General features: G+C 61.4%; 220 protein-coding genes, 1 tRNA gene and 6 pseudogenes (2 of these 227 cut by a window edge). 136 read left to right on the top strand and 91 right to left on the bottom strand.

What is annotated here, in order from left to right:
* The 5 genes from BA011_RS03775 to BA011_RS03755 form a co-directional block, all read left to right on the top strand.
* Window positions 1-239: the end of an SDR family oxidoreductase gene (locus tag BA011_RS03775; protein WP_065279495.1), read on the top strand. Its footprint begins 529 nt before the window's first position; the window shows 239 of its 768 coding nt (coding positions 530-768); the start codon falls outside the window, past its left edge; its stop codon occupies window positions 237-239.
* Window positions 236-2278: an excinuclease ABC subunit UvrC gene (gene uvrC, locus BA011_RS03770; protein ID WP_065279494.1), complete on the top strand. Its 2043-nt coding sequence runs from the start codon at window positions 236-238 to the stop codon at window positions 2276-2278. The genes BA011_RS03775 and uvrC overlap by 4 nt, the downstream gene beginning before the upstream one ends.
* Window positions 2279-2470: 192 nt before the next feature.
* A complete protein-coding gene (gene pgsA / locus BA011_RS03765; RefSeq protein WP_003547103.1) occupies window positions 2471-3061 on the top strand; it encodes a CDP-diacylglycerol--glycerol-3-phosphate 3-phosphatidyltransferase in 591 nt (196 codons plus the stop codon).
* On the top strand, window positions 3058-3312 hold the full coding sequence (gene moaD / locus BA011_RS03760) for a molybdopterin converting factor subunit 1 (protein ID WP_017959832.1): 255 nt from the start codon (window positions 3058-3060) through the stop codon (window positions 3310-3312). Before pgsA ends, moaD begins: the two co-directional genes overlap by 4 nt.
* A gap of 260 nt (window positions 3313-3572) precedes the next feature.
* Complete coding sequence (locus BA011_RS03755) at window positions 3573-4034, top strand: molybdenum cofactor biosynthesis protein MoaE (protein ID WP_065279493.1); 462 nt, start codon at window positions 3573-3575, stop codon at window positions 4032-4034.
* 1 nt (window position 4035) lies between these two features.
* On the opposite strand, the gene BA011_RS03750 is transcribed toward BA011_RS03755, so the two are convergent.
* Window positions 4036-4932, bottom strand: coding sequence for a branched-chain amino acid ABC transporter permease (locus tag BA011_RS03750; RefSeq protein ID WP_065279492.1), 897 nt, complete (start codon window positions 4930-4932; stop codon window positions 4036-4038).
* Window positions 4933-4997: 65 nt separating this feature from the next.
* Between BA011_RS03750 and BA011_RS03745 the strand changes: the two genes are divergently transcribed.
* Window positions 4998-5543 carry a CGNR zinc finger domain-containing protein gene (locus BA011_RS03745; protein ID WP_065279491.1) on the top strand — a complete coding sequence of 182 codons (546 nt, stop codon included), beginning with the start codon at window positions 4998-5000 and terminating at the stop codon, window positions 5541-5543.
* Window positions 5540-6043: a hypothetical protein gene (locus BA011_RS03740; RefSeq protein WP_065279490.1), complete on the top strand. Its 504-nt coding sequence runs from the start codon at window positions 5540-5542 to the stop codon at window positions 6041-6043. The genes BA011_RS03745 and BA011_RS03740 overlap by 4 nt, the downstream gene beginning before the upstream one ends.
* Window positions 6044-6128: 85 nt before the next feature.
* On the opposite strand, the gene ndk is transcribed toward BA011_RS03740, so the two are convergent.
* Together ndk and BA011_RS03730 are read right to left on the bottom strand one after the other, a co-directional pair.
* Window positions 6129-6551 carry a nucleoside-diphosphate kinase gene (ndk, locus tag BA011_RS03735; RefSeq protein ID WP_065279489.1) on the bottom strand — a complete coding sequence of 141 codons (423 nt, stop codon included), beginning with the start codon at window positions 6549-6551 and terminating at the stop codon, window positions 6129-6131.
* 81 nt (window positions 6552-6632) lie between these two features.
* Complete coding sequence (locus tag BA011_RS03730; protein WP_065279488.1) at window positions 6633-7322, bottom strand: glutathione S-transferase family protein; 690 nt, start codon at window positions 7320-7322, stop codon at window positions 6633-6635.
* A 140-nt stretch (window positions 7323-7462) separates the two neighbouring features.
* On the opposite strand from BA011_RS03730, the gene BA011_RS03725 reads away from it, so the two are divergent.
* From BA011_RS03725 to BA011_RS03700, 6 genes are all read left to right on the top strand, one after another.
* Window positions 7463-7972: a DinB family protein gene (locus BA011_RS03725; protein WP_065279487.1), complete on the top strand. Its 510-nt coding sequence runs from the start codon at window positions 7463-7465 to the stop codon at window positions 7970-7972.
* Window positions 7973-8114: 142 nt separating this feature from the next.
* The gene (locus BA011_RS03720) at window positions 8115-9164 is read left to right on the top strand and encodes a GGDEF domain-containing protein (RefSeq protein ID WP_065279486.1); all 1050 of its coding nucleotides are present in this window, start codon (window positions 8115-8117) and stop codon (window positions 9162-9164) included.
* Window positions 9165-9300: 136 nt separating this feature from the next.
* A complete protein-coding gene (locus BA011_RS03715) occupies window positions 9301-11184 on the top strand; it encodes an ABC-F family ATP-binding cassette domain-containing protein (RefSeq protein ID WP_065282400.1) in 1884 nt (627 codons plus the stop codon).
* Window positions 11185-11369: 185 nt separating this feature from the next.
* A complete protein-coding gene (locus BA011_RS03710; protein WP_065279485.1) occupies window positions 11370-13412 on the top strand; it encodes a prolyl oligopeptidase family serine peptidase in 2043 nt (680 codons plus the stop codon).
* Between the two features lie 98 nt (window positions 13413-13510).
* Window positions 13511-14437, top strand: coding sequence for a Gfo/Idh/MocA family protein (locus tag BA011_RS03705; RefSeq protein ID WP_065279484.1), 927 nt, complete (start codon window positions 13511-13513; stop codon window positions 14435-14437).
* A gap of 72 nt (window positions 14438-14509) precedes the next feature.
* Window positions 14510-15013: a hypothetical protein gene (locus BA011_RS03700; RefSeq protein ID WP_065279483.1), complete on the top strand. Its 504-nt coding sequence runs from the start codon at window positions 14510-14512 to the stop codon at window positions 15011-15013.
* Window positions 15014-15129: 116 nt separating this feature from the next.
* Here the strand turns inward: BA011_RS03700 and BA011_RS03695 are convergent, their stop codons facing one another.
* Entirely contained in the window at window positions 15130-15579 is a 450-nt protein-coding gene (locus BA011_RS03695; protein WP_065279482.1) for a DNA polymerase III subunit chi, read from the bottom strand.
* Entirely contained in the window at window positions 15579-17069 is a 1491-nt protein-coding gene (locus tag BA011_RS03690; protein WP_065279481.1) for a leucyl aminopeptidase, read from the bottom strand. The genes BA011_RS03695 and BA011_RS03690 overlap by 1 nt, the downstream gene beginning before the upstream one ends.
* A 144-nt stretch (window positions 17070-17213) precedes the next feature.
* On the opposite strand from BA011_RS03690, the gene BA011_RS03685 reads away from it, so the two are divergent.
* The 7 genes from BA011_RS03685 to rsmA all read left to right on the top strand — a co-directional run bounded on the left by BA011_RS03685 (window position 17214) and on the right by rsmA (window position 25672).
* Window positions 17214-17987 carry a phosphatase PAP2 family protein gene (locus tag BA011_RS03685; protein WP_065279480.1) on the top strand — a complete coding sequence of 258 codons (774 nt, stop codon included), beginning with the start codon at window positions 17214-17216 and terminating at the stop codon, window positions 17985-17987.
* A gap of 100 nt (window positions 17988-18087) precedes the next feature.
* Complete coding sequence (lptF, locus tag BA011_RS03680; protein ID WP_065282399.1) at window positions 18088-19269, top strand: LPS export ABC transporter permease LptF; 1182 nt, start codon at window positions 18088-18090, stop codon at window positions 19267-19269.
* Window positions 19266-20354, top strand: coding sequence for an LPS export ABC transporter permease LptG (gene lptG, locus BA011_RS03675; protein ID WP_065279479.1), 1089 nt, complete (start codon window positions 19266-19268; stop codon window positions 20352-20354). Before lptF ends, lptG begins: the two co-directional genes overlap by 4 nt.
* Window positions 20354-22681: an LPS-assembly protein LptD gene (locus BA011_RS03670; RefSeq protein WP_065279478.1), complete on the top strand. Its 2328-nt coding sequence runs from the start codon at window positions 20354-20356 to the stop codon at window positions 22679-22681. Before lptG ends, BA011_RS03670 begins: the two co-directional genes overlap by 1 nt.
* Window positions 22682-22865: 184 nt before the next feature.
* Window positions 22866-23810 carry a peptidylprolyl isomerase gene (locus BA011_RS03665; RefSeq protein WP_065279477.1) on the top strand — a complete coding sequence of 315 codons (945 nt, stop codon included), beginning with the start codon at window positions 22866-22868 and terminating at the stop codon, window positions 23808-23810.
* Between the two features lie 6 nt (window positions 23811-23816).
* A complete protein-coding gene (gene pdxA, locus BA011_RS03660; RefSeq protein ID WP_065279476.1) occupies window positions 23817-24845 on the top strand; it encodes a 4-hydroxythreonine-4-phosphate dehydrogenase PdxA in 1029 nt (342 codons plus the stop codon).
* A complete protein-coding gene (gene rsmA / locus BA011_RS03655; protein ID WP_017959810.1) occupies window positions 24845-25672 on the top strand; it encodes a 16S rRNA (adenine(1518)-N(6)/adenine(1519)-N(6))-dimethyltransferase RsmA in 828 nt (275 codons plus the stop codon). Before pdxA ends, rsmA begins: the two co-directional genes overlap by 1 nt.
* Window positions 25673-25739: 67 nt before the next feature.
* Here rsmA and gmk read toward each other — a convergent pair whose 3' ends face one another.
* From gmk to fabD, 7 genes are all read right to left on the bottom strand, one after another.
* Complete coding sequence (gene gmk / locus BA011_RS03650; RefSeq protein WP_003547062.1) at window positions 25740-26402, bottom strand: guanylate kinase; 663 nt, start codon at window positions 26400-26402, stop codon at window positions 25740-25742.
* A gap of 3 nt (window positions 26403-26405) precedes the next feature.
* The gene (locus tag BA011_RS03645) at window positions 26406-27293 is read right to left on the bottom strand and encodes a YicC/YloC family endoribonuclease (RefSeq protein WP_065279475.1); all 888 of its coding nucleotides are present in this window, start codon (window positions 27291-27293) and stop codon (window positions 26406-26408) included.
* An 18-nt stretch (window positions 27294-27311) separates the two neighbouring features.
* Window positions 27312-28529, bottom strand: coding sequence for an endolytic transglycosylase MltG (gene mltG, locus BA011_RS03640; protein WP_065282398.1), 1218 nt, complete (start codon window positions 28527-28529; stop codon window positions 27312-27314).
* A gap of 182 nt (window positions 28530-28711) precedes the next feature.
* Window positions 28712-29974: a beta-ketoacyl-ACP synthase II gene (fabF, locus tag BA011_RS03635; RefSeq protein ID WP_065279474.1), complete on the bottom strand. Its 1263-nt coding sequence runs from the start codon at window positions 29972-29974 to the stop codon at window positions 28712-28714.
* Window positions 29975-30067: 93 nt separating this feature from the next.
* Window positions 30068-30304 carry an acyl carrier protein gene (locus BA011_RS03630; protein WP_003547058.1) on the bottom strand — a complete coding sequence of 79 codons (237 nt, stop codon included), beginning with the start codon at window positions 30302-30304 and terminating at the stop codon, window positions 30068-30070.
* A 286-nt stretch (window positions 30305-30590) separates the two neighbouring features.
* Entirely contained in the window at window positions 30591-31328 is a 738-nt protein-coding gene (fabG, locus tag BA011_RS03625) for a 3-oxoacyl-[acyl-carrier-protein] reductase (RefSeq protein WP_065279473.1), read from the bottom strand.
* Between the two features lie 30 nt (window positions 31329-31358).
* On the bottom strand, window positions 31359-32303 hold the full coding sequence (fabD, locus tag BA011_RS03620) for an ACP S-malonyltransferase (RefSeq protein ID WP_065279472.1): 945 nt from the start codon (window positions 32301-32303) through the stop codon (window positions 31359-31361).
* Window positions 32304-32516: 213 nt separating this feature from the next.
* On the opposite strand from fabD, the gene BA011_RS03610 reads away from it, so the two are divergent.
* The 7 genes from BA011_RS03610 to alr all read left to right on the top strand — a co-directional run bounded on the left by BA011_RS03610 (window position 32517) and on the right by alr (window position 39482).
* Window positions 32517-33560, top strand: coding sequence for an aldo/keto reductase (locus BA011_RS03610; RefSeq protein ID WP_065279471.1), 1044 nt, complete (start codon window positions 32517-32519; stop codon window positions 33558-33560).
* 315 nt (window positions 33561-33875) lie between these two features.
* Window positions 33876-34343, top strand: a complete 468-nt coding sequence (gene rpsF / locus BA011_RS03605) for a 30S ribosomal protein S6 (protein ID WP_003547040.1) — start codon at window positions 33876-33878, stop codon at window positions 34341-34343.
* A 14-nt stretch (window positions 34344-34357) separates the two neighbouring features.
* A complete protein-coding gene (gene rpsR / locus BA011_RS03600; protein WP_003547038.1) occupies window positions 34358-34606 on the top strand; it encodes a 30S ribosomal protein S18 in 249 nt (82 codons plus the stop codon).
* A gap of 159 nt (window positions 34607-34765) precedes the next feature.
* Complete coding sequence (locus tag BA011_RS03595; RefSeq protein WP_065279470.1) at window positions 34766-35752, top strand: DUF2232 domain-containing protein; 987 nt, start codon at window positions 34766-34768, stop codon at window positions 35750-35752.
* A 22-nt stretch (window positions 35753-35774) separates the two neighbouring features.
* Window positions 35775-36353: a 50S ribosomal protein L9 gene (gene rplI / locus BA011_RS03590; RefSeq protein WP_011651241.1), complete on the top strand. Its 579-nt coding sequence runs from the start codon at window positions 35775-35777 to the stop codon at window positions 36351-36353.
* A 373-nt stretch (window positions 36354-36726) separates the two neighbouring features.
* Window positions 36727-38223: a replicative DNA helicase gene (locus BA011_RS03585; protein WP_063474885.1), complete on the top strand. Its 1497-nt coding sequence runs from the start codon at window positions 36727-36729 to the stop codon at window positions 38221-38223.
* 89 nt (window positions 38224-38312) lie between these two features.
* The gene (gene alr, locus BA011_RS03580) at window positions 38313-39482 is read left to right on the top strand and encodes an alanine racemase (RefSeq protein WP_186806552.1); all 1170 of its coding nucleotides are present in this window, start codon (window positions 38313-38315) and stop codon (window positions 39480-39482) included.
* 11 nt (window positions 39483-39493) lie between these two features.
* Here the strand turns inward: alr and BA011_RS03575 are convergent, their stop codons facing one another.
* The gene (locus BA011_RS03575; RefSeq protein WP_065282396.1) at window positions 39494-40129 is read right to left on the bottom strand and encodes a LysE family translocator; all 636 of its coding nucleotides are present in this window, start codon (window positions 40127-40129) and stop codon (window positions 39494-39496) included.
* Window positions 40130-40363: 234 nt separating this feature from the next.
* On the opposite strand from BA011_RS03575, the gene radA reads away from it, so the two are divergent.
* The 4 genes from radA to BA011_RS03555 all read left to right on the top strand — a co-directional run bounded on the left by radA (window position 40364) and on the right by BA011_RS03555 (window position 44939).
* Window positions 40364-41764, top strand: coding sequence for a DNA repair protein RadA (gene radA, locus BA011_RS03570; RefSeq protein ID WP_026238923.1), 1401 nt, complete (start codon window positions 40364-40366; stop codon window positions 41762-41764).
* Between the two features lie 90 nt (window positions 41765-41854).
* Window positions 41855-42481: a CvpA family protein gene (locus BA011_RS03565; protein ID WP_065279469.1), complete on the top strand. Its 627-nt coding sequence runs from the start codon at window positions 41855-41857 to the stop codon at window positions 42479-42481.
* 148 nt (window positions 42482-42629) lie between these two features.
* Entirely contained in the window at window positions 42630-44120 is a 1491-nt protein-coding gene (gene purF / locus BA011_RS03560) for an amidophosphoribosyltransferase (RefSeq protein WP_025393957.1), read from the top strand.
* A gap of 78 nt (window positions 44121-44198) precedes the next feature.
* On the top strand, window positions 44199-44939 hold the full coding sequence (locus BA011_RS03555; protein WP_027665248.1) for an SDR family NAD(P)-dependent oxidoreductase: 741 nt from the start codon (window positions 44199-44201) through the stop codon (window positions 44937-44939).
* A 26-nt stretch (window positions 44940-44965) separates the two neighbouring features.
* On the opposite strand, the gene BA011_RS03550 is transcribed toward BA011_RS03555, so the two are convergent.
* Window positions 44966-45715, bottom strand: a complete 750-nt coding sequence (locus BA011_RS03550) for a GH25 family lysozyme (protein WP_065279468.1) — start codon at window positions 45713-45715, stop codon at window positions 44966-44968.
* Between the two features lie 355 nt (window positions 45716-46070).
* Here BA011_RS03550 and cysS point away from each other — a divergent pair, with 355 nt between their 5' ends.
* The 7 genes from cysS (at window position 46071) to rarD (ending at window position 52758) form a co-directional block, all read left to right on the top strand.
* Window positions 46071-47462, top strand: a complete 1392-nt coding sequence (gene cysS, locus BA011_RS03545; protein WP_065279467.1) for a cysteine--tRNA ligase — start codon at window positions 46071-46073, stop codon at window positions 47460-47462.
* Window positions 47459-47935 carry a GFA family protein gene (locus BA011_RS03540; RefSeq protein ID WP_065279466.1) on the top strand — a complete coding sequence of 159 codons (477 nt, stop codon included), beginning with the start codon at window positions 47459-47461 and terminating at the stop codon, window positions 47933-47935. Before cysS ends, BA011_RS03540 begins: the two co-directional genes overlap by 4 nt.
* Entirely contained in the window at window positions 47932-48420 is a 489-nt protein-coding gene (locus tag BA011_RS03535; RefSeq protein WP_065279465.1) for a GFA family protein, read from the top strand. The genes BA011_RS03540 and BA011_RS03535 overlap by 4 nt, the downstream gene beginning before the upstream one ends.
* Window positions 48417-48893 (top strand): GFA family protein, encoded by a 477-nt coding sequence (locus BA011_RS03530; protein ID WP_027665242.1) that lies wholly within the window; start codon window positions 48417-48419, stop codon window positions 48891-48893. Before BA011_RS03535 ends, BA011_RS03530 begins: the two co-directional genes overlap by 4 nt.
* Complete coding sequence (gene pip, locus BA011_RS03525; protein ID WP_065279464.1) at window positions 48890-49852, top strand: prolyl aminopeptidase; 963 nt, start codon at window positions 48890-48892, stop codon at window positions 49850-49852. The genes BA011_RS03530 and pip overlap by 4 nt, the downstream gene beginning before the upstream one ends.
* Window positions 49853-50026: 174 nt before the next feature.
* Complete coding sequence (cimA, locus tag BA011_RS03520; protein ID WP_065279463.1) at window positions 50027-51640, top strand: citramalate synthase; 1614 nt, start codon at window positions 50027-50029, stop codon at window positions 51638-51640.
* A 206-nt stretch (window positions 51641-51846) separates the two neighbouring features.
* Window positions 51847-52758, top strand: coding sequence for an EamA family transporter RarD (gene rarD, locus BA011_RS03515; protein WP_027665239.1), 912 nt, complete (start codon window positions 51847-51849; stop codon window positions 52756-52758).
* A gap of 112 nt (window positions 52759-52870) precedes the next feature.
* On the opposite strand, the gene BA011_RS03510 is transcribed toward rarD, so the two are convergent.
* Window positions 52871-53494 carry a TIGR00730 family Rossman fold protein gene (locus BA011_RS03510; RefSeq protein WP_003558142.1) on the bottom strand — a complete coding sequence of 208 codons (624 nt, stop codon included), beginning with the start codon at window positions 53492-53494 and terminating at the stop codon, window positions 52871-52873.
* A 155-nt stretch (window positions 53495-53649) separates the two neighbouring features.
* Here BA011_RS03510 and BA011_RS03505 point away from each other — a divergent pair, with 155 nt between their 5' ends.
* The 6 genes and pseudogenes from BA011_RS03505 (at window position 53650) to BA011_RS44120 (ending at window position 61575) form a co-directional block, all read left to right on the top strand.
* Window positions 53650-55668, top strand: a complete 2019-nt coding sequence (locus tag BA011_RS03505; protein WP_065279462.1) for a LysM peptidoglycan-binding domain-containing protein — start codon at window positions 53650-53652, stop codon at window positions 55666-55668.
* 212 nt (window positions 55669-55880) lie between these two features.
* The gene (locus BA011_RS03500) at window positions 55881-57758 is read left to right on the top strand and encodes an ABCB family ABC transporter ATP-binding protein/permease (protein ID WP_065279461.1); all 1878 of its coding nucleotides are present in this window, start codon (window positions 55881-55883) and stop codon (window positions 57756-57758) included.
* Window positions 57656-58591, top strand: a complete 936-nt coding sequence (locus BA011_RS03495; protein WP_257785306.1) for a phosphatidylserine decarboxylase — start codon at window positions 57656-57658, stop codon at window positions 58589-58591. The genes BA011_RS03500 and BA011_RS03495 overlap by 103 nt, the downstream gene beginning before the upstream one ends.
* A gap of 79 nt (window positions 58592-58670) precedes the next feature.
* Entirely contained in the window at window positions 58671-59516 is an 846-nt protein-coding gene (gene pssA / locus BA011_RS03490; RefSeq protein WP_003558134.1) for a CDP-diacylglycerol--serine O-phosphatidyltransferase, read from the top strand.
* Window positions 59517-59745: 229 nt separating this feature from the next.
* Window positions 59746-60779 (top strand): annotated as a pseudogene (locus BA011_RS03485) (IS110 family transposase).
* A gap of 649 nt (window positions 60780-61428) precedes the next feature.
* Complete coding sequence (locus BA011_RS44120) at window positions 61429-61575, top strand: hypothetical protein (protein ID WP_017959783.1); 147 nt, start codon at window positions 61429-61431, stop codon at window positions 61573-61575.
* A gap of 226 nt (window positions 61576-61801) precedes the next feature.
* Here BA011_RS44120 and BA011_RS03480 read toward each other — a convergent pair whose 3' ends face one another.
* Window positions 61802-62566 (bottom strand): SOS response-associated peptidase, encoded by a 765-nt coding sequence (locus BA011_RS03480; RefSeq protein ID WP_065279459.1) that lies wholly within the window; start codon window positions 62564-62566, stop codon window positions 61802-61804.
* Window positions 62567-62607: 41 nt separating this feature from the next.
* Window positions 62608-62928: a YnfA family protein gene (locus tag BA011_RS03475; protein ID WP_065279458.1), complete on the bottom strand. Its 321-nt coding sequence runs from the start codon at window positions 62926-62928 to the stop codon at window positions 62608-62610.
* 72 nt (window positions 62929-63000) lie between these two features.
* Between BA011_RS03475 and BA011_RS03470 the strand changes: the two genes are divergently transcribed.
* The 8 genes from BA011_RS03470 (at window position 63001) to BA011_RS03435 (ending at window position 68057) form a co-directional block, all read left to right on the top strand.
* Entirely contained in the window at window positions 63001-63417 is a 417-nt protein-coding gene (locus tag BA011_RS03470; protein WP_065279457.1) for an NUDIX hydrolase, read from the top strand.
* Window positions 63418-63451: 34 nt separating this feature from the next.
* Window positions 63452-63895 (top strand): TIGR02301 family protein, encoded by a 444-nt coding sequence (locus tag BA011_RS03465; RefSeq protein WP_065279456.1) that lies wholly within the window; start codon window positions 63452-63454, stop codon window positions 63893-63895.
* A gap of 103 nt (window positions 63896-63998) precedes the next feature.
* Window positions 63999-64256 (top strand): hypothetical protein, encoded by a 258-nt coding sequence (locus BA011_RS03460; protein WP_003546972.1) that lies wholly within the window; start codon window positions 63999-64001, stop codon window positions 64254-64256.
* A gap of 18 nt (window positions 64257-64274) precedes the next feature.
* Window positions 64275-65030, top strand: a complete 756-nt coding sequence (locus BA011_RS03455) for a hypothetical protein (RefSeq protein WP_065279455.1) — start codon at window positions 64275-64277, stop codon at window positions 65028-65030.
* 98 nt (window positions 65031-65128) lie between these two features.
* Window positions 65129-65983, top strand: a complete 855-nt coding sequence (locus BA011_RS03450) for a YgfZ/GcvT domain-containing protein (RefSeq protein WP_065282395.1) — start codon at window positions 65129-65131, stop codon at window positions 65981-65983.
* Window positions 65980-66588, top strand: coding sequence for a YfbR-like 5'-deoxynucleotidase (locus tag BA011_RS03445; RefSeq protein WP_065279454.1), 609 nt, complete (start codon window positions 65980-65982; stop codon window positions 66586-66588). The genes BA011_RS03450 and BA011_RS03445 overlap by 4 nt, the downstream gene beginning before the upstream one ends.
* On the top strand, window positions 66585-67115 hold the full coding sequence (locus tag BA011_RS03440) for a tyrosine phosphatase family protein (protein ID WP_065279453.1): 531 nt from the start codon (window positions 66585-66587) through the stop codon (window positions 67113-67115). Before BA011_RS03445 ends, BA011_RS03440 begins: the two co-directional genes overlap by 4 nt.
* Before the next feature lie 57 nt (window positions 67116-67172).
* The gene (locus BA011_RS03435; protein ID WP_065279452.1) at window positions 67173-68057 is read left to right on the top strand and encodes a mechanosensitive ion channel family protein; all 885 of its coding nucleotides are present in this window, start codon (window positions 67173-67175) and stop codon (window positions 68055-68057) included.
* A gap of 108 nt (window positions 68058-68165) precedes the next feature.
* Here BA011_RS03435 and BA011_RS03430 read toward each other — a convergent pair whose 3' ends face one another.
* Entirely contained in the window at window positions 68166-68681 is a 516-nt protein-coding gene (locus BA011_RS03430; RefSeq protein WP_065279451.1) for a superoxide dismutase family protein, read from the bottom strand.
* 139 nt (window positions 68682-68820) lie between these two features.
* Entirely contained in the window at window positions 68821-69174 is a 354-nt protein-coding gene (locus tag BA011_RS03425; protein WP_186806496.1) for a hypothetical protein, read from the bottom strand.
* Between the two features lie 433 nt (window positions 69175-69607).
* Between BA011_RS03425 and BA011_RS03420 the strand changes: the two genes are divergently transcribed.
* From BA011_RS03420 to BA011_RS03410, 3 genes are all read left to right on the top strand, one after another.
* The gene (locus tag BA011_RS03420; RefSeq protein WP_065279449.1) at window positions 69608-71506 is read left to right on the top strand and encodes a putative bifunctional diguanylate cyclase/phosphodiesterase; all 1899 of its coding nucleotides are present in this window, start codon (window positions 69608-69610) and stop codon (window positions 71504-71506) included.
* Between the two features lie 137 nt (window positions 71507-71643).
* Entirely contained in the window at window positions 71644-72303 is a 660-nt protein-coding gene (locus BA011_RS03415) for an HD domain-containing protein (protein ID WP_186806495.1), read from the top strand.
* A 9-nt stretch (window positions 72304-72312) separates the two neighbouring features.
* Window positions 72313-73170: an MOSC domain-containing protein gene (locus tag BA011_RS03410; RefSeq protein WP_065279447.1), complete on the top strand. Its 858-nt coding sequence runs from the start codon at window positions 72313-72315 to the stop codon at window positions 73168-73170.
* A gap of 68 nt (window positions 73171-73238) precedes the next feature.
* On the opposite strand, the gene BA011_RS03405 is transcribed toward BA011_RS03410, so the two are convergent.
* The 12 genes from BA011_RS03405 to rpoZ all read right to left on the bottom strand — a co-directional run bounded on the left by BA011_RS03405 (window position 73239) and on the right by rpoZ (window position 83683).
* Window positions 73239-74234: an aldo/keto reductase gene (locus BA011_RS03405; protein ID WP_065282394.1), complete on the bottom strand. Its 996-nt coding sequence runs from the start codon at window positions 74232-74234 to the stop codon at window positions 73239-73241.
* 102 nt (window positions 74235-74336) lie between these two features.
* A complete protein-coding gene (recO, locus tag BA011_RS03400; protein ID WP_065279446.1) occupies window positions 74337-75107 on the bottom strand; it encodes a DNA repair protein RecO in 771 nt (256 codons plus the stop codon).
* A 120-nt stretch (window positions 75108-75227) separates the two neighbouring features.
* The gene (locus tag BA011_RS03395; RefSeq protein ID WP_065279445.1) at window positions 75228-75713 is read right to left on the bottom strand and encodes a response regulator; all 486 of its coding nucleotides are present in this window, start codon (window positions 75711-75713) and stop codon (window positions 75228-75230) included.
* Window positions 75714-75861: 148 nt separating this feature from the next.
* The gene (locus BA011_RS03390) at window positions 75862-76614 is read right to left on the bottom strand and encodes a Crp/Fnr family transcriptional regulator (RefSeq protein WP_065279444.1); all 753 of its coding nucleotides are present in this window, start codon (window positions 76612-76614) and stop codon (window positions 75862-75864) included.
* Between the two features lie 150 nt (window positions 76615-76764).
* Entirely contained in the window at window positions 76765-77706 is a 942-nt protein-coding gene (gene era, locus BA011_RS03385) for a GTPase Era (protein ID WP_003546943.1), read from the bottom strand.
* Between the two features lie 7 nt (window positions 77707-77713).
* Complete coding sequence (gene rnc / locus BA011_RS03380) at window positions 77714-78433, bottom strand: ribonuclease III (protein WP_065279443.1); 720 nt, start codon at window positions 78431-78433, stop codon at window positions 77714-77716.
* The gene (gene lepB, locus BA011_RS03375; protein ID WP_017959761.1) at window positions 78430-79173 is read right to left on the bottom strand and encodes a signal peptidase I; all 744 of its coding nucleotides are present in this window, start codon (window positions 79171-79173) and stop codon (window positions 78430-78432) included. Before lepB ends, rnc begins: the two co-directional genes overlap by 4 nt.
* A 159-nt stretch (window positions 79174-79332) precedes the next feature.
* Entirely contained in the window at window positions 79333-79737 is a 405-nt protein-coding gene (gene acpS / locus BA011_RS03370; protein ID WP_017959760.1) for a holo-ACP synthase, read from the bottom strand.
* A 38-nt stretch (window positions 79738-79775) separates the two neighbouring features.
* Complete coding sequence (locus BA011_RS03365; protein WP_065279442.1) at window positions 79776-80366, bottom strand: DUF2062 domain-containing protein; 591 nt, start codon at window positions 80364-80366, stop codon at window positions 79776-79778.
* A gap of 161 nt (window positions 80367-80527) precedes the next feature.
* Window positions 80528-80677 carry a DUF3563 family protein gene (locus tag BA011_RS03360; protein ID WP_003558084.1) on the bottom strand — a complete coding sequence of 50 codons (150 nt, stop codon included), beginning with the start codon at window positions 80675-80677 and terminating at the stop codon, window positions 80528-80530.
* A gap of 184 nt (window positions 80678-80861) precedes the next feature.
* Window positions 80862-83096 carry a RelA/SpoT family protein gene (locus tag BA011_RS03355; RefSeq protein WP_065279441.1) on the bottom strand — a complete coding sequence of 745 codons (2235 nt, stop codon included), beginning with the start codon at window positions 83094-83096 and terminating at the stop codon, window positions 80862-80864.
* A 182-nt stretch (window positions 83097-83278) separates the two neighbouring features.
* Window positions 83279-83683: a DNA-directed RNA polymerase subunit omega gene (rpoZ, locus tag BA011_RS03350; protein WP_017959757.1), complete on the bottom strand. Its 405-nt coding sequence runs from the start codon at window positions 83681-83683 to the stop codon at window positions 83279-83281.
* A 297-nt stretch (window positions 83684-83980) separates the two neighbouring features.
* On the opposite strand from rpoZ, the gene BA011_RS03345 reads away from it, so the two are divergent.
* Entirely contained in the window at window positions 83981-84562 is a 582-nt protein-coding gene (locus tag BA011_RS03345) for an NYN domain-containing protein (RefSeq protein WP_003546927.1), read from the top strand.
* Window positions 84563-84762: 200 nt separating this feature from the next.
* Here BA011_RS03345 and smpB read toward each other — a convergent pair whose 3' ends face one another.
* Window positions 84763-85242: an SsrA-binding protein SmpB gene (gene smpB / locus BA011_RS03340; RefSeq protein ID WP_003546925.1), complete on the bottom strand. Its 480-nt coding sequence runs from the start codon at window positions 85240-85242 to the stop codon at window positions 84763-84765.
* Between the two features lie 101 nt (window positions 85243-85343).
* On the bottom strand, window positions 85344-86228 hold the full coding sequence (gene dapA / locus BA011_RS03335) for a 4-hydroxy-tetrahydrodipicolinate synthase (RefSeq protein ID WP_065279440.1): 885 nt from the start codon (window positions 86226-86228) through the stop codon (window positions 85344-85346).
* A gap of 214 nt (window positions 86229-86442) precedes the next feature.
* Between dapA and BA011_RS03330 the strand changes: the two genes are divergently transcribed.
* Both BA011_RS03330 and BA011_RS03325 read left to right on the top strand, forming a co-directional pair.
* A complete protein-coding gene (locus tag BA011_RS03330) occupies window positions 86443-88518 on the top strand; it encodes a lytic transglycosylase domain-containing protein (RefSeq protein WP_065279439.1) in 2076 nt (691 codons plus the stop codon).
* Window positions 88519-88583: 65 nt separating this feature from the next.
* Window positions 88584-89480 carry an alpha/beta fold hydrolase gene (locus BA011_RS03325; protein WP_065279438.1) on the top strand — a complete coding sequence of 299 codons (897 nt, stop codon included), beginning with the start codon at window positions 88584-88586 and terminating at the stop codon, window positions 89478-89480.
* Window positions 89481-89580: 100 nt separating this feature from the next.
* Here BA011_RS03325 and BA011_RS03320 read toward each other — a convergent pair whose 3' ends face one another.
* Both BA011_RS03320 and BA011_RS03315 read right to left on the bottom strand, forming a co-directional pair.
* Window positions 89581-90642, bottom strand: a complete 1062-nt coding sequence (locus BA011_RS03320) for a porin (RefSeq protein WP_065279437.1) — start codon at window positions 90640-90642, stop codon at window positions 89581-89583.
* A gap of 511 nt (window positions 90643-91153) precedes the next feature.
* Window positions 91154-92269 carry an IS630 family transposase gene (locus tag BA011_RS03315; RefSeq protein WP_065282351.1) on the bottom strand — a complete coding sequence of 372 codons (1116 nt, stop codon included), beginning with the start codon at window positions 92267-92269 and terminating at the stop codon, window positions 91154-91156.
* Window positions 92270-92297: 28 nt separating this feature from the next.
* On the opposite strand from BA011_RS03315, the gene BA011_RS03310 reads away from it, so the two are divergent.
* The gene (locus BA011_RS03310; protein ID WP_420493416.1) at window positions 92298-92582 is read left to right on the top strand and encodes a LexA family protein; all 285 of its coding nucleotides are present in this window, start codon (window positions 92298-92300) and stop codon (window positions 92580-92582) included.
* Between the two features lie 99 nt (window positions 92583-92681).
* Here the strand turns inward: BA011_RS03310 and BA011_RS03305 are convergent.
* From BA011_RS03305 to BA011_RS03295, 3 genes are all read right to left on the bottom strand, one after another.
* Window positions 92682-92772, bottom strand: a tRNA-Ser gene (locus tag BA011_RS03305).
* Window positions 92773-92940: 168 nt separating this feature from the next.
* Window positions 92941-94158 carry an NAD(P)/FAD-dependent oxidoreductase gene (locus BA011_RS03300; protein WP_065282393.1) on the bottom strand — a complete coding sequence of 406 codons (1218 nt, stop codon included), beginning with the start codon at window positions 94156-94158 and terminating at the stop codon, window positions 92941-92943.
* An 87-nt stretch (window positions 94159-94245) separates the two neighbouring features.
* Window positions 94246-95361: a Gfo/Idh/MocA family protein gene (locus BA011_RS03295; RefSeq protein ID WP_065279436.1), complete on the bottom strand. Its 1116-nt coding sequence runs from the start codon at window positions 95359-95361 to the stop codon at window positions 94246-94248.
* A 207-nt stretch (window positions 95362-95568) separates the two neighbouring features.
* Here BA011_RS03295 and BA011_RS03290 point away from each other — a divergent pair, with 207 nt between their 5' ends.
* The 8 genes from BA011_RS03290 (at window position 95569) to BA011_RS44115 (ending at window position 104049) form a co-directional block, all read left to right on the top strand.
* A complete protein-coding gene (locus BA011_RS03290) occupies window positions 95569-96444 on the top strand; it encodes a MurR/RpiR family transcriptional regulator (protein ID WP_065279435.1) in 876 nt (291 codons plus the stop codon).
* Window positions 96445-96536: 92 nt separating this feature from the next.
* Complete coding sequence (locus tag BA011_RS03285) at window positions 96537-98471, top strand: bifunctional 5-dehydro-2-deoxygluconokinase/5-dehydro-2-deoxyphosphogluconate aldolase (protein WP_065279434.1); 1935 nt, start codon at window positions 96537-96539, stop codon at window positions 98469-98471.
* 197 nt (window positions 98472-98668) lie between these two features.
* Window positions 98669-100519 carry a 3D-(3,5/4)-trihydroxycyclohexane-1,2-dione acylhydrolase (decyclizing) gene (gene iolD, locus BA011_RS03280; protein WP_065279433.1) on the top strand — a complete coding sequence of 617 codons (1851 nt, stop codon included), beginning with the start codon at window positions 98669-98671 and terminating at the stop codon, window positions 100517-100519.
* Between the two features lie 167 nt (window positions 100520-100686).
* Window positions 100687-101604, top strand: coding sequence for a myo-inosose-2 dehydratase (iolE, locus tag BA011_RS03275; RefSeq protein ID WP_025393913.1), 918 nt, complete (start codon window positions 100687-100689; stop codon window positions 101602-101604).
* Window positions 101605-101782: 178 nt separating this feature from the next.
* Window positions 101783-102580, top strand: a complete 798-nt coding sequence (gene iolB / locus BA011_RS03270; protein ID WP_065279432.1) for a 5-deoxy-glucuronate isomerase — start codon at window positions 101783-101785, stop codon at window positions 102578-102580.
* Window positions 102581-102669: 89 nt separating this feature from the next.
* On the top strand, window positions 102670-102897 hold the full coding sequence (locus BA011_RS03265; RefSeq protein WP_027665206.1) for a DUF1127 domain-containing protein: 228 nt from the start codon (window positions 102670-102672) through the stop codon (window positions 102895-102897).
* 51 nt (window positions 102898-102948) lie between these two features.
* Window positions 102949-103785, top strand: a complete 837-nt coding sequence (locus BA011_RS03260; RefSeq protein WP_065279431.1) for a helix-turn-helix domain-containing protein — start codon at window positions 102949-102951, stop codon at window positions 103783-103785.
* Between the two features lie 102 nt (window positions 103786-103887).
* Complete coding sequence (locus BA011_RS44115; RefSeq protein WP_017959744.1) at window positions 103888-104049, top strand: hypothetical protein; 162 nt, start codon at window positions 103888-103890, stop codon at window positions 104047-104049.
* 44 nt (window positions 104050-104093) lie between these two features.
* Here BA011_RS44115 and BA011_RS03255 read toward each other — a convergent pair.
* Both BA011_RS03255 and BA011_RS03250 read right to left on the bottom strand, forming a co-directional pair.
* Window positions 104094-105460, bottom strand: a pseudogene (locus BA011_RS03255) (MATE family efflux transporter).
* A 143-nt stretch (window positions 105461-105603) separates the two neighbouring features.
* The gene (locus BA011_RS03250; RefSeq protein WP_065279430.1) at window positions 105604-106044 is read right to left on the bottom strand and encodes a glyoxalase superfamily protein; all 441 of its coding nucleotides are present in this window, start codon (window positions 106042-106044) and stop codon (window positions 105604-105606) included.
* A gap of 354 nt (window positions 106045-106398) precedes the next feature.
* Between BA011_RS03250 and BA011_RS03245 the strand changes: the two genes are divergently transcribed.
* The gene (locus tag BA011_RS03245) at window positions 106399-106731 is read left to right on the top strand and encodes a hypothetical protein (protein WP_018241377.1); all 333 of its coding nucleotides are present in this window, start codon (window positions 106399-106401) and stop codon (window positions 106729-106731) included.
* Here BA011_RS03245 and BA011_RS44935 read toward each other — a convergent pair.
* On the bottom strand, window positions 106682-106933 hold the full coding sequence (locus tag BA011_RS44935) for a hypothetical protein (protein WP_065279429.1): 252 nt from the start codon (window positions 106931-106933) through the stop codon (window positions 106682-106684). The genes BA011_RS03245 and BA011_RS44935 overlap by 50 nt on opposite strands.
* Window positions 106934-107025: 92 nt before the next feature.
* Here BA011_RS44935 and BA011_RS03235 point away from each other — a divergent pair, with 92 nt between their 5' ends.
* On the top strand, window positions 107026-107892 hold the full coding sequence (locus tag BA011_RS03235) for a LysR family transcriptional regulator (protein ID WP_065279428.1): 867 nt from the start codon (window positions 107026-107028) through the stop codon (window positions 107890-107892).
* Between the two features lie 152 nt (window positions 107893-108044).
* Here BA011_RS03235 and BA011_RS03230 read toward each other — a convergent pair whose 3' ends face one another.
* A complete protein-coding gene (locus BA011_RS03230; RefSeq protein WP_065282392.1) occupies window positions 108045-108491 on the bottom strand; it encodes a host attachment protein in 447 nt (148 codons plus the stop codon).
* A gap of 162 nt (window positions 108492-108653) precedes the next feature.
* Here BA011_RS03230 and BA011_RS03225 point away from each other — a divergent pair.
* The 5 genes and pseudogenes from BA011_RS03225 to BA011_RS03205 all read left to right on the top strand — a co-directional run bounded on the left by BA011_RS03225 (window position 108654) and on the right by BA011_RS03205 (window position 114300).
* Window positions 108654-109057, top strand: a pseudogene (locus BA011_RS03225) (DUF2177 family protein).
* A 221-nt stretch (window positions 109058-109278) separates the two neighbouring features.
* On the top strand, window positions 109279-109680 hold the full coding sequence (locus BA011_RS03220; protein ID WP_027665199.1) for a pilus assembly protein PilZ: 402 nt from the start codon (window positions 109279-109281) through the stop codon (window positions 109678-109680).
* A 113-nt stretch (window positions 109681-109793) separates the two neighbouring features.
* Entirely contained in the window at window positions 109794-110909 is a 1116-nt protein-coding gene (locus BA011_RS03215; RefSeq protein ID WP_065279427.1) for a pyridoxal phosphate-dependent aminotransferase, read from the top strand.
* Window positions 110910-111270: 361 nt separating this feature from the next.
* Complete coding sequence (locus BA011_RS03210) at window positions 111271-112653, top strand: IS1380 family transposase (protein ID WP_065279426.1); 1383 nt, start codon at window positions 111271-111273, stop codon at window positions 112651-112653.
* Window positions 112654-112776: 123 nt separating this feature from the next.
* Entirely contained in the window at window positions 112777-114300 is a 1524-nt protein-coding gene (locus tag BA011_RS03205) for an ISNCY family transposase (RefSeq protein WP_065279116.1), read from the top strand.
* A gap of 500 nt (window positions 114301-114800) precedes the next feature.
* On the opposite strand, the gene ltrA is transcribed toward BA011_RS03205, so the two are convergent.
* Both ltrA and BA011_RS03195 read right to left on the bottom strand, forming a co-directional pair.
* Complete coding sequence (gene ltrA, locus BA011_RS03200; protein WP_186806473.1) at window positions 114801-116123, bottom strand: group II intron reverse transcriptase/maturase; 1323 nt, start codon at window positions 116121-116123, stop codon at window positions 114801-114803.
* Window positions 116124-116628: 505 nt separating this feature from the next.
* A complete protein-coding gene (locus BA011_RS03195; protein WP_003546876.1) occupies window positions 116629-116898 on the bottom strand; it encodes a sel1 repeat family protein in 270 nt (89 codons plus the stop codon).
* 444 nt (window positions 116899-117342) lie between these two features.
* On the opposite strand from BA011_RS03195, the gene BA011_RS03190 reads away from it, so the two are divergent.
* The 5 genes and pseudogenes from BA011_RS03190 (at window position 117343) to BA011_RS03175 (ending at window position 120387) form a co-directional block, all read left to right on the top strand.
* The gene (locus BA011_RS03190) at window positions 117343-117681 is read left to right on the top strand and encodes a DUF2147 domain-containing protein (protein WP_065282391.1); all 339 of its coding nucleotides are present in this window, start codon (window positions 117343-117345) and stop codon (window positions 117679-117681) included.
* Between the two features lie 77 nt (window positions 117682-117758).
* A complete protein-coding gene (locus BA011_RS03185) occupies window positions 117759-118028 on the top strand; it encodes a CopG family ribbon-helix-helix protein (RefSeq protein WP_065279425.1) in 270 nt (89 codons plus the stop codon).
* A gap of 56 nt (window positions 118029-118084) precedes the next feature.
* A pseudogene (locus BA011_RS44930) lies at window positions 118085-118322 on the top strand (type II toxin-antitoxin system RelE/ParE family toxin).
* Window positions 118323-118533: 211 nt separating this feature from the next.
* The gene (locus BA011_RS03180; RefSeq protein ID WP_065279424.1) at window positions 118534-118713 is read left to right on the top strand and encodes a hypothetical protein; all 180 of its coding nucleotides are present in this window, start codon (window positions 118534-118536) and stop codon (window positions 118711-118713) included.
* A gap of 171 nt (window positions 118714-118884) precedes the next feature.
* Window positions 118885-120387, top strand: coding sequence for an AMP nucleosidase (locus BA011_RS03175; protein WP_065279423.1), 1503 nt, complete (start codon window positions 118885-118887; stop codon window positions 120385-120387).
* Between the two features lie 9 nt (window positions 120388-120396).
* On the opposite strand, the gene BA011_RS03170 is transcribed toward BA011_RS03175, so the two are convergent.
* The gene (locus BA011_RS03170; protein ID WP_237352565.1) at window positions 120397-120615 is read right to left on the bottom strand and encodes a hypothetical protein; all 219 of its coding nucleotides are present in this window, start codon (window positions 120613-120615) and stop codon (window positions 120397-120399) included.
* 152 nt (window positions 120616-120767) lie between these two features.
* On the opposite strand from BA011_RS03170, the gene BA011_RS03165 reads away from it, so the two are divergent.
* The 4 genes from BA011_RS03165 to BA011_RS03150 are packed head-to-tail and all read left to right on the top strand — an operon-like array spanning window position 120768 to window position 123104.
* Window positions 120768-121124 carry a YciI family protein gene (locus BA011_RS03165; RefSeq protein ID WP_065279421.1) on the top strand — a complete coding sequence of 119 codons (357 nt, stop codon included), beginning with the start codon at window positions 120768-120770 and terminating at the stop codon, window positions 121122-121124.
* A gap of 10 nt (window positions 121125-121134) precedes the next feature.
* Window positions 121135-121494, top strand: a complete 360-nt coding sequence (locus BA011_RS03160) for a YciI family protein (RefSeq protein ID WP_017959729.1) — start codon at window positions 121135-121137, stop codon at window positions 121492-121494.
* 2 nt (window positions 121495-121496) lie between these two features.
* Window positions 121497-121856, top strand: coding sequence for a YciI family protein (locus BA011_RS03155; RefSeq protein ID WP_020049276.1), 360 nt, complete (start codon window positions 121497-121499; stop codon window positions 121854-121856).
* 9 nt (window positions 121857-121865) lie between these two features.
* A complete protein-coding gene (locus BA011_RS03150) occupies window positions 121866-123104 on the top strand; it encodes an RNA polymerase sigma factor (RefSeq protein WP_065279420.1) in 1239 nt (412 codons plus the stop codon).
* Here the strand turns inward: BA011_RS03150 and BA011_RS03145 are convergent.
* The gene (locus tag BA011_RS03145) at window positions 123075-124037 is read right to left on the bottom strand and encodes a lysylphosphatidylglycerol synthase domain-containing protein (protein ID WP_065279419.1); all 963 of its coding nucleotides are present in this window, start codon (window positions 124035-124037) and stop codon (window positions 123075-123077) included. The two genes, BA011_RS03150 and BA011_RS03145, sit on opposite strands and share 30 nt — an antisense overlap.
* Window positions 124038-124221: 184 nt before the next feature.
* Here BA011_RS03145 and BA011_RS03140 point away from each other — a divergent pair, with 184 nt between their 5' ends.
* From BA011_RS03140 to BA011_RS44925, 6 genes are all read left to right on the top strand, one after another.
* Window positions 124222-125715 carry an ArnT family glycosyltransferase gene (locus BA011_RS03140; protein WP_065279418.1) on the top strand — a complete coding sequence of 498 codons (1494 nt, stop codon included), beginning with the start codon at window positions 124222-124224 and terminating at the stop codon, window positions 125713-125715.
* A gap of 137 nt (window positions 125716-125852) precedes the next feature.
* Entirely contained in the window at window positions 125853-126869 is a 1017-nt protein-coding gene (locus tag BA011_RS03135; RefSeq protein ID WP_020049272.1) for a glycosyltransferase family 2 protein, read from the top strand.
* A 12-nt stretch (window positions 126870-126881) separates the two neighbouring features.
* Window positions 126882-128381, top strand: coding sequence for an ArnT family glycosyltransferase (locus BA011_RS03130; RefSeq protein WP_065279417.1), 1500 nt, complete (start codon window positions 126882-126884; stop codon window positions 128379-128381).
* A 1-nt stretch (window position 128382) separates the two neighbouring features.
* Window positions 128383-129870: an ArnT family glycosyltransferase gene (locus tag BA011_RS03125; RefSeq protein ID WP_065279416.1), complete on the top strand. Its 1488-nt coding sequence runs from the start codon at window positions 128383-128385 to the stop codon at window positions 129868-129870.
* A gap of 168 nt (window positions 129871-130038) precedes the next feature.
* Window positions 130039-130290, top strand: coding sequence for a type II toxin-antitoxin system ParD family antitoxin (locus BA011_RS03120; protein ID WP_065279415.1), 252 nt, complete (start codon window positions 130039-130041; stop codon window positions 130288-130290).
* Between the two features lie 4 nt (window positions 130291-130294).
* On the top strand, window positions 130295-130552 hold the full coding sequence (locus BA011_RS44925) for a type II toxin-antitoxin system RelE/ParE family toxin (protein ID WP_335727678.1): 258 nt from the start codon (window positions 130295-130297) through the stop codon (window positions 130550-130552).
* Window positions 130553-130665: 113 nt separating this feature from the next.
* Here BA011_RS44925 and BA011_RS03115 read toward each other — a convergent pair whose 3' ends face one another.
* Complete coding sequence (locus BA011_RS03115) at window positions 130666-132033, bottom strand: aspartate aminotransferase family protein (RefSeq protein ID WP_065279414.1); 1368 nt, start codon at window positions 132031-132033, stop codon at window positions 130666-130668.
* A gap of 82 nt (window positions 132034-132115) precedes the next feature.
* On the opposite strand from BA011_RS03115, the gene BA011_RS03110 reads away from it, so the two are divergent.
* Window positions 132116-133468 carry a glutamine synthetase family protein gene (locus BA011_RS03110; protein ID WP_065279413.1) on the top strand — a complete coding sequence of 451 codons (1353 nt, stop codon included), beginning with the start codon at window positions 132116-132118 and terminating at the stop codon, window positions 133466-133468.
* Between the two features lie 52 nt (window positions 133469-133520).
* On the opposite strand, the gene BA011_RS03105 is transcribed toward BA011_RS03110, so the two are convergent.
* Window positions 133521-134465 carry a diacylglycerol/lipid kinase family protein gene (locus BA011_RS03105; RefSeq protein WP_027665182.1) on the bottom strand — a complete coding sequence of 315 codons (945 nt, stop codon included), beginning with the start codon at window positions 134463-134465 and terminating at the stop codon, window positions 133521-133523.
* A gap of 300 nt (window positions 134466-134765) precedes the next feature.
* On the opposite strand from BA011_RS03105, the gene BA011_RS03100 reads away from it, so the two are divergent.
* Window positions 134766-136010 (top strand): MFS transporter, encoded by a 1245-nt coding sequence (locus BA011_RS03100; protein WP_065279412.1) that lies wholly within the window; start codon window positions 134766-134768, stop codon window positions 136008-136010.
* On the opposite strand, the gene BA011_RS03095 is transcribed toward BA011_RS03100, so the two are convergent.
* Window positions 135969-136373, bottom strand: a complete 405-nt coding sequence (locus tag BA011_RS03095) for a winged helix-turn-helix transcriptional regulator (protein WP_065279411.1) — start codon at window positions 136371-136373, stop codon at window positions 135969-135971. The genes BA011_RS03100 and BA011_RS03095 overlap by 42 nt on opposite strands.
* Before the next feature lie 103 nt (window positions 136374-136476).
* Here BA011_RS03095 and BA011_RS03090 point away from each other — a divergent pair, with 103 nt between their 5' ends.
* The gene (locus tag BA011_RS03090; protein WP_065279410.1) at window positions 136477-137490 is read left to right on the top strand and encodes a zinc-binding alcohol dehydrogenase family protein; all 1014 of its coding nucleotides are present in this window, start codon (window positions 136477-136479) and stop codon (window positions 137488-137490) included.
* Between the two features lie 313 nt (window positions 137491-137803).
* Window positions 137804-139177 carry a magnesium transporter gene (gene mgtE, locus BA011_RS03085; RefSeq protein WP_065279409.1) on the top strand — a complete coding sequence of 458 codons (1374 nt, stop codon included), beginning with the start codon at window positions 137804-137806 and terminating at the stop codon, window positions 139175-139177.
* A 28-nt stretch (window positions 139178-139205) separates the two neighbouring features.
* On the opposite strand, the gene BA011_RS03080 is transcribed toward mgtE, so the two are convergent.
* The gene (locus BA011_RS03080) at window positions 139206-139727 is read right to left on the bottom strand and encodes an Lrp/AsnC family transcriptional regulator (protein WP_186806551.1); all 522 of its coding nucleotides are present in this window, start codon (window positions 139725-139727) and stop codon (window positions 139206-139208) included.
* A gap of 97 nt (window positions 139728-139824) precedes the next feature.
* Between BA011_RS03080 and BA011_RS03075 the strand changes: the two are divergent.
* A pseudogene (locus BA011_RS03075) lies at window positions 139825-140721 on the top strand (DMT family transporter); the annotation flags it as partial.
* A gap of 102 nt (window positions 140722-140823) precedes the next feature.
* Here BA011_RS03075 and BA011_RS41045 read toward each other — a convergent pair.
* Window positions 140824-141438, bottom strand: a complete 615-nt coding sequence (locus BA011_RS41045) for a L,D-transpeptidase (protein WP_151343530.1) — start codon at window positions 141436-141438, stop codon at window positions 140824-140826.
* Window positions 141439-141573: 135 nt separating this feature from the next.
* Window positions 141574-143238: an electron transfer flavoprotein-ubiquinone oxidoreductase gene (locus BA011_RS03070; protein WP_065279408.1), complete on the bottom strand. Its 1665-nt coding sequence runs from the start codon at window positions 143236-143238 to the stop codon at window positions 141574-141576.
* A gap of 252 nt (window positions 143239-143490) precedes the next feature.
* Here BA011_RS03070 and BA011_RS03065 point away from each other — a divergent pair, with 252 nt between their 5' ends.
* Window positions 143491-144279 (top strand): SDR family oxidoreductase, encoded by a 789-nt coding sequence (locus BA011_RS03065; protein ID WP_027665175.1) that lies wholly within the window; start codon window positions 143491-143493, stop codon window positions 144277-144279.
* A gap of 9 nt (window positions 144280-144288) precedes the next feature.
* Here the strand turns inward: BA011_RS03065 and BA011_RS03060 are convergent, their stop codons facing one another.
* Window positions 144289-145167: a phosphotransferase family protein gene (locus tag BA011_RS03060; protein WP_065279407.1), complete on the bottom strand. Its 879-nt coding sequence runs from the start codon at window positions 145165-145167 to the stop codon at window positions 144289-144291.
* 289 nt (window positions 145168-145456) lie between these two features.
* Between BA011_RS03060 and BA011_RS03055 the strand changes: the two genes are divergently transcribed.
* The 6 genes from BA011_RS03055 to BA011_RS44110 all read left to right on the top strand — a co-directional run bounded on the left by BA011_RS03055 (window position 145457) and on the right by BA011_RS44110 (window position 152955).
* Window positions 145457-146764 (top strand): efflux RND transporter periplasmic adaptor subunit, encoded by a 1308-nt coding sequence (locus BA011_RS03055; RefSeq protein WP_065279406.1) that lies wholly within the window; start codon window positions 145457-145459, stop codon window positions 146762-146764.
* Window positions 146761-149877, top strand: a complete 3117-nt coding sequence (locus BA011_RS03050; RefSeq protein WP_065279405.1) for an efflux RND transporter permease subunit — start codon at window positions 146761-146763, stop codon at window positions 149875-149877. Before BA011_RS03055 ends, BA011_RS03050 begins: the two co-directional genes overlap by 4 nt.
* A 233-nt stretch (window positions 149878-150110) precedes the next feature.
* Window positions 150111-151403: an Hsp70 family protein gene (locus BA011_RS03045; protein WP_065279404.1), complete on the top strand. Its 1293-nt coding sequence runs from the start codon at window positions 150111-150113 to the stop codon at window positions 151401-151403.
* Between the two features lie 69 nt (window positions 151404-151472).
* Window positions 151473-152375 carry a uracil-DNA glycosylase gene (locus BA011_RS03040; protein ID WP_065279403.1) on the top strand — a complete coding sequence of 301 codons (903 nt, stop codon included), beginning with the start codon at window positions 151473-151475 and terminating at the stop codon, window positions 152373-152375.
* Between the two features lie 131 nt (window positions 152376-152506).
* Entirely contained in the window at window positions 152507-152698 is a 192-nt protein-coding gene (locus BA011_RS03035) for a hypothetical protein (RefSeq protein ID WP_065282390.1), read from the top strand.
* A gap of 98 nt (window positions 152699-152796) precedes the next feature.
* Entirely contained in the window at window positions 152797-152955 is a 159-nt protein-coding gene (locus tag BA011_RS44110) for a hypothetical protein (protein ID WP_165504204.1), read from the top strand.
* A gap of 91 nt (window positions 152956-153046) precedes the next feature.
* On the opposite strand, the gene BA011_RS03030 is transcribed toward BA011_RS44110, so the two are convergent.
* Both BA011_RS03030 and BA011_RS03025 read right to left on the bottom strand, forming a co-directional pair.
* Complete coding sequence (locus BA011_RS03030) at window positions 153047-153919, bottom strand: hypothetical protein (protein ID WP_065279402.1); 873 nt, start codon at window positions 153917-153919, stop codon at window positions 153047-153049.
* A 245-nt stretch (window positions 153920-154164) separates the two neighbouring features.
* Entirely contained in the window at window positions 154165-155103 is a 939-nt protein-coding gene (locus BA011_RS03025) for a DMT family transporter (protein ID WP_065279401.1), read from the bottom strand.
* Window positions 155104-155452: 349 nt separating this feature from the next.
* Here BA011_RS03025 and BA011_RS46255 point away from each other — a divergent pair, with 349 nt between their 5' ends.
* From BA011_RS46255 to BA011_RS44915, 6 genes and pseudogenes are all read left to right on the top strand, one after another.
* A complete protein-coding gene (locus BA011_RS46255) occupies window positions 155453-156559 on the top strand; it encodes a methyl-accepting chemotaxis protein (protein ID WP_065279400.1) in 1107 nt (368 codons plus the stop codon).
* 188 nt (window positions 156560-156747) lie between these two features.
* Window positions 156748-159396 (top strand): aminopeptidase N, encoded by a 2649-nt coding sequence (gene pepN / locus BA011_RS03015; protein WP_065279399.1) that lies wholly within the window; start codon window positions 156748-156750, stop codon window positions 159394-159396.
* A gap of 192 nt (window positions 159397-159588) precedes the next feature.
* Window positions 159589-161898 (top strand): PAS domain-containing sensor histidine kinase, encoded by a 2310-nt coding sequence (locus tag BA011_RS03010; protein ID WP_065279398.1) that lies wholly within the window; start codon window positions 159589-159591, stop codon window positions 161896-161898.
* Window positions 161899-162326: 428 nt separating this feature from the next.
* Window positions 162327-162935 (top strand): YceI family protein, encoded by a 609-nt coding sequence (locus BA011_RS03005; RefSeq protein WP_065279397.1) that lies wholly within the window; start codon window positions 162327-162329, stop codon window positions 162933-162935.
* An 81-nt stretch (window positions 162936-163016) separates the two neighbouring features.
* Window positions 163017-164240 carry a cytochrome b/b6 domain-containing protein gene (locus BA011_RS03000; protein ID WP_065279396.1) on the top strand — a complete coding sequence of 408 codons (1224 nt, stop codon included), beginning with the start codon at window positions 163017-163019 and terminating at the stop codon, window positions 164238-164240.
* A 67-nt stretch (window positions 164241-164307) separates the two neighbouring features.
* A pseudogene (locus BA011_RS44915) lies at window positions 164308-164582 on the top strand (aldehyde dehydrogenase family protein); the annotation flags it as partial.
* Window positions 164583-164713: 131 nt separating this feature from the next.
* On the opposite strand, the gene BA011_RS02995 reads toward BA011_RS44915, so the two are convergent.
* Both BA011_RS02995 and BA011_RS02990 read right to left on the bottom strand, forming a co-directional pair.
* The gene (locus BA011_RS02995) at window positions 164714-165364 is read right to left on the bottom strand and encodes a glutathione S-transferase family protein (protein WP_065279395.1); all 651 of its coding nucleotides are present in this window, start codon (window positions 165362-165364) and stop codon (window positions 164714-164716) included.
* A gap of 97 nt (window positions 165365-165461) precedes the next feature.
* The gene (locus BA011_RS02990; protein WP_065279394.1) at window positions 165462-168419 is read right to left on the bottom strand and encodes a bifunctional [glutamine synthetase] adenylyltransferase/[glutamine synthetase]-adenylyl-L-tyrosine phosphorylase; all 2958 of its coding nucleotides are present in this window, start codon (window positions 168417-168419) and stop codon (window positions 165462-165464) included.
* 217 nt (window positions 168420-168636) lie between these two features.
* Between BA011_RS02990 and BA011_RS02985 the strand changes: the two genes are divergently transcribed.
* Complete coding sequence (locus BA011_RS02985; RefSeq protein ID WP_065279157.1) at window positions 168637-169971, top strand: ISNCY family transposase; 1335 nt, start codon at window positions 168637-168639, stop codon at window positions 169969-169971.
* Window positions 169972-170225: 254 nt separating this feature from the next.
* Here the strand turns inward: BA011_RS02985 and BA011_RS02980 are convergent, their stop codons facing one another.
* The 3 genes from BA011_RS02980 to BA011_RS02970 all read right to left on the bottom strand — a co-directional run bounded on the left by BA011_RS02980 (window position 170226) and on the right by BA011_RS02970 (window position 174040).
* On the bottom strand, window positions 170226-171635 hold the full coding sequence (locus BA011_RS02980) for a sensor histidine kinase (RefSeq protein WP_065279393.1): 1410 nt from the start codon (window positions 171633-171635) through the stop codon (window positions 170226-170228).
* Complete coding sequence (locus tag BA011_RS02975) at window positions 171632-172387, bottom strand: response regulator transcription factor (protein ID WP_020485979.1); 756 nt, start codon at window positions 172385-172387, stop codon at window positions 171632-171634. Before BA011_RS02975 ends, BA011_RS02980 begins: the two co-directional genes overlap by 4 nt.
* 66 nt (window positions 172388-172453) lie before the next feature.
* Entirely contained in the window at window positions 172454-174040 is a 1587-nt protein-coding gene (locus BA011_RS02970; RefSeq protein WP_065279392.1) for a Do family serine endopeptidase, read from the bottom strand.
* Between the two features lie 328 nt (window positions 174041-174368).
* Here BA011_RS02970 and BA011_RS02965 point away from each other — a divergent pair, with 328 nt between their 5' ends.
* The 3 genes from BA011_RS02965 (at window position 174369) to BA011_RS02955 (ending at window position 178190) form a co-directional block, all read left to right on the top strand.
* Complete coding sequence (locus BA011_RS02965; protein WP_065279391.1) at window positions 174369-176900, top strand: DEAD/DEAH box helicase family protein; 2532 nt, start codon at window positions 174369-174371, stop codon at window positions 176898-176900.
* Between the two features lie 220 nt (window positions 176901-177120).
* On the top strand, window positions 177121-177537 hold the full coding sequence (locus BA011_RS02960) for a RusA family crossover junction endodeoxyribonuclease (protein ID WP_065279390.1): 417 nt from the start codon (window positions 177121-177123) through the stop codon (window positions 177535-177537).
* Window positions 177537-178190 carry a hypothetical protein gene (locus BA011_RS02955; RefSeq protein ID WP_065279389.1) on the top strand — a complete coding sequence of 218 codons (654 nt, stop codon included), beginning with the start codon at window positions 177537-177539 and terminating at the stop codon, window positions 178188-178190. The genes BA011_RS02960 and BA011_RS02955 overlap by 1 nt, the downstream gene beginning before the upstream one ends.
* Before the next feature lie 19 nt (window positions 178191-178209).
* Here the strand turns inward: BA011_RS02955 and BA011_RS02950 are convergent, their stop codons facing one another.
* The 8 genes from BA011_RS02950 to BA011_RS02915 all read right to left on the bottom strand — a co-directional run bounded on the left by BA011_RS02950 (window position 178210) and on the right by BA011_RS02915 (window position 185594).
* Window positions 178210-178674 (bottom strand): cytochrome c-type biogenesis protein, encoded by a 465-nt coding sequence (locus BA011_RS02950; protein ID WP_065279388.1) that lies wholly within the window; start codon window positions 178672-178674, stop codon window positions 178210-178212.
* A gap of 197 nt (window positions 178675-178871) precedes the next feature.
* Entirely contained in the window at window positions 178872-180860 is a 1989-nt protein-coding gene (locus BA011_RS02945; RefSeq protein WP_065279387.1) for a heme lyase CcmF/NrfE family subunit, read from the bottom strand.
* The gene (ccmE, locus tag BA011_RS02940) at window positions 180857-181369 is read right to left on the bottom strand and encodes a cytochrome c maturation protein CcmE (protein ID WP_065279386.1); all 513 of its coding nucleotides are present in this window, start codon (window positions 181367-181369) and stop codon (window positions 180857-180859) included. Before ccmE ends, BA011_RS02945 begins: the two co-directional genes overlap by 4 nt.
* Window positions 181366-182502, bottom strand: a complete 1137-nt coding sequence (ccmI, locus tag BA011_RS02935; protein ID WP_420493434.1) for a c-type cytochrome biogenesis protein CcmI — start codon at window positions 182500-182502, stop codon at window positions 181366-181368. The genes ccmE and ccmI overlap by 4 nt, the downstream gene beginning before the upstream one ends.
* Window positions 182503-182684: 182 nt before the next feature.
* Window positions 182685-183107, bottom strand: coding sequence for a lipA protein (locus BA011_RS02930; protein ID WP_017959685.1), 423 nt, complete (start codon window positions 183105-183107; stop codon window positions 182685-182687).
* A gap of 118 nt (window positions 183108-183225) precedes the next feature.
* A complete protein-coding gene (locus BA011_RS02925) occupies window positions 183226-184629 on the bottom strand; it encodes a sensor histidine kinase (RefSeq protein ID WP_065279384.1) in 1404 nt (467 codons plus the stop codon).
* Window positions 184619-185290, bottom strand: a complete 672-nt coding sequence (locus tag BA011_RS02920; protein WP_011651134.1) for a response regulator transcription factor — start codon at window positions 185288-185290, stop codon at window positions 184619-184621. Before BA011_RS02920 ends, BA011_RS02925 begins: the two co-directional genes overlap by 11 nt.
* 55 nt (window positions 185291-185345) lie before the next feature.
* Entirely contained in the window at window positions 185346-185594 is a 249-nt protein-coding gene (locus tag BA011_RS02915) for a hypothetical protein (RefSeq protein ID WP_003546763.1), read from the bottom strand.
* A 372-nt stretch (window positions 185595-185966) separates the two neighbouring features.
* On the opposite strand from BA011_RS02915, the gene BA011_RS02910 reads away from it, so the two are divergent.
* Entirely contained in the window at window positions 185967-187193 is a 1227-nt protein-coding gene (locus tag BA011_RS02910; RefSeq protein WP_151343381.1) for an MFS transporter, read from the top strand.
* A 233-nt stretch (window positions 187194-187426) separates the two neighbouring features.
* On the opposite strand, the gene BA011_RS02900 is transcribed toward BA011_RS02910, so the two are convergent.
* The gene (locus tag BA011_RS02900) at window positions 187427-187732 is read right to left on the bottom strand and encodes a Dabb family protein (RefSeq protein ID WP_012756708.1); all 306 of its coding nucleotides are present in this window, start codon (window positions 187730-187732) and stop codon (window positions 187427-187429) included.
* Between the two features lie 51 nt (window positions 187733-187783).
* The gene (locus BA011_RS02895) at window positions 187784-188488 is read right to left on the bottom strand and encodes a hypothetical protein (RefSeq protein WP_065279381.1); all 705 of its coding nucleotides are present in this window, start codon (window positions 188486-188488) and stop codon (window positions 187784-187786) included.
* Window positions 188489-188644: 156 nt separating this feature from the next.
* Between BA011_RS02895 and BA011_RS46065 the strand changes: the two genes are divergently transcribed.
* Window positions 188645-188776 (top strand): hypothetical protein, encoded by a 132-nt coding sequence (locus BA011_RS46065; RefSeq protein WP_257785305.1) that lies wholly within the window; start codon window positions 188645-188647, stop codon window positions 188774-188776.
* A gap of 109 nt (window positions 188777-188885) precedes the next feature.
* Here BA011_RS46065 and BA011_RS02890 read toward each other — a convergent pair whose 3' ends face one another.
* The 4 genes from BA011_RS02890 to BA011_RS02875 form a co-directional block, all read right to left on the bottom strand.
* Window positions 188886-189446, bottom strand: coding sequence for a TetR/AcrR family transcriptional regulator (locus BA011_RS02890; protein ID WP_065279380.1), 561 nt, complete (start codon window positions 189444-189446; stop codon window positions 188886-188888).
* A 133-nt stretch (window positions 189447-189579) separates the two neighbouring features.
* Entirely contained in the window at window positions 189580-190029 is a 450-nt protein-coding gene (locus BA011_RS02885; RefSeq protein WP_065279379.1) for a DUF1348 family protein, read from the bottom strand.
* Between the two features lie 86 nt (window positions 190030-190115).
* Window positions 190116-191048, bottom strand: a complete 933-nt coding sequence (locus tag BA011_RS02880; RefSeq protein ID WP_065282389.1) for a pyridoxamine 5'-phosphate oxidase family protein — start codon at window positions 191046-191048, stop codon at window positions 190116-190118.
* A 61-nt stretch (window positions 191049-191109) separates the two neighbouring features.
* Window positions 191110-191721, bottom strand: coding sequence for a glutathione S-transferase family protein (locus tag BA011_RS02875; RefSeq protein ID WP_065279378.1), 612 nt, complete (start codon window positions 191719-191721; stop codon window positions 191110-191112).
* A 143-nt stretch (window positions 191722-191864) separates the two neighbouring features.
* Between BA011_RS02875 and BA011_RS02870 the strand changes: the two genes are divergently transcribed.
* The gene (locus BA011_RS02870) at window positions 191865-192758 is read left to right on the top strand and encodes a LysR family transcriptional regulator (RefSeq protein WP_065279377.1); all 894 of its coding nucleotides are present in this window, start codon (window positions 191865-191867) and stop codon (window positions 192756-192758) included.
* A gap of 18 nt (window positions 192759-192776) precedes the next feature.
* On the opposite strand, the gene BA011_RS02865 is transcribed toward BA011_RS02870, so the two are convergent.
* The 3 genes from BA011_RS02865 to BA011_RS02855 all read right to left on the bottom strand — a co-directional run bounded on the left by BA011_RS02865 (window position 192777) and on the right by BA011_RS02855 (window position 196210).
* Entirely contained in the window at window positions 192777-193145 is a 369-nt protein-coding gene (locus tag BA011_RS02865) for a DUF983 domain-containing protein (protein ID WP_065279376.1), read from the bottom strand.
* A 324-nt stretch (window positions 193146-193469) separates the two neighbouring features.
* A complete protein-coding gene (locus BA011_RS02860; protein WP_065282388.1) occupies window positions 193470-194873 on the bottom strand; it encodes a PLP-dependent aminotransferase family protein in 1404 nt (467 codons plus the stop codon).
* 377 nt (window positions 194874-195250) lie between these two features.
* A complete protein-coding gene (locus tag BA011_RS02855; protein WP_065279375.1) occupies window positions 195251-196210 on the bottom strand; it encodes an SDR family NAD(P)-dependent oxidoreductase in 960 nt (319 codons plus the stop codon).
* A gap of 124 nt (window positions 196211-196334) precedes the next feature.
* Between BA011_RS02855 and BA011_RS02850 the strand changes: the two genes are divergently transcribed.
* Together BA011_RS02850 and BA011_RS02845 are read left to right on the top strand one after the other, a co-directional pair.
* Window positions 196335-197279 (top strand): AraC family transcriptional regulator, encoded by a 945-nt coding sequence (locus BA011_RS02850; RefSeq protein ID WP_027665141.1) that lies wholly within the window; start codon window positions 196335-196337, stop codon window positions 197277-197279.
* A 157-nt stretch (window positions 197280-197436) separates the two neighbouring features.
* Entirely contained in the window at window positions 197437-198342 is a 906-nt protein-coding gene (locus BA011_RS02845) for a S1C family serine protease (RefSeq protein WP_026158598.1), read from the top strand.
* A gap of 70 nt (window positions 198343-198412) precedes the next feature.
* Here BA011_RS02845 and BA011_RS02840 read toward each other — a convergent pair whose 3' ends face one another.
* Window positions 198413-199426: a LacI family DNA-binding transcriptional regulator gene (locus tag BA011_RS02840; protein ID WP_065279374.1), complete on the bottom strand. Its 1014-nt coding sequence runs from the start codon at window positions 199424-199426 to the stop codon at window positions 198413-198415.
* 208 nt (window positions 199427-199634) lie between these two features.
* Here BA011_RS02840 and BA011_RS02835 point away from each other — a divergent pair, with 208 nt between their 5' ends.
* Genes BA011_RS02835 through BA011_RS02825 form a run of 3 tightly spaced genes read left to right on the top strand, consistent with a single transcriptional unit; the run spans window position 199635 to window position 202692 of the window.
* Window positions 199635-200549: a sugar phosphate isomerase/epimerase family protein gene (locus BA011_RS02835; RefSeq protein WP_065279373.1), complete on the top strand. Its 915-nt coding sequence runs from the start codon at window positions 199635-199637 to the stop codon at window positions 200547-200549.
* Between the two features lie 44 nt (window positions 200550-200593).
* The gene (locus tag BA011_RS02830) at window positions 200594-201529 is read left to right on the top strand and encodes a TIM barrel protein (protein ID WP_065279372.1); all 936 of its coding nucleotides are present in this window, start codon (window positions 200594-200596) and stop codon (window positions 201527-201529) included.
* On the top strand, window positions 201526-202692 hold the full coding sequence (locus tag BA011_RS02825) for a Gfo/Idh/MocA family protein (RefSeq protein WP_065279371.1): 1167 nt from the start codon (window positions 201526-201528) through the stop codon (window positions 202690-202692). Before BA011_RS02830 ends, BA011_RS02825 begins: the two co-directional genes overlap by 4 nt.
* Before the next feature lie 27 nt (window positions 202693-202719).
* Here BA011_RS02825 and BA011_RS44105 read toward each other — a convergent pair whose 3' ends face one another.
* From BA011_RS44105 to BA011_RS02810, 4 genes are all read right to left on the bottom strand, one after another.
* The gene (locus BA011_RS44105; RefSeq protein ID WP_017959667.1) at window positions 202720-202887 is read right to left on the bottom strand and encodes a hypothetical protein; all 168 of its coding nucleotides are present in this window, start codon (window positions 202885-202887) and stop codon (window positions 202720-202722) included.
* A gap of 67 nt (window positions 202888-202954) precedes the next feature.
* The gene (locus BA011_RS02820) at window positions 202955-203347 is read right to left on the bottom strand and encodes a hypothetical protein (protein WP_003546705.1); all 393 of its coding nucleotides are present in this window, start codon (window positions 203345-203347) and stop codon (window positions 202955-202957) included.
* A gap of 179 nt (window positions 203348-203526) precedes the next feature.
* Window positions 203527-205161 carry a chaperonin GroEL gene (groL, locus tag BA011_RS02815; protein WP_065279370.1) on the bottom strand — a complete coding sequence of 545 codons (1635 nt, stop codon included), beginning with the start codon at window positions 205159-205161 and terminating at the stop codon, window positions 203527-203529.
* 49 nt (window positions 205162-205210) lie between these two features.
* The gene (locus tag BA011_RS02810; protein ID WP_065279369.1) at window positions 205211-205528 is read right to left on the bottom strand and encodes a co-chaperone GroES; all 318 of its coding nucleotides are present in this window, start codon (window positions 205526-205528) and stop codon (window positions 205211-205213) included.
* Between the two features lie 511 nt (window positions 205529-206039).
* On the opposite strand from BA011_RS02810, the gene BA011_RS02805 reads away from it, so the two are divergent.
* From BA011_RS02805 to BA011_RS02780, 6 genes are all read left to right on the top strand, one after another.
* Entirely contained in the window at window positions 206040-206303 is a 264-nt protein-coding gene (locus tag BA011_RS02805) for a hypothetical protein (protein ID WP_065279368.1), read from the top strand.
* Complete coding sequence (locus BA011_RS02800; RefSeq protein ID WP_065279367.1) at window positions 206300-206635, top strand: hypothetical protein; 336 nt, start codon at window positions 206300-206302, stop codon at window positions 206633-206635. Before BA011_RS02805 ends, BA011_RS02800 begins: the two co-directional genes overlap by 4 nt.
* Window positions 206632-206961 carry a hypothetical protein gene (locus BA011_RS02795; protein WP_065279366.1) on the top strand — a complete coding sequence of 110 codons (330 nt, stop codon included), beginning with the start codon at window positions 206632-206634 and terminating at the stop codon, window positions 206959-206961. Before BA011_RS02800 ends, BA011_RS02795 begins: the two co-directional genes overlap by 4 nt.
* A complete protein-coding gene (locus BA011_RS02790; RefSeq protein ID WP_017959660.1) occupies window positions 206952-207227 on the top strand; it encodes a DUF1488 domain-containing protein in 276 nt (91 codons plus the stop codon). Before BA011_RS02795 ends, BA011_RS02790 begins: the two co-directional genes overlap by 10 nt.
* A 27-nt stretch (window positions 207228-207254) precedes the next feature.
* A complete protein-coding gene (locus tag BA011_RS02785) occupies window positions 207255-208097 on the top strand; it encodes a transglutaminase-like domain-containing protein (protein WP_065279365.1) in 843 nt (280 codons plus the stop codon).
* A gap of 186 nt (window positions 208098-208283) precedes the next feature.
* Window positions 208284-208664 (top strand): VOC family protein, encoded by a 381-nt coding sequence (locus tag BA011_RS02780; protein ID WP_065279364.1) that lies wholly within the window; start codon window positions 208284-208286, stop codon window positions 208662-208664.
* 4 nt (window positions 208665-208668) lie between these two features.
* Here the strand turns inward: BA011_RS02780 and BA011_RS02775 are convergent, their stop codons facing one another.
* Complete coding sequence (locus BA011_RS02775; RefSeq protein WP_065279363.1) at window positions 208669-209631, bottom strand: LysR family transcriptional regulator; 963 nt, start codon at window positions 209629-209631, stop codon at window positions 208669-208671.
* 123 nt (window positions 209632-209754) lie between these two features.
* On the opposite strand from BA011_RS02775, the gene BA011_RS02770 reads away from it, so the two are divergent.
* The 5 genes from BA011_RS02770 to BA011_RS02755 all read left to right on the top strand — a co-directional run bounded on the left by BA011_RS02770 (window position 209755) and on the right by BA011_RS02755 (window position 214116).
* Window positions 209755-211155 carry an MFS transporter gene (locus tag BA011_RS02770; protein WP_065279362.1) on the top strand — a complete coding sequence of 467 codons (1401 nt, stop codon included), beginning with the start codon at window positions 209755-209757 and terminating at the stop codon, window positions 211153-211155.
* 96 nt (window positions 211156-211251) lie between these two features.
* Entirely contained in the window at window positions 211252-211629 is a 378-nt protein-coding gene (locus BA011_RS02765) for a hypothetical protein (RefSeq protein ID WP_017959655.1), read from the top strand.
* Window positions 211630-211828: 199 nt separating this feature from the next.
* Entirely contained in the window at window positions 211829-212164 is a 336-nt protein-coding gene (locus tag BA011_RS02760) for a hypothetical protein (protein ID WP_065279361.1), read from the top strand.
* 456 nt (window positions 212165-212620) lie between these two features.
* Window positions 212621-212764: a hypothetical protein gene (locus BA011_RS44100; RefSeq protein ID WP_003546677.1), complete on the top strand. Its 144-nt coding sequence runs from the start codon at window positions 212621-212623 to the stop codon at window positions 212762-212764.
* A gap of 302 nt (window positions 212765-213066) precedes the next feature.
* Window positions 213067-214116 carry a fatty acid desaturase gene (locus BA011_RS02755; RefSeq protein WP_065279360.1) on the top strand — a complete coding sequence of 350 codons (1050 nt, stop codon included), beginning with the start codon at window positions 213067-213069 and terminating at the stop codon, window positions 214114-214116.
* A 93-nt stretch (window positions 214117-214209) separates the two neighbouring features.
* Here the strand turns inward: BA011_RS02755 and BA011_RS02750 are convergent, their stop codons facing one another.
* Entirely contained in the window at window positions 214210-215124 is a 915-nt protein-coding gene (locus BA011_RS02750) for an SDR family oxidoreductase (RefSeq protein ID WP_065279359.1), read from the bottom strand.
* 119 nt (window positions 215125-215243) lie between these two features.
* Here BA011_RS02750 and BA011_RS02745 point away from each other — a divergent pair, with 119 nt between their 5' ends.
* Entirely contained in the window at window positions 215244-215813 is a 570-nt protein-coding gene (locus BA011_RS02745; RefSeq protein ID WP_065282387.1) for a TetR family transcriptional regulator, read from the top strand.
* On the opposite strand, the gene BA011_RS02740 is transcribed toward BA011_RS02745, so the two are convergent.
* The 4 genes from BA011_RS02740 to BA011_RS02725 all read right to left on the bottom strand — a co-directional run bounded on the left by BA011_RS02740 (window position 215810) and on the right by BA011_RS02725 (window position 218498).
* Window positions 215810-216436 carry an exopolysaccharide biosynthesis protein gene (locus BA011_RS02740; protein ID WP_065282386.1) on the bottom strand — a complete coding sequence of 209 codons (627 nt, stop codon included), beginning with the start codon at window positions 216434-216436 and terminating at the stop codon, window positions 215810-215812. The two genes, BA011_RS02745 and BA011_RS02740, sit on opposite strands and share 4 nt — an antisense overlap.
* A 28-nt stretch (window positions 216437-216464) precedes the next feature.
* Window positions 216465-216767: a hypothetical protein gene (locus BA011_RS02735; RefSeq protein ID WP_011651101.1), complete on the bottom strand. Its 303-nt coding sequence runs from the start codon at window positions 216765-216767 to the stop codon at window positions 216465-216467.
* A 45-nt stretch (window positions 216768-216812) separates the two neighbouring features.
* Complete coding sequence (locus BA011_RS02730) at window positions 216813-217796, bottom strand: TerC family protein (RefSeq protein ID WP_065282385.1); 984 nt, start codon at window positions 217794-217796, stop codon at window positions 216813-216815.
* 225 nt (window positions 217797-218021) lie between these two features.
* Window positions 218022-218498: a YcgN family cysteine cluster protein gene (locus BA011_RS02725; RefSeq protein ID WP_065279358.1), complete on the bottom strand. Its 477-nt coding sequence runs from the start codon at window positions 218496-218498 to the stop codon at window positions 218022-218024.
* A 204-nt stretch (window positions 218499-218702) separates the two neighbouring features.
* On the opposite strand from BA011_RS02725, the gene BA011_RS02720 reads away from it, so the two are divergent.
* The 3 genes from BA011_RS02720 to BA011_RS02710 all read left to right on the top strand — a co-directional run bounded on the left by BA011_RS02720 (window position 218703) and on the right by BA011_RS02710 (window position 222278).
* Window positions 218703-220901: a transglycosylase domain-containing protein gene (locus BA011_RS02720; RefSeq protein WP_065279357.1), complete on the top strand. Its 2199-nt coding sequence runs from the start codon at window positions 218703-218705 to the stop codon at window positions 220899-220901.
* Between the two features lie 248 nt (window positions 220902-221149).
* On the top strand, window positions 221150-221737 hold the full coding sequence (locus BA011_RS02715; RefSeq protein WP_029875289.1) for a DUF1214 domain-containing protein: 588 nt from the start codon (window positions 221150-221152) through the stop codon (window positions 221735-221737).
* Entirely contained in the window at window positions 221730-222278 is a 549-nt protein-coding gene (locus tag BA011_RS02710) for a DUF1254 domain-containing protein (protein ID WP_065279356.1), read from the top strand. Before BA011_RS02715 ends, BA011_RS02710 begins: the two co-directional genes overlap by 8 nt.
* Window positions 222279-222292: 14 nt before the next feature.
* Here BA011_RS02710 and BA011_RS44095 read toward each other — a convergent pair whose 3' ends face one another.
* Complete coding sequence (locus BA011_RS44095; RefSeq protein ID WP_186806494.1) at window positions 222293-222460, bottom strand: hypothetical protein; 168 nt, start codon at window positions 222458-222460, stop codon at window positions 222293-222295.
* A 538-nt stretch (window positions 222461-222998) separates the two neighbouring features.
* Between BA011_RS44095 and BA011_RS02705 the strand changes: the two genes are divergently transcribed.
* On the top strand, window positions 222999-223205 hold the full coding sequence (locus BA011_RS02705) for a hypothetical protein (protein WP_011651094.1): 207 nt from the start codon (window positions 222999-223001) through the stop codon (window positions 223203-223205).
* Window positions 223206-223453: 248 nt separating this feature from the next.
* On the top strand, window positions 223454-224503 hold the full coding sequence (locus BA011_RS02700; RefSeq protein ID WP_065279355.1) for a DUF2336 domain-containing protein: 1050 nt from the start codon (window positions 223454-223456) through the stop codon (window positions 224501-224503).
* Window positions 224504-224574: 71 nt separating this feature from the next.
* Here the strand turns inward: BA011_RS02700 and BA011_RS02695 are convergent, their stop codons facing one another.
* Entirely contained in the window at window positions 224575-224919 is a 345-nt protein-coding gene (locus BA011_RS02695) for a DUF1491 family protein (RefSeq protein ID WP_065282384.1), read from the bottom strand.
* 81 nt (window positions 224920-225000) lie between these two features.
* A protein-coding gene (locus BA011_RS02690) for a methyl-accepting chemotaxis protein (protein ID WP_065279354.1) crosses the window boundary here: on the bottom strand, window positions 225001-225587 show its final stretch. 862 nt of this gene lie beyond the right edge of the window; 587 of the gene's 1449 nt are visible here — the last part of the coding sequence; its start codon lies off the right edge, out of view — the gene reads right to left on this strand; it ends in the stop codon at window positions 225001-225003.

The following is a 225587-nucleotide window of genomic DNA, read 5'->3' as shown; positions in this document are numbered from 1 at the left end:
GCATTCGCGTCAATGCCATCGGCCCCGGCCCCTCGATGCCGAGCGAGCGGCAGGCAATGGAGGACTTCCAAGCGCAGGTCTCAGCCCTTATCTTGCAGCGAGGGCCGGCGCTGGAGGAATTCGGACAAACGATTCGCTTCCTTTACGACACGCCCTCGATCACCGGCCAGATGATTGCCCTCGACGGCGGCCAGCACCTCGCCTGGCAGACGCCCGATGTGGCGGAGATTACGGAATGAACGGACGAAAGCTGCCGGATGGCGGCGTTCTCTACGACGATACGGATGAGAGCGAAGACGATATCGAAGTGGAAGGCGACGTTTCCGCCGCTCTTCCGCTTGCGGCGACGGTCGACTGGAATGCGGGCAGCCTCAATGAAACCGGGCTCCTCGGCGCGGAACTGATCGGCGAATTCGTCAAGCGGCTGCCGAACAGCCCGGGCGTCTACCGCATGTTCAATGCCGAAGGCGACGTGCTCTATGTCGGCAAGGCGCGCAGCCTGAAGAAGCGCGTCAACAATTACGCCGTCGGCCGCGTGCATTCCAACCGCATCGCCCAGATGGTGCGCCAGACGGCGAATATGGAATTCGTGACGACGCGCACGGAAACCGAAGCGCTGCTTCTGGAAGCGAATCTGATCAAGCGCTTGCGGCCGCGCTTTAATGTGCTTTTGCGCGACGACAAGTCCTTTCCCTATATCCTCATCACCGGCGACCACCGAGCACCTGCCATTTTCAAGCATCGCGGTGCGAGAGCGCGAAAGGGCGACTATTTCGGACCTTTTGCTTCGGCCGGCGCGGTCGGGCAGACGATCAACTCGCTGCAGCGCGCCTTCCTGATCCGCACCTGCACCGACAGCGTCTTCGAAACGCGCACGCGACCCTGCCTGCTCTACCAGATCAAGCGCTGTTCCGGGCCGTGCACCCATGAGGTCAGCGACAAGGGTTACGGCGAACTGGTGCAGGAGGCGAAGGACTTCCTGTCCGGCAAGAGCCAGAAGGTGAAGTCGCATATGGCCGAGGCGATGAACCAGGCGGCCGAGGACCTCGATTTCGAGCGGGCGGCGATCTATCGCGATCGCCTGGCTGCATTGTCGCATGTGCAGAGCCATCAGGGCATCAATCCGGCCGGCGTCGAGGAGGCTGACGTTTTCGCCATCCACCATGAGGGCGGCATCTCCTGCATCCAGGTGTTCTTCTTCCGCACCGGCCAGAACTGGGGCAACCGCGCCTATTTCCCGAAGGCCGATCCGCAGCTTTCGAGCGCCGAAGTGCTGAATTCCTTCCTCGCGCAGTTCTACGACGACAAGCCAGTGCCGAAGCAGATCATGCTGTCGCAGACGGTGGAGGAGCTGGAGCTGCTCGCCGCCGCACTCAGCGAAAAGGCCGGCCACAAGGTTTCCATCCTCGTGCCGCAGCGCGGCGAGAAGCGCGATCTGGTCGACCATGTCGTTGGCAATGCACGCGAGGCGCATGGGCGAAAGCTTGCCGAGACGGCGTCGCAGTCGCGGCTGCTCGAAGGTTTCAAGGAGACCTTCGGGCTTGCCTATGCGCCGCAGCGCATCGAGATCTACGACAACTCGCATATCATGGGCACCAATGCCGTCGGCGGCATGGTGGTCGCGGGGCCGGAAGGTTTCGTCAAGAACCAGTACCGCAAGTTCAACATCAAATCGACCGACATCACGCCCGGCGACGACTTCGGCATGATGAAAGAGGTGATGACGCGGCGGTTCTCGCGGCTGATCAAGGAGGAAGGCATTCCTGACCGGGCGGCGCAGGTGGCCACGCCCGATGCAGCCGACATGCCCTTCCCGACCTGGCCCGATGTGATCCTCATCGATGGCGGCCAGGGGCAGATGACGGCAGTGCGCGCCATCCTTGCCGAACTCGGCATCACCGACAGCGTGACGGCGATCGGCATTGCCAAGGGCGTCGACCGCGATGCCGGGCGCGAACGTTTCTTTCCGCCCGGACGCGAGAGTTTCACGCTGCCGCCGCGCGATCCTGTGCTCTACTTCATCCAGCGCATGCGCGATGAGGCGCACCGTTTCGCGATCGGCTCGCACCGGGCGCGGCGCAAGAAGGAAATGATCAAGAACCCGCTCGACGAGATCGGCGGCATCGGCCCGTCGCGCAAACGCGCGCTGCTCCAGCATTTCGGTACGGCGAAGGCGGTTTCGCGCGCCGCCCTGTCCGACCTGATGGCGGTCGAAGGCATATCGGAAGCCGTCGCCAGGCAGGTCTATAACCATTTCCATGACGACGCCGCGAAATAACCGCCGTCCGTCGCAAATTCCACGCAAAGGCGGTGAAAAGACAGAAAGAATGTTGACGGTCCGCAGCCAAAGCCGTCATCTACCGCATCGGCCCGAGCATGATGCGGAGGTTCTAAAGTGTTACAGTGTCCTTGGCTCGTCTGAAAAGGCGCGCGGCGCTGTAGCGGTGCATCAATTCAGAGAAACGATCCCATGGCATCGCGTGCGTACAGCATTCCCAATCTTCTGACCTACGGCCGCATCCTCGCCGTACCGTTGATCGTTCTCTGCTTCTTCATCGAGGGCAGGCTGTCGATCAGCAACACGGCGCGTTGGGTGGCGCTGTGGATCTTCGTCATCGCCTCGCTCACCGATTTCCTCGACGGTTATCTCGCACGCATCTGGAACCAGACGTCGAACATCGGCCGCATGCTCGACCCGATCGCCGACAAGCTGCTGGTCGCCTCGATCCTTCTCCTGGTCGCGGCCGACCAGACGATCGCCGGCTGGTCGATCTGGGCGGCGATCACCATTCTCTGCCGCGAGATCCTGGTGTCGGGACTGCGCGAATATCTGGCGGCGCTGAAGGTCAGCGTACCGGTGACGCGGATTGCCAAGTGGAAGACGACGCTGCAGCTCGTCGCCATCGCTTTCCTGCTCGCCGGCCCGGCCGGCGACGAGATTTTCCCCTATACGACGCAGACCGGCATCGCGCTGCTGTGGATCGCGGCGCTGCTTACCATCTATACCGGCTACGACTACTTCCGCGCCGGGGTGAAACATATCGTGGATGACGAGGAATGACGCGGCTTGTCTATTTCGCCTGGGTGCGGGAGCGCATCGGCAAGGGCGAGGAGGAGATCGATCTCCCCTCCTCCGTCGTCACCGTCGCCGATCTCTTGAATCATTTGAAGACGCTGGGCGAAGAATATGAGACTGCACTTCAATATCCCGACGTGATCCGCGTGGCGCTCGACATGGAGCATGTCGAGCATGACGAGCCGATATCGGGCGCCCGGGAAATCGGGATATTTCCGCCGATGACGGGTGGATAGGGCGGTGACCGTGATGCCGTTTCGCTACCCCCTCTGCCCTGCCGGGCATCTCCCCCACAAGGAGGGAGATTGGCTGGGCGCACCGGCTTCCCCAAACAATCGGCGTTTCAGCCCGGCGAAACGGTAAGTGGACACGATGGTCGAGCCACACGTAATCTCCCTCCTTGTGGGGGAGATGCCCGGCAGGGCAGAGGGGGGTTGGCACGGCACGCCCTCTCCATAGCCTCCGCTACGACATCAAAGCAGTTGGGGATGCTATCATGACCATCACCCCCACCATCCGCGTCCAGCATGAGGACTTCGACCTGCAAGCCGAGGTCGATCGCCTCTCCAAGGGCAAACCCGGCATCGGCGCCGTCGTCACCTTTTCCGGCCTCTGCCGCGATGAAGGCGGGACGCTTGCGGCACTCGAGCTCGAGCATTATCCCGGCATGGCGGAGGCGGAGATGCGACGCATCGGCGATCTTGCCATCGGGCGTTTCGGACTTCTCGGCCTCACCGCCATCCATCGTTACGGAAAGATCGCCGCCGGCGAGAATATCGTGCTCGTCGTCGCAGCCGCACCGCACCGGCAGGCGGCGTTCGACGGCGCCAATTTCGTCATGGATTTCCTGAAGACTGCAGCCCCGTTCTGGAAGAAGGAGCACGCCAGGGATGGCGCCACGGGCGACTGGGTCGCGGCGAAAGACGCCGACGACGCGGCGCGCGACAAGTGGAAATAAGTTAGAGAACAACACGCTCCCGGCGGCTCATGACCAAGAGCAGGACGAGCAGCGAGAAGACGACCAGATCCCGCCAGACGAAGGGGCCATAGGCGCCCCACATGGTTTCGACGACGGCGAGCCCGGCAGCGCCGCCTGCCGAACGCAGCGGATCGGAATGGCCGCCGACGGCTGCGATCAGCAGCACCTTCAGCCCGAACATCAGGCCGGCGCCGAAATCCATCGAGCCGTAATAGAAAGTTGCGAGGATGCCGCAGATGGTGGCGACGAGGGCTGCGGCCCCATAGGCGACAAGAAAGACGCGGTTGGCGCTGGTGCCGCAGAGTTCGGCGGCCAGCGGATCATCGGTGACGGCGCGCCAGACGCGGCCCCAGGCCGTGCGCCTGAGGATCAGCGTACCCACCGCGACGATGGCGCACATCAATGCGGTGTCGATCAACTGGATATGGGTGAGCGTCACCTTGAACGGGCCGTCGCTCCAGAAGACGACCGTATCGTTCAGGAACGGCGGCAGCCAGATGGCGCGGGTATTGGCGGCGAGCCGGGCGGTCTCCATCAGCACGATCATGATGCCGAGGGCAGCGACGATGACCGTATTCGGCGATTTGCTGACCAGCGGCAGCATGATCGAGCGACCGATCCATAGGCCCGCGGCCAGCGAATAGACGATGGAAGCACAGGCGCCGACGGCAAGGGCGGCCGGCAGCACCAGCCAGAAGCGGTTGAAAGCGAGTTCGGTGAAGAGCAGCAGGATCTGGCCCGCGAAGGCAAAGATCGCCCCATAGGTGATATCGGCCCGCTTCGTCACGCCGAAGGCGACGGCATAACCGAAGGCAAGCGCGGCATAGAGGGCGGCCAGCGGAACCGCATTCGCCAGCTGCTGCAGAAGATAGGCCATTCCAGACACTCCGCGTCATCAAAATTATAACTGGTAAAACCTATTTCACCAGTTATAATTTCGTCATGAGTTTTTCCTGGACCCCTCACCGCTTTGCCGGCGGCGCACTGGCGCTCGATGTCGTCAACAGCGTCGTTCTGCGCCACGATGCCTCGCGGCGGATCGACCGCTTCGCGGTCAGCGACCAGATGCGGAGCTTTCCGCACGCCGCCGCCGAATTCTGCGCCGAGCGCGCCCTCTTCGGCGACACAGCGCCGGTGGCGGCGGAAAACGAGGCGGATTTCATCGCGCTGCGGGAAACAATCGACCTCTATTTCCGCGAGCGTATACTGAATGGCGGCGACGACCAATTGCTGGCCAAACTACTGGAAGCGCTGGCGAAGGCATTGCGCGAAACAAGCCCCGGCAGCCTGGCCGCGGCGACCGCCCATTCGGCACTGCGGCTGATCGCCATGCCCGATCCGGAGCGCATGAAGATCTGCGGCAATTGCGGCTGGCTGTTCATCGACCGCAGCAAGAACAGGAGCCGGGCCTGGTGCGACATGGCGGTCTGCGGCAACCGCGCCAAGGCGAACCGGCACTATCGCCGCAAGAAGGAGGAGACGCCATGAGAAAGCATTGGATCGTGATGGCGGCGATGGCCGGGCTGATGCTGTCAGCCTGCCAGCGCCAGGCTGAAAATCTGGTCGAGGTCACCGGCCATCTCTTCGTCTTCAACTATCGGGTGGCGAGCGCCACCTATCTGCTGACGCTGAAGAAGACGGAGCCTATTCCCGACGGTTCGGTCATCATCGCCGAATTCGAAAATCCGCAAGGTGGCGATCCGCTGGTACTGAACCAGAAGATCTATCCGATCGACGACAAGATCGCGCTGCAGAGCGAAAATCTGCATTGCGTGCGCAAGGACCGTCCCTATTCCGTCAGCGTCCGGCTGGTCGACAAGGACGGCAAGGTGCTGCAGGAACTGAAGACGCAGTTCCGGTCCGACCTCGACCAGACCGTCCTGCCGAGCAAGCCGCTCGTCGTCGGTGCGTTTTATGACAAGAACCCGGAGGTCTTCAAGCCTGACGGCAGCGTCGATTTCTCGAATACCGACAAATGCCCGGCATAGAAAACATGCATAGAAAAAGCCGGAGCGAGGCCCCGGCTTTCGAGAGTCAATTCAAGGCATTGCCAGCGAATGCCGAAGCGTGGCCTCAGCCGACGATTTCGGTATCGGAGAACCAGTACTTGATTTCCTCGGCAGCCGTCTCCGGAGCGTCCGAGCCGTGAACGGAATTTTCGCCGATCGACAGAGCGTGAACCTTGCGGATCGTGCCTTCGTCAGCGTTTGCCGGGTTGGTCGCGCCCATGATCTCGCGGTTCTTGAGGATCGCGCCTTCGCCTTCCAGCACCTGGACGATGGTCGGGCCGGAGGTCATGCCTTCGACCAGTTCGCCGAAGAAGGGACGGTCCTTGTGAACGGCGTAGAAGCCTTCGGCTTCGCGACGGCTCATCCAGACGCGCTTGGAAGCGACGACACGCAGGCCGGCATCTTCGAGCATCTTGGTGATGGCGCCCGTCAGGTTGCGCTTGGTCGCGTCCGGCTTGATCATCGAGAAGGTGCGTTCAATCGCCATAGTCAAATCCTCTGTTTTCTCGGGAAAAGTGCGCGGTCTTTACCCGCCCCAACGCCTGAAAACAAGAGGTAGGCGGCAATTTCACGCCGCTGTCACAGTCCTGCCGCGGCTTTCATGAAGATCGAGGCAGCGTTCGAACCAGGCCATGACAGGATCGTCGGCAGCCAGCATGGCGAGACCGGCGGAGACCCGCAGCCATTGCAGCGCGCCAAAGACGATATAGTCGGCAAAGAGCGGCGTTTGCCCGCCGATGAAGGGTTGGAACTTCAGCATGTGCCGGAGCGGCTCCAGCTTGGCGCCGAAGGCGGCTTTCTCCGCCTCGCTGTCGGCCGCAACTACTTCCAACGGCTTGCCAAGCCGAGCCTCCCGGCTTTCGCGGAAATAGGCCTTGTCTGCCTCATCGAGGTTCGCATGGATGTCGAGAAGGGCGATGCGCATGATCGCTGGATGGATGATCATCTGCGAATAACCTTCTACCATGCGCGACAGCGCCTTGCCGCCCTCGCCGTTGAACAGTGACGGCCGCTCGGGATAGGCCTCCTCCAGATAGAGGGCGATGTCGAAACTGTCGGGGATCAGCCGGCCATTATCGTCGAGAACGGGCACGATCGACGAGACGCCGCCGCCGATCGCGCGGATGCGAGCATAGGTCGTCGGAATCTCCTCGAAATCGAGCCCCTTATGCGCCAGCGCCATCACCGCCTTCCAGCAATGGGGCGAAAAGAAGCGCCGCTCGTCGGCGCCGCAGAGGGAATAGAGGGCTCTGGTCATAACAGTCCTTTCGAGATCGCAGCTCCCATCCATTCCACGACAGAAAGCGCCTGCGATCAAATCAGGAAATTTCATGAGCTCATCACTGCGATTTTCGGGAAAAGGGGCTAAACTGCCGTGACCAATGCGGGAGGGACTGAATGCTCAGACATTACAGGATGTTCGCCGCCTATAATCGCTGGGCCAACACGCAAGTCTATGCGGCTGCGGCAGAACTCAGCGATGCGGAGTTCCGCAGCGATTGCGGCGCCTTCTTCGGCTCGCTGCATCGCACGCTCAATCACCTGCTCGTCGCCGACCGGATATGGATGAAACGCTTCACCGGCACCGGCGAAGCGCCGGCGACACTCGATGCCGTGCTCTTCGAAGATCTGGATGCGCTTGCCGCCGCACGCAAAGCAGAGGACGAGCGGATCATTGCCTGGACGGGCATGCTGGACGAGAAAACCCTCGCCGCCGACTTCACCTATGTGCCGGTGACACAGCCGATCAAGGTCACCCAGCCACTGGCGCCGGCGCTCGCGCATCTCTTCAATCACCAGACCCATCACCGCGGCCAATGCCACATGACGCTGACGGCGCTCGGCAAGCCGAGCCTTAGTTTGGACCTCATCTACTTTCTGCGGGTTGAGGGCCGTGAATGGATGTGAGGCCTTCGCCATCAAGGCCGCGTTAACCGCCTTTACCGGTTCCGCCCGCGAATCCAGGGCTTCCGGTTGAAAGTTCAGCCTCTCTTAAAAGCTTGCGGGCATAGCGGATGTGAGAGATGAGGCCGGGTCGTGAGGGATCGTCATGCAGAATGCAAGCGCAAACGCATTGGTGCCGCGCGAGGCCGCGCGCGCCGCGCCGATGGCGGATATTCAGAAAATCGCCCAGCACATGGCGCGTCTCAACGTCGCGGCACTACCGCGCAACTACGAACTCTTTCACGAGGCGATCGTCGGACTCAATGCGGGCCTTGCGCAGGATATCGCGGCACTCGGGTCCCAGCCGCAACAGCCGATGCTCGATGAACTCGGCCTGAAATACCGCCTCGTCGGCCATTGCGGGCTGGCGGGCGAGACGTCGCGGAACGAGGCGAGCCGGATGCTGCGCGACGTGGCGGAAAGGCTTGCCGAAGGGCTGAAGCACAAGAACGCCTTTGCGCGCGCCTGCGGCACGATCCTGAAATCCGTTTCCGGCCATGACGATCAGAGCCTTGCCGCCTTCCTCAGCGAGATCGACTACCTCACTGCCTCGCTTTCGACCGTTCTTGCAGCGGAGATGGAAATCGGCGCGAAGCTGCAGGACGATATCAAGACGCTGGAAACGCTGGAGCGCGGCATTTCGGCGATGCAATCGGCTGCGATCGCCGACAGGATCACTGGACTTCCAAACCGCATCGCGCTGAACCGGACGATCGCCGATCTCTACAAGCGCGAAGAAGGTGCCGCCGGTAGCGCGCTGATCATGGTCGATATCGACAATTTCACCGATCTCAACGAGAAATACGGCACCCAGGCCGGCAACAAGCTCCTGAAGAAGCTCGCCGGCCTGCTCAGCAAGTCGGTCAAGAAAAACGATTTCGTCGCCCGCACGGAGGCAGACGAATTCGCCCTGTTGTTTTCCAATGTCGGCATGCAGGATGCAATCGCTATCGCCGACCGCCTGCGTGCCTCCGTCGAGGACAATCTCGTCTTCGCGACATCCGACAAGACCGATCCGGGCAGGCTCACCATTTCGATCGGCGTGGCGCTCAGCACCGACGCGGCAACGCCGGGACAGTTGCAGGCCAATGCCCGCGTGGCGCTTCTCGCCGCGCAGTCGAACCCCCGACAACCGGTGCAGGCTTTCGGCCGCTGAGGCGGCGGACAAGCAGGCTTGCGGTGGGACAAGCAAGCTTGTCCCGGGGATAAGCAAGCTTGTCAGCGCACAAGCAAGCTTGGCGCGGGGAGAAGCGCTCTTGCCTTGTCGAGCGCTTTCGGCCAAAACGCCGGCCATGATCACGCTCACCGATATTTCCGCCCGCATCGCCGGGCGCCTGCTTCTCGACAACGCCAGCGTTTCGCTGCCTTCAGGCACGAAGGCAGGGCTCGTCGGGCGCAACGGCGCCGGCAAGTCCACGCTTTTTCGCGTCATCACCGGCGATCTCGGTTCGGAGAGCGGAACTGTGTCGATCCCCAAGGCCGCACGCATCGGCCAGGTGGCACAGGAAGCGCCGGCGACCGAGGACGCGCTGATCGAGATCGTGCTTGCCGCGGACAAGGAACGCACCGCTCTCGTCGCCGAGGCGGAAACGGCGACCGATCCGCATCGCATCGCCGAAATCCAGATGCGTCTTGTCGATATCGACGCGCATTCGGCCGAAGCGCGCGCGGCGAGCATTCTTGCCGGCCTCGGCTTCGACAAGGACGCGCAGGCCCGCCCCGCCTCCTCCTTCTCCGGCGGCTGGCGCATGCGCGTCGCCCTTGCCGCCGTGCTGTTTTCCGAGCCGGACCTGCTCCTGCTCGACGAGCCGACCAACTATCTCGACCTCGAAGGCACGCTGTGGCTGGAAGATTATGTCAGGCGCTATCCGCATACCGTCATCATCATCAGCCACGATCGCGACCTCCTGAACAACGCGGTCAATGCGATCGTCCATCTCGACCAGAAGAAGCTCACGTTCTATCGCGGCGGATATGACCAGTTCGAGCGGCAGAAGGCGGAAGCCGACGAATTGCAGACGAAGGCCAAGGCCAAGAACGACGCGGCGCGCAAACATCTGCAGGGCTTCATCGATCGCTTCAAGGCCAAGGCTTCCAAGGCCCGGCAGGCACAATCGCGCGTCAAGGCGCTGGAGCGCATGGGAACGGTCGCCGCTGTCATCGAGGACCACGTACAGCCGATCACTTTTCCCGAACCGGAAAAGCAGCCGGCTTCGCCGATCGTCGCGATCCAGAGCGGCGCCGTCGGCTACGAGCCCGGTAATCCGATCCTGAAAAACCTCAATCTGCGCATCGACAATGACGACCGCATCGCCCTGCTCGGCTCGAACGGCAACGGCAAATCGACCTTCGCCAAATTCATCTCCGGCCGGCTGGCACCGGAGAGCGGTGAAGTGAAGATCGCGCCGAGCCTGAAGATCGGCTTCTTCGCGCAGCACCAGCTCGACGACCTCATCCCCGAGCAATCGGCGGTAGAGCATGTGCGCCGGCTGATGCCCGGTGCACCGGAAGCCAAGGTGCGCGCCCGCGTCGCCCAGATGGGGCTTGCGACCGAGAAAATGGCGACGGCCGCCAAGGATCTTTCCGGCGGCGAAAAAGCCCGCTTGCTGATGGGGCTTGCCGCCTTCAATGCGCCCAATCTGCTGATCCTCGACGAGCCGACCAACCACCTCGACATCGATAGCCGCCGCGCGCTAATCGAGGCGCTGAACGACTACGAAGGCGCCGTCATCCTGATCTCGCATGATCGCCATCTGATCGAGGCGACGGTCGATCGGCTGTGGCTGGTCAATGGCGGTACGGTGACGACCTTCGAAGGCGATATGGACGAGTACCGCGACCTGATCGTCAGTTCCGGTAAAAAAAAAGAAGAAAAGCCGCAGCTAGTTGAAGACGCGACGTCGAAGGCCGACCAGCGCAAGCTCAATGCCGAACGTCGCGCCTCGCTGACGCCGCTCAGGAAAAAGATCAACGAAATCGAATCCTTGACGGCGAAGCTGGAGAAACAGATTCAGGCGCTTGACGCGGAACTTGCGGATCCGGCCCTTTATGAGAAGACGCCCGCCAAGGCGGCCGAGAAGGCAAAGCAGCGCGGCGAAGCTGCGGCGAAATTGGCAGCCGCCGAGGAAGACTGGCTGATGCTGTCGGCCGAATACGAAGAAGCGATGGCGGGATAGCCACAGGGTGACGCCGAAATTCAAGAAGACCGAGATGCCCAACACCGTCGTCGCCTCGGCCAATTCGTGACGTCCGCTAGCGCATCTGCGCGTCTGAAGAGACGCGCGGCGCTGTAAGGCGGGTTGCCAAGTCGGGACCGGCTGCCTAGATCTGTCCGACGTCAACGGAAGCCGGCAGGTCGGATATGAACCTTCATCTCGAAACGGACGACGATCCGCGCACCCGCCAGTTCATCGACGAGCACAACCGGGTTTCCGACGCGGCACTGAGAACACCTGAATTCGAGAGGGATCGCGACGCGATCAAGGCGCTGATCGAGCGGCAGGACAGGCTGATCGTTCCGATGCGCCGAGGCGAATGGCTGTTCGATTTCCGCCAGAGCAAGGACAATCCTCTCGGCATCTGGCTCCGCCTGCCGGCAGATCAGGAGCCGCTGCCGGACGCCGGCTGGGAGCCGGTCTTCGATCTCGACGCCTTCTGCGTCAGCGAAGGCAAGCGCTGGAATTGGCGCGGCGCCGTCACCTGCCCATGGGAGCCGACGCGGGTGCTACTCACGCTTTCGGATGGCGGCTCCGACCTTCTCCGGCTGCTCGAATTCGACGCCGAGCGGAAACAGGTCGTCGAGGGCGGCTTCGATACACCGGCCGCACGATCGCATGCCACTTGGCTCGGCCGCGACGAAATCTGCTATTTCGGTTCCATCGACAGATTTTCGGCGACCCGCTCCGGATGGCCGCGCGTCGGACGGCGATTGAAGCGCGGGCAGCGACCGGAAGATGCCGCCGTCATGTTCGAAGCCGCGAACGAGGACGTCTACGGCTTCAATCTCGTCATCGACCCTGCCCTATCGGGCGCTTCGGCGGATCGCGGACTGATCGATATTTTCGTCGCCGCCCACGAGATCGGCGTGGCCAGCGCTTTCCTGATCGCCAGCGACGGCACACAGCGGCGTATCGATCTGCCTAAGGAAGCCGATTTCCAGTTCAATCATGATCATTGCCTTTGGCGGGCAAAGACCGATGAGCGCGTTGCGACCGGCAGCCTCGTGCTGCAACGCTTCGATCCCGCCTCGGAGACGGCCCTGCTCGGGCCGGAGCGGATCCTGTTTCAGCCCGGCGAGGGCCAGTCCATCGCGCAGATGATGCTGATGCAGCGGTGGTGCGTCTTCATCATCTCCGATCGGCTGCGTCCGCGTCTCATGGTGCTGGACCTGACAAGGCCCGATGCCGAACAGCGCGAGATCGCACTGCCGGCCGACATGCAGACGGCGCACTTCAGGCCGCTTCATGCGGATCTGCATCTTGGCGACGATACGCTCCTCGTCGTCGGCCAGGGCTTCCTGCAGCCGCCCGTCTGTTACCGCCTCGAGCTGTCGGATCGCAGCAGGCAGGCCGAGCCGATTTTCGTCGCCGCAGCGCCGAGCTATTTCGATGCGACCGATATGTCATCCGAACTGCTGGAGGCTGTTTCGGAGGACGGAACGAGGGTTACCTACCGGTTGGTTCTGCCGAAGCAATGGACCAAGGGCGCGCTGCCGGTGCTGCTTTACGGTTATGGCGGCTTCGATGTCCCCTTGTCGCCAAGCTATTCCGGCGTGACAGGACGCTGGCTGGAACAAGGCGGCGCCTATGTGCAGGCCTATATTCGCGGCGGCGGCGAATTCGGGCCTGACTGGTATCGCAGCGCCAAGCGGCAGGGGCGAGACCGGGCGTTTGCCGATTTCGTCGCCATCGCGCGCGATCTGGTCGCCCGCGGCTATACCGTGCCGTCGCGGATTGCCTGCCAGGGCGGCAGCAACGGCGGTCTGCTGACCGGCGTGATGCTGACGCGCTACCCGCAAGACTTCGGCGCCGTCTGGTGCCAGGTGCCGGTTCTCGACATGACACGCTTCCACCTGTTCAGCGCAGGGCAAGCCTGGATGGACGAATATGGCGATCCGGAGACGCCGGTCGACCGGGACTTCATGCTCGGTTATTCGCCGCTTCACAATGTCGGGCCGGCGACCAAGGTCAGCTATCCGCCCATCTACATCGAAAGCTCCGCCAATGACGACCGCGTGCATCCCTCGCATGCGCGCCGCTTTGCCGCGCGGCTGGAGGAAGAAGGACACCGGCCGCTCTTCCATGAATTCGGCTCGGGCGGGCATGGCGGCGACGGCAATTCCGAAGAGCGCGCGGCGCGTGCAGCGATGGGTTACAGCTTCCTTCGCCAAACCATCATGCGCTAGGATGCGATAGAATGGAGGAGGAGAGCTTGTCGGCGCGCCTCTTTCTGATACAAACAGGTCAATAAATCATACTTTTCATACAGGCTTGAGCAAACACCATGTCTCCTATCAACCTCGCCATCGTCGGCGTCGGCAAGATCGTCCGCGACCAGCACCTTCCCTCCATCGCCAAGAACCCGGATTTCGAACTCGTCGCCACGGCAAGCCGCCACGGCACGGTCGAAGGCGTCAAGAGTTATACGACGATCGAAGCGATGCTCGACGCCGAGCCCTCGATCGACGCCGTTTCGCTCTGCATGCCGCCGCAATATCGCTACGAGGCGGCCTATAAGGCGCTCGTCGCCGGCAAGCACGTCTTCCTGGAAAAGCCGCCCGGCGCGACGCTCAGCGAAGTGGCCGATCTCGAAGCGCTGGCGAACAAGCAGGGTGCGTCGCTCTTTGCCAGCTGGCATTCGCGCTATGCACCGGGCGTCGAGGCGGCCAAGGCGTTTCTTGTCGCGACGACGATCAAAAGCGTGCATGTGATCTGGAAGGAGGATGTTCGCCACTGGCATCCGAACCAGGACTGGATCTGGCAGGCCGGCGGCCTCGGCGTTTTCGATCCCGGCATCAACGCGCTGTCGATCGTCACCCATATCCTGCCGCGGCCGATCTTCATCACCGAGGCCGTGCTCGAATTTCCCGAGAATCGCGATGCACCGATCGCGGCCGACATTCACTTCCGCAATGCGGACGGCTTGCCGGTTCACGCCGAATTCGACTGGCGCCAGACCGGCAAGCAGAGCTGGGACATCGTCGCGGAGACGGCAGCCGGCCAGATGGTGCTCGCCGAGGGCGGCGCCAAGCTTTTGATCGACGGCGCGCTGAGATTCGCCGAGCCGGAGCAGGAATATCCCTCGCTCTACCGTCGCTTTGCCGAAATCATCAAGGCCGGCAAATCGGATGTCGATCTCGCGCCGCTGCGCCACGTCGCCGATGCCTTCATGCTCGGCAAGCGGAAATTCGTCGACGCCTTCCACGACTGAGCGTCGCAATAACGTCATAGAAACCGGCAAGATTTGCCGGCCTATGGCAATAGTGTTCGGGGGCAGCCGCTCATGAGCAACAAAATTGGCCGCAAGGGCCGATTTTTCCGCGTGTTGAAGATTGGCATCCTTGTGGTGCCGCTTCTCGGCCTTGCAGCATGTTCGGGCGAAGAGGTCGTCATGCCGCCTGATCCACCGGGCATTTCCCGATCCGAGGAATATTCCTTCGGATCGGCGACCCAGGCCCAGGATTGGCAGGCCACCCGCAAGGTGCTGGGCCAACTGGAAGGGCGGTTCGGAGAGAAGTCCATGCGTATCCTGGCGCGCAATCTTGCCAGCACCACCGACCCGCAGACCATCAAGGCTTATTATGCCGAACGCCTTGTGCATCAAGCCGGCTGGGCGGAAATGCCGGTCAGCACCTTTGCCGACAAGGCGTGGGCATTCGCTTTGGTCAGTCCGAATGGAAAGCATGTTTTGGCAGTCGAGGCGCTCGACGCATCGGAAAGTGCTGGCGGGATCGTACCCCTCAATATCCTGACAAACCTCGACGAGGATAAAGGTTCGAAACGGTAGCGGCGTTCGCTGGCGGGAGAGCGAAGCTGGATGGCTTCATGCAGCAATTCAAAGTGTTGCAGCGTCCTTTGCGGCTCTCGAAAAGACGCGCGGAGCTGCAGCGTCGTAGCGAACGCTCAGGCCTTCTTCTCCCATCGCCCTTCCGGTGTCTGCTGCCAATAGGTGAGGTTATGTCCCTCGCCTTTCAGCTTCTTCCACTGCGCACGGGCGGTGTCCAGTTGCTCCTGGTCATGACCGTCGAACATGAAGACGATGCGCTCATAGGCATCGACCGGCGGCGGCTCTGCGCCGTCGACGATGAAACGCACGGTCGCCGCATTGGCATTGTCTGGTGTCACCGTCAAAAGCACCGGCTGGCTTTCGGCGAAATCCGCCTCGTCGGTGCCGTGCGGCAGGAAGCTCTCCTCGCGGAAAGTCCAAAGATGCTGATCGAGAGCATCACGCCGCGCCGGCTCGCGCGTCTGGACGGCAACGCGCCAGCCGCGCTCGACGCTTTTGTCGATGAGCGGCGGAAGCGCGTCCTCCAGCCTGGATTCGGTCAGATGATAGAAGAGAACGTCCGTCATCAGGATTCATAATGGGCGCGAACGAGTTCGTCGAGCAGGCGCACGCCGAAGCCGGAACCCCAGGATTGATTGATCTCGTCCTGCGGCGAGCCCATCGCCGTGCCGGCAATATCGAGATGCGCCCAAGGCGTGTCCTGCACGAAGCGCTTGAGGAAATGCGCGGCCGTGATCGAGCCGGCCTGTCGCCCGCCGGTGTTCTTCATATCGGCGAACTTGCTGTCGATCAGCTTGTCGTAATCCCTGCCGAGCGGCATGCGCCAGAGTTTTTCGTTGCTCGAAAGACCGGCTGCCGTCAGTTGGGCGGAAAGCTGGTCGTCATTGGAGAATAGGCCGGCATGCACATTGCCGAGTGCGACGACGATCGCCCCGGTCAGGGTGGCGAGATTGATCATGAACTGCGGCTTGAAGCGGTCGTTGCAGTACCAGAGCGCATCGCAGAGCACGAGGCGGCCTTCGGCATCGGTGTTGATCACCTCGATCGTCTGGCCGGACATCGAGGTGACGATATCGCCCGGACGCTGGGCGTTACCGTCAGGCATGTTCTCGACCAGGCCGATGATGCCGATGGCGTTGACGGCCGCCTTGCGGGAGGCGAGCACATGCATGAGGCCGGTGACGGCTGCCGCACCGCCCATATCGCCCTTCATGTCTTCCATGCCGGCGGCCGGCTTGATCGAAATGCCGCCGGTATCGAAGACGACACCCTTGCCGATGAAGGCGACGGGGCGATCCTTGCCCTTGCCGCCCTTCCACTGCATGACCGCCAGGCGCGGCGGGCGCACGGAGCCCTGGGCGACGCCGAGAAGGGCGCCCATGCCGAGGCGGCGCATTTCGCGCTCCGTCAGGATTTCCACTTCGACGCCGAGCTTTTCCAGCTCCTTCGCCTTGGCGGCGAACTCGACGGGGCCGAGCACGTTCGGCGGTTCGTTGACGAGGTCGCGGGCAAGGTTGACACCACCGGCAATCGCTTCGGAATCGGAAAACGCCTTCTTGGCACCACCCGGAACGGCGGTGACGATCGTCACCTTGACGGATTTCGCCGGCTTCTCCTCCTCGTCACTCTTCTTCGTCTTGTAGGTATCGAAGCTATAGGCGCGCAGCAGCATGCCGAGCGCGAAATCGGCAGCTGCCCGCGCGCTGGTATCGAGGCCAGGCACGTCGATGAAGACAGCGGCCTTGTCGGTGTTCTTGATTCTCGAGGCCGCAGCACCGCCGGCCTTCAGCCAGTCATGGGCGGTGAGTTCAGCTGCCTTGCCGAGCCCGATGACGACGATGCGCTCGACGGGCGCCCCTTCGGGTGCGACAATATCGAGCCCGCTCATGGATTTCGCGGAGAATCGGGCGATCCGGGCAGCCTTGGCGATCACACCTGCCGGATCGACCGTATCGGCGCCGGCAGCGCTGTCGGCCTCCGCGGTCTTCAACAGGATCGCCAGGCCGCCATTGAGCTTTGCCGACTTCGAGAATGAAATTTCCAACTTTACTGACATGTCTTCTCCGCTGGGATTCTTTGAAATCCGTCCCTCGCGGATAATTTCGCGTTTGGCGGGTCTGTCAATGGCTTGCGACAATTGTTATGGTCGCCCGCAGCTATCAGGGCTCCCTTGTTTTCGTCAGTTTTGTAGATATTCGCGTTGACAGTTTTTTCGAAAAATCGATGGCGGGGCCTGGCAATCCGCCTGCCGAAAACGACTTTCGGCGCATTCATGCTGCTGTTTTGGATGTGGTGGGCGCTGCTTGCCGTCTTCCGCGCCTTTCCCGGAATAGACATCTATTTTTCCCAGCTTTTTTTCGTGGGCGCAGATTGCGACGCGACGGCTGCTGCCGGGAGCATCTGCGGCGGCTTTCCCTATCGCGACGTCGCGACCTTCGACCTGCTGCGCACTCTATTCTTCCGCCTGCCCTATGTGGTGGCGATCGTGATGCTGTGGAAACTCGTCGAATGCTACCAGCAGCATGGCGCGACCTTCAACGCCCAGCGCGCGCAAAAGCTCAAAGTCGCGCTTGGAACGCTGCTGATCGGGCCGGTGCTGCTCGTCAATGTCGTCCTGAAGGAACATTGGGGCCGGCCGCGGCCGATACAGACGGACATTTTCGGCGGTGCGCTGCATTTCGTCGAGGCAGGTTCGCTTGCCGGAAAATGCGTTTCGAACTGCTCGTTCGTCTCCGGCGAGGCGGCGAGTGCCGGCTGGCTCTTCTGCCTCCTGCTCTTCGTGCCGAAATCCCTGCGTTATGCGGTGGCGGCACCCCTGGCAGCGATCTCGATCCTCACCCCGGCGATGCGGCTATCCTTCGGCGCACACTATCTTTCCGACGTCGTTCTTGGATGGCTTTCTTCGCTTGTCGTCTTCGCCGCATTGCTGGCGTTAACTGAGTCGCAACAGCAGCAAAAAAATTCTGAAATTTGAATGAATTTTTGACACCAGCTTGTCGCAAAAGCGCGACAAAGAGCGTAGAGGGATTCTCCTGCAAGGCCGTTTGGGCGTGCAGGTGCTTTCAAGGGCAGGCATGAAACTACTCGAGACATACATATTGCGGCGCGTCGGCCAGATGTTTCTCGTGGCGCTCCTGCCGGTTCTGGCGATCATTTGGACGACTCAGGTTCTGCAGCGCATCAATCTGGTCACCGACAGCGGCCAGTCGATCGGCTCGTTCGCCAAGCTGGCGACGATGATCCTGCCGTCGATCATTCCTGTCGTGCTGCCCTTCGCTCTCGTTATCGCGATCACCCAGACGCTGACGACGATGAACAATGATTCCGAGCTCACCGTCATCGACGCGGCCGGGGCGCGGCGCAGCGTGCTGATCCGCCCGATCCTGCTGCTTGCCGCCGTCATCAGCGTCTTTTCCTTCTTCGTCGACAACGTCGTCGAGCCGCGCGCAAAGACCGTCGTGCGCCAGATGATCGCAGAGACCTATGCTGACCTCCTCTCTTCGGTGATCGAAGAAAAGACCTTCCGCAAGCTCGACGAAGGCCTCTATGTACAGATCTCGCAGCGGATGGCGGGCCGCATGCTGAAGGGCCTGTTCGTCGCCGACGAGCGCGACCCGGCCTATGAACTGATCTATTATGCCAAGGAAGGCGCCGTCGACGACACGGGCACGACGCTGATCATGCATCAAGGCGAGGTGCATCGCAAAACACCCGATGGCAACGTCTCGGTCATCAATTTCGATTCCTATTCCTTCGACCTATCGGACATGACGGAGAATCGCGGACAGGCGACGCTGCGCGCCAGCGACCGTGACCTGTGGTTCCTGTTCAATCCGGATCCGGCCGACAAGGACTTTACGATCCGGCCGCAAAGCTACCGCGCCGAACTGCATCGGCGGCTGACCGACTGGATTCTGCCTGTCGTCTTTGCACTGTTTTCACTGGCGATCGCCGGCGATGCGCGCTCGCACCGCGAAGCGCGGCTGCATCCGATGGTGAGCGCTCTCGCCTATGCCTTCGCGATGCGATGGGCGGCCTTCTACGCGGCCAATCAGATCGATACCGACCCTGAATATATCGCCGTCCTCTACGCCATCCCGATTGTCAGCAGCGTCGTCTCGATCGTCTTCCTCGGCCTGCACAAACGACTGGTCATGCCTTCGTTCATCCGGGACCGGATTTCGTCTTTCTGGAGACGGATGCAGGAAAGGCTGCTTGCCGCAGCCGGCAGGACCGGCGGGGGCACCGCCCAATGATGTTCGGGACATTGTCGCGTTATTTCTTTCGCCGCTATCTGGTGACGACGGGCTGGTTCCTGATCGGCGTCTCGGGGATTTCTTTCCTCCTCGATTTCAGCGAGACGGCGGGCCGCATGTCCGGCCTTCCCGGCTACACGATCGGCGGCGGCGTCTTGATGACCGCCGTGCGCCTCCCGCTCATCCTGCAGCAGACTGTGCCATTCATCGCACTGTTTGTCGGCATGACGGTGCTGATCGGCCTCAACCGCAAATATGAACTCGTCGTCACGCGCGCCGCCGGCATTTCGGTCTGGCAGTTCATGTTCCCCTTCATCGCCGGCTCGCTGGCGCTCGGCCTGCTGACGATGGTAGCGCTCAACCCGCTTGCCGCCTGGGGACAGCGCCAGGCGCTGCTGGTCGAATCCGACTGGCGCGGCGAGAACGCGGTTCTGCGCAAGGCGCCGCAGATTCCGTGGCTGCGCCAGATCAGTGGCCGGGACGATGTCATCATCGGCGCCCAGACGGTCCAGGAGAACGGAACCAAGCTGATCGACGCGGTGCTGATCCATTTCGATTCAAGTGGTCAGGTCATTCTGAGACAGGACGCCGCCACGGCAAAATTGGAAGATGGTTACTGGCAACTTAACACCGTAGTGGAGCGCAAGCCTGGCGAAATCCCCGTGCGTAAAGCTTCGGTTCAACTTCGCACCAATCTGAAACAGGACTTCGTCCAGGAGCGGCTGACAGCGCCGGAAACAATTGGTTTCTTTGACCTTTCCAACCGAATTGCGGCAGCCAAATCCTTCGGCATTTCGACCAAGGCGCTGGAGACGCAATTCAACTCCCTGTTGTCCCAGCCATTGCTGCTGGTGGCCATGACTTTCATAGCCGCAACAGTGTCCCTAAAATTTAGCCGGTTCAACCAATCCCGCTCCGTGATTCTGGGTGGCATCCTCTCGGGCTTCATGCTTTATGTCGTCACCGTGCTTGTAAAGGCATTCGGAAGCAGTGGAGTCGTGCCCCCCTTCGTGGCGACGTGGATACCGGTGGTCGTCGCGCTGGCCTTGGGTGCGACTATTCTGCTTCATCAGGAGGACGGCTAGTGGCGGCAGGCGACCGCAAGTATTTTAGTAATCAGCTGGTTGCCCTGCTTGTCGGCGCGACTCTATGTTCCTATTTCGGCAGTGTCCCAGCCTCCTACGGCCAGGCCAACACGTCCGCTCAAGATATCGGGAAGAACATTCCGGAAGGAGCCAAGCTCCTGCTTTCGGCCAATGAACTGGTCTATAACCGTGACGCCGATCTGGTGTCGGCGGTCGGCGGCGTGCAGATCAACTATGGCGGCTATAAAATGGTCGCGCAGAAGGTCGAGTACAATCAGAAGACCGGCCGGATGATGGCGCTTGGCAATGTCGAGCTGGTCAGCCCGGACGGCAACCGCATCTATGCCGACAACCTCGACGTGACCGACAATTTCGCCGACGGGTTCCTGAACTCGTTGCGCATCGAGACCGCCGACAATACCCGCATCGTCGCCGAAAGCGGCGAGCGCGTCGGCGGCACGAAGATGATTCTCAACAAGGGCGTCTACACGGCCTGCCTTCCCTGCGCCGAAGATCCGAAGCGCGCCCCCTTCTGGCAGGTCAAGGCCCAGCGGGTGATCCAGAATGGCGAGACGCATACGATCCGTCTGGAGAGAGCGCGCTTCGAGCTGCTCGGCCATCCGATCGCCTTCCTGCCGTTCATCGAAGTTCCCGACAATACGGTGAAACGCAAGTCCGGCTTTCTGTTTCCGACGATGAGCCTGTCGCAGAATCTCGGCTTCGGTCTTTCCGTTCCTTATTACTATGTGATCTCGCCGAGCATGGACGCGACGGTCACCGCCACCGGCTACACCGCCCAGGGCTTCCTCATCGAAGGCGAATTTCGCCAACGCTTCGAAAATGGCACGCATATTCTGCGCGTCGCCGGCATCGACCAGGCAAAACCGGGCAACTTCAGCTCCGGCACCAGCGATGCCGAAGCCGAGCAACGTGGCATGGTGGCTTCCAAGGCCGAATTCCGCATCAATCCGCGCTGGACGTTCGGCTGGGACGTCATGACGCAGAGCGACAACAATTTCTCAAAAACGTACAAGCTGCGGGGCCTGACCGGTACGGATCGTACCAACCAGATCTACCTGACGGGGCTCGGGAAACGCAATTATTTCGACATGCGGGCGTTCTATTTCGACGTCCAGGATGCCGATCGGACGAATACCGCCGAAAAGCAGCAGGCGATCGTCTATCCGTCGCTCGACTATCACTATGTGGCGCCGCAGCCGCTTGCCGGCGGCGAGCTTTCGGCGGATGTCAACCTGACGAATATTTCGCGCACACATGACGACTTCTATACCGTCGACGGCTTCGACCGTTTCCGCGGCCTGAAAGGCCAGATTTCGCGTCTGACTGCCGAGCTGCAGTGGAAGCGCACCTACGTCACGCCGACCGGCCTGGTGATCACACCGCTGCTGGCCGCGCGCGGCGATGCCTTCGCGCTGAACATGGATGATCCGACCGGCTACACCGGCAACTACGTCGACGGCAATTCTGCTACCCGCTCGATGTTCACAGCCGGTCTGGAGATGCGTTATCCTATCCTGATGACGACGGCTAACAGCACCCATATCCTCGAGCCGATCGCGCAGATCTATGCCCGCCCCGACGAGCAACTGGCAGGCCGCCTGCCGAACGAGGATGCGCAAAGCTTCGTCTTCGACGCCACCTCGCTGTTCGACCGCGACAAGTTCTCGGGCTACGACCGGGTCGAAGGCGGCACCCGCGCCAATATCGGCGTTCAGTACACCGGTACATTCGACAGCGGTTACAAGCTGCACGGCATTTTCGGCCAGTCCTATCAGATCGCCGGCCAGAACTCGTTTGCGACCGATGACCTCGTCAATGTCGGCGCGGATTCGGGCCTTGAAACCGACCGCTCCGATTATGTCGGCCTTGGCGGCGTCGAAACACCGTACGGCGTTTCCGTCGCAGCCTCCTACCGGCTCGACGAAAAAGATTTCGAATTCCGCCGCGGCGATCTGACGACGGCCTACCAGAACGACACCTTCGCGACGCAGCTGACCTACACCCATCTCAGCGCCCAGCCGGCATATGGCTTTGCCGAGGACAATGACGAGATCCAAACGAACAGCAGCGTCAAGTTCAAGGATTACTGGTCGATTTTCGGTGGCATTGCCTGGGATCTGAACAATGATGTGATCAGCCGGCGGACGGTTGGCCTCTCTTATGAGGACGAATGCACGATCTTCACGATCGCCTATACGGACAGCAGAGATTCCGACGACGAGTCGGGAAGCGACTGGACGATCGGCGCACGGCTGACCTTCCGCACGCTCGGCGACATCAAGATCGGCTCCGACACCCTCGAATGACGGGCGATCGGCGCAAACATGGCCTGAAGCCATTCTTTCGCCGTAAGCCTGTGCAGGACATTGCCGCCAGTCGGTATCTGAGGCATAGGAGTTTCGCGCCGTGACGGAAGCGATTTCAGCGTGTCTCGCACTGTGGTAAGAACGCCGCGAACAACGTCTCGCGGCGCTATCGGGAGGTCAACAGATGATTGACGCGAAAAAAGCCATAACCAAATTCCTCGCCGCGGCAGCTCTTGCATTGCTGACAGGTTTTGCCGGTCCAGCGCTTGCAGCAAGCGAAGTCAAAGCCGTGGTGAACGGCACCGCCATCACCAGCGGCGACGTCGCCAAGCGCCAAGCCTTCCTGCGCCTGCAGCGTACGAAGGCCGATGCCAAGACCGCCGAGGAGCAACTGATCGACGAGGCGCTCAAGCGGCAGGAAGTCGCTCGCGTCCGTATGTCGGTGTCGCAGCAGGACGTCGATGCTTCTTTCGCGCGCTTTTCGAGCGGCAACAAGCTTTCCCCCGAGCAGATGTCGCAGATCCTCGATCGCGCCGGCGTCGGCGTCGATCATTTCAAGGGTTTCATCGCCGTGCAGATGAGCTGGCCGCGTGTCGTCAACGCCCGCTACGGCTCGACCTCGCGGCTGTCGAACTATGATCTCGTCTCGCGCATGATGCAGAACAACAAGCAGAAGCCGGTGACGACGGAATATATGCTGCAGCAGATCATCTTCGTCATTCCGCAAGCCAAGCGCGGCGCCATCACCGGCAAGCGCAAGGGCGAGGCCGAGGCGTCGCGCTCCAAATTTCCAGGCTGCGATCAGGCAAAGGTGTTTGCTGCGACGATGCGCGACGTTTCCGTGCGCGATCTCGGCCGACTGCTCGCCCCCGAGATCCCGCCGGATTGGAAGCCGCTGGTCGAGCAGGCCAAGGGCAACACGACAGGGACCCGCGTCACCGACAAGGGCGTCGAGTATCTGGCAATCTGCAGCCAGCGGCAGGTTTCCGACGACCAGGCCGCCGAAATGGTCTTCCGCCAGGAAGATCTCGACAAGTCCAAGGCCGGCAAGGATGCCAGCCCGGAAAACGAAAACAGCAAGAAATACCTGGATGAACTGCGCAAAAAGGCGCAGATCGCCTATCGCTGACCGACAATGGCGATACCGTTTTCGCGACCGCTTGCGCTGAGCCAGGGCGACCCCGCCGGCATCGGGCCGGATATTACTCTGATGGCTTGGCTCCGGCGGCGAGAACTCGGGTTGCCGCCTTTCTTCCTGATTGGCGACCCCGACGTTCTGGCGTTGAGAGCCCGCCAGCTCAATCTGGCGGTCTCGATCCGCGAGACCGATGAAGCCAGCAAAGCCGCCGGCATGTTTGCCGATGCGCTGCCCGTCATGACCATATCGGCTAGTATCGAGGTCGTGGCCGGCGAACCGCATGCGGCAACGGCGAAAGGCACGATCGCGTCGATCGAGAAAGCCGTGTCGCTTGTCATTGACGGCGAGGCGCTCGCAGTCGTTACCAATCCGATCGCCAAGGCCGTGCTTTACGAAGCGGGTTTCCGGTTTCCCGGCCATACCGAATTTCTCGCCGATCTCGCCGCCAGGGCGACCGGCCGGCCGGTAACACCGGTAATGATGCTGTCCGGACCGAAGCTCCGGGCCATTCCCGTCACCATCCATATTCCGGTCCGCGACGTGCCGCAGGCGCTGACGGGCGAACTGATCGCGGAAACCTGCAGGATCGCCCATGAAGATCTGAGGCAGCGCTTCGGCATCGAGGCGCCGCGGCTCGCCGTTGCCGGCCTCAACCCGCATGCGGGCGAAGGCGGGGCGATCGGCACGGAGGACGAGGACGTCATCCGTCCGGCGATCGAGCGCCTGCGCGACGAGGGCATCGATGCGATCGGCCCCCTGCCCGCCGATACGATGTTCCATGACGAGGCGCGGGCGCGATACGACGTTGCCATCTGCATGTATCACGATCAGGCGCTGATCCCGGCCAAGGCACTTGGTTTCGACGACAGCGTCAACGTGACGCTCGGGCTTCCCTTCGTGCGCACCTCGCCGGATCACGGCACCGCTTTCGGCATTGCCGGCAAGGGACTGGCGCGCGAGGACAGCCTCGTTGCGGCGCTGAAGCTCGCCGCCCAGCTCGGCCGCAGCGCGGAAAGCCGCCGCTGATGGCAGCACTCGATGGCCTGCCGCCGCTTCGCGACGTCATCCAGCGTCACGGCCTCGATGCACGCAAGGCGCTCGGGCAAAATTTCCTGCTCGACCTCAACCTCACGCAGAAGATCGCCCGCACGGCGGGGGCGCTCGAAGATGCGACCGTTTTCGAGGTCGGCCCCGGCCCCGGCGGACTGACGCGCGCGATCCTGGCGCTCGGCGCCAGGAAGGTTATCGCCATCGAGCGGGATACACGCTGCCTGCCGGCACTTGCCGAGATCGCCGATCATTATCCCGGCCGGCTGGAGGTGATCGAAGGTGATGCGCTGAAGACGGATTTCGAGACATTGGCGCCGGAAGGCCCGATCAAGATCATCGCCAACCTGCCCTACAATGTCGGCACGCAGTTGTTGGTCAACTGGCTGCTGCCGAAAGCCTGGCCGCCGTTCTGGCAGTCGCTGACGCTGATGTTTCAGAAGGAAGTCGGCGAGCGTATCGTCGCCAACGAAGACGACGATCATTACGGCCGTCTCGGCGTGCTCTGCGGCTGGCGGACGGAGGCACGCATGGCCTTCGACGTGCCGCCGCAAGCCTTCACGCCGCCACCAAAGGTGACGTCGACGGTCGTGCAACTGACCCCCCGCGATAACCCGATCCCCTGCGCTGTCGGCAATCTGGAAAAGGTGACACAGGCGGCCTTCGGCCAGCGCCGCAAGATGCTGCGCCAAAGCCTGAAATCGCTCGGCGGCGAGAGCCTGCTCGTCAAGGCCGGAATCGATCCGGCGCGTCGGGCGGAAACCCTGTCCGTCGAGGAGTTCTGTCTGCTGGCGAACAGCCTCTAAAGCGCGTCGCAATCTTTCAGATTTGGTGTCTCATCACGAAATCGCGCAGACTTTTCGGCATCACGCTTTAAAGCGACGGCGTCTCTTCCAGCAACTCGCGGACGAAGTCGAACATGCCATGGCGGCGGTCGCGGCGCAGGCGTTCGGCCTTGACGATCGACTGGACGGCGTCGAGGGCGGCGTTGAGATCGTCATTGACGATGACATAGTCGTATTCGCGCCAGTGGGCGATCTCGGCGCGGCTGTTGGCGAGGCGCGTCTGGATGACCTCCTCGGAATCCTCGGCACGGCGGTGCAGCCGCGACTGGAGCTCGGTCATGGTCGGCGGCAGCACGAAGATCGAGACGACGTCGGCCGACATCTTCTCCTGCAATTGCTGGGCGCCCTGCCAATCGATGTCGAAGAGCATGTCGCGGCCTTCGCCCATGGCCTGCTCGACGGGCTCACGCGGCGTGCCGTAGAAATTGCCATGCACCTCGGCCCATTCGAGCAGCGCGTCGCTATCGCGCAACCGCTCAAACTCGCGCACACTCTTGAAGTGGTAATGCACATCCTCGACTTCGCTCGGGCGGCGCTGGCGCGTGGTGACGCTGACGGAAAGGCCGATTTGCCTATCGGTCTCCAGCAGCGTGCGCGCGATGGTGGACTTGCCGGCGCCTGATGGCGACGAGATGACAAGCATCAAACCGCGGCGGGCGATCTGCACGGGCGAGGATTTCGCCGGTTTCATGTCTTACTCCAAATTCTGGACCTGCTCACGGAACTGGTCGATCACGACTTTCAGCTCGATGCCGGCGGCGGTGACCGCCGAGGCATTCGACTTCGAGCAGATGGTATTCGATTCGCGGTTAAATTCCTGTGCAAGGAAGTCCAGTCGGCGCCCGGCGGGGCCACCTTTCACCAGGAGATCGCGCGCTGCGGCGATATGAGCCTTCAGACGATCGATTTCCTCGCGCAGATCCGCCTTGGTCGCCAGTAGCGCGGCTTCGGCATGCAGCCTGTCGCGGTCGAGCGCGGCCATGCCGTCCATCAACAAGGCGACCTGCGCGGCAAGCCGCGCGGCGATCTCCTGCGGCGAGCGCGATGGATCGGCCTCGATCGTCCGCGTGAGGCCTTCGATCGTCGTGACGTGATCGTGAAGAATGCGGGCCAGTGCCGCCCCTTCCTGTTCGCGCATCGCTCTCAGATCGGCAAGCGCGGCCAGCAGGCCGGCAGCGATGTCGGCGTCACGGGCGGCAAGCGCCTCCTCGCCATCCTCGCTTTCGCGGAATTCGACGATGCCGCGCACCAGCAGCAGCGTATCGAGCTTCAGCGGCGCCGGATCGATGACACCGTCCAGTTGCTCGCGCATGGCCAGCACGGCGGCAAGCGCTTGCTTGTTCAGCACCGCCTCGAAACGGTTCTCGTCGGCGGTGACGGATAGCGATGCCTGCAGGTTGCCTCGGCTGAAGCTTTCTCCGGCGAGGCGGCGGACCTCTGACTCCATGCGTTCGAGACCGGGCGGCAGGCGCAGGCGCAGGTCAAGGCCCTTGCCGTTGACCGAGCGCAGTTCCCATGCCCAGCGCCAGCGGCCGCTCGTTCCCTCGCGCCGCGCAAAACCGGTCATGGACTGCAAAGCCATGCGAGCCTCCCGAAAGTCTCAGTTGATCTTCTTTTTCTTCGGCGGCGCGACGGTCGCGCCATTATCCGCCGGCTGCTCTTCCGGTTGGCCGTCGACAGCGATGTTCGGGTCCGAACCCTTGTCGGCTTCGAGCTTGCGCCAGCGCTTGACGTTGGCATTGTGCTCCTCGAGCGTCGCAGAGAAAACATGGCCACCGGAGCCGTCGGCGACGAAATAGAGATCCTGCGTCTTCCAGGGATTGGCGACGGCTTCCAGCGCATCCTTGCCGGGATTGGCGATCGGCGTCGGCGGCAGACCCTTGATGACATAGGTGTTGTAAGGTGTGTCCCGCTTCAGGTCCGACTGGTAGATCGGCCGGTCGGCCGGTTTACCCTCGCCGCCGAAGAGGCCGTAGATGATCGTTGGGTCGGACTGCAGGCGCATGCCCTTGCTGAGCCGGTTCAGGAAAACGGAGGCAACATGAGCACGCTCGTCGGGAACCCCGGTTTCCTTTTCGACGATCGAGGCGAGTGTCACGAACTCCTCCTTGGATCGCAGCGGCAGCGACGAGTCACGCTTGTCCCAGATCTGATCGACGAGCTTCTGCTGCGCAGCCGCCATCTGTTCGATGATTTCCGAGCGCTTGGTGCCGCGCGAGAATTTGTAGGTATCCGGACGCAGGCTGCCCTCGGTCGGCAATGCCGCCGGCAAGTCGCCCTCCAGCACGGTATCCTGCAGCATGCGGTCGAACATCTGGCGGACCGTCAGGCCCTCGGGGAAGGAAACGGAATAGAGAATGGACTTGCCCGATTTCAGCAGCTCCATGATATCCCTCATGGAGGCCCTCGCCTTGATCTCGTATTCACCCGCCTTCAGGCTCTCACCGGCAGAAAGATGCGTTGCCGTGAGATAGCGGAAGATGCGGGCATCGCTAATGATCGCGTTGCGCTCGAGGTTCGAGGCGATTTCGGTCAGACCAGCGCCGTTGCGGACGATGAAATTGGTGTTGGTCTGCAGCGGGCCCGGGTTCCGATAGGTCGATGTGGCATAGTAGAAGCCGATGACGGCGACGACACAGACCAGAACCGCCATCGTCATGATGAAGTTCAGGAAAAGAACGACCTGGCCGCGGGCTTTCTTGGACCGCTTCGGCGGCTCCGGAACGCGCTCCGGACGCAGGGCTTCGCTGGGCGACTTCGGGATAATCGGTCCCTTCTGCGCCTGGGTATCGTTGCTCTGGTTCGTCGTATCGCTCACCGGCAATCCTCTAAAACTTGACCCTCACTTCGCTATTTCGCGAAGCAATGCGGCAAAAGCAGGTTCTGCCGCCGTTCAACGACGCCGCTGCCGGTCGTTATGCTTTCGCACGCCCTCCTACGCAACGGAGAGGACGGCCGGTTGCGGTGCATGGGAGAACCATTACACCGCTTGCAGCACTCTTATTGCGCGTAACGGCGCAGTACGAGCGACGCGTTCGTGCCGCCGAATCCGAATGAGTTGGACAGCGCCACATTGATGTCTCGCTCACGCGCCTTGTGCGGAACAAGATCGATCGCCGTCTCCCGTTCGGGATTGTCGAGATTGAGCGTCGGCGGCGCGATGTTGTCGCGGATCGCAAGCGTGGCGAAAATCGCCTCGATGGCACCGGCGGCGCCGAGAAGGTGTCCTGTCGCCGACTTGGTCGAGGACATGGAGATCTTCGACGCCGCATTGCCGACCAGCCGCTCGACGGCGCCGAGTTCGATCGTATCAGCCATGGTCGAAGTGCCGTGGGCATTGATGTAGTCGATATCGGCGGGCGTCAGCCCGGCGCGTTTCAGCGCCATCGCCATGCAGCGGCCAGCGCCCTCGCCGTCTTCGGAGGGCGCGGTGATGTGATAAGCGTCGCCCGACAGGCCGTAGCCGACGATTTCGGCGTAGATCCTGGCGCCGCGCGCCTTGGCGTGTTCCAGTTCCTCGAGCACGACGATGCCGGCACCTTCGCCCATGACGAAGCCGTCGCGGTCGCGATCATAGGGACGCGACGCCTTCTGCGGATCGTCGTTGTGCTGGGTCGACAGCGCCTTGCAGGCGGCAAAACCTGCAAGCGAAATGCGGCTGACGGGGGATTCCGTGCCGCCGGCGACCATGACGTCGGCATCACCAAGCGCGATCAGCCGCGCGGCATCGCCGATCGCATGCGCGCCCGTCGAGCAGGCGGTGACGACCGAATGATTGGGTCCGCGCAGCTTGTGGCGGATCGAGACCTGGCCGGAGACGAGGTTGATCAGGCGGCCGGGAATGAAGAAGGGGGAGATGCGGCGCGGGCCCTTGTCGCGCAGGGTGTAACCCGCCTCGACGATGCCTTCGATGCCGCCGATGCCGGAGCCGATCAGCACGCCGGTGGCGATCTGGTCCTCATCGGTTTCAGGATGCCAGCCGGCATCGGCAAGCGCCATGTCGGCGGCGGCCATGCCGTAGATGATGAAGGGATCGACCTTGCGCTGCTCCTTCGGCTCCATCCACTGATCGACATTGAAGGTGCCGTCGGTGCCGTCACCGATAGGAATACGGCAGGCGATTTTGGCGGGAAGGTCATCGACCTCGAATTCGGTGACGAGGCGGGCGCCGTTCTGACCGGCAAGCAGCCGGGACCACGTCACCTCGGTTCCGCATCCCAAGGGTGATACCATGCCGGTACCGGTGATGACGACACGTCTCATCGCGTGCTTTCCCCCGTCTCTTATGTTCTATGGAGAAATATGCCGAAAAGAAAAGGGCGGACTCCAGGCCCGCCCTTTCTCAAATTCACAGGATCAGGCCTGGGCCTTCTCAATAAACTTCACTGCATCGCCGACCGTCAGGATCGAGTCGGCAGCGTCGTCAGGAATTTCAACGCCGAATTCTTCTTCGAAAGCCATGACAAGTTCGACCGTGTCGAGCGAGTCAGCGCCCAGATCGTCGATAAAGCTGGCGCTCTCGACGACCTTGTCGGCGTCGACGCCAAGATGATCAATAACAATTTTCTTTACGCGTTCTGCGATATCGCTCATGTCGGTTTCCTCGACCTTATGTCCTGATCGGAATGCCATCGCGGCACCCCTACCCTGTTTCAGCCTGCGATGTTTTCAGACATCCTCGGCAAACTCGTTTACCCGGCTTCAGAGATGTCCCAGGCTTGCGAAAAGCCCGCCGGTCCGTCTGCTTTCTCGGGACGACTGTTCACAGTCATGGCCCGCTTAACATGCTTTATGTCTGCCGCAAAGCCAGAAAATCAACGGTTCGTGATTGCTCAACATGCTATTGGCGGAATTATTCACACGCCAACAGTTTGTCGTTTCAGATCATCGCCATGCCGCCGTTTACGTGCAGCGTCTGGCCCGTCATATAAGCAGCCTCGGAGGACGCAAGGTAAGCGACCGCCGAAGCCACCTCGCCGCCCGTGCCCATGCGCTTCATCGGGATCGCTCCCATGATCGCTTCCTTCTGCTTGTCGTTCAGCTTGCCGGTCATGGCGCTCTCGATGAAGCCCGGTGCGACGCAATTGACCGTCACGTTGCGGGTGGCAATCTCCTGCGCCAGGGACTTGGTGAAGCCGATCATACCGGCCTTGGAGGCGCAGTAATTGGCCTGGCCCGAATTGCCGGTGACGCCGACGATGGAGGTGATGTTGATGATGCGGCCATAGCGGCGGCGCATCATCGGATGCGTCAATTCGCGCGTCAGGCGGAAGGTCGATGTCAGATTCACTTCGAGGACGCTGTCCCAGTCCTCGTCGCTCATGCGCACGAACAGCCCGTCGCGGGTGATGCCGGCATTGTTGACAAGGATGTCGACGCCTTCGAGGTCGACCTCGGCCTTCTGGCCGAGCGCCTTGACCTCATCGCGGTTTGAGAGGTTCGCCGGGAAGATCTTGACGCGCTCGCCGAGATCGGCGGCCAGCGCTTCCAGCTTCTCGACGCGGGTGCCATGCAGGCCGACGATGGCGCCCTGCTTATGAAGAAGGCGGGCGATTTCCTCGCCGATACCGCCCGATGCGCCGGTGACGAGAGCCTTGCGGCCGGAAAGATCGAACATGGAAACGTTCCTTATATCTGGAGATACCAATCAGGCCATGAGGGCGGCGACGGCCGCGTCGATATCCGCCGGACCGTTGACGGAGATGCCGTTGATCGTCTTGTCAATGCGGCGGGCAAGGCCGGTCAGCACCTTGCCGGAACCGAGTTCATAAAGCGTCGTCACGCCATTTCCGGCGAACCATTCCACCGTCTCGCGCCAGCGGACCTGACCGGTCACCTGCTCGACCAGCAGGCTGGCGATCTCGTCGGCGCCGGTCACCGGGGCGGCACGGACATTGGCGATGAGAGGCACGACGGGGTCGAACTTGGCGACCGTTGCAAGCGCTTCGCGCATGGCGTCGGCGGCGGGCGCCATTAGTGTGGAATGGAAGGGAGCGGAGACCGGCAGCAGAATGGCGCGCTTGGCGCCCTTGTCGGTCGCAAGGGCGGCCGCCTTTTCGACGGCTGCCTTCTCGCCCGAGATGACGATCTGGCCGCCGCCATTGTCGTTGGCGATCTGGCAGGCGCCAACGGCGGCCACTGCCTCACAGACGGCAACGACGTCGGCATGTTCGAGGCCGATGATCGCGGCCATGGCGCCGACGCCGACGGGAACGGCCGCCTGCATGGCGTTGCCGCGGATGCGCAACAGCCGCGCGGTGTCGGCGAGCGAAAAGGTGCCGGCGGCGCAAAGCGCCGAATATTCGCCGAGCGAGTGGCCGGCGACGTAGGCGACCTTGGACTTCAGATCCAGCCCCTTGGCCTCCAATACGCGGACGGCGGCGATCGAGACGGCCATCAGCGCCGGCTGGGCGTTCGCAGTCAAGGTCAACGTATCCTCGGGACCGTTGAACATGACGTCCGAAAGCTTTTCACCGAGCGCCTCATCGATTTCTTGGAAAACGGCGCGGGCTTCCGCGAAATTCTCGGCGAGGTCCTTGCCCATGCCGACGGCCTGACTGCCCTGACCGGGAAAAGTGAAAGCAATGGTCATTCTCATGTCCCTGGCTGATGCCCTGATTGCGCCCTTTAAGGCTGTTTTGCCTCCAATTGACATTCTTTCCGGCAGAGTCAAGTAGCGGCTCATTCTCCGCAAAGCCTTTCGCGCGCGCGCAAAAGCCCGGCTTTTGCTCTTGCGCTCCGCCAAATCCAGCCTAGATTTGCCCGGACCTCCCCAAGGCTTTCACCTCTCTCCCAAGGTTTTTCCATGAAGTATAATTCACTAGGCCGCACCGATATTTCCGTTTCAGAGATTTGCCTTGGCACCATGACCTGGGGCTCGCAGAACAGCGAAGCCGATGCGCATGCGCAGATGGATTACGCCGTCGAAAAGGGCGTCAATTTCTTCGATACGGCCGAACTTTATCCGACCACCCCGGTTTCGGCCGCGACACAGGGCTGGACCGAAGACTACATCGGCAGCTGGTTCAATAAGACCGGCAAGCGCGGCGATATCGTGCTCGCCACCAAGGTCGCCGGCCGCGGCCGCGATTATCTGCGCGGCGGCGAAGGTGCCGACGCAAAGAATATCCGCCTGGCGCTCGAGGCCAGCCTGACGCGGCTGAAGACGGATTACGTCGACCTCTACCAGATCCACTGGCCGAACCGCGGCCATTTCCATTTCCGCCAGAACTGGAACTACAATCCGTTCACCCAGGATCGCGACAAGGCCGTCGCCAATATGCTCGACATCCTGGAAACGCTCGGTGCGCTGGTGAAGGAAGGCAAGATCCGCGCGATCGGCCTTTCCAACGAAACCACCTGGGGCATACACAAATACCTGACGCTCGCCGAACAGAAGGGCCTGCCGCGGGTCGCCAGCGTCCAGAACGAATACAACCTGCTCTACCGCCATTTCGACCTCGATCTCGCCGAACTCTCGCATCATGAGGATGTCAGGCTGCTCGCCTATTCGCCGCTTGCCGGCGGTATCCTGTCCGGCAAATATATCGACGGCGGCAGGCCGAAAGGTTCGCGCGGTTCGATCAACCACGATATCGGCGGCCGCCTGCAACCGCTGCAGGAGCCGGCGACCAAAGCCTATCTGGACATCGCCGCAACATACGGCCTCGACCCGGCAGCGATGGCGCTCGCCTTCTGCCTGTCACGTCCGTTCATGGCCTCGGTCATCATCGGAGCGACGTCTATGGAGCAGTTGAAAATCGATATCGGCGCGGCCGACATTACGCTTTCGAACGAGATCCTGGCGGAAATCGCCAAGGTGCACCGGCAGTATCCGCTGACACTTTGATCATATTTGTCTGGCTCCTGCCCGATGCCGACCATTGGCCGGCATCGGGTTCGGGTATCCGATTGCGCTTGCCTTTGCCCAAAAAATCCGTATAAGCCGCCCTGTTCGTTAACCCGGTCTTCTGGCTGGTGGCTGAACGGAGGGCCGGTTTCTTCAGGGAAATCGTTCGGAACGGAAGCGTTCCAGCCTCCCGTGTCTCCGCTCTCGACCGTCTCGGAAACGCTTTCTTGCCTGGGCCCGCCCAATCAGGAGCAGTCGTTGAGGCTTAGCCGCCGAATATCGGGTTGAACCAAACGCAAGAAAGGCAAAGCTGTCATGGCTCTTTATGAACATGTATTCCTTGCCCGGCAGGATATTTCCGCTCAGCAGGTCGATGCCCTCGTAGAACAGTACAAGGGTGTGATCGAAGCGAATGGCGGTAAGGTCGGGCGTATCGAGAACTGGGGCCTCAAGTCCCTTACCTACCGCATCAAGAAAAACCGCAAGGCGCACTACGCCCTGATGGACATCGATGCACCGGCTGCTGCCGTCCAGGAAATGGAACGCCAGATGCGCATCAGCGAAGACGTTCTTCGCTACATGACGATCGCCGTCGAGAAGCATGAAGAAGGTCCGTCTGCCATGATGCAGAAGCGCGACCGTGACGACCGTCCGCGTGAAGGCGGCCGTGGCCCGCGTGAAGGCGGCTTCGGCGATCGTGACCGTGGCCCGCGTCCGCCGCGTGAAGGTGGCTTCGGCGACCGCGACGACCGTCCGCGCCGTCCGCGCGAAGACCGTGTATAAGGGAGATCTGAGATATGTCTGAAACTTCCTCCGCTCCGGTCCGCCGCCCGTTCCATCGCCGCCGCAAGACCTGCCCGTTCTCCGGCGCCAACGCGCCGCGGATCGACTACAAGGACGTACGCCTGCTGCAGCGCTACATTTCCGAGCGCGGCAAGATCGTTCCGTCCCGCATCACGGCCGTTTCCCAGAAGAAGCAGCGCGAACTCGCCCAAGCGATCAAGCGCGCCCGTTTCCTCGGCCTGCTGCCCTACGTCGTCGCCTGATCATCGGCCGACGCACACACCCTTGAGGGAAGGCATTCGTGCCTTCCTTTCTCCCTTCCGCGATGGGCGCGGATCGGAACTCTTAAAACCCATGTTGAGACGTTTCTGAATCTGATTCAGCAACATCCTCTAACTGCTTGATGAAGCAGGACAGCGACCTTGAAACGACCGAACATTAAAACGCTGCTGATCGGCGCACTCGCCGGATTGACCGCCGCCCTGCTGGTGCTGGGCGCGAGCATGCAGCCGTCGTTTTTCAGCGCGCTTCTCTACACGGCCTCGGCTCTGCCGATCCTGATCGTCGGGCTCGGCTGGGGCAATACCGCCGCGATCTCGGCCGTCGTCAGCGCCGCGGCACTCGGCGCGATCTTGATCTCGCCTTCCTTCGCGCTGATCATGACGATGGTGACGCTGCTGCCGGCCGGTTGGCTGAGCCATCTCGCCAATCTGGCGCGTCCGGCCGCCGAACTCGGCGGACCCGACCATCTGCTTGCCTGGTATCCGCTCTCCGATATCCTGCTGCATCTCTGCGGCCTGGTGACACTCGCCGTCATCGTTATCGGTGTGATCATCGGCTACGGGCCTGAGATCACCGATCCGATCGTCGATCTGCTGATCACCTCACTCAAGCAGCAGCAGCCGGAATTCATGCCCGATCCGGCAGCGACGGCGCAGACCAAGTCGCTGATCCTGCTGATGCTGCCTGCTTTGCAGGGCGGCATGTGGGTCAGCATGCTGTTTGCCGCCTATTATTTTGCCGTGCGCATCGTTGCAGCCTCCGGCCGCGGCCTTCGCCCGCGCGAGGACATTCCCTCGTCGCTGCGGATGAACCGCAACTCGATCTTCATCTTCCTGGCCGGGCTTGCCGCCTGCTTTTTCGGCGGCGTTCCGGCACTGGTCGGCGCGACCGTGATCGGCGCCTTCGGTGCCGGTTTCATGCTTTCCGGTTTCGCCTCGCTGCATTTCCGCACGCGCGGCAAGGACTGGCGCATACCGGCCCTCATCCTCTGCTATCTGGGCTCGATGCTCATGCTGCTGCCAGCTCTCCTCATCCTCGTCCTCGGTCTCAGCGATACGCGCAAGGCGATCGCACTGACCCCGACGAAAGATGCTGATGCCCCCAAACAATCCGATACGAAAATCTGAGACACAAGAAAGGAAAAAGAAAATGCAAGTCATCCTTCTCGAACGCATCTCCAAGCTCGGCCAGATGGGCGAAACCGTAAAGGTTCGCGACGGCTTTGCCCGCAACTACCTGCTGCCGCTCGGCAAGGCGCTGCGCGCCAACGCCGCCAACAAGACCCGCTTCGAAGCCGAGCGCGCAACGCTCGAAGCCCGCAACCTGGAGCGCAAGTCGGAAGCCCAGACGGTCGCTGACGTTCTCGACGGCAAGTCCTTCATCGTCGTACGCTCCGCCGGCGAAACCGGCCAGCTCTACGGTTCGGTTGCTGCCCGTGACGTCGTCGATATTCTCGGCGCCGAAGGCTTCAACATCGGCCGCAACCAGGTTCACCTCAACACGCCGATCAAGTCGATCGGCCTGCACAAGGTCGAGCTGCAGCTGCATGCCGAAGTCGAAATTCACGTCGAGCTGAACGTTGCCCGTTCTGCCGAAGAGGCAGAGCGCCAGTCCAAGGGCGAAGAACTCACCTCGGTCGACGCGATCTACGGCGTCGACGAAGACGCGCTGCGTCCGGAAGACTTCTTCGATCCGGAAGCCGACGGCGTCGACGAAGACGAAGCATAATTTCGTCGGAGCGATCCGCGAGAGGGAAGCCCGGCCACCGCGCCGGGCTTTTTCGTTTCCACCCCTTCGATGTGAGCTGCCGATCGGTTCGCTTTTTTAAAGGGGATCTTCCGGATGTTTTTGCTGCGTGCCTTATCGCATCGCGCTAAAATGACATTCTCCGAAGCGGATGGGCTGAGTCGGCGCCATACCGTGTCGTGCGGGTGACACTGCCAGTATTTCTCCTTTGTGCCGCCCAAGACTGTGGAGAAGTCGAACAACGTGCACAGCGTTCAGGATTTAGGCGAAGCGAGCCCCCGCTCCTTTCGTAGCCTCTTGATTTTCGCGTCCGGAATTGCAAATCCGGAGCTGGAAAAAGACAGAACGGATGATGATGAACGACGCCGCTCGAAAGATTGCAGCTGTTGCCCCGTCGGAGCAGCATTATCGCGAAGCACCCAACAATATCGAAGCCGAGCAGGCGCTTCTGGGTGCGATCCTGATGAACAACGATGCCTATTACCGGGTGTCGGACTTCCTCAAGCCGATCCATCTCTATGAACCGCTGCACCGGAAGATCTTTGAGGTTGCCGGCGATATCATCCGCATGGGCAAGATCGCCAACCCGGTGACGATCAAGACCTTCCTGAAGGCCGACGAGAAGGTCGGCGACATGACGGTTTCGCAATATCTGGCGAGCCTCGTCAGCAATGCCGTCACCGTCATCAATGCCGAGGATTACGGCCGGGCGATCTACGACCTGGCGCTGCGCCGGGCGCTGATCACCATCGGCGAGGACGTCGTCAACATCGCCTATGACGCTCCGCTCGACATGCCGCCGCAGTCGCAGATCGAGGATACCGAACGCCGCCTCTTCGAACTGGCTGAAAACGGCCGCTACGACGGCGGCTTCCAGGCCTTCAACGATGCGGTCGCGCTGGCGATCGACATGGCGGCCGTGGCCAAGGAGCGCGACGGCGGGCTTTCCGGCATTTCCACCGGCATCCATTCGCTGGATTCCAAGATGGGCGGCTTGCAGCGGTCGGACTTGATCGTGCTTGCCGGACGCCCCGGCATGGGCAAGACCTCGCTTGCTACAAACATCGCCTACAATATCGCCGCCGCCTACGAAGGCGAAGTCCAGTCGGACGGCAGCATGAAGGCGAAGAACGGCGGCGTCGTCGGTTTCTACTCGCTCGAAATGTCGTCCGAACAGCTTGCCACCCGTATCATCTCCGAGCAGACCGAAGTCTCCTCCTCGAAGATCCGCCGCGGCGACATCAACGATGCCGATTTCGAAAAGCTCGTCGCCTGCTCGATGATGATGCAGAAGGTGCCGCTCTATATCGACCAGACCGGCGGCATTTCGATCGCGCAGCTTTCGGCACGCGCGCGCCGTCTGAAGCGTCAGCGCGGCCTCGACGTGCTGGTGGTCGACTACATTCAGCTGATGACCGGCTCGGGCAAATCCAGCGACAACCGCGTGCAGGAAATCACCCAGATCACCACCGGCCTGAAGGCGCTCGGCAAGGAGCTCAACGTTCCGATCATTGCGCTGTCGCAGCTTTCGCGTCAGGTCGAAAGCCGCGACGACAAGCGGCCGCAGCTGTCCGACCTTCGCGAATCCGGCTCGATCGAGCAGGACGCCGACGTCGTGCTCTTCGTGTTCCGCGAGGAATATTACGTCAAGAATTCGGAGCCGCGCGACATCCACGATCCCAAATATCCGGAATGGGAAGCGCTGTTCGACAAGGTGAAGGGAACGGCCGACGTCATCATCGCCAAGCAGCGCCACGGGCCGACAGGCACGGTGAAGCTCGCCTTCCAGGCGGAATTCACGCGCTTTGCCGATCTCGCCGATCCCTCCTTCACCCAATATGAAGAGCACTGATCGCGCGGATGCTGCGTGCAGCGCCGGGCTTTCCCTTGACATAGTTGACCTTTAAACTGGCCGGAGAATCCTTCTCCGGCCTCTTTTCGATGCGGATCATGAGCGAATTTTTCGACGCCCCCGAAGACGACAACTTTGCCTCGGCAGGCCTGCGGCTGACCGTCGACCTGACCGCTCTGACGGAGAACTGGCGCGACATGGCGCGCCGCTCCGGGGCGGCGCGCGCCGCAGCCGTCGTCAAGGCGGATGCCTATGGTATGGGCATTGAGGATGCCGGCGAAGCGCTCTACCTCGTTGGCGCCCGAGATTTCTTCGTTGCGACCGTCGATGAAGGGGTGACGCTTCGCCTCTATGCGCCAGAGGCGCGCATCTTCGTGCTCTCAGGCATCTGGCCGGGAACCGAGCGGCGCTTCTTCGAAAACGATCTGGTGCCGGTGATTTCATCCGACGAACAGCTCGCCTTCTGGATGGCGGTGCTTGCCGACTACGGCGACTATCCCTGCGCGCTGCATGTCGATACCGGCTTCAATCGGCTCGGACTGCATATCGACGATGCGATCGCGCTCGCCGACGACGTCTCGCGGCCGGCAAGCTTCGCGCCCGTGCTTGTCATGAGCCACCTCGCCTGCGCCGACGATCCCACCCATGCGATGAACCGGCAGCAGCTCGAATCATTCCACAGGGTTAGCGCCGCCTATGAAGGCATCGATTCAAGCCTTGCCGCCTCGGCCGGCATCTTTCTCGGCGAGGATTACCACTTCGACCTGACCCGCCCCGGCATTGCGCTCTATGGCGGCGAAGCGGTCAGCGGCATGGTAAACCCGATGCGGCCGGTCGCGACGGCGGAAGCGCGCATCATTCAGGTGCGCAGCGTCGAAGCCGGCGAGACCGTCAGCTATGGGCGAGCGCTGCAGCTTCGTCGTGAAAGCCGGTTGGCGATCGCCTCGGCCGGCTATGCTGACGGCTACATGCGCAGTCAGTCGAGCGGCGGTGTGCCGTTGCGCCAGGTGGTGCCGCAAGGCGGGCAAGGCTTCATCGCCGGACAGAAGGTCCCGGTTGCCGGCCGGATCACCATGGACCTGACGATCTTCGATATCACCGACCTGCCTGACAACGCCGTGCGCGCCGGGGATTATGTCGAGCTGTTTGGAAAGAACCTGCCGGTCGACGATGTGGCGCGGACATCCGGCACGATCGGATACGAGATTCTGACCAGCATGGGGCTGCGCCACGAGCGGCGCTACGTGGCCGAAGAATAGCGATCTTCTATTCAGCGGCTGCTGAGGGCGAGACGGACACCGAGCGCCACGAAAAGCGCACCGAGGCCGCGATCGAGCCAGAGGCCGACTTTTTGATTGTGCCTGATTGCATCCGCAAGGCGCCCGCCGAGAAGGACCAGCGGCGGTTCGATGAAGGCGGCGACGACGATGATAAGCCCGCCATGCAGCATGAGCTGCGCCCATGCCGGCCCTGCCCCTTCGACGACGAATTGCGGCAGGAAGGCCAGGAAGAATATCGCCACTTTCGGATTGAGCAGCGACACCAGAATTCCCTGCCGATAGATTCTTGCAACCGGCAATTTTTCACCGGCAGCCTTTATCAGGTCATCGCCGCCACCGGAGCGCAAAGCCTGAATGCCGAGCCAGACGAGATAGGCGGCGCCGATCCATTTGACCGTGGAGAAGGCGACGGCGGAAGCGGCAAGGATGGCCGACAGACCGAGTGCAGCCATCAGCACATGCAGGCAGGCGCCGGACCAGACGCCGAACAGCGCGGAAAAACCGGCACGTTTTCCGCTTCTCATCGTGTGACCGAGGATGAAGGCGATATCGGGTCCAGGCGAGAGGTTGAGCAAAACCGCCGCCGACAGAAATGCAAGCCAGTGCGCAAACGAATAGTCGAACATCATCATCATTCCCGGATTACAGCGCTGCGCGTCTTCTCAGACGCGCAAAGGACGCCGTAACACTTTCAATCCTCGCATCGGACCGATGCGCCAGAGGTAAAGGATAGGCATGGGTGCGCTGATGGGGAAATCATTAGTTTTGATCCGTCGCGATAGCCATTATCTCAAGCACGACAATGATTCGGTGAGGCGGCGCGTCGCTTCGCTCGGGAACCCGGACTGAAAGAGTAATGGATGGCGAAGGCCAGGACACAATTCATCTGCCAGAGTTGCGGCACGGTTCATAACCGCTGGGCCGGCAAATGCGAGAACTGCGGCGAGTGGAACACCATCGTCGAGGAAGACCCGATGGGCGGGATCGGCTCCGGTCCCGGCAAGACGCCGAAGAAGGGCCGCCCGGTGGCGCTGACGGCGCTCTCCGGCGAAATCGAAGAGGCACCGCGCATCCATACCGCCATGTCGGAGCTCGACCGGGCGCTCGGCGGCGGCTTCGTGCGCGGGTCGGCAGTGCTGATCGGCGGTGATCCCGGCATCGGCAAATCGACGCTGCTGATGCAGGCAGCCGCAGCCCTTGCGCGGCGCGGCCACAAGATCATCTACGTCTCCGGCGAAGAAGCCGTGGCACAGGTGCGGCTGCGGGCGCAACGCCTTGCGGCGGCCGATACCGACGTGATGCTCGCGGCCGAAACCAATGTCGAGGATATTTTGGCGACGCTCGCCGAGGGCAAGCGACCGGACCTCGTCATCATCGATTCCATCCAGACGCTGTGGAGCGAACTTGCCGAATCGGCGCCGGGAACGGTGACGCAGGTGCGCACCGGCGTCCAGGCAATGATCCGTTTCGCCAAGCAGACGGGCGCCGCCATGGTGCTCGTCGGGCATGTGACCAAGGACGGGCAGATCGCCGGGCCACGCGTCGTCGAGCACATGGTCGATGCCGTGCTCTATTTCGAAGGCGATCGCGGCCATCACTACCGGATCCTGCGCACGGTCAAGAACCGCTTCGGCCCGACCGACGAGATCGGCGTCTTTGAAATGTCAGACAAAGGCTTGCGCGAAGTCGCCAACCCCTCGGAACTCTTCCTCGGCGAACGCAACGAAAAATCGCCGGGTGCTGCCGTCTTCGCCGGCATGGAGGGCACGCGTCCCATTCTCGTCGAGGTGCAGGCGCTGGTGGCCCCAACCTCGCTCGGCACGCCGCGGCGCGCCGTGGTCGGTTGGGATTCGGCCAGGCTGTCGATGATCCTCGCAGTGCTTGAGGCCCATTGCGGCGTCCGGCTCGGCCAGCACGACGTCTACCTCAACGTCGCCGGCGGTTACCGTATCTCAGAACCGGCGGCTGATCTTGCCGTCGCCTCGGCGCTCGTTTCCTCGCTTGCCGGTATTGCCCTTCCTGCCGATTGCGTCTATTTCGGCGAAGTCAGCCTGTCGGGCGCCATCCGACCGGTTGCGCACACCGCCCAGCGCCTCAAGGAAGCCGAGAAGCTGGGTTTTTCCGCAGCACTGCTTCCATCCGCCTCCGCCGAACTGCCGAAAGGCTCCGGCGGGCGCTGGAGCGAAGTCGGAAGTCTGCCGGATCTGGTCGCGCGCATTGCCGGATCGAAGGGAGCGCTGCGTGTGGAAGACGAGGTTTGATCCTTTCATTGCCGGGAATGGTGATGATATAGGAGGCACGCGATAAGGCACGACACGGCCGCCAAGCGGCAGTCCTGGAGTTGAATTTACATGCCCATTACGATTTTCGACGGTATTGTCATCGGCGTCGTGCTCTTCTCCGCCGTGCTGGCGATGGTCCGCGGCTTTTCGCGCGAGATTCTTTCGATCGCGAGCTGGGGCGGTTCGGCGGCGGCTGCCTACTATCTCTATCCGTACCTGCTGCCCTATGCGAAAAAATATACCGATGACGACCGCATCGCGATCGTCGGTTCGGCAGCGGTCGTCTTCCTGATCGCGCTCATCGTCATCTCCTTCATCACGATGAAGATCGCCGATTTCATCATCGACAGCCGTGTCGGCGCACTCGACCGCACGCTCGGCTTCCTGTTCGGGGCAGCGCGCGGCGTGCTGCTCCTGGTCGTTGCCGTCGCCTTCTGGAATTGGCTCGTCGATGCCGACCACCGTCCGACCTGGGTCAACGAAGCGAAGTCGAAGCCCTTCCTGGATTCGATGGTCGTGAAGCTGAAATCGGTTCTGCCGGAGCAATTTGCCCAGATGATACCGGAAAGCATCCGTGATAAGCTGCAGCCGCCGGCACAGGGCACTGAAGGTACCACTCCACCGACGGGCGACCAGGCTCCGGCGGAAGACGCACCGACCGCGCCCGCAGACGGCGCGCAGCAGCCGGCGAATTGACACAGTGTTCAAGAGCTTGACCCGCCTTCCGGCAATCGCCATTTGAGCGGGACGTGAAATGAGGGTCCGGCCGAGCATTCCAGCTCCGCCGGGCTCAGCTATTTCTGGAAATGCCGATCCATTCTTGTGAGAGCAGAGGCCCGCAGAAATGAACCAGTCCCATTCCTTCCCGACCGACGATCCGCTCGACGGAGATACGCTGCATGAAGAATGCGGGGTTTTCGGAATTCTGGGACATCCTGATGCCGCCGCGCTCACGGCTCTTGGCCTGCATGCTCTGCAGCACCGCGGGCAGGAAGCGGCCGGCATCGTCTCCTTCGACGGCAAGCGCTTTTATCAAGAGCGCCACATGGGCCTCGTCGGCGACCACTATACCAATCCGATGACGCTGGCCCGCCTGCCCGGCAGCATTACGATCGGTCATACCCGCTACTCGACAACCGGCGAAGTGGCCATGCGCAACGTGCAGCCGCTCTTTGCCGAACTGGAAGAAGGCGGCATCGCCATTGCCCATAACGGCAATTTCACCAACGGCCTGACGCTGCGCCGCCAGATCATCGCGACCGGCGCCATCTGTCAGTCGACGTCCGATACCGAAGTCGTCCTTCACCTCATCGCCCGTTCCCGCCACGCTTCCACGTCCGACCGCTTCATCGACGCCATTCGTCAGATGGAAGGCGGCTATTCGATGCTCGCCATGACGCGCACGAAGCTGATTGCCGCGCGCGACCCGACCGGCATCCGCCCACTCGTCATGGGAGAATTCGACGGCAAGCCGATCTTCTGCTCGGAGACCTGCGCACTCGACATCATCGGCGCCAAGTTCATCCGCGACGTTGAGAACGGCGAGGTTATCATCTGTGAAATCCAGCCCGACGGCTCGATCAGCATCGATGCGCGCAAGCCCAGCAAGCCGCAGCCGGAACGCCTCTGCCTGTTCGAATATGTCTATTTCGCTCGCCCGGACTCGGTCGTCGGTGGCCGCAACGTCTATACGACGCGCAAGAGCATGGGCATGAACCTCGCCAAGGAATCGCCCGTCGATGGCGACGTGATCGTGCCGGTGCCGGATGGCGGCACACCTGCGGCGCTCGGCTATGCGCAGCAGAGCGGCATTCCCTTCGAATACGGCATCATCCGTAACCATTATGTCGGGCGCACCTTCATCGAGCCGACGCAGCAGATCCGCGCCTTCGGTGTGAAGCTGAAGCATTCGGCCAACCGGGCGATGATCGAAGGCAAGCGCGTGGTGCTGGTCGATGATTCCATCGTGCGTGGCACGACGTCTCTCAAGATCGTCCAGATGATCCGTGAAGCCGGGGCGCGCGAAGTCCATGTCCGCGTCGCAAGCCCGATGATCTTCTTCCCGGATTTCTACGGCATCGACACGCCTGACGCAGACAAGCTGCTGGCAAACCAATATGCCGATGTCGAAGCCATGGCCAAATATATCGGTGCGGATTCGCTCGCCTTCCTGTCGATCGACGGCCTCTATCGCGCTGTTGGCGGCGAGGATCGCAATCCGGTCCGGCCTCAGTTCACCGACCATTATTTCACCGGCGACTATCCGACCCGCCTTCTCGACAAGAACGGCGAGTCCATGGGCAACAAGATTTCGATGCTTGCCAGCAACGGCTGACACGGCGCGCCGGTTTTTCCATTGTCCATCCCGAGGGGTGCATCGCACCCCTCTCCCTTCGTGAGGGAACACGACATCATGAATATCAATCTTGAGGGCAAGATCGCACTCGTCACCGGCGCGTCGCGCGGCATCGGCTATTTCACGGCGCTGGAACTTGCCAAAGCCGGCGCCCATGTGATCGCCTGCGCACGCACGGTCGGCGGGCTCGAGGATCTCGACGATGCGATCAAGGCCGTCGGCGGCACGGCGACCCTCGTGCCCTTCGACCTTGCAGACATGAATGCGATCGATGCGCTCGGCGGCTCGATCTTCGAGCGCTGGGGCAAGCTCGACATCCTCGTCGCCAATGCCGGCGTGCTCGGCGTCATTTCGCCGATCGGCCATATCGAAGCGAAAGTGTTCGAGAAGGTGATGACCATCAACGTCACCGCGACATGGCGGCTGATCCGCTCGGTCGACCCGCTGCTCGCCCGCTCGGATGCCGGCCGTGCGGTGATCATCTCGTCGGGTGCTGCCCACAAGTGCCGCCCCTTTTGGGGCGCCTATTCCGCTTCCAAGGCCGCCGTCGAGGCGCTGGCGCGCACATGGGCCGGCGAGAGACAAAGCACACCGCTGCGGGTCACCAGCATTGATCCGGGGGCGACACGCACGGCGATGCGGGCGCAGGCGGTGCCCGGCGAAGATCCACAGACGCTGCCGCATCCCTCCGAGGTCGCAAAGGCGATCCTGCCGTTGCTCGGGCCTGGTGTGACGGAGACGGGCAAGCTGTTCATCGTCCGTGAGAACAAGCTCGTCGATTACCGGCTGCCCGAATAGGCCGGCGTTTCAGATAGCCGAACGTTTCAATTCGCTGCAACGGCGGGGAACAGATGCGCCAGGCCCGTTTCCGACGGGCATAGTGCATTGAGGTCAACCGGACCCTGGATGCCGTCCAAGGTGCCGTTATCGGCAAATTGCCAGATCGACCAACGGCTGCACTCTTCCTGCCTCGGCTCTCTGAACACGCTGCGCAGCCACAGATAATGGTCGGGGAAGCGTGATTCATTGCCTTTCAGATATTGATCAAAGAACTCTTGCGTGACGTAGAAAATGGGCTTTTCCGGAAAATTGCTCTTCAGCTCGGTGAAAAAGGCGTTCACCTCGGCAGCCATCTCCTCGAGCGTCGGGATCTTGTTGCAATTGCCGACAAACTCCAGATCGACGGCGATCGGCAGAGTTCCCCGTTCCTGCGGCACGGTCGCCAGGACATTCTGCGCCTGATCCTTGCCCGGACGGCAGAAGGTGAAGAAATGATAAGCGCCCCTGACCACTCCAGCATCTCCGGCGCGCTGCCAGTTGTCGGCGAACTTGGAATCCCGATGGTCTCCGCCTTCGGTCGCCTTCATGAAGGCGAAACGGACATTCGGCTGCGCGGCAACGGCCTTCCAATCGATATCGCCCTGGTGATGGCTGACATCGATGCCTTGGATTGGATAGTTGCTGAGAGAGGGATTGTTGAAGCGAAGCATGCCGAAGTCGTATGCGAAATATGCAGCGAATGCGACCACCAGAACTGCAGTCGCTCCGATCGTCGATCGGGCAAGTCTCCGCATCCCTTCCTCCTATTTTCAACAGCTTCTCAACTGGCTATGCGAGATTTGTGCTCCGAAAATGGCGGACGAATTTCAAGAGCGCGCTAATGGGTTTCAAAGACGTTGGTTGCTGCCATCGATTCACCGGATAGATGGATCCCGTTGCCGCTGGATCGCTCTTCGCCCCCCTTGACCGGAGGCGCGAACCGGGCCATAAAACCCGCCATGAAAACGGTTATCTGCATTATCTGCCGGAAGATTATTCGCTAGCGCGAGCGCTGGCCCGGCCGTTTTCGTCTCCCAAATAATCAAGATGCGAAACGCCCCGGTCCGCCGGTCGCGATATTTTTCTGATCGTGCCTTTTGGGAGAGTGAAATGGACGCGACGCCGGAACTGAAGCTGTACAACACGCTGACACGGGAAAAATCGGTCTTTTCGCCGATCGATCCCAACAATGTCCGCATGTATGTCTGCGGCCCGACCGTCTATGACTTCGCTCATATCGGCAATGCCCGGCCAGCCATTGTCTTCGACATGCTGTTCCGGCTGCTGCGCCATGCCTATGGCGAAGATCACGTCACTTATGCCCGCAACATTACCGACGTCGACGACAAGATCAATGCGCGGGCGCTTCGCGACCATCCGGGCTTGCCGCTCAATGAAGCGATCCGCGCGGTCACTGAAAAGACCGAGACGCAATATCACGCGGATGTCGCCGAACTCGGCTGCCTGGAGCCGAGCTTCGAGCCGCGCGCCACCGACAATATCGTTGAGATGACCGAGATCATCGAGAAGCTGATCGGCAACGGTCACGCCTATGTCGCATCAGGGGAAGTGCTGTTCGACACCAAATCCATGGCGGATTACGGTCAACTTTCGAAGCGCCCGCTCGACGAGCAGCAGGCCGGCGCCCGCATCGCCGTCGACGCGCACAAGAAGAACCCGGGTGATTTCGTGCTCTGGAAGCTGTCGAGCCACAACGAGCCCGGCTGGGAGAGCCCGTGGGGCCGCGGCCGGCCCGGTTGGCACATCGAATGCTCGGCGATGAGCAAGCGTTATCTCGGCGACGTCTTCGACATTCATGGCGGCGGGCTGGACCTGATCTTCCCGCATCATGAAAACGAGATCGCCCAGTCGCGCTGCGCCCACGGCACCGAGGTGATGGCGAACGTCTGGATGCATAACGGCTTCCTGCAGGTCGAAGGCCGCAAGATGTCGAAATCCGAAGGCAATTTCGTCACCATCCACGAGTTGCTGCACACAGACATCTTCGGCGGCCGCAGCTGGCCGGGCCAGGTGCTACGCCTTGCCATGCTGATGACGCATTACCGCGAGCCGATCGATTTTTCGATCAAGCGGCTGGAAGAAGCCGAACGGCTGCTCGCCAAATGGCCGGCGGCAGAAGCCGGCGATGCGGCGCCCGATGAAACCGTGCTGAACGCGCTTTCCGACGACCTCAATACGGTCGCGGCGGTGCAGGCATTGCATGCGCTGGCCCAGGCTGCCCATGCGGATCCCACAGCCCGTGCCGTCTTTGCCGCAACGGCCGACCTTCTGGGCCTGTTGCCGAAAAAGATGGAAATCGACGAAGCCGTCGCATCGGCAGTCGATGCGCTGGTTGCGATGCGTCTCGAAATGCTGAAGGCGAAGAACTTCACCGAGGCCGACAAGATCCGCGACGAACTGGCGGCAAAGGGCATCCAGTTGAAGGACGGCAAGGATGCGGTGACCGGCGAGCGCGTGACGACGTGGGAGGTCAAGAGATGACGACCTATACCGGCGGCTGCCAATGCGGAGCGATCCGTTTCCGCGTCAGCGGCGACATCAAAGATTCGTCGATCTGTCATTGCCGCATGTGCCAGAAGGCGTTCGGGGCCTATTATGCGCCGCTGGTCTCGGTGCGCGGCGCCGATTTCGAATGGACACGCGGAGAGCGGAAAAAATTCCGCTCTTACAATTTCGTCGAGCGCGGCTTCTGCGGCGATTGCGGCACGCCGCTCACCTATGAGGCGCCGGATGGAGTGGCGGTAGCTGCAGGCGCATTCGACGATCCGTCATCCCTTCCTCCCACCATTCAATGGGGCGTGGAAGGCAAGATCGGCTTCGTCGATCATCTGCACGAATTGCCCGGAGAGCGAACCGAGGCGGATCTGGCTGCAGGGTCCTTCCTCAACGAACTCGTTTCCTATCAGCATCCCGACCACGATACGCCGGTCTGGCCGCCGGAGGATCGCACTTGACCGGCGTGGCGAAGCAGACGGGCGGATGCCAGTGCGGGGCGATCCGTTATCGGGCCAGCGGCGAGCTTGGCTACCCACACATCTGCCACTGCCGCATGTGCCAGAAAGCCGCCGGCAATTATTTTCTGCCGCTTGCAGCAGCCATGCGTAAGGATTTTGAGCTGACGCGCGGCGCGCCGAAATGGTTTCAGTCCTCGGATCTGGTGCGGCGCGGTTTCTGCGGCGATTGCGGCACGCCGCTGTTCTACGATATTCCCGAAGCGGACTTCATCAACATCACGCTCGGCTCGCTCGACGAGCCCGATACGGTCAAGCCGGTGATGCAATCGAATACCGGCCGCAAGATGTCCTGGTTTCATGCGCTCGACGGTCTGCCGGTGGAACCACAGCCTGAAACGTCCGACCGTGAAAACGCGATCACGGCAAGCAACCATCAGCATCCCGACCACGACACGCAAAAATGGCCCCTCGGAGAAACCTCATGACGGACACGATAAAGACAGGCGGATGCCAGTGCGGCGCTGTGCGCTTCCGCATATCAGGCAGACTGGGGCGACCTTCGATCTGCCATTGCCGCATGTGCCAAAAGCAGTTCGGCGGCTTCTTCTCCGCGCTCGTTACCGCGCCTGAGGAAGGGATGGAATGGACGCGCGGCGAGCCGAGCTATTTCCAGTCCTCTGTCAATATCGAACGCGGCTTTTGCAACAATTGCGGCACGCCGATGACCTATCGTCATCCGGGCGGGCTGGAGCTTGCGATCGGCACCTTCGACGATCGCAGCGACCTCGCTCCGCTGATCCAGGTCAACTACGAGGCCCGCCTGCCCTGGGTCGAGAAAATCTTCGAGGCGCCGGTGCTGAAGGATCAGGATTTCTACGCCCGACAGGAGGCGATCATCTCCTTCCAGCATCCCGATCACGACACAGAAGTCTGGCCCGCGAAAGGCGTGAAGATATGACCGATATACTGCGCACGCTCTATCCCGAAATCGAGCCCTATGCTTCCGGCCATCTCGATGTCGGAGACGGCCACGTGATCTATTGGGAGCGCTCGGGCACACCAGGCGCCAAGCCCGCCGTCTTCCTGCATGGCGGTCCGGGCGGCGGCATCTCACCCGCCCATCGCCGGCTCTTCGATCCTGCCCTCTATGACGTCATGCTGTTCGACCAGCGCGGTTGCGGCAGGTCGACGCCGCATGCGGAGCTCCATGCCAACACGACCTGGCACCTCGTCGCCGATATCGAGCGCCTGCGCGAAATGGTCGGCGTCGACAGCTGGCAGGTGTTCGGCGGTTCATGGGGCTCGACGCTGGCGCTCGCATATGCCGAAACCCATCCGGAGCACGTCTCCGAGCTCATCCTGCGCGGCATCTATACGCTGACCAAGGCCGAGCTCAACTGGTACTACCAATTCGGCGTCTCGGAAATCTTCCCGGACAAGTGGGAGCGGTTCATCGCGCCCATTCCGGCGGAAGAGCGGCATGAGATGATGCATGCCTATCATCGTCGCCTGACGCATGAGGACAGGAACGTGCGCCTTAAGGCCGCGCAGGCCTGGAGCATCTGGGAAGGCGAAACGATTACGCTGCTGCCGGAACCTTCGACGAGCGGCAAGTTCGAGGAGCCGGAATTCGCCTATGCATTTGCGCGCATCGAAAACCATTTCTTCGTCAATGCCGGCTGGATGGACGAGGGACAGTTGATCCGCGATGCCGGCAGGCTCAGGGATATTCCGGGCGTCATCGTGCATGGACGCTACGACATGCCCTGCCCGGCCAAATATGCCTGGCTGCTGCACAAGGCTTGGCCGAAGGCAGAGTTCCACCTGATCGAGGGGGCGGGCCATGCTTATTCGGAGCCGGGGATTCTCGATCAGCTGATCCGGGCGACGGATAAGTTTGCCGGGAAGCAAGACTGACCGTTGGCATTGGGGGCAGCCCCTCACCCTAACCCTCTCCCCGCCAGCGGGGAGAGGGGACGTGCCCCGCGATACGGTGCGGCATATCCCTTCTCCCCGTCATGACGGGGCCGGCAGCCGGATGAGGGGCAGCATCCGCACTCCATAACAACCCGCCTGGCGGGAGGAAACGACATGAAAGAACGCATCTATCTCTTCGACACCACGCTCCGGGACGGGCAGCAGACGCCCGGCATCGATTTCTCCGTCGAGGACAAGATTGCGATCGCCGCCATGCTGGACGAATTCGGCGTCGATTACGTCGAGGGCGGATATCCCGGCGCCAATCCGACGGATACGGCCTTCTTCAGCGAGAAGCGCACCAGCCAGGCCAGTTTCGTCGCCTTTGGCATGACGAAGCGGGCAGGCGTTTCGGTCTCCAACGATCCCGGCATTGCCGGGCTGCTGCAGGCAAAATCCGACGCCATCTGTTTCGTCGCCAAGAGCTGGGATTATCATGTCGCGGTGGCGCTCGGCTGCACCAACGAGGAAAACCTCGAATGCATCGCCGAAAGCGTCAAGGCGGCGGTTGGCGCGGGCAAGGAGGCGATCGTCGATTGCGAGCATTTCTTCGACGGCTTCAAGGCCAATCCGGCCTATGCGCTCGCCTGCGCCAATACGGCCTATGAGAGCGGCGCCCGCTGGGTCGTGCTCTGCGACACCAATGGCGGCACGCAGCCGCCCGAGGTGCGCGCCATCGTCGAGGCGGTGATCGCCTCAGGCGTTCCCGGCCACTGTCTTGGCATCCATGCGCATAACGACACCGGCCAGGCGGTCGCCAATTCGCTTGCCGCCGTCGACGCCGGCGTCCGGCAGATCCAGGGCACGCTCAACGGTATCGGCGAGCGCTGCGGCAATGCCAATCTGGTGACGCTGATCCCGACGCTGGCGCTGAAGAGCGCCTACAATACGCGTTTCGAAACGGCGATCGACGAGGAGCGGCTGCTCAACCTCACCCGGCTCTCGCATGCCTTCGACGAGCTGCTCAACCGCTCGCCCGACCACCAGATGCCCTATGTCGGCGCTTCCGCCTTCGCCACCAAAGCCGGCATCCACGCATCGGCCCTGCTCAAGGATCCGCGGACCTATGAACACGTGCCGCCGGAAACCGTCGGCAACTTCCGTAAGGTCATGGTCTCCGACCAGGGCGGCAAGGCGAACTTCATCAATGCGCTGAAACGGCGCGGCATCGAGGTCGCCAAGGACGATCCCAAGCTCGACCTGCTGATCTCGATCGTCAAGGAACGTGAATCCATCGGCTATGCCTATGAGGGTGCGGATGCGAGCTTCGAGCTGCTGGCGCGCCGCACGCTCGGTACGATCCCGGAATTCTTCACGATCGAAGGCTTCCGCGTGATGATCGAGCGCCGCTTCGACAGTCTCGGCCGAGTGAAGATCGTCTCGGAGGCGGTGGTCAAGATCACCATCGACGGCCAGACGCTGATGTCGGTTGCCGATGCCGAAGGCCCGGTCAACGCACTCGACCTCGCGCTGCGCAAGGATTTCGGCAAGTACCAGCACGAGATCGACGATCTGGTGCTCGCCGACTTCAAGGTGCGTATCCTCAATGGCGGCACGGAGGCGATCACCCGCGTGCTGATCGAATCCACCGACAGCGACGGCGTGCGCTGGTGGACCGTCGGCGTCTCGGAGAACATCATCGACGCTTCGTTCCAGGCGCTGATGGATTCGGTCATCTACAAGCTGATGAAGAACCGGCAGCTGGCGGGCAAGATCGCGGCGGAATAAACCTATTCCGCGGCTCGGCGACGGGGTTCCCAGCCCTCGCCCGAATATTATTCGCTTCCTTCGGACTCCGCCTTCCACCGCAGGGAGCCGGATCATTGCGTCGTCTCCGCTTCAAATCCTCTCACCCTTCATTCAACGAAATGAATTGGCCTATTCACGGCGCTTAAGCTAGGCCGATCAGAAGAAGAACAAAGATGGAAACACCGATGTCGACCGATGCATCCGTTCCGTTGGCCAAGAACGAAGACAGTCCGCGCGGGTTCGCCTTCGCGCTGACTGCCTATCTGCTCTGGGGCTTCCTGCCGATCTACATGAAGGCGGTGGCGCATATCTCGCCGGCCGAGGTCATCGCCCATCGCATCGTCTGGTCGCTGCCGCTGGCAGGCTTCGTGCTGATCGTGCTCGGGCGCACGCAGGATATCCGCGCAGCACTCAGTTCGCCGCGCATGCTGGCGATGGCGGCGCTGACCGCGTCGCTGATCACCGTCAACTGGGGCACCTATGTCTGGGCGATCGGCGCCGGCCATTCGCTCGATGCAGCACTCGGTTATTTCATCAATCCGCTGTTCAGCATCTTCCTCGGCGCGGTATTCCTCAAGGAAAAGCTGCAGCCGCTGCAGATCGCCGCGATCGCGCTTGCGGCGCTTGCCGTCGCCATTCTCGCACTGGACAGCGGCGGCATCCCGTGGGTGGCGCTGACGCTGGCGGTCAGCTGGGGGTTCTACGCCCTGTTGCGCAAGACGCTGCCGCTCGGGCCGAACCAGGGATTCTTCCTCGAAGTGCTGATCCTCAGCGGGCCGGCCCTCCTCTACATCCTCTATCTCGAATTCGGCGGCCAGGGCCACCTCTACCGCACCGGTCTTGCAGACACGATCCTGCTGCTCGGCTGCGGCGTGATCACCGCCGTGCCGCTGATGATCTATGCGAACGGCGCCAAGCTCTTGAAACTCTCAACGATCGGCATCATGCAGTATATCGCGCCGACGATGATCTTCCTGATCGCGGTCTTCGTCTTCCACGAGCCATTCGGCACGGCGCGCATGATCGCCTTCCCGCTGATCTGGGCGGGGCTGTTCCTTTATAGCTGGTCGATGCTGAAGGGAAGCCGGGGGCGCTAGAAGCAATTTCAGCAAAAGTGCACAGCGGTTTTGCGTCCGGAATTGCGTAAACAAAAGCTTGAAGCGGTTCGGCGCTTCCGTGAAAACCGGACTGCTCCAAAGGCGCGCCCGCCTACATCTTCGAAATCACCTCGTCCTCACCGTCACGATCGGCGGCGAGCTGGGCTGCCTGGGCCATGATCGCCGGAATGATGCCGGAGATCTCGTCGACGACGAGCGGCTGCACCCGGTGGGCGGTGTGCAGGAAGCCTTCTTCGGTCATATGGCGCATCAGTTCCATCATCGGATCCCAGAAACCGTTGACGTTGGCAAAGACCATCGGCTTCTCATGGCGGCCGAGCTGTGCCCAGGTCATGATCTCGACGATCTCCTCCAGCGTACCGATGCCGCCGGGCAGCGCGACGAAGGCATCGGAGCGCTCGAACATGGTGTGTTTGCGCGCATGCATGTCAGGGGTTACAATGAGTTCGTTCAGCTGACCGAGCGAGTGGCGAGTCGCTTCCATATCGATCAGGAATTCGGGAATGATGCCCGTGACCTGACCGCCGCCTGAAAGCACGCCGCTGGCAACCGCGCCCATGATGCCTTTGGTACCCCCGCCATAGACGAGGCGCAGGCCGTATTCGGCGATCTCTCTTCCGAGAGCACGCCCGGCCGCCATGTGGGAAGGATCGCGTCCCGGCCTTGAGCCGCAGTAAACGCAGATGGATCGAATCGATACAGATTGTTCGGTCATGAGGGCAAAACAACTATTCCATTTCAATGCAGTCAAGAAAATTGACTGAAAAGCAGCGTGCCTAGCTTGCCTAATTGCTTTGAATGCTTGTGGAAAGCAACGGGAATCGCTAGCAATTTTGGGTATTACGGCAAATTGCCGCCTTGGGAGACATAATGATGAAGAACCGTGCCGGCTTGCTGGCCCTTGCAGTCCTCGCAATCGCAATCCTACTGATGGTGTTTGTCGTCATGCCGCGCATCGGCGGCGATGCAACCAAGGTCGGAGACGCCATCAACCAGGCGAGCACGGAGGTCAAGAACACGGTTAACGAGGCGGCAAAGACATCGCGCTCCGCCGTGGGCGACGCGGCTGCGGTCGCCGACAAGGTCGGTCGCCTTTCGGCCGATGCCGGCGTATCGCTCAGCGAGCTCAAGGCGCTGTTTGCCGACGGCAAAGGCCCGGCCATCGATGTCTTCACTGCCGCCAAGACCAAAGCCGTCAACGCGCTGACCGCGCTTGCCGATTTCACCATTCCCGAGGGCCTCGATCCCGCGACCCAGACCCTTGCCGCCAAGGCCAAGGACGGTGGCGCGAAGGCGCTCGACATCATCCGGTCGCTGCCCGAGAACATCGCCGATGCGCTTACCGCGATCGCCAAGGCCGAGGTTGCGCTGACCGGTGCGCCGGAGACCGCCCCTGGGGCGAATACGGCAGCGGAAAATACCGGCCCCAAGCTTCCGGCCTTCGACGTATTGCGCGTCGAGCCCGACGGATCGACGGTGATTGCCGGTTCCGCCGAGCCGAACGGCAAGCTCGAGGTGCTCGACGGCGAGAAGGTGGTGACGACGGCCAATGTCGATGCAAGCGGCGATTTTGCTGCCGTTCTCGACGATCCGCTTCCGGCCGGCGACCACCAGCTCGTGCTCAAGTTCACGGGCAAGGACGGCAAGAGCACGCTTTCCGAAGAAGTCGCGACGATTTCCGTGCCGAAGGATGGCAATGGCGCCAATCTGCTCGCCATGGTTTCCAAACCCGGCACGGCGAGCCGCATCATTACCGCGCCGAAGGCCGGAACCGAAGTTGCCGATGCTTCCAACCCGATGCCACCGCCTGCTGCGCCTGCCGCCACATCTGCAGCAACCGGCGAGCTGGCGCTGCAGACGCCGAACCTCACGGCCACCCCCTCCGGCGGCGCTGATACGGCACCGGCCATTCCCGGTACCGCCGCACCTGATAAGACGAATGTGCCCGACGTGATGGTCAATGCCGTCGAGATCGAAGGCAACAAGATCTTCATTGCCGGCACGACGCGCTCCAATGCCAAGGTCATCGGTTATGCCGACGACAGGCTCGTCGGCCAGGACACGGCCGGCTCCGACGGCCATTTTGTGATCGACGGTGTGGTGGCGCTCTCGGTCGGCGACCACAAGATCCGCGTCGATGTCGTCGATCCCGCAGGCAAGGTGATCGTGCGTGCGGCGGTGAATTTCAACCGCCCGGCCGGCGATCAGGTGAGGGTTGCCGCGCAATCGGCGCCCGCCGAGGCGAACGGTGCTTCCTCGATGGTGCTGCTCGACGAAGGCGAACTCGGCAAACTCAAAGCAGAAGTCGGCAAGGCCTTCGGGCTGCTGAAGGGGCTATTTGCCGATGGCAAGCTGCCCGGCGCCGAACAGCTCGCGGCGGCGCGCTCGGCAACGGAGTTCGCGTTACGCTCGGTCGCCGACTTCCGTCCGGCGGCCGATGCGCCCGATGCCTTCAGGCAAACGTCCGGCTCGGCCTCGCAGGTCGCCGGCAATGCGCTGAAGCTACTGCAGGGCCTGCCTGGGGATGCGAAATCCGTCGGCGCCGCACTCGAAAAACTGGGCGGGATGATCGCCGAACTCACCGCTGCACCCGCGCCGGCAACGCCATCTGCAAACGATGTCGGAAGCAACCAGCCGAAGACGATCGAACAGGCGCCGCTGACGGCAAACAATGCGGCGGTCATCATTCGCCGCGGCGACACGCTGTGGCAGATCTCGCGCCGCACCTATGGCCTCGGCGTTCGTTACACGACGATCTACATCGCCAACGAGGACAAGATCATCAATCCCGATCGCATCCGCCCTGGCCAGATTTTTGGCCTGCCGAAGGATGTCCTGCCGAATGCCGAAGAGCTGCACCGCAAGCGCATGTCCGGCCAGCATCTCTAAGCTGCTAAAATAACGCGACGGGCCGGGCGGGATAAGCGCCCGGCCTCGTCGTTTCCTTACCCCAGCAATTGTTGTATTCGTCCGCCCGGCACCCTATCTGGCGGTGGCGGCTGCGGGATATGGGAAGCGCTTTCAGGTAGGTCCCGGTTCCGCGCTCCTGCCGCCATCGAATCGCCGTAATCGCGGCAAGCTCATCCGGGCTGGAGACAAGCATGGCAAACGGCAAAACAGTCTCGGAATCCAACCTGCCGCGGACGCTTCTCAACCTTTGGCCCTATATGTGGCCGGCCGGCCGGCCCGACCTGAAAATGCGCGTCGTCTGGGCTTCGGTCTACCTGCTGATCTCCAAATTCGTACTGCTGCTCGTTCCCTATTTCTTCAAATGGTCGACCGATGCGCTGAACGGCAGGATGGATCTTGCCGGCTCGGTGCCGCCGCTGCTGGCCGGCGCCATCGCGCTGGTGATCGCCTATAACATCACCCGGCTGATCCAGCTCGGCCTCAACCAGCTGCGCGACGCGCTCTTTGCCAGCGTCGGACAACATGCGGTGCGCCAACTCGCCTACAGGACCTTCGTGCACATGCACGAGCTGTCGCTGCGCTTCCATCTCGAGCGCAAGACCGGCGGGCTGTCGCGCATCATCGAGCGCGGCACCAAGGGCATCGAGACGATCGTGCGCTTCACGATCCTCAATTCGGTCCCGACCGTCATCGAATTCCTGCTGACGGCAGCGATCTTCTGGTGGGGCTACGGCTTCTCCTATCTCGCCGTTACCGCCTTTACCGTCTGGGCCTATATCTGGTTCACGATCCGCGCATCCGACTGGCGCATCGCCATCCGCCGGTCGATGAACGACAGCGATACCGACGCCAACACCAAGGCGATCGACTCCCTCCTCAATTTCGAGACCGTCAAATATTTCGGCAATGAGGAGATGGAGGCAAAGCGCTTCGACAAATCGATGGAACGCTACGAGAAGGCGGCGACCGATGTCTGGACCTCGCTCGGCTGGCTGAACTTCGGCCAGGGCGTCATCTTCGGCATCGGCACGACCATCATGCTGGTGCTGTCGGCGCTGGCCGTGCAGCGCGGCGAGCAGACGGTCGGCGATTTCGTCTTCGTCAATTCGATGCTGCTGCAGCTTTCCGTACCGCTCAACTTCATCGGCTTCGTCTACCGCGAAATCCGCCAGGGGCTGACCGATATCGAGCAGATGTTCGATTTGCTTGAGGTGCAGACCGAAGTCAAAGACGCGCCTGATGCGACCGAACTTCGGATCGGCCAGGGCGCGATCTCCTTCAAGGACGTGCACTTCGCCTATGATGCGGCCCGTCCGATCCTGAAGGGCATTTCCTTCGAGGTGCCGGCCGGCAAGACGGTTGCCGTCGTCGGCCCGTCGGGTGCGGGCAAATCGACGCTGTCGCGCCTGCTCTATCGTTTCTACGATATCCAGAGCGGCGCAATCACCGTCGACGGTCAGGATATCCGCACGGTGACGCAGAAGAGCCTGCGCTCGGTGATCGGCATGGTGCCGCAGGATACCGTGCTCTTCAACGACACGGTCGCCTACAACATCCGCTATGGCCGCACATCGGCCAGCGACGGCGAAGTCTTTGCCGCGGCCGAGGTGGCGCAGATCGCGCATTTCATCGAAACGCTGCCCGAGGGTTTCGAAACCAAGGTCGGCGAGCGCGGGCTGAAGCTTTCGGGCGGCGAGAAGCAGCGGGTGGCGATCGCCCGCACCATCCTCAAGGCGCCGCCGATCCTGATCCTCGACGAGGCGACATCGGCGCTCGACACGACGACGGAACGGGAAATCCAGGAGGCACTCGACCTGGTTTCGAAGAACCGCACGACGCTTGTTATTGCCCACCGGCTTTCGACGGTCATCAGCGCCGATGAAATCATCGTGCTCAAAAGCGGCGAGATCGCCGAGCGCGGAACACATGCCGCCCTCCTCGAAATGAACGGCCTTTATGCCTCGATGTGGAACCGCCAGCGCGAGGCGACACAGGCGGAGGAACATCTGAAGCAGGTGCGCGAAAGCGACGACCTCGGCGTGATAACGCGGTTTGCTCCGGCAAGCTGACAGCGGAAGCCGACGCCGGCCGGCTTTTGTTGTTTAGAACCCCGGCGCGGGAACCAGGGCCGAGGCCACAGCATTGCCCCAGAGACGGTTTTTCGCTAACCAGCAAAAATGAAAACGCAAGGAGACCGGCAGCCATGAGCCTGTTCAACACGGTTCGCAACACGATCGTCCCCGTGCACAAGGAGGGTTATCCCTTCGTTGCCGCCTTCTTCGTCGCGTCGCTGGTCCTGGGCTGGATCTTCAAGCCGCTCTTCTGGATCGGCATGATTTTCACGCTCTGGTGCGCCTATTTCTTCCGTGACCCGGAGCGCGTGACCCCGCAGGATGACGACCTGGTGATCTCTCCCGCCGATGGCAAGGTCTCGGCGATCCAGATGGTGACCCCGCCGGCCGAGCTCAACCTCGGCTCCGAGCCGATGCTGCGCATCTCCGTTTTCATGAACGTCTTCAATTGCCACGTGAACCGGGCGCCGATGCGCGGGCGCATCGTCAGCATCAACTACCGCTCCGGCAGCTTCGTCAACGCCGAGCTCGACAAGGCGAGCGAAGACAATGAGCGCAACGGGCTGGTGATCGAAACCCAGCACGGCCAGATTGGCGTCGTGCAGATCGCCGGCCTCGTCGCACGGCGCATCCTCTGCTGGGCGAACCCCAACGAACCGGTGGATGCCGGCGAGCGCTTCGGGCTGATCCGTTTCGGCTCGCGGCTCGACGTATTCCTGCCCACCGGTGCTGCGCCACGCGTCTCGCTCGGCCAGACGGCGGTTGCAGGAGAAACCGTCATCGCCGAATTCGCCTCCGCCAAGGGTCCCGTCATCAGCCGCCGCAGCTAGAGCGGTTCAGCTTTTCACGGAAGTGCAGAAGCGCTACGCACTGTTGCTGGAATTGCCTTAGGAACGATTGGAACGCGATATGGAAACGCCTTTTCCGCCTTTCGAGCCCAATGGGCCGGATGATTCCGCCCGCGGCCCGCGTCTGCGCGAAATCCCGCTCCGGCTCGTCTTTCCGAACCTCATCACTATTCTGGCGATCTGCGCCGGGCTGACCGGCATCCGGCTGGCTTTCGAGAACCGTTACGAGCTCGCCGTCTCCATGGTGCTGCTCGCCGCCTTCCTCGACGGCATCGACGGGCGCGTGGCACGGCTGATGAAGGCGACCTCGAAGTTCGGCGCGCAGATGGATTCGCTTGCCGACATCGTCAATTTCGGCGTCGCACCCGCCCTCGTCGTCTATGTCTTCGCGCTCGACCAGGCGCGCTCGCTCGGCTGGATCGCCGCCCTGATCTATGCGATCGCCGCCGGGCTTCGCCTTGCCCGCTTCAATGTCATGGCCGAACGCGAGAACAAGGCGAGCTGGCAATCGGAATATTTCGTCGGCGTGCCGGCGCCGGCCGGCGCCATGCTGGTGCTGCTGCCGGTCTATCTCGGCTTCCTCGGGCTGGCGACGGACCGCACCTTCGCCTATCTCTCGTCGATCTACACCGTGCTCATCGCCTTCCTGCTGATCAGCCGGCTGCCGGTCTGGTCGGGAAAATCGGAAGGCAATCGCTTGCGGCGCGATCTCGTGCTGCCGATGATGCTCGGCGTCGTGCTCTACGTGGCTCTGCTGATGAGCTACACCTGGGAGGTGATGGTCTTCACCGTTGCCGCCTACCTCATATCGCTTCCCTTCGGCGCGCGGAAATGGCGGCGGAAATACGGGACGCTGACGATCGAGGAACCCGGCATCGGCGACGACGATATCGGCCGGCACATCTGATCACCGAGCATTTCCGGATTTCTCTAAAGCGCGTCGCGATCTTTCAGATTCGCCCTCGCGCTTTAGCTCTTTGTTCTTACGCATGTCGTTGTCGCAAAACATGGGGTAATCGCGGCGCGATCACCCCAGGTCATATTTATAAGATGATGGCAGGGGTGGTTGCCCCCGATAAGATGGAAAAACGGGCTCACGATTGGAACCGGGCCCAAACATCGAACGGAGAGCAACCATGGACCAATATATCGGGCTTGATGTTTCATTGAAAGAGACTGCGATCTCAATCCGACAGGACGGTAAGCGGATCTGGCGGGGGAAGTGCGCTTCGGACCCCAAACTTGTAGCCGAGATGATCCGCAAACATGCCCCGCACGCCAAGCGCGTTGTTTTCGAGACGGGGCCGTTATCGACATGGTTCTATCATGGGGGCTGATCAAGGAAGGCGTGCCGGCGATCTGCATCGAAGCACGGCACGCACAAAAGATCTTAAACGAGACGCTCAACAAGACCGATAGCAATGATGCGGACGGCTTGGCTCACCTGGCCGAAGCCGGTTTTTATAAGGCCGTCCGGGTCAAGGCTTTCGACAGCATGCTGACACGCACGCTGGTGGCGGCCCGCAATCAGCTCCTGAATATCTCAACCCAGCTTAGCAACCAGATCCGCGGTGTGATGAAGACGTTCGGTCTTATCGTCCCCAAGGGAACAGGTCGGGTGTTTGATGGCAATGTGAGGCAACTCCTGGATGGGAATGACGGCCTTGCGAAGATCATATTGCCGCTGCTCGAGGCGTGGCACGGCATACGCATGCGCGCCGCCAATCTTGACCGCCAGCTGGTCGCAGCAGCACGGGAGAGCCAGGCGACGAAGCGGTTGATGACGATCCCGGGCATCGGCGCCGTCACGGCCATCTCCTATGTCGCTGCGATTGAAGATCCAGACAACTTCAAAACGTCGCGATCGGTGGGCGCCTGGCTCGGGCTGACAACGCGGCGCTACCAGTCAGGCGAGGTCGACTATGACGGCCATATCTCTCGAAGAGGCGACCCCTATCTGCGGGCGCTGCTTTATGAAGCGGCGACGGTGATCCTCACGAGAACCAGTGCCAGGAACGAGAGCAGTCTCAAAAGCTGGGGGCTTAAGCTGCGTGAGCGGCTGGGCTTCAAGCGCGCTGCAGTGGCGGTCGCCCGAAAGCTTGCGGTCATCATGCACAGCATGCTCAAGACAGGAGACGTCTTCGACAGATCGGCCGGTGCTGCTGCATAAGCGAAGTGTCGGCCTTCTTCCCTCAGCGCGTCAAACCTGATGTGAGGCACTGAGCGTCCCAGCTGCGGGCGTGGGTCGGATCATTCCGCTGTAGCGGCTGCAGCTCATTGAGACTGCGCGCAAAACATAGGAAGGTCCTGCCTGCGGAGACCCATTATGCGGCGACCATGTGTCGACCGCGCAGACAACCCTGCTCCCGGCGCTGGACAGCTTTGAAGACAACTCGCCCAACAAATCGAATACGGCGCGTTGCGCGTTCTCAAAACGGAGCCAATGCCAATGCCAAAATAACCTTGACTACGGCAATGCGATTAGACAACCGCTGCACACTTTTGCGCGACATACTTTAAATGACGGAAATGCTTCTCTCCCTTCGTTCTGAGGGATACTCGGGAAAAGCACACGTTTTGCCCGGAGAAAACCTTGCGCTTATCCGGTTGTTTCGCATATTTCCCGAGAAAACCGCTTTCGCACTTTTATTGGAACTGCTCTCTTCAGTAAGTATTAACCAACGTAGGCTTCAGTTAAGCCTCGCGAATTATGGTGCGCGTTTACAAATCCTGATGAGCTACGCCCCCATTTTGTCGCTATTCGTGATGAAACATCCAACTATAAAATGCCCAGGGAAGAACCACGTAAGGAGAGTATCGTGACTTCGAAGACGAGCAGTACCGGCGAACAGCAAGCGGCCAAGCCAGACCTCGCCGCCAACTATCGCCCCGTCGGCCTGAAGGCTGTTGCCGCAGCATCGCTGATGGCGAAGCATAAGCCGACCAGCGTCAAAAAATCCGCTTGAAGCGGAAGGCTTCAAATTGGAACCGTGCGTGCTCTCGGGTTACATCCGTCAGGCACCGCTGACCAAGTGAATGTCGAGAGGCGATCGCCGGAATCTCCTGACAACGCTCTGCCGACATAAGCACAACCCGAAAAACCTGATGGACGAAGCGATGCATCGCCACCGCCAATGTGACACGTCGGCGCCGATAGGTCGCCGACGGGCCGGCTGGTGCGGCGGACAGTGTTCAGAAGAAGCTGAGTTGGCCGTCGTCGGGCATTTGCTTCTCGGGCGTCTTCAACGGCTTTTCGATGACGACCGGCTCCTGCAGGTCGGGACCCATATTGGCAACCTTGTTGACCTTGTCGGAAACCGGTACGCCCTCGAAGAAATCATCCTGAACCGGATGCATCAGGTCGGCCACGTCGCGCGGTTCCTGCGTCTTGCAATCGAGCCAGCGCGCGAAATCCTCGGGTCTGATGACGACGGGCATGCGATCGTGGATCGCTGATATGGCCGAATTGGCCGATGTCGTCAGGATCGCGCCGGTATCGACCTCGGAGCCGTCGGCAGAAGACCATGTCTCCATCAGCCCGGCAAAGGCGATGACCCCACCCTGACGCGGCCTGATCCAGTAGGCCTGCGGCCGCTCGCCGCTTTCTTTCGACGGGCGATGCCATTCATAAAAACCGGAGGCCGGAATGAGCACGCGGCGATGCCGCATGGCGGCGCGGAAGGAGGCTTTACCGATTGCGGTTTCTGCGCGCGCGTTGATCAGCAGCGGGAAATCTCTCGGATCCTTGACCCAGCCCGGCGTGAGCCCCCAGCGCACGAGCACGGCGCGCCGGTCGGCCAAGTTGCTTCCCTGCTCCCTGCCCTCGCCTGATATGACGACGAGGATCGGCTGCGTCGGCGCGATGTTGTAGCGCGCCGGAAAATCGTCGAGTTCGAGACCGGAGAAGACGTCGCTCAGGTCGACGCTGGAGACTGTCAGGGCGAAACGTCCACACATCGGCCTGTCTTTACACCCGGCTCGTACTCCGTCAAGACGCCTCAACCTCTCGGCGCGAAGAGGATGAGGCTGGCGCCGACAAGGCAGATCAGCGCACCGCCGATATCGTAACGATCCGGCACGCGGGCTTCGACCAGCCACAGCCAGAGCAGCGAAGCGAGGATGTAGATGCCGCCATAGGCAGCGAAGGTGCGGCCGGCGGCCTCGCTCGGCACCAGCGTCAGAAGCCAGGCGAAAAGCGCCAGGGAGATCATGCCCGGCGCCAACCACCAGATGGATTTTTCGAGCTTGAGCCATGCCCAGAAAGCGAAGCAGCCGGCGATCTCGAAGACTGCGGCAAAGGCGTAGATGATGTAGGTCACGGAAGCACCTTTCGAATCCCCGTCGCACTATTCCTCCGATAAGATGAGCCATCACAGCAAGAGCAGCCTCCGATGATCTCCACCGCCAAAGCCGCCTCCTCCGCCATTCTCGAACGCGACGGACGATTCCTCCTCGTGTTGCGGCGCAACCCGCCTTCCGCTGACATGTATGCCTTTCCCGGCGGGCGGGCCGAGCCCGGCGAAACGCCGGAGCAAACGGCATTGCGCGAACTCCATGAAGAGACCAGCATTTCGGCACGTAATCCGCGGCTGTTTTCGACCTACGACCTGAAGACGCATGCTGCCGACGGCAGCGTCAAGAGCCATTTCCTGCTGTCGGTCTTTCGCGTCGATGCGGATCGGGATGCCGTGGCGGAAGCCGCCGACGATGCGGCGGCCCTCGGCTGGTACACGGTGGAGGAAATGCGGCAATTGCCCGTACCGCAGAGCGTGCTCGAATGCGCGGAGCGGCTGGCGGGCGGCGAATAGACGTGGAAACTTTGAAGCACGCCTTGTTGCCGTCATGCTGAGCGTATCAACTGTGAGCATGATTCCCGTTCGACGCGTTTTTCTGTCCCTGCTCGTCCTGGCCGGCCCCACGATGGCGCAGGGCAAGAATACGCCGCCTCCACAGGAGGAGGAGATTGCACCGCCGATCGTGAGCGTGCCCTATGACGACAAGCTGGCGCGGTTCGCCGAGGTGCTGGGCTCGGTGCATTATCTGAGAAAGCTCTGCAAGGCGGCGGGTGGCGACGATTGGCGAAACGGCATGCAGCAGCTGCTCGATTCGGAGACCGGCAACGAGCCGCAGCGCAAGGAAAAGCTGACAGCGGCCTTCAATCGCGGCTATCGCGCCTTCGCCTCGGTCTATACGGATTGCACCCCGGCGGCCATCGTGGCAGAAGAGCGCTACCGTAACGAAGGTGCAACACTTGCCACAGAAATTACCTCGCGCTTTGGAAATTGACGTTTAATTAACCTGTTTTCGCAAGCGGACGTGTCGTTTTGGGAAAAGGCTGTTAGTGTTGTTAACTGTGCAGTAAGACATGAGAAGTTCTGAGGAAAAGACAATGGAAGCAAGCCTCAACGACATCGACGACATGATCGTCCACGAAAAGATGCAGGCAGCTCTGGAGTACCAGAACGAGGCTTGGGCCGACGGCATGGCCGACGGCATCGAGCCTGAAATCATCGCTGATGCTGCCATTGCACATGCGCTGCGCGAGACGATCAGATTGCATGGGGAAAAGAGCGCCGAAGCCCTGCTGGATTCGCTGCGTGAGCGCATGCTTGCCGGCGAATTCTCCGCGAACCGCACCCTGCAATAATTGTTACCAGAGAGTTTGATGCACACCGGTAAAGAGAAAGTTTCGCGAATTTCGCTCGCGCCGGTGCTGCTTGCGTTCAGCCTCGCCGCCGGCAATGTTTTCCTTGCGCCGGCAGCCTACGCGCTTTCCGAACTGCACAAGATCCCCGGCCAGGCGGCCAACGAGACGCCCGCACAGGGAAGCGCTCAGGGACAGAGCCAGCCGCAGGGCGGGGCCACTCCCGGTGTTCCCATGGCCGATCCACTGGTCAACAGCCAGAACAATCAGGGTGTCGACAAGACGCCGGGCGCTCAGGACAATTCCAAGCCCACCGAGGTGATCTACGACATCAGCAAGGTGCCAGAGCCGGTTCGCAAGTTGCGCGAGCAGATCGTCGAGGCGGCCGCATCCGGCGATCTCGAGCGGCTGCGGCCGCTGATGGGCACTGGTGCCGACCAGACGCAGGTGACTGTGGGCGAACCGACCGACGATCCGATCGGCACGCTGAAGGATCTGTCGGGCGATCCTGACGGCGACGAGATCCTTGCCATCATGCTCGACATCATCTCGACCGGCTTCGTGCATGTCGGCCAGGGCACGCCCGACGACATGTATGTCTGGCCCTATTTTGCCGAGAAGGACCTGAAGTCGCTGACACCGCCAGAGCGCGTCGAGCTGCTGCGCATCGTCACGGCCGGCGATCTCTCCGACATGCAGGAATTCGGCGGATACAATTTCTATCGCCTCGGCATTACGCCTGAGGGTAAATGGAAATTCTTCACAGCGGGCGATTGATGCCCGTCTCGCTTGCGCTTTTCACGTTTCGCATGGCGCTTGCGATCCACCTCATGAAGACATACCTCTGAGCGATGACCAACGCGACAGGTTCCGCCATGCCAGCCGTATTCCTGAAAGACCGCTCCTTGCTCTTCGTCAGCGGCGCGGAAGCCCAACCCTTCCTGCAGAACCTGATCACCACCGATATCGCCTCGCTTGGCGCCGACGAAGCGCGGCCCGGGGCGCTGCTGACGCCGCAGGGCAAGATCCTGTTCGACTTCATGATCTGGCGGGACGGCGACGGCTACACGATCGAGACCGATGCCGGCCAGCGCGTCGGGCTGCTGAAACGGCTGACGATGTACAAACTGCGCGCCGCCGTCACACTTGCGCCAAGCACCGAAGAGGGCGTTACCGTTTCCTGGGACGAGGATGCCGAGGGCATCCGGGGCAGCCAGGGCGCCCGAGATAGCCGCTTCACCAAGGCGGGCGTCATGCTGATCCGCCGGCCCGGCAAACACGGCGATGGTGCAGAAGCGCTCTATGACGCGCTGCGCATCAGCCACGGCATCGTCACATCAGGATCTGACTTTGCCCTGCAGGACGCCTTCCCGCATGACGTGCTGATGGATTTCAACGGTGGCCTCTCCTTCAGGAAAGGCTGCTATGTCGGCCAGGAGGTCGTCTCACGCATGCAGCACCGCGGAACTGCGCGCCGGCGCGTCGTGACGGTGTCCGCCGCAACGGATCTGCCGGAGACCGGGACGGAGATTACCGCCGCCGGCAAGCCTGTGGGAACCCTCGGTTCGGTCGAAGGCGGCAATGGACTTGCAATCGTGCGCATCGACCGCGCCGGCGCCGCAATGGCGGCAGGTACACCGCTGCTGGCCGGCAACACGCCTGTTTCCCTCGTCCTGCCGGCATGGTCCGGTCTCGTCTTTCCCGCCAGCGCCGACGAGGCCAGCGCGTGACAACGACGAAAGCTCCGCGTGCCTGGCAACGCATGCTGTCCGGGCGCAGGCTCGACCTGCTCGACCCCTCACCGCTCGACGTCGAACTCATCGACATCGCCCATGGGCTTGCGCGCGTGGCCCGCTGGAACGGCCAGACCTCCGGCGATCATGCTTTTTCGGTGGCCCAGCACAGTCTCGTCGTCGAGGATATCTTCCGTCGCTTCAACGATGCGCGGCCACAGGAATGCCTGATGGCGCTGCTGCACGACGCACCCGAATATGTCATCGGCGACATGATCTCGCCGTTCAAATCGGTGGTCGGCGGCGGCTACAAGACGGTGGAAAAGCGGCTGGAGGCCGCCGTGCACCTGCGCTTCGGCCTGCCGCCGCATCCCTCGCGCGATCTCAAGGACCGGATCAAGAAGGCCGACACGATCGCCGCTTATTTCGAAGCGACCGTGCTGGCGGGTTTCACACCCGCCGAGGCACAGAAATTCTTCGGCCAGCCTCGCGGCGTCAGCAAGGACATGCTGATGATCGAGCCCTTGCCGGCGATCGAAGCCCAGCGGTTGTTCTGCGAGCGCTTCGCGGCGATCGAGGTCGAGCGGGAGATGGTATCGTGACCTTCATCGTCGTCTCGCCGCTGTCGCGCATCGCGGAAATGGCGGTGCGCCATAAGGCGCGTGACATGATCAGCTTGATCGCCAAGGAGCAGGCTTTTCACCGGCCGGGCGTGATCGCCGCAGAGCGCCATCTGACACTTTCTATGAACGATATCGTCTTCAAGGGCACCGGTGATCTCGTGGCGCCTGACGAGACGCATGTGCGCGGGATTATCGACTTTACCGCTTCATGGCAGCAGGAGACGCCGCTGCTCATTCATTGCTGGATGGGGGTGTCGCGATCACCGGCCGCTGCCCTCATTGCCGCACTGTCGCTGGCACCCGATCAGGACGAGGAAACGCTGGCCCGCCGGCTGCGCGCCACCTCACCTTTCGCGACGCCGAATGCCCGGCTGATCGAGATCGGCGACGCCCTGCTTAGCCGCTGCGGCCGGCTGGTTGCGGCGGTGCGGGCCATCGGACGCGGTGCCGATGCCGACGGCAATGCGCCCTTCGTGCTTGCGATCCGAGACGCCGCCTGCGGTTGACGCTGCCGCCGGCCGCTCCATCTAGGCCCCGACCACGAACAATCGACAGGCCAGATCATGGAACAACAGGCAGCCGATGTCCTCCTCGCCACCCGAACGGCACTCAGCCAAGCAAGCGCGCTCGCAGTCCAATATTCCTTCTCAATCCTGGGGGCGTTAGTCCTGCTTGTCATCGGCTGGACGCTCGCCGGCTTCGTCAGCCGCTGGGCTTATGAGGGCTTGTCGCGCATCCACGGCATCGACGAGACGTTGGCACGCTTCTTCACCAATGTCGTGCGCTACGCGCTGCTGATCCTGGTGTTCATCACCGTGCTCGGCCAATTCGGCGTCCAGACCGCCTCGATCATCGCGGCGCTCGGCGCAGCCGGCCTGGCGATCGGGCTGGCGCTGCAAGGGACGCTGCAGAATATCGCGGCCGGTATCATGTTGCTGATCCTCAGACCGTTCCGCGTCGGCGAATATATCGAGACCAGCAGCGTGGCCGGTACGGTGCGCGAAATCGGACTGTTTGCGACCGAACTCAGGACTGGCGACGGGCTCTACCGCTTGGCGCCGAATTCGACGCTCTGGAACACGCCAATTACCAATTTCAGCCGCGAGCCCACGCGGCGGGAAGAGCTGAAAATCAGCGTCGCCCATGAGGATGACATCGATCTGGCGATGGAGAGGCTGATGGGCCTTGCCAGAGCCGATTCCAGAGTGCTGACGTCACCGGCACCGAGTGTCTTCATCGACAGCCTCGGCGACGGCGCGATCTCCGTAACGCTGCGCTATTGGGCAAAGACCGGCGATTGGTGGCTGGTCAGCCGTGACATGGTAAAGCGCGTGAAACTCGCCTTCGACAAGAAACCGGTCGCTGATGCGGATGCTTCAGATGCCGCGCCACCAAAAAAGTCCAACGGCAAGGCAACCGCCGAAAAGCCGACGCAGACGCGACAGTGAGACATTGCGGCGCCGCGGATCTTTTAAGACCAGCGGCGTTGTGCACAGGTTGAATTACTGCATGGCTTTGTCCCTCAATCGATCCCGATTAAAGGACTTGTGCCGTAGCTATTGGACGACGCCGCAGGAGAGTCTTTCCCCGGCATCTCCCGAAGGCTGGCTGCGATAATCATCCGAATTGGCGTGCACCATCAATGCGCGGCCGCGAATGCCGTCGGTCTTGCCGTCGAGGGTGACCATGCTGTCGAAGATCTGTGCCCGCAACACGCCATCCTGCCCGACATATTGATTGGGCATATCGCCAGCGTGCGGACCCTTGGCGGCAAGAATGCCATGCTCCGCCTTCTCAGGATTGAAATGACCGCCGGCCGATTCGTGATGGGTTGCGGCGTCGCATCGGCCGGTCTCATGAACATGGAAGGCCACCCATTTGTTCGCCGGCAGTCCCGATATCTCGACTTCGATCAGGACGCCGCCATTGGCGGCAGCCGTCAGCTGCGCGCGACCGTCTTCCTTGCCGTCCTTGCCGACGAAATTGGCGACCGCCGTCTGCTTGTCCTGAGCGCCCGCCGGCAATGCAACCGCAAGCAGGGTCAGGGCGGCGATAATGCGCAGGGCTTTCATGGAGATCTCCTTCCGTCCGGTTGTCCTTCTGAACGTGTCAAACCGGAAGGTGTTCCTGACCGAGGAAGATCGAACGAAGAAGACGTAACGAAAAAAGCCGGCCAAACGGCCGGCTTGATCACCCGAATCGGGACGCCGTTCAGGCGACGGCGTTGAAGTCGAACTGGCCGTAGGTGTTCCGGTAGAGATCGTCGGACTGATCGCCGGTCGCCGGCGCGGTCTGCTGCAACGGATAGGAAACGGCGATGTTGCTTGCCGTGCCACTGTTGCGCGTGTCCATCATCAACGCGATCAGGCTGCCGGAAAATTTCGGCTGCGTGTCGCCGCTGGTATCGTCTTCCAGGAGTTCCTTGATGATGCCGGGCTTCTCATCGGCGGCACGTTCGCCGCGGCTGAGGACGCCATCGCCATTGGCATCGAGACGCGAAAGCGTCGCCAGATATGCATATGAGGTGTCTGAAACGGATGTGGTGCTGGTCATACAAACCTCCATTCACCGCCTTTTGCCGGTGGTGTTTGTACGCAATACGAACGTGGAAAATCAGTGCTGACTCGGTGGTTAAACTGATTTGCGGAGTGCGTCAATAAGTTGTTAACTTCTCATTAACGATGATTGACAAAAGTTAACGGAACGCCGCCAAGGCGCCTGCCGCCTGCGCCAGCTGGCCGATTTCCCCCATATTTCAGCGATTTTTCACATACAGACAATTGTCTGACCAAGTGCCCGTCGCTGTTGCACTGCAACCGAATATTAATTCGACCCATAGAAAATGGGCGTCACGCATTGCCACCAGACAGTCCGACTATAAAAGCAATTTCTGTGTTCATTTGAGAAAGGTTTTCATGTCCGGCGTAATGATGCACGTACGTCAATCGAAGGCACCTTCCCACGAGGCCGTGGCAGCTGCCACGCTAGACGCATCCACATGAAAGCTGAAGCGCTTTTCTGGCAGCAATGCACTCAGGCCGTTACGGACGATGGATCGATCGATGCGCAGCGTCTGATGGATCTCGTGATCGCGACCTATCGCGTCCATGAAAGCAACTATGACGAAATCGAGAGAAGCGTGGAAACGCTGCGGAAGGAAAACCATGTGCTGAGAGGCAATATATCAGCGCTCAGCCAGGCATTCGACGGACAGAAAAAACTCTTCGAAATCATTCTCAACAACCTGCCGCTCGGTCTCAGCGTCTTCGACGCCGACCAGCGGCTGACGCTTTCCAACACCCGCTTCCGTCAGCTCTTCGGCCTGACGCAAGAAGATCTCACTGCCGGCGCGACAATCGCCGATCTCACGGCCAAAATGCGTGGTACGGAGAACGCCAAGCCCGGCCGGCAGACCGGGCGACATTCCTCCGCAACCGCAAGAAGCAGTGGTCTCCGTCGGCGCGAATGGTTGATGGATGATGGCCGAATCATCCAGAGCATGGTGACTATCCTTTCCGACGGCAGCAGCATCGCCATCCATGCCGATATCACCGAGGATCGAAGGGCGGCCGAGCGCATCACCTATCTCGCCCACCACGACCCGCTGACCGGCCTTCCGAACCGCATCCATTTTCGCGAACAGGTCGATGCGACGCTTGCGGAACGCAAGCCGGATGAGCAAATCGCCCTCGTTCACCTCAATCTCGACCGGTTCAAATCGATCAACAACACGATGGGCGCTTCGGCAGGCGACAAGATCCTGCAGCAGGTCGCGGACCGCGTCCGAGCCTCGGCCGGTTCGGAAAACACCCTGGCGCGCCTCGGCTCGGACGAATTCGCCATCCTGCAGACCGGCAAGCAGCAGCCGTGGAACGTAACCGCGCTTGCCGAGCAGATCCGCCGGGAGCTTTCCGAGCCATTCTTCCACGGCGAGAAACAGCTGGAGCTCAGCGTCTCCATGGGCATCGCAATCGCCCCTGAGGATGGCGAGGAAACCGATATCCTGCTGAAAAATGCCGGCGTGGCGCTGTCACATGCCAAGGCGGACGGGCGCAAACGCGAGCGCTTCTTCGCCAGCGAGATGGAAGCGCAGATGCAGCTGCGCCACGCGCTGGAGGCGGACCTCAAAGCAGCCGTTGAGAACGAGGAGTTCGAGCTGCATTACCAGCCGCTTTATGACCTCTCGCAGCGGTGCATCTGCGGCTTCGAAGCTCTGATCCGCTGGAACCACCCGGTTCGAGGCCGCGTTCCGCCGATGGATTTCATTCCGCTTGCCGAAGAAGTCGGCCTCATCGTCGATATCGGCCGTTGGGTTTTGCGCCGCGCCTGCAACGATGCGGCGCAATGGCCGGAGGGCATCAAGGTCGCCGTCAACGTTTCGGCAATCCAGTTCAGCAGCAGCGACCTGACACGCGATGTCGGCGAGGCGCTTGCCACCGCCGCGCTGTCGCCGTCGCGGCTCGAACTCGAAATCACCGAGAGCGTGCTGATGGAAAATCTGAGCGAAGTGCTGCCGATCCTGCATGCGCTGAAGGAGCGTGGCATCCGCATCTCGATGGACGATTTCGGAACCGGCTATTCCTCACTGAGTTACCTCTCGAGCTTCCCCTTCGATAAGATCAAGATCGACAAATCCTTCGTCAACGACATCGTCGACAACAAGGAAGCGCATGCGATCATGCACGCGATCATCCTGCTCGGCGATGCGCTCGGCATGCGCGTCACCGTCGAGGGCGTCGAGACGGCCGCGCAGCTGGCACTGCTCGAATGCGAGGAATGCGACGAGATCCAGGGCTATCACATCAGCCCGCCGAGACCGGCGCGTGACGTGCCCCATCTTCTCTCCCTGCCGCCGAAGAGCGGTGGCGTGACGCGTCTCCCCAAAGCCAAGCACTGAGACCCCCGTCGATTGCGACTCGCACGGCAAGCCGCTACAAAATCGGCTGCGGTTCCTGAGATCGTCGTTGTCGCATTCTCTTACCCGTCCGCATCCACTTCCGAGCCGATGCTCATCGGCGGAAAACGATCTCCCTCATGACAGATGGCGCTATGTTCGCGGCTGAAGCCTTCTCCCCACACGAAACGCTTGCCGCGGCGCTGATTGCGCATGCGGCCGACGGCGACGACGGCTCGCACGACCTTGCCCATATCCTGCGCGTTTTCAGGAATGCCATGCGCATCCATGCGGGAGAAGGCGGCGACGGGCGGATTCTTGCCGCTTCCGTGCTGCTGCACGACTGCGTCGCCGTCGAGAAGAATTCGCCGCTGCGAGCAAAAGCATCGGCTTTGGCGGCCGAGAAGGCATCGGCGATCCTGGCGGAACTTGGCTGGAGCGGCACGGATATCGAGGCCGCGGCCCACGCAATCACCGCGCATAGTTTCTCGGCCGGGGTGGCGCCGCAGACGCTGGAGGCGAAGATCCTGCAGGATGCCGACCGGCTGGACGCGATCGGCATGATCGGCGTCGCCCGCTGCTTCTATATCGCCGGGCGACTGGGATCCGGGCTCTACGATCCGTTCGACCCGGCAGCGGCAGACCGCCCGCTCGATGACAAGCGTTATGCCATTGACCATTTCCAGACGAAGCTGTTCAAACTGGCGGAAGGATTCCAGACCGAGACCGGCCGCAGGCTGGCGGCCGCGCGTGACAAGAGCTTGCGCGACTTCCTCTCGGCCTTCATGGACGAAATCTAGGAGAACGGCATGCTTGTCAGCGACCTCTTCATCTATCCGCTCAAGAGCGCCCGTGGCATTGCGCTGCCCGCTGCCGACATCGACGCCAATGGGCTTCCCGGCGACCGGCGGGCGATGATCACCGATGCGCAAGGGCACTTCATCACCCAGCGCGAGTTGCCCGACCTCGCAGGCATCGAGGTACGACCGGAAGCGAGTGCCTTTCGGCTGCTGATGCAGGGGAAAACGGACATATCGGTACCACCGCCTCAGCCTGAAGCCCGCATGGATGTGATCGTGTGGAAATCTGCCGTCAACGCCGCCGTCGCCGATCCGGAGAGCAACCGGCAGCTTTCGGAATGGCTTGGCCGCGAGGTGCGCCTGGTCTTCTTCGACGGGCAGGCACGGCGGACGGCGAATGCCGAATGGGCCGGCGAAGCCACGCCCGTCACCTTTACCGACGGCTACCAGATCCTGGTGACGACGACCGGCTCGCTGAAAGCGTTGAATGCCGATCTCGCCGCTCATGGCGAAGGCAGTGTCGGCATGGAACGCTTCCGTCCGAACATCGTCATCGATACCGACGAGGCCTGGGCGGAGGACCGCTGGGCGGCGATCGAGATCGCGGGCATCCGCTTCGATCTCGTCAAACCCTGCTCCCGCTGCATCATGACGACGCAGGACCAGTTGACCGGGTCCCGCGAGGGACCAAACCCGATGCCGGCCATGGGCCGCATCCGCATGTCGGCCGATCGGCGCGTGCCGGGCCCGCTCTTCGGCTGGAATGTCACTCCGCGCGGCAGCGGCAGGATCACCATCGGTGACACCGCCCGCATCGTTGAAGAGAGGCCGGAAGGCTGGGCGCTCAAGCGTCGCGCCGCAGCATAAAGCAATTCCAGGAAAAGTGCGAAGCGGTTTTTCCGTCCGGAATTGCGTGAAAACAAAGAGTTAGAGCGTCACGCGCGCGCGAGTGCGGTATCGATGCCTGCCATGACATCGGCCGGCAGTGGTCCCTTCTCCAGCGCGCCGGCATTTTCCTCCACCTGGGCGACGGTGCGGAACCCCGGAATGGGAAGGGTGCGCGGCGAGCGCGCCCAGAGCCAGGCAAGCGCGCCCTGCGTCAGTGTGCGACCGCCTGACGTCAGGAGATCGCGGACGGCATCGAGCCTTGCGGCGAATTCCGGGGCCATGCGCCCGTCCTTGAAATAGACCATCCAGTCAAGGGCCGCCCCACGGACATCCTTGGCGCCCACCGCCTTGTCGGCGGTGAACTTGCCGGTGAGCAGTCCCATCGCCAGCGGACCGCGATTGATTGACATCAGGCCCTTCCCCTCGATGACCGAGATCATCTCCGGCACCGGTTCGAAAACATTCATCGTATGCTGGATCGAGACGTAGCCCCGGCGGCCGACATGACGAGCGGCACGATCGGGAAAATCGGTGCTCCAGCCGAACGCATCGATCTTGCCTTCGGCGCGCAGCGCCTCCAGCGTATCGAAGACGGCATCCGATTGGTCCAGGGGAAAATCATTAAGGTGGAACTGCAGGAGATCGAGGCGATCGCGCTTGAGGCGGCGCAGCGAGGTCTCGACCGATCGGCGGATGAAGGTCTCATCGGCGAAGGCGCCGGTTGCCTGCTTGGTGGCCGGATCGGTGGCGAAACCGAACTTGGTGGCGATGACAATATCGTCGCGATTGCCGATTGCCCGGCCGAGCACCTCTTCCGAGTGGCCGGCGCCGTAGTTCGAGGCCGTATCGAAAAAGCGGATGCCGAGTTCGATGGCGCGGTTGATCGCTTCGACGGATTCATCGTCGTCGACATCGCCCCAGCCGAGCGGCGTGTCGCCGGCGTAGAAGGGACCGCCGATCGCCCAGCATCCCATGCCAAGGCGCGGAATTTCGCGGCCATTCCAGAGCGTGATCGTCGTCGGTGATGCGGTCTTAGTCAGCATGAGGTCCTCCTTGATTGGCAATCCTGTGAAGACATAGGAAGCGCTCATAGGCAGGTAAACCGCCAAATCCGGAGGATGTTTTGCACCCGTAAAAAACGGAGGTCAGTCGGAAATACCATTCGGACCTGAAAGCGTCCGCAAGGCTGGATTGAGGGCCTTGAGTGCCGCCTGAACGAAGCCGTCGCGGGCTGCTACGGCTTCGATGCCGCGCGGCTCGTAGACATGGCGATGCAGAAAGAACCCTGTCAGACGGAATGCGGCTGAAAGACTATCGAAGTCGGCCGCATGATTGCCCTCGATGCTGAGGAACGGCGGCAGGAGCAGCATCTTGTCCGCCCAGGGGGCACCAGCGGCGCGGCTGACGGCGCGGCCGGATTTCGGCGAGACATAGGCGAGATCGGAACGGGCGCCGGTCGCGGCGCATTCGGCAAGATCGAGGCCGAAGCCGAGGTCATTCAGCACCGCAAGCTCGAAACGCACGAAGAGTTCGCCGGCATCGGCCGGGTTGTGCAGGTGATCGAGGATCACCTCCAGCGCATCGAAGAGGTGTGGATGCGGGTCACGCTCCGGCAGCAGCCGCAGCAGCGCGCCCATCGCCTGGACACCGTAGACGGCGGTTGCCGTTTCCATCAGCCGGGCAGCGCGAAGCGTCACCGGCTCGACGCGGAATTCGCCGAGATGCTCGTCAAGCCGGGCACGCCAGATGACCTCCACTGCATTGCCCGCCTGCAGCACCGGCTGCATGGCGCGCGAGCGTCCGGAACGCACCAGGCCAAGATGGCGGCCGCGATCACGCGTCATCACCTCGGCGATGACGCTCGTCTCGCCGTGGCGCTTGACGCCCAGGATGATCGCATGGTCCTGCCACTGCATCGAAAGAAGTCCTTACGGCTGACAAATCCATCCTACTGCATAATTCAACGCGTTACAGCGTCCTTTGCGCGTCTGAAAGACACGCTGCAATGCAAGGCCCGACTCCCGTCAGAAACCGCGTCAGGCGACAGCCGGGAAAAGCCTCTGCAGGAATTCCCGCATCGCCATTTCGTCGAAAGGCTTCACCAGAAGCGGTATGTGCTGCAGGTCGGGCGGGAAATCGCCGGTATCGGAATAGCCGCTGACGAAGCCGAAGGGGATGCCGATATCGAGAAGATGGCGGGCAAATCCGAAGCTCATGCCCTCGCCGAGATTGACGTCGAGAAGGGCGAAATCATATTTCTCCGCAGCGATGGCAGCCCTTGCCTGTTCGACGCTGCCAACGATATCGATGCTCTCGACGCCGGCCAGGCGTAGAATATCCTCCGCCTCCATCGCGATGATCAAACTGTCTTCAAGAACCAGAACACGGATTGCGCTCATGATTCGATGCCCCTCGTCGGGCACCTGTCGCAGCGCCCCGGCCGTTTCGCCAACATCATTGCCCTCCGGTGCCCCGCATGGCACGCTATCGGTGAATTCCGCCACCTTTTCTGAATAAACCATTTTTCTGCCCGGTCGATAAGAATCAAAATCGGAGGAAGATGACGGCCGACCTTATTTTCCTTGCTGCTAATCTGCATTTAAAAAAGACATAACCAGGCTGCTTGACCAAAGCATGTCGCGCAAACAAAGACCTAAGACGCGACGCGCTTTAGATGAACGGGCGTTTGCCCTCTCCCAGCCCTTCCCAGCCGGCGATCACCATCAACTCCTCACCGTTCAGCACCTCGCAGCCGCGCTCCTGCCAGCGGATCAACCCTCGTTCGCTGAGCTTTTTCAAAGTTTTATTGGTGTGAACGATGGAAAGACCGAGCGTGTCGGCGATGTGCTGCTGGGTGATGGGAATGAATTTGCGGCCGTTGAAGATATTGAGCTTCCGGCCGCGCTCAAACAGGAAAGCGATCAGGTAGGCTGCTCTTTCCAGCGCCGTCCGGCGGCCGATGCTCAGGAGATGCTCATCCAGGATGCGCTCCTCGCGCGCGGCGATCCAGGTGATGTCGAAGGCCAGCGAGGCGTGCTTGTTGTAGAGCGTCATCAGCCTGTCACGCTCGAAGACACAAAGGGACACGGGCGAAAGCGCTTCGACGGAATGCTGCATCTCACCGGCGATCGTCCCCTGCAGGCCCACCAAGTCGCCCGGCATGATATAGTTCAGAATCTGGCGGCGTCCGTCCTCCAGCATCTTGTAGCGGAAGCCCCAGCCGGCGAGCACGGTGAAGAGGTGAGCGCTATGTGCGCCCTCGACGAGGATGGTGGAGCCGGCGTCGACGGCAAGCTCACCCCTCTTGAAGCTCGAGACGAACTCCAACTCATCACGGCTGAACTCCCTGAAATGCGGCAGAGGCCGCAAGGGACATTGCTCGCAAGGGGTCTTGAAAGAATTGATGGGTCTCGACGTCGCCATACTTGCCCTTGCCGTCGCAAAATCGGCGCGCCAACATTGGCGCGCCGTTCATCAAGGAATGCGCAAGGCACGGATTCGTTCCATGAGCGAGGCGAATTTTTTATGCGGAAACAAAGGGCTGGCGCCAACCCGACGAAATCCTTGCCATGCTTATTTCGGGAAATCGAGACCCATTTCGCGGAACCGCTCGGGATCATCACCCCAATTCTCGCGAACCTTGACGAACAGGAAGAGATGGACCGGCTGTTCGAGGATCTGCGACAATTCCTTGCGGGACGCAGTCGAGATCGCCTTGATGGTTTCACCACCCTTGCCGAGCGCGATCTTCTTCTGGCTGTCGCGCTCGAGATAGATCACCTGCTCGATCCGCACCGAGCCGTCCTTGCGCTCTTCCCACGTCTCCGTCTCGACGTGCGAGGCGTAGGGAAGCTCCTGGTGCAGGCGCAAAAACAGCTTCTCGCGGGTGATCTCGGCAGCGAGTTGGCGCATCGGCAGATCGGAGATCTGGTCTTCCGGATAGTACCACGGTCCCTCCGGGAGCGTTTTCGCCAGATAGTCCATGAGGTCGTCGCAGCCGGAGCCGTTTTCGGCGGAGATCATGAAGGTGCGATCGAAAGCGATCTTCTCGTTGGCGGCAGCGGCCAGCGCCAGCAGATCCTCGCGGTTGACGCGGTCGATCTTGTTGAGCAGCAGGATCTTCGGCTGCCGGACTTCCTTGAGGCCTTCGAGGATGGCTTCGGCATCGCCGCGCAGGCCGCGCTCGCTGTCGATCAGCAGCACGATCAGATCGGCATCCCTCGCACCGCCCCAGGCCGAGGTCACCATGGCGCGGTCAAGCCGGCGGCGCGGCTTGAAGATACCAGGCGTATCCATGAAGACGATCTGGGCATTGTCGTGGATCGCGATGCCGCGGACGATGGCCCGTGTCGTCTGCACCTTATGGCTGACGATCGAGACCTTGGCGCCGACGAGGCGGTTCACCAGCGTCGACTTGCCGGCATTGGTCGGCCCGATCAGCGCGACGAAGCCCGAATGCGTCGGACCATTGGTTTCTGCGGCAGCTTCGGCCGCGATCTCTTCTTCTTGTGTCATTGTCCCGTCAGTTTCCGGCAGGCGATTGCTGCCAAATGCCTTCGCGCTCGAGCATCTTCGTTGCCGCCACCTGTTCGGCGGCACGCTTCGACCGCTCTACGCCGGTTTCGGGCTTAATGCCAGCAACTTCCACCGTCACCTTGAAGCGGGGATCATGATCCGGTCCGCTGCGTTCATCAACCCGGTAGATCGGCGTGACACCAAATTTCGCGTGCGACCATTCCTGCAGCTCGGTCTTGGCGTCGCGCTTGGCGCCATCGGCCCGCACCGCCCTGCCCTGCCAGTAACGCAGAATGAACCGGCTGGCGACTTCCAGGCCGCCGTCGAGATAGATCGCGGCGATCAGGCTTTCGACGACATCGGCGCGCACATTCATCATTCGCTTGCCGGTCAGTTTTTTCACATCGGCGCCGGTGCGGATATAGAGGTGAAGATTGAGTTCGTCGGCGACCGCAGCACAGGTTTCGGCGCTGACGAGTTGGTTGAGGCGAACCGAGAGCTCGCCTTCTCCTGCCGTGCCGAAGGTGCGGAACAGAAGCTCGGCGATGCAGAGCCCGAGGACCCTGTCACCGAGGAATTCCAGCCGTTCGTAATTGCCGCCCTTTTCGGTGCGGGCGCTGGCATGGGTCAGCGCGCGATCCAGGCGTTCCTTTTCAGCGAAGTCATGACCGATCAGGCCTTCAAGCTTTGCGCGGTCCGCCGCAGAAAGCGTCTGCGCCTTACTCATTCAACAACCTTGAAGAGGCGGTCCCAACGCATGTTCGTCGGCCACTTCCAGATCTCGCGGAAGGAGGTGTCGTTGCCGAGCGAGAAGAAGATGACGCTGGCACGGCCGACAAGATTTTCGGCGGGCACGAAGCCGACGTCGAAGCGGCTGTCGAGCGAGTTGTCGCGATTGTCGCCCATCATGAAATAATGGCCTTCCGGCACGATGAATTCGCGGGTGTTGTCGCCACGCGACACCGGAGACTGATCGAGCGTGTCGTAGGACTTGCCGTCGTCGAGCGTTTCGCGGAACACCGGCACGTCCTCGCCCGGGTCGAGCTTGTAATCCGAAGTGAACGCACCGTCCGCCACCTTCGGAACCGGCTTGCCGTTGACGTAGAGCACGCCGTCGGTAACCTGGATACGGTCGCCCGGCAGGCCGATGCAGCGCTTGATGTAATCGATGTCGGGGTTCGGCGGGAAACGGAAGACGACAATGTCGCCACGCTTCGGATCGGCGCCGAACAGGCGGCCGCTGAAGACATCAGGCGAGAAAGGCAGCGAATATTTCGAATAGCCGTAAGCGAACTTGTTGACGAAGATGTAGTCGCCGACAAGCAGGGTCGGCATCATCGAACCGGACGGAATGGTAAAGGGCTGGAACAGCACCGTTCGGATCACCATCGCCAAAATCAGCGCCTGGATGATAACTTTGATATTTTCCCAGAGGGCGTTCGGCTTGGCTTCGACTTTTTCGGACACGCAGTCTTATTCCTTCAAGACGCCGCAGCGGCGCAATTCTTTCTGTCGTTCTCTCTAGCGGCTTCGGCCGGTTGCGGCAATGGCGACAACATCAAAAGCGACGAGAGGTCGCGATCAACGCTTCCGAGGTCGCGATCAACAGTTCCCGAGGTCGCGCGATCAGAGGCTCAAGGGCAACGCCTCGATAATGACGAAAGCCTGCGCCAAGGGATAATCATCCGTTATTGTCAAATGAATGGCGGGCCTGTGGCCCGCGGGCAGCAGCGATTCGAGGATCAGGGCGGCGCCGCCCGATAAAAGCATGGTGGGCTTGCCGCTCGGCAGGTTGACGACGCCCATGTCCTTCCAGAAGACGCCCTGCGCCATGCCGGTGCCGAGCGCCTTGGAACAGGCCTCCTTGGCGGCAAAACGCTTGGCATAGGATGCGGCACGGTTTGCCCGCCTGTCGGAACGCGCGCGCTCGATCTCGGTGAAGCAGCGATGGGTGAAGCGCTCGCCGAAGCGCTCGATGGATTTCTCGACACGGCGAATGTCGATCAAATCACTGCCAATGCCGATGATCATGCCGGCCCCTTCCGTCGCTTAAGAATTCTTGATCGGGTTCATACGCTCGGCATGTCGCCGGCTGGAACGGCAAGACGCAGGCGCGCCCGCTCCATCAGCCGTATATGGCGGCGCGTCTGAAAACCCTTCACGGTGTAGAATGTCAGCGCATAGAGCGCAACGGAGGTGACGATCGCCGGCGGGATAGCGCCGACCAGCATCGGCTCCAGCACCGGCTTCCATAATTCGGTGAAGTTCAGCTTGTGGAAAAGGGCGGCGAGATCCACCGCCTGGCCGGCCAGTTGATCCTCGCGGCTCAACAGCAGATGCCCGATTTCCCAGGTGATGCCCCAGATGAAGGGATAGGTCAGCGGATTGCCGAAGGCGGCGCAGCCGAGGGCGGCGGCCACCATGCTGCCGGAGAGGAAATAAGTGATGACGAAAGCCATGATGAAATGCACGCCGATGAACGGCGTCCACGAGACAAAGACACCCGCAGCGACGCCGGCGGCAACCGCATGCGGCGAAGCGCTCAGGCGCAGGACGCGCATTGTCAGGTAACGGATCGGGCGAAGGAAACCTTTGCGAGGCCATAAAAGCTCCCGCATCTTTTCCTTGAATCCCGCAGGCTTGCGACGGCGAAACAACATGGCCGGTATTTAGTGCAGCGCACACCACCATGACAAGAGCGGCAAATGATACCGCTCGAAAAACCGCCCCTCAGTTCTCGCTGCGAAGAGGAGCTCCTTCATGCCGAGGGGCGTCCGTTATGCATAACGTCCCTCACTTACCTCAAGTATAAGGTCCAGTATCAGCGATTGCGGAACAGACCGCGATCGACCTGGCGCTGACGAAACTCGAGATCGATACGATCGAGCGAGCCATTCAAATATGCCATTTCACGTTCCTGCGTGGTCGGAGCGCGAAAGGCGCGAGCGAATTTCTTGATAGGGTCAAACATTATCTTGTCTCATCTTCTGTTTACGTTTCGATGACCAGAAGATAGGCCCGACAAAGGTTAATTACCACCGCCGCAACATGGACACAGCCATGCGCCTAGCGCATCGCTTGCCCCTTTGATGCGCTGCTCCGATTATAAAATGTGCAATTTTTCGGCCAACCCTCTGGGGCGGCTTAACAAAAGCTTACTCGTAGAGGCGCCGGACCGTGGCAATGCAATCCAGCTCCTTCATCTGGGCGAGCAGCTGGTTGAGCTGACGCAGGTCCCAGACCTCAACCTCGAGCATCATTTCGGTGAAATCGGCCGCGACCCGCACCGTGTTCAGCAAGCGGATATTGACGTCGATGCCTGCGACCGTCTGGGCGACCTTGGCAAGCGTGCCGGGCTCATTCAACCCATTCACCATGATGCGCGCCATGAAACGCGACTTGTTGGCTTCGTCGAGGTCCCAGCGCACGTCGATCCAGCGGTCGGGCTGATCGTCGAAGCGCTGCAGGCTCGGCGACTGGATCGGATAGATGGTGATGCCCTTGCCCTGATCCATGATACCGACGATGCGATCGCCGGGCACGGCGCCGGTCGGCGCGAACTTGACGTCGACATTGCCGGACAGGCCGCGGATCGGCCCGATATCGGCATCGGCGTCGATTTCCGAATGGCCGCCATCGTGCCCTGTCTTGGTCTTGCCGGGGATCTTGAAGATCATGCCGGCGGCGCTACGAACGTTGAACCAGCCGTCATCGCCGGAGGGCTTCACGGTGACGCGCTCGTCCTGATGATCGGGATAGACGGCGCGCAGCACGTCGAGCGAGGACATCTCGCCGCGGCCGACGGCGGCGATCGCATCCTCGACATCCTTTTGGCCGAGACGGTGCAGCGCCGGCTTCATCGCCTCGCGCGAGAAGATCTTGCCGGCCCTGTTGAAGGTGCGCTCGAGAATGCGGTGGCCGAGGCCGGCATATTGCTTGCGGATCGCCATGCGGGTGGCGCGGCGGATGGCGGCGCGCGCCTTGCCGGTCACGACGATCTCCTCCCAGGCGGCGGGCGGAACCTGCACGCCGGAGCGGATGATCTCGACCTCGTCGCCATTTGCAAGCCGCGTCACCAGCGGCATGATGCGGCCGTTGATCTTGGCGCCCACCGTGGTGTCGCCGATATTGGTGTGTACCGCATAGGCGAAATCGATCGGGGTGGCGCCACGCGGCAGGGCAATCAACTTGCCCTTCGGCGTGAAGCAGAAGACCTGGTCCTGGAACAGCTCGAGCTTGGTGTGTTCGAGGAACTCTTCCGGGCTGTCGCCCTCGGCCAGGGCCTCGATCGTATGACGCAGCCAGGAATAGGCATTGGATTCGCGGGAAAGGATGTCGCCATCGGCATTGGTGGCGCCGTCCTTATAGAGTGTGTGGGCGGCGATGCCGAATTCGGCGATTTCGTGCATGCGCTTGGTGCGGATCTGCAGTTCGATGCGCTGGCTGGAGGGTCCGACAATGGTGGTGTGCAGCGAACGGTAATCGTTCTGCTTCGGCGTCGAGATATAGTCCTTGAAGCGGCCGGGCACGACGCGCCAGCGCGTGTGGACGATGCCGAGTGCCCGGTAGCAGGAAGGGATGTCCTCGACGATCAGGCGGAAGCCGTAGACATCGGAAAGCTGTTCGAAGGAAAGCGACTTCGATTGCATCTTGCGGAAGACCGAATAGGGCTTCTTCTGCCGGCCCTTGACATAGGCGCTCGTCAGGCCGCTTGCGACCAGAAGGTCGCGCAGTTCGGCCTCGATCTTCTTGACGATGCCCTCGTTGCGCTTCGAAAGCTCTTCCAGCCTTTTGGTGACAGTCTCGTAGGCTTCCGGGTTCATATGGCGGAAGGAGAGTTCCTCGAGTTCCTCGCGCATGTCCTGCATGCCCATGCGGCCGGCGAGCGGCGCATAGATTTCCATCGTCTCCTCGGAAATGCGGGCACGCTTGTCGGCCGACATGTGATCGAGGGTACGCATATTGTGCAGGCGATCGGCAAGCTTGACGAGCAGCACGCGTACATCGTCGGAAATGGCGAGCAGCAGCTTGCGCAGGTTTTCCGCCTGCTTGGCCTTCTTGGTGACGAGATCGAGCTTCTTGATCTTCGTCAGACCCTCGACCAGGCGGCCGATATCCTCGCCGAAGAGTTCGTCGATCTCGGCGCGCGTCGCCGTCGTATCCTCGATCGTATCGTGCAGAAGGGCGACCGCGATCGTCGATTCATCGAGGTGCATGTCGGTGAGGATGGCGGCGACCTCGAGCGGATGGGAAATATAGGGATCGCCGCTCGCGCGCTTTTGCTGGCCATGCTTCTGCATGGCGTAAACATAGGCTTTGTTCAGCAGTGCTTCATTGGCATCGGGCTTGTATTGCTGAACCCGCTCCACGAGCTCGTACTGCCGCATCATTCCAAAGCCACTCCGATAAAAATAAAAGCGCGCCAATCAACGATTGGCGCACACATGGGCAATAATATGCCTAAGCAATAAAGGTGCAAGATTGACGATTGGTAATCGTCGCTCTTTTGCGTCGCATGCAGCTTTTTCCGGGCTGCATCTAACCGACGCGACCGGAGATCCCGCCTGCGCGCTTAGTAGTCGTCGCTCTTTTCCGGCGGCACAAGGCCTTCGATGCCGGCAAGCAGCTCTTCTTCCGACATCTGGTCGAAAGTGATCGTCTCCGGCACGTCGTCCTGCTCTTCGCTGTCGGCCGCAGTGGCACCGCCGGCAGCGATCATGCTTGCCGGATCGGGCTCGGGCTCGTCGACTTCGACATGCTTCTGCAGCGAATGGATCAGATCTTCCTTGAGGTCATCGGGCGAAAGCGTCTCGTCGGCGATTTCGCGCAGGGCCACCACAGGATTCTTGTCGTTGTCGCGATCGATGGTGATCGAGGCACCCTGGGAAATCAGCCGGGCGCGGTGGCTGGCGAGCAGAACCAGCTCGAAGCGGTTCTCCACCTTGTCGATGCAATCTTCAACTGTGACACGGGCCATTGCCTGTCCTTTACGGTCGTCATTTCGGGATTAACACGCCCGATACAATTAAAACCGGGCAAATACAAGTTTTTCATTCCGGCTCCCCTCGTCTTTATCCGCGGCTGAGCTAGATTTCCATGGAGAATGTCATAATTCCACCGAAGGTTGCTTGGAATATGTCGAATCGTGCCCTAAATCTTTCATATATGAATAATTCATAAAGTAAGGATCAGATTGAAATCGAAACACAAGCTATTGTTTTTATTGAAGTTTGACCCATACGGATTTCGATTGCTCTCATTGGATTGGTAAGCGATGTTTGACCCACGCGAAAAAATTGCACTCTTCATTGACGGCGCCAATCTCTACGCTGCATCCAAGAGCCTCGGCTTTGACATTGATTACCGCAAGCTCCTGAAAGCATTCCAGAAACGCGGATATCTGCTGCGCGCGTATTATTATACCGCTCTGATCGAAGATCAGGAATATTCGTCGATCCGGCCGCTGATCGACTGGCTCGACTACAACGGCTACAAAGTCGTCACCAAGCCCGCCAAGGAATTCACGGATTCCATGGGTCGCCGAAAGATCAAAGGCAACATGGACATCGAGCTTGCGATCGATGCCATGGAACAGTCCGAAACGGTCGATCATCTCGTCATCTTCTCGGGCGACGGCGATTTCACCAACCTGGTCGAGGCATTGCAGCGCAGGGGCCGCAAGGTCTCGGTGATCTCGACCATGGCGACCCAGCCACCGATGATCGCCGACGACCTGCGCCGGCAGGCCGATCATTTCATCGATCTCTTGTCTCTGAAGGCTGAAATCGGTCGCGATCCTTCCGAGCGGGCGCCACGCCCGGCCGAAGTCGCCCCGGCCAGCGATTTCGAGGACTGATCTCTCGCTGTAACACTTTGAATTATGGGGCGCGGCGGCCAGCTCCTCGCGTGACCACGCCTTTACATGGACGATACGCGACAGCGGCCGATTGCAGTGTGATCGGCCCTAAAGCGCGTCGCGATCTTTCAGATTCGCTCCTCGCGCTTTAAGTCTTTGTTTTTACGCATGCCGTTGTCGCAAAACATGCTTTAGCGCGGTCAACCATGAGCCTTCAACAGGCGGCTCTTCTGCCGGTTCCAATCGCGCTCCTTCTCGGATTCGCGCTTGTCGTGCAATTTCTTACCCTTGGCGAGTGCCAGTTCCATCTTCGCTCGACCGCGATCGTTGAAATAGATCTTCAGCGGGATCAGCGTCATGCCTTCACGGTTGATGGCAGAGCGCAGGCGATGGATTTCACGGCCCGACAGCAGCAGCTTGCGGCGGCGGCGCGGTTCGTGATTGAAGCGGTTGGCCTGCAGATATTCCGGCAGGTAGGAATTGATCAGCCAGATCTCGCCGCCCTCATCCGAGGCGTAGGATTCGGCGATATTGGCCTTGCCTTCGCGCAGCGACTTGACCTCCGTGCCCATCAGCACGATGCCGGCCTCGTAAGTATCGATGATCTCGTAGTTGAAGCGGGCCTTGCGGTTTTCGGCCACGACCTTATTCACCACGCGCTGGCTGCCTTTGGGGGCCATGACGATATTCCAATTGCTTTTTAGGGCGCGAAAAGCCGCGCCCTCATTCCTTGCCCTCTATGTAAGGGAGAGACCCCGTCTTGTGAAGACGGCCGGTCTCGTCAGTTCAGCAGGCCTGCATGGCGCATCGCAGCGTCGATCGCCGATTCCGTTGCCGGCTCCAGCGTCGAAAGCAGCGGCGAACGAACGTTGCGGCTCATCCGGCCAAGTTTGGAGAGCCCGTATTTGGCACCGCAAAGACCGGGTTCAAAGAAGATAGCCTTGTGCAGCGGCATCAGCCGATCCTGATATTCCAGGGCGCGGGCATAGTCGCCTGCCAGCGTTGCCGCCTGGAAGTCGGCGCAAAGGCGCGGGGCGACATTGGCCGTTACCGAAATACAGCCGACACCGCCATGGGCGTTGAAGCCGAGCGCCGTCGCATCCTCGCCGGACAGCTGCCTGAAATCAGCGCCACAGCTGATGCGCTGTTCGGAGACGCGCTCGATCTTGCCCGTCGCATCCTTGACGCCGACGATATTCCTATGCGCCTTGGCGAGCGCACCCATCGTTTCCGGTGTCATGTCGACCACCGAGCGGCCGGGGATGTTATAGATATAGATCGGCAGATCGACGGCCTCGGCGATCGCCGAAAAATGGGCGATCAGACCCTTCTGCGTCGGCTTGTTGTAATAGGGGGTGACGACCAGAACGGCGTTTGCACCGACCTTTTCGGCATGCTGGGCAAGCTCGATCGCCTCACGCGTATTGTTCGAGCCGGCGCCGGCCATGACGGGAACGCGTTTTGCGGCAACTTCGATGCAGAGTTCCACGACCCGTTTGTGCTCGGCATGCGACAGCGTTGGAGATTCGCCTGTCGTACCGACCGGAACGAGACCAGTGCTGCCCTCCTTGATCTGCCAGTCGACATGAGCGGCGAAGCTGTCTTCGTCGATCAATCCGGCATCCGTGAAGGGGGTGACGAGGGCGGGAATGGACCCATTGAACATGCAAAGCTCCTCACGACCAAATCCTTGCTTCGGCCGCATTCCATGAATATGAGTTGCGCACCATAGAGCGCCGAAATCATCGCGACAAGCGCGCAGAGTTCGGTTTAGGGCAAATTCCGATAGCAGATGTGAATGAATTTTACCTGGTACGGTAAGGTTTCGTTAAGATGCCTCTAGCCAAATGGCAGGGCGTGTTTTCGTTGCGAGATCCCGGATGAAGAAAGCTGTCCTGATTCTGTCCGCCTTCGGCTTCATTGCCGCCGCGTGGAGCAGTGTTGCGTCGCCGCTTCCCGGTGAGAGCACTTCCATGCCTGCCGTCAAGCCACTCGGCTTCATTCCCGGGACAGCCATACCGGAATCGATCACAACAGACGCCATTCCGCGCAATCCGGCCATCGCGCCCGTCAACGGCGACCTGAAAGCCGGCCTCGACGCGCTTTCCGACAAGGACCCGCAGCTGGCACTTTCGATCCGCAACGGCATGCGCGACGGGACACTCGACCGCCATATCCTCACCTGGGCGATCGCTGTTTCCGGATTGAAGGATGTTCCTTCTTTTGAAATCGCCAGCGCCGCGCAAGAGCTCAAGAGCTGGCCGGGTCTTTCGCGGCTGCGCGCCTATTCCGAACGCGCGATCTATGACGAAAATCCCGCCCCTTCCGCCGTGCTCGCCGCCTTCGGCGATACCGCGCCCGAGACGATGCAGGGCGCCGTCATCCTCGGCCGGGCGCTGGTTGCGTCAGGCAAGCAGGCGCAGGCGGCAAAATATATCCGCAAGGTCTGGCGCGGAGAGGCTCTCGACAAGGCGACCGAGGACAAGATCCTCATCGAGTTTTCCGCGCTGTTGACGCCCGCCGACCATAAGGCGCGGATGGACTATCTAATGTATCGCGGCCGGGTGGCGCAGGCCAAGCGCTTCGGAGACATGGGCCAGGCGCAGTCGCTCTACACGGCCTGGGCTGCCGTCGACGCCAAAGCCGGCAACGCCGGCGCGCTGCTCAACGCCGTCGATGCGAAATGGCGCGGCGATGCCGGCCTGCTGTTTGCGCGGATCGAATATCTGCGCAAGCAAGACAAATATGCCGAAGCTGCTGTGCTTCTGGAGCAGATGCCGCCCGAGCGTAGCGAACTCGTCAATTCCGGCGAATGGTGGAACGAGCAGCGCATCATCAGCCGTGGTCTCGTCGACCAGGGACAGTTCAAGCCTGCCTATCGCATCGTCGCAAACTACGCCGCAACGAGCCCGACGGATATCGTCGAGGCTGAATTCCATGCCGGATGGTACGCGCTTCGCGGCCTCCAGGACCCGGCAACGGCGGAAAGACATTTCCGCAAGATTCTCCAGACATCAAACGGACCGATCTCGGTTTCACGCGCCTGGTATTGGCTGGGACGAGCAGCGGAGGCCGGAGGCCCCGGCAAATCCAGCGAATTCTATGCGAAGGCCGCGAATTTTCCCGGCACCTTCTATGGACAACTCGCGGCCGAAAGACTGGGGCGAAAGACGCTTAATGTCACCTATCCCGCACCGAGCACGGCCGACCGGCAGCGCTTCCAGGCACGCGAAGCCGTGCAGGCAATCGCCCGGCTGGAGGCCGCCGGCCATGGATGGCGGGCCGCCATTCTCTATCTCGCGCTCGCCGATCAACTGCAAAGCCCCGGTGAATTGGCTGTCCTTGCGGCACGGGCCGAGCAATCGGGCGATCATCATCTCTCGCTGCAGATCGGCAAGATCGCCTATGGACGCGGCATCGATGTCGCAGCGCTTGCCTTTCCGGTCGGCGTGATCCCGGCGAGCGCCAATATAACAGGCTCCGGCAAGGCGCTCGCCTATGCCATCGCCCGGCAGGAAAGCGCATTCAACCCGGCCGCCGTTTCGGCGGCAAACGCGCGCGGCCTGCTGCAGCTTCTGCCGGGAACAGCCCAGGCGGTGGCTAAGCGCCACAACATCGCCTTCTCCAGGGACAAGCTGACGGCCGATGCCGGCTATAACGCGACACTCGGTGCCCATTATCTCGGCGAGCAGATCGACGCCTTCGGCGGCTCCTATATCCTCACCTTCATTGCCTATAATGCCGGGCCGAAGCGGGTGCCGGAATGGATCGGCCGCTACGGCGATCCGCGCGGCAGGCCGATCGACGAGATCATCGACTGGATCGAGCGCATCCCCTTCCCCGAAACGCGCAACTATGTGCAGCGGGTGATGGAGAATTACGAAGTTTATAAAGCCCGTCTCGGCCAACCCACCGATATCGAGCGCGACCTGATCGGCGGACGCAGCGCCTCCTGAAGCCATTTGGCGAGGCTTGAAAAGCAAGCTACATCTTCGGGATCAAACAGGTCTCGAGGGATGCGATGCCGGATACGGATGCAGACGGTTTCCAGGAACGATTTTATACTTCTTCTGATGGGTTGAGGCTTTATGCCCGCGACTACCAACCCGACCAGGCGGCAACCGCCGGATGGCTGCCGGTGATCTGCCTACCCGGCCTGACCCGCAATACGCGGGATTTTCATCCGCTTGCGCTGCTTCTCTCCCGGGACACAACAATGCCGCGCAGGGTGATTGCGCTCGATTCGCGCGGACGGGGAAACTCAGCATGGGATGAGAACAAGGCGAACTACAATCTCGCCATCGAGACCGGCGACGTCCTTGCCGCCTGCGCGACGTTCGGTATCGAGCGGGCGATCTTCGTCGGCACGTCGCGGGGCGGGCTGATCCTGCATCTGATCGCCGCGACACGGCCGGATCTTCTCGAAGCCGTCATCCTCAACGACATCGGGCCTGTGCTAGAGGCTGAGGGGCTGGCGCGGATCCGCGATTACCTCAACAGCGGCAGGAACCCGGCGGACTGGAACGAGGCGGCCTGTATATTGAAGGAAAATCATGGCGCGTCGTTTGCCGCGCTTGCAGAGGGAGATTGGCGCGAGATGGCGCTTGCCCTTTATCGCGATATCGGTGGACGGCCGGTCGCCGACTTCGACCCGGCGATCGCAGAGGCACTGAAATCGATCGATTTCAGCCAGCCATTGCCTGATCTCTGGGGGCAGTTCGAAAGCCTGAGCCGGTTGCCGCTCATGCTGATCCGCGGTGAAAATACGTCGCTGCTTTCACAGGAAACCGCCGGCGAAATGGCACGGCGGCATTCGCGGCTGATCCTTCATGCTGCCGAAGGACAAGGACATGCCCCGCTCCTGCATCTCGGCAATATCCCCACGACAATTCGAGCTTTTCTCGCCACCTGCCGATAACCTCAGGAAATTGGTCAGCTGGTACAATGGGCCATTCGTCCAAATACAAAAAGCCCGGCTCGAGAGCCGGGCTTTCCTGATTGACCGAAGTCAGATCAGATTAGAACGCACGCTGCAGGCGGAAATAGCCCGAAGTGGAGTCTTCGCCATCTTGCGGATCGAGGTACTGAACCGAAGCCTTGGCGTAGAAGTTGTCGACGATCTGGTAGTCAACCGTCAGACCGACCTTCCAAGCATCGCCGAGACCGTCGAAGTCTTCCGAAACTTCCTTGCCGCCGCCGAAGTAGTTGCCGTAGTACTGAACGCCCGGGGTGATCTTCAGCTTGTCGGTTGCCTTGATAGCGTATTCGGCAGCAACAGCCCATTCAGCTGCAGAGTAGTAGGAGTTCGGGCCGGAGGAGTATACGCCAGCGAGGCCGAGCGTGCCGGGACCGATGTCAACCGTACCCATTGCACGGACAGCACCGTCTTCATTGTCGACGTCGTAGCCAGCAGTGACCTGGTAGCTGAATGCACCAGCCTTGCCGCCGATGCCAACGGCAACACCAACGTTGTTCGGACCATCGTCCGGAACAAAGTCGCCGGTGACGGGATCCACGGTACCCTGGTAGACGCCGTCTTCCAGTTCGTCGACGCTGATGCCAGCGTAGAAGTCGCCGGTTTCGTACTGATAACGGATGGAGTTATGCAGTGTTTCGACCGAGCCGATGTCGTCGGTTTCACCGGAGAGACCATCGTCCCACCAGCTGTAGAACAGACCGGCGCGGAAGCCCGCGACGTCGAGGTATGCGGAGTCGAGGTGAGCTTCCTGGTCGGAGGCATTGTCAGCATTGAACTGCATGACGATGACGCCGGTCAGCGGACCATACTCGGTGTCGCTCTTGGCCGTGAACTGAACCTGACCGCGGGTTACTGCATCCCAATCAGAGTCGTTGTCACCACCTGGGTTGTCGCCAACGTTGACCTGGAAACGGATGTAACCGTTGATCTTGAGGCAGGTTTCGGTGCCCGGGATGTAGAAGTAGCCGGTGCCGTAAGCGTCGCAGACGCGAACATATTCAACCGGTTCCGGCTCGGCAGCAACGATAGCGTCAGCAGCCTGAGCACCGGAAACTACTGCGAGAGCAGCAGCGGAGCCGAGAAGAAGGCTCTTGATGTTCATAAATGACCTCCAATTCAAAGTTTCGATCGGGTTTGGGATCTTTCGCTGAGCAGCGTTCCCTGCCCCATCCCCGTGTTTCAAGAAGTGGACGATCAGTCGCCCTTGCTTCCGACGTTGAAAATACAAGACGGAAGCCGTCACGCAATCACCAACTTACTCGGACGGGGGATTTGAAGGAGCCTTCCCGACATTCTGTTGCTAAAAGGACACAAGTCGGGCAACCGACCTCGATTTCCTTTATGCTTCGTTAAGAAAACCCTGATTTTGCGGAGGCTTAGGTCAAGCCAACAAAGATTTGGACATGCGCTTTGCGACACATTCGTGACACTTTTTTGACAAAATGCGGCTCTTGCGAGGGATTCATGATTGCCGGAAGCGTAACCGGACGTGCACCGATCCGCTTTCGCCACCTGTCAGTGGCTTGAGCGCGGGAGGTGATTCCCGCAGGCGATTCTCTCACTTGGGGTAGAGAGATTTTTTCGCCGCCCGGCCTAGTACCACGCCACAGAGATTATGACTCTTTGACGGGGTAAGCTTTACGGAGCTTTTTGCGGGCATTTTCGGTTGTGAACATCCATTGGATCTTTGCGCCGTGGGCGTTGCGTTGCTGCTCCCAGGCTGCGACTTCGGCGATTATGGTGTCTTTGTTGTCGATACGACGGTCGAGGCATTGGCTACGCAGGACACCGATCTCGATCTCGACCATGTTGAGCCAACTGGCGTGCTTGGGCGTGTGGTGGAACTCCAGTCGCTTCAGCACCCTTCGAGCTTGCGGGGCGGGAAATGCGTCGTAAAGCGCCCCGGCGGAATGAGTGGAGAGGTTGTCCATCACCACGCGGATGATCGGCGCGTCGGGATAATCGACGTCGACCAGTTCGCGCATGCACTCGGCGAAGTCTTGGTTGGTTCGCCGATCGGTGACCTTCACCCTGCGCCAGGGCCGGTGGGCGTCCATGAAGACAAACAGATTGACCGTGCCGTTTCGGCGATACTCGCAATCGTAGCGTTCAAGCTGGCCAGGCTTGGCCGCAATGGGCTCGCGCACTTCGCCGATGAGTTGGGTCGGGCTCTCGTCGAAGCAGACCACGGGCCTTTGTGGATCAGGCGTTTCTGCGTAGAGGTCGAGAACATCCTCCATGCGCGCGACGTATTCCCCATCGATCTTTGGGATGCACCACATGTCTTTGCGCCAAGGCTTGAGATGGTTCTCAGCCAGCCGGCGACGCACGGTCTCCGAGGACAACTGGTCATGATCGGTGAGCCGGACCATCTCATCTGCCAGAAGCTCCAGGGTCCAGCGGGCTCGCCCGGGCGGCGGCTTTGAGCAGGCGGTCGCTACCAACAGCGCCTCCTCCTTGCTCGATAGCTTGCGCTCAACACCCGGGCGCGGTTCTTCGCTGAGCGCCCCTTCCAGATTGGCTTCCACAAACCGGCGTTTGGTCCGGTAAATCGTCGATCCGCTGACGTTCAAGGTTGCCGCGATCACCTCGTCGCTGAAGCCTTCGTTCGCTGCGACCAGGATCTGGGCGCGCTTGATCTTGCGCGACCTGTGGCACCCCCCGCTCAACAAAGCGGCCAGTTGGTCACGTTCCGATTGGCTAAGCTCTATGTGAAACTTTATATTCATCGACACCTCCTTCAGCGTGGAGACGCAGATGAATCCCAAAATGAGTCCCTCACTTGACCCGCAAGCCGCAACGGCAAGACGGGGCCTTACGCAGATCCAAGGCCAGTACCTGGCCTTCATCTACGCCTACAGCCGCATCTTCAAACAGCCTCCGGCCGAAGCCGACATGCGTCGCCACTTCGGCGTTACGGCTCCGTCTGTTCACCAGATGGTGCTGACCCTCGAGAAGGCGGGTTTTATATCTCGCGTGCCAGGCGCCGCACGCAGCATCCAACTTCTCATCCCACCAGAAGCCCTGCCAATTCTACGATAAGACAAACCGTCATAATCTCTGTGGCGTGGTACTAGCCGACTAAGCGAACATGATTCCCAGCCAGAAACTAACGATCGACGCACGCTCAGGAAATCGGAATGGCGGAGAAGATGGGATTCGAACCCACGATACGCTTTTGACGTATACTCCCTTAGCAGGGGAGCGCCTTCGACCACTCGGCCACCTCTCCGGTGCGGCCTAACTATGGTGACCGGTCTGTGAATGCAAGGGTTTTTTGAGTTTTCACCAGAAGAAATGCAGCGAGCTGCAATTCAGCCGGTTACGCAAACAACCGCATTTCCTGACGAAATCCGCGGAATTTGATCGCGCTTCGTTCTCTTCGATGAAGAAGCCGAACTCAGCTGAGCAGGCTCTTGAGGTCGGCAGAAGGGTCGGCGAGAATCGATTTATCGGGATTGGTCCCGGATTCCAGCAGTTTTTTGCCGGTCACATAGGCCTTCGCGTCGTTGATCGCATCGACGGCAATCAGCCGGCCTTCCCTGAAGTACCAGATCGAATGGGCGCCTTCGCGGGCGCCGGGGCGCAGCAGCGTCTCGTCATAACCAAGATTGAAGCCGGCGATCTGCAGCTTGACGTCATACTGGTCGGACCAGAACCACGGCTTCGGATCATAGGGTTCGCTGCCGCCGGCGATGACGGCTGCCGCCGCTTCGGCCTGGTCGACGGCGTTCTGCACCGATTCGAGCCTGATGCGTCCGCCCTGCCAGGGAAGTGCGGCGCAATCGCCAGCCGCAAAGATCGCCGGATCGGAGGTGCGGGCGAATTCGTCGACGACAATGCCGTTGGCGACTTCGAGGTCGGCTTCCTTGGCAAGCTGATCGTTCGGGGCGACGCCGATGCCGACGACGGCGAAATCGATGTCGATGACCGATCCGTCGGAAAGTGCGGCGCCGGTGACGCGGCCATCCTTGCCGATCAGATGCTTGAGCCCTGTCTTCTCACGGATCACCACGTCATGGGCCTCGTGGATCACGCGCATGATGTCGGCGGTCTCCTTCGCCGCGACGCGCTGCAGGATGCGGTCGGCCATCTCAATGACGGTGACTTCCAGGCCGCGATGGCGGGCAACGGCCGCCGCCTCGAGACCGATATAACCGCCGCCGATGATGAGGACGCGGCGACCGGGGCGCATCTCCTCAGCGAGCAGATCGGCATCGCGCTTGTCGCGTGCGACATAGACGCCTTCGAGATCGCCGCCGATTGCGGCCGGCAGCCGGCGTGGCGTCGAGCCGGTGGCGAGCGCCAGCGTGCCGTAATCAAGAACGGAGCCGTCCTGCAGCAGAACCTGCTTACTGTCCGGCTTGATCTGCTCGGCCCAGGTCGAAAGGCGAAGATCGACGTCATTGTCCGCATACCAGTGCTCGGCGCGGAACAGAAGGCGGTCGAAAGCCATTTCGCCGAGCAGGTATTTCTTCGAAAGCGGCGGGCGCTGATAGGGAGCGACGTCCTCTGCGCCGATGAGGGTGATCGGGCGCGTATCCTTCAACGCACGCAGCTTGGCTGCCAATGCGAAACCGGCCTGTCCCGCGCCGATGATCACCAGTCTATCCGTCACGATCTCACTCCTGAAGCTGCGCCCGACGCCCACGCCAAGGCCTATTCCCTACCCCACGCCCCGTCAACGGAAAGCGGCCTCTTACATTCAGCCGATCTCGATCCAGCGGCGCTCGTGGAAGGACTGTGCCATGGCATGCACCGACTTCTCTATCCTGAGACCGTCTTCGAATGTCACGATCGACGACGGCTCGCGTGATATTGCCCGGATCAGCTCACGGCATTCGATGATCTTCAGATCGTTGAAGCCGAGGCCGTGGCCTGGTGCCGGGATAAACCGATCATAAGGCTGATGGGCGGGGGCCGCCAGTATCTTGCGGAAGCCCTGCTCGGAGCCACGGCCGTCGGCCTGATAGAGCTCGAATTCGTTCATCCGCTCCTGGTCGTAGACGATCGAGCCTGTCGAGCCAAAAATCTGCAGCGCAATGCGGCCCTTGCGACCCCAGGCGGCGCGATTCGCCATCAGCACGGCGGAGATGCCGCCGCCAAGCCGCATCAGCACGTTGGCGCCATCGTGGTTTTCGACGGCACGGCGACCGCCCTCGCTCAGCGGGCGGTCGGCATAGGGTTTGACCATATCCGTTATGACGGCCTCGACATGGCCGAAGAGATACCAGAGCAGCGACAGCGGGTGCACGGCGAAATCGTCGAGCGCGCCGTAGCCGGCGGAAAGCTCGCTCTTCCAATAAAAGAAGACATCGGGATCAGCCATGAAATCCTCGTCCATCTCGACGCGGATATGATTGACCGTGCCGATGGCGCCCTCGCCGATCAGCGTTCTGATATGCCGCATGACGGGATTCTGAATGTAATTGTAGCCGAGGGCGGCAACCTTGCCTGATTTCTTCGCCGTTTCCAGCATGCGCTCGGCATCGGCATAGGCCGGCGCCATCGGTTTTTCGCACCAGACATGTTTGCCGGCCTCGAGGGCTGCAATCGCCATCTCGGCGTGGAACTGATTGGGCGTGGTGACGGAGACGACGTCGACCTCGGGGTCGGCAATCAGCGCCCGCCAGTCGGCCGTTGCCTTCTCGAAACCGAATTCACCGGCACGCGCCGCAGCAAGCCCGGCATTGGCTTCGGCCAGATGCACGAGACGCGGACGCTCGACATCACCGAACACCGTCTTTACCGCATTCCACGCCAATGCATGGCATTTGCCCATATAACCGGTGCCGATCAAACCGATGCCAAGTGGCTTCATTTCCGTCTCCTCCAGAGCTGCGCGCGGATTTTTGGAATATTTGGATCATTTTGACAAGGGACTCAGTCGCAAGCATTTCTGCATATTTCCCGAAGAGATTGTTCAAAAGCCTTCAATTACAGTGGATTAAAAACAATTAGCGGTGTCGTTTGAAATCGTTTATGCTCGATAATATGGAATATTTGTTTCATCTCGTGAGCCGCAAGCATGGATAACGATCCTCAGAGGCACGCGCGCGTGCCGCGCGATTTCGAAAGCCTGCGCAGCACCATCATCGAGCGCAAGGCGAGCATGCCGAAGCGGCTGGCGCAGGTCGCCGCCTTCGCGCTCGGCAATCCCGACGAGATCGCCTTCGGCACGACGGCGAGCATCGCGGCCGCCTCCGATGTCCAGCCGTCGACGCTGGTGCGCCTGGCGCATCATCTAGGTTACGGAGGGTTTTCCGACCTGCAGAGCATCTTTCGCGAAAGATTGCGGGACCGGACGCTAAGCTACGAAGAGCGCCTCGTCACGCTCGAGCAATCGAGCGGCGACGATGAGGACGCCAATCTGCTCTCCGGCTTCATTGCCGCGGCTAACCAGTCGGTCAACCGGCTGGCGGCGACGGTGCAGAGCGATACTTTTACGAAAGCCGTGAATATCCTTGCCAGCGCCGAGACGATCTATCTGATCGCCAAACGGCGCTCCTACCCGCTGACGGCGCACATGACCTACGCTTTTTCCAAGCTCAATATCCGCCACCAGATCGTCGCCTCGCCAAACGGCGTCGACCCTGAAATGGTGCAGTTTGCAACACCGAAAGACGCAGCGATCGCGGCAAGCTTCTCACCCTATGCCGCCGACAGCCTTAATCAGAGCCAGGAGCTTGCCGACCGCGGCGTCCCCGTCATCGCGATCACCGATTCGGCCTTTTCGCCGCTTGCCGCCTGCGCCACGCACTGGTTCGAAGTGGCGGAAGCCGATTTCGCCGGCTTCCGCTCGCTTTCGGCCTCGATGGCGCTCACCATGGCACTACCGGTTGCAATCGCCGAACGGCGGCGCAAGAGTCAGCAGTCAAAACCTGCAAAAGGCAAAATGGAATAAACATTCCGAATTGACAAAATATCGGAACCGATGTTTCATTATTGAAAATTCGCAGGCACTGGAAGCCGCGCAAAATCTAGCGGGAGGACATCATGGTACAATCGAATCCGGGTTCACAGCCGGAGCCGGCGCTTGATGTGATCACCATCGGCCGTTCCTCGGTCGACCTTTACGGCCAGCAGATCGGTTCGCGGCTGGAGGATATCGGCTCCTTCGCCAAGTCCGTCGGCGGCTGCCCGGCCAATATTGCCATCGGCACGGCACGGCTCGGCCTCAAATCCGGCCTCATCACCCGCGTTGGCGACGAGCAGATGGGACGCTTCATCCGCGAGCAGTCGGCGCGCGAAGGTGTCGCGACAGATGGCATCGTCACCGACAAGGAGCGACTGACGGCGCTGGTGCTGCTGGCAGTCGAAGCCGAGGGCGTGTCACCGATGATCTTCTATCGGTCGGACTGCGCCGACATGGCGCTCGATGAAGGCGATATCGACGAAGATTTCATCAGATCGTCGCGCGCCGTTCTTGTTTCCGGCACGCATTTCTCGCGGCCGAATACCGAGGCCGCGCAGCGCAAAGCCATCCGCATCGCCAAGGCGAACGGCCGCAAGGTGATCTTCGACATCGATTACCGGCCGAACCTCTGGGGCCTTGCCGGCCATGCGGAAGGCTTCGAACGCTACGTGAAATCCGACCGGGTCTCCTCGAAGATGAAGGAGACGCTGCCGGATTGCGACCTCATCGTCGGCACCGAAGAGGAAATCCTGATCGCTTCCGGCGCCGACGACGTGCTCGGTGCGCTGAAGGAGATCCGCCGCCTGTCACCGGCGACGATCGTCTTGAAGCGCGGCGCCATGGGCTGCATCGTCTATGACGGGCCGATCGCCGACGATCTCGAAGCCGGCATCATCGGCCAGGGTTTCCCGATCGAGGTCTTCAACGTGCTGGGTGCCGGCGATGCTTTCATGTCCGGCTTCCTGCGCGGTTTCCTGCGCGATGAGCCGCTGAAGACCTGCGCCACCTGGGCCAATGCCTGCGGCGCCTTCGCCGTCTCCCGCCTGCTCTGCTCGCCGGAATATCCGACCTGGGCGGAACTCGACTTCTTCCTGACGAGCGGCAGCAAGCACCGGGCGCTGCGCAAGGACGAGGCGCTCAACCATATCCACTGGGCATCGAACCGGCGCGGCGAAATCCCGCTTTTGATGGCGCTGGCGATCGACCACCGTTCGCAGCTCGTCAGCGTCGCCGATGAGCTCGGCGTCGGCCATGAGAAGATCGTCGCCTTCAAGCGGCTGGCAGTGGCGGCAGCGGCGCGGGTTTCGAACGGCCGCGACGGCTACGGCATGCTGATCGACGAACGTTTCGGCCGCGACGCCTTCTTCGATGCGGCGACGAAGAATTTCTCCTGGATCGGACGGCCGGTGGAATTGCCGGGCTCGAAGCCGCTGCGCTTCGAATTCAGCCAGGATATCGGCTCGCAGCTTGTGGAATGGCCGCTCGGTCATTGCATCAAGTGCCTGTGCTTCTATCATCCTGATGATCCGGCTGACTTGAAGACGGAGCAGCAGGAGAAGCTGCGGACGCTGTTCGAGGCCGCCCGCAAGGTCGGCCGCGAGCTGCTGGTGGAGATCATCGCCGGCAAGAACGGGCCGCTCACCGACGACACGATCGCAACCGCGCTGGAGGAACTCTATGCGCTCGGCATCAAACCGGACTGGTGGAAGCTGGAGCCGCAGGCATCCCGTGAAGCCTGGAAAAAGATCGATGCGGTGATCGCCAAAAATGATCCATGGTGCCGCGGTATCGTGCTGCTGGGGCTCGAGGCGCCCGCCGATGAGCTGATCTCCTGCTTCGAGGCGACGCTGGCAGCTCCCTCCGTGAAGGGTTTCGCCGTCGGCCGGACGATCTTTGCCGATCCGGCGCGTGCCTGGCTTTCAGGCGAAATGAACGACGAGGAAGCGATCACCGATATGGCCGGCCGCTTCCGTCAACTGACAGAGGCGTGGCTGAAAACGCGCGGACATCAGTAGGAACAAGACCCCTCCCCAACCCCTCCCTACAAGGGGGAGGGACTTAACTTGAGGCACCGCCTCACGCCATGAGCGAGCGTCCTTTTGGACGAGCCGTTGCGACGGGAATGTCGAGAGCTCGGCAGGTTAGTCCCTCCCCCTTGTGGGGAGGGGTTGGGAAGGGGAAAACGCGAAAAGAAAAATTGCGGGAGGACCCGATGGGCAAGACGATACGGTTGACGATGGCGCAGGCCGTCGCACATTTCCTGAAAGTACAGATGACGATCGTCGACGGCAAGAAAGTGCCGATCTTCGGCGGCGTCTGGGCGATCTTCGGTCACGGCAACGTCGCCGGCATCGGCGAGGCGCTCTATCAGGTGCGCGGGGAATTGACGACCTATCGCGCACACAACGAACAGGGCATGGCGCATGCCGCGATCGCCTATGCCAAGGCAAATTTCCGCACGCGCTTCATGGCCTGCACGAGCTCGATCGGTCCGGGCGCGCTGAACATGGTGACGGCCGCCGGCGTGGCGCATGTCAATCGTATTCCCGTTCTCTTCCTGCCGGGCGACGTGTTTGCCAACCGCGCGCCGGATCCGGTGCTGCAGCAGATCGAGGATTTCGGCGACGGCACGGTTTCGGCCAATGATGCCTTCCGTCCGGTTTCGCGCTATTTCGACCGCATCACCCGGCCCGAGCAGATCATCACGGCGCTGAAGCGCGCCATGCAGGTCCTGACCGATCCGCTCGATTGCGGCCCGGTGACATTGTCACTCTGCCAGGACGTTCAGGCGGAGGCCTATGATTATCCGGAAAGCCTGTTCGAGGAAAAAGTCTGGGCGACCCGCCGGCCGCAGCCGGATGCGGACGAGCTCGCAAATGCCATCGCGCTGATCAAGGCATCGCAGAAGCCCGTGATCGTTGCCGGCGGCGGCGTGCTTTATTCCCAGGCGACGAAGGAGCTTGCCGCCTTTGCCGAGGCCCACGGCATTCCCGTCGTCGTCAGCCAGGCGGGCAAATCGTCGATCAACGAGAGCCATCCGCTGGCGCTTGGTTCGGTCGGCGTCACCGGCACCTCGGCGGCGAATGCGATCGCCGAAGAGACGGACCTCGTCATCGCCGTCGGCACGCGCTGCCAGGATTTCACCACCGGCTCCTGGGCGCTGTTCAAGAACGACAGCCTGAAGATGATCGGCCTCAATATCGCCGCCTATGACGCGGTGAAGCACGACAGCCATCCGCTGGTGACCGATGCCCGCGAGGGGCTGAAGGCGCTGTCGGCTGGGCTTTCCGGCTGGAAGGTGCCGGCAGCACTCGCCGAGAAGGCGGCTGTGGAGAAGAAGGCCTGGATGGAGGCCGCGGCCAGGGCGATGGCGACGACCAATACCGCCCTGCCCTCCGATGCGCAGGTGATCGGCGCGGTGGCGCGCACGATCGGCGGCGAGAATACGACGGTTCTTTGCGCCGCAGGCGGCCTTCCCGGCGAATTGCACAAGCTCTGGCCGGCGACGGCGCCGGGCAGCTATCACATGGAATACGGTTTTTCCTGCATGGGTTACGAGATTGCCGGAGGGCTCGGCGCCAAGATGGCGCGTCCCGAACGGGATGTCGTCGTCATGGTCGGCGACGGTTCCTACATGATGATGAATTCCGAGCTCGCCACCTCGGTCATGCTCGGCCTCAAGCTCAACATCGTCGTGCTCGACAATCGCGGTTACGGCTGCATCAACCGGCTGCAAATGGGGACTGGCGGCGCCAACTTCAACAATCTGCTGAAGGACTCCTATCACGAGGTGATGCCGGAGATTGATTTCCGCGCGCATGCCGAAAGTATGGGCGCCATCGCCGTCAAGGTCGCCTCGATCGCCGAGCTGGAGCAGGCGCTCGCCGCCTCGAAGAAGAACGACCGCACCTCGGTCTTCGTCATCGACACCGATCCGCTCATTACCACCGAGGCCGGCGGCCACTGGTGGGATGTCGCAGTGCCTGAGGTCAGCCCCCGCGAAGAGGTCAACGAAGCACGCAAGGGCTACGTCGAAGCACGCACCGCCCAGCGCATCGGCTAGCCTACTGCATAATCCCTTAAATCGCGACCGATTTAAGGACAAATTATGCAGCAATTCGAGGTGCTACAGCGTCCTTTGCGCGTCTGAAAAGACGCGCAGCGCTGTAGTGCTATTATTCCGCGGAAAAGCGTCCCGGCTCTTCCGCAATGCTTTTAAGGAGAATGTTGATGAAGGCCAAACTCGGCATGTCGCCCATCGCCTGGTGGAACGACGATCTTCCTGAGCTCAGCGATGACGTGTCCCTCGAGGAATGCCTGCGGCAATCGCGCAGCGCAGGTTTCACCGGCATGGAGCAAGGCCGCCGTTTCCCTAGCAATCCGGAAGAGATGCTCCCGATCCTGCGCGCTGCCGACGTGACGCTGTGCGGTGGCTGGTTCTCCGGCACGCTGGTCAATGAGGAGCTTGCCGCCAACAAGGACCGCATCGCGCCGATGATCGCGCTGTTCAAGGCGGTCAATGCACCTTGCATCGTTTATGGCGAAGTCGGTCGCTCCATCCAGGGCGACCGCTCCAAGCCGCTCGCGACCAAGCCGCGCCTCTCCGATGACGAGATGAAGGCCTATGCGCGTCGCGTCACGGAATTCGGGGAATGGTGCGCCGAGCAGGGCATGCCGCTCTCCTACCACCATCACATGGCCGCCGTCGTCGAAACCGAGCCGGAACTCGACGCCTTCATGCGCCATTCGGGCGAAGGCATTCCGCTGCTGCTCGATGCCGGGCATTTGGCCTTTGCCGGCGGCGACGTGCTCCGCGCCATCGAGAACCACCACGCCCGTATCAACCATGTTCACGTCAAGGACATCCGCAAGCCTGTGGTGGATGGGCTGGACCGCAGCCGGCAGTCCTTCCTCGATGCGGTGGCACTTGGCGCCTTCACGGTGCCGGGCGACGGCTCGCTCGATTTCGGCGCCATCGTCCAGCGGCTTGCCGATCACGGCTATGAAGGCTGGTTTGTCGTCGAGGCCGAACAGGATCCGCGCAAGGCCCCGCCGCAGAAAATGGCCGAGATCGGCCACGCCGAATTGATGCGCGTCATGACGGCTGCGGGCTATACCGTGGAGACAGAAGGCTTTCCCAAGGGATAGCGGGAACAAAAGACCCCTCCCAAACCCCTCCCCACAGGGGGTGGGACTTAGGGCACCGCCCACACCAGACAACGGCCACCTTGCAAAAAGGAACACCGTAATATGGGCGAGACAGCACGGCAGGTTATCCCTCCCCTTGTGGGGAGGGGAACTTTCCAACTTACGAGGAAAAACACTAATGCCCAACCTCAAGGTGAAACCGTCCGGCACGCATGGCCGCGTCACCCATGTCACCCCGGAAAATGCCGGCTGGACCTATGTCGGCTTCGATTTGCATCGGATGAAGCCGGGCGAAACCGTCTCGGGAGAGACGGGCGATCGCGAAGTCTGCCTCGTCTGGGTGACCGGCAAAGGCAAGGCATCGGCCGGCACCAAGGATTTCGGCACGCTCGGCGGCCGCATGAACCCGTTCGAAGGCGCCCCGCATGCGCTCTATATCCCGATGGAATCGACATGGTCGGTGACGGCGGAGACCGATCTGGAGCTCGCGGTCTGCTCCGCACCCGGCAGCGGCACCTATCAGGCAAAGGCGATCCCGCCCGGCACGCATCCGCAGGTGACGCGCGGCAAGGGCACGAATGTGCGCTACGTCAACAATATCATGCCGGAAGACGACAGCTCGGCGCATTCGCTGCTCGTCGTCGAGGTGATCACGCCTGGTGGACACACCTCCTCCTATCCGCCGCACAAGCACGACCAGGACGACCTGCCGAACGAGAGCTTCCTGGAAGAGACCTATTACCATCGCCTCAACCCACCGCAGGGCTTCGCTTTCCAGCGCGTCTACACCGACGATCGCTCGCTCGACGAGGCAATGGCGCTCGAGGACGGCGATGTGACGCTGGTGCCAAAGGGCTATCACCCCTGTGCCGCCTGCCATGGCTACGACCTCTACTACCTCAACGTCATGGCCGGACCGCAGCGGATCTGGAAATTCCACAATGCAGCCGAGCACGAGTGGCTGCTGAAGGCGTAAGCGTCGCCTCCGATCGCTAAATAATCTGACAGCGCGAAACCGCCGCTGATGGTTCACTGCCTCCATCCAAACACGGATGGAGGATCACCATGCACAGCCCGAACTTCACGATACCGGCCCGAAATATTCGCTCTTCGCGTCTTACGCGACCCGGCCTGTTCCTTGCCATAATCACGGCAGCGCGCTGGCTGGCGCGCAAAATAAACGAACGACGCAACCGGAATGCGTTAATGGAGCTTTCCGACGAACAGCTGAAGGATATCGGCCTTTCCAGGGGGCAGACGGAAAGCGATGTTCATGTCTACAGCCGTTACTAAAGTGCTGTTATAAGTACGGTCGGTTCTGGCCGGTCTGATACGGAATATGCAATGTCGCAGTTCTCAACGGCACCGCTTCTGAAAACGAAGATGGTCACTATTCGTGACATCGTCTGCAGTGGCGAGTGCCGTCATAAGAGCGACGAGGAATGCGCCCACAGGACGAGCCTCGTCTATCCCTATCGCGGCGTCTTCATGCGGCATGTCGGCCGCAATGATACGGTGGCCGAAGCCAATCAGGTCTTGTTCTTCAATGTCGGTCAGGGATATCGGATCAGCCACCCTATCGAGGGTGGCGACGCCTGCATCGATCTGGCGATCGACGAATCCATGCTTGAAGAGCTTACGCCGAAGGAGCAGGCGCAGCCCGGCCCGCCCTTTTCCTTCCGCCGCCAGCGCCGACGGATCGATCCGCGCGCGCAGGCCCTGGTTGCGCTCCTACGTCATGGTCTCAGCCGCAACGTCGCCGAAACGCTGGAAGCGGAAATATTGGCGCTGACGCTCGTGCGCCGTTCGCTCGGCGAGCGCACATCGCATGCGGCGGGTGCCAGTGCCGGCCGGCAGAAACTCGTCGACCGGGCAAAGCTGGTGCTTTCTTCCGATCTCGCGCGGCGCTGGACACTTTCGGAAATCGCCGCCGAAGTGGGCGTCTCGCCCGTTTATCTCACCCAGGTCTTCCAACAGGTCGAGGCGACGCCGCTCTATCGCTACCAGCTGCGGCTGCGGCTTGCCCGCGCGCTCGATCTGCTCGGCCAGTATGAGGATCTGACCGCGCTCGGTCTCGATCTCGGCTTTTCAAGCCACAGCCATTTCAGCGCTTCCTTCAAACAGTCCTTCGGGCAGACTCCGGCCGAATTCCAGCGCTCGGCACAGCTGCGGCGGAAGTAAGAGCCGAGGTCGATCGCTAAAGATTTCGACAGCGCCGATGCCGTCTTCGATGATCTTATCAGCCTGTCCCGATCCTGGGGCGATCAACTGGAGGATCATCAGATGAAGAAGACAACATGCGCTGCCTGCGACTGCGAACTCGGCGCGGAGACCATCACCGTCAAGCTTGGCGGCAAGGCTGTCGAGGTCTGCTGCCAGGAATGCGCCGAGGCCTTGAACGAGGCTGAAGCCGCAACATCGGCCGCTTCGGCAGGCAAAGAATGACGATTCCAGGCAAAAGCCATGCTCCCTAGCGCGGCTTTTCCGTCTCAGGCGGGCAGAAGCCCGTAGCGCCAGCCGCGGCGTTTGGCGTTCTGCGACAGCACGAGGAAGGCAAGGATGAACATGCCTGCCTCGGCAAAGACCGGCACCATCCAGATCCCCTGCTCGCCGAAGACGAAGGGCAGCAGGAAGGTGAGCGGCAGGGTGAGCAGATAGGGCCGCGACAGGCCGAAGATCGCCGCGCGCGGCGCATCGCCGATCGACTGGAAATAGGACGACAGGATCAGCATCTGCCCGAAGAGAAAATAGGCGCCGATCGTCCAGGGCAGAATTCGCCTGACCTCGGCGATGATCGCCGGATCGGCGACGAAGACGGCGCCGAGGCGGCCGGCCAGTAGTTCGACGGTGATCTCCACCAGAGTGCAATAGACGAGGGCTGCGAGCATGGCGATCTGCAGGCTGCGGCCGACGCGGAGCGCGAGGCCGGCACCGTGATTGTTGCCGGCGATCGTCTGCAGCGCGATGGAGAGGCCAAGCAGCGGCAGATAGGTGAAAGTCATGATCCGGGTGATGATGCCATAGGCGGCAACAGTCGCGACGTAGTCATGCGTGCTCCAGAGCGAGACATTGAGCAGAATGGCGGCCGAGGCCAGCGATATGCCGATGAAGCCGAGGCTCATCGGCGCGCCGAAAGCGACGATCCCACGCCATTCGGCAAGAGCCAACCCCGGGGAAGGCCTCAGTGCCGCCGGCCGGCGCCAGCGATAGGCGAGCACGGCCGCGAGACAGACGAATTGCGATGCGATGGAGCCGGCTGCCGAACCGAGCACACCCCAATGCATCACCGCCATGAACAGCCAGTTGGCGAGGATGTTGAGCAGCGAGGCCGACAGCGTCACCAGCGTCATGAACCAATCTTGCCTTCGCAGCGCAATCCGTCGAGATGCAGCGACAGGAAGAAGCCGACCGGCGCACAGGCGATCATCGCGCCCATGAACAGCATGGCGCCATCGGCAACAGTGGCATTGCCGGCGGCACCCGCATCGATGATCTGCCGGCCGACAGTCCAGTAGACCAGATTGAGAATGAGGGTAACGGCGAACGCCAGCGCATGCGCGCCGGCAAACACCCGACGCGCGCCTTGACGATCGCCGGCGCCGAGCCGGCGGGCGAGGATGCTCGCCATGCCGTTCGAGACCAGCGATTGCAGGGCGACCAGCAGCATCAGCCCGGGGAAAATCAGGCTGACGGCAGAGAGTGCGTCCGGGCCGACATAGGCGCCGAGGAAATAGGCGTCGACGACAGTGAACAGGCCGTTGACGGTGGTGATCGCGACGATCGGAGCCGCCGTTTTGATGAAGACGCCCGGCAGCCAGCCGGTGAGAAAGGCATTGCCTTGGGAAAGATCGGTCATGAGAAATCCGTGCGATAGCGGGCGAGACCCGATCCGGCTTAAGAATCCTGCTTATCCGGACAGCCTCAAAAGAATGAGAGCTGGATTAAAGAATGAGAGCATGATGTTGTCCGAAAACCGCTCACACTTTTCGGCATCATGCTCTATAGATCGAGCACCAGATGCGGCACGCCGTTCGAGGTCTTTCTCGGCGAGATACCGTCGGCATCAATCTGCGCGTTCACACGCTGGCGAAAGGCGGAAAAGCTCTCGAAGGTGACGACATCCACCGGCTTGTCGAAATGGATGGTGATCCTGTGGAGGTCGCCGCCGGGCAGGGCCGAAAGCGCCAGGACTTCGCCGGTGAACGGCTGATTGAGATAACGGCCGCGAATATGCGCGCCGACGAAGAGCGGCGTCTTTGGAGCGGCATTGGGCTTTGCCGCAAGGGCCGCGAGCGTGTTCCAATCGCGCACGCCGTGCTGGCGGGCAATCATTTCCAGGGCCGCACTGTGGGTCAGGGTGGTGCCGCGATCGTTCATCGCCTGGCGCAGGCGCTTGGCCTGGGTCTTCAATTCATCAATGGCAGGATAGGTCGTCGTCATGGCGTGAGCCTTCGCAAGGCATGCTCTTCGACTGCGGATGGGAGCTCGCATTGCCGTCAGTCAGCATGCACAAAGGGCCGTGACCATGATCACGAGGACTTCACCATGGATTTTCATCCGCGAGCGGCCGGTGCCTCGAACCGGCCTTTGTATGCGCGAACGCCGCCGACATGTCAAGAATGGCGCATCTGCTTCAGCAATGCGCAGCTTTGGGGCAAATCTGCACGAAATCGGTGCGATTTTCCCGCGGCCTTCACATAAGCATTCAATCTTAACGGTGTTCTTCAGCAAATGTCAGCATTCTTCGGCTAATATCCTGTCGTATTACAAGCGGAGGCTAAAAGGGCCTTTCAGATGCACCTCGACACAGAACACCCCAAGCCGGAACGTGCTTACAGGGAATTCAATCTCGACAGGCCCGGCAACATCATCTTCGTCGGCCATCACCTCAGCACCGGGACCCAGGTGCGCTGCCTGATCCGCACGATCACGCTTGCCGGCGCATTGCTTGAAGTCAGCCCGAACCTGGAAATACCGAGCCATTTCTTCCTCGAAATCCTCGGCATCCATGACGAGATCGGCGCGACAGTGGTCAAGCGTGAAGGCGAATTGGTGACGATCAGCTTCAACATGCTGATCAATCCGGAATTCCTGCACCACGTGTTGCGATTGAACTTCGAAACCTGAGGCTTTCTCCGATCCGCAAATCATCGCGGCCCGGCACCTTTGTTTCTGCATCCCGTCTTGCGACAAGGCGCGCAATGATCGAAACGGCCCAGAGAAATCCGCGCCATTCCGGACGCTCGAGCGGATCGGCCAAGGGATCATGGCAGACCCGGCGATTGCCGATTTCGATTTCCCTAAACAGAACAACCCAGTTGAGATCCATTGCTCGATCCTCCATCTATTTGGCTCAGGCACTTGAGCTAAGCCTTCGCGCCCCTCCGATGTAGAGGCGCTGGGGAAAGGGGGTTTTCATCCATGAAAGATGCGAGCTGGGACGACCTGCAGCTTTTCTTCCATGTTGCGACCGGCGGCGGGCTTTCGGCGGCGGCGACACGCACCGGGTTCAGCGCACCGACGATCGGCCGGCGCATGCTGGCGCTCGAACGGGTGACGGGCCGCTCGCTCTTCAGCCGCGGCCCCACCGGTTATCTGCTCGCCAAGGACGGGCAGGAGCTGCTCGATCGCGTCCGGCTGATGCAGGATGCGGCGCGTGCGATCTCCGACTGGCGCGGCGAGGTGCTGACGCTGCCGATCGTCTCGACGGCCGCCGACAGCTGGACCTCGCGCTTCGTCGCCGACCATCTGGCAAGCGTCTGGACGCCGAAGGACAGCTTCCGTATGTGCTACAAGACCTGCGACACGAGCGTCGATTTCACCTATCGCGAGGCGCATATCGCCGTTCGCCACAGCCGGCCGGAGAGCGGCAACGTCGCGATCCGCCGGTCGGTCAAGGCGGCGCATGCGGCTTATCAGGCGGCCGGCTATGACGAGAAAAACTGCAACTGGATCTCGCTCGGCACCGATACCGCCATCACGCCGGCGGACAAATGGACGTTCGAACAGCCGGATTCCTGGATCACCAGCTGGACGAACACGCCGCATATGCTCTTTTACCTCATCCGCGGCGGTGCCGGCCGCGGCGTGCTCCCCTGTTTCATCGGCGATCAGGAGAGCAGGCTCGTCCGCGCCGGTCCTGTCATCGACGAACTGACCTACGACATGTGGATCGTTGCGCATGACGACGAACGGCAAAGGCCGGAGGTCAGAATCGTCATCGACCGCCTAGCGGCGCTCTTTGCCGATCATGAAGACCTGTTTGCCGGGCAGAAACCGTCCGCATGACGCGAAAACGCGGGCCTCTCGACCCGCATTCCCTCAGCTTGGGCTAGAGCGGTTCAGCTTCACGGGAAGCGCATAACCGCTCTAGCCTTCTGTTTTTACGCAATGCCGGACGGAAAACCGCTTCACACTTTTCCTGGAATTGCTCTAACGGTTCAGGCGGCGAGATGCCGCTCGATCTCATCGATCGGCATATTGGTATAGTCCTTCGCCAATTCCACGGAGATCGCTGCTTGCGTATCGGCGCTGAGCGCCGGCCGCAGCGCGCCGAGTGCTTTCGGCGGCGCAACGAGGACGATGCGGCGGACATCCTTTTCCTGCGCCAGCTCATCCAGCCTTTCTGCGACCTGTTTCAGGAATTGGGCTTCGGCTTGATCCTGCCAGTTGGTCTCCTCGACAGCACTGCGGCTGAAGCCATCGGCGGCATGGCTGCGGCCGGGCTTGTCGGCGCCGATCTCGCGGTCTGGCTCGCTCGGCTGCGTTAGAGTTTCCAGCACCTTCAGGTTCATCAGCTGGGCATCGCCGGCATTCTGCATGATCAGAGCCTTGGCTCCGTTGCAGACCACGACCCATGATTTCCAAGGGATTTTGACGTCGGTCATCTTCAACTCCTCGCTGTCGTCATTCGAAGCGCGCCGTGCTTCATCGATCAAGGCACAACGCTCGGCCATTGAAAGAGTTCGGGAAAATTGCGCCGAAATCGAACGGGGCGGCGATCCGGCCGACCCTTGCTGCGTAGAAAGGCCAAGCTCGGGAGATTGACGATGAAGACATCACTGCTCGCCTATGCCGGCACCTTTCTCACCCTTCTCATCTGCGACGGGATATGGCTCGGCCTCATCGCCCGCAAACTTCTACCGCGACCCAGTTGGGAGCGCTGAGGCTGCCCTCGCCCAATCTGGCGTCGGCGCACTTGTTCTACCTGTTCTTCGCCGCCTCGATGGTTGTGCTTGCCGTGCTGCCGGCGCTGTCGGCGGGCTCTATCGCCACGGCGTTTCTCCACGGTGCCATTCTGGGACTGGCGGCCTATGGCACTTATGACATCACCAATCTCGCCACGCTTCGCAATTGGCCGCTCGCCACGAGCCTGGACGACATGGCCTGGGGCACGGCTCTGACGGCGCTGACTGCCGCCGGCGGATATCTCGCCGTCAGATTTTTTGGCTGAAACGGGAGCCTGGAGATGAAAAGCCCATGTCCCGATAATGGACATCAGGCGTCCCGCTTGGGAACAAAGTTTAAACTCGTTAAAATTGTCATTTTATATTTGACGAATGTGCAAAACATTCATGTGACCTTGGTTGGAGCAAGACCCCAGCTTGAATGAGATCAAGACCAGCTTGCTCGTGATCAAGACCCCAAATGTGCCCTGTCTGACGGAGAATGTGAATGACTATGCTCCGCGCTACACACCTTGCCACGGTCAAATCCGCTGTCTACGACCTGCGCTGGGAAGAGTTCAACGTCAAGCGACCCGCCCGCATCGTCGCCGTCCGCCCGTGCCTGACCGGCGTGTCGATGCGAAGCGCCGAGATCATCGATATCTCGCAGGGCGGCGCCACCTTCATCGTTTCGACCACCGCCGGTCTGCCGAAACATTATTATCTCAACATTCTCGGCCTCGCCTACCGGATCGGCTGCGCCGAGGTCTACCGCAACAAAGAACGCATCGGGGTGCGGTTCATCAACATCATGGACCCCGAGGTTCTGCGCCGCGTCGTCCGCACCGATTTCATGATCGGCAACATGGAAGCAATCGACGCCCGGCGCGCGCCGATCTTCCGCGCGTGAACAGGCCGACGACACGCGCGTCACTGCCGTTGCGGAAATAATCTTGCTTGCGTTGGCCGTGCCCGGGCCTATTGTTGCGCCGATTGTCAATATGTCCGGGAAACTGCCTTCGCATGTCCGCCTTTTCGCGCTTCACACCTCTTGCCAGCGCCCTGCCCTCCACAGTTCCCTTCGTCGGCCCCGAGGCGATCGAGCGCCAGCGCAGACTTGCCGTTTCGGCGCGCATCGGCGCCAATGAGAACGGCTTCGGCCCAGCGGCTTCCGTCTTTGCAGCGATGCGCGAGGAGGCCGGCAATATCTGGAAATACAATGATCCGGAGAATTTCGCGCTCCGGGAAGCGCTCGCCGCCCATCTCGGCGTCTCGGCCACCAATATCGCCATCGGCAGCGGCATCGACGAATTGCTCGGCCAGATCGTCCGGCTGGTGATCGAGCAGGGGGCGCCCGTCGTTACCTCACTCGGCGCCTATCCGACCTTCAATTTCCATGTCGCCGGTTTCGGCGGCCGGCTGGTGCCGGTTCCGTACGCAAACGACCGCGAGGATCTCGACGGGCTGCTCGATGCGGTGAAACGCGAGAATGCGCCGCTCGTCTATTTCGCCAATCCCGACAATCCGATGGGAAGCTGGTGGGATGCCGACAGCATCGTCGCTTTCGCCCATGCGCTGCCCGAGACGACGCTGATGGTGCTCGACGAGGCCTATAGCGAGACGGGGCCGGCAGGTTCGCTGCCGTCGATCTCCTCGCTCATCGAGCTGCCGAACGTCGTTCGCACCCGCACCTTCTCCAAAGCCTACGGACTTGCCGGCTCACGCACCGGATACGCGATCTCGACGGCAGGCACGGCACAGGCCTTCGACAAGATCCGCAATCATTTTGGCATGAACCGGCTGGCGACGGCAGCAGCGCTCGCGGCGCTGAAGGACCAGGCCTATCTCGTCGAGGTGGTCGGGAAAATCCATGCCGGCCGGGAGCGGATCGGCGGCATCGCCCGGGCGAACGGCCTTCAACCCCTGCCCTCGGCGACGAATTTCGTGGCGATCGACGCCGGCCGCGACGGCGCTTATGCCAGGGCGATCGTCGACGGATTGATGGAGCGCGGGGTTTTCATCCGCATCCCTGGTGTGGCGCCGCTCAACCGCTGCATTCGCGTCAGCGTCGGGCCGGAGGCGGATATGGCGCTTCTCGAAGAAGCGCTGCCGCAGGTGCTGAAACAGATCAGCCGATAAAACGAAGAACCGCGGCCGGTGGAGTATCCGGTCGCGGTTCCGTTCTCCTGGCGTCGGCCCCGTCCAAAGCGCCCCGCCAGCCCCCTCTTTTTGAGGTTGTTATTGCTGCTCTTGTCTAATTCCTGATCGGAGGCGGTGTCAGAGCGGTTCAGCTTTTCACGGAAACGCAGAATCGCTCTAACTTTTTGTTTTTACGCGATTCCCGGCAAAAGCGCTTCGCGCTTTGCCCTGGGAAAACCGCTTCGCGCTTTTCCTGGAATTGCTCTAGCCTGAATCTCTCAAAGTAAGGGGTGCATCGGGCCTGCGAATCTGAGAAACTGCTTTTACGACAAAGGCTTACCAGATTCGTTACGGAGGCCCGATGCAAACACACTGTATCTCCGCGCAGTTCGGATTTAAAGGCTTCGACGGCCACAAAGTTATCGCTGGTTTTGACGGCGGCGCGATCACCTCGGATGCCGGTGCGCTGCTGCTTCGCCACGTCGATGGGGCCATCGGGCTATTCGACCGGGTGGCCGGCTGCTTCATTGATGGCCGCGATCGCAAGTGCACGGTCCACAGCATGCGCACGCTGGTCGGGCAGCGCATTGCAGCGATCGCGCTGGGCTATGAGGATGTCGACGATCACGACACGCTGCGCCACGACCCGGTACTTGCGCTGCTGTCGGAGCGGCTGACGCCGAAGCGACAAGACTGTGCGGTGCTTGCCGGCAAATCCACGTTGAACCGGCTGGAGCACGGCCGCCCCGGCGCGCCGACGCGCTATCATAAGATCGCCTATGACGCAGGGGCGCTGGAAGCGCTATTCGTGGAGCTGTTCGTGGACGCACACGACAGGCCGCCGGAGGAGATCGTGCTCGATCTCGACGCCACCGACGATCCGCTGCACGGCCATCAGGAAGGGCGGTTCTTCCACGGCTATTATGACGGCTATTGCTATTTGCCGCTCTACATCTTTTGCGGCCGGCATCTGCTTTCGGCCAAGCTGCGACGCTCCAATATCGACGCCAGCGCCGGCGCGGTCGAGGAGGTCGGGCGGATCGTCAAGCAGATCCGCGCGCGCTGGCCCAACGTGCGCATCATCCTGCGGGCCGATTCCGGCTTTGCCCGCGACGAACTGATGGACTGGTGCGAGGCAAACGGCGTCGACTATGTCTTTGGCCTTGCCCGCAACAAGCGGTTGGAAAAGAAGATCGCCGAGGCCCTGGAGGAAGCGAGCCTTGCGGCCAAGGCAAGCGGCCAGGCTGCCCGCGTCTTCCGCGACTTCCTGTGGTCGACGAAGGGCAGCTGGTCATGCCGGCGGCGGGTGGTGGCCAAGGCCGAATGGACGATGGCGGGGGCCAATCCGCGCTTCATCGTCACCTCGCTGGAACCGGAATACTGGGCGGCACAACCGCTTTACGAGGAGCTTTACTGCGCCCGTGGCGATATGGAGAACCGCATCAAGGAATGCCAGCTCGATCTCTATGCCGACCGCACCAGCGCCCACACCATGCGCGCCAATCAGTTGCGGCTCTGGTTTGCATCCTTGGCCTATGTGCTGATCTGTGCGCTACGCCGCCTCGGCCTCACCGGTAGCCGCCTTGCCGATGCCACCTGCGGCACGATCCGATTGAAGCTCTTGAAGATCGGCGCCCAGGTCCGCATCTCCGTCCGCCGCATCAAGGTGGCGATGGCTTCGGCCTGCCCATATGCCGAGGAATTTGCCCTGGCTCACGCCCGAATATGCGCCGCGGCCCGATGATGCCGCCGGACCTATAGCGCGACGATCAGGATGAGACGCGCATTGCCTCGCCTGAACTGCTCCCTGAGAATGGGTTATTGCCTCATCTAAATTGCTCCCGACGAATCAACCTCGGGAGCTTTGATGAGGAAGGTAAGCATGGCGACACGTGTGGAATTGGTGGCGGCGATCAGTTGTCGCTATGTGTTAGGCGGGCGGGCCGAGAAGGCGAGGATGTTGGACGAGTTCGTGGCGCTCACGGGCTTTCATCGCAAGCATGCGATGCGACTGCTGCGAGGAGAACGCGAACCGGCGAAGGGTGGTCCTCGGCCAGGGCGCCGGGTTTACGGCGATGACGTGCGGGCGGCGCTCGTCGTTGTTTGGGAGGCGTCGGATCGAATTTGCGGCAAGCGACTACACCCCCTGTTGCCAACACTGATCGAAGCGATGGAACGTCATGGACATGGCGATATGAATAGCGAGACGCGCCGGCAACTCTTGACGATGAGCCCAGCGACGATTGATCGAGTCCTCAAGGAGATTAAAGCGAGCGCCACGGGTCCGCGGCGCCGGAAAGGATCAACGGCGATTCGGCGTAGTGTTCCCGTTCGAACGTTCTCGGATTGGGATGACCCCGCACCCGGCTTTGTCGAGGCTGATCTCGTTTCTCATTCCGGCCCGTACGCGAGAGGTGCCTTCTCGCAAACGCTGGTGTTGACCGATATAGCCACGGGCTGGACGGAATGCGCGCCGCTGCTGGTTCGCGAGCAAACGGTACTGATCACTGCGTTGACCGAACTGCGCAAGTTGCTGCCGTTCCCGCTGCTGGGCTTCGACACCGACAACGACAGTGTGTTCATGAACGAGAGCGTTCATGAGTATTGCTTGCGAGATAATATCGAACTCACCCGTTGCCGCCCCTACCGAAAGAACGACCAGGCATTTGTCGAGCAGAAGAATGGCGCGATCGTGCGCAAGATCGTTGGATACCGACGCTTCGAGGGGCTGCGAGCCACCCGGGAGCTGGCCAAGCTTTATTCCTCAATGCGGTTGTTCGTGAATTTCTTTCAGCCATCATTCAAGCTGAAAGAAAAGCACCGTGACGGAGCCAAGGTGATCAAGCGCTATCATCGTCCCGCCACGCCTTATCAGCGGCTGCTTGACGACGCACGCACGCCGGAGGATACATGCCTTCGGCTCAAGGCGATGTACCTGACGCTCGATCCGGTTCGGCTGCTCCGCGACATACGGCTGGCACAAGAGAGATTGGTCGAAATTGCTGACAAGCCTGATGGTCCGCCTGCCACCGACGGCGAGGCATTACCGCTCGAAGACTTTCTGTCTGGCTTACGGATTGCTTGGCGTGGTGGTGAAGTGAAACCGACTGCCCGCTCCAAGCCAGCGGCCAAGCGAGAGCGGCGGAGGCCCGATCCTCTACTCGCCGTCACTGCCGAACTCGAGGATTGGTTCGAGGCGGAGCCTTGGCGAACTTCGCGAGAGTTGCTTGAACGCTTGCAGGTCAAATACCCCGGCGTGTATCCCGACGGCCTCATTCGGACCGTGCAGCGTCGAATGAAGATCTGGCGCAGTACACAGGCCAATGCGCTGGTGTTCGGGCCATTCGCCGATGCCGCGCGGCAGACGCAAAACGTAGAGGTCGTGCAGTGAGGCTCTTACCGCCAGGTTGGCCTTCGACAACCCGCGGAAAACATGATGAACGCCCGCGAAGCCGCCCGCTCGCTACAGCGCTATTGAGGGCGCGCTCGCGAGCGGCTTCGCTACCTCCGTCACCTTGCACCAGGTGCGGGGACAAGATCGTAACAACCCGTGAGGCATTCGAGAACATCCGAGTGAGGCAACGGCATTATTCTCCGGGAACACTCTTGGGTGAGGCAATACGAGTCTCACCTTGTTTGTCGCCGCGCACGGACCCGAGCCCTTCCCGCCAACGACAGAGGATACATCGCCGGACCAGACAAAACGCCCAACATCGCGGCGGCGACCGCCCGCGTCCTCGGTGTGCACGCAACGCCAGCCGACAGCGCACCCAATCAATACCAGTGACGCTGGTAGAGTCGAGGACAGGCGCGGTGACATGAGTCCCGTTTCCTGTCCCCGCTCGTCAAACCGGACGTGCCGATTTCCGGCATCCGGCTTTCCGACTGGCTTCACCGCATAGCTCTCGGAGGTGGCCCGATGTGGACGCGTCGAAGGCGCAGCACACCGCCCTCTCCAAAGACATAGTCATCGGAGAAACGGTGCGACCCGCGCCCTGCCACCTTGTGCCGCCGCGTGAGGAAGTTTCGCACACGCTCGTAAACATGGTTGTCGACCGCCCGATATGCCGGAAGGCGGGAGCCATAACCGAAGTAGGTCGACCAGCCGCGCAAAAGGCGGTTGAGCCGGTTCCGCACGTCGGGCCATGTCCCCATCTCACCGGGCACGAGCAAATCGCTCACCTTTTTCTTGAGCCGCTGGACACTTTTCCGAGATGGGCTTGCGCCCAGATACCAATGACCATCCTTGCGAAAATGCTCGGGGCCAAAGCTATAGCCAAGGAAGTCGAAATGCTCCTGTCGTGCATTCCTCACCGAGGTTTTCGCCTCATTGAGGGTGAGCCCGAGCTTCGCCATAACCAGCCGCGTCCACGACAGAGCCTCTTCCGCATAACCACGGCTGAGGATGACGAAGTCGTCGGCGTAGGAAACGACGTGGGCTTGGAACGCTTCTCCCCGTGCGGTCTGCCGCCAATGCTTCAGGAAACGGTTCATGTAGATGTTGGCCAGCATCGGACTCGCGACACCGCCCTGAGGCGTTCCGCTCGTTGCGTTGCGACCACCACTCATGCGCCGCTTGCCGTCGCCATCCCGTTCTTCAACAGGCGCTTTCAGCCACATCTTGATAAGATGCAGCACATGCCTGTCGACGACCCTGCGGGCCACGGATCGTAGAAGGTCCGCGTGCGGAATCGAGTCGAAATATCCCGACAAATCAGCGTCGACCACATCGGTGTAACCCCGGCATATTAGCCGGTGCACCTCCTTGACCGCCTGACCACCACCCCGATTGGGGCGATAGCCATAGGCGCTATCCTCGAAATCCGCCTCGAAGATCGGTTCAAGCACCAGCTTGGCGGCAGTCTGGACGACACGATCCCGAATAGTCGGAATACCGAGCGGCCTTTCTCCACCTCCAGGCTTTGGTAGCATGACCCGTCGTACCAGTTGGGGCCGATACGTTTTCGAAACGAGTTCCTCGCGCAGTCCCGCCAGCCACTCCTGCGCTCCCGCCGCCTCGATCCGCGCGAACGTCACGCCGTCGACGCCCGGCGAACCAGCATTGGAGCGGGCTAGCCGATAGGCATGGTACAGAATGTCGTCGCGACAGATCTTGTCGTAGAGAGCGTAAAAGCGGAAGGCAGGCTCCGCCTTCGCTTTACGATACAGCTTCCTCTGAAGAGTCCGGATCTTATCAGGCGTTTGCAGGCTCATCGCCAATCACCTCCACCTCATCATCGTCAAAAGCACACCAGAAGTCAGGGGCCTTCCCTCCACCGGCATTACCCGGCCTCAGCAGTAGTATGACCCTGTCCGACTCCCGCTCCAGACCGGCGTGCCAAGCACGCCGTTGAGGCCGCTACCCTCGCCCGGGACGGGTCTCCCCCGATTACCCGCACCACCTTTCCAGCGTGCCGTGCCCACTACCCCGGCGAATCGAGCGGGTGCGCTCGTCGATTTCTTCCCCGCTCGTGCTGCCTTCCCCTAATCTCAGGAGGGTCGGCATCCGCATCTTCACTTTCGAGGCCTGCTCAGGCTTCACACTCGTTACGGCCCACTGGATTGCTCAACCGCCCAAGGCGGCCTTTGTCACGAGGCTTCGGCCCGGCCGGTTACCCTGCCAAGCCGCTCGTCAGCTACCAGACCTATCGACAATTATCTGGGTGGAACCTTCCTCCACTGGTGTTACGCGCCGTCGGGGCGCACTGAGAAAAGCGGGCTAGTGAACCGTCATCCACTCGCGGGCGGCGCGTAGCGCTGCTGCGAGCTGCATCTTGTCCATGGCGGCGGCCACGTCGGCACGAAGCTCGGCGGCGCGGTCGTTGCCCTTGATTGCGGCGATGTTCAGCCATTTGTGGGCTGCGACGAGATCGACTTCGCAGCCGCGGCCGGTCGCATACATCAGACCCATTTCGCAGAAGACATCGGCGCTGTTGTTGTCGCCACCCATGGTGGCCGTTTCAGCATTGTGCATTTCAAAGCGTGCCATCGGTTTTATCCCTGTTAGCCTGTTTATGACTGACCCTGTTTTACCTCTAGGCCTTGCCGTCTGTTTGCGGCTTGCGGCCCTTTCGGTCCGGCGGGTTTGCCCCGCTCGTTTGATGGGTTCACTATGCCAAACGGCTTTCAAAAAACGCCTAAAATGCATGATTAATTTGAGACAAACAAAGTGCAAACACTTGGTAAAATTGGATTTTCGTTAAACATCGGATCCCTTGCGAATTAAGGATTTTCGAGCGGATTTTACGAAAGATTCAGATTTGAAAATAAACGGATCGTTCATCATGAAATTAGCAGGCGGTATCTTTGAAAGCTCGCCGCACGGCTTTTTCTCGCGTTTTTCAGCCAGTCAGCATGATAACGATTGACCTTATTTACCTTTACGTTCGCGTCAGTTATTTTCGCGGCGATCAAGAACATCATGGAGGATAAGATGATCCGCAGCTTCGTTCTCGCCGGCGTCATAACAGTGACCGCGGGTATCGCGCATGCCGATGAGCCGATCGTCGGCAACTGGAAGACGGCTGCCGGCGATACGGCGGTGATCGCATCCTGCGGCGGCAGTTACTGCGTGACACTGAAGACCGGTAAATATGCCGGCCGGAAGATCGGCACGCTTGCAGGAACCGGCGGCAGCTATGCCGGCGAGATCACCGACCCGGCCGCCGAAAAGACCTATAGCGGCTCAGGCAAGGTTTCCGGCAATTCGCTGAGGATGCAGGGCTGCGTGATGAAGATCCTCTGCAAGTCTCAGACCTGGACGCGGCTCTGAGAGAACGCGGGGGGCGGATAGCGGGTAACGGCCGGGATGTGTTAGAGTGTACACAGCTCAACACAGGAGTTTTCGAAATGGCCGGCAGCAGGACCATGACAATTCGGGTCCGCCCCGACGTAAAAGAAAAGCTCGACAGGATTGCGGCCGACACGCAACGCGGCAAATCATTCCTCGCCGGCGAGGCCGTAGCGGCCTATGTGGAGCGCGAGCTTGAAATCATCGAGGGTATCAAGCGCGGCATGGCCGATGCGGAAGCCGGGCGTGTTATCCCGCACGATCAGGCTGTCGCCGAAATGCGTAAGGTCATCGCGGATGCCAAGCGTAGGAAGACCCCGCGCGGATGAGGCCGGTTCTTCGGTCGAAGCAAGCACATCAGGATAATCTGGAAATTCTGCATTAAATCGCAAAGGACAACCCCGATGCGGCCGAAAGGGTCGTGGACGCCATCGAGGATGCCGGCAAGAAACTTGGCGAATTTGCAACCGGTCGGCCAGGGCGAATAACTGGCACTTATGAAAAGTCGCTCACCCCGCTCCCCTACACAAATTTCCTATGAGCTGCGGTCGATCGCGGGACGCGAAAGCGTCGTCATCTTGCGTGTGATCCATACCGCGCGGGATTGGGCGGCCGAAGAATAGCCGAACCAACTTATAAGCGTACCGCAACGCACCTGTGCAGCATCATCCAAAACGCCAAGCATGTCGAAGCCGGCATGCCTCGAAACCCTTGGCGACCGGCCCGAGCCGGCCCGACAAGCTGAACGGCGGATGAACCGGTATCTCAGCACTCATTCAGCCGCCGCATGGCAAAACTCATGTCACGATAGAGTTGCGTATCGGGGGCAAGGCAATGAACCACTATATTCTGGCAAGACGCCTCAGCATCATCACGCTGTTTGCGGCGATCTTTGCGGTCACGTTTTCGGCAGTCGTGGTGCACGATGGCGGCGGCGGCGCGCAGTCGCATTTCGGGGCGAGCTATACCTGCCTCGAGAGAAACGGCACCTTCTGCGCGCCCTCGGTGCGGTGACTAAAGCGCATCGCGATGCGCTTTAAGTCTTTGATTTATGCATGTCGTTGGCTCAAAACCGCTGCGCAGGTTGGGCGACAGGCATTCGCACCGGGCAGGCAGGAGTATAAAAAATCGGAATCCGCCGGCGCGCGTCGTTTGCTTGTCAAGAACAACTCTCTATAATGCCTCATGAACAAACGAATCTCCCTTTTGTCGCCCCTCGACATATCCTCTCCTCCGCCTTTCCAGCCTCAGAGCTTCGATGATCCCGCTAAGGCGGTCGAGACGCTGACAGCGCTTTATGAGCGCAACACGGCCTTCCTGATCGAGAGCTTCAGCGAACTTGCGCAGGGCGCTCCGATCTCCTCGCGGTACCGCGCATTTTATCCGCAGGTCAGCATCGAGACGACAAGCTACGGTCATGTCGATTCGCGGCTTTCCTACGGTCATGTCACGGCACCTGGCATCTACACGACGACCGTGACCCGGCCGAAGCTCTTCAAGCATTACCTCACGGAGCAGCTGTCGCTGCTGATGAAGAGCCATAATGTTCCGATCGTCGTCTCAGAATCGTCGACGCCGATCCCGCTCCACTTCGCCTTCGGCGAAGGTGCACATGTGGAAGCATCGACCAACGCCTTCATAGACGTTCCGATGCGCGATATCTTCGACACGCCCGACCTCAACACCACCGACGACGAGATCGCCAACGGCGAATATATCCCGCCGCCGGGAGAGCCCTCGCCGCTGGCGCCGTTTACCGCACAACGCATCGACTATTCGCTCGCCCGGCTGTCGCACTATACGGCGACGCATGCCGAGCATTTCCAGAATTTCGTGCTGTTCACCAACTACCAGTTCTATATCGACGAATTCTGCGGCTGGGCGCGCAAGCTGATGGCGGAGGGCGGCGACGGCTATACTGCCTTCGTCGAGCCCGGTAATGTCGTCACCCTGCCCGGCTCGAACGCGCCGGAAACGGATGCCGCTCTCACCCGCCTGCCGCAAATGCCGGCCTACCATCTGAAGAAGAAGGGCCATGCCGGGATCACCATGATCAATATCGGCGTCGGCCCCTCCAACGCCAAGACGATCACCGACCATGTCGCCGTGCTGCGCCCGCATGCCTGGCTGATGCTCGGCCACTGCGCCGGTCTTCGCAACAGCCAGCGGCTCGGCGACTATGTTCTCGCCCATGCCTATATGCGTGAGGACCATGTCCTCGACGACGACCTGCCGGTCTGGGTGCCGATCCCGGCGCTGGCCGAAGTGCAGGTGGCGCTCGAAGCCGCCGTTGCCGAAATCACCGGCTATGAAGGTTTCGAGTTGAAGCGCATCATGCGCACCGGCACCGTCGGTACGATCGACAACCGCAACTGGGAACTGCGCGACCAGCGCGGACCGGTGAAGCGGCTCTCCCAGGCGCGCGCGATCGCGCTCGACATGGAATCGGCAACGATCGCCGCCAACGGCTTCCGCTTCCGCGTGCCCTATGGCACGCTGCTCTGCGTCTCCGACAAACCGCTGCACGGCGAATTGAAGCTGCCGGGCATGGCAACGGCCTTCTACCGCACGCAGGTCAACCAGCATCTGCAGATCGGCATCCGCGCCGTCCAGAAGCTTGCCGCCATGCCGAAGGAAGCGCTGCATTCGCGCAAGCTGCGCAGCTTCTTCGAAACGGCCTTCCAATAGGCCGTTTCCTCATCTGCCCGTCACGACAGGCGCCGAGCCCGCGGCCAGCATCTGCGGCCTACCGGCGGCAAGATTCAGCCCTGATATCAGCAGCGTGAAGGCCATCACGACGAAAGCGATGCGCAGGAGAACCTTCAGCACATCGGCATCGTCGGGTACTACCAGCTGACGCTTCTCGTGGCGACGTGCCCAGATCTGGCTTGCCAGAGCGATTTCAAGAATGCTCATTTCCATTCTCCTCGACAGGTTTCGATGAAGCCTTGTCGAGTGCTGCCTTGCTATTTCGACACCTCGTCCGCACAATTTTTTTCGCGGCGCTGTCGAAATGCATGCAGGTCGTTCGTCCATGTTTATGGGAACAGGGCGAGGAGGCTGCCGCGATGAAATATCTCTGTCAGGTCTGGTTCGATGGCGGGGTACTCGACGCCATGACGCAAGAGGAGAAGACCGAACTCGACACTAATTCCTTGAACTATGACGAGGACCTCGTCGAAAGCGGGCATATGATCGTCGCCCAGGCGTTGCAGCCGCCAAAATCGGCGGTGACCGTACGGGTGCGCAATGGCGAGATGTCGGTGACGGACGGTCCCTTCGCCGAGACGAAGGAGGCGCTCGGCGGCTTCATCCTGATCGAGGCCAAGGATCTCAACGAAGCGATCCGCATTGCCGCGGGTATCCCACTCGCCAGGCTCGGCGCGATCGAGGTGCGGCCAATCCACGAATTCGGAGCTAAATGAGGAGAGACCAATGAAATTTCTATGCCAGATCTGGTTCGACACGGAAAAAAGCAAGCTGGTCCCTCAGACCGAATGGGATGCGCTCACACAGGAGTGCATCACCAGCGACAATCGCTGGCGCGAGAGCGGTCATCTGCTGGTGGCGCTCGCCTTGCATGAACCGTCAACGGCGATCACGGTCCGCCTGCGCAATGGCGAAGCCTTTGCGACCGATGGCCCATTTGCCGAAATCAAAGAGCACCTCGGCGGTTTTTTGCTGATCGAAGCCGAGACTATCGAGGAGGCGAAGACGATCGTGTCGAGTTTTCCGATCCTCAAATATTGCTCGATCGAAGTGCGCCCGACTTACTCCATTGAGGATGGGAAATAGCGATGCGCTACATCTGCCTGATTTATAACAGCACCGACACGGACGGAACGCTGACGCCTGATGAAACCGCCGAACTTATCAAAGCGCATTTCGCTTTCGATGAGGAGCTGAGCCGCGAAGGCATCATGATCCACTCCGATGCCTTGGAGATGCCTGACACGGCGACCGTGCTGCGCGTTCGCAACAACACGCTCTCCGCCACGGACGGTCCCTATGTCGAAACGAAGGAGCATCTGGCCGGCTTCTACGTCATCGAGGCGCCCGACATGGTCAAGGCAAAAGAGATCGCCGGGCGAATCCCGTCGGCCCGTTACGGCGCGGTCGAACTGAGGCCCGTGCGGACGCTGACCCTGCCAGACTGAGGTGCCTGATTGGAAAGCGTCATCGAAGAAATCTACCGAACTCAGTCGCGCCGGGTGCTGGCGACGCTGATCCGTCTGCTCGGCGATTTCGACCGGGCGGAGGAGGCGCTTCACGACGCCTTTACCGCCGCCGCCCGGACATGGCCGACGGACGGTATTCCCGGCAATCCCTTCGCCTGGCTCGTTTCGACGGGGCGTTTCAAGGCGATCGACACGATCCGACGGCGGGCGCGTTTCGATGCTTCGCAGCATCATATCGAAGACAGCCTCTACACGCCCGATGCAACGGAGATCGGCGACATGGAACCGATCGAGGACGACATGCTGCGGCTGATCTTCACCTGCTGCCATCCGCTCATCCCGGCCGATGCGCAGATGGCGATGGCGCTGAGGGAAATCTGCGGGCTGACCACCGAAGAGATCGCCCATGCCTTCCTCATTCCGGCGCCGACGGTGGCCCAGCGGATCGTGCGCGCCAAAGGCAGGATCCGGGCCGCGAAGATCCCCTACGAGGTGCCGGGCCGCGAGGCGCTGCCGCCGCGACTCGACCGGGTGCTGCACGTCATCTACCTCGTCTTCAACGAGGGCTATTCGGCCTCTTCGGGCGAGGAGGTGGTCCGCGCCGACCTGACCGCAGAAGCGATCCGTCTGGCGCGACTGCTTCTGGCGCTGCTGCCGCATCCCGACGTCTCCGGCCTGCTGGCCTTGATGCTGCTGCAGGATTCCCGCCGTACCGCCCGCCGCGTCGGAGACGGATCGCTGGTGCTGCTTGCCGATCAGGACCGCTCGCTCTGGGATCATGCGAAGATTACGGAAGGCCTGGCGCTGCTCGCCGCGGCGATGGAAGCGGGAGAGATCGGCACCTATACGCTGCAGGCGGCGATCGCCGCCGAGCATGCCAGGGCGCCGGCTGCCGAAGAGACCGACTGGCGGCGGATCGCCTTCTATTACGATCTGCTGCTGGCGGCGCAGCCCTCTCCAATCGTCGAGCTCAACCGCGCCGTGGCGATTGCGATGGCCGAAGGGCCAGCGAAGGGGCTGGACCTGATCGATAGCATTCTGGGACGCCGGGAGCTGCAGGCCTATCACCTCGTCCATTCGGCGCGCGCCGATTTCCTGCGCCGTCTCGGCCGGAGGCAAGAGGCAATCGCGGCCTATCAAACGGCGCTGTCGCTCTGCCGGCAGGAGCCGGAGCAGGCGTTTCTGAGAAAGCGGATTTCAGAGCTTGCCACGACGTCCGAGCGGTAGTGAGATCGCAGTTCCCGTCAGCGCCGAGACAATGATCAGCAAATGGGCATTGACGCTCGCCTGCGCCAGCGCGGCAAGGGCCAGCCGCTCGCTGGAGGCGCCCAAGGCGATGGCGCCGGCGGTAATGCCGGCCGGATAGGTGCCGACGCCGCCTGGCGCATGCATCGGTAGCACGGAGGAGAGCTCGCCGCCGAGCGCGCCGCCGAAGCTTGCCGCCATCGGCAGCACGCCCATCAGGCCGAGCGCCCATGCGAGCACCATCACCTTCACCAGCCAGTTGACGATGGTCATCGCCCAAGCACGCGCAAAGGCGACGGCATCGAGCGGCAAGCCGTTTTCGATCTCGGCGACGAATTTCTGCGCCTTGTTCGGCAGCAGTCTGGCGGCTAGGCGCAGCAGCGGCTTGCGGGCGGCGAAGGCCGCGACCGGCAGCAGCAGGAAGACAGTCCAGAGCGACCAGGCAACAGCGGCATCGGCTGAAGCGACTGCAAAGCCGATGCCGGCGGCGGCCAGAAGCGCGTGCAGGTCGAGCAGCCGCATGACGAACAGCGCCGAGGTTCCGCGCGTCAGCTGAATGCCGAATTCGGTGCGCATCAACAGCGGAAAGCTGGTTTCGCCGGTTCGGAAAGGCAGCATGATGTTCAGCAGATTATGGATCTGCGTGACGCGGAAGAGGGTCGCAAACCGGCCGGCCGTTTCCTTCGGAAAATAATCATAGATGCGCCAGGTGCGCAGGAAATAGGTGCTCGTCAGCAGTACGAGCGCAGCGATCACGGGACCCGCGCCGACATCGGCCCATTGGCTGATGATGACGGGCCAGCCCCAGAACCATTGGATGAAGAGGCCATAGGCTGCGACAATGACGACCGTCAGAACGGTCATGCGATTGCGCATAAACCAGGACTGCCGGCTTTCAACGATCGAACTCTTCATGTAGTAGGCATTCCTCGCTTGGCGTCGGCATAGGCCTCGGTTCCGTCGCCAGGCGTTTTAGGAGAAATGAAGGTTGCGCACAACGGCGGAGTTGCCGGCAACGGCGGCGAGATCGCCTTAAGGCCGACGATCCCCGCGGACGACCGAAAAATAACAACGCCTTGCCGGCCTGACTTGGAGATCGATGTTGAAACGCATTACCAGAAGCATTACGAGCGCAAGCCTGTTTCTGGCAGTCTATTTCCTGCTGAACATCGCGCTCCGCATCGCATTGCCTCATACGCTCGATCTCGACGAGGCGGAGCAATCCTTCTACTCGCAATACCTGCTTGCCGGCTACGGTCCGCAGCCGCCGTTCTACAACTGGATCCAATATGCCATCGTCTCGGTGACCGGCATATCGATGTGGGTGCTCTCGGTGCCGAAGAACATCATTCTCTTCGGCTGCTATCTCTTCTACGGGCTTGCTGCCCGCGAGGTGCTGAAGAACCGTTCGCTCGCAGCCGTCGCCATGCTGAGCCTGATTACCCTGCCGCAGGTCGGCCTGATGGCGCAACGCGAACTGACCCATACGGTTGCCCTGCTGTTTGCGACCTCGCTCTTCCTCTTCGGTTTTTTCCGCACGCTGCGCAAGCCGTCGATCTGGAGCTATCTGATCATCGGCATAGCCACCGGCATCGGGCTCATCTCGAAGTATAATTTCGCCATCCTGCCATTTGCCGCTCTCATCGCCGTGCTGCCAGAGCGGGAATGGCGCAGCCGTCTTATCGACTGGCGTTTGCTGCCGGCGGCCGTGCTCGCCATTCTGATCGTGCTGCCGCATGCGCTCTGGCTGCCTGACAATCTCGCCAGCGCCTCTGCGCCGACGCTGGAGCGGATGACCGCCGAAGACTTGGCCCCCGCTGGCCTGCCCCGCATCGGGCAAGGGCTGCTGTCTCTCGTGATCGCCGTCCTCGGCTTCGTCGCACTGCCGATCGTTCTCATCGCTGCCGCCTTCCGGCGCGACTTTTTTCGCGCGCTCTCCGCTACCAGCCCGATGATCCGGGTGATCGAGCGGATGATGGTCATCAGCCTGCTCGCCTTCGTCGGCATCGTCCTCTTCGCCGGTGCGAGCGATATCCACGAGCGCTGGCTCGACCCCTGCCTGCTCGTCCTGCTGATCTATCTGTTCCTGAAACTGGAAACCGCAGACCTCGATCTGTCCGCCGGCCTTGCGCGCTTCCGGCCCGTGGTGCCGGTCTTCATGGTCGTCATCCTGTCGATCCTTCTCTTCCGGATCGTCGGCATTCAATATATCGGCACTTACACGAGAACGAATGTACCCTTTTCCGGCTACGTGGCTGAATTGACCGCGACCCGCAAGCCGGTTCTCATCGTGGCGGGAACCAAGTTCGTTGCCGGCAACATGCGCCTGAGATTTCCCGACGTTCCCGTGGTGATCCCGTTCTTCCCCGGATCCGGGGTTCCCGAATATGCTGACGCAAAGGGGCCGGTGCTGGTTATCTGGCGCGGCGAGACCGCAGATGATCCGACAATTTCCCCCGGTTTTGCCAATGACCTCGTGAGATCGGGCATTCACCTGCAAGAGTTGAAGACGCTGACGCTGCCCTATCTCTTCGGTGACGGCAAACGCAGCTTCTCCATTGGCTACTCCTGGGTGGAAGGCGGCGCGAAATAGCGCCCCGGAAGATCCGCCGATTGCGGGAAACCGGCATTGCCCGCTGGCAACCGGCGGACACTTCATGTAGTAGCCTTCCGCAAGTGCGGCGGCGGCATTAAAAATTGCTCGGCCGTCCGGCCTTTTGGAGATGAAAGTTGCAGACAACCGTAGAGCCCATTCGCGGTACGAATGATCCGGTACAATCGCTCGAACTGTCGCTGGTCGTGCCCATTTTCAACGAAGAGCAAAGCGTCGGCCCGCTTGTCGAGCGTGTCGCGGCTGCGATGGTCAGCTACCCCCATCGCTGGGAGCTGATCCTCGTCGATGACGGCAGCACGGATGCGACGCTTGTCAACGCCCGCCAGTATGTCGGACGCGAGGGGCTGGCGCTCAGGATCGTCGAACTGCAGCGCAACTTCGGCCAGACAGCCGCCATGCAGGCCGGCATCGATACCGCCCGTGGCCGCCTGATCGCGACGATGGACGGCGACTTGCAAAACGATCCGAAGGACATTCCTTCGATGGTATCCGAGCTGGAACGGCGTGAACTCGACCTCTTGGTCGGCTGGCGCAAGAACCGCAAGGACGGCCTGTTCCTGCGCAAGATCCCCTCCTGGTGCGCCAACTACCTGATCGGCCGCATCACCGGCGTCAAGCTGCATGATTACGGCTGCAGCCTGAAGATCTACCGTGCCTCGATCATCAAGCAGGTGAAGCTGATGGGCGAGATGCACCGCTTCATCCCCGCCTGGGTCGCCGGGGTCGTCCCGAGCTCGCGCATCGGCGAGATGGCCGTTACCCATCATGCCCGCGAGCACGGCGTTTCGAAATACGGCATTTCGCGTACCTTCCGCGTGATCCTCGATCTGCTTTCGGTGATGTTCTTCATGCGCTACAAGGCGCGGCCGGGGCATTTCTTCGGTTCGCTGGGTCTCGGCCTCGGCGCGCTCGCCATGCTGATCCTGCTCTATCTCGGCTTCGACAAGTTCATCCTGGGCAACGACATCGGTACGCGACCGATGCTGATGGTCGGCGTGGTACTGCTGCTGTCGTCGGTGCAGATGATCACCACCGGCATCCTGGCGGAAATGATCGCGCGCACCTATTACCGCGACGATGCCTCTCCGAATTATATCGTTCGGCAGATCTTCGACGATCAAAGCCAAGCCTAAGCCGGCAGCACGATGCTGGAGCGCGCGACGAGGACGATCAAAACCGCGGGCCTGCTGCTTGCAGCCTATTTCGTGCTCAACATCGTGCTGCGCATCGTCCTTCCGCATTCGCTGGAGCTAGACGAGGCGGAGCAATCCTTCTTCTCGCAATATCTGCTGGCGGGCTACGGCCCGCAGCCGCCCTTCTACAACTGGATGCAATATGCCGTCGTTTCGGTGACGGGCATGTCGATCGGCGCGCTGATCGTTCCGAAGAACATCCTGCTGTTCCTGTCCTATCTCTTCTATGGCCTTGCCGGGCGGCGCGCGCTGAAGGACGAGGCGCTTGCCGCCGTCGGCATGTTGGCGCTGATCACCCTGCCTCAGGTCTCCTACATGGCCCAGCAGGATCTGACCCACACGACGGCGCTGCTCTTTGCCAGCTCGCTGTTTCTCTACGGCTTCTTCCGCACGCTCGACCGGCCGGATATGGCGAGCTACCTGCTGCTCGGACTTGCGACCGGCATCGGGCTGATCTCGAAATATAACTTCGCGCTGATGCCTGTCGTCGCCTTGATCGCCATCCTGCCCGACGCCGAATGGCGCCGCCGGGCGCTCGATTGGCGCATGCTGGCCGCAGTCGCTGTTGCGCTCGTCATCGTCCTGCCGCACGCGATCTGGCTGCAGGGCAATCTCGCATTCGCCTCCTCCGACACTCTGGTCAAGATGGCCGCCGGCAGCGAACCCGCCGGCGCCGTGCGGATCGGCAAAGGTCTTCTCGCCTTTTTCGTCGCCATCATCGCCTTTGCGGCGCTGCCGGTGGTGATCTTCGCCGCCACCTTCCGCCGGGATTTCGTCCGGGCACTTTCGGCGAGCAACCGCTGGACTGGGATGATGGAGCGGATGATGCTCGCAAGTCTCGCCGGCATTGCTCTCATCGTGCTGTTCACCGGCTCCACCACGGTGCGCGAGCGCTGGCTCGACCCCTTCCTGCTAGTGCTGCCGATCTATTTCCTGGCGAAAATGCAGGCGGCCGGGCTCGATCTTTCCGCCGGGCTGCGCCGCTTCCGGCCGGTGTTGCCGGTGCTGATGGCCTGCGTGCTGATCGCCCTCGGCTTTCGTGTCGTCGGCGCCGGGCTGATCGGCACTTACAGCCGGCCGAATGTGCCGATGGCGGGTTTTTCGCGCGAGATGACCCGACAGGTGCAACCGGCTCTAGTCATCGCTTCCGACACCTATATCGGCGGAAACATGCGGCTGCAATTTCCCGATGTGCCGGTGGTGATCCCGGATTTTCCGACACCGGGCATTCCGGCCTATGCCGAGGCCAAGGGGCCAGTGCTGATCGTCTGGCGCGGCAAGAAGACGGCGACTGCTGCCGATGCGGTCATGCCGGAGCGTTTTTCCTCTGCGCTGACGGCGGCTGATATCGCGCTGCAGGAGATCGGCTCGCTGTCGCTTCCTTATTATTTCGGCCGTCAGGGCGACAATTTCGCGCTCGGCTACGCCTGGGTTCGGCCGGAGACCAGATAACATGACCGAGAGCAGCCGTCGTGACATCGGTTGGATCTTCGCCCTGCTGGCCACCTATTTCGCGCTTCAGGTCGGCGTGCGGCTCGCAACCTCGCATTCGCTCGATCTCGACGAGGCCGAACAGGCCTTCCGCTCGCAATGGCTTGCCGCCGGCTATGGCCCGCAGCCGCCGTTCTACAACTGGCTGCAATACACGGTCTTCCAGTTTGCCGGCGTCTCTCTGACCGCCCTTTCTGTGGTCAAGAACCTGCTGCTCTTTATCTCCTATCTGCTGTACGGCCTGACGGCGCGGCTCGTGCTGCGCGACAAGGTGCTGGTAGCGATCGCCACGCTCGGACTGCTGACGATCCCGCAGATGGCTTTCGAGATGCAGCGCGACCTGACGCACACGGTCGCGGTGTTCTTCTCGGCCAGCATCTTCTTCTACGGCTTTATCCGCAGCCTGAAGCAGCCGAGCCTTGCCTCCTATCTGATCGCAGGCATCGGCATCGGTTTCGGCCTGCTTTCCAAATATAATTTCGCGATCCTGCCGGCGGCAGCCCTGATCGCCGCGCTTTCGGATGCGCGCCTGCGGCCACGGATCTTCGATTGGCGGCTGGTGCTGACAGCTGTCGTGGCGCTCGTCATCACCCTGCCGCATCTGTTCTGGCTGAAGGACAATCTCGATTTCGCCACCGCACGCACCCTGGAGAAGATGACCGCGAGCGGCGATGCGAGCTATCTCACGCAGGTGGCCATGGGCGTCAGTTCGCTCGCCCTCGCCACCATCAGCTTTGCCGCATTGACCGTGACCGTGTTCGCGCTCGTCTTCGGCAAGAGCCTTCGTCCGGCACTCGGCTCCGGCTCGCAATGGACGCGGCTTCTCGAGCGGATGATGCTCGTCTTCTTGGCCGGCATTCTGCTTCTGATCGTCTTCGGCGGTGCGGCCGGCATCAAGGATCGCTGGCTGGTGCCGATGCTCTTCATCCTGCCGCTCTATTTCTGCCTGAAAATCGAGGCCGCAGGCGTCACGACAGACAGAGCGTTCCGGCGTTTTATACCCATCCTCGCCGCCATCATGATCGGCGTGCCGGCGGCCCTTTACGGGAGCGTTGCGACTGCACGCTTCACCGGTCATTACGAGCGGCTGAACAGGCCTTATGCCGGCATGCAGGAAACCTTGCGCAAACAAGCCGAACCGGCCGCGATCCTTGCGGACGACAGCCTGCTTGCCGGCAATCTCAGGCAGGATATTCCCGGTGTGCCGATCCTCTCCGTGGACTATCCCGGCTTCAATCCGGATCTTACCAGCCGGCGACCGCTTCTCCTGGTGTGGCTCCTCCCGCAGAAAGGGGGAAGCGAAGCACTTCCACCGGCCATGGCTGAATGGCTGCAGACCAATCTCGCCGTGTCCGCACCGCAGGCGTCGGTGATCGACGTGCCCTATGTCTATGGGCGCGGCGGCGACAGCTATCGTTTCGGCTATGCCTGGGTCAACCAGCCGGACTGAGCACAATCAGGATTTCAGCTCCTTCCAGGCCAAATCCAGGTCAGTTTCGTTATTTCATTCACTGTGCTCGGAGGCCCTGAGCCATCGGCTCGTTGGCCATATCTAGCATGTTCGAATATTGTAAAAGTATTGTATTTGTCATATAGTAAGAGCAGGGAGTAAATTTACATGGCACGGGCAAAAACCTTTTCCCTTGGCGATACCTATGACGGGATCCTATCGGATCTTGTCCGCAATGGCCGGTTCGGCACCGAAACCGAGGCCGTGCGGGCAGGCATCCGTATGCTCGCCGACCACGAGCTGAAAATGCAGGTGCTGCGTAAGGACATTCATGCGGCGGACGCCGAGATCGAAGCCGGCCTCGGCAAGGAATACGCTACCGGCGCGGATCTCCTCAAAGACGTCATGAACGAAAGCTAGGGCCATCAAACCGAAACGTCTGATTATCGCTCCATCCGCCATTGAGGATCTGCGGAATATTCGGCGCTATATCGCCGAAAGCAGCCCCCACTACGCGCAGGAGTTCCTGGCCGATCTGACCGCGAAGATCGCCTGGATCGCCGAAGTGGACTTCACCGGATCTCCCGCGACCACATTGCGGAAGGCCTGCGCGGCCTGCCCTATCGGAACCGCTGCGTCTATTACCGCTCCTATCGCGACCGCATCGTGGTCCTACGCGTGAAACACGGCGCCGAAGATATCAAGCCGCAGGATTTTGAGCTTTAGGCCCGAAGGCTTTCGCTAGACAGATAAGGCTTTGCCTGTGGCCGGTTCAACCAGCCGGACTGAGCACAATCAGGATTTCAGCTCCTTCCAGGCCAAATCCAGCGCCAGCCTGGTAATCCTCGCCATCTCGTCCACCTCGGCGTGGCTGATGACGAGAGGCGGCGAGGCGAGCATGCGGTCGCCGGTGGCGCGCAGCACCAGACCGTTCGCCAGCGCGTGATTGCGCACCAGCGCACCGACCTGATCGGGCTTGGCATAACGGGTGCGCGTGCTCTTTTCGGCAACAAGCTGCAGGCCGCCCATCAGACCGATGCTGACGGCTTCGCCGACCAAATCATGGTCTGCGAGCGCTGCCCAGGCCTTGCCGAAATAGGGGCCGATATCGTCGCGCACGCGTTCGACCAGTCTTTCCTCCTCGATGATGCGCAGGTTTTCGAGGGCTGCGGCAGCGCAGACCGGGTGGCCGGAATAGGTGAAGCCGTGGTTGAAGTCGCCCACCTCGTTGATCAGCACATCGGCGATGCGGTCGCTGACGAGCACGCCGCCGATCGGCAGGTAGCCGGAGGAAAGCCCTTTGGCGATCGGCGCCAGATCGGGTTCGACACCGAAATACTGGTGGCCGAACCAGGCGCCCAGTCGGCCGAAACCGCAGATCACCTCGTCGGTCACCAGCAGGATATTGCGCGCCTTGCAGATGCGGTCGATCTCCGGCCAGTAGGTCTCGGGCGGGATGATGACGCCGGCAGCCCCCTGCACCGGCTCGGCGACGAAGGCGGCGACATTCTCCTCGCCGAGTTCGTCGATCTTCGCTTCGAGCTCGCGGGCAACCTTGAGACCGAATTCGGCGGGCGAGAGATCGCCGCCCTCGCCGTACCAATAGGGCTGGCCGATATGGACGATGCCCGGGATCGGCAGGTCGCCCTGCTCATGCATGTATTTCATGCCGCCGAGGCTGGCGCCGGCGACGGTCGAACCGTGATAGCCGTTCCTCCTCGATATGACGACCTTCTTGGACGGCTTGCCGACGGCGCTCCAGTAGACCCGGGCCATGCGGAACCAGGTGTCGTTCGCCTCCGAGCCGGAGCCGGTGAAGAAGATGTGGTTGAACCGCTCGCCGGCATGGGATGTGACCTTCTGCGCCAACAGCGTCGCCGGCGTCGAGGTCGTGCCGAAGAAGGTGTTGTAATAGGGCAGCTCATTCATCTGCCTGGTGGCGGCATCGGCGATCTCCCGGCGGCCATAACCGATATTGACGCACCAGAGGCCGGCGAAGCCATCGAGATATTTCCTGCCGTGATTGTCGAAGATGTAGACGCCCTCGCCGCGCTGGATGATGCGCGCGCCCTCGGCATTCAGCTTCTTCATGTCGGCGAAGGGGTGCAGGTGGTGCGCGGCGTCGATCGCGGCAAGATTCGAGGGCGGGTAAGTATCGGGCATGATTGGTAAAGACCCTCGCGGATTGAAAGGCTGATGTCGATGAGATAGGAGCTTGGCCTTGTCCCGGAGGATTTTCAAGGCCATGGCGAGCGACAGGATGGACGGCAAGGCCGACAACGGTGACCCGCGTTTCGAGATCCTGATCGTCGGCATGAACGGCGACCTGCGCGGCAAGCAGCTTCCGCCCGGCGCCGCAGACAAGGTCTGGGCCGGTGACATCCGCCTGCCGACCTCGACGCAATCGCTCGACATCTGGGGCGACGACAATGACGATATCACCGGCCTGTCGCTGACGATCGGCGATCCCGACGGCAAAGTCATCCCCGACCGGCGCAGCCTGGCGCCGATGCCCTGGGCGCCCGAGGGTTCGATGCAGGTGCTCGCCACCATGCATGAATTCGACGGCAGCCCGAGCTTCATGGATCCACGCGCCATCCTCGCTTCGGTGCTGGAGCGCTATGCGGCGCGCGGGCTGACGCCCGTCGTCGCCACCGAGCTGGAATTTTACGTGATGTCGGGAGACTGGCGCGAGACCGGTCGTCCCTGCCCGCCTGAAAGCCTCACCTATCGCGGCGAACCGAACGGTTTCCAGCTCTACGACATGAGCGCCGTCGACGCGCTCGATGGCTATTTGCAGACCCTGAGGGCCTATGCGAAGGCGCAGGACCTGCCGGCGGATGCAACGACGGCGGAATTCGGTCCGGGCCAGTTCGAGGTCAACCTGCTGCACCGCGCGGATGCGCTGGCAGCTGCCGACGATTGCCTCTATCTCAAGCGCATCGCCGAACAGGCAGCACGCCGCCACGGGCTGAAATCGACCTGCATGGCCAAGCCCTATTCCGAACATGCCGGCTCCGGCCTGCATGTGCATGCGAGCATCATCGACGGGCAAGGCCGCAACATCCTCGATGCCAAGGGCGGCGAGCCGAAGCTCATCAAATCGGTGATATCAGGCCTGCTCGACACCATGCGCGCAGCGCAGCTGATCTTCGCTCCCTTCGCCAATTCCTACCGCCGCTTCCAGCCGGGCTCGTTTGCGCCTGTCGATCTGACCTGGGGCAGCGGCCATCGCGGCACGGCGATCCGCATCCCCGACAAGGATGGGCCGGCCGCACGCATCGAACACCGCGTCGCCGGCGCCGACGTCAACCCCTATCTGCTGCTGGCGGCGATCCTCGGCGGCATGCTCACCGGTCTCGATGGAGAACTCGACCCCGGCGAAGAGACGACGCCCTCGCACATACCTGCGAATACGACGCGACTGACGCATGATTTCCTCAGCGCCGTCGAGACCTTCCGCACCTCGCCCTTCATCGCCGATATCTTCGGCGCGCGTTATCAGGCGCTCTATGGCGACACCAAGCGCAAGGAAGCGCTTGCGCATCTGCGCACCGTCTCGGATTTCGACTACCGCACTTATCTGCCGCGGCTCTGAAATTACGCGGGTGCCGACCTACGCAGCCGGCCGGCTTACGCAGCGGGCCGACTTACGCAGCGGGCTCGCGGCGTTCGTCCGCATTCACTTGAGCGGCGAGCCCCTGTTTGACGAGAACCTTCAATTCGCCCGGATGCAGCCGGATAGAGACGTCGCGTTCGAGCGGCAGCAGCTCGCCGTCCATGACGCAATTCGCCTTGGAGCGCAGTTTCGGGAAGTGCAGGTGCACTTCGGCCGGATGCATCACCATGACATCGGCATTCTCCCGGACCTTGCCGCGCAGCATGTCGATGGCGAGACGGGCGACACCGAGGGGTTTCAACGGATTTGCCGTATAGAATCCGAGCTCGCCGCTCCTCAAATTATCGGCGTAGAGCAGCGCGTTCTCACCGAAGGGATTGTTGGAGACTGATATGGCCGACACCCTGCGGCGCTCGCGCATGCCGATCGCCTCGAACTCGACCTCGAATTCAGGCGGGTTGAAGATGACGCCCAAAGCCGCCTTGGTGCTCGCCCGTATCTTGCCCAGCCGGGACCGATAGCTGTAGGCGTTGCGGTAGCGCACCATGCGGGCATGCAGGCCGGCGGAAAACTGGTGGATGAAGGGCCGGCCGTTGGCGCTGGCGATATCGACATTGTCGACCTCGCCGGAGGCAAGCACATCGAGCGCCTGCCAGATATCGAGCGGCACACGCAGCGAGCGGGCAAATAGGTTCATCGTGCCGGCAGGCACGACGCCGAGCGCAATTCCGTTCTTCCAGGCAATCGATGCCGCCGCCGAAATCGTGCCGTCGCCGCCGCCGGCGACGATCCCGTCGATATCGTCGCGCTTGGCCGCCCGCTCCATCGCAGGAATGATTTCCTTTCCTGAGAAGACGATGGCGTCGAAATCGTGCCCCGCTTCGCGGAAAGCCGCCTCCGCCCTTTTTTCATAGGCCAGCATGTCGGTGGTCTTGAAGGTCCCGCCGTCGCGATTGAAAAAGCCTACAAGCTTCATAAGAGCTCCCGTCCCTGGCGCGGAAATGCTCCTGCCCTGCCCCTGAGATGGTTGCGGTATCGCCGATTTCAAGCGCAACCTACTTTCCTGACAAAGGGCAGAAATGCAAAAATTGCAATAGACGTATGCACATAGCAGGACGCTGCACTGCAAAAAATGCACTCGACGGCAGCCCAGGCCTCACGGATAGATGGTCTATCGGAGACATCGTCTCCACCTCCCGCCATTTCCACCGATCGGCTTGCGGCCGCGCCTGCGCCAGAGGCCATTGCCAAGCAGAAACCGCCTCGAGGAGCTCTCGTGAGTGAGATTGCCGCCAATATTTCAGTCGATAGCCGGAACTCCATTGATAGCCAGGATCAAGCGCTGCCATCGGCAATGACCGTGGCGCTGGTCCAGCTGGCGCTCGCCTGCGGCGGCTTCGGCATAGGCACTGGCGAATTCGCGATCATGGGGCTGCTGCCCAATGTCGCCGAAACCTTTTCGGTCACGACGCCGCAGGCCGGTTACGTCATCAGCGCCTATGCGCTCGGCGTCGTCGTCGGCGCACCTGTCATTGCCGTGCTCGCCGCAAAGATGGCGCGCCGCACGCTGCTTTTGACGCTGATGCTGATCTTTGCCGCCGGCAATATATCGAGCGCCATGGCGCCGACCTTCGAAAGCTTTACGCTGCTGCGCTTCGTCAGCGGCCTGCCGCACGGCGCCTATTTCGGCGTCGCGGCGCTTGTCGCCGCCTCGATGGTGCCGGCGCATCGCCGCGCCCGTGCTGTTGGCCGCGTCATGCTCGGCCTGACCGTTGCGACACTTCTCGGCACGCCGTTGACGACATTCTTCGGCCAGTCGCTCGACTGGCAGGTGGCGTTTTTCTCGGTCGGCGTGCTCGGCCTGCTGACCGTGGTGCTGATCTGGTTCTACGTTCCGAAGGACCGGGTTTCCGCGGAAGCGGGCTTCCTGCGCGAACTCGGCGCCTTCCGCCGACCGCAGGTGTGGCTGACGCTCGGCATCGCCGCTGTCGGTTACGGCGGCATGTTCGCGATGTTCAGCTATATCGCCTCGACGACGACTGAGGTGGCGATGCTGCCGGAAACGGCCGTTCCGATCATGCTGGTCCTCTTCGGCGTCGGCATGAATGCAGGCAATTTCATCGGCTCGTGGCTCGCCGACAAATCGCTGCTCGGCACGATCGGCGGGTCGCTCATCTATAATATCGTGGTGCTGACCACCTTCTCGCTGACCGCCGCCAACCCCTATTTGCTTGGGCTTTCCGTCTTCCTCGTCGGCTGCGGCTTTGCCGCCGGCCCGGCGCTGCAGACGCGGCTGATGGATGTTGCCGCCGACGCGCAGACGCTTGCGGCCGCCTCCAACCATTCCGCCTTCAACATCGCCAATGCGATCGGCGCCTGGCTCGGCGGCCTCGTCATCGCCGGAGGTTACGGTTTTGCGGCGACCGGTTATGTCGGCGCAGCACTATCCTTCCTCGGCCTGTTCGTCTTTGCAGCCTCGCTACGCCTCGAGCGCCGCGACCGGAGCACGCAGGCCGTCTGAAGCCAGGCGCAGTTCACGGCCTTCCGGGCTGCAGAAGACATAATCGTCACCCCAGGCTGCCAACGCCTGGATGACGGGCTTGAGCGTCATGCCGAGCGGCGTCATTGCATATTCGACCCTCGGCGGCACGACCGGATAGACGGTGCGTGATACCAGGCCGGATTCTTCCAGTTCCCGCAGCTGCTTGGTCAGCATGCGTTGGGTCACGGCCGGCAGCTTACGCCGCAATTCATTGAAGCGGAGGGTTCCTTGCATCAGATGAAAGAGGATCACGCCCTTCCACTTCCCGTCGAGGTAAGTCAGCGTCGCTTCGACCGGGCAGCCGGGGAAATTCTGGATGAGCTTGGCGCGTGGCAATGACATTTTACGGTATCCTTTTGGGTACTACGTACAGAATTTGTGCATTCTTGCGTTGTCAGAACTTAGTGCGCATCTACCTTCCGTGCAACGAACACAGGAGTTTCCCATGCGCGCCGTCGCCTATAAAACGCCACAACCGATCTCCGCCGAAACCTCGCTGATCGATGTCGAGCTGCCGATGCCGGAGGCTGGGGGACACGATCTGCTCGTCGAAATCAAAGCCGTTTCGGTCAATCCCGTCGACGTGAAGGTGCGCGCCCATTCCGCGCCGCCCACGGACGAACTCAAGGTGCTCGGCTGGGATGCCGCCGGCATCGTCAAGGCCATCGGCGCCGATGTCACCCTGTTCAGGCCGGGCGACGAGGTGTTCTACTCCGGGGTCATCAGCCGCCCGGGCAGCAATGCCGAATTCCATCTCGTCGACGAGCGCATCGTCGGCGGCAAACCGAAGAGCCTCGATTTCGCTGCCGCGGCCGCCCTGCCGCTGACCTCGATCACTGCCTACGAAGCGCTGTTCGACCGGCTGAAGGTGCAGGACGCGGTTTCGGGAGCGGGACGATCCATCCTGATCATCGGCGGCGCTGGCGGCGTCGGCTCGATCGCCATTCAGATCGCCCGGGCATTGACCGACCTGACGGTGATCGCCACGGCCTCGCGGCCGGAAACGCAGGACTGGGTAAAGGAACTCGGCGCGCATCATGTCGTCGACCATTCCAGGCCGATCGCGCCGCAGGTGGCAGCGCTCGGCATAGGCGCGCCGGGATTCATATTCTCTACCACCAATACCGATAGCCATATCGGCGACATCGTCGAAGCGATTGCACCGCAGGGCCGCTTCGCATTGATCGACGATCCGAAGACGCTCGACATCGTGCCCTTCAAGCGCAAGGCCGTCTCCGTCCATTGGGAGCTGATGTTCACCCGCCCGCTCTACGGCACGCCTGACATGATCGAGCAGCACAAGCTGCTGAACAAGATTTCCGAGCTCGTCGACGCCGGAAAGATCCGCACCACGCTTTCAGAAATCGTCGGGCCGATCAATGCGGCGAACCTCAAGACGGCGCATGCCATGGTCGAAAGCGGCAGGATGAAGGGCAAGGCGGTGCTTGCAGGATTCTGAGATCGCCGCCAGCAGGCCGGTATTCTGGGACCCCAAGATCATACAAACCATACCCGCCTGGAATGCCGCATCGTGGGGTGCGGCATTCTGGCGTTAAGCATTTATCCCGCTTGACTTTTTCCGCGTCCGGGACCACCTAGCATTCACGTGGGTGACACTCGTCGGCCACGGATTTCAACGGAGCCATCATAACGATGCCAAGCGACAGTAGCAGTCGATTGCCTTTGCCGTACGCGGCCCTCGTGCGCTGACCGACTCCTGTCGGCTCGCCCGATCGGACGCTACGGCGGATCGACGGAAAGGCGAGCCTCAAATGAACATCAATCGCTTCCCTCTTCGGGCAGGCCATGCCGCCCGTGCCTTCATCAACAACAGCCGCGGCGCAACGATCGCCGAACGCGTCGAATCATTGAACGCTCTGAGCATCCAGGACGCCGGGCGTATTCTATGCGGCATGCCGCTGGACTATGCGGTCAACATCCTGGACCGGCCGGAGCTTCGCAACGCCGCACAGATCCTTGCGCTGATCAGCGCCGAGGATGCCGCACGGCTGCTGCACGGCATGTCGAACGACCGCGTCGCCGACGTGCTGCTCGAACTCGACGGCGAGACCCGTGCCCGGCTGTTCTCCAGCCTCGACGAACCGGTGCGCATTGCCATCCAGCACCTGATGGGCTATCCGCCGCGCACGGCCGGCGGCATCATGACGACGGAGTTCGTCAGCGTGCCTGATAGCTGGACCGTCGCCCGCACACTCGACCATGTGCGTCAGGTCGAACGCTCGCGCGAGACCGTCTACGCCATCTATGTGCTCGACGAGGTCAGCCATGCGCTGCTGCATGTGGTGACGCTGCGTCGCCTCATCACCGGCGAACCGGAGGCTTCTATCCTCTCGGTGGCACAGAAGGGCGCGCCGGTTTCGGCCGATCCGCTGATGAAGCAGGAGGACGTCGCCCGGCTGATCCGCAAGCACGATCTGCTCGCCCTGCCCGTCACCGACGAACAGGGGCAGATGCTCGGCATCGTCACCGTCGACGACGTGATCGACACGATGATCTCAGACACGACGGAAGCGGCCCAGAAGTTCGGCGGCATGGAGGCGCTCGGCCAGCCCTACATGAAGATCAGCTTCGCCGGCATGATCCGCAAGCGCGCCGGCTGGCTCGCAGCCCTGTTCCTCGGCGAGATGCTGACGGCAAGCGCCATGCAGCATTTCGAAGGCGAGCTGGAAAAGGCCGTGGTGCTGACGCTGTTCATCCCGCTGATCATGAGCTCGGGCGGCAATTCCGGTTCGCAGGCGACGTCGCTGATCATCCGGGCGCTGGCACTCGGCGAGCTGAAGCTCTCGGACTGGTGGAAGGTGCTTTTGCGCGAACTGCCGACGGGCATCGTGCTCGGCGCGATCCTCGGCCTCGTCGGCTTCATCCGCATCGTCTTCTGGCAGTCGGCCGGGCTCTACGACTACGGCCCGCACTGGCAGATGGTCGCCGTCACGGTGTTTGCCGCCCTGATCGGGATCGTCACCTTCGGCTCGATCTGCGGTTCGATGCTGCCCTTCGTGCTGCAGAAGCTCCGGCTCGATCCGGCCAGCGCCTCGGCCCCCTTCGTCGCCACGCTGGTCGACGTCACCGGGCTCGTCATCTACTTCTCGGTGGCGCTGCTCATCCTCAGCGGGACGCTGCTGTAGAACACGCAAGCCTCAAGCCCGAGGGGAATTATTTTCCCTCGGGCAGCTTCAACGGCCCGTGCGTCTTGATGCTGCGGATGGCGAAGTTCGAGCGGATGTCGCTGACATTCGGCAGGGTCAACAGCGTTTCGGTCAGAAGCCGTTCATAGGCGGCGAGATCCTCCACCACCACTTCAGCGAGGAAATCGGCGGTACCCGAAATCAGGAAGCAGGAGACGATCTCGGGGATGGCGAGCAGCGCCTTTTGCTGCGCCTCGGAATTCTCGCGGCTGTGATGGACGACCTTGAATTCGACGAAGACAGTGAGGCCGAGACCGACCTCCTTGCGGTCGATATCCGCGGTGTAACCGCGGATGATGCCGGACCGTTCGAGATTGCGGATGCGGCGCAGGCAGGGCGACGGCGAAAGGTTCACCTTCTCGGCGATCTCGACATTGGTAGCGCGCGCATCCTCCTGCAGGCACTTCAGGATGGCGATATCGAATTTATCGAGATTTGGCATTTCTGCGATCCCAGTTGGCACTAATTGGCAGGAGATTGCGCATAGCATCATTTGAGAGCCATAGATAGCAAGGACATGCCTCGGCCTCTGGCGCTAATCTTTTCTTCAACCGGACAAGTTCCGGACGGAAGAAAGGATTGAGACGATGACCACCATTGCATTTACAAACGACAAGTCGCCGTCGCAGCTACTGGGTTATGCTGGCGGCATTGTTACCGTGCTGATTTGGGCGACATGGTTTCTCGTCACCCGCCACAGCGCCGCAACACCGCTCGGCTCGATCGATATCGGGCTGATCCGCTTCGGAATTCCGGCGCTGGTGCTTTCGCCTGTCTGGCTGAAGACGGGACTGCTGCCGAAGGCCCTGCCGCTTCACCTGCTGGCGATTATGGTGTCCGGTTCCGGCGCCGTCTTCTTCCTGCTGACGACGCTGGCAATCCATTCCACGCCGGCGGCCTCCTCAGGCATACTGCTCGGTGGCTCCATGCCGCTCGCTGCGGCGCTGATCGGCATTGTGCTGTTTCGCGAAAGACCTGACGGCACCCGCATCGCGGGGCTCGTTGCGATCGTCGCCGGCGTGCTGATCCTGCTCACGCGCAGCCTCGCGGACGCCTCGCTGCCATGGACGAGCTTCGTGCTACTGCCGGCCGGCGCCATTCTCTGGGCAAGCTATACGCATGGCTTCCGCCGCTCCGGTCTGACAGCCGTGCAGGCGAGCGCCCTGATCGCCGTCTGGTCTTTCCTGATCATGGGCGCGCTTGCCCTCATCTTCGGCGTCTCGCTGCCAGAGGCTACTCTCCCGGAGATCGGCCTGCAGGTGCTGAGCCAGGGCGTCCTTTCCGGCCTCGTCGCCATGGTGGCCTACGGCACCGCCGTCAGAACACTCGGCGGAACTCAGGCCGCCGCCTTTACGGCGCTGACGCCGGTGCTCGCGACGCTTGGCGGCGGCTTGCTGCTTGGCGAAGCGATCGGCATGACGGAAATCAGCGCCGCCGTGATCACCGGCATCGGCGTGGCGCTTTCGACAGGTATCGCCACGCCACTGAAATCCAAAACCAAAGCTGACGGAAAAGCCGCCTGCAGCCATCGCTGCGGCGGCTTTTTCAATGGAGAGGGCGTCGTTACCGAGCTTCGAGCGGACACATCAGGCCTGGATGACGACGACCCTGGCGCCGACTTCGACTCGGCTATAGAGGTCGATCACGTCGTGGTTCATCATGCGGACACAGCCGCTCGACATGGCAAGACCAATCGATTGCGGCTGGTTGGTGCCATGAATGCGGAAATGCGTGTCGTTGCCACCGCGATAGAGATACATCGCCCGCGCACCGAGCGGGTTGTTCGGGCCGCCCGGCATGCCGCCGGCGAGCTTGCGATAGCGCTCTTCGCGGCGCTGCATGTTTTCGGTGGGCGTCCAGCTCGGCCACTCGGCTTTGCGGCCGATATAGGCGTTACCGGCAAAGGCCAGCCCCTCGCGGCCGACACCGACGCCATAACGCATCGCCCTGCCGCCGCCGAGGACGTAATAGGCGCGGCGGGCGGGTGTATCGACGATCACGGTGCCGGCGGCATGCGCGGTTTCGTAGGCCACTTCCTGGCGGCGGAGCTCCGGCTTGATCTTGTCGATCGGCACCTGCTTCAACGGGAATTTTTCGTCCGGAAGTGCGGCATAATTCGTCTGGCTGTTCAGACCGGTCGAAGAGCAGCCGGCCACGAAAAGCGGCAGAGCGATCAGAAAGCCCCGGCGGGAGATCGTCATGAATGTGTCCTTAGTGCGTCAACTTGATGTCGCAAGCTAAGGAAATTATGGTTAACGAACGGCTAACAGCCTCCGGCAGAAGGCGATCACGAAGGCGTCAGCACGCAAGAATTGTCGCGGTGGGGATAATCCGCATCACATATTCGGATAGACCGGCCCCTCGCCGCCCTGCGGCGGCACCCAGTTGATGTTCTGGTTGGGGTCCTTGATGTCGCAGGTCTTGCAGTGCACGCAGTTCTGGGCGTTGATGACGAAGACCTCTTCGCCGTCCTTTTCCACCCATTCATAGACGCCGGCCGGACAGTAACGTGTCGACGGACCGGCATAGATGTCGTGTTCCGAACGCTTCTGCAGCGCCATGTCCTTGACCTGCAGATGCACCGGCTGGTCTTCCTCGTGATTGGTGTTCGACAGGAACACCGAGGAGAGGCGATCGAAGGTCAAGACGCCATCGGGTTTGGGATAGGCGATCGGCTTGTGCTGCGACGCCGGCTCCAGGCTCTCAGCATCCGTCTTGCCATGCTTCAGCGTGCCGAAGACGGAGAAGCCGAGCAGCTGGTTGGTCCACATGTCGAAGCCGCCGAGCGCCACGCCGAGTGCGGTGCCGAACTTCGACCATAGCGGCTTGACGTTGCGCACCCGCTTCAAATCCTTGCCGATGTCGCCCTTGCGCCATTCATTCTCGATCTCGGCCACCTCGTCATGGCTGCGGCCGGTCGCGATCGCGGCGACGATCTTCTCGGCGGCCAGCATGCCCGACAGCACCGCATTGTGGCTGCCCTTGATGCGCGGCACGTTGACGAGACCGGCCGAACAGCCGATCAGCGCCCCGCCGGGGAAGGTCAGCTTCGGCACCGACTGATAGCCGCCCTCGGTGATGGCGCGGGCGCCATAGGACAGGCGCTTGCCGCCCTCGAAGGTGGTGCGGATGGCCGGATGGGTCTTGAAGCGCTGGAATTCCTCGAAGGGATAGAGATAGGGGTTCTTATAATTGAGGTGGACGACGAAGCCGACGGCGACCAGATTGTCTTCCAGGTGATAGAGGAAAGAGCCGCCGCCGGTCTTCATGCCGAGCGGCCAGCCGAAGGAGTGCTGCACCAGGCCCGGCCTGTGGTTTTCCGGCTTGACCTGCCAGAGTTCCTTGAGGCCGATGCCGAATTTCTGCGGCTCGCGGTCTTTCTGCAGATCGAACTTGGCGATCAACTGCTTGGCGAGCGAGCCGCGCACGCCCTCACCGATCAGGGTATATTTGCCGAGCAGTTCCATGCCGCGGGTATAGTTCGGGCCGGGCTCGCCGTCCTTCTCGATGCCCATATCGCCGGTGGCGACCCCGATGACCGCACCCTGGTCATTGTAGAGCACTTCGGTTGCGGCAAAACCCGGATAGATCTCGACGCCGAGTTCTTCGGCCTTGGTCGCCAGCCAGCGACAGACATTTCCGAGCGAGACGATGTAGTTGCCGTGATTGTTCATCAATGGCGGCATCAGAACATTCGGCAGGCGAACAGAGCCGGCCGGACCGAGCACCAGAAAGTGATCGGCGCTGACCTTGGTTTTGAACGGATGATCGGCCTCGTCACGCCAGCCGGGCAGCAGCCGGTCAATGCCGATCGGATCGACCACGGCGCCCGAGAGGATATGCGCGCCGACTTCCGCGCCCTTCTCCAGCACGACGACCGACAGTTCCGGATTGACCTGCTTCAGCCGGATCGCCGCCGACAGACCAGCCGGACCGGCGCCGACGATCACAACGTCGAATTCCATGCTCTCGCGTTCGGGCAGCTCAGTCGTCTCGGTCATTCACTCGTCTCCGCTTGGCGGCACGCGGCCGTCATCCCCGTCATGGCACTTTCTTGTCAAAACGAGAAAGCATTGTCGAGCCGGGATACGACAGCCAATCTTCCAATTCGCACAATGATGACGCCTCGGGAAACAGAATTACATAACGCTTACGTCAACGTCAATTATCAAACGCTGCCGAACCGGTCGCATGCCCTTTCCTTTTCCGCCGCTTGCGCCTTATACATCGCTCAAAGCTATCGGAGGACAATCATGGATCTCGGCATCAAGGGCAAACGGGCACTCGTCCTCGCCTCCTCGCGCGGTCTCGGTCTCGGCATCGCCGTGGCGCTGGCGCGTGAAGGCGCAAACGTGCTGCTCTGCGGGCGTAGCGGCGAACAGCTGGAGGCCAATTGCAAGGCAATCAATGGCGAAGGCAAAGGCCGGGCCGACTGGATCTGGGCCGATCTCGGGGACGAACGCTTCGTCGAGATGACGACGACGGCGGTGAAGGAGAAGTTCGGCGGTCTCGATATTCTCGTCAACAATACCGGCGGGCCGACGCCCGGTACTACGGAGGACATGACGGGCGAAAAACTCGAAAGCTATTTCCTCTCCATGGTCGCTCGCGTGATCACGCTCACCAATGCGCTGCTGCCTGGCATGAAGGCGCAGGGCTGGGGCCGCATCCTGACGGTTGCCTCATCCGGCGTGATCGAACCAATCGCCAATCTGGCGCTGTCGAATACGCTGCGCCCGGCCCTTGCCGGCTGGAGCAAGACGCTTGCCTCCGAAGTGGCGGGCTTCGGCGTCACCACCAACCTGCTCTTGCCGGGCAGTATCCTGACGGCGCGGCTCGACGATCTCGACGGAGCTGCGGCAAAGCGGACCGGCAAGAGCCTCGAGGAGATCCGCACCGACAAGGAAGCGCGCATTCCAGTCGGCCGCTACGGCAGGGTGGAGGAATTCGCAGCAACGGCTGCCTTCCTGTGCAGTCAACCGGCAAGCTACATCACCGGCTCGCTCATCCGCTGCGACGGCGGCGCGGCACGATCCGTCTGACATTCCTTCTCAGCCGACGTGGGCTGCCGCCGCCCATGTCGCCACGCTTCGGATCATCTGCTCGACGTTCGCCGGATCGTCCGCCAGTTCAGCGAGCTCGGAAAGACGATGGAAACCCGTCAGGATCGCAATGCGCCGGCGCTCGAGCTTGCGTCCGGTCAGCATTTCATAGGCCGATACGATGCGTGCGGTCAGATCGGGCGAGATGAAGTTCGAGTAGATGAATTCCTGGTGCAGCGGGCCAAAGCCGGAATCGGCGAAATCGTAAATTCCGTTGAGCTTCCTCTGCGCATGGTCGAAAGCCATGTTCCAGCCATGACCGTCGAAGAAGCCGTAGATGTTGCCGTAGGGATCGGGCGGCAAGGCTTCGAAATCGGAAATAATGGCCTGCGCAAAACTCTTGATCTCAGGCGACAGCAGCGGCAAAGCCTTCGCTCGCACCGTCTCGGGCGATTGCCATGGCTGGACAGAACCGGCACCTGCGGACCGTATGCGATCGGCATCGAGCACATGCAACTCGGCGTAAAAACGCGCGAGATCTTCCGCGAGGCGCTGACGATCGCGTTCGCCAAGCGCATCGTAATCTTCGGCAATGAGATGTTCGCCGTCGAGCTTGGCATGGCTGGAGAAGATCGGGGGCCCGTCGTGAATGCGCATGTCGGGAACCGCCATCGACAGCGACGGCCGAATGATGTCGAGCAAGGCGGCTTCCTTCACAAGCGCTCTTTCCGCACTTGAATGGCGGGGAAACTTGAAGATCAACGTGTCATCGACGTCGACGGCAAGCGAATCCCAGCCCTTCGCCGCCAGCTTGAAGACGGAGGCCGTGAGTTCAGGAAATAGGCTTACGATCAGAGAGCGAAATTCGCTGGCATCCAACTCAGTCATGACGACTTGCCTTCTCTCGTTTTTCCGTGTTCTTCCGCGCGATGGACGGCATACGGGTCGGCATCGTCATCTGGCGAACCAACCCTCGCCGCCGCCGTCGGACGGCATCGGACTACACTGGATCTATATTAGTATAATTTGAATATTACGGAATATTCATTACAAAATTTTAAGCCATTATAACCACTTAGTGATCGCACACCGGGAATTATGTCCTTTTTGCGCCGCAATATAAGCAGCTCAATCAGAGCATAAAGTTTGCAACCTTGCTCAAGACCGGTTCCCGCCCATGAAGAAATTTTGGATCACCGTCAGCGTTATCGCGATTGCCGCCATCGGCGTCTGGCAATTCGGGAATCTGGTCCCTTATGCCTCCCGCATTCCCTACCTCTCGCAGTTCATCAAGCAGCCGGCCGGCGGCAATGACGGCGGGCAGCAGGCGCAAGCCGATCAGCAGGCCAATCAGGCGCAAGACGGTGGCCAACATCAGGGCGGCGGGCGCAGACGCGGCGGCGGCGGCCCGACCGTCGTCAAGACCGTCGCCGCCGTGAAAACGACGCTGCCGATGGATGTGACGGCGACCGGCTGGGCCGATGCCGATGACAATACGACGATTGCCGCACAGGAACAGGGCTTGATCGTCAGCATCGATGCGCAGGATGGGGCGACCGTGAAAGCCGGCGACCTGATCGCCAAGCTGGACGACCGGACGGCCAAGGCGACCGTCGAGAAGGACAATGCGATGATCGTGCGCGACGCGGCAACCCTTTCGGAAGCCGAGACCGCATTGACGCGCGCGCAGGACCTCTTCAACGAGAAGGCCGGCACTCAGCAGAGCCTCGACCAGGCGGTCGCCGCCCGCGATACCGCCGCAGCCACGGTCGATGCCGACAAGGCGTCGCTGGCCTCCGACCAGATCCTGCTGGAGCACACCGACATCCGCGCCCCCTTCGATGGCCGGCTTGGCGATATCGCCGTCAGCAAGGGCGCCTTCCTCAATGCCGGCTCGGCAATCGTCACCATTGCGAAATACGACCCGATCTATGTGAAATTCCACCTGCAAGAACGCTACCTGCGGGAGCTGAAGAGCGCTTTGGCAAGCGGTCCGGTCGAAGTCAGCACCGCCCCCAATTCCACCAAGGGGCAAGTCCGAAAGGGCGAGATCAGCTTCTACGACAACACGGTCGACACCGCCTCGGGCACGATCCTCGCCAAGGCGAAATTCGAGAATGCCTCCGGCGCGCTCTGGCCCGGCCAGTCGGTCAACATCGTCGTGCATTTCAACAATGACGAACAGCAGGTGGTGGTGCCGACGGTTGCCGTCAGCCCCGGCCCGGAGGGTTTCTTCGCCTTCGTCGCCAAGGACGGCAAATCGCATCTGACGGCCGTCACCGTTGCCCGCGCAAATGGCGGCTTCACCGCCATAGAATCGGGTCTTCAGGCAGGCGATCACGTCGTCGTCGAGGGCCAGGGCCAGCTCAGCGACCAGCAGGCGATCAACGAGCAGTTCGACGAAAAGGCGCTTGATGTCGCCTCCGCGGAAGAGCCTCGGCAACAGCAGCCCTCCGAGACAATCGCGGTGGGAGCTCAGCAATGATCCCGAATTTCTGTATCCAGCGCCCCGTCGCGACGACGCTGCTTGCGACCGGCGTCATTCTGGCCGGTCTTGCCGGTTATCAGCTCGTACCCGTCGCAGCGCTACCGCAGGTCGACTTTCCCACCATCAACGTTTCGGCACAGTTGAGCGGTGCCTCGCCGCAGACGATGGCGACCTCGGTTTCGACGCCGCTGATCAAGCAGTTCGAGACCATTCCCGGGATCACCGAAATCAGCGCCTCCAGTTCGCTCGGCAGCACCAGCATCGTGCTGCAGTTCGACCTCAGTCGTAATATCGATGCGGCCGCAGCCGACGTGCAGGCGGCGATTTCGCATGCCACCCGGCAACTGCCCGACAATCTGACGACGCCGCCGAGTTATCGCAAGACGAACCCCGCCGATGCGCCTGTCATGTTGCTCTCGGTGCAGAGCAACACCATGCCGCGCAGCAAGCTTGACGACATCGCCGAGAACATCATCTCGCCGTCGCTTTCGACGCTTCCCGGCGTTGCCCAGGTCAGCGTCTACGGTGCGCAGGCCTATGCCGTGCGCGTCGAGGTCGATCCCAACAAGCTTTTGACCCGCGGCATCGGCATCGACACCGTCAACAAGGCACTTGCTGCCGCCAACAGCCAGCAGCCTGTGGGAACGCTGCAGAACAATTCGCAGAGCATGACCATCACGGCGAACACGCAGCGCACCAGCGCCGAACAATTCCGTTCGCTCGTCATTGCCAATCCGAACGGCGCGCCGATCCACCTCGGCGATATTGCCGATGTGCAAGACAGTGTCGAGAACCAGTATACCGGCAGCTGGTATGATGGCCAGCGTGGCATTATCCTCGCCATCCAGCGTCAGCCGGATGCCAATACGGTCGATGTCGTCGATGCGATCAACGCCAAGCTGCCGCAGCTTCACGCCGAAATCCCGGCCTCCGTCAACACGGTCGTCATGAATGACGCCGCAAAGCCGATTCGCGATGCCATCTCCGACGTGAAGTTCACGCTGCTGCTCACGATCGGCCTCGTCGTTCTCGTCATCTACCTCTTTACCGGCCATGCGACAGCAACGATCATTCCCGGGCTTGCAGTTCCGCTGTCGCTGATCTCGACCTTCGGCATGATGTATGTGCTCGGCTACAGCATCGACAACATCTCGCTGCTCGGGCTGACGCTCGCGGTGGGGCTCGTGGTGGATGACGCCATCGTCATGCTCGAGAACATCCTGCGCCATGTCGAGGAAGGCATGCCCGTGCGGGAAGCGGCGATCAAGGGTGCGGGCGAAGTCAGCTACACCATCATTTCCATGTCGGTTTCGTTGATCGCGGTCTTCATCCCGATCCTGCTGATGGGCGGCGTTGTCGGCCGCGTGTTCAACGAATTCGGCATGGTGGTTGCGATTGCGATCATCTCCTCGGCAATCGTCTCGCTGACCGTGACGCCGATGCTCGCCTCGCGTCTGTCCAACCACCAGAGCCGCCCGCCCCTCATCATCCGCATCTTCGATGCCGGCTTCGAACGGACGCTGCGCGGCTATGACAGGGCGGTCGGCTGGTGCCTTCAGCATCGCATCATAATCCTCGGCGTTTTCCTCGGCTCGGTGGCACTGACGATCTATTTCTTCATGACGCTGCCGACGAGCTTCTTCCCACAGGAAGATATCGGCCGCCTGACGATCAGCACGCAGGCCCGGCAGGACATTTCCTATTCCGCCATGGAGGCGCTGCAGCAGCAGGCAGCAGCCGCCGTCAAGGCCAACCCGGCGGTCAACCACGTAATGTCGACGATTGGCGGCAACCCGAACAAGCCGCAAAACAACGGCTCGATGTTCGTCGAACTCAAGGACAAGAAGGACCGTCCGCCGCTTGACCAGACGCTGCGCGAGCTGCGCACGGCGATCAACAAGATCCCCGGCCTGCAGGCCTTCGTGACACCGAACCAGAGCCTGCGATTCGGCGGCCGCCAGACCGCCAGCCAATATCAGCTGGTGGTGCAGGCGCTGAGTGCTGATCAGACCAACCTGTGGGCCGGCAAGATCCAAGCGGCGATGCACAAGGATCGCCTCTTCACCGACGTGACCTCGGACGCCCAGAACAACGCGCTGCAGGCCAATATCGTCATCGATACCGAGCGGGCAGCCGCCTACGGGGTCGACAACGACACGCTGCGCACGACGCTGCAGGAATCCTTCAGCGGATATGCAGCGGCGGAAATCCAGTCGACCGGCGACAGCTACGACGTCATCGTCGAATACGACACGAGCAAGCCCTGGGATGACCAGAAGCTCTCGGAAATCCGTGTCGCCTCGGCCAATGGCAGCCTGGTGCCGCTTTCAAACTTCGCGCATGTCGAGCGCACGGTCGGCCCTGTGACAATCAACCAGACGGGCCAGCTCGTCTCGACCACCGTTTCCTTCAACCTGCCGGAAGGCGTATCGCTGAGCAATGCCACGGCAGCGATCGACCAGATCAAGACGGAAATCAGCATGCCGGCCGACGTTTTCACCTCCTATGGCGGTACAGCTGAGATTTTCGAGCAGTCTCAGGGCAATACGCCATACCTCATCCTGGCGGCGGTGCTGACCATCTATGTCGTGCTCGGCGTGCTCTACGAGAGCTTCATCCACCCGCTCACCATTCTCTCCGGTTTGCCTGCGGCGGCATTCGGTGCGCTGCTGGCGCTTGATATTATGGGTTTCGACCTGTCGATCATCGCCCTTATCGGCCTGCTGATGCTGATCGGCATCGTCAAGAAGAACGCGATCATGATGATCGACGTGGCGGTGGAGACCATGCGCACGACCGGCGAAAAGGCGACGGTGGCGATCCACGAAGCCTGCGTGCGACGCTTCCGGCCGATCATGATGACGACCTTCTGCGCCCTGCTCGGCGCCCTGCCGATCGCGCTCGGCACCGGCGCAAGCTCGGAACTGCGCCAGCCGCTCGGCATCGCTGTCGTCGGCGGCCTGATCGTCTCGCAGATGCTGACGCTCTTCATCACCCCGGTCATCTTCGTCGAGATGGACCGCTTCGGAAACTTCCTTGGCCGCCTGATCGGCCACAACAAGGTCGAGGAGCCGGCGCTGGAAGAGGCAAGGGCGATGGCCGCCGAGTAAAGGGCGCCTGCAAGCCTCGGCATTGCCGATTTACCTTTCGACCTCCCTCTTCTCTCCGGCGAAGGAAGAGGGAAACAGCAGCGTGTCTGCGCGGCATAGGAGCCTTCAATCCCCCTTGAATGTGTCACGCCCCTGTGGCATCACCCGCCCTCCTGATTCCGGGCGCGCTCCTGCGCGACCTTCGCGGAGCGATGCTCCGTCTCCAATAACAATCGGCATGAAGAGGTGCGGGCATGGCTCAGGCGCTGGGTTTCGACTTCGGCACGACGAATACGGTTCTCGCCATGGCGGATGGCGGGGCGACGCGCTCGATGGCGTTCACGAGCACGGAGGGTACGGCCGACAGCATGCGCACGGCGCTTTCCTTCATGAAGGATGCCCAGCTCGGCGCTTCGGCGCTGAAGGTGGAGGCCGGCCATGCGGCGATCCGCCAATTCATCGACAATCCCGGCGAATGTCGCTTTCTGCAGTCGATCAAGACCTTTGCGGCGAGCGCGCTGTTCCAAGGCACGCTGATTTTCGCCAAGCGGCATAATTTCGAAGACCTGATGGAGATCTTCGTGCGGCGGCTGCGCAATTATGCCGGTGACAACTGGCCTTCGGATGTCGGTCGCATCGTCACTGGCCGGCCGGTGCACTTTGCCGGCGCCAGCCCCGATCCGGCGCTGGCGACCGAGCGCTATAACGCGGCGCTGTCGCGCTTCGGCTTTCCCGAAATCCACTATGTCTACGAGCCGGTCGCCGCCGCGTTCTACTTCGCGCAGAACCTGAAGCAGGACGCCACCGTGCTGGTCGCCGATTTCGGCGGCGGTACCACCGACTATTCGCTGATCCGCTTCGAGACCGTCGCCGGCAGGCTGACGGCAACGCCGATCGGCCATTCCGGGGTCGGCGTCGCCGGCGACCATTTCGACTACAGGATGATCGACAACATCGTCGCGCCGCTGATCGGCAAGGGCAGCCATTTCAAAAGCTTCGACAAGATCCTCGAAGTGCCGTCCAACTACTATTCCAGCTTCGGCCGCTGGAACCAGCTGTCGATCTTTAAGACGACGCGCGAATTCGAGGATCTGAAGAAGCTGGTGCGCACTAGCCTGGAACCGGAAAAGCTCGAAATCTTCATCGACCTGATCGATCATGACGAGGGCTACCCGCTCTATCAGGCGGTGTCGGCGACGAAGATGGCGCTCTCGGCCGCAGAAGAGGCGCCTTTCGATTTCGCGCCGCTTGGCCGCAGCGGACATCGCAGCATCAAGCGGAGCGACTTCGAAGGCTGGATCGCCGATGATCTCGCCCGCATCGAAGGCGCGCTCGACGACGTGCTCGACAAGACAGAGACGAAACCGTCGGAGATCGACAAGGTGTTCCTAACTGGTGGCACCTCCTTCGTGCCGGCGGTGCGCCGCATCTTTACCGAACGCTTCGAGCGCGACCGGATCGAAAGCGGTGGCGAGCTGTTGTCGATCGCCCATGGCCTGGCGCTGATCGGCGAACGCGACGACATCGCGCAATGGACTGTGCAATAGAGCAGACGAGGACGGGCAATCGGCCGTGTGCCCTTTCAATGCCTCTATCACTCCGCTAAGCTTGCCCGTATGATCTCCGCCAACGACCTTTCCCCAGCCGAGCTCGCAGCGCTTCTGCATTTCCATGCCGATGCCGGTGTGGAATGGCTGCTGGAGGAAGAGGCGATCGACCGCTTCGCCGAGTTCGAGGCGATGAAGGCCGCCCGCCGCCCGGCGGCGGCTCAGGCGCAGCAGCAACGTCCCGCCACTAGGGAACGCCCTGCCCCAGGTCAGGCACAGGTGCGCCCGAATGCAGCGGTGCGCCCAGCGCCTGCCGAACGCGCGGCGTCCGGTCCGCAACCGGCAATCCCGGACGGCGAGGCAGTGCAGCAGGCGCGCTTCGTCGCCGAGACCGCGCGCTCGCTCGTCGAGCTCAAGACCGCGATCGAAGCCTTCAGCGGCTGCAACCTCAAGCACAGTGCCCGCTCGACCATCTTTGCCAGCGGCGATGCAGAAAGCGGGATCATGGTGATCGGTTCGGCGCCGAGCGCCGAAGACGATCGCGAGGGCATGCCCTTCTCGGGAAAATCCGGCCAGCTGTTCGACAAGATGCTGGCGGCGATCGGACTGACGCGCTCGAGCGTTCTGTTGACGCAGGTCATCCCCTGGCGACCACCTGGCAATCGTGCGCCCTCGGCGGCGGAAATGGACATCTGCCGACCCTTCATCGAGCGGCAGATCGCGCTTGCCGAACCGAAGGCGATCCTGCTGCTCGGCAATTTTTCGGCGCGCTTCTTCTTTGGCGAAAACGACACGATTCACGGGTTGCGCGGCCGTTGGAAGGAGATTGCCGTTGCGGACTGTGTCATTCCTGCCATAGCCAGCCTGCATCCGCAGGATCTGTTAACCGCACCTGTAAACAAGCGGCTGGCCTGGAACGACCTGCTCGCCTTTCAAGCGAAGCTTAAGTCCCTCTCTTTGCTTAGAAATTAGCCAAAGTTGAATAATTTGTGAATCAATCCATGCGCTTTTCGCATGGCTGCATCCCGCCGTGATGCATTGCGGAATCTATGCTGCATCGCAATATCAGCTGTGTCTTGGGAGGAATCACAGGAACCAAGGCCATGAACAAGCGTTTTCGTCCTATCCATAGCGGGTTTGAAACCCTTCGCCTCGCCGGCGACCAGGTTCGTTCCACTCAAGGCTACAGCCGTTTCGGCTTTGCCACGAACGAACAGATGATTGCGCGCGGCACCGGCGTCAACAGCCGCACGGCGCGCCCGAACGCCATTTTTTCGGACTTCCAGCAATATTGAGCAGGAATTCAACGTGTCGCAGCGTCCTTTGCGCGTCCTAAAAAGACGCCCAGCGCTGTAGGCGCTTCGCCTGCCCTTCGTATCAAGAGTACCCCAACATGTCGACGATCCTGATATCGCTTCTGCGCAACATCGAAACATTCGAACATATCCGCGTTGCCGTCTGCGCCGCGCGGGAATATGAGCGCGAGCTTTCGGTCAAGCCGGCCGATACCGGATCCCGCATTGGCGCAGGTACAGCGGCGATCGTTCTCTAGAACATTTCCGAGTCATGGAAATGCTCTATCTCTTTGTTTTCGCGCATTCCGGACGCAAAACCGCTGCGCACTTTTGCTGGAAGTGCTCTGGTCAGATGGCCATTTCCTCGAGCTGGGCCTTCGCCCATTCGAAGGCTTCGTCGACATAGGCGAACTTGACCGCCTGCCAGGCGCAATATTCCTCGACGAAATCCCGCGATATCCAAAGGTGCGTCTTGCGCGGCTCGTCCTGCCAGCCGACGCAGCCGCGTTGCGCCGCTTTTGCCAGCAGCCGCTGCAGATGGGTGCGCGACATCATGAAATCGGCAGCGAGCGCACGGGTTTCGACACGGCCGACGGGCAATCTGCCCGGCTCGCTGCTTGCCATATCCATCCGGGCGATGAAGTTGTCGACGACGAGGCCGCCGGCTTCCGTCCAGAGGAACAGCGCTACCTGCTCAGGCGGCTCGCGCCAGGCGGCATCCTCGAGGCAATGGCGGGCAATGCGCGGCTGAATGAGCCGCATCAGTGATGGATTTGCCTGGAAAAAGGCTGCCCTTTGACCGCCGTCGAGCAGGTCGAGCGCGCCGAGATTGGAAATAAGCCAGGCAAACATCCCCTGATGGCTGACGTCAGCCGGCTCGAAATGACGTGGCCGCCGCCGCTCGTCGCCGGGCGTGTGGGTTATGAACCGGTAGGTATAGAGTTCTTCGATGAAAGCGAGCACGGTGTTGCGGCTCGCCACCTTATGCGCGGTAATGCGCCCGGTCAGCCGAACGGCGGTGAAACCCGAGGTCGGGTCGCGCGGATCATATTCCAGGTGGAGGGCATAGGCAGTCTGGGTCAGTAGCCAGCGTTGATGGGAGGCAAGCAGCCGCGCCAGCCGCGGACCGGCATCGAACATGCCGCGCATCTGCCCAGCCAAAAAGCGAATGCTCATCAGAAAGGAAGAGTTCCCCACCAATTGCTCCGCTGTGAATGCCATTATGCTTTTCTCCACCCCCGCTCGCCGGCCAGCGTTCGGAGCAACGACACCGAGAGCTCCTCCGGCATCAGCGGCCATTCAGACATGCACAGCTTGGAATAAATGATAGTCTCTCATGTTCAACAATCATATTCCCCAGCCCGACGATATCCCAAGAATTCGCCATTGTTTTCACTCTTTGAGCGCAAGTTTCAAGCCGCCGCAATCTCTGCGTTAAAACCTTGATAAACATGCGCTTGCAGGCGTCAGGCTTGCGGCGTCGTGGCCTTGCGCGCCTCTCTCTGCTCGATGCCCAGCTGATGCTCGCGATAGATGATGAAGATGCCGGCGGCGACGACGATGACGGTACCGATCAACATGGTCACGCTCGGCACGTCGCCGAAGACGAAGTAGGCGACAATGCCGCCGAGCAGGATCGACGTATATTCGAACGGCGCGATGGTGGAAACGTCGGCATGGCGGTAACTTTCCGTCAGCAGGATCTGCGCGACGCCGCCGCAAAAGCCGGCGGCGATCAGATAGAGCGCCGTCGGCCATGCCAGGATGAGCCAGCCGAAGGGAAGAGAAGCCAGCGAGAAGACCGAGGCGGTGATCGAGAAATAGAGCACGATCGTCGCCGTCTTCTCTTCCTCGACGAGGCGGCGCACCTGGATCATCGCCACGCCGCCGAGAACGGCCGAGAGCAGCACGCAGAGCGCGCCGACAGCCTGTTCTGCTTCCATGCCGCCCTCGCGAAACAGCGTGAGTTTGGGCCAGGAAACGATGGCGACGCCGACGATGCCGACCAGGACGGCGCTCCAGCGATAGATGCGCACGGTCTCGCCGAGAAAAACGGCAGCGAAGATGACGGCGACGAGCGGCAGCGCATAGCCGAGCGCGATCGCCTCCGGCAGCGGCAGATGCAGCAGGCCGTAGAAACCGAAAGCCATCGACAAGATGCCGATCGTGCCGCGCTTCAGGTGACCGATTGGATTGACGGTGTAGAAGGCGGCGCGCAACTGCCTGTTATAGGCCAAATAGGCCATGATCGGGAAAAGCGCGAAGAACGACCTGCAGAAGGTGACCTGACCCGGCGGGATGTCCGAGCCCGCCAGCTTGATGAAGGTCTGCATGGCCAGGAAGACCACGACCGACGAGACTTTCAGCGCAATGCCTCTCATCGGGTTTCTGAGAACCGAGTGCATGATCCTGGCTCTTGATACTGACTTAACCGGAACGGGGAGACGCGTTCGACTCGGGAACGCAGCAGGTGACGTCACCCATCGTAGCGAAAGAAAAAACCGATTGGCGAAAAAACCGCAAGCAAACATGGGAGAATCACAGAATCGCCGTCAGCTGCGGGCTGAACCATGCTGCATGCACGCCACCGCGCTGAAATTTCTCTTTTTGAGCCATTCACCCCCAAAATGTTCATCTCCCGGCGCTCGGCGTTAACCAATTGAAAACCATAGGCAAGCATCGTTTTCTATCGCTGATCTCGAAATTTTTCTTCACCGCACAAACAATTGCCCGCTCCTTCCAGGATCTCATTTGATGAAGCCGCTTAGCGCCGAAACCATTGCCCAGTCGCAGAATGCGACACCGCGCTCCATGCGCGTCGTCACCGACGGCATCAGCACCGACCTCGAGCGCTTCAGCGCCGACAACACCCACATCGTCAAGCAGATCAAGCTGCTGGCGATCAATGCGCTGATCGAGGCAGCCAGAGCCGGCGAGACCGGAAAGGGCTTCGCCGTCGTTGCCAACGAAGTGCAGCGGCTGGCACAGATCGCAACCGATATTACCGGAAGGTTCGAGAGTAACGTGCTCGGCCGCATCGGCCTCAGCCGCGCCATGGCCGATTCGCTGGTCGAGGAGATGGAGGGCGTTCGCCTCACCGATCTGGCGCAGACGCTGGTGCAGCTCATCGTCCGCAACCTTTTCGAGCGCACGGCCGATGTGCGCTGGTGGGCGACGGACCCGGCACTTTGGCAGGCGCTGCAGGAACCCGGCCGGGAAACCGTCGCCTTTGCGGCGGAGCGTCTTGGCGCCATCAACCGCTTCTACACCGTCTACCTCGATCTCGTCATGACCGATCACTCTGGCAAGGTGATCGCATCCGCCAATCCCAAGTTCCAGCGCAAGATCGTCGGCACGAGCCTTGCCGGCGAACCGTGGTTCCGCGCGGCGTCGACCTGCTCCTCCGGCGATGCTTATATTGTCGACGACGTCAAAGCGAGCCCGCTCCACGACGCCAGGCATGCGCTCGTTTACGCCACAGGCATCCGCGAAGAGGGCAAGCTCGACGGGCGGCTGGTCGGGACGCTCGGCGTCTATTTCGACTGGCAGAACCAGGGCCAGGCGATCGTCGAGAAAGAGGCGAACCTGCCACCGCAGCTGGCGGAAAAAACGACCGTCATGCTGCTCGACGGCAAGAGCCGGGTCATCGCCACCACCAATCCCGCCTTGCTCTTTTCCCATTTTGCGCTCGCCAATCCGTCCGGCCAGGCGAAAGGCAGCTATTACGACAATAACGGCTCGATCGTCGCCTTCGCGCGCACCCTCGGCTACGAGGATTACGACGGGCTCGGCTGGTACGGCGTCGTCGTGCAGCAGACGGAAAACGACGCGACGATCAAGGCTGCACTCAACCTGAAGTAGCAACCATCTCTTCGCAGCGGCGTTCATCCGTTTCCGATAAGATATTTTGCCCGCGAACTTGGTGTTCGCGGGCAATTTGCTTTAAGTTTAGTTCAGACTTTAATGTAATCATCCCCGGCAAAATTTATGGCAGAGTGCGCCCGCCTCTGTATTCCGCGGTTATCAAATAACGGTCTTCAGGAAACACCATGCGAACAGATACCGGCCAGGTCATTCATCTGGCAGATTACCGTCCCACCGACTTCGTGCTGGAACGTGTGGACCTGACCTTCGAACTCGACCCGACGGAGACAAAGGTCGAGGCGCGTCTGATCTTTCATCGTCGCCCGGGCACCGATCCGGCAGCGCCGATCGTTCTCGACGGCGACGAACTGACGCTGTCGGGGCTGCTGTTGGACCAGGTGGACCTGGACCCTTCGCGTTACGACGCAACAGCGGAAAGCCTGACGGTGCGCGACCTGCCGGAGAGCGCGCCCTTCGAACTGACGATCACCACCGTCATCAATCCTGAGGCCAATACCAAGCTGATGGGCCTTTACCGCACCGGCGGCATCTACTGCACGCAATGCGAGGCGGAGGGTTTCCGCCGCATCACATATTTCCCCGACCGGCCCGATGTGCTTGCGCCGTTCACGGTCAATATCATCGCCGACAAGGACGCCAACCCGCTGCTTTTGTCGAACGGCAACTTCCTCGGCGGCGCCGGCTACGGCCCCGGCAAGCATTTCGCCGCCTGGTTCGATCCGCATCCGAAGCCCAGCTATCTCTTCGCGCTCGTCGCCGGCGATCTCGGCGTCGTCGAAGACACGTTCACGACCATGTCCGGCCGTGAGGTGGTACTGAAAATCTATATCGAGCACGGCAAGGAGCCGCGCGCCGCCTATGCCATGGACGCGCTGAAACGCTCGATGAAGTGGGACGAGGAGAGGTTCGGCCGCGAATACGATCTCGATATCTTCATGATCGTCGCCGTCTCCGACTTCAACATGGGCGCGATGGAGAACAAGGGCCTCAACGTCTTCAACGACAAATACGTCCTTGCCGATCCCGAAACCGCGACCGATGCTGACTATGCCAATATCGAAACGATCATCGCGCATGAATATTTCCACAACTGGACCGGCAACCGCATCACCTGCCGCGACTGGTTCCAGCTGTGCCTCAAGGAAGGCCTGACGGTCTATCGCGACCACGAATTCTCTTCCGACCAGCGCTCGCGCGCCGTCAAGCGCATCGCCGAAGTGCGCCACCTGAAATCGGAGCAGTTCCCGGAGGACGGCGGCCCGCTCGCCCATCCGGTGCGGCCGACGACATATCGCGAGATCAATAATTTCTACACGACGACCGTCTACGAAAAGGGCAGCGAAGTCACGCGCATGATCGCGACGCTGCTTGGCAAGGGCGGCTTCAAGAAGGGCATGGACCTCTATTTCGACCGCCATGACGGTGAGGCCGTGACGATCGAGGATTTCGTCAAATGCTTCGAGGATGCAAGCGGGCGCGACCTCACGCAATTTTCGCTCTGGTACCATCAGGCCGGCACGCCGCTCGTCACCGCATCGGGCAGCTATGATGCGGCGGCCGGCAGCTTCACCCTGTCGCTCGAACAGATGATTCCGGCAACGCCCGGCCAGCCGAGCAAGGAGCCGATGCATATTCCGCTCAGCCTCGCGCTGTTTGGCGAAAACGGCGACAAGATCGAGCCTACCTCGGTCGACGGCGCGGAATATGCCGGCGAGGTGCTGCATCTCACAGGCCGCACGCAGACGGCCGTGTTCCATGGCGTTGGCTCGCGGCCGGTCGTTTCGATCAACCGCAGCTTCTCGGCGCCGATCAACCTGCATTTCGATCAGAGCCCGGCCGATCTTGCCCATCTCGCCCGCCATGAGACCGATCATTTCGCCCGCTGGCAGGCATTGACCGATCTGGCGCTGCCGAACCTGCTGAAAGCGGCACGCGACGCCCGCGAGGGCAAGCCTGTGATCTGCGAGGCGACCTTCGTCGAGACGCTGATTGCTGCCGCCGCCGACGAGAGCCTCGAGCCCGCCTTCCGCGCCCAGGCGCTGGCTCTGCCGAGCGAATCCGATATCGCCCGCGAACTTGGCGGCAACAACGATCCCGATGCCATCCATGCCGGCCGGCAGGCGGTCCTGAAACAGATCGCCGATGCCGGAAAGGATGTCTTTGCCGGCCTCTACGCAGCGATGACGACATCAGGTGATTTCAACCCGGATGCGAAAAGCGCCGGCTTGCGGGCGCTGCGCAATAGCGCCCTCACCTACCTCTCGCATGCCGAAGAGACGCCGGCCCGCGCCAAGGCCGCCTTCGATGCGGCCAACAATATGACCGATCTCAGCCATGCGCTGACGATTCTCGCCCATCGTTTTCCCGACAGCGCGGAGACGAGCGAGGCGCTCGCCACCTTCCGTGACCGCTTCGCGGAAAATGCGCTCGTCATCGACAAATGGTTCGCGATCCAGGCCGGCATTCCGGGCGCAAAAACCCTGGGACGGGTCCACGCCCTGATGGACGATCCGCTTTTCAAGCGCACCAATCCGAACCGGATGCGGTCGCTGGTCGGCACCTTCGCCTTTGCCAACCCGACCGGATTCGGCCGCGCCGACGGCGAAGGCTATCGCTTCCTCGCGGATCAGATTCTCGATATTGACGGGCGCAACCCGCAGCTTGCCGCCCGCCTCCTCACCTCGATGCGCTCCTGGCGGTCGCTCGAACCCGTACGTGCCGATCACGCCCGCTCGGCGCTGATCGAGATCGAGCGGGCGTCCGATCTTTCGACCGACGTGCGCGACATCGTCGAGCGCACGCTTAAAGGGTAATTTGATTCGACCCGCCACCAGGAGAAATTCGGCGGCCGGTCGCCCAGCACCTCGAATCACCTCGAAAAACCCAAGATTATAAATAGTTAACGGATTTTTACCTTTGCCTCTGGACAAGGCGAATCACCCATGATTCTCTAGGTCAGGTTCGAGCGAGCGGCGCGCGAATCACATGAGGGACAAGGCGAAGAGATGATGGACGTGCGGCGGGCAACCGTGGCCGGAGGACGGCTGCGTGTCGATTTTGACGGGCTGAAAGCCTGGCGCGACAGCCTTTCGGGCCATGCGACATCGGAACCACTTCTCCGTTATCTGCCGAAGGCCGAGCTGGTCTTGAAGCGAGCCATCCCGGCGCTGATCGTTGCCTTCCTCTCCGTCGTCGCCGCCTCGCATTTCTTCGGCATGATGAGCGAATATGGGCGTCTGGAGGCCTCGGCGCGCCATGCCACCGCACTTTCGGCGGCGACCGCCTCTGCTGTGTTTGCCGATGCGGCAGACATCTTCGACAGCGGCGATATCACCGGGGCGCAGGCCCGCCTCGCCAAATACCTGCCTCAGGACCGGCTGGACAGCGGCGCTTTCGTGCTGCTCGTGCAGGCAAGCGGCAAGGTTTTTGCCGCGACCACCGCCGGGCTTTCACATGTTGGCAGCAATGTCGGCGATTTCTTCCCCGAGGTCTCGGCGATCCGGCGCTTCGGCGATCGCGCCGGCGTCATCGAAACGACGATTGGCGGCGTGCCGCATTATGCCGAGATCACGCTGATGGGCAATGCCGGCGGTTATATCGTCGCCGCCACCTCGCTCGACGAGATCGGCCGGCTCTGGCGCGAGGAACTGGCGCTCAACGTGACGCTGTTTGCCGGGATCTCCTCCATCCTGCTCGTCATCCTCTATGCCTACTACACGCAGGTGAAGCGCGCCCGCGACGCCGACGACATCTTCGTGGAATCGAACCTGCGCGTCGAGACGGCGCTGTCGCGCGGCCGCTGCGGCCTCTGGGACTTCGATTTCGAGAACCGCGAATTTTTCTGGTCGCGCTCGATGTACGACATGCTCGGCCTGCCGGGTTCCGACAAGACGATGGGTTTCGGCGAAGCCGCCCGGCTGATGCATCCCGATGACGGCGGGCTCTACGAGATCGCGCGCGCCATCGGCAAGGGCGCCTCCGGCCAGGTCGATCAGATCTTCCGCATGCGCCATGCCGGCGGCCACTATGTCTGGATGCGGGCGCGTGCCCAGGTGATCCGCAGCAATTCCGGCCGTATGCACCTGATCGGCATCGCCATGGACGTGACCGAACAGCATCGGCTCGCCCAGCGCTACGCAGAAGCCGACCAGCGCCTGGCCGACGCCATCGAATGCACCTCGGAAGCGTTCGTGCTCTGGGACAAGAACGATCGGCTCGTCATGTGCAACACACATTTCCAGCAGGCCTATGGGCTGCCGGACAGCGTGCTCGTGCCCGGCACCGAGCGCTCGACCGTCAATGCCGCCGCCGCCCGGCCTGTCATCGAGCGGCGGATTTCCGATGCCGACGGCTCCGGCTATTCGCGTACGACGGAGGTGCAGCTTGCCGACGAGCGCTGGCTGCAGATCAACGAGCGGCGCACCCGCGACGGCGGCAGGGTCTCGGTCGGAACCGACATCACGCTGATGAAACGCCATCAGGAGCGGCTGCGTGAATCCGAGCGCCGGCTGATGGCGACCATCGGCGACCTGTCCGCCTCGCGCCAGACGCTGGAGATCCAGAAATCCGAGCTTTCGACGGCCAACGCCAACTACCAGGCGGAGAAGGAACGCGCCGAGGCCGCCAACAAGGCGAAATCGGAATTCCTCGCCAACATGTCGCATGAGCTGCGCACGCCGCTCAACGCCATCCTCGGCTTCTCGGAAATTCTGCAGAACCAGATGTTCGGGCCGCTCGGCTCGCTGAAATACGACGAATATGCCCGCGATATCCATGACAGCGGCAAACATCTGCTCAACGTCATCAACGACATTCTCGACATGTCCAAGATCGAAGCCGGCCATGTCAGGCTGCATTGCGAGCGCATCGATCTTGTGCCGCTGATCGAGGAAAGCCTGCGCTTCACCGCCATGCCCGCGGCTGAAAAGAACATCGTCATCGAACAGCGCATCTGCTCCGGCCTGACATTGATGGCCGACCGCCGGGCGATGAAGCAGGTGCTGCTCAACCTGCTCTCCAATGCAGTGAAGTTCACCGACAATGGCGGCCGCATCGCGGTGCGCACCCGCCGCGTCGATGGTGCCGTCGTCGTCACCATCGCCGACACCGGCATCGGCATTCCACGCTCGGCGCTGTCGAAGATCGGTCAGCCCTTCGAGCAGGTGCAGAGCCAGTATGCCAAGAGCAAGGGCGGCTCCGGCCTCGGGCTCGCCATCTCCCGCTCGCTGACCTTGCTGCATGGCGGCCGCATGAAGATCCGCTCACGCGAAGCGGTCGGCACGGTGATCTCGCTGCGCATTCCCGACGATATTTAGGTGTCGAACAAAGGGCCGGAATGATGCGCTCATCCCGGCACACTAACTGGTCTTCACAGCTAGCTGGCAGCCACAGCCTTTCATTGCGGGTCGACGCTGAGTGATGCCGTCAGACGGCAATCTTGCCATCGCCCACTTTGGTGATGGCAATGACAGCAGGTTGCACTGGCATGTCAGGCTTGAAGTCCGGCCAGCGGCTGACGCGGACCGTTTCTCACAAAAGCAGCGCAAAAACGGCGATCACGCCGTCCTCACTTTTCATTGCTCCTCCTTGATCTCGTGAATTTGTCTTTTATAAACATAGGCTTATCGTACTTCAAGTGATTGTCAACAAATGTCGAACAGTTCGTCGCTGTTTCGGGAGGGCTGAGCACCCGCTAGGGAAACGCTGCACGCAATGTGCTGTCAAAACAATTCAAGGATCAGCGATGTTTTCCATTAAGTCCGCCCTCGTTGCCGGTGTCCTGGCACTTGCGTCCTCCACTGCATATGCGCAGACGATCGATGTTCCTGCCGGCACCTACCGGGCGGATGTGACCCATACCAACGTTCTGTGGAGCGTCGTCCATTTTGGCCTTTCCAACTATATCGGCCGCTTCGACAAGATTTCCGCGACGCTCGAGCTCGACCCTGCGGACGTTACGAAGTCGAAACTGTCGGCAACCATCGATCCGGCTTCGGTCAGCACAAACTATCCGGCAAGCGACAAGAGCTTTGATGCAGAGATTGCCGGTGAGATGTTCTTTGATGCGGCCAAGTTCAGCGAGATCACTTTCGTTTCCACGGCCATCGACGTCAAGGACGGCAAGACCGGAACCGTCACCGGTGACCTGACGTTCCACGGCGTCACCAAGCCCGTCACGCTCGACGTTACCCTGAACGCAGCGCTCAACCCGCACCCGATGTCCAAGAAGCCGACCGTCGGCTTTTCAGCAACCGGCGTGATCAAGCGCTCCGATTTCGGCGTTGCCGCTTTGGTCGGTCCTGTCAGCGACGACGTCAAACTGACGATCGAAACCGAGTTCGTCGCTCAGTAGGTGTTCGTTGCCGGTGCAGCCCGACATCGTCGGGTTGCGCCGGCTCTTTTGCGTTCCCATTGAGACGACTGGAAGTCACCCATGTCAGCTACACATTCGGTCCGGGCCTACAGTATGGGTGCAATGATTCTGCACTGGCTCATCGCTGCGCTCATCCTGACCCAGCTTGCCATGGGTTTTCTGATGAGCCGCGTGGAGAGCGTTCCAGATACGCTGCGTTTTGCGATGTTCCAGTGGCACAAGACGTTCGGCATCGCGGTCCTAACCTTGACGATCGCCCGCATCGCCTGGCGCCTGTTCCACACGCCGCCCGCGCATGCGCCGATGAGACGGGCGGAACAGGTCGCGGCCAGCATCGTCCATGCACTGTTCTATGCGCTGATGCTGGTCGTGCCTTTGACCGGCTGGCTGCTGGTGTCGGCGTCCTCTACAGGCATTCCCACCCTTCTGTTTCTCTCCGATACCCTGGTCTGGCCACATCTGCCCATTCCGGTCTGGATGCGCGCAACGGTTGAGGCAGCGTCCGAGAATGCGCATGTCATTCTGGCCTATGGTTTCGGGTTGCTTCTGGTTCTGCATGTGGCCGGGGCGCTCAAGCATTCGGTGATCGACCGGATGCCGTCCTTTTCGCGAATGATACCTGTCGGCTGGCTGCGCCGGATGCCCTCCTCCGCAATCGGCGTGCTGGTCTCCGTCGTTCTGGCACTGTGCTTTATCGGCGGCGGACTGTTGATCTCCAGAACGGGCGGCACTGCATCCGTCAATGCCGCGGACCTTGGATCGACTGAAGCATCGCCATCCAGCTGGGTGATCGATAAAACGAAGTCTGCACTGACCTACACGATCAATTTTTCCGGAACGCCGACTGCCGGCACGATCGGAAAATGGGACGCATTCATCGAATTCGATCCGGACAATCTTGGCGCCGCCAAGGCGCGGATTGCCATAGATGCCGCCTCCATCGATTTCGATAATTCATTCGTCAGGCCCAATATCGGCGGCGACGACGGCCTGCAGACGGCCACCCATCCGCTGGTCGAGGTTGTGCTCGACCATTTCGAAACGGCGGGCGAGGCCTATTTCGGCAAGGGCAATGCCCTTGTCCGCGGTGTGACGGTGCCCGTGTCGGTCCCGTTTACGATGCATCGCGACGGGGCGGGACGGGCCATCGTTGCCGGCACTGCGGAGCTGGATCGTCTGGCCCTTGGACTTGGCCTGCAGAATGACGGAAAGGGTGAATGGCTCGACAAGGTCATCCGCGTAACCTTCAAGCTCGAAGCGACGCCGTCCGGGCCGACGAGCTAAGCCGGAAAGTCGTTGGCGCCCCCGGATTCCGTGAAGAAAGAACAACCTGCGATCTCGATCTAGGGTAGATGAGGCTGCCATCCTCGCCAATGATACCGAGTAGGGTTGTCTGCAGCCGTCTTTGGTCGTGATGTTGCACGAGCGTGCAGGAGGTTGCGGGCCGCATCGATACAGGTATCTGCCACATGAACGATCCCACCGGTATATGACGAGGCACAAATGCCCCTTGGTGGTGTAAAGGCGGCTGGAATTGGGCGCGTTGGCGGAAAAGCGGGTATCGCCGAGTTCACGGATTTGCGCTGGATCACGGTGCAGACGTTGGAGCGCCGCTACCCGTTCTGAAGCACTATTATCCCGAAGAACAGCCGCGGCAAGGTCTGGAAGTTTACACAGAGACCTTGCCGCTCCAATTTATTTAGCAAGCGGTCTCAGAGTAATCGGCGATCCAGGGTCACGACCAGAACCGACCTTCGTCAGCCGTCCGATGCGGCGGTGAAAACCGCCAATTGAGCCGCGAAAGCACGCTTGTATGCCGGCCGCGCTTCGGCCCGGGCGACATAGGCGGAGAGGTTCGGATATTCCTCCAGTATGCCTGATCCTTTCAACCTGAGAAGCACCGTCACCATCAGCAGGTCACCGGCGCTGAACGCACCATCGAGCCAGTCGGCATCGCCAAGGCGACGGGACAGATCGTCCAGCCGTTTCCGGATGCTGGCCTCGAGGGCAGAAAGGCGCTGGTCGTACCAAGGCTTGTCGCGCTCGAGGATCGTGACGAGAGCGCGGTCGAAGATCGGCGGTTCCACGGTGTTGAGCGCGGCAAACATCCATGTGAGCGCGCGTGCCCGGGCATTCGCATCGTCCGGCAACAGGCCCGGATGGCGCTCGCCGATATGAAAGACGATCGCTCCGGACTCGAATAAAGCGAGATCGCCTTCTTCATAGGTCGGGATCTGCCCGAAAGGCTGCAGTGCGAGATGGGCGGGTTCTCTCATCGTCTTGAACGAAACAAGACGAACGGCGTAAGGCTGGCCCACTTCTTCGAGCGCCCAGCGAACGCGCATGTCACGCGCCAGCCCCCTGCCGCGATCGGGCGACCGTTCAAAGGCGGTAATGGTAACCGTCATTGGTGTTCTCCATAGCTTTGTCCTGAAGACGGCTGGCTAAACGAGAATCCGACAGGCGCTCGAGATAATCCTCGCGGTCATCCCATCTGGTGTGAGATCAGACTTTCACGACATTCAGGAATATTTTCCGAACCGCTTTCGACAGCCGCTTCACCTCCGCTTCCAGCGTCTTGATGTCAGGGTAGTCGCCGGCGCGGCAGACGAGTTCGACAAGACCGGCCGGCGCTTCTTTCGGATCAAACAGGCCGTCGATGGAGAGGCGGATCAGTTGCGAAAGGCCGGTATAAAGCGTGAAGGCCTCGAGACATATGTCGAGATCGGACTTCGCCATCAGCGGGTCGCCAAGCACTTTCAGGGCCTCGCCGGTGCTCATCCCATTGACGGCAATGCCGACGCCCCCGTTCGGTGCGATCAGCGCCAGATACTGGGCGATGAATTCGAGATCGATGACGCCGCCGGGAATGAGCTTCAGGTCCCACGGGCCGGAGGGCGGCTTTTCCTTGTCGATCAGTTCGCGCATCTCGGCAACATCATGCGCCACCTTGGCAATATCGCGATCGGCTGACAGCACCTCGCGGACGATATGTTCTGCCTCGGCGATCAGGCTCTCATTGCCGCAAATCAGCCGGGCGCGGCTGAGCGCCATATGTTCCCAGGTCCATGCCTCTTCGCGTTGATATTTGCCGAAGGCAATGATGCGGGTGGCGACAGGCCCCTTGTTGCCGGATGGGCGCAGCCGCATGTCGACCTCATAAAGCACGCCTTCGGCGGTCGGCGCCGACAAGGCGGCCATCAGCCTCTGGGTGATGCGGGTGAAATAACGCGTCGCATCGAGCGGCTTCGGCCCGTCGGATTCGGAGGCCGCGTCGTCATAATCATAGAGCAGGATCAGATCGATGTCGGAACCGGCCGTCAGCTCGAAGCTGCCGAGCTTGCCCATGCCCGCGACAGCGATGCGCCCGCCAGGATATTCGCCATGCACTGCCCGCATCTCGCCCACCACGGCATCGAGTGCCGCCGCAATGACGAGGTCGGCGAGATGGGTAAAGGCGCGTGCGGCCATCACGCCGTTGATCGCGCCTGTGAGCAGGCGGATGCCGATCAGGAAGCGCTGCTCGGCGGCGAAGATGCGCAGCCGGTCGAGCACCTCTTCATAGTGGCGGGCCTGGGCAAGCGAGCCCTTCAGCCGTTCACCGAGATAATCGCGCGTCGGCAGCTCGGCCATCAGCCCAGGATCGAGCATGCCGTCGAAGACGTGCGGTTTGGCGGCGATCACCTCGGCAAGCCGGGGTGCCGAGGACATGATGTTGACGATCAGCGACAGCAGCGCCGGGTTGCTGCCGAGCAGCGAGAACAGCTGGATGCCGGAGGGAAGGCCGGAGATGAAACTGTCGAAGCGCAGCAGCGCCTCGTCGGCGCGCTTGCTTTCGCCGAAGACCCGCAGGAGCTGCGGCGCCAGTTCCGTCAGCCTTTCACGCGCCTCGACCGATTGCGTCGCGCGGTACCGGCCGTAGTGCCAGGTGCGGATGATGCGGGAAATATCAGACGGTCTGGTAAAACCGAGCCTCTTCAACGTCTCCAGCGTATCGGGGTCGTCGCCCTGGCCGGTGAAGACAAGGTTTCCGGTGTCGGCGGAAAGCCTGCTCTCCTGTTCGAAGAGGTGAGCATAACGCCGCTCGACCGTCTTCAGCACGCCGACCAGCCGTTCCGAGAAGCTCGGCGTGTCGGAAAAGCCCATCATGAAGGCGATGCGTTTCAGGTCGGCATCCGTTTCCGGCAGCAGGTGGGTCTGCTCGTCGCGCACCATCTGGATGCGATGCTCGACATCGCGCAGGAACCAGTAGGCCTCCGTCAGTTCGTCGCGGGTCTCCGCGTCGATCCATTTCGCCTTGGTGAGCTCACCGAGCGTCTCCTCCGTCGCCCTGCCACGCAATGCCGGCATGCGGCCGCCGGCGATCAGCTGCTGCGTCTGGACGAAGAATTCGATCTCGCGAATGCCGCCGCGGCCGAGCTTGACGTTATGACCCTTGACCGCAATGGCACCGTGGCCCTTATGCGCGTGGATCTGCCGCTTGATCGAATGGATATCGGCAATCGCCGCGTAATCGAGATATTTGCGGAAGACGAAAGGGGCGAGCCCGCGCAGAAAATCGCCGCCCGCGGTCAAGTCGCCGGCAACGGCACGCGCCTTGATGAAGGCCGCCCGCTCCCAGTTCTGGCCCCTGCCCTCATAATAGATCATCGCCGCATCGACCGGGATCGCCAGCGGCGTCGAACCGGGATCGGGGCGCAATCTGAGATCGGTGCGGAAGACGTAGCCGTCCGCTGTCCGCTCCTGCAGGATGCGCACCAGCCGGCGCATCATTCTGGGAAAGACGTCGATCGCGTCATCGGGGTCGGGCACGATGCCCGCCTGTTCGTCGAAGACGACGACGAGGTCGATATCGGAGGAATAGTTGAGTTCGGATGCGCCGAGTTTGCCCATGCCGAGCACGATCAGCCCGGAGCCGTCGCTCGGTGCCGCCAGATCCCGCAGCCTGAGCTTTCCACCCTCATGCGCCGAAAGCAGCAGATGATCGATCGCGGCGGCAACCGAAGCTTCGGCAAGCTCGCTCAGCCAGGCCGTCGTCGCCCGCCCGTCGAAGATGCGCGCGAGATCGGCGAGTGCAACGAGGAAAGCCACCTTGCGCTTGATGATGCGCAGCCTGCTCATCACTACGGATTCGGCAGGTGCAGCCCCCTCCCCATCCGGCCGCCAGCAGCCCCGCGCCTCGGCGACCAGCGCCTCGATCTGCGGCTCCAACGGCTCGGTAACGGCGCCGGCAAGGATGGCGGGATCGAGATTGGCGATTTCGCGCAGATAGGGCGACAGCGTCAGCACCGCTGCAATGAAATCGCGAAGCGGGCCTTCCGTCTTCAGCATCGCAGCCACCGACGGCTCGTGTCCGCCGGCCTCCTGAAGGTCGGCCAACGCCAGCTTCAACTCCGCCTGGTTCAGCGGACGTAGCAGCCCTTCGGCCACATCCTTCAGGCCATGCGTCGATTTCGTCAGCATGCGCTCTCCCTGCTTTAGCGCCTAAGGAACGGTCCCGCAGAATCGCGGAAAACGCCTCCTTCGACCGGCATTAAACTAGTGCCCGTCCACAAACGGTAAACCACTGAAATTATTGGAGGAATAGCGATATTGCGACGGGCAAAGCCCGGCGGTTTCAGGTATACTTTAGATCAAGCCATTGATTCTAAAGACAAACCCGCAACCGCCGGAGCCGACAATGCGCCAAGAACGCACCGTCCAAGCCAATATATTCGATCTTTTCGCCGAACACGAGATCGGCCGCGAGCTGAAAGCCATGTCGCAATGGCTGGATGAGCATCGTGATCTGCTCGGGCTGGTAGCGCAGGACCTGCGCCGCCACGGCGTCAAGGAGACCGGCCGCGAGGGCCTGCCGGCGGAGGCCGTGCTGCGTTGCGCCCTGCTCAAACAACACCGTCAGTTGAGTTATGAGGAGTTGGCCTTTCATCTGGAAGATTCCGCCTCGTTCCGGGCCTTTGCCCGGCTGCCGTGGGGGTGGAACCCGAAGAAGTCGGTCTTGCACAAGACGATCAGCGCGATCCGGGCCGGGACCTTTGAAGCGATCAATCGCGTGCTGTTGACGAGCGCCCGGCAGGACAAGGTGGAACGCGGCAAGGTCGTGCGCATCGACAGCACCGTCACTTCGGCGCTGATGCACGAACCGAGCGACAGTAGTCTTTTGTGGGACTGCGTGCGGGTGATGGTGCGGCTGTTGCAGCAGGCGGCTTCCTTGGGCAGCGCCATCTCATGGCACGATCACTGCCGCGCGGCGAAGAAGCGATCCCGGGCGATCCAATTTACCCGCGGTCGTCCGAAACGAGTTCAGCACTATCGCGCGCTGCTCAGGATCACGCGCACCACCTTGAGCTATCTCGAACAGGCGGCGGCGCAACTGCCCTTGGCGGCGGGCCCGGCGGTCGAACTCTGGCAGGCCCAACTCCGCCACTATAAGCCGCTGATCGAACGGATCATCGCCCAGACCGAGCGGCGGGTCCTGGCCGGCGAGGCGGTGCCGGCTGGCGACAAGCTGGTCAGTTTGTTCGAGCCGCATGCCGACATCATCGTCAAAGGCAGCCGCGACGTCGAGTATGGCCATAAGATCAATTTGACCACCGGCACAAGCGGGCTGATCCTCGACCTCGTCGTCGAAACCGGCAACCCGGCCGACAGCGAGCGCTTGCTGCCGATGCTGGAACGCCACATCGGCATCTGGGGCGAGGCGCCGCGTCAGGCGGCGGCCGACGGCGGCTATGCCAGCCGCGATAATTTGAGCCGAGCCAAAGCCTGGGGCATCTGCGACATGGCCTTCCACAAGAAGTGCGGCCTCAGGATCGAAGACATGGTCAAGAGCCGCTGGGTCTATCGCAAGCTGCGCAACTTCCGCGCCGGCATCGAGGCCGGCATCTCCTGCCTCAAACGCGCCTACGGCTTGGGGCGCTGCACCTGGCGTGGGCTCGACCACTTCAAGGCTTATGTCTGGTCCTCGGTGGTCGCATACAATCTCGCCCTCTTCGCCCGCCTCAGGCCGACCTGACATCCCATGTCGCCAGCCAAAACCGGACCGGCGTGACGCCGGCAGTTGCCAATGCGCGCATGTCCACCAGAAATCCTGGCCGCCGCAATTAGCACCCATGAGCCACACCGCATGGCTTCAAAGCGGCCACCAAGCGGAACCCAAGTGCGCTGCAAGCTCAAGAAAACCAGCGTTTATGGACGGAAACTAAACTAGGGTCCTGGCGGCAAACCGCCAATATACGATTCAACCGATCGTATTTCGGTGGAAAAAGCTCAGGCAGCCTTGGCGGGGAAGATCATGCTGACGGTCAATCCGCGCTTTTCAGGTTTGTCGGGATCGGTATCGGAGAGTTCCAACCGGCCGTTGTGCAGCTCCATCACCGCTTCCACCAGCGAAAGCCCGAGCCCCGTTCCCGGCTTCGAGCGGCTTTCATCGAGGCGGACGAAGCGCTTCACCACGTCGTCGCGCCTGTCGGCCGGAACGCCCGGCCCATGGTCGGCGACCGAAAGGCAGATGCCATCCGGGCGGCGGGAAAGCTTCAGCGATACTTTGCCCGCCCCTTCCGTATCGGAGGAATATTTGATGGCATTGTCGAGCAGATTGAAGATTGCCTGGCCGATCAGCTCTCGATTGCCCTGCACCTCGACATCCGGCTCGATGCTGGAGCTGAGGCCGAGCCCGGCCTCCTCCGCCGCCGGCTCGTAAAGCTCGGCGCTGTCGGCGACGATGGCCGAAAGCTCCACCGGCGACATCTCGGCGGCGACCGATCCGGCCTCGACGCGGGAGATCATCAACAGCGCGTTGAAGGTGCGGATCAACTGGTCCGATTCGGAAATGATGCCTTCCAGCGCGGTGCGCCGCGCCTCGCCATCGGCGACACCGAGCGCATCGGCCGCCTTGTTGCGCAGCCGCGTCAACGGCGTCTTGAGATCGTGGGCGATGTTGTCGGAGACCTGCCGCAGTCCCTCGTTCAGCTTCTCGATGCGCTCCAGCATGGTATTCAGCGACATCGACAAGCGGTCGAATTCATCGCCGGATCCGCCCACCGGCAGGCGCTGCGACAGGTCGCCGGCCATGATCTTCTTGCTGGCATCCGACATGCGGTCGATGCGTTTCAGCGCGTTGCGGCCGATGCCGAACCAGATGATGATGGCGCCGAGCCCCATGATCGCCAAGGCCACCATCAGCGCCTGGCGCACCAGCAGACGGAAACGCTCGGGGTCGCCGAGGTCGCGGCCGATCAGGATTCTGAGGCCATTGTCGAGCACGAAAATATTGGCGATTGCCTTGTGGCGGCGCTCGATGCCGCTGTCGGTATAACGCTGGTAGCCGAAGGGCGCAGAGGTCCAGCCGATCTCCTCGAAGACACCCGGCTGCACGGAGGCGACGTTGCCGGCGAGAATATCGCCCGAGGGACCGGCGATGATGTAGAGGTTGGCTCCAGGCTGGCGTGCACGCCGCTCCATCGTGCGCAGGAGAAGGTTCATGCCGCCGGTGTCATAGGCGCGCTGCACCTGCTCCACCTCCTGCCTGACGGCGTCGCGGATCTGGCCCGTCAGCAGCCGCTCCGACATCGCCGTCACATAGAAGACGAGCGTCGCGGCGCAGATGGCGAAAAGGAGAATGTAGAGTGCCGAAAGGCGGACTGCTGTGGACTTGAAGAGAACCCTGAAACGGCTCATCCCTCATCCTTGATCATGTACCCCGCGCCGCGAATGGTCTTCAGGAGCGGCTGGTTGTAGTCCTTTTCAATCTTCGAGCGCAGGCGCGAGACATGAACGTCGATGACGTTGGTCTGCGGGTCGAAGTGATAGTCCCAGACATTTTCGAGCAGCATGGTGCGGGTCACCACCTGGCCCGCATTCTTCATCAGATATTCCAGCAGGCGGAATTCGCGCGGCTGCAGCGGGATCTCCTTGCCGCCGCGGCGCACTTCGTGGGAGAGCCGGTCGAGTTCGAGATCGCCGACGCGATAGACGACGTCCTGATCCGGCGTGCCCTTGCGACGGCCGAGCACCTCGACGCGCGCCAGCAACTCGCTGAAGGCATAGGGCTTCGGCAGGTAGTCGTCGCCGCCGGCGCGAAGACCGGTCACGCGGTCATCGACCTGGCCGAGCGCCGAGAGGATGAGGACCGGCGTATGGATGGCCTTGCGGCGCAACTCGCTGATAACGGAAAGCCCGTCCCGGCGCGGCAGCATGCGGTCGATGACGATGACGTCGTAGGTATTTTCCGACCCCATGAACAGGCCGCTCTCGCCGTCGCTGGCGTGATCGGCAACGATACCCGCCTCGCGAAAGGCTTTCGTGAGGTAGGCGGCAGCCTCGAGATCATCTTCGATGATGAGAATCTTCATGCGGCCGACATTACCCGCCGGCTGCGTTTCGGCAAGGCTCAAAGCATCTTCCTGCGGGGCGGCGCTCATCGTGATCATCCTTCAAAAGGCAGAAGAATCGAGCCGCGCGGAGCTACGTCCGCACGGCTCGTGTTGTCTTGAGGATCAGCCCTGGCCGTTGATCGGAAGCGCTACGAAACGGCTTCCTTCATTGGACTGTATCTGGAAGAGCGCGCGGGTGCGCCCGTCCTTCTTTGCCTGGTTCAGCACCTTGACGATATCGTCGGCGCTGGAGACCTCCTGGTTGTTGACCGAGGTGATCTTTTCGCCTTCCTTGATGCCCTTGTCAGCGGCGTCGGAGTTCGGATCGATGTCTGTTATCGCCAGGCCCTTGCCGTCGTCAGACGGGCCGACCGTCAGGCCGAGATCGGCAAGCGCCTTTTCGGAAGCCGGTGCCTCAGGCTGCTGCGGCTGATTGTTGTCATCGGCAGACGCATCCTTCTGGTCGATCGGCAGCGTGCCGAGTTCGACGGTGAGAGGCTGGGCCTTGCCGGCGCGCCAGACTGAAAGCTCGACCTTGCTGCCCGGCTGCATCGCGCCGATGCGGCGGCTGAGATCACGCGCATCCTTGATCGTCTCACCGTTCAGCGCGGTGACGACGTCGCCGGCCTTCATGCCGGCCTTGTCACCCGGCGATCCGGCCTGCGGGGCCACGACCAGGGCGCCGCTCGGCTCGGAGAGACCGATGGATTCGGCGATATCCTTGGTCACCGGCTGGATCTGGACACCCAGCCAGCCACGCGAGACCTGGCCATCCTTCATCAGATCGGCGACGACATCCTTGGCGGTCGAGGCGGGAATGGCGAAGGCGATGCCGACGCTGCCGCCCGACGGCGAGAAGATCGCGGTGTTGATGCCGACGACTTCGCCGCTGAGATTGAAGGTCGGACCGCCGGAGTTGCCGCGGTTCACGGCGGCATCCACCTGCAGGTAATCGTCATAAGGACCGGAGCCGATATCGCGGCCGCGAGCCGAGACGATGCCGGCTGTGACCGTGCCGCCGAGGCCGAAGGGGTTGCCGACGGCAACGACCCAGTCGCCGACGCGGACGTTGTTGTCGTCTGCCCAGTTGACGTAGGTGAACTTCTTGCCCTTGCCGTCGACCTTCAGCACGGCGAGGTCGGTGCGCGGATCCTTGCCGATCAGCTTGGCATCGAGTTCGGTGCCGTCATTCGTGACAGCGACGAAGGCCTGGCCATCAGAAACGACGTGGTTGTTGGTGACGATATAGCCGTCCTCGGAGATGAAGAAGCCGGAGCCCTGGGCGACGGGGCGGAGGCGACCCTTGCCGCCCGGACCACCATTCGGGCCGTTCTGGCCGAAGCGCCTGGAATGGCCCTGCTGATCATTCGGATCCTGGCCGAACTGCTTGAAGAACCGCTTCAGCGGATGATCATCGGGAAGGTCGTCGAAGCCGCGGCCGTTGAAATCGAAGGAGAAGCCGTCATTGTTGTTGTCGGAGACGGGATTGACGCGGTTTTCGACCCGGACGGAAACGACGGCCGGCGAAACGGCGTCGACGACATTGGCGAAGCTCGGAACGGCAGGCGCCTGAACCTTGACAGCTTCGGCATAAGACCGGGTGATTTCGAGCGGAACGCCGGTTGCGAGCACAGCGGCTGCGATACCGGCGACGGTAGAAGCCTTGAGCACAGTAGCGAGGGACGGACGTCCGTTGAAATTCTTGAGCATTGGAGCACCTTCTCTTGTTCTTAGATCTTCAGACCGGCGACGCCGGATCAGTCGATGAAGAAAGATATAGGACGCCGCACCTTACTGCGAACTGTCCGGCCAATGAAAAGTTCGTAATGTTTGGTTTCGGCCAAACCCAATGGTTTGATGACCCTGGCACGTGGTGCAGCAGGGTAGCGACGGTCATCAGTGTTTCCGCTAGGGTCGGCTGTTCAAGACCAACGCCAGAACTGGATGCATTGAAAGAAATATCTGGAGCGGAAAGTCGCCACCTATTGATTTTATTCTGACGCCGAATACTCTCCGGGAAGTTGTGAGGGAGGTGGGTATGGTATTCGATTTTGGCGATCTTGATAAACCGAAGGCGAAGAGCGCCTCACCGAATCCCCGAGACATCTTCCGTAGCAGGCCGTCAGGAAAAGCGAAAATCAAGGAACTTTGGCAGGGTCAGGCGCAGGCACTTGACGATTGGTATAAGAATTCCAAGCAAGATACATTGATCTCGATGTATACTGGAGCGGGAAAGACGCTGGTCGGTGTTCTAATCGCGCAAAGTTACTTGTTGCAGGGTATCCGGAACGTTGTCTACGTTTGTCCGACGATCGACCTCATCCATCAGACAATCCGTGAGGCGAGCGGTATAGGTATCAACCCCACCACGTATCATCAGCAGAGTTTTTCGGATCAGAACTTTGCGCAGTCAAAATCATTCTGCGTGACGACTTATCAGGCTCTCTTCAATACGCGGAACAAGTTTCGTGGGCAGCACGCCCCTGGCGCAATCATCTTCGACGATGCGCATGTTGGAGAGCGTTTGGTTCGAGAGGCGTTCACGCTCACTATCAAGAAGGCCAAGCATGAAGTCTTGTATGCACAATTGGCGAACGTTATCCGCCAATGCTTTCAGGATATTGGTCAACTATACAACTTCGAACAGGTTGTTTCCGATTTTTCGGCCGGGTCGGTTGCCCTGTGTCCTCCAAACGGAGTCCACAATCGCAGTCATGAGTTTCAGGCGACACTCGCGCCCCACGTTGACGGGGATATCTCACTGCAACTTCCCTTCGATTACCTCCGGGGACATTTGCAATATTGTGCGATCACAATAAGCAAGTTCGTAATCGAAATAACTCCTCCGTTTATACCCGCGCTGCAAGTCGCAGCCTTGGAAGAGAAAAACGTGCCTAAGGTGTTCCTTTCGGCAACAGTTCAGTCAAAGGGCGATATCATCAGGGCATTCGGAAGATCACCGCGAGTAATTGAACCGGATGTCGATGCAGGGCTAGGCGAACGTCTGATGCTCTTCGGATCGGCCCTTGGCAAGTATTGCGACGACGTCAAAGGGCTCCAGCATCTCAGTAGGAGCACCAACGTTTTGATAGCGACACCGACCGAGAAGGCAGCGGACAAATGGGATGAATTCGCCTCACCGCCCAAGACGGCGGAGACATTTACCCAAAAACTCAACGAATTCAGATTGAACCCTACAGGCGCCTTTATCCTGGTTGGACGATATGACGGCATCGACCTGCCCGACGATGACTGCCGTGTGATGGCTGTTGACGGGGTGCCTATCGGCTCGGCGCAACTCGAGCGGTACCTGTTTGACAGAATCAAACTGGATCAAACTTTCTTCCCGCGCGTCGCCAACAGGTTCACGCAACTTTTCGGCCGGATCAATCGCGGCAAGAACGATTATGGGATATATTTCATCTACTCGAGCGACGCGGAAAACTGGCTCCGGAACGTTGCGAACCAAGCCTATTTTCCTAAAGTCCTGCAGGAGCAGATACGCCTCTCTGAAGAGTTTTGCGATCAGCTCCGCGACATGACTTTGGAGAAAATTGAATCAATCGTCACTCAGATCATCGAGCGCGACCCGCAGTGGCTGGCGTACTACCAAGCGCAGATTGGACAAAACCCGATCGACGAAAAGCGCATAAGTGATAGAGAAGATTACACGAAGTTCGATGATGAGCTGGCGAAACGTGAAGCGAACTTCATTATACGTCTATGGCAGGGAGACCATATCGGCGCGATGAGCCAATTCGAGGAAATCATTGAAGAGGTTCGTCTAAAGAATCCGCGCCTTGCGGGCTGGTACTCCATCTGGCTCGGTGCTGCCAACTGTATTCTTGGTCGATCAGAGCCGATGTTCGACTGGTTCGATGAAGCCAGAAACCGACTTGGGGGAAAGCTGCCGCTTCCGAGGCAAGAGCAACTGGATGTCGGTGTTCTCCATGCGGTCAAATCCGTTATCGAGGAAGGCCTACGCGAGTACTGCGCATTGACGGTTCCGGAGGCCAACCGCAAAGTATCGAAGTTTATCACCTCCAGCGAAGCTGCATTCGGAGACCCCTCACACAAGAAAGCTGAAGAGGCAGTGCGTGTCATCGGAGCGACACTGGGATTTGACTCCCGGCGGCCAGATACAGACGAGAACGACGGTCCGGACAATCTGTGGGTCGACCATCACACCCGGATCGCGATTCCTATTGAGCTGAAGACGGACAAACTTCAAGGGAATACTCTCAATTCCGAAGAAATTGGTCAGATCTACCAGCACCTTGAGTGGACCAAGACAAATTACCCTAAATATATGGTTCCGGGCATCCTCGTATACACTGAATCAAAGACCGTCACCGAAAGCAGTAACCCGTCGAGTGACATGTTCTTCGCAGATCGGAGTACGATGAAGGAATTGCAGAACGCCTTCATCAACGCAGCAGCCGCGCTTTCAAAGCTTACGCCTCTCGAGAAGTACGCGAAGGCCTCGGAATACGGCGATGCACCCGAATGGCAGCCCCTAGCCGTATTTGACCGGCTGAAAGCCGGCCACCTCAAGGACGGCACCAGCTAGCCGATGCTTTCAAAGTCACATCGTTCCGATCACAACGGTGTCTTCTTCACGAAGTCGCAAAGGCGTAGATTGGCCTCTTGGATTAAGCCCTCGTTCCCAAGTGCCAGACGAGCGATCCGCCTACTTTACACCGTATAAGGGTAGAGGCGGCGTGTTGTCGGGATGTTGAAGTCGCTCTATGCTTGGCAGGCACCTCTGATTCAAAAAATAACGGAAACTTATGTGGCCGGATCTGCCGTTCGAATTCAACGTGATCGGAACCCCTGTTAGCTCGCAAAGCGTCCTTACGGCGGCAAGGCAGGAATGGAAGGCAAGGGTTGCCGAAGCGGCAGCCGGGGCACTTCCGGAGGGAGCTTGGTCGTTCGACGAAGCTCGCTTGGCGGTAACCCTCTTCTATTTTCCGCAAGCCGCAATGACCGGCGACATCGACAACATAGTCAAGCTAACACTCGACGCGATGATCCCCTCCGTCTACCTCGATGATAGTCTAATTGATCGAGTGCTGGTTCAAAGGTTTGGTCCGGAAGCAAGGGCCGCGTTTTCCAATCCCTCCGACACATTGGTAGAGGCACTAGGAGAGGAGGACCCGATCCTCTATATTCGTGTGGATGCAGTCCCTGAGGAAGCAGTTTTCTAATGATCGATTTCGCCGCAGCCGAAAGAAACGCGCTCGATGAATACCTGCCGCGCCTCAATGCGCGGGGCTATAGGGTTGTGCGCCGTCCAGCCAGAGCAGATCTCCCTCCCTTCCTTGCCGACTATGACGCTGACGCCGTTGCGACCGGGCCGGATGACAACATAATTGTAGAGGTCGTCACCAAGGGTAGTCCGACAGCACAATCGAAAATCCGCAGATTGAGAGAAATATTAGCGGGTCATCCCGATTGGCGTCTCGAGGTCATCTATGGCGGCGACGGCGAGCGGCAGGTGCCGATTGCGAGCCTTTCGTCAATTGAGCAGGCCGTCGCAAATTTGGATAAGCTGGCTGATGCAAGAGCCGCGCTCTTGCTGGCATGGGCCTCTCTTGAAGCAATCGCCCGAAATCTCGAACCAAGCGAAACAATCAAGCCGCAAACGCCTGGACGGGTTGTCGAGCTTCTCGCTGCCGGTGGATTTGTGACCCCGACCCAGGCAGAGTTACTGAGGAATATGGCGAATATTCGCAACCAGCTCATCCACGGCAACGTGGATCTGCAGCCATCCGCCGGGCAACTTCAGGAACTCATTGTTACGACCAATGAATTGCTGTCGCTTCTGAAAACTCAGCCTCAAGTCGGGGTCCTTTCATAGTGTTGCCGCCGGCGGCCGCCTACTTTTTCAGAAGCTCGCTCAGCTTCGCCTGTTCATCGGCCGTCAGCTTGCTGCCGGTCGGCTTGCCCGCTCTCTTGCGCGCAAAGACCAGCAGCGACAGTCCGCCGGCAAGGACCAGCAGCACAGGCGCACCCCAGAGCAGCACCGTCTTCATGCTGACACGCGGCTTCAACAGCACGAACTCGCCGTAGCGCGAGACGATATAGGTCAGCACCGCCTCGTCGCTGTCGCCATCGGCGATGCGCTCGCGCACCAGCAGGCGCAGGTCCTTGGCCAGATCGGCGTTGGAATCGTCGATCGACTGGTTCTGGCAGACCATGCAGCGCAGTTCCGCCGAAAGGGCGCGGGCGCGCGATTCGAGCGCCGGATCGGCCAGCACCTCGTCCGGATTGACGGCGAAGGCGGAAACGGGCGCAAAGAGAACGAAAAGGACGATGAGAAGGCGAGAGAGAAGCCGCGACATTTGCGAGACGCGCCTAACCTCTCCTTCCCTCATTCCTGTGTCCTCAGGGCAATGCCCGAGGGATGTCACAGGAATCCAGCCACGGCGCGTCTGCGCCGTGAATGAACCTTTTTGCAAATAAGAGTCTCCAGCGCCCAAGGGCTTGGGCGCGCTGGATTCCTGTGACAAGCACAGGAATGAGGGAGGCCGTGAGCGCATCATTCCGCCGGCTCCATTGCGGGAGCTGCCGGTTTCGCCCTGCGGCGCGGGGCGCCGACACGCAGGCGCCGGTCGCTGAGCGAGACGAGGCCGCCGAAGGCCATGAACACCGCTCCGCCCCAGATGCAGAGAATGAACGGCTTCCACCAGATGCGCACGACGATACCACCGTCCTTGGTGGCGTCACCGAGCGACACATAGAGCTGGCTGAGCCCGAAGGTCAGGATGCCCGCCTCTGTCGTCGGCATCTGGCGGGCGGTGTAGAGGCGCTTGGCCGACCAGGTATCGGCAACCGCGACACCGGCGCGCCGGACGGTGAAGTGGCCGCGGTCCTCGGTATAGTTCGGCCCGGTTCCCGGCTGCATGCCGTCGAAATGCACGCTGTAACCGCCGGCCTCGGTCACCTGCCCCGGCTTCATCTCGATGACATACTCGCTCTCGAACGTTGTCACGGCAACGATGCCGAGCACGGTGACGCCGAGCCCGGCATGGGCGAGCGCCGTGCCGAAGGCCGAACGCGGCAGGCCGGAAAGCCGGCGCCAGGCAAGACTTCCCGCGACCTTACCGATGCCAGCACGGTACCAGAGATCGGCCACCGCACCGAGGATAAGGAACAGCCCGCCAGCGAGGCCGAGCACCGAAAGCACCGGCCCGCCATGTTCGATATAGAAGAAGGCCACCGCGGCAAGGAAGGCGAGACCAGCGACGACATAGAGCCGCTGCAGGGCGCCGAGTAGATCGCCGCGCTTCCAGGCAAGCATCGGCCCGAAAGGCACGATGACGATGAGCGGCGCCATCAGCAGGCCGAAGGTCAGGTTGAAGAAGGGCGCTCCGACGGAAATCTTGTCGCCGGTCAGCGTTTCCAACAGCAGCGGATAGAGCGTGCCGGTCAGCACCGTGCCGCAGGCGACCGTCAGGATCAGATTATTGACGACGAGCGCGCCCTCGCGCGAGATCGGCGCGAACAGCCCGCCTGCCGACAGCTTCGGCGCGCGGAAGGCAAACAGCGACAACGCCCCACCGATGAAGATCAGCAGGATGCAGAGAATGAAGACGCCGCGGGAGGGGTCGCTGGCAAAGGCATGCACCGAGGTCAGCACGCCGGAGCGCACCAGGAAGGTGCCCATCAGCGACAGCGAGAAGGTGAGGATGGCAAGCAGCACCGTCCAGATCTTCAGCGCCTCGCGCTTTTCCATGACGAGCGCCGAATGCAGCAGTGCGGTGCCGGCGAGCCACGGCATGAAGGAGGCGTTTTCCACCGGGTCCCAGAACCACCAGCCGCCCCAGCCGAGCTCGTAATAGGCCCAATAGGAGCCCATGGCGATGCCAAGCGTCAGAAAGGTCCAGGCCGCCAGCGTCCAGGGCCGCACCCAGCGCGCCCAGGCGGCGTCGATGCGCCCTTCCAGCAGGGCCGCGACGGCAAAGGAGAAACAGACGGAGAAGCCGACATAACCGAGGTAGAGCAGCGGCGGGTGGATCGCGAGGCCGATATCCTGAAGAACCGGATTGAGATCGCGGCCCTCGGCCGGCGCCGGATCGAGACGGAGGAAGGGATTGGAGGTCAACAGGATGAACAGCGTGAAGGCGACCGAAATCCAGGCCTGCACGGCCAGCACATTGGCCTTCAGCGTCTCCGGCAGATTGCGGCCGAAGATGGCGACCAGCGCGCTGAACAGCGTCAGGATCAACAGCCAGAGCATCATCGATCCCTCGTGATTGCCCCAGACGCCGGAATATTTATAGAGCAGCGGCACCAGCGAATGCGAATTCTCCCAGACGTTCTCGACCGAGAAATCCGAGACGACATGGGCATAGGTCAGCACGGCGAAGGAGAAAGCCACGAGCGCAAACATCGCCAGCGAGCCGATCGTCGCCACATCCATCATCGCCCGGTCGTGACGACGGGCTCCGATTACCGGCACGATGGAGAGGATGAGCGCAGTGGCGAGCGCCAGCACCAGCGCGTAATGGCCGATCTCGATGATCATGGCGTCGCCTTCACTTCCTGCGCTTGGCTTTCCTTTCCTGGGCCTTGCCTCCCAGGACCTTCCTGGCCTTGGCCTTCCTTCCACAGCCCCTGGGATTTCAGCCTGTCGGCCACATCCTTCGGCATATAGGTCTCGTCATGCTTGGCAAGCACGGTGTCGGCGACGAAGACGTTCGTGCCAGTGGCAAACATGCCTTCGGTGACGACACCCTGGCCCTCGCGGAAGAGATCGGGGAGAATACCGGTATATTTGACCTTCACGGCATTGGTGCTGCCGTCGGTGACGGCAAATTCCACCGTCGAGCCGGTGCCGCGCACGACACTGCCCTCGCCGACCAGCCCGCCGAGGCGGATGCGGGTTTCCGGCGCCACCGGCGTCTTGGCGAGATCGGCTGGCATGTAGAAATAGGCGACCGACTGGCTGAAGGCGAACATGACCAGCAGCACGGCGGCGATGATGAAGCCCATGCCGCCGCCGATCACCGCGAGGCGCTTCTGCTTGCGCGTCATTGCGTCGCTCCCTCCGTGGCTATGCCGAGTTCCCTGGCAAGCGCCAGCAATTGCCTGCCCTGTTCGCCGGGCGGCGGAAAGGCCGCAAGCCCGCGCTTCAGGGCGCCTGCCGCGCGATCCTTGTCGTTCAATACGGCATAAGAGCGGACGAGCCGCACCCATCCTTCGAAATTGTTCGGTTCCTCGCTAAGCTTGGCATCGAGGCTCTCGACCATGCCGCGGATCATCTGCTGCCGGTCGCCGGCGCTCATAGTCTCGGCCGCCGCCACATCTTGCTGCGTGGGATTGCCCGGGGCAGCCAGATTGGCGCCTGACTTCGCGCCGCCGTTCATGGCGATATGCTCGTTGACCAACGGCAGCCAGGGCGCATCGGCGGGCGATTGTTTTGCCAGCGCCTCGAAAGCCTGACGCGCCTCATCGGGCCGTCCCGCCTGCTCCATGCTGAGGGCGATGTAGAAACGGGCACGCGGATTGTCAGGTTCGAGCGTCAGCGATTGTTCCAGCACTTGCCGCGCCTCCTCCGTCACCACACCGTCCGAGACCGCCATCAGCGTCTCGGCAAGGCCATCGAGCCGGACGGGGCTCGGGCCGAGAAGCCGGATAGCATTGCGATAGGCCACTTGCGCATCGTTGACGCGCATCGTGCGGAAATAGATCGGCGCCAGCACGTCCCAGCCCTTGCCGTCATCGGGCTTCTCAGCCAAGTGCCGTTCCGCCTTGGTGATCAGCACCGCCACGTCGTTGCCAGGGTTTTCCAGCCGCGCTTCCAGCGGCTGCGAGGGCAGGTCCGGCCTGCCCGTCGTTAAATAAAGACAGAGCCCGAGAACCGGCAGGACCAGGAGGACGAAGGCCTCGGTGAAACGGTGATGCCGCGCGGGTTTCGGCGTCTCGGCCGGCTCGTCGGCAGAGACGGCGATCAGCCGCCGGCCGATTTCCGCCCTGGCGTAATCGGCCTCCTCCGCGGTGATCAGCCCGCCATTGAGATCGCGGTCGAGTTCGCGCAACTGGTCGCGATAGACCGCTGCCTCGCCGGCACGGATATTATTCGCCGCCTTCGCTCCGCGCAGAAGGGGGTAGAGCAGGATGACGGCGAGGGCTGCCGTCAAAGCGGCAACGAGAATCCAGAACAGCATATCGCCCAAATACGTGAAGCGTGCCGTCATTCCAACTGCCAAAGCCGGAATGACGAAGATTTGAGGCTAGCGCATAACCCCGAGAATCGGAATCGATTTTCGGAAAGGATTATGCGCCATTTAAAGTGATAGAGCGTCCTTGGCGCGTCCTGTCGGACGCGCGGCGCTCTATTGGCCGCAATTCAGAGCGGCGACCAACTGCCGTCGTCGTTGCGGCAGGCAGCGCCGCGCACCACGGTATCCTTGCCGTCGACGGTCAGCGTATGGGTATATTGCCGGCAGTTCTGCGAACCGACCTGATAGGGCGCAGCCGCGACCACCTTGCCGGTGACGTCCTTGCCGGTCCAGAGCATCGGCTGGCCGACTGCCGCCCCTTCCAGCGCCCGATATTCCGCCTCGAGCGCCCGCTGCTTGTCGCTGTCGGTCAAGCTCACGCCGCTGCGGCCGACGATGCCGCCCTGGAGCGCGGTGATGAAGGCGGCCGATGCCGAGGGCTTGCTCGAAAAAATGCCGCGCGAAGCGGCACTCTTCGTCGTCGTGCAGCCGGACAGCGCGACGGCGACGAGAAGAGCGGAAACGATCATGCCTTGCGAGCGTAAAATCATTGCGTCGAACCACGATCAGGGGTCAATTTCAGCCGATCGAAGTGCAGCGTCCCCGTGTCAGCATTAAGGCAAAGCATGCTATACATTTGCCAGTATCTTTGTGACATCAAGCAGTTGCTCATGCAACATCCTTTGTGACGCCGGGCAGGATAAGCTTCGCCTTCAGCCCGCCCCATTCACCGCGGGAAAGCTCGAGCCGTCCCTGGTACTCGTTGGAAATCTCGGTGACGATCGAAAGGCCGAGCCCGGTTCCGGGTTTGCTTTCGTCGAGCCTGCGGCCGCGCTTCAGCGCCTCGCGGATCTGGTCCGGCTCCAGGCCCGGCCCGTCATCCTCGACGGCGAGTTCCACCCAGTGGCGGCGCGCGCTCGCCTCCACCCCCTTCACATCCTCGCCGGCCTCGACGGCCGAAAGCCGCACCTTGCTTTTGGCAAAACGCGCCGCATTTTCCAGGAGATTGCCGACGGTCTCCTCGAGATCCTGCTGCTCCATGGCAACGGCCAGATGCGGCGGCGAGACGACGAGATCGAATTCGGTATCGACGTTCAGCCGGCGCATGACGCGCACCAGCCGCTCCAATGCCGGCTCGGCCTCGGTGCGGGCGAGCACGGATTCTCGTTGCGCGGCGATACGCGCCCGATTGAGATAGGACTGCACCTGCCCCTGCATCGCTTCCGCCTGACTGCGCACCAGCTCACCATGGGATTTTTCGAGCACGCGCGCCTCGTTGAGAAGCACGGCGATCGGCGTCTTCAGCGAATGCGCGAGATTGCCGACCTGCATACGTGCGCGCTCGACGATGCGGCGATTGCTGTCGATCAGCGCATTCACCTCGTTGGCGAGCGGCAGGATTTCGCGCGGGAAATCGCCCTTCAGCTGCTCGCTCTCGCCGGCGCGGATGCGCTCCAGCGCGGCACGCGCCTTGTCGAGCGGCTTCAGGCCGTAGAGAATCGCCAGCGCGTTGACGATCAGGCTGCCGACGCCGAAACCGGCGAGCGCCAGATAGAGGCTGTGGGAAAAGGTACGCACGTCGTCTTCGACGACATCGACATTGCCGGTGACGCGGACACGCGCCGCGCGGCCGTCGGTATCGAGCACCACTTCGGTTTCGGCCACCTGCACGCGGTTCCCGGAAGCGTCCGTCACCTGATAGTAGCGCTCGTAATTCTTGTCGAAGGGCGCCTCGACGACGGAGGGAACCGGAATGAGCGCCGAGCCGAGCGAAGGCGACACCAGCGGTGCGCTCGTATAGGTGCCGAGCGGCTCCACCACCCAGTACCAGCCGGTCTTCGGCTGGGCAAAACGCAGGTCGCCGAGCTGCGGGCTGCCGCTGAGAGCGCCCTGATCGCCGATCGTCACCGAATTGATGACGTTGTAGAGCTGCGCCCGCAACAGATCCTGGAAACCGCGTTCGGCGCTCTTGCGGTAGAGGGTGGAGATCAGCAGACCTATCACCACCAGCGCCACCGTCGACCAGACCGTGGTCAGCAGCAACACACGTGCGGTGAGCGACTTAATTCGCATGTTTCGGCGCTTGGATACGGTAACCGAGACCGCGCACCGTTTCGATCAGATCGACCCCCATTTTCTTGCGCAGGCGGCCGACGAAGACCTCGATCGTGTTGGAATCACGGTCGAAATCCTGGTCGTACATATGCTCGACCAGTTCCGTGCGCGAAACGACCTCGCCCATGTGGTGCATGAGATAGGAAAGCAGGCGATATTCGTGCGAGGTCAGCTTCAGCGTCGCGCCGTTGACCGTCGCCTTCGAGGATTTGGTATCGAGCCGCACCGGCCCGCAGATGATCTCGGATGAGGAATGCCCGGCCGCCCTCCGGATCAGCGCCCGAATGCGGGCCAGCACTTCCTCGACATGGAAGGGCTTGGTGACGTAGTCGTCGGCACCGGCGTCGATGCCGGCGACCTTGTCGCTCCAGCGGTCGCGCGCCGTCAGGATCAGCACCGGCACGCCGCGGCCGGCGCCACGCCATTTTTCAAGAACGGTGACCCCGTCCAACTCCGGCAGGCCGATATCGAGGATGATGGCGTCATAGGGTTCGGTGTCACCGAGGAAATGGCCTTCCTCGCCATCGAACGCCTGGTCGACGACATAGCCCGCCTCCTTCAGCGTGTCGGCCAACTGCCGGTTCAGATTCACGTCGTCTTCGACTACCAGGATGCGCATCGGTCCGCCTTCGTCCGCTTCAAATCAATCAATGTCCTGAATAAGCCGATTCAGCCTACATCGGAACCTTTACCGTGACTTTGCGTGGGCGCTGTCCATTGCCCTGCACAAGAACGGTGATGATGCAGGTATCGCCCACCGGTTGCACGGACAGGAGCTGGCCGCCGGTCTGCTCGACGACCTGGGCTGCGGCGGCGCTGCAATCGCCTCCGATACGCACGACAAAAGTGCTCGCGGCGTCCGGTGAGGGCGCCGAAACCACCAGTCCGGCGGCCAATGCTGCGACGCTCAGAGGAAAGGCCATGTGTTATGCTTTCAAGGTAATGCCAACTTGCCCCGAATATGTACTCACGCGACCTGAATGGCAAATGAATGCGCTGTAATGCAGGGTGTTTAGAACTGTTCTCGACTGTTCGGGGCAGCCGATTTCAGCGCCTGTAAACCGCCGCCGCAGCAAGCTCCGGCGGCCGCCGCTGCGTCCAAAGCGATACCCTTGGCTTTGGGATCCCGCATTCTTCATTACCTCCGGTAAAGGCGGGAAGCCGACGGGACCGACACCACAGTCTTTGTCTGCGAATCGGCCGCGATCTTCTGATTCCAGCCGACCGCAGCTTTCACCGGTCGGTTGAAACTGTTATGTCTTGCTGCCTCCACATTTCAGACCGCTTCAGCACCAATGCCAAAATCCTCCCGCTTCCGCTCGGCGCAGTCGGTCACCGTCCTTGCCGTTACCCAGCTGATCGGCTGGGGCACGACCTTCGACATGCTCGGGGTCATGGGCCGCGTCGTCGCGCCGGATCTCGGCCTGGCGAACGAAGTGGCATTTGCCGGCCTGACGATCATGATGGTGGTCAGCGCCATCGTCGGTCCGGCGACCGGCCGATGGCTCGGCCGCTATGGTGCTGCCCGGGTGCTTTCGGCTGCCTCGCTGATCTTTGCGCTTGGCCTGCTTCTGCTGGCTGCCGCAAACGGCATCGTGCTCTATGCCGGCGCCTGGATCATCATCGGCATCGGCGGCGCGTTCGGCCTCTCGGCACCGGCCTATACCGCCGTCGTCGAGCGCGAAGGGGCGAACGGCAAACGCGTCATCGCCATCCTGATGCTGTTCACCGGGCTTTCGAGCGCCATCTTCTGGCCGATCCTCAGCCTGCTCAACGAGGCGGTCGGCTGGCGCCTCACCTTCCTGGTCTGTGCGGCGCTGCAATTCTTCGTCTGCCTGCCGCTGCATCTTTTCGCCCTGCCGAAGCCGATCGCAACACATGTCGACGGCGGCACAGCCGAAATCGCTGCGGTGCCGCTGTCGAAGGCCAAGCAGCGCAAAGCCTTTCTGCTGATCGCCGCGGCAACGACGATCTCGACCTTTGTCACCTTCGGCATCTCGCCATCACTGCTTGAAATCTTCCGCCAGTCCGGAGCTTCGCCCGCCTTTGCGCTGCAGCTCAGCTCGGCACGCGGCGTCCTCGGCATCTCCGCGCGTTTCCTCGACATGCTGCTCGGCCGGCGCGGCAACCCCATGCTCAGCGCGGTCATGGGGATCAGCCTGATGATGATGAGCTTCCTGATCATGCTGGTCGCCAGCCCGTCGACGCCGCTGCTCGTCACCTTCGTCCTGCTCTACGGGTTCGGCACCGGCGTCATGACCGTCGCCCGCGCGCTGCTGCCGCTGGCGCTGTTCTCACCGCGCGAATTCGGCCTGCAATCGGCGCGGCTGTCGCTGCCGCAGAACCTCGCCAACGCCGTCGCCCCCGTCATCTTCACCGCCATCCTCGACCGCGCCGGCACAGGCCCGGCGCTCGCCGCCTGCGCCGTTCTGGCTGCATTGTCGCTCATCTTCGTGCTGATGCTGATGGCGCTTGTGCGCGGCGCCCGTGCATCGGAATCAGCCATTCTCAATATTTCCTGATTATCATCCACGCATGGACGAGAGCGGCTTTCCGTCCACCCGCTGCGGCCGGCCCTACCATGAACAAGCAGCCGCTTTTGACGAATCTTTTGAATCGCTTGCCGCCGCTTTTTCGAAAATTGAGTCCGGCGGCTCAGAAATTGACCCAGCTTCGCGATGGTCCGAATCCGGAAAACCATCCATCCATTTGAAATTCAACGGAATGTAGCTTTGCGGCCGGATGCTTGCGGAATTCAGAGCGGCCGCGTCACCGCCGTGCGGTTATCGTAGTCGGCGGCGATGCGCTTTTCCCGGAGCGGCCGCACGCGATCGATCGAGAGCTGATAATCGGGATGCGCCTTGTAGGCGGCAAGGGCCGCCTCGTCGTCGAATTCGCCATAGACCACGAGATCGATCTCGGTGCCCAACTGATCGGTCTTCACATTGGTGCCGATTTCCAGCAGCCGCGCGTGCGGAATTCCGGTCAGTATAGAAAGCCCGGCCCTCACCTCCTGCAGATGTTCCTCCTGCACGGTGAAGAAGACGATATGACGGATCACGCGGAAGCTCCTGTCAGATTTATCAAAATGATGGAGCGACCCTGGCGCATCCTATCGGACGCGCCGCGCTCCAAGTTTCAGCCGGGCGATAGCATGCGCGCCCCAGGCCTTCAACCGCACGAGCATGCCATGGGCCGCATCGGGACGTATCGCCGCATCGAAGACCATGGCATAGGCGGCGAGCTTTTCCGCCCGGTCTGTGCCATTGACGATGCGGCGCGCATTCACCCAGTCCGCGGTCGTCGCGTTCAGGTGATCGGCGAGCTTGTGGCCGGTAAAGCTGCCCTGCAGCATGCCCTCGATCAGGATCGTCACCGCCGCATCCATATCCATCGCCCGGTCGGGGTCGGCAACGAGGTCGATCCCCGTCAGCACACTCATCGCCTCGTAGTTTCGCTTGTGGGTGAGCTGCACCAGGCCGCGTCCGAGCCAGCTGCGACCATCCTCGTCCGGCCGCCAGTAGGGCGTTTTCACCCAGGAGAGCCGGCCTGCGGCAAAGGCCGTCTCGAGGATCTCGACCGCGCGCACATCGCTTTCCGCCAGCGTCTCGCGCACCGGCTGCATCGTATAAGCGGTCTCGTGGTAAGCGGTTGCGAGGATATAGGCGAGCCACCGCCGGTCGGCATGGGCAAACCGTTCTTCCCAGGCGTCGAGGATCGCCGTGATACCCACTACCTGAGGCTGCGTCAGATCTCCCTTGAAGAGTCCGTGCCGCACAACATCGAAAAAGAATGCCCGGTCCATGTGGACAACCATTCCGCGCTTCCCTCAAATATCAAGGTTAAAACTATCTTAATCGATTAAATTCAATTTAATCGTTTAAAGTGTTTAAGCCACTGATTTACACGCCTTTTGTCTTGTGCAATGCATCTTCCTGCCCTGAAGCCTTACCACGAAAAGAGGAGACTTCCGATGCAGACATCCGCCAATGCCCCAACCACCATTCCCCAGCATGTCGTCGACCAGATGGAAAACGAATGGCGCCAGGTTCGCCCTGAACGGGAAAATACGCGCCCGGCCCAGCAGCCTCAACAACAACGCTGAAATAGACGCACAGCGGTACCGATGGAAGCTCGAGCGCCGCCCCCGCGCCCGATCAATGCCCCGGCCAGTCACTCGTGGCCGGGTGATTTCCCAGCGGTTTGACCGCCCTTCATCGCAGTACAGCATCAAGCCGTTTCGCCAGCGTGTCCAAGGACCGGGTGAAAACCATCCTGTCGTCCAACGCACGCGACAGCACCAGCGCGCCCTGAATACCCGCGACGCCCTCCTCGGCGAGCGTTTGCGCCTCCCCCTCAGGGCAGCCTGCCCGCATCAGCGCCGAGCGCAAGGCGTCGATCCAGCGGATGAAATAATCGCCGATCTCTGCCGAAAACCGCTCGCGGGTTTCGTCAAGCGCGAAGGCGCCGACGAGGCAGATGCGGCGGCCGGAGCGGAAATAATCGTTCACATTCGTCCACATTGCCGCGATCGCCTCACGGGCGTCGTCCTTTCTCAGCGGCTGATAGATCGCATGTTCGAACCAGGCATCGACATCGGCGAGCACGGCGCCCGCCATCTCCTCCTTGCCGCCGGGGAAGAAGTGGTAAAGGCTGCCCTTGCCGATGCCGGTGCGTTCGGTGATGCGGCTGAGCGACGTGCCCTCATAACCGAGCTCGCGGAAGATTTCGGCGAGCAACGGCACGATGTCGGCGCGTTCGTAGACGGTCTTCACCCGCAGCTCTCCCTAATGCTTCAGAGCATGATGCCGAAAAGTGTGAGCGGTTTTCGGACGACATCATGCTCTAACTATCTAATTTAGAACAGGATTCAGATTTTAGGCCGGCCCGGCCTAAAATCATCCTGTTCTAGAGGCCGAGTTCGGTCAGACCGGGATGGGCGTCCGGCCGCCGGCCGAGCGGCCAATGGTACTTGCGCTCCGATTCCCGGATCGGCAGGTCGTTGATGCAGGCGAAGCGGCGCTGCATCAAACCGGCGGCGTCGAATTCCCAGTTCTCGTTGCCATAGGAGCGGAACCAGTTGCCGCTGTCATCGTGCCATTCATAGGCGAAGCGATGATCGGTGAAGGCCCAGATCTCCTTGACCAGCCGGTAATCCAGTTCCTTTGCCCATTTGCGGGTGAGGAAGGCGACAATCTCGGCGCGGCCGGTGATGAATTCGGCGCGGTTCCGCCAGCGGCTGTCCGGCGTATAGACGAGCGAGACGCGCTCGGGATCACGGCTGTTCCAGCCATCCTCGGCAAGACGAACTTTCTGGGTGGCGGTCTCAAGGGTGAAAGGCGGGACGAGGCTGGACATAGGTTCTCCGGGGCGCTCCTGTACTGAATGGTTATCATTGTACTGATCGGTACAATGCTTGGCAAGCCGCGTGGAGACGGTATTTCTCAAAGGCCGGGAGGCCGGCTCCACCGCAGCGGCAGGGCATCCGGGCGAAGCACGATCTCTTCCGGCGTGAAACGCCACAGCCGTTCCGCCCGTTGAAAGGCGGCGACCTCGGGTGAATCCAGCAGCACCTCGACCCTGCCCGTCATCTGCAGCATGTCGCCGGTTTCGAAATCGATGAAGACCAGCCCCGCCTTCGGATTGACGAGGAAATTGCCGAGCGTGTTGAAGAACCGATTGCCGGGAAAATCGGGAACGATCAGCACGCCGTCGGCGCCGACACGCACGAAGCCGGCATTGCCGCCGCGATGGGACACGTCCACCTGCCGCTCGCCATTCTCCCGGTCGACATAGGAGGCGACAAAGAAGGTATCCGCACCCTCGATCATCCCTAGCGCCCGATCGTCGAGCTGGCCGGAGTGAAGCGGCAGCATTGCAGTCGGCATATCGGGATCGCGGGCGAAGGCGGAAGAGCGAAGCTGGATATATTGCGGGCAATTGCCGAAGCTCTGGCCGACGCGCACCTGGAATGCTCCAGCGTCCTTCCTGCGGATCACGCCGTTCAGTCGGTTGCGCCGCCGGGTCTCGAGCTGGATGCCGAGCATCGCGATCGCGTCGCCATCCTCCATGCCGGCATCGGCAGGATCGGCTGCGTCGCGCGGCAGGCGGACCTCGAGAATCTCCGGCTCCAGCGAAGCCATGAAACCCGGGCGCTCGGCCCGCACCGTTGCCCAGACATCGCCCTTGGCATCGACGGCGCCGAGCACGACGAAAGGCAGCATCGGAAAGAAGGCGCGGTGCTGCTCCGGCATGGCCCTGCGGACGAAATTACGGCCCGGCCCGTCCATGCGTTCAGCGACACCGACGCTGCGCTGCATGGCGAGTTCGCCCGCATGCCAGGGCGATGTGGCGTCCTGTCTTGTCTGTTCCAGCATCACGGCCTCCTTCAGGGCGGCATTTGGGGGAACCGGGGCAGCGACCTGCCCCGGCGGCTTGTCACGCGGCAAGGCCGATCTTGGTCTTGCGAAAACCGACGAAACCCGGCAGCGCCTCAATGCGCGCAAGCCAGGCACGAAGGCTTGGATAGGCCGAGATATCGACATTACCCTCCGGCGCATTGGCGATGTAGCTGTAGAGCGCGATGTCGGCGATCGCAGGATTGTCGCCGAGCAGGAAGCTGCGGCCGTGGAGCTCCGCCTCGATCAGCGCCAGAATGCGGTGCGCCCGGGCGATCACCTCGTCGGTGCGGAAATCGGCGCCGAAGACGGTGACCAGGCGCGCGGCACATGGCCCATAGGCGATCTCGCCTGATGCAACCGAGAGCCATTTCTGTATCCGCGCCGCGGCCACCGCCTCTTCCGGCAGCCAGTCGGTGCGGCCGTATTTGCGCGCGAGATAGACGAGGATGGCAGAGGAATCGGCAATGACCGTGCCATTGTCGTCGAGCACCGGCACCTGGCCAAAGGGATTGAGCTTCAGAAAGTCCGGCGCCTTGTGGGCGCCTGCCGCCATGTCGACCTCGACCAGTTCATAGGGCACGCCAAGCAGCGACAGGAACAGGTGAGCCCGGTGGGCATGGCCGGAAAGCGGGTGGTGATAGAGTTTCATGATGGTTCCTCTGGTCTTCTAATCGACGGGACGCGGTTGGCGATGGCCGCTTCGAACCATCTGCGGCATAATTTACTGCCTTCCATCTGGCTGCAGTAGAATGCTAATCTGGGAGGCATCTTACCAATTCATGGAAAGATAGAATGGACCGCCTCGACGCCATGAGCGTGCTTCTTGCCGTTGTCGAACAGGGCAGCCTGTCGGCCGCCTCACGGCATCTGCGATCGCCGCTCGCAACCGTCAGCCGCAAGGTTTCGGAACTGGAAGCCCATCTCAACGCCCAATTGCTGCAACGGAGCAACCGGAAGGTCACGCTGACGGAAGCCGGCCGCTCCTATGTCGAGGCGGCGCGGGAAATTCTTAATCGGGTGGAAGAAGCGGAACGGACGGCGGCCGGCGAATACAGCGCCCCCAAGGGCGAGTTGACGATGACCGCGCCGATCGTTTTCGGGCGGCTGCATGTCCTGCCTGTCGTGGTGGATTTCCTGAAAGCCTATCCCGATATCAATCTGCGGCTGATGCTTGGCGACCGGCTGTCGAACCTCGTCGAGGATCACATCGACGTGGCTCTCAGGATCGGCAACCTGCCGGACAGCAACCTGATCGCCACAAGGCTCGGCGCGATCCGCCGCACGGTCTATGCCAGCCCGGATTATCTGACACGGCACGCCCTCCCGCGGCACCCAGGCGATCTCGCCGGGCATGACTGCGTCACCTTCGAGGGCATGGCCTCGATGCTGAGCTGGACATTCACCGAGGGGAAACATGATCTCACGGTGCCGATCCGCTCGCGGCTTGCCGTCAACACCGCCGAGGCCGCGGTCGATGCGGCTGTCGCCGGCCTCGGCATCACCCGCGTGCTCTCCTACCAGGCCGCACGCGCCGAGATGGCCGGCCTGCTGGTGCCGCTGCTCCAAGATTTCGAACCGCCGCCGGCGCCGGTGCATCTCGTCTATCCCACGCAGGGACTAGTGCCCCTGAAACTGCGGGCGCTGCTCGATTTCGCGACGCCGCGCCTGCGCGCGACGCTGAAATAGGCCCTATAGAATCTGGATCTAGGCGAGCTTGCCCTCTTCCGCCTTGTAGAAATACTGGCTGGCCACCAGCCAGCCCTTCAGCGGCCGCAGCGGCGGAATGCAGGTGGCGAGCATGAAGGGACCGGTGACCAGAAGCTGTACCCAGATCGGCGCCGAAAAGGCCACCTCCAGCCAGACGCCGAGCAGCACGCTCGGGACGCAGGCGAAGCAGATGACGAAGAAGGCCGGACCGTCGGCCGGATCGGCGAAGGAGTAATCGAGACCACAGACCTCGCATTCCGGCTGCAGCGTCAGGAAGCCCTTGAACATATGGCCCTGGCCGCAGCGCGGGCAGCGCCCCTTGATGCCGGTCTGCATCGGAGGAAGTGGGGGATATTCCGTGTCCATGACGATCTCGCTTTCCTGCTCCGCAAACGTCGATACTATCAATATCTGCAATGACTGCATTCAAAATAATTACATTATAGAGAAATTACCAGTCAATTCGCCAGAATGCCGCAGAGCTCCCCAGCGCATGCCGGCAGCAAGCTGACTGCAGATTTATCAAGCAGCATTTGGGGCGCAGCCAGGCCTGGCAGCCAGGGCGGATCAGCCGTGAAGGTGATGGTGGTGAGCGTGACGGTTACGCTTCGCTCATGCCCCGATAGATCTGGGCGCGACCGATCTGATCTCAACCGCTCGTGCCTGATCAGCTCGGAGCTGGGCTCTGTGTCAGAAGAACGACGCCGCCATTTCCGGCGGACCTTCCAGCGCGTGGGCCATGAATTCCAGTGCTCCCTGCAGTTTCTCCCGGGTGATCGGTCCGCCAAGGCAGACACGCACGGCCTCGGGTGCCGTGCCCTCGACTGTGAAGGCATCGCTTGCGACGACGCCGATGCCGGAAGAACGGGTATGGCTGCCGAAGGTGGAGCGGGTCCAGCCGTTGGAGAGTGGCAGCCAGATGTTGAAACTGATGGGATCAGCGCGGTAGCTGCCGGCCGGCAGGATGGCGGCGACCATTTGCTGACGGGCGGCGGCCTCGGCACGGATGAAACGCAGGATCGTATCGGCGGTGCCGTCCTCGACCCAGCGGGTGGCGAGCGCCACGGTCAGTGGCGAGGCCATAACATTGTTGGCGCGCATGGCGCTGACGAAGGGCCACACGGCCTTGCTGTCAGGCGCCACGACATAGGCAAGTCGCAGGCCCGCGCCGATGCATTTCGCCAGTCCGCCGATATGCCAGGTCAGATCGGGCGCTGTTGCGGCGAGCGGCGCCGGGCCGTGCTGCGGAATGAAACCATAGGCATCGTCCTCGACGATCGGCACGTGATATTTGCGGGCAACGGCGCAGATCTCCTCGCGGCGCCGGGCCGGAATGGTCAGCGTCGTCGGGTTCTGCAGCGTCGGATTGAGATAGAGCGCCTTCGGCTTCAATCTTTCGCAGGCCTCGGCAAAGGCGTCCGGCAGGATACCGTCCTCGTCCATCGGCAGGCCCGTCAGATTGAGCCGCAACTGGGCGGCGATCGAGCGCATGCCGGGATAGGTGATGATTTCCGAAAGCACGGTCTCGCCCGGTTTTGCCAGCAGGCCGAAGATCGCCAGAAGGGCCGGATGGGCGCCGGGTGTGACGAAGATGCGCTCCTGCGAGGGCACCAGCCCGCGACGGCTGAGCCAGGAGGCAGCAGCCTCCTTGTCCATGCTAGAGCCGCCGAAGCCCTGGTAGCGCAGGAGTGGAATTAGGTTCGCCGTCACCGCCGACATGCCCTCGCGCATGCGGGCGATCAGCTCGGGGTCGTCCGTTTCCGGCGGCATGTTCATCGAGAAATCGACGATGGAGGCGCGGCGGGGATCGGGCGCAGCGTCGGGCGTCGATCCCTGGCGCTCCTTGTCCGCGCCACCGGTAACGAAGGTGCCTCGGCCGACATGCGAATCCACAAGCCCGCGCTTCTGCGCCTCGACATAACCTCTCGCCACCGTCGTGAAATCGACATTCAGCCGCTTGGCGAGTTCGCGTTGCGGCGGCAGCCGGTCCCCAACCACCAGATGTCCGCTGCGCAGATCCATTTCGATCACATCGGCGATCGCCATATAACGCGGACTGCTGCTGCGGCTGAGATCGGGATGCCAGTCTTTCATGTCATGATCCGTGTCGGTCTGATTCCTGATGAGATTGACCGTATATTGTTGCACAATGCCGCTGTCACGAAAAATGTCGCGCGCCAAGTCCGGAGAACGACGCAAGACGGAATGGCGCAGCTTTTGCGCTTGCCTTGATACGTTTTAATGACGGATTGTCGCCGGACTTGACTGCTATCTGCGCAAATACAATCTGGCACGGCGACCGCGCCGTCGCAGGCCGATTTCGGCGGCGTGTGTGCCAATGACGTGCTGACGATCCGCTCGGCTTGCCGATCGGGCTTTCACCCGAGAAGGCCTGCGTGAGGCGCGAGGACGGCAAGACAATCGCTGCGTCTTCAGCGCGCCTTGACGAGGGTTTGCGGCGCGCTATGGCTTCAGGCGTACGCCGCGAAAGCGTCAATGCCGGTCAGCCTTGCCGACAAGTTCCACAGGCGTGCCGCCTCCTCGGGATCGGCTGCATGGTCGCTGACGCCGCCGGGTTCTCCAACCGTTGCGCGGACGGCGATATCGCAATCCTCGCAATAGAGGCCTCCCATACCGTCGAGTTGCGGCGAGGTCGCCGCCCAAACCTGCGTCGCGGCCCCCTGGGATGGCGTCTTGAATGTCGGATCAATCGGGTTGCCGTCCGCATCGATCCAGCCGGCACTGACCATTTCCTCCTTTGCGAGATGGCGCTGCAAGGGGGTAAAGATCTTGCCCGGGTGCAGCGAGAAGGCACGGATGCCGGTGTCGCGCCCGAGCCTGTCGAGATGCACGGCGAAAAGTGCGTTGGCGGTCTTCGACTGACCGTAGGCCCGCCATTTGTCGTAACCGATCTCGAATTGCACATCCTCCCATCGTATGGCCGAGTTGTGATGGCCACCGGAGGAAACCGAAACGATGCGAGCGCCGGGCGAGATCGCCGGCCAAAGGCGGTTGACCAAGGCGAAATGGCCGAGATGATTGGTCGCGAACTGTGCCTCCCATCCGTCGCCGACACGCGTTTCCGGGCAGGCCATGATGCCGGCGCTGTTGATCAGAATGTCGATGCTGCGGCCAGATGCGACGAACCGCTCGGAAAAGACGCGAACGCTTTCGAGGTCGGAAAGGTCGAGCCGATCAATCTCTACGCCATCGATATCGGCGACCGCGCTGCGCGCCGCCTCGATGCTCCTTGCGCCGATGGTTACCTTGGCGCCGGCGCCCGCCAGAGCGCGCGTGGTCTCGAGCCCGAGGCCGGAATGGCCGCCGGTGACGATGGCGCGCTTGCCGGAAAGATCAAGACCGGCCAGAACCTCGCCGGCCGTCGTGTGGGCTCCAAATCCGGAGCCGATGGGGACTTGTTTGTCATTCATGATATTTACCTTTGTTCTGCGACGTTGCCCTCGCTCGGGATGACGGTCGCGAGAATAAGGCGTGGTCTCCAGACGATCCATGCGCTAAAGTCCGATATCTCTTCGCCATCGTCCGGATTTTTACATGGACCCGTTATCCGATGTTCTCGCATTGCTCAAACCGCGCAGCTATGTTTCCGCGGGGCTTGACGCTGGCGGCGCTTGGGCGATCGATTTTCCACCCCCTGATGGCATCAAGTTCAACGCGGTGATTTCAGGCGCCTGCTGGCTGAGCGTCGATGGCGTTGCCGAAGCTGTCCGCCTGGAGGAAAGCGACTGCTTTCTGCTGACGAGCCGCCGAGCCTTTCGTCTCGCCAGCGATCCGGCGCTCGAAGCGATCCCGTCCGATGCGATCTATTCGATCGCCCGCGACGGCATTGCGACTTGCAATGGCGGTGGCGATTTCTTCCTGATCGGCAGCCGTTTTTCCTTTTCGGGAGGAAATTCGGATATCCTTCTCGGAATCCTCCCACCGATCGTCCATGTGAAGAGGGATTCCGATCACGCCACCGTGCTACGCTGGTGCCTCGATCGGATGACGCGCGAATTGCGCGACCAGCAGCCGGGTGGCTTTCTGATGGCGGAGCATTTTGCTCATGTCATGCTCATGCAGGTGTTGCGCCTCCATATCGCGTCGCCGAATGCGCGCGGTGTTGGCTGGCTTTTCGCGCTTACCGACCGACGGATCGGTGCGGCTATCGGTGCCCTGCATGCCGATCCAGCCCGCAAGTGGACCTTGCAGTCGCTGGCTGAACGGGCCTCGATGTCCCGGTCCAGTTTTGCTCTCCACTTCAAGGAAAAGGTTGGGCTTGCGCCGATGGATTATCTGACGCGCTGGCGCATGCTTCTCGCAGGTGACCGATTGACAAACTCGGCCGAAGCAATTGCCGGTGTCGCCCTGTCGCTCGGTTATGAATCCGAAAGCGCATTCAGCACCGCTTTCAAGAGAGTGATGGGATGCTCGCCGCGGCAATATGGTCGCGCTCAGCCGCCCGCCGGTGCCATGCGAGATAGTCTCGGCGCTCAGTGAAACCTTGATTGGTGCAGGCATCGGAGGGAGGTCGCGCGTTGGCCTGCCGAAATTCCCTCCGATACGGTCTTGCACCCGCCGTCCATTCTCTTACCTATTCAAGGAAGAATGCGCCGGATTTCGGCCTTTCGCGCCGGCGTCTATCGGGATGAAAAGTATGAATATCGATCCGATTTTGCGGTCAGTCGTGGCCGTCCGTTCCTCCATTCCGGAAGATGCCTTCACGGCGGAGACGCTGGGCACTGTCCGGGAAGGCAGCGGCGTGGTCATTCGCGACAACGGGCTGGTGCTGACCATCGGTTATCTCATCACCGAGGCCGAAGAGGTCTGGCTGACGACCCATGACGGGCGCGTGGTTCCCGCGCATGCGCTTGCTTATGATCAGGAAAGCGGCTTCGGCCTGGTCCAGGCGCTTGGGGCCTTGAATGCGCCGGCGGTGGATCTCGGCGACGCGGCCACGGCCAAGCCCGGCGATCCCGTCGTGCTGGCCGATGGCATCGGAGAATTCGTCGAGGCAAATATCGTCGCCCGACAGGAATTTGCCGGCTATTGGGAATATCTGCTCGACGAGGCGATTTTCACAGCACCAGCCCATCCCTCATGGGGCGGCGCGGCCCTGATCGGTTCGGACGGCAAGCTTCTCGGCATCGGTTCGCTTCGCCTGCAAATGAGCCATGGCGACGAGGTTGCCGATATCAACATGGTCGTGCCGATCGACCTTTTGCCGCCGATCCTCGACGATCTCTTGAACCGGGGCCAGGTCAACAAGCCGCCGCGGCCCTGGCTCGGCGCCTTCTCCGCCGAGAGCAATGGCGGCGTGGTAGTCATGAGCGTGGCCGAAGACGGCCCGGCCGCCCAGGCGGGCCTGCGTCAAGGCGATATCATTTCGGAGATCCGCGACGAAGAGGTCGATGGCCTGGCCGATTTCTATCGCAAGCTCTGGAGCAGCGGCCCCGCCGGCGCCGAGATCCCCATGCGTATCCTCAGGAACGGCCGGGAAGCCTGGCTGCGCATCAAATCCGCCGACCGCAACAGCTTTCTTAAGAAACCGCAGCTGCAGTAAGGTCGCGCCGGCGTCGTGAAAGCCGCTGGGCGCCCATTCGAGCGGATTGTCCGGGCATCCTCATCCCGTCTCAGAGATTTTCCGGTGTGATCGTCAGGAAGCGCACCGGCTCGGCGCTGACCTCCACCTCGATGAGGCCCAACCTGTTCAAGGCAAGATCTATCGATCGCCTCGCCTGCACCTCCGGCGCCTGGTCGAGCACGATCGACATGATGCCGCGGCGGAGATAGTCCTGCGTCTGCTCGGTCAGTTCATGGCCAACCCAGAAAGGCCGCCCAGTCTTGTTGGCTGCGAGCACCCTGGCAACCCCCTTGTTGTCGCCGCCGGCGCTATAGACGCCGATAATGCCGGGTTCGCGCCGGAGGGCCGCTTGCAGCAGTTCGATGGCATTGTGCTCGTCATCGAGGTCGAACATGACCTCGATGAAACGATGTTCGTTTGCGCCCTCATTCGAAGCGTTGTCCGAGAGATAGCTGGAGAAGCCGCGGATCCGCTCCTTATGGTTCTCATAGGCGCCGCTGTGGCAGAGAGCGACGAACGAACCGGGGCGCTGCGCCAGCATGCCCGACATGTAGTGAGCCGCGGTGCGTCCGGCAGCATAGTTGTCGATGCCGACATAGGGCAGTTCAGGGGCCGGACGGGTCATGATCTGGACGACGGGAATGCCGAGACCGGCCGCCTTGCGCACGCTGGTGACGACATCGGCATGGTCGGGCGCAACCACGATCAGCGCCGACCGGCGTGCCGTCGGGTTGGCGATGTAGCGGGCGAATTGCGCCGGTTCGTTCTCGCGGACGAAGGTGCGGTGAACCACAATGCTGTCGTCGAGCGAGGCGGCAATGCGCTCGAACGCCCGGTTCAGACGCGAATAAAAACTGGTCTCCGGACGAACGAGGATCACCTCTATCCGGATCAGGCCGCGATGGGCGACCGGCAGGCTTTGCCGGTATTCAAGCCGTCTTGCCGCCAGGAAGACTTTCTCCACCGTCTCCGGCCGTACGCCGCCGCGGCCGTTGAGGACGCGCTCCGCGGTCGCGGTGCCAACGCCGGCCTGCGTCGCGACATCCTTCAAAGTCACCTTCATCAGGGCTCATCCACTCCCAAAGCTGCCACAACAGAGCATCGGTCTGCTGTGCGGTCAATGATCAAATTTGATCAAGGAAGCATTGGAGCATGGGGGCACTGCAGCAGTATCGTGCTGGCAATCCGGGAGGAGCACCGGACGTCCGCAACAAACGAGATCAAGGATCACCCGCCGGCCCGATGCGGCCGAAGGATGACGGAGGAACCAGATGAAGATCGCACTCGACCCGCATATGCACCGTCACCTCAATCTGCGCGACCTCTGCCGAAAGGCGGCGGAGCTTGGCTATGAGCATATCGAGCTTTCACCGCGCGACGATTTTCTGCCCTGGTGGGTGCGCCCGCGGGCGCACAAGGAACGCATCGCGGAATTCAAGTCGGCCCTGAAGGATCACGGCGTCCAGCTCGCTTCGATCCTGCCGATGTATCGCTGGGCGAGCCCGCATGAGGACGAGCGGCAGGCGGCGGTGCGCTACTGGAAGGAAGCGATCGCGATTTCGGCTGAGATGGGCTGCGATACGATGAATTCGGAATTCGGTCGCGGGCCGTCGCCGGATCGCAGCCACCGCGCCAGCTGCTGCGGCGGCATGCATACCCACGAGCACAGCGAGGCTGCCTGGTGGCGCTCGATGGAGGAGCTCGTTCCGGTGTTCGAGCGCGAGGGCGTCACGCTCAACATGGAACCGCATCCGGAAGACTGGTGCGAGACGCTGCATCCGGCGATCGACATGCTGAAGACCATCGGCTCGAAGAACGTCAAATTCCTCTATTGCGCGCCGCACACCTTCTATTTCGGTGACGACATGGCGCGGATGATCCGCGATGCCGGCCCGCTGATCGCCCATGTGCATGTGGCCGATACCTATAACCACAAGGCGTCATCCGGGCTGCGCTACATCATCAATCCGCCGGGCGCGAAGGTCACCATCCATCAGCACATGGATATGTACCAGGGCGAGATCAATTGGGATGTCTTCTTCTCCTCGCTCGCCGCGGTCGGGTTCGACGGCATCATCACCGCCTGCGTCTTCGGCTGGGAGGAGCGTGCCGATGATTCCGGCCGCTTCATGCGCTCCGAAATCCAGAAATATGTCGACAAGTACTGGCCCGGGAAACTTGGCTGATCGTCAACATCCGCTCGGGCACCCCACTTTTCAGGAATAAAACCGTGACCATCACGATTACGACAGCCCCCTGCTGCTGGGGCGTTGATGACGTCAACAATCCAAACCTTCCCGCCTGGGAACGCGTCTTCGACGAGGCGGCCGCAGCTGGTTATGGCGGCCTCGAACTCGGGCCCTATGGCTACGTGCCGCTCGATGATGCGCTCGTTGCAAAGGCGCTCACCGAGCGCAATCTCTTCATCGTCGCCGGCACGATCTTCGACGATCTGGTCTCTCCTGAAAACCGGGAGACATTGCTGCGACAGACGGAGGAAATCTGCACCGTCATCACCAGGCTGCCGCAGCCGGAGCAAGTGGCGGGCCAGCGGTTCAGGACGCCCTATCTCACGGTCATGGACTGGGGGCACGACGAGCGGGACTATGCCGCCGGCCATTCCGATCGTGCGCCGCGTCTCGACGACAAGGCATGGGCCGGGATGGTCGCCAATATCACGGCGATCGCCGAACTCGCCGCGCGCAAATACGGCGTGCGCGCCGTCATCCACCCGCATGCAGGCGGCTATATCGAATTCGCCGATGAGATCGAGCGGGTGGCAGGCGACATTCCGCAGGAGATCGCAGGCTTCTGCCTCGACACCGGCCATAGCTATTATGCCGGCATGGATCCCGTGGAGATGCTTCGCCGCTATGCCGACAGGCTGGACTACGTCCACTTCAAGGACATCGACCGGACCGTCTTCGACCGTGTGCTTGGCGAGAAGATCCGCTTCTTCGATGCCTGCGGACAGGGCGTCATGTGCCCGATCGGCCGCGGCGTCATCGATTACCCCGCCATCAAGCGGACGCTCGAGGAGATCGGCTATCACGGCTTCATCACCGTCGAGCAGGAGCGCGATCCGAGGAATGTCGCCCGCAGCCTCGAAGATGTGAAGCAAAGCCGCGATTACCTCAGGTCGGTTGGTTTTTTAGGGAAAAGATGATGACGAATGACAGGAGAAAGCCGATCCGCTGGGGCATGGTCGGCGGCGGCAGAGGCAGCCAGATCGGCTATATTCATCGCTCGGCAGCGCATCGCGACGACGTTTTTGCCCTTGCGGCAGGCGCCTTCGATATCGATCCGGAACGCGGCCGCGCCTTCGGCGCTGATCTCGGGCTCGACGAAGCCAGGAGCTACCGGGACTATGCGGCGATGTTTGCGGCTGAGGCCGGGCGGGCCGACGGAATCGAGGCCGTGTCGATCGCGACACCCAACAATACCCATTTCGCGATCTGCAAGGCAGCACTCGAACATGATCTGCATGTGATCTGCGAAAAGCCGCTCTGCTTCACGATCGCCGAAGCCGAAGAGCTGAAGGCGGTTTCCCAGGCGCGCGGCCGTATCGTCGGCGTGACCTATGGCTATGCCGGCCATCAGATGATCGAGCAGGCGCGCGTGATGGTCAGGAATGGCGATCTCGGCGAGATCCGCATCGTCAACCTGCAATTCGCCCATGGCTTCCATAGTGCTGCGGTAGAGGAGCAGAACCCCGCGACGCGCTGGCGCGTCGATCCGAAATTCGCAGGTCCCAGCTATGTGCTCGGCGATGTCGGGACCCATCCGCTTTATATCGCCAAGGTCATCCTGCCGCACCTGAAGATCAGGCGTCTGCTCTGCACCCGCCAGAGCTTCGTCAAAAGCCGCGCGCCGCTTGAAGACAATGCGGTGACCCTGATGGAATATGACAATGGCGCGATCGCCACCATCTGGTCGAGCGCCGTCAATGCCGGCTCCATGCACGGCCAGAAGATCCGCATCGTCGGCTCGAAGGCCAGCATCGAATGGTGGGACGAGCGGCCGAACCAGCTCTCCCACGAGATCCAGGGCGAACCGGCTCGCATCCTCGAGCGCGGCATGGGCTATCTCTATCCCGAGGCCAGGATCGACGACCGGATCGGCGGCGGCCACCCGGAAGGTCTCTTCGAAGCCTGGGCGAACCTCTATCGCCGCTTCGGCTTTGCCATCAACAGAGAGCGCGGCCTCGCCCCTACGGGGATCGAAGACCTCACCTTTCCCGATGTCGATGCCGGACTGGAAGGGGTGCGCTGGGTCGAAAACTGCGTACGGTCCGCCGACGCCGGCGGGATCTGGCTGGACTATCGCTAGGTCGTGAACTGCGGTGCGGCGTTGTGCTCAGATAAGCGGGTCGTCATCTTCCGCCGCCTGCGGCGCGCGGCGACGCGTGCTGTCGTTGGCGGCTTTCTTAGGCCCCTCGGCGGCTGCCTCGCGGATTTTCTTGACGCTTTCGCCGGCGTCTTCTGCGGCTGGCTGCGGGTCGTTCTTTTTCACGAAACGGATCATGGGTCATTTCCTGCTTCAACAGTGGGAGCGCTCCGCACATATATCGGAGCGCTCTGGAAAAACGGTGTCAGACGGCAAGCGCCGTGGCGCAGCCTTGAACACTTCGGCTATCGGCTGAAGTCTGCCCGGGCATGGTCGCCCAACCGCCGGCTTCAACGAACTGACGCTGCTTGTAGCCTTCGGTAATCGCCTTGAACTCGATCAGTTTAGCGCTCGCATCCGGCGCCGCCTTGAATCGCTCGACGCAGATGGCCGACGCCAGTTCTCCGCGTGCGGTGTCGCCGGCGGCGGCGGCCGCTTTGCTTGATGTGCCGCCTGTGACCCAGCCTCCCCAGCTGAAGCCGATGATCATCGTGGCGATCGCCGTGACGACGCAGGCCCAGGCGAGAAGCGTCTTGGACGGCTGGTAACTGTCGAAACGCTGGGTAATCGATGTCTTGCTGCTGCTCTGTACGGACATTGGAATTCTCCCTGTCTGTTATTCGGGTTGTGCCGTCCGGCGACGCCGGAACGGGTCAAGCTGGCCTCAGAACAGGATGATTTTAGGCGAGGTCGGCCTAAAATCTGAATCCTGTTCTACATTAGATAGTTAGAGCATGATGTCGTCCGAAAACCGCTGACACTTTTCGGCATCATGCTCTAGTATCCCATAGCGCCCATGCCGCCATTTCCGGCAGCAGGCGCAGAGTCTCTTGCGGGAATATCGGCGATCATCACCTCGGCGGTGATCAGCAGCGCCGCGATCGAACCGGCGTCCTGCAGAGCGGTGCGCACGACCTTGGCAGGATCGACGATGCCGGCCTCGATCATATCGACATAGGTCTCCGTCTGTGCGTCGAAGCCCTGATTGTGATCATTGCTGTCGGCGAGTTTGCCGACGACGATGGAGCCTTCGAACCCGGCATTGTCGGCGATCTGCCGAATCGGGGCTTCGAGCGCCCTGAGCACGATCGAGATGCCCGCCGTCACGTCGGCGTTCTCCCCGGTCAGGCCCATGAGCGCCGACTTCGCGCGCAACAATGCCACGCCGCCGCCGGGCACGATGCCCTCTTCGACCGCCGCACGGGTGGCGTTCAGTGCATCGTCGATGCGGTCCTTCTTTTCCTTGACCTCCGTCTCGGTGGCGCCGCCGACGCGGATGACCGCGACGCCGCCGGCGAGTTTCGCCAGGCGTTCCTGCAGTTTTTCCTTGTCATAGTCGGAGGTGGTGTCTTCGATCTGCGCCTTGATCTGTTGGATGCGCGCCTGGATGGCCGCTTTCTCGCCGGAGCCGTCGATGATCGTGGTGCTTTCCTTGTCGATCAGCACGCGTTTGGCGTGGCCGAGCATATCGAGCGTGACGTTTTCGAGCTTGATGCCGAGATCCTCGGAAATCATCTGGCCGGCGGTCAGCACGGCAATGTCTTCCAGCATGGCTTTACGGCGATCACCGAAACCCGGCGCCTTGACGGCTGCGACCTTCAGGCCGCCGCGCAGCTTATTGACGACAAGTGTCGCCAACGCCTCGCCTTCGACATCCTCCGAGATGAGGAGCAACGGTTTGCCGGTCTGTACGACGGCTTCCAGGATCGGCAGCATCGCCTGCAGGCTGCCGAGTTTCTTCTCGTGAACGAGGATATAGGGCTCCTCCAGTTCCACGCGCATCTTCTCGGCATTGGTGACGAAATAGGGCGAGAGATAGCCACGATCGAACTGCATGCCCTCGACGACATCGAGTTCGGTTTCGGCGGTTCGCGCCTCTTCGACGGTTATGACGCCCTCATTGCCGACCTTGTCCATCGCCTTGGCGATCATCTCACCGATGGCGGCGTCGCCATTGGCGGCAATGGTGCCGACCTGGGCGATCTCGCCTGACGATTTGACCTTCATCGCCCGCGCCTTGATTTCCTTGACGACCGCGGTAACGCCGAGATCGATGCCGCGCCTCAGATCCATAGGGTTCATGCCGGCAGCGACGAGCTTTGCGCCTTCGCGGAAGATGGAGGCGGCGAGCACCGTTGCCGTCGTCGTGCCGTCGCCGGCAAGATCATTGGTCTTCGAAGCCACCTCGCGCACCATTTGCGCGCCCATGTTCTCGAACTTGTCTTCGAGCTCGATCTCCTTGGCGACGCTGACGCCGTCCTTGGTAATGCGCGGTGCGCCATAGGCCTTGTCGATGACGACGTTGCGACCCTTCGGGCCAAGCGTCACCTTGACGGCGTTGTTGAGCAATTCGACGCCGCGCAGCAGGCGGTCGCGCGCGTCGGTGGAGAACCTGATTTCCTTGGCAGACATGATATTTCTTCCCAGTTCGGTCTTGAGTTGCGGGTCACAAATTCGACCCTCAGGCGGCTTTGCCGGCAGCCGCTTCGGTCTTTTCAACGATGCCCATGATGTCGGTCTCCTTCATGATCAGAAGGGTTTCGCCATCGATCGTGACCTCGGTCCCCGACCATTTTCCAAACAGAATGAGATCGCCGACCTCGACATCGAGCGGGACCAGACTGCCGCTTTTGTCGCGCAGGCCCGGGCCGACTGCGACCACTTCGCCTTGCTGCGGCTTCTCCTTGGCGGTGTCTGGAATGATGATCCCGCCCTTGGATTTGACATCGCCTTCCGCACGTCGAATGACGACGCGGTCGTGAAGTGAACGGAATTTCATAGAGGTCTTTCTGCTGCCGGCGCGTAGGGCGGCTGCAATTCATAAATAGCACTCGTGGCACTCGATTGATAGGAGTGCCAAGAAATATTGTTCGCACGGGGCACTTCTGGAAAAATTCAGGAAATCAATTTGAACGGATATTTTGTAATAATCAGGAAATGAATAGAATTTTTACGCCATCGCACCCAATTTTATCTAAATGGTCGTCGAGTTAATTTGGCGTTTTTCATAGATAATTCCGAATTTATCTTGATTTAAACTCAATCGAGGCGCAATGATAGGCCTCGTCGATTTGGCCGACTTGGCTTCGCGGTGTCAGAGACCTACGACCCGCCATCACCACTGAATTTTCGATAGCAATCCATGACGTCGTTCCGGCGTTGATTTCGCCTATTCCGATCCGGAATGAGCTTGGCGCTGACCGCGGATGTACCGGCAGCCTCGAGTTCGTCCGGTTCGGATCTCAACGATACAGGAAACACATCGGTGTATTCCTGCGGAGGTCTCAGCCGTGACCAGTCGCACCACACAAACCGTCGTCCGCTTTTCATCCCCATTCCGCCTGCCCGGTTTCGATGGGGCGCAGCCAGCCGGAGAATACCGCGTCGATTATGACGAGGAATTGATTGATAGCGTTTCCAGGCTTGCCTGGCTAAGGGTCGGCGCCTTCATCCACCTGCCCGCGATCGCCGCGCAGAGTCCGACGCAGCAGATGATGCCTATCCACCTGTCAGATCTCGAAACCGCGCTCGAAAAGGACCACAAACCGTCATGACCGCTACGCGCATCCCGCAACGCAATGGACGCTCGACCCGGCGCGAGGCAGCAACACATCTCTTCAAGGTGGGGCAGACTGTCCGAGTGAAGGACGGGTTCTTGGTCGTTCCCTCCAAGCTTCCCGAGACATACCGCATTACCGCCACGCTGCCTCTGAGAGGAAATGTGCTGCAATACCGCATCCGCAGCGACGATGAACGTCATGAGCGGGTCGCGACGGAAGACAGCCTGGAACTGGTAACCCTATCGCCCGCCGGCAGCGGCGCAACACTGATCGAGAGGACGTTTGGCCATGGCCACGGCCCGAATGACGAAAGGTTGACATCGTGAACAGCCATGAAGACGAAGCCGAACGAAGACGGAATGCCTTTGCCGTCGGCACATGGGAAAACAAATGTGGCGCTTCCGGCCGCTACTCCATGGAGATCGAACACGAGCGCCGGATCGAATCCGCCCGTTCGTCGACCGTCTATCGTGTCCCAGCAAACGTTCCAGTGCACGCCGATCATGCCGTGATCGGCAAGAGCCGTTCGCAGGCCGGGAAAGACATGATGTCCTTCAATCTTCTCAACATAGGATACCGGAAGGAATGGCTCAGGCTGTCGGACGCCGCCCGGAGTGCTCGTCAGACCCCGCCGGTTCAACCATGGCGCTAGCCTTCCTGAACCAAAGCCGCAGCTTCGATGCGGCGAGAAATGCAGTGCGCTTCGTCGGCCATGACGGCATGTTCCAGGTGTTGTTCTTCATCGAGGTTGGCGCGCTGGCGAAATCCGACATGACATTGCAAAGAACCGAGCCTTCGGAAACGAGGTGGCTTTCGGCGTTCGACGCCCTGCGCAACTCCATTCAGGACGTGGCACACAAAGCCTATTCCTACCGCCGCCGCGCCTTCTATACTCTAACTGCGGCGGATTTCCGCTAGGCGGATCCGGACGCGCGGGAACGCTCCATGTTGATCCGTTACGGCTATGAAATCACGCTGACCTGCCCGCAGCCGACCGCATTGGTATGCCTGTTGTCGGTTCATGATGATCGCGCAGCCGACATCAGAATTCCGGAAACGGTCTTCACCACGCCCGATGTTCCCACATCGACTTATCGCGACCTTTTCGGCAACCGCTGTCTTCGGCTGGTTGCCCCGCCGGGCGACCTGACCATATGGGGCGATGCGACGATCGAAGACGACGGCAAACCGGACAGGTCGCTGCCTGGCGCCAGGGAAGTCCCGGTTTCGGAGTTGCCGGATGATTGCCTCGTCTACCTGATGGGCAGCCGCTATTGCGAGACGGATCGCCTCAGTCAAATTGCGTGGGATATGTTCGGCATCGTCTCACCCGGCTGGGGCCGTGTTCAGGCGATCTGCGACTTCGTTCACGGCCATATCCAATTCGACTACATGCAGGCGCGATCGACGCGGACAGCCTTCGAGGCCTTTCACGAACGTGTCGGCGTCTGTCGCGACTTTGCGCATCTCGCGGTGGCGTTGTGCCGGTGCCTCAACATTCCTGCCCGATATATCAATGGCCATCTCGGCGACATCGGTATTCCGGTCGTCGATCCGATGGACTTCAGCGCCTGGATCGAGGTCTTCCTCGACGGTGCATGGCATACATTCGATCCGCGCAACAACACGCCGCGGATCGGTCGTATCATCGTCGCACGCGGGCGCGATGCCGCCGACATACCGCTCATCAATTCCTTCGGTCCGCATGTGCTGAAGGCGTTTCGAGTCTGGACCTATGAGGTGACGAACCTGCAGCAGATGCAAAGCGTCGCCGAGGGTGCTGTTTAGAACGAGACCTGGACGGATGCGGCAATGTCCGGCCTCAGGCTTTGCCGCAGGCGCCAGCTGTCGCAGGATTGCCTCTCCCACACACTTTGGCGCGACGTGCTTTAGAACGGCGGTTGAAAGATCTCGGCGTCGAGCCATCTTGGGGTGTGAGCAGTCATTAGCGGAAGATAGGGAGTTTCGCAGTCCATGTTCGATCATATTTCCATCGGCGTAAAAGACCTGGAAAGAGCCCGCCATTTCTACGACGCGGCGCTGGCGCCGCTCGGATATGAGCGCCTTTCCAATTCCGACACCATGATCGGCTACGGCCCGGAAAGGGTCGGGCTCTGGGTGATGCAGGTCGAACAGCCTGTTGTTGCCGACATGCGATCCGGGCTGCACTTCTGCTTCGTTGCGCCTGACGAGGCCGCGGTCGATGCCTTTCACGCGGCCGCCGTTGCATCCGGCGGCACGGATAATGGCGAACCAGGTGTGCGGCCGGATTATGGGCAATTCTATTACGCCGCCTTCATCATCGACCCGGACGGCTATCGCCTCGAAGCCTATTTCCACAAGGGCGAGCTCTAAAAGTTCAGGCCGCCGCTCTGGATATGGATACGCGGCAGCCGGAGGCTTCGAGCGCTTTATTGGCTACATCGATGAACAGGCGACGGAACCAGCGCGCCCGGCCGTCCGTCTGGTCGACTCGGCGATAAAGCATCGTGACGGGATCGGCCGGCAGCGAAAGCGGCGGCTCGCAAAGCATCAGCCCATGTAACTGCGCCATGCAGCGACCGATCGATTCCGGCACGGTGGCAATGGCGGGCATCGCCTTCAGCACCATCGGCAGAGCGGAAAAGCGCGGGACGGTCGCCACCACCTGTCTGACATCGCCGGTGCGGTTCAGCGCCATGTCGATACCGGTCGAGGTGTTGCCTTCGAACGAGACGGTGACATGGGCGACATTGGCGAAATCCTTGAGGCTCAACGGCGCCTTCAGCCCGAGTTGAGCTGCATCGTAGATGCAGATCGAGACTTGGTCGAACAGTGGCGCGCGAATGTGCCATGAGGCGGGCTCGTCGTGCATCGCGACGCTGAAATCGAAGACGCCTTCATCCAGCCGGCGTGCGGCATCGCGCTTTTCGGAAGCGATACCGATCAGCCGGGCGCCGGGTGAAAACTTTAGAAGACGGGCGGCAAGCGGGCCGAAGAAGGCCGATTCGAGATTGTCGCACATGCCGATGCGGAACTCGCCCTGCCAGCTTGCCGGATCGAACTCGGCCTGCGGGCGGATGGCGCGCTCGATGCCCGACAGCGCATCCTCGATCGCCGGGGCGATGGAAAGCGCGCGCGGCGTCGGCTGCAGGCCGCGGCCGACACGCACGAACAGTTCATCGTCCAGCGCCTCGCGCAAGCGCCGCAAAGCGGCCGACAGGCCCGGCTGGCCGAGCAGCAGGCGCTCGGCGGCGCGACTGACATTGCGCTCCTGCATCAGCACCGAAAAGGCCAGCAGGAGATTGAGGTCGATCTTGCGAAGGGTGACATCATTCATCATCGTCAGTAATACCTGGCATGGCTACTATCAATTTGCAATAGGAAAGGAAGCTGTACATTTTCTCGTTCCCTGCCGCCCGGCAACCTCCCCCGATGAGGCGGCAGCAAAGAAGGAACGATTTCGATGACTCTTTCCAAATCGCGAAGCGGGGCGGGGCTGGCATTGCTGCTGCTCTGCACCGCCAACTTCCTCGACGCCATGGACGTCTCCACCATTGGTGTCGCGCTTCCTGCCATCCAGGCCGAACTCGGCATGGAGGCGACATCGCTGCAATGGGCCGTCAGCGCCTATGTGCTCGGCTATGGCGGCTTCCTGCTGCTCGGCGGCCGGGTCGCCGACGTCTTCGGCCATCGCCGCGTTTTCCTTTGGTCGCTGGCGATTTTTGCCGCCGCCAGCATCGCCGGCGGCTTCGTCGATAGCGGGCCGACGCTGATTGCGGCCCGCTTGATCAAGGGCATTGCCGCCGCCTTCACCGCGCCTGCCGCCCTTGCGCTGCTGCTCTCCGTCTTCGGCGAGGGAACCGCACGGGCAAAGGCGCTCGGGGTCTTCGCCTCGACCGGCGCCACCGGCTTCGTGCTCGGCATGGTGCTCGGCGGTGCCGCGACGATCTTCAGCTGGCGGGCGACCCTTGTCATGGGCGCGCCCGTGGCGATCCTGACACTCCTTCTTGCGCCGCTGGCGCTGCCGGCCGACCCGAAAAGGACAGGACCGCGGCCGATCTTCGACTGGGCCGGCGCGCTGACGATCACGCCCGGACTGCTGCTCTTCGTCTTCGGTATCACCAATGCCGCGGCCGCCGGCTGGCAGGCCTTCCTAACCTGGGGTTCGCTCGCCGCGTCGCTGGTGCTGATCCTGCTCTTCCTCGTTGTCGAAGCACGGCATGCCGATCCGATGGTGCCGCTCGGCATGTTCCGCCGAGCCAAGCTCCGGCATGCCAATGCCATCGCCGCCCTCTTCCAGGGCGCCTATGTCGGCTTCCAGTTCCTGGCGACGCTCTATTATCAAAACGTCATCGGCTGGTCGGCCTTCACCACCGGCTTCTGTTTTGCGCTTGGCGGCGTCTTCGTAATGTTCCTGGCGCCACGTTTTGCGACGCTCGCGCAAAATCGCGGCGCCACCGGGCTGATGGCGGCAGGTGTCGGCCTGCAAGCGTTCAGCTATATCTTCTGGGTGACAGCACTCGGACATGTCGACCCGATCCTGCTCGTGCTGTTTTCGCAGATCCCGCTCGGCCTCGGTTACGCCATGACCTACCCCTCAGTGCAGGTCGCGGCCCTTTCCGACGTGGAGGACGATAAGTCGGGGCTCGCCTCCGGACTGCTCTTCGCCTCCTTCCAGATCGGCGGCGGCATCGTGCTTGCGGCGGCCTCGGCAGTCTTCGGCGCCGCGCCGCATTTCGGCTGGGACCCCTATGTCGCCGGCATCGCATTCGTGGCGCTGCTTGCGGTGGCGATTACCTTACTTGCAGCCGCCGGTCCGCGGACATCGGCCGCCCGGAGACCCACCTATCAGGCGGCGGAATGACCGTCATCAGCCCGCACCCTGACCGGTGCGGGCTACTCATGAACCGGAGCGATATCTGCAGCAAGAATCCCGTTGCGTTGCCTGGGTGAAAGGCGCATGGTCGCAACTTCGGCAGCCAGTGTACGGGCGCTGCCGACTGAGGGTTTTTATACCCTTGCCCCGATGAAAGGAGGACCGATGTCTTCCACTTTCGAAAAGTCGCATCTGACTTCGTCCGATCTCGACATGCTGCAAGGCGTGCTCGACGACGCCGGCTACGACGCCAAAATTCTGATCGGCAACGAACGCGTCTTCAACGTCGCGGCCATACTGTTGATCAGGCTGTTCGAAGAGGGCGTCACCTCGCCGGCCATGCTCTCACAAGCGCTCGAACACCATTTCGGCAAGCTGAAGACTCCGCCGAAACCGATAACCCCCGTCTTTAATCGATATGCGATACAGGGATTGCCCCGCGAAAGACGCGTCGCCGGCTAGAGCATGATGCCGAAAAGTGTGAGCGGTTTTCGGACGACATCATGCTCTCACTGATGTTCTAAAGCGCGTCGCGATCTTTCAGATTCACTCCTCGCGCTTTAGGTCTTTGTTTTACGCATGCCGTTAGCGCAAAACCGCTTCACACTTTTGCGCGACATGCTTTAGCGGCAAACGAGCCGCCCGGCTCCGAAGGAATATTGTGCGAAAAACCCTCTTGCTTTGTATCTGCGTCGCAGCGGCCGGTTATTTCGGATGGGTGCAATTCGGGGCTTACCAACAACGCGAGCAGGCTAGAGTTCTTGCTGTCACCGACAGGGAGCGCCGTGTGGCGCTCCTGGAAATCGACGGCTGCCAGGCGAAAGTGAATCTGCTTCTATTGATGACAGACCGCCTGCTCAAGGCCGGCGGCATGCTGGTGCCGCTCGATATCGGACGGGACATAGAACTCTGTTTGGCCCGCGGCATCATGTCTGCATCAGGCCGTGCGGAGATGGAAAGAACGAAGCTGATCCGCCTGTTTCCCGTGAATGACTAAGCGTGTCGGAAGATTCATCCCTCGCGCTTGTTTCGAATGCCGTTATCGCAAAACCGCCGCCCCCTTTGTGCTGCACGCTTTATCCCCTGTGGAAATATGGCTTTCCTGCGGCGGCGGCCTTAATGGCACCTCAATTTTACTCTATAAGGAGGGCTCGCTGATTTGGCCGATGCGGCATTTGCGGTGACCGGATTTCCGGCCCCGCCATTTTCCCGATCGCGAAAGCATGGTGACGTCCCGTCTCAACGTCGGGTTTGGCTTTCGGTGACCTCTCCGGTCATCCGCCTCCAGACTGCGATGCGGTTTCAGCAGGCATCATTTTCATTCCATCCCTGCGGCCCGGTGTTGTCGGGTTGCCCTCATGACGATCCCGCGATCTCCGATCGCGACCGACAAGTGGGGCGAATACCACGCAGGCTGCGGCTTTCAATTTCGATCTAAAGGGAGATTTTATCGATGGCAAAAGGACAAGTAAGAAGCAATCGCGAGGTCCGGAAGCCGAAGAAGGACAAGCAGGCAGCGAAGGTGGAAAGTACATTCGCCAATCAGATGAAGACGGCGACCAAAACCGCCCCGCAGGGCAGTGCTCCAAAGAAATAGAACCTCTTATCGAGCCCCCGCTTCGCCCCCGTGCGCATAACGGCGCCAGTGATAGCGCGTCTTGTCGGACGCGCCGCGCTCCGGCGTGACACCATCACCCATTGACATGTTTTCAGAAAAACAGGAATTGCTGTAACCATGACCACTCTTAATACGATGTACCACTTCGACTATCCGCTCTTCCTCATTCGCTCGGCCGTGGTGATTGCACTCGGCTTTTCGGCGATCGCCGCCTTTCACGGCGTCACTCTGTGATTGAATCTGCGCGCCGCAGCGAGTGCGAGGAAATCCAAGTGGCCCCTTTGGGCGAGCCCGACGAAAACCCGGAGCGATCCCGGGGGAATGCCGAGCTTTTCGCTGAAAAGCGCTGGTTGAAGATCCTTGCCGGATATCGCCAGCCGCGGGCCGGACGCAGCGCCTTCGAGCTTGCCGTCACAGTCGTCCCCTTCGCGCTGTTCTGGGCTGCCGCCTGGGCAGCGGTTCACTACAGTTTCTGGCCCGGCCTGATCCTCGTCCTTCCCGCCGCCGCCTTCCTGCTCCGGCTGTTCATGATCCAGCATGATTGCGGCCACGGCTCGTTTTTCGCCCGTCGCCGCGTCGACGACTGGGTTGGACGCACGATCGGCATCCTGACGCTGACGCCTTACGACTATTGGCGCCGGGCGCATGCGGAACACCACGCCTCAGCCGGAAACCTGGACGAACGCGGCGTAGGCGACATCGAAACGCTGACAATCGCCGAGTATAACGCGCTGTCGCGCTGGGGCCGCCTTGGCTACCGGCTCTATCGGCACCCGATCGTGATGTTCGGGATCGGACCGGCATGGCTGTTCCTCTTCAAGCAGCGCCTGCCTTTCGGCATGATGCGCTCCGGCGCCCTGCCCTGGATCTCGACCATGGCGACCAATCTTGCCATCGCGGTGGTCGCCGCGCTGCTGATCTGGGCGGTCGGGATCGTCCCCTTTCTCCTGGTGCATCTGCCGACCGTGCTTCTGGCAGGTGCTGCCGGCGTCTGGTTGTTCTACGTGCAGCACCAATTCGAGGAAACACATTGGTCGAAGGAGCCGGACTGGCAGTTCCAGCATGCGGCCCTGCACGGCGCCTCGCATTACGACCTGCCGCCAGTGCTGCGGTGGATCACCGGCAATATCGGCATCCACCACGTGCATCATCTGTCGAGCCGGGTACCTTACTACCGGCTGCCGGAGGTGCTGCGAGATCATCCTGAGCTTGCCGATCTGGGCCGCATCACGCTCATGGAAAGCCTGCGTTGCGTCAAGCTGGTGCTGTGGGACGAACAGACGAAGCGACTGGTCTCGTTTCGCGAGGCGGCGCGGCTTGCAACAGCATGATAACGGGGCGTTAGAGCGGTTTAGCTTTCCGGAAGCGCAGAGCCGCTCTAACCTTTTGCCCGCTTCCAGGGAAAGCCGTTTCCCTAGAATTGTTTAGCGATAACCTGTCACGTCAGCCGGTCTGCCCGGCTCCTGCACTTCCACCATGTAGCGCCAGCAATCCGGCCGCGAACCGTCGAGATCGTCGAAGCCATAGGTCTTGGCCACTCCGCCGCTCGACAGCGACTGGCCGTTCCAGCGGGCGCGGTCGGGATCGGCGGCGATGGCCGCAACGGCCCGGCCGACGAAGCGCGGGGTTTCGGAAATGGCGAAATGCGGCTGTACTTTCGTCGCCTCGCGCCAGTTCTCCTCGCGAACACCATAAGCATCCAGCATCATTTCGGAACGCAGCCAGCCGGGCGTGATCGAAACGGCGGTGGCGCCGTGTTTCGCCAGATCTTGCGCATGCGCCCAGGCCATGCGGGTGACGCCTGTCTTGACGAGGTCGTAAAAGGGCGACAGCCGGTAATGGGTGGCATTGTATTCGGCCGTGCCGTCGGTCATCTCCACCAGCAGCCCGCCGGGCCGCTCGATCATCAGCGGCAGGGCGTAATGGGCGGTGATCAGATGCGTCTCGATGCCGAGCTGCAGCATGCGCAGGCCCTTGTCCAGCGAATGCTCCCAGACGGCCTTGTCCCATTCGAACAGTTTCTCGCAGCCCCAGATGTCGTTGACGAGAATATCGAGTCGTCCGGCCTCCTCGCGGATGCGTGCGACCAGCGCCTCGACCTGTTGCTGGACGAGATGGTCCACCTGCACGGCAATGCCCTTGCCACCGGCTGATGTCACCAGCTCGGCCGTCTCCTCGATCGTCTCCGGTCGGGCATATTCGGATTGCTGGGCGCGCGTCGTGCGCCCGGTCACGTAGACGGTGGCGCCGGCAGCGCCAAGTTCCACCGCGATGCCTCGGCCGGCTCCGCGCGTAGCACCGGCCACTAAGGCCACTTTCTCCCGCAAGTTCGCTGTCACTTCTCCATCCTCCACGCTAGAACGCCTCATGCCGTAATGGAAGCGCCAGGAATCGCCCGGCGCTCCTTGTTTATAAACGAATGATCGTTTACATTCGAGGCGGATGCAAGAGGAATTTCATGCCGCGTCGCCGCACACTGTCCGATGAACAGCTTCTCGCCATGGTGTTGGCGCTGATCCACGCCGAGGGGCCGGATGCGGCGACCTTTGCGGCAGTAGCGAAAGCAAGCGGACTTTCCGGCTCGACGCTGGTGCAGCGTTTTGCCACGAAAGCGGCGATGCTGCGCGCCGCGCTGCTTTATGCTTGGGACCGGCTGGATGCGGAAACGGCGCGGCTTGCCGAGACCGTGCCGAAAACGCCGGAAGGCGCCATCACGCTGCTCGTCGGCCTGTCCCAGGATTACGGCGATAATGCGGCCGCCTATGGCGAGGGACTGCTGGTGCTTCGCGAGGATTTTCGCGATCCGGTGCTGCGCGCCCGAGGGGCGGCCTGGGGAACGGCGCTGATGGCGGCAATCGCTCGATGTTTCGGCTCGGCGAAGGCGCCGGAGACGATCGCTCGGCTGATGCTGTCGCAATGGCAGGGTTCGCTCATCTGGTGGGGTTTTGGCGCCGAGGGGCCGGTGGCCGCCTATGTGGAGACGGAGCTTCGGCGCTTCCTCGCCGCGGTATCTGTCCATTCAGCTTAGGAGACCGTGAAGATCATCGCCTTGATAAAATAAAGCAAAGCGGCGGTCGCGACGATGGTCGCCAAGGTGAGCAGCAGTCCGATCAGGGTGACGAGACCATCCCGCTCCATCAGGGCGACGGCGAGCACCACCAGCGAGAACACCGGCAGAATATTGCCGAAGGGGATCGGCAGCGCGATCACCACGGCGAGCAGGAAGACAGGAATGCCGAGCAGCGCCTGCACCGTCGGGCCGGTGAGAGCCTCCAGCCGGCCGGCGTGCACGACCTTCTCCACCCGGGCGATCAACGGGACCGCGTGACCGACGACGAGATCGAGCGCCGCGGACGAAACCCGGCGATCCCTGACGATGGCGGGCAGCCAGACCTTCCGGCCGCCCGCAACGATCTGGAGGGAGACCAGCGCAAGCGCGGTGCCGAAAACCATTCCGAACGGCCCGGGAATCGGGGTCAGCGCCGGGATTGCCAGGAACAGGATGGTGAAGGCGATGCTGGTCGGGCCCATCGCCTCCAGAACCTCGCCGATGGAGAGGCCGTCCTTCACCCGGGCGAGTTCCAGCATCTCCCGGAGCCGCGCGGTGGCCACACCGCGCGGCTGCCGCCTATTTCCGTCTTGATCAGACATCACGCAGTCCATTTTCAGCTGGTCGCCGTCACGCACCCTCGTCGGCTCCCTTCAGGGCGCCGACGAGGGCTGCGCATTGCGGGTCGCTGCCGTCGAGAAGTTCGGCCGGCGCGGTATGGCCGATCGCTATGCTGACGACTGTGGCCGCCGCCCAGCCGTAGTCGCCGGCGGCGCGCTCTATGAGCTTCGGCCCCTGGGATGTCAGGCAGGCCTGGGATTGGCGGACGATCTCCACGGGAAGCCGGGCGCGCTCAGCCTGTTGCTGTATCTCAGCCTGCAACGGATCGACGACGAGCAGGGCAAAAATCCAGCCGATGAAATTCGAAATCATATCTGTTTCCTTCGTTTGTTAACGTGTTCTGTGTGCAGAGCCCGCTCAGGCGGGCTGCTGCGGATCCCGCGTCTTGAGGAGGCTCCAGACCACGCCGGCAGCGATGATCGCGAAGGTGATGCTGAGCGAGAGCGCGGCCGGGAATTTTTCAAGGCCCAGCAGATCGGCGAGGAAGATCTTCGAGCCGATGAAGATCAGCACGATGGCAAGCGCCGGCTTCAGGTAACGGAAGCGATGAATCATCGCCGCAAGCGCGAAGTAAAGGGCGCGAAGGCCGAGGATCGCGAAGATGTTCGAGGTGTAGACGATGAACGGATCGGTGGTGATCGCGAAGATCGCGGGGACCGAATCCACGGCGAAGATGACGTCGGCCACTTCGACCATCACCAGCGCCATGAAGAGCGGCGTGATGAACCAGGTCATCCTCCCCGTCCTGGGATTTGCCTTTCTGACGAAGAACCGCTCGCCGTGATGTTCCTCGGTGACGTTGAAGCGGCTGCGCATGAAGCGCACGAGGATGTTCTTCGAGACATCAGGTTCTGCCTCCTTGATGACCAGCATCTTGATGCCTGTGACGACCAGGAAGGCGGCGAAGATATAGAGTAGCCAGGCGAATTCGGCGACCAGAGTCGCGCCGACGCCGATCATGATGGCGCGCAGTACGATGACGCCGAGAATGCCCCAGAAGAGCACCCGGTGCTGGTAGATGCGCGGCACGGCAAAGAAGGAGAAGATCAGGGCGATGACGAAGACGTTGTCGAGAGCCAGCGTCTTTTCGACGACGAAGCCCGTCATATAGGCAAGGCCGGCCTCGGAGCCGAGGTACCACCATACCCAACCACCGAAGGTAAGGCCGAGCGCGATATAGAGAGCGGAAAGCCTGACGCTTTCGCCGACGCCGATTTCCTTGTTCTGCTTATGAAGAATACCGAGGTCGAACGACAGAATGGCGATGACGAGGGCGAAAAAGCTCGACCACATCCAGAGCGGCGTTCCCAGCCACTCGACGAACAAAAAAGAGAGATTCAAGGATAGTCCCCTGTCGGCACTGGTTGTCGGAGAAGGGTCCGACATCGCAAGAGTGCCGAAGCTCTCGCCAGAGGGGCCCGGACCAGCGGGTCGCACTGCAAGTAGGGTCTCACTCTTCAATAATCAAGCAGCGGCCAGTGCCGATTTTACGCATCGCGCGGAGGTAAGGCGTGCGCTGTGCGAATGCGTCATTCGCCCCGCAAGAGAAAGCCTTCGCCAGCCGTATCAGGCGTCCTCGTCGTCCTTCTCCTCGCCCACGGTCAGCGGCCAGTCGACGACGTAGTCTTCGAGATCGTCGAGATCGATCTCATTTTCGTTGATCGCGCGGCCTCGCGCGGAAATGCCGGCGGCATGGACGGTCTCCGGGTCGCCGGAGACGAGCGGGTGCCACCAGTAGAGGTCGCGGCCTTCATTGACCAGCCGGTAGCCGCAGGTGGGCGGCAGCCAGGCGATATCGGGCACATTCTCCTTGGTCAGCTGCACGCAGTCCGGCACGAAATCCCAGCGGTTCTCATAGCTGGAGCAGCGGCAGCTTTCGCCGTCGAGAAGCTTGCAGCTGACCGAGGTGAAATAGATATCGCCGCTATCCCATTCCTCGATCTTGTTGAGACAACAGAGGCCGCAGCCGTCGCAGAGGCTTTCCCACTCAGCGATGGTCATTTCGGCAAGCGTCTTACTCTTCCAGAAGGGCAGATCGTTCATCGTTCGTTTCTTGCAACAGCAACCCGCAAATTCGCGTGACCCTGATGCATCTCTCTTGTTATCAGCCGCAAAATCAATCAATCCTTCAGTATACTCCTGGTACTCGGAGAATTCTCTCCTCGTATCGGAGAGCTTTGCGGCCATATGCGGGCCTCGCGCTTTCGTCGGATATGACCGAAGCGAGATCAGGCGGGAATACAGGACGTGCAAGATCCGGACAACCCAGGAAATGGGCCAGAAAACGGGCCAGAAAAAAGGCCCGGAAAAGCGGCGAACGAGGCGGCGGAAAAGCGGCCGGCGAAGAGCCGTCACATTCTGCTGCGCATCGATTCCTGGATCGATTCGACCGTCTGGAACGCCGGCTTCCGCGCCGCCGAGATCTGGGAAGACATCACCATTTTCTTCCGCCGCTTCCGCGTGCGCGGCTGGAAGCGCATGGTCTTCGAACTTGCCGGCGAAGGGCTAACGCTCGGGGCGGCCGGCTCGGTGCTGATGCTGCTGCTTGCCCAGCCTGCCTTCGAGGCGACCAAGGAAGACTGGCGCAACCGCGGCGATTTCGCCGTCACCTTCACCGACCGCTACGGCAATGTCATCGGCCATCGCGGCGTCATCCACCAGAATTCCGTACCGATCGACGAGCTGCCGGATTCGCTGATCAAATCGGTGCTCGCCACCGAGGACCGGCGCTTCTTCGACCATTTCGGCATCGATTTCATCGGCCTCTTCCGCGCTATGAGCGAGAATGCGCGCGCCGGCGAAGTCGTGCAGGGCGGCTCGACGCTGACGCAGCAGCTCGCCAAGAACCTGTTCCTGTCGAACGAACGCTCGATCGACCGCAAGGTCACCGAGGCGTTCCTGGCGCTTTGGCTCGAGGCGAACCTTTCCAAGAAGGAAATCCTCTCCACCTATCTCGACCGCGCCTATATGGGCGGCGGCACTTTTGGCGCAGCGGCGGCGGCGCAGTTCTATTTCGGCAAGAACATCACCGATGTGAACCTCGCCGAATCCGCCATGCTTGCCGGGCTGTTCAAGGCGCCGGCGAAATACGCGCCGCATGTCAACCTGCCGGCGGCGCGTGCCCGCGCCAACGAAGTGCTGACCAATCTGGTGCAAAGCGGGCTGATGACCGAGGGCCAGGTGATCGCCGCAAGGCGCAATCCGGCCACCGTCGTCGACCGCAACGAGGTGGAATCGCCCGATTTCTTCCTCGATTGGGCTTTCGACGAGGTCCAGCGGCTTTCGTCGCGCTTCCACCAGCATTCGCTGATCGTGCGCACGACGATCGACATGGGCATCCAGCAGGCGGCGGAGGATTCGGTCGAAACGTCGTTGCGAGAATATGGCGAGGCCTATCACGCCAAGCAGGGCGCGATGGTGATGATCGAAAACGGCGGCGCCGTCCGCGCCATGGTCGGCGGCCGGGATTACGGCGAGAGCCAGTTCAACCGCGCCAGCAGGGCGCTGCGCCAGCCAGGCTCGTCCTTCAAAGTTTACACCTATGCGGTGGCGATGGAGAGCGGCATGACGCCGCAGACGACGATCGTCGATGCGCCGATCTACTGGGGCAACTGGAGCCCGCACAATTACGCAAACCGCTATGCCGGCCGCATCACGCTTGAGACCGCGATCGCCCAGTCGATCAACACCGTGCCGGTGCGGCTCGCCAAGGAGAAGCTCGGTATTCAGCCGATCCGGGCGATGGCGAAGAACCTCGGCGTCGAAACGCCGATCCGCGACGACGTCACCATCCCGATTGGCACCTCCGAGGTGACGGTCCTCGACCAGGCGACGGCCTACGCCACCTTCCCGGCCGGCGGCTACCAGTCGCGCCGCCACGGCATCACCCAGATCCTCGATTACGACGGCGACGTTCTCTATGATTTCGACCGCGACGAACCGGCGCCGAAGCGTGTGCTGTCCGAACAGGCCGACGCCTATATGAACCAGATGCTGTCGCGCGTTCCCTATGTCGGCACGGCGCGCAAGGCGGCCCTCGACAATGGCATCCTGACGGCCGGCAAGACCGGCACGACCCAGGCCTATCGCGACGCCTGGTTCGTCGGCTTCACCGGCAATTACACCTGCGCCGTGTGGTTCGGCAATGACGACTACACCTCGACCAACGAGATGACCGGCGGTTCGCTGCCTGCGATGACCTTCAAGCGCGCCATGGATTACGCCCATCAGGGTGTCACGCTGCGCGCCATCCCCGGCGTCGAAAACCCCCTGCCCTCGGAAAAGGACCTCGCCAAGACCGCCGCCGCCAAGCCGCAGGACGGATTGCCGCAGCTCATCCGGCCGCGCATGCTCTCGGTTCAATCGACCGGCATCCTCAAGAAGCTCGGCGAAAAACTCAAGGATGCCGCCCCGCTCGCGCCGGCGAAGGTCGCGAGCGCGGAGTAGCCGACCCAGGAGATTGCCGGTAGCTGCCCCTCATCCGCCTGCCGGCAGCTCTGGGTGAAAGGCCGTGTTGCTGCAGTTGGCAGACGGCTTTGCCGCATGGACATGACGGCTTTGCCGCACGTGACATGACGGCTTTGCCGCATGGACATAACCGGGGATCAATCGACGCCCAATGTCACTGCCCGGCATTCCACCCTGCCAGAATCAGTGGTAACCCTTTCATCCGATATGGTTTCCAAGGTCATGACGTGTTTCGATTCCCCCTCTTTATCGCGATCACGCTGATCGTCGCCTTCGGCGGCGGGATCATGATTTCGCTGTATGCTCTGGACGCGACACAGGGTTTCGGGGCGATCAAGCTCGGCGCCTGGGAGGCCTTTCCGGCGTTGCAGACGGTCGAGGCCGATCCTTATGCCAAGTCGCACCGGGCGCGCGCCGGCAAGCTGCTCTATGGCAGCGCCGAGGGCCTGACGTTTACGGCGAGTGTCGATGACGAGGGCGCGCGGCTGAATGCCGGCTGCCGCTACCGCATCAGCGGGCAGACACCGCCTGCCCGGCTCTGGACCCTCTTTACCGCCGACAATGGCGGCAATCCGGCAGCGGTGAAGACCGGGCATCCCTCAGCGCTCAATTCCTGGACGGTGCTGCGCAATCAAGACAGCAGTTTCTCGGTTGAGATCTCCGCCGTCGCGCAGCCGGGCAACTGGCTGGCCTTGCCAGAGGCCGGCACCTTCCGGCTGGTGCTGACGCTGTTCGACACACCGACAGCCGGCAGTTCCGGCGTGATCGACCTCGCCATGCCGAAGCTCACCAAGACCGGATGCGGCAATGCTTAGGATATTCTTCGCCATCCTGACCGGCCTTTTCGGCGCAGCCCTGCTGCATCTCGTCATCATCCTGTCGCTGCCGCATTTCACCGGCAGGGATGCGGCGACCCGCGTGGAGGCAGAGGGCGACCTCAACAATTTCTACCTGCTCGGCGACCAATATGACGAGGCAGGCCTTGCCAATGGCGACCCCTTCCTGCGCACCGCCGTCTGCTCCTTCGACGTCGAGGATGCGCCGGTACATTTCACCGCCAAGGGCAATGTGCCTTTCTGGTCGATCGCGATCTATGACAGCGCCTCCAACGAGGTCTTCAGCATGAACGACAGGACATCGGTCGGCGGCGCGCTCGATGTGCTGGCCGGCAGTCCCATCCAACTGACGGACCTGCGCAAGAACTTGCCGCAGGAGCTGCAGCAGGCAATCCTGGTGGAAATGGCACGGCCGGACGGCTATGCCGTGCTGCGGACGCTGGCGCCGCAGGCGAGCTTCGATGAGGCTGCGCGCAACTTCCTGACGGAAGCCGGCTGCGAGCAATTCGCCGCTCGCTAAGGTTGAACAAGCGGTTACTTCTTGTTGACGCGCGGCGCGGGCGCCGGACGATGTTTCGGGCTCTCGGCCAACCGCTCGTAGCGGACGCCGGTGAACCAAAGGATCTTGGCTTCGCGGGGCTCTTTGTCCGGGCGACGCGGCACCCGCGGCCGCCGATCCGCCAATGCGACTACTATTGCCATTCTCGTCTCCATGCACTGCCCGAGACGGATGAAGTTGCGATGGATTTCACCCTGCCCGCCAATGTGCGGGCCGGCGCGTCCTGCAGTGCCGGGATGACCGGACCGAGGGCATTCGCGCCTTTCCCACGGCACCTGATTGAAATACCGTGATGCGGAGTTTCAACGATCCAAATACTCAAATCGCGTCGTTCCTATCCGAATTGAGACAGATGACAGTTAACAGTTTACTAATATTCTGCCGATGCCATACACAGTTCACGTTACTTCCCTTTAACGCTCGAACAGTTGATTTGGTTTCATCCGCCTGCGCAAACGACCGGCTGCAGATTAACGGATAAAATTAGAAACAATTCATATAGTTGACAGCAGCGCAGGAATCCGCCGACCGGGGAAAAGGGGACGTTGCAAAAATACATCATGAAAATATTTAATTGCGAGGCGCGCGGATGCGCGTATGTTCGCTCATGTCGATCACACGTTTCCGGGCTCCGGTCGATCGGGATTTTCCACGTTCTTCCCGGGATGCGGAGGGCAAGCGGTGTCTTTGCTGGTGAATTCATCTTTCTCGCCTGAAGATCTCGACGTGCTGCGCAGTGCGCTTGATGCCTGGTGCACAGAACGGCGCATCGACATCAAAAGCGTCGACGCGCAATTCGCGGCATCCGCAGCACTCGACCTTTATCAGGCCGGTTACGACAGCCGCGAAAAACTGCTGCACGCGCTACGCGATCACAGGGCCGCCTGAGTTTTTCCACCATCACGGCAGCGATGCGCAATCGTCGCAGCACTCCTTCCAAACCGCGCATTTTTATATTGCCGGCCAACCATGTCGCAACACGTTTCGCGTGTATATTTCTGTTGCATTTTAATAAAATCTTCAGCATGCATTAACCGTACCGGTGTAGGATTTGTTCATAACCGTATGGCCTGACATGCGTTCCGCCAGCGCATATCGGCCTTGGTCCCCTTATTCTGCGTTTTCGGGGTGTTTTTGTGCGTGACCGGTTTCGAGACCTAGAAGGCCCCTTGGCCGTCAGGAAAAAGGACGTGGTATTGATGGCGACTGTCAGCAGTTTCGAGAACCTGTCTCATCCGACACGGTCCGAACTGCGCCAATTCGCCGAACTTTTCATGCCGCTGTTCCAGGCCTCCTCCGACGAGGCCAAGCGCCAGGCGGTCGCGGCGTTATCCCAATGCGAGAACATGCCGGCCGCCGTGGCGCTGTTCATCGGCAACCAGCCGATCGAGATCGCAGCCCCTTTTCTTGCCGCCTCAAAGGCAATCGCCGACGATACGCTGATCACCATCGCGCGCATGCAGGGTGCAACGCATGTCAAGGCGATCGTCAGCCGCGATTCACTCTCGCCGAAGGTCATCGATGCTTTGGTGGCGCTGCGCCAGAGCCAGCCGCGGTCGGCGGCCGCATCGGCGCCGGTCATGGAATCGCCGGCGGTTCCACTTTCGCCGGCGCCGGCCGAGACCAACGAGGCAGATGCGCTGGAGGAACAGCGGGTTGCCAATGAAGAGGCATTGCGCGAGCGTATCCTCGGCCTTGCCGGCCATCTCGGCCGTGCCGACGAGGACAGGCTCGGTCTGCGCACGCTCACCGACATTCAGGAGGCGCTGCTGGTGCGCTTCGCCCGCTCGCGTGAGGCCACGCATTTCGCGACCGCACTTGCCGATACGCTTTCCGCCAGCCGCTGGCTTGCCGAGCGCATCATGCTCGATCTTTCCGGCCAGCAGCTCGCCACGACGCTGACGAGCCTCGGCATGGGCTTTCTCGATGCTGTCTTCGTGCTCGAAAGGCTCTATCCGCACCTTGCCGAACAGCAGCACAACGTCACTCGCGGCTGGATGGTGCTCGATGCGCTCGACCCGGAAGAATGCCACGAACGCGTCGAAGCCTGGCGGCGCGCCGACCGCTACACCTACAAGCCGGAAACCGTAGATATGCCCGCGCCGGCGGCAACGCCCGACTATCGCTTCATCCGTCAGGCGCCGCCGCAGCGCGACATGCGCGTCATGGGACGGCGGTCTCGCTGAGCTGCGGGTTGATGACCTCGCCAGATATCAGCGGTCCGAAATGGCGCTGAGCTGACGAGCGTCTTTGGCTATCAGCCGTCCTTGGCAATCGGGATCATGTCCCCCAGTTCCTCCGCCTCCAGCTCAACGATCCAGAGATCGGGATCGAATTTGCGTTCGCGCTCCAGCATCGCGCGCACCGCTTCCGGTTCGCCGCGCGACAGGCGGATCTCGAACAGCCGGTCGCCGGCCTGGCCTTCGCCGAAGGCGGTCTGCGGCGCCGGCGCATAGAGCGTTTCCAGGCCGTTGCGGAAATGCTGGCGGATGAAGATCGCACCCGCTTCCTCCGCACCCTTCTTCTCGACGGCGGCAAAGTCGCCGCTGGCGAAGACGCGGCGCAGGAGGGCGGAAACGAAGATGTCGGCGCGTAATCTCATCGGTGCGGTATAGACCGGCATACAGGCGGCGGCAATCCGCGGTCAAAATTTGACCCCGGGGGTCAAATCTTGATCCCCAAGTCAGACCTTGATTGCCAGCCGCAATCCGCCCCAATGCCGTCCGCGCACTGTGATCGGAGCGGAGATATCCTTCATCATCACGAAATTGCCGCCGCCCATGTCGCGCCTGTAGGTCTGGACGAGGAAGGGCGCGGTGCTGCGACCGGCCGCAAGGCCAACGCGATCGGCGAAGATGCGGCGGTTGCGGCAATTGGCAGTGTTCCAGACGCTGTCGCCAGGCCGCTGGGCTTGCGAGAATTTTCGGTTGTGGGTTGGCAGATAGCCATTCTCGTCGATCGCCGCGCAGAAGGCGATGCGCTCGTCCAAGGTTGTGACGGGTTCCTGGATGGGCGGCAGCAGGCGGTCGGTGAGTTCGGTGAAGGCCGCCATCATCTGTGCCGGATCAGAGCCCGGTATCGGCCTATACCGTCGGTCGAAAAGAGCGTCGAGCCCGATCTGGCCTTCCGCGACGGCGCGTTCGAAGGCGCCGGAAATCTGTCTTGCCACCGACTGCGCTTCCTCGATCCAACGGCTGTCGGCGGTCTTGACGCCGGCGCTCGCCGTCAGCTGGATCAGGGTTTCCGAGAGGCCGACGACGCTGTCGACGC

This window comes from Rhizobium leguminosarum, from assembly GCF_001679785.1.
Lineage (GTDB): Bacteria > Pseudomonadota > Alphaproteobacteria > Rhizobiales > Rhizobiaceae > Rhizobium > Rhizobium leguminosarum_R.
This window is presented reverse-complemented; position numbering and strand designations above follow the sequence as displayed.

Bases quoted from the DNA above. Each gene is read 5' to 3' on its own strand.
- BA011_RS02800 (WP_065279367.1), top strand. From the start codon at position 206,300: ATGACCGCTACGCGCATCCCGCAACGCAATGGACGCTCGACCCGGCGC.
- rarD (WP_027665239.1), top strand. From the start codon at position 51,847: ATGTCGACCGATGCATCCGTTCCGTTGGCCAAGAACGAAGACAGTCCG.
- BA011_RS02835 (WP_065279373.1), top strand. From the start codon at position 199,635: ATGAAGATCGCACTCGACCCGCATATGCACCGTCACCTCAATCTGCGC.
- BA011_RS03740 (WP_065279490.1), top strand. From the start codon at position 5,540: ATGAGAAAGCATTGGATCGTGATGGCGGCGATGGCCGGGCTGATGCTG.
- rplI (WP_011651241.1), top strand. From the start codon at position 35,775: ATGCAAGTCATCCTTCTCGAACGCATCTCCAAGCTCGGCCAGATGGGC.
- BA011_RS03530 (WP_027665242.1), top strand. From the start codon at position 48,417: ATGACGGACACGATAAAGACAGGCGGATGCCAGTGCGGCGCTGTGCGC.
- BA011_RS03145 (WP_065279419.1), bottom strand. From the start codon at position 124,037: ATGAAGAGTTCGATCGTTGAAAGCCGGCAGTCCTGGTTTATGCGCAAT.
- BA011_RS02965 (WP_065279391.1), top strand. From the start codon at position 174,369: ATGGTATTCGATTTTGGCGATCTTGATAAACCGAAGGCGAAGAGCGCC.
- BA011_RS03550 (WP_065279468.1), bottom strand. From the start codon at position 45,715: ATGCGGAGACTTGCCCGATCGACGATCGGAGCGACTGCAGTTCTGGTG.
- BA011_RS02955 (WP_065279389.1), top strand. From the start codon at position 177,537: ATGATCGATTTCGCCGCAGCCGAAAGAAACGCGCTCGATGAATACCTG.
- era (WP_003546943.1), bottom strand. From the start codon at position 77,706: ATGACACAAGAAGAAGAGATCGCGGCCGAAGCTGCCGCAGAAACCAAT.
- BA011_RS02840 (WP_065279374.1), bottom strand. From the start codon at position 199,426: ATGAAGGTGACTTTGAAGGATGTCGCGACGCAGGCCGGCGTTGGCACC.
- BA011_RS03290 (WP_065279435.1), top strand. From the start codon at position 95,569: ATGGATAACGATCCTCAGAGGCACGCGCGCGTGCCGCGCGATTTCGAA.
- BA011_RS03175 (WP_065279423.1), top strand. From the start codon at position 118,885: ATGAACAAACGAATCTCCCTTTTGTCGCCCCTCGACATATCCTCTCCT.
- BA011_RS03105 (WP_027665182.1), bottom strand. From the start codon at position 134,465: ATGAAGCTTGTAGGCTTTTTCAATCGCGACGGCGGGACCTTCAAGACC.
- BA011_RS03415 (WP_186806495.1), top strand. From the start codon at position 71,644: ATGACAGATGGCGCTATGTTCGCGGCTGAAGCCTTCTCCCCACACGAA.
- BA011_RS44105 (WP_017959667.1), bottom strand. From the start codon at position 202,887: ATGATCCGTTTCGTGAAAAAGAACGACCCGCAGCCAGCCGCAGAAGAC.
- BA011_RS03500 (WP_065279461.1), top strand. From the start codon at position 55,881: ATGGCAAACGGCAAAACAGTCTCGGAATCCAACCTGCCGCGGACGCTT.
- BA011_RS03245 (WP_018241377.1), top strand. From the start codon at position 106,399: ATGCACCTCGACACAGAACACCCCAAGCCGGAACGTGCTTACAGGGAA.
- BA011_RS02770 (WP_065279362.1), top strand. From the start codon at position 209,755: ATGACTCTTTCCAAATCGCGAAGCGGGGCGGGGCTGGCATTGCTGCTG.
- BA011_RS03720 (WP_065279486.1), top strand. From the start codon at position 8,115: ATGCAGAATGCAAGCGCAAACGCATTGGTGCCGCGCGAGGCCGCGCGC.
- mgtE (WP_065279409.1), top strand. From the start codon at position 137,804: ATGAACATCAATCGCTTCCCTCTTCGGGCAGGCCATGCCGCCCGTGCC.
- BA011_RS03185 (WP_065279425.1), top strand. From the start codon at position 117,759: ATGGCCGGCAGCAGGACCATGACAATTCGGGTCCGCCCCGACGTAAAA.
- BA011_RS03755 (WP_065279493.1), top strand. From the start codon at position 3,573: ATGACCATCACCCCCACCATCCGCGTCCAGCATGAGGACTTCGACCTG.
- ndk (WP_065279489.1), bottom strand. From the start codon at position 6,551: ATGGCGATTGAACGCACCTTCTCGATGATCAAGCCGGACGCGACCAAG.
- BA011_RS03040 (WP_065279403.1), top strand. From the start codon at position 151,473: ATGATCTCCGCCAACGACCTTTCCCCAGCCGAGCTCGCAGCGCTTCTG.
- BA011_RS02970 (WP_065279392.1), bottom strand. From the start codon at position 174,040: ATGCTCAAGAATTTCAACGGACGTCCGTCCCTCGCTACTGTGCTCAAG.
- BA011_RS02820 (WP_003546705.1), bottom strand. From the start codon at position 203,347: ATGTCCGTACAGAGCAGCAGCAAGACATCGATTACCCAGCGTTTCGAC.
- BA011_RS03460 (WP_003546972.1), top strand. From the start codon at position 63,999: ATGGAAGCAAGCCTCAACGACATCGACGACATGATCGTCCACGAAAAG.
- BA011_RS03435 (WP_065279452.1), top strand. From the start codon at position 67,173: ATGGAACAACAGGCAGCCGATGTCCTCCTCGCCACCCGAACGGCACTC.
- BA011_RS02950 (WP_065279388.1), bottom strand. From the start codon at position 178,674: ATGTCGCGGCTTCTCTCTCGCCTTCTCATCGTCCTTTTCGTTCTCTTT.
- BA011_RS02985 (WP_065279157.1), top strand. From the start codon at position 168,637: ATGCGCCAAGAACGCACCGTCCAAGCCAATATATTCGATCTTTTCGCC.
- BA011_RS02925 (WP_065279384.1), bottom strand. From the start codon at position 184,629: ATGCGAATTAAGTCGCTCACCGCACGTGTGTTGCTGCTGACCACGGTC.
- BA011_RS03205 (WP_065279116.1), top strand. From the start codon at position 112,777: ATGAGGAAGGTAAGCATGGCGACACGTGTGGAATTGGTGGCGGCGATC.
- BA011_RS02980 (WP_065279393.1), bottom strand. From the start codon at position 171,635: ATGAGCCGTTTCAGGGTTCTCTTCAAGTCCACAGCAGTCCGCCTTTCG.
- iolB (WP_065279432.1), top strand. From the start codon at position 101,783: ATGCCCAACCTCAAGGTGAAACCGTCCGGCACGCATGGCCGCGTCACC.
- moaD (WP_017959832.1), top strand. From the start codon at position 3,058: ATGACGCGGCTTGTCTATTTCGCCTGGGTGCGGGAGCGCATCGGCAAG.
- BA011_RS03725 (WP_065279487.1), top strand. From the start codon at position 7,463: ATGCTCAGACATTACAGGATGTTCGCCGCCTATAATCGCTGGGCCAAC.
- BA011_RS02725 (WP_065279358.1), bottom strand. From the start codon at position 218,498: ATGAACGATCTGCCCTTCTGGAAGAGTAAGACGCTTGCCGAAATGACC.
- BA011_RS02710 (WP_065279356.1), top strand. From the start codon at position 221,730: ATGCTTAGGATATTCTTCGCCATCCTGACCGGCCTTTTCGGCGCAGCC.
- BA011_RS03315 (WP_065282351.1), bottom strand. From the start codon at position 92,269: ATGAATATAAAGTTTCACATAGAGCTTAGCCAATCGGAACGTGACCAA.
- rsmA (WP_017959810.1), top strand. From the start codon at position 24,845: ATGGCAGCACTCGATGGCCTGCCGCCGCTTCGCGACGTCATCCAGCGT.
- BA011_RS03480 (WP_065279459.1), bottom strand. From the start codon at position 62,566: ATGTGTGGACGTTTCGCCCTGACAGTCTCCAGCGTCGACCTGAGCGAC.
- BA011_RS03395 (WP_065279445.1), bottom strand. From the start codon at position 75,713: ATGGTTTATTCAGAAAAGGTGGCGGAATTCACCGATAGCGTGCCATGC.
- uvrC (WP_065279494.1), top strand. From the start codon at position 236: ATGAACGGACGAAAGCTGCCGGATGGCGGCGTTCTCTACGACGATACG.
- BA011_RS03705 (WP_065279484.1), top strand. From the start codon at position 13,511: ATGTCTCCTATCAACCTCGCCATCGTCGGCGTCGGCAAGATCGTCCGC.
- BA011_RS02740 (WP_065282386.1), bottom strand. From the start codon at position 216,436: ATGTCTGATCAAGACGGAAATAGGCGGCAGCCGCGCGGTGTGGCCACC.
- alr (WP_186806552.1), top strand. From the start codon at position 38,313: ATGCGGATCATGAGCGAATTTTTCGACGCCCCCGAAGACGACAACTTT.
- BA011_RS03065 (WP_027665175.1), top strand. From the start codon at position 143,491: ATGGATCTCGGCATCAAGGGCAAACGGGCACTCGTCCTCGCCTCCTCG.
- BA011_RS02960 (WP_065279390.1), top strand. From the start codon at position 177,121: ATGTGGCCGGATCTGCCGTTCGAATTCAACGTGATCGGAACCCCTGTT.
- BA011_RS03410 (WP_065279447.1), top strand. From the start codon at position 72,313: ATGCTTGTCAGCGACCTCTTCATCTATCCGCTCAAGAGCGCCCGTGGC.
- BA011_RS03250 (WP_065279430.1), bottom strand. From the start codon at position 106,044: ATGACGACGACCTATCCTGCCATTGATGAATTGAAGACCCAGGCCAAG.
- BA011_RS02735 (WP_011651101.1), bottom strand. From the start codon at position 216,767: ATGATTTCGAATTTCATCGGCTGGATTTTTGCCCTGCTCGTCGTCGAT.
- purF (WP_025393957.1), top strand. From the start codon at position 42,630: ATGAACCAGTCCCATTCCTTCCCGACCGACGATCCGCTCGACGGAGAT.
- pdxA (WP_065279476.1), top strand. From the start codon at position 23,817: ATGGCGATACCGTTTTCGCGACCGCTTGCGCTGAGCCAGGGCGACCCC.
- BA011_RS03055 (WP_065279406.1), top strand. From the start codon at position 145,457: ATGAAGAAATTTTGGATCACCGTCAGCGTTATCGCGATTGCCGCCATC.
- BA011_RS03095 (WP_065279411.1), bottom strand. From the start codon at position 136,373: ATGTCATTGCCACGCGCCAAGCTCATCCAGAATTTCCCCGGCTGCCCG.
- BA011_RS03115 (WP_065279414.1), bottom strand. From the start codon at position 132,033: ATGCCCGATACTTACCCGCCCTCGAATCTTGCCGCGATCGACGCCGCG.
- BA011_RS02870 (WP_065279377.1), top strand. From the start codon at position 191,865: ATGGACCGCCTCGACGCCATGAGCGTGCTTCTTGCCGTTGTCGAACAG.
- cysS (WP_065279467.1), top strand. From the start codon at position 46,071: ATGGACGCGACGCCGGAACTGAAGCTGTACAACACGCTGACACGGGAA.
- BA011_RS03110 (WP_065279413.1), top strand. From the start codon at position 132,116: ATGGCGAGCGACAGGATGGACGGCAAGGCCGACAACGGTGACCCGCGT.
- BA011_RS03165 (WP_065279421.1), top strand. From the start codon at position 120,768: ATGAAATATCTCTGTCAGGTCTGGTTCGATGGCGGGGTACTCGACGCC.
- BA011_RS02850 (WP_027665141.1), top strand. From the start codon at position 196,335: ATGGACCCGTTATCCGATGTTCTCGCATTGCTCAAACCGCGCAGCTAT.
- BA011_RS03405 (WP_065282394.1), bottom strand. From the start codon at position 74,234: ATGCTGACTAAGACCGCATCACCGACGACGATCACGCTCTGGAATGGC.
- BA011_RS03220 (WP_027665199.1), top strand. From the start codon at position 109,279: ATGACTATGCTCCGCGCTACACACCTTGCCACGGTCAAATCCGCTGTC.
- acpS (WP_017959760.1), bottom strand. From the start codon at position 79,737: ATGATCATCGGCATTGGCAGTGATTTGATCGACATTCGCCGTGTCGAG.
- cimA (WP_065279463.1), top strand. From the start codon at position 50,027: ATGAAAGAACGCATCTATCTCTTCGACACCACGCTCCGGGACGGGCAG.
- BA011_RS46065 (WP_257785305.1), top strand. From the start codon at position 188,645: ATGCAGACATCCGCCAATGCCCCAACCACCATTCCCCAGCATGTCGTC.
- BA011_RS03190 (WP_065282391.1), top strand. From the start codon at position 117,343: ATGATCCGCAGCTTCGTTCTCGCCGGCGTCATAACAGTGACCGCGGGT.
- BA011_RS03430 (WP_065279451.1), bottom strand. From the start codon at position 68,681: ATGAAAGCCCTGCGCATTATCGCCGCCCTGACCCTGCTTGCGGTTGCA.
- BA011_RS02910 (WP_151343381.1), top strand. From the start codon at position 185,967: ATGCCAAAATCCTCCCGCTTCCGCTCGGCGCAGTCGGTCACCGTCCTT.
- BA011_RS03710 (WP_065279485.1), top strand. From the start codon at position 11,370: ATGAACCTTCATCTCGAAACGGACGACGATCCGCGCACCCGCCAGTTC.
- pepN (WP_065279399.1), top strand. From the start codon at position 156,748: ATGCGAACAGATACCGGCCAGGTCATTCATCTGGCAGATTACCGTCCC.
- rpsR (WP_003547038.1), top strand. From the start codon at position 34,358: ATGTCTGAAACTTCCTCCGCTCCGGTCCGCCGCCCGTTCCATCGCCGC.
- BA011_RS03170 (WP_237352565.1), bottom strand. From the start codon at position 120,615: ATGAGCATTCTTGAAATCGCTCTGGCAAGCCAGATCTGGGCACGTCGC.
- BA011_RS03390 (WP_065279444.1), bottom strand. From the start codon at position 76,614: ATGGCGACGTCGAGACCCATCAATTCTTTCAAGACCCCTTGCGAGCAA.
- BA011_RS03210 (WP_065279426.1), top strand. From the start codon at position 111,271: ATGCAAACACACTGTATCTCCGCGCAGTTCGGATTTAAAGGCTTCGAC.
- BA011_RS03455 (WP_065279455.1), top strand. From the start codon at position 64,275: ATGCACACCGGTAAAGAGAAAGTTTCGCGAATTTCGCTCGCGCCGGTG.
- smpB (WP_003546925.1), bottom strand. From the start codon at position 85,242: ATGGCCCCCAAAGGCAGCCAGCGCGTGGTGAATAAGGTCGTGGCCGAA.
- radA (WP_026238923.1), top strand. From the start codon at position 40,364: ATGGCGAAGGCCAGGACACAATTCATCTGCCAGAGTTGCGGCACGGTT.
- rnc (WP_065279443.1), bottom strand. From the start codon at position 78,433: ATGAGTAAGGCGCAGACGCTTTCTGCGGCGGACCGCGCAAAGCTTGAA.
- BA011_RS03585 (WP_063474885.1), top strand. From the start codon at position 36,727: ATGAACGACGCCGCTCGAAAGATTGCAGCTGTTGCCCCGTCGGAGCAG.
- BA011_RS03690 (WP_065279481.1), bottom strand. From the start codon at position 17,069: ATGTCAGTAAAGTTGGAAATTTCATTCTCGAAGTCGGCAAAGCTCAAT.
- BA011_RS03470 (WP_065279457.1), top strand. From the start codon at position 63,001: ATGATCTCCACCGCCAAAGCCGCCTCCTCCGCCATTCTCGAACGCGAC.
- iolE (WP_025393913.1), top strand. From the start codon at position 100,687: ATGAAGGCCAAACTCGGCATGTCGCCCATCGCCTGGTGGAACGACGAT.
- BA011_RS02855 (WP_065279375.1), bottom strand. From the start codon at position 196,210: ATGAATGACAAACAAGTCCCCATCGGCTCCGGATTTGGAGCCCACACG.
- BA011_RS03195 (WP_003546876.1), bottom strand. From the start codon at position 116,898: ATGGCACGCTTTGAAATGCACAATGCTGAAACGGCCACCATGGGTGGC.
- BA011_RS02845 (WP_026158598.1), top strand. From the start codon at position 197,437: ATGAATATCGATCCGATTTTGCGGTCAGTCGTGGCCGTCCGTTCCTCC.
- BA011_RS02920 (WP_011651134.1), bottom strand. From the start codon at position 185,290: ATGCGCATCCTGGTAGTCGAAGACGACGTGAATCTGAACCGGCAGTTG.
- BA011_RS03090 (WP_065279410.1), top strand. From the start codon at position 136,477: ATGCGCGCCGTCGCCTATAAAACGCCACAACCGATCTCCGCCGAAACC.
- pssA (WP_003558134.1), top strand. From the start codon at position 58,671: ATGGAAACGCCTTTTCCGCCTTTCGAGCCCAATGGGCCGGATGATTCC.
- BA011_RS02895 (WP_065279381.1), bottom strand. From the start codon at position 188,488: ATGGTTGTCCACATGGACCGGGCATTCTTTTTCGATGTTGTGCGGCAC.
- BA011_RS03025 (WP_065279401.1), bottom strand. From the start codon at position 155,103: ATGCACTCGGTTCTCAGAAACCCGATGAGAGGCATTGCGCTGAAAGTC.
- BA011_RS02995 (WP_065279395.1), bottom strand. From the start codon at position 165,364: ATGACGGTTACCATTACCGCCTTTGAACGGTCGCCCGATCGCGGCAGG.
- BA011_RS03010 (WP_065279398.1), top strand. From the start codon at position 159,589: ATGATGGACGTGCGGCGGGCAACCGTGGCCGGAGGACGGCTGCGTGTC.
- BA011_RS03425 (WP_186806496.1), bottom strand. From the start codon at position 69,174: ATGGAGGTTTGTATGACCAGCACCACATCCGTTTCAGACACCTCATAT.
- BA011_RS44095 (WP_186806494.1), bottom strand. From the start codon at position 222,460: ATGGCAATAGTAGTCGCATTGGCGGATCGGCGGCCGCGGGTGCCGCGT.
- BA011_RS02860 (WP_065282388.1), bottom strand. From the start codon at position 194,873: ATGAAAGACTGGCATCCCGATCTCAGCCGCAGCAGCAGTCCGCGTTAT.
- BA011_RS03045 (WP_065279404.1), top strand. From the start codon at position 150,111: ATGGCTCAGGCGCTGGGTTTCGACTTCGGCACGACGAATACGGTTCTC.
- BA011_RS03285 (WP_065279434.1), top strand. From the start codon at position 96,537: ATGGTACAATCGAATCCGGGTTCACAGCCGGAGCCGGCGCTTGATGTG.
- BA011_RS02990 (WP_065279394.1), bottom strand. From the start codon at position 168,419: ATGCTGACGAAATCGACGCATGGCCTGAAGGATGTGGCCGAAGGGCTG.
- BA011_RS03155 (WP_020049276.1), top strand. From the start codon at position 121,497: ATGCGCTACATCTGCCTGATTTATAACAGCACCGACACGGACGGAACG.
- BA011_RS03730 (WP_065279488.1), bottom strand. From the start codon at position 7,322: ATGACCAGAGCCCTCTATTCCCTCTGCGGCGCCGACGAGCGGCGCTTC.
- BA011_RS03070 (WP_065279408.1), bottom strand. From the start codon at position 143,238: ATGACCGAGACGACTGAGCTGCCCGAACGCGAGAGCATGGAATTCGAC.
- BA011_RS03630 (WP_003547058.1), bottom strand. From the start codon at position 30,304: ATGAGCGATATCGCAGAACGCGTAAAGAAAATTGTTATTGATCATCTT.
- gmk (WP_003547062.1), bottom strand. From the start codon at position 26,402: ATGAAACCGGCGAAATCCTCGCCCGTGCAGATCGCCCGCCGCGGTTTG.
- BA011_RS41045 (WP_151343530.1), bottom strand. From the start codon at position 141,438: ATGACGATCTCCCGCCGGGGCTTTCTGATCGCTCTGCCGCTTTTCGTG.
- BA011_RS02810 (WP_065279369.1), bottom strand. From the start codon at position 205,528: ATGAAATTCCGTTCACTTCACGACCGCGTCGTCATTCGACGTGCGGAA.
- BA011_RS03465 (WP_065279456.1), top strand. From the start codon at position 63,452: ATGCTGAGCGTATCAACTGTGAGCATGATTCCCGTTCGACGCGTTTTT.
- BA011_RS03345 (WP_003546927.1), top strand. From the start codon at position 83,981: ATGTTTGACCCACGCGAAAAAATTGCACTCTTCATTGACGGCGCCAAT.
- fabG (WP_065279473.1), bottom strand. From the start codon at position 31,328: ATGTTCGATCTTTCCGGCCGCAAGGCTCTCGTCACCGGCGCATCGGGC.
- BA011_RS03750 (WP_065279492.1), bottom strand. From the start codon at position 4,932: ATGGCCTATCTTCTGCAGCAGCTGGCGAATGCGGTTCCGCTGGCCGCC.
- BA011_RS03120 (WP_065279415.1), top strand. From the start codon at position 130,039: ATGGCACGGGCAAAAACCTTTTCCCTTGGCGATACCTATGACGGGATC.
- BA011_RS02865 (WP_065279376.1), bottom strand. From the start codon at position 193,145: ATGGACACGGAATATCCCCCACTTCCTCCGATGCAGACCGGCATCAAG.
- BA011_RS03645 (WP_065279475.1), bottom strand. From the start codon at position 27,293: ATGGCTTTGCAGTCCATGACCGGTTTTGCGCGGCGCGAGGGAACGAGC.
- BA011_RS02745 (WP_065282387.1), top strand. From the start codon at position 215,244: ATGCCGCGTCGCCGCACACTGTCCGATGAACAGCTTCTCGCCATGGTG.
- BA011_RS44115 (WP_017959744.1), top strand. From the start codon at position 103,888: ATGAAGAAGACAACATGCGCTGCCTGCGACTGCGAACTCGGCGCGGAG.
- BA011_RS02695 (WP_065282384.1), bottom strand. From the start codon at position 224,919: ATGAGATTACGCGCCGACATCTTCGTTTCCGCCCTCCTGCGCCGCGTC.
- BA011_RS02875 (WP_065279378.1), bottom strand. From the start codon at position 191,721: ATGAAACTCTATCACCACCCGCTTTCCGGCCATGCCCACCGGGCTCAC.
- BA011_RS44100 (WP_003546677.1), top strand. From the start codon at position 212,621: ATGGCAAAAGGACAAGTAAGAAGCAATCGCGAGGTCCGGAAGCCGAAG.
- BA011_RS03130 (WP_065279417.1), top strand. From the start codon at position 126,882: ATGCTGGAGCGCGCGACGAGGACGATCAAAACCGCGGGCCTGCTGCTT.
- BA011_RS03695 (WP_065279482.1), bottom strand. From the start codon at position 15,579: ATGACGGACGTTCTCTTCTATCATCTGACCGAATCCAGGCTGGAGGAC.
- BA011_RS02930 (WP_017959685.1), bottom strand. From the start codon at position 183,107: ATGATTTTACGCTCGCAAGGCATGATCGTTTCCGCTCTTCTCGTCGCC.
- BA011_RS03510 (WP_003558142.1), bottom strand. From the start codon at position 53,494: ATGACCGAACAATCTGTATCGATTCGATCCATCTGCGTTTACTGCGGC.
- BA011_RS02915 (WP_003546763.1), bottom strand. From the start codon at position 185,594: ATGGCCTTTCCTCTGAGCGTCGCAGCATTGGCCGCCGGACTGGTGGTT.
- rpsF (WP_003547040.1), top strand. From the start codon at position 33,876: ATGGCTCTTTATGAACATGTATTCCTTGCCCGGCAGGATATTTCCGCT.
- lptG (WP_065279479.1), top strand. From the start codon at position 19,266: ATGATGTTCGGGACATTGTCGCGTTATTTCTTTCGCCGCTATCTGGTG.
- BA011_RS03140 (WP_065279418.1), top strand. From the start codon at position 124,222: ATGTTGAAACGCATTACCAGAAGCATTACGAGCGCAAGCCTGTTTCTG.
- ccmI (WP_420493434.1), bottom strand. From the start codon at position 182,502: ATGCTGTTCTGGATTCTCGTTGCCGCTTTGACGGCAGCCCTCGCCGTC.
- BA011_RS03420 (WP_065279449.1), top strand. From the start codon at position 69,608: ATGAAAGCTGAAGCGCTTTTCTGGCAGCAATGCACTCAGGCCGTTACG.
- BA011_RS03575 (WP_065282396.1), bottom strand. From the start codon at position 40,129: ATGTTCGACTATTCGTTTGCGCACTGGCTTGCATTTCTGTCGGCGGCG.
- BA011_RS03125 (WP_065279416.1), top strand. From the start codon at position 128,383: ATGACCGAGAGCAGCCGTCGTGACATCGGTTGGATCTTCGCCCTGCTG.
- BA011_RS44935 (WP_065279429.1), bottom strand. From the start codon at position 106,933: ATGGATCTCAACTGGGTTGTTCTGTTTAGGGAAATCGAAATCGGCAAT.
- BA011_RS03450 (WP_065282395.1), top strand. From the start codon at position 65,129: ATGCCAGCCGTATTCCTGAAAGACCGCTCCTTGCTCTTCGTCAGCGGC.
- BA011_RS03540 (WP_065279466.1), top strand. From the start codon at position 47,459: ATGACGACCTATACCGGCGGCTGCCAATGCGGAGCGATCCGTTTCCGC.
- fabD (WP_065279472.1), bottom strand. From the start codon at position 32,303: ATGACCATTGCTTTCACTTTTCCCGGTCAGGGCAGTCAGGCCGTCGGC.
- ccmE (WP_065279386.1), bottom strand. From the start codon at position 181,369: ATGACGCGCAAGCAGAAGCGCCTCGCGGTGATCGGCGGCGGCATGGGC.
- BA011_RS03715 (WP_065282400.1), top strand. From the start codon at position 9,301: ATGATCACGCTCACCGATATTTCCGCCCGCATCGCCGGGCGCCTGCTT.
- lptF (WP_065282399.1), top strand. From the start codon at position 18,088: ATGAAACTACTCGAGACATACATATTGCGGCGCGTCGGCCAGATGTTT.
- BA011_RS02780 (WP_065279364.1), top strand. From the start codon at position 208,284: ATGTTCGATCATATTTCCATCGGCGTAAAAGACCTGGAAAGAGCCCGC.
- BA011_RS03230 (WP_065282392.1), bottom strand. From the start codon at position 108,491: ATGACCGACGTCAAAATCCCTTGGAAATCATGGGTCGTGGTCTGCAAC.
- BA011_RS03060 (WP_065279407.1), bottom strand. From the start codon at position 145,167: ATGACTGAGTTGGATGCCAGCGAATTTCGCTCTCTGATCGTAAGCCTA.
- BA011_RS03665 (WP_065279477.1), top strand. From the start codon at position 22,866: ATGATTGACGCGAAAAAAGCCATAACCAAATTCCTCGCCGCGGCAGCT.
- BA011_RS03745 (WP_065279491.1), top strand. From the start codon at position 4,998: ATGAGTTTTTCCTGGACCCCTCACCGCTTTGCCGGCGGCGCACTGGCG.
- fabF (WP_065279474.1), bottom strand. From the start codon at position 29,974: ATGAGACGTGTCGTCATCACCGGTACCGGCATGGTATCACCCTTGGGA.
- BA011_RS03330 (WP_065279439.1), top strand. From the start codon at position 86,443: ATGAAGAAAGCTGTCCTGATTCTGTCCGCCTTCGGCTTCATTGCCGCC.
- iolD (WP_065279433.1), top strand. From the start codon at position 98,669: ATGGGCAAGACGATACGGTTGACGATGGCGCAGGCCGTCGCACATTTC.
- BA011_RS02880 (WP_065282389.1), bottom strand. From the start codon at position 191,048: ATGCTGGAACAGACAAGACAGGACGCCACATCGCCCTGGCATGCGGGC.
- BA011_RS03260 (WP_065279431.1), top strand. From the start codon at position 102,949: ATGTCGCAGTTCTCAACGGCACCGCTTCTGAAAACGAAGATGGTCACT.
- BA011_RS03325 (WP_065279438.1), top strand. From the start codon at position 88,584: ATGCCGGATACGGATGCAGACGGTTTCCAGGAACGATTTTATACTTCT.
- pgsA (WP_003547103.1), top strand. From the start codon at position 2,471: ATGGCATCGCGTGCGTACAGCATTCCCAATCTTCTGACCTACGGCCGC.
- BA011_RS46255 (WP_065279400.1), top strand. From the start codon at position 155,453: ATGAAGCCGCTTAGCGCCGAAACCATTGCCCAGTCGCAGAATGCGACA.
- BA011_RS03265 (WP_027665206.1), top strand. From the start codon at position 102,670: ATGCACAGCCCGAACTTCACGATACCGGCCCGAAATATTCGCTCTTCG.
- BA011_RS03555 (WP_027665248.1), top strand. From the start codon at position 44,199: ATGAATATCAATCTTGAGGGCAAGATCGCACTCGTCACCGGCGCGTCG.
- BA011_RS03320 (WP_065279437.1), bottom strand. From the start codon at position 90,642: ATGAACATCAAGAGCCTTCTTCTCGGCTCCGCTGCTGCTCTCGCAGTA.
- BA011_RS03295 (WP_065279436.1), bottom strand. From the start codon at position 95,361: ATGAAGCCACTTGGCATCGGTTTGATCGGCACCGGTTATATGGGCAAA.
- ltrA (WP_186806473.1), bottom strand. From the start codon at position 116,123: ATGAGCCTGCAAACGCCTGATAAGATCCGGACTCTTCAGAGGAAGCTG.
- BA011_RS03365 (WP_065279442.1), bottom strand. From the start codon at position 80,366: ATGTTGTTTCGCCGTCGCAAGCCTGCGGGATTCAAGGAAAAGATGCGG.
- BA011_RS03050 (WP_065279405.1), top strand. From the start codon at position 146,761: ATGATCCCGAATTTCTGTATCCAGCGCCCCGTCGCGACGACGCTGCTT.
- BA011_RS02825 (WP_065279371.1), top strand. From the start codon at position 201,526: ATGATGACGAATGACAGGAGAAAGCCGATCCGCTGGGGCATGGTCGGC.
- dapA (WP_065279440.1), bottom strand. From the start codon at position 86,228: ATGTTCAATGGGTCCATTCCCGCCCTCGTCACCCCCTTCACGGATGCC.
- rpoZ (WP_017959757.1), bottom strand. From the start codon at position 83,683: ATGGCCCGTGTCACAGTTGAAGATTGCATCGACAAGGTGGAGAACCGC.
- BA011_RS03030 (WP_065279402.1), bottom strand. From the start codon at position 153,919: ATGGCATTCACAGCGGAGCAATTGGTGGGGAACTCTTCCTTTCTGATG.
- BA011_RS02885 (WP_065279379.1), bottom strand. From the start codon at position 190,029: ATGTCCAGCCTCGTCCCGCCTTTCACCCTTGAGACCGCCACCCAGAAA.
- BA011_RS03035 (WP_065282390.1), top strand. From the start codon at position 152,507: ATGAACAAGCGTTTTCGTCCTATCCATAGCGGGTTTGAAACCCTTCGC.
- recO (WP_065279446.1), bottom strand. From the start codon at position 75,107: ATGCAGTGGCAGGACCATGCGATCATCCTGGGCGTCAAGCGCCACGGC.
- BA011_RS03080 (WP_186806551.1), bottom strand. From the start codon at position 139,727: ATGCTATGCGCAATCTCCTGCCAATTAGTGCCAACTGGGATCGCAGAA.
- BA011_RS02975 (WP_020485979.1), bottom strand. From the start codon at position 172,387: ATGATCACGATGAGCGCCGCCCCGCAGGAAGATGCTTTGAGCCTTGCC.
- groL (WP_065279370.1), bottom strand. From the start codon at position 205,161: ATGTCTGCCAAGGAAATCAGGTTCTCCACCGACGCGCGCGACCGCCTG.
- BA011_RS02790 (WP_017959660.1), top strand. From the start codon at position 206,952: ATGGCGCTAGCCTTCCTGAACCAAAGCCGCAGCTTCGATGCGGCGAGA.
- BA011_RS03005 (WP_065279397.1), top strand. From the start codon at position 162,327: ATGTTTTCCATTAAGTCCGCCCTCGTTGCCGGTGTCCTGGCACTTGCG.
- BA011_RS02775 (WP_065279363.1), bottom strand. From the start codon at position 209,631: ATGATGAATGATGTCACCCTTCGCAAGATCGACCTCAATCTCCTGCTG.
- BA011_RS03610 (WP_065279471.1), top strand. From the start codon at position 32,517: ATGAAGTATAATTCACTAGGCCGCACCGATATTTCCGTTTCAGAGATT.
- BA011_RS03355 (WP_065279441.1), bottom strand. From the start codon at position 83,096: ATGATGCGGCAGTACGAGCTCGTGGAGCGGGTTCAGCAATACAAGCCC.
- BA011_RS03505 (WP_065279462.1), top strand. From the start codon at position 53,650: ATGATGAAGAACCGTGCCGGCTTGCTGGCCCTTGCAGTCCTCGCAATC.
- BA011_RS03700 (WP_065279483.1), top strand. From the start codon at position 14,510: ATGAGCAACAAAATTGGCCGCAAGGGCCGATTTTTCCGCGTGTTGAAG.
- BA011_RS02945 (WP_065279387.1), bottom strand. From the start codon at position 180,860: ATGATCATCGAGATCGGCCATTACGCGCTGGTGCTGGCGCTCGCCACT.
- BA011_RS03360 (WP_003558084.1), bottom strand. From the start codon at position 80,677: ATGTTTGACCCTATCAAGAAATTCGCTCGCGCCTTTCGCGCTCCGACC.
- pip (WP_065279464.1), top strand. From the start codon at position 48,890: ATGACCGATATACTGCGCACGCTCTATCCCGAAATCGAGCCCTATGCT.
- BA011_RS03235 (WP_065279428.1), top strand. From the start codon at position 107,026: ATGAAAGATGCGAGCTGGGACGACCTGCAGCTTTTCTTCCATGTTGCG.
- BA011_RS03000 (WP_065279396.1), top strand. From the start codon at position 163,017: ATGTCAGCTACACATTCGGTCCGGGCCTACAGTATGGGTGCAATGATT.
- BA011_RS03215 (WP_065279427.1), top strand. From the start codon at position 109,794: ATGTCCGCCTTTTCGCGCTTCACACCTCTTGCCAGCGCCCTGCCCTCC.
- BA011_RS02765 (WP_017959655.1), top strand. From the start codon at position 211,252: ATGGTCGCAACTTCGGCAGCCAGTGTACGGGCGCTGCCGACTGAGGGT.
- BA011_RS44110 (WP_165504204.1), top strand. From the start codon at position 152,797: ATGTCGACGATCCTGATATCGCTTCTGCGCAACATCGAAACATTCGAA.
- BA011_RS03565 (WP_065279469.1), top strand. From the start codon at position 41,855: ATGCCCATTACGATTTTCGACGGTATTGTCATCGGCGTCGTGCTCTTC.
- BA011_RS02785 (WP_065279365.1), top strand. From the start codon at position 207,255: ATGTTGATCCGTTACGGCTATGAAATCACGCTGACCTGCCCGCAGCCG.
- BA011_RS03310 (WP_420493416.1), top strand. From the start codon at position 92,298: ATGAATCCCAAAATGAGTCCCTCACTTGACCCGCAAGCCGCAACGGCA.
- BA011_RS03160 (WP_017959729.1), top strand. From the start codon at position 121,135: ATGAAATTTCTATGCCAGATCTGGTTCGACACGGAAAAAAGCAAGCTG.
- BA011_RS03180 (WP_065279424.1), top strand. From the start codon at position 118,534: ATGAACCACTATATTCTGGCAAGACGCCTCAGCATCATCACGCTGTTT.